Source organism: Paenibacillus pectinilyticus (assembly GCF_001700435.1).
GTDB lineage: Bacteria > Bacillota > Bacilli > Paenibacillales > NBRC-103111 > Paenibacillus_E > Paenibacillus_E pectinilyticus.
Genome location: NZ_LYPC01000022.1, coordinates 1 through 230,686, shown reverse-complemented (window position 1 = coordinate 230,686; position 230,686 = coordinate 1). Strand labels below are relative to the sequence as shown.

Sequence of the window (230,686 nt, the reverse complement as noted above, 5' to 3'; positions counted from 1 at the left end):
CCTTTTCGATCCCGAGCAGAATGAATATGCTCCAGATGATATCTAGGAATTGCACGGCCAAAAATAATTGCCACATCTTGATCGAGTGCTTAGTACTTTTCATAAAATAACTGATTGAATAATGTCCTGCCAGCATCCATTTCAACCCCTTAGTCCCTTTATTTCGAAATATGGATTGTTGTTCCAACTCGATACGTTTATCTTAGAAGATAGAATAGTCATATAGCTACTGACTTCAGTCATCTTTTCGTCATGTAGGAGGGATCAGATTGAGAATGAATTTCGTTCTGTTGAGATTGGCTGGCTACTGCTTGGTAACGTTTAGTGCTTACCAACAAACCAACAAATGGTTCTGGTGGGACTGGGTCATTAGTGTTTGTATTCTTGTCTGGTGCATAGGGGATCAGTGGAAAAAGCCTGATGATGATGCATTCGTTATGAAACTGGGCATTGCCGGGGAAACCATACTTGTCCTCGTCTGGGCGATAGTACTGAGAGATGGAATCGTTTTATTTGCGCTTTTGTCTCCGCTTGTTCGCTCCTGTATTCATTTGCGATGGGTATTTTGCCTTGCGGTCATGTTAATAGAGATGGTGATCGTTGCGGGGGCGCATCTCCTTTGGCATACACAATGGTATTGGCAGTTAGCGTCGATTCTTCTAGTCGGCTCTTATACGCTCGTATTGGGCGCGTTACTGCGCCATCGCGAGCAAGTGAAGCGTCTGGCTGCTTTGTCCATGTTTGAGCTGGAAACCCGCGCTAAAGACGATGAGAGGTTGCGAATCGCACGCCAATTACATGACCGAACTGGTCAGTATTGGTCGGCAATTGTACGTGCGTTGGATGTTGCATTGCGTGTAGATGGAGACCAACGGGTCCAGTTTATTACTAAAGCTAGACTTGCTTCGCTGGAAGGTCTTGAAGAAATGCGTACCGCGGTAGCAGGATGGTCCGAAGGAAGGCATTCCCCAACGGATTGGTTGCGCTTTATGGAAGAAGCGATTGGCCGCTACCGCGGTATTCTCCGGAACGGAATCTCACTTCATGTCGATACGATCGAATGGACCCGCTTCGAAGATCCCACGTTGGCGGCAGAGACCGTCGCCCGAATGGTCGTTGAGGCCATGACGAATGCTGTTCGCAACGGGCAAGCAGAAGCGATCGTGGTCGTGCTAGAAGCGGAAGCTGAGTGGATTGAAGTTACTGTGCAGGATGATGGCAAGGGGTTCGAATCCGAGGTGAAGCATAGAGAATATGCCGAAATGCAAGGTATGGGGCTAGCATCGATGAGGGAGCTGGCCGAGGCAAGCGGAGGATGCTTCAACATCGTAAGCTCTCGCAGACGTGGAACTAAGGTTTCAATAACCCTTCCTTATTATCCAAATAGAACGGAGGAGCTGGCGAAATGATACATATTGGCATTGCCGAAGATCAAGCACTAATCCGTGAGAGCTTAGCGATCGTTCTTAATCTTGAATACGATCTTCAGGTTGTTTGGACAGCAACGACAGGCATTGAAGCTATCAGGCGGATGGAACAGACGCCGGCGGATCTTATCCTGATGGACCTTAGGATGCCTGATATGGATGGCGTTGCGGCGATTCGCCGAATCCGAGACTCACATCCAAATGCACTTTCGATCGTGCTTACAACCTTCCATCAGGAAGAATGGCTCATGGAAGCGATCCATGCGGGCGCGAAAGCTTGCCTAATGAAAGAGGTGCCACCCGATCTGCTGATTTCGGCTATCCGAAGTATCGTTAGTCGGCGGTGGCAGCCTGCGGAGTGGTCTTCCGAGTGGAGGAAATACGCTCCGGACATTCAGTTTCGCGTGCGAACTGTCGCCGCCACCGTCCCGCCAGGCGGCGAGATGGAGACGTTAACGGGGCGTGATGTAGATATCCTCCGAAAGTTGTGCCTAGGCGCCACGAATAAGGAGATTGCATCGGAACTAAACCTCGGTGAGGGAACAGTTAAGAACTATGTATCCAACCTATATGCCAAGCTTGGAGTACGACACCGTGCTGAAGCGGTTAAACAGGCTAGGGAGCGCGGCCTTTGGTAAGCTTGGGAAACATTGTGAAACCTGTTGTATGACGATTTGTTGATGGATTTAGGCAGAGTAAAAATCAAACTACTACAGAAAACAAGAAATAATAAGAGCTGAATATTCCTACCTACTTAATGGAGGCTCCCGCGAACAATCCCGGCGGCTCCATAGAGGGAGTTTAGCAAGGTCGCAGCTTGGTGGAGTCAAGTGATATAGAAATCGATTTGTTATTGAATGGGATTAGTATTGCGAAACAATGTGGTATAGATATCCTCTCATGGTATGCTCGTGGTGTGGTGATGAAGGCAAGATTGGACAATAAAAATTATGTTGTTTATGCACTATATACGGATAAAAGCGGGTATGTTCAATGGTCAGAAGAAGATGATAAAAAAATCTCAAGTTCTGATAGAGGAACAACAGAACAAATCCTTAAAACTTTTAGTAATATTGAAAAAGGAAAATTCCTGCAATCAAGTGATTTTGAAGGGTATATTGAGTATCAGTCAAGCGAAGAAGCAAAAAGCAAAACAGGATTTCAAATGATTAANGATAAAAAAATCTCAAGTTCTGATAGAGGAACAACAGAACAAATCCTTAAAACTTTTAGTAATATTGAAAAAGGAAAATTCCTGCAATCAAGTGATTTTGAAGGGTATATTGAGTATCAGTCAAGCGAAGAAGCAAAAAGCAAAACAGGATTTCAAATGATTAAAGATGATGATGGTATTTGGAATGTTTCATTTACACCTATTCAATAACTAAAATACCTTCGCTCAACTATCGGAAAACTATAGCGGAGGAGACTGCATCACGGCAGCTCTTCTTTTTTGTTTATTCAAGTAACGGGCAGCATTCCTATTATGAGTAAATACGAGGTTTGAGAAATAAAATGAGATAAAACAGTACATTCAAAGAAAATTCAAATATAATTTAGAACAAACTCTAGACGAAATCAGACCAACATATGGCTTTGATCCAAGCTGCCAAGGAACAGTATCTCAAGCAATCATCTCTTTCATATAGTCAACTGATTTTGAAGATTCAATTAGGAAAGCTATTTCGATTGGCGGGGATAGTGATATCATAGCATGCATATCTGGTGGGATCGCCCATGCGTATTACAAAGAATTGCCGCGAGATATCGTAGCAGAAGTAATGTTGAAGTTGGACATTATGATCAGAGAAATATTAGGGATATTTAATGAAAAGTATAAAATACTTATGTAGAGTTTTGAAAAGCATCGACATTATATTATTACGGTACTTTCTTAATTTATCAGAACTAAAAATGGTGAACTTTTGTTCAAATAACAACAAGAGAAGGCGTAGTTTTATAAGAGAATATATAAAAACAATTAACTAGTTTATCAATATCTAGGAGTGATCTCTCTTGATTATTATGATTAACGGGTCGTTTGGCTCAGGTAAAACCACGACTGCTCAAATGCTTCAACCCTTAATTCCAAATAGTATGATTTATGATCCTGAGGAAGTTGGATATATGTTAAGAAAAATCATTACAGAAGACGTGTACTTTGAAGAGGAACTAACTGATGATTTTCAGGATATAGAATTGTGGAGAATTCTTGCTGTAAAGACAGCTCAAGAATTATTCAATAGGTACAAGAAACATCTTATTGTTCCTATGACAATATATAAAGCTGTAAATTTCGAATACATTTACAACGGTTTTAGAAGTATTGATCGAGAAGTTTTTCATTTTTGCCTCTTAGCATCCGAAGACACAATCAAAAAGCGTATTGAAAAACGCGGGAACACTTATGATGCTTGGTACCAGCAGCATATAAAAGCAGGTGTAGCTACATTTAAAGAGAATAGATTTCAAGAACATATAGAAACAGACCATAGAGAAACTGAAGAAATCGTTGAAATAATTTTAAGAAAAACTTCAGGATCATTTGACAAGCCTGTACACCATACCTAAGCTTCCGATGGACTGAGACATCGCTAAGCAAACGAATAACGTTTGTTCAAGTGACTTTAAGATTTGGGGGTGGGTTAATGATAATCAGAAAGAAAGGATCGAGAATAATCATCGTCGGTCAAGATTCATATAGATGGATAATAACTCCTTCAGAAAAAGGAATTCTTACTTTGACCGTGCATCACGATGGAATCAAGGGTCAATTGCTGAGGATCAATATTGAATCAGACATCAATGAATCCCGAGCGATGAATCCGAGAATAACTACTCGTAGATTGCTTCCTGGCTTCTAATTGGCCATATGCATTTGGACAATCATACAATCCCTTCCAGAGCGTCTTCCATATACTGTCGTATATTCGAACTGGAGGTGTAGTTATGCTTCAACTAAATGGAATTGTCGGTGGGACGGCGCCTATTAAGTTAAGTCCCGGAAAAAGTGTTGATGTTCAAACCATTGTGATTGACGTGCCTAACGGGAAAAAGCTTGTGTTGAAAAGTTTGAATTTCCTGCTGTCCAACGATGCATTCACCTTCAAAGTGGAGGCATTGCCTTCGACAGGAACGTTCATTGTCCGAGGCGGTTCCGGCGATTTGCAACCGAACAAAGTACTTTTCAACAACCGAACCGGAGACACAGTACGGATCTTTCTAAACATTTCCGTTATCAACAGAGCGCGAAACACCCGCATGCTAGACCGCAACTCCAGTTGGCTGCTGAAGCTTGCGCGCGTTTGAAGTTATTCGATTTCAAGCGTGAATGGTCCATTTTCATGCAGTGCCTAAATTTAATCTCGATTGGAAGGCTACTGAGATAAGGTCCTAAGTGAAAATGAGTCAAGCAATTGTCATTTTTGCCTACTTCATTACATTTTCATTCAGTATCCTGCATAAAAAGTTGATTCTTATGAATTATGAAACAAATTGTCTAACGATTTTTGAAACAATTTGATAGAAAGAAGTTTATTGCCTCTGAGACTTTATGTTTTAGAGGTTTTAGTTATTTTTTAGTGGAGTGCCCAAGTCTTAATCAATAATGATTTGAACGATTTTTAAGATAAATATAAGGCGTTTGCCGTTACTAGGACAGGTGTCCCTACATAGACATATGCTGATGAGAAAGGCATTTGCCATGAACAGGGATGGTGTAAAGTAGATGGCACAAACTCAGAAAAAGACAGGTACACGATTAACCGGAAGGATCGTATTTCCGGGCAATCCGTCATACAATGCGGCCAGAATGGAGTTCAATAGACGCTTTTCCAAATTTCCACAGGTCATTGTTTTTTGCAGGCGAACTCAGGATGTGATCAATGCAGTCAAATGGGCACGTGAGCGGGGCGTAAGGCTGCGAGTACGCAGCGGGCGGCACAGCTATGAGCCTTTTCGGCTGTAAATGGCGGTATTATTATCGATGTGAGCGAGATGAATAAGGTTAAGGTTGATCGAAAAAATATGGTGGCCATTATACAGACGGGAAATCCACTTGCCCGTGTGTACAAAAAGCTGTGGAATAAGCGTGTGACACTTCCGGCTGGGACTGCGCCCGATGTAGGCGTAGCTGGGCTTACCCTGGGAGGCGGCATTGGACTTCTGTCCCGGAAATATGGACTTACGTGTGATAACTTGAAACAAGTGAAGGTGATCGTAGCTTCGGGGCGTTTCGGGGCAAGGACGATTGTGGCGAACTGGAGGAAACATTCCGATCTGTGGTGGGCATCACGAGGCGGCGGGGGAGGAAATTTTGGCGTAGCTATAGCCTATACTTTTCGGGTTAGACCCATTTCAATGGTTTCTATATACAGCATCAACTGGAAATGGGGGGATTTGGAGAAGGTGTTACCGGCTTGGCAGCGCTGGGCCCCGTCTGTCACGTGCCGCTTAACCTCAACAATTGAAGTGGCTGCCAAGCAGGTAGGAACTATTGTATCTACCGGGCAATTACTTGGCGGTGCAGAAGAGTTGCGTCGATTGATTAGACCTCTCTTGCGAACAGGCACGCCGGTGAAGGTGATGGTGAAGACAGTGCCTTTTATTGAAGCAACCAAATTTTTCGCTGAGTCGGACCTAAATTTGGAACCGAAGTTTAAAATAACAGGTGCTTATGGTTTCCAACCCTTGCCTCGTGAAGGAGTACGAATTATACGTGACTTTTTATCCGAAGCACCCAACAGGCATTCTAGCGTTTGGAGTCAAAGCTTAGGTGGTGCAGGAAGCGCGGTAAGTCGAGTATCGCCTACTGCAACGGCCTATCCTCATCGGAAGGCTGAGACAATCTACGAATTGTCAGCCCGCTGGAGGAACAACAGGGAGCAGTAGCGGAATATTCAGTGGGTGAGAAGATTCCGGAGAGCGTTACGTACCTTTGTTAATGGGGATTATGTGAATTTTCCCGATTTGCAGATTAAGAACTGGCCCAGGGGTGTGAACTTTAGCAGATTGAAGCAGGTGAAACGAAAGTATGATCCTCATAATGTGTTTCGTTTTGCTCAGAGTATTCCAGTGGGTAAAAAGGTAAGAGAATAATAATACTCACACAAAGTGAAGAGGACAAAAACATATTACATTATCATCCGCGAATGACGCGTTTTTTTTATTTTTGGATACAACTTCTTGTCTTTTCCAAAAGACAAGAAGTTGTATTGTTTTCCGCGGCCGGCAACTGTCCCTTGTTTCATTTATGGTACGTGAGATTAACTCTCGGGCTTTTTTTCAAGTCCAGAGGGATTTACTTGTCCTCTTCTTCATTTGACTCTGATTTGGCAGCATCTTTAGTATACTCATCCTGATCGCTACCCCAAACATAATCGTAGTTAGTTATATCAGGTTTATAATCAGAGTCGTTTTTCTTAATATCCATTTGGAATATCAATCCTTTACTAATTAATTAGGTAATTCTAGTTGATTTGTAATTATAGGTGAAAAGTCCGTCATTGAAGCTTAGCTAGTTACGGTTCATCAATATATTCTTCTTCGCTCGGAATACTGTTCAAAAGGTTATTATCTTGTTTCTCATTTTGCTCGGTATCGCAGTTAACAATACACTTTATTATTTCTTCGGAGTTGTCTTGAATATTAGTGTACTCAACCATCCGTGTACCTCCTTTCATCGAAATTAGATTTTCCAATATCAAGAAAATTATTCGATCAGTGGTTTGGATGTTTCCATTAAAGTGAACGGGCAGCATTCCTATTATGAGTAAATACGAGGTCTGAGAAATAAAAAGACTCCCTAGTATGATGTTTATGGGTCCCTGATGCTGGCCAGCGTCGGATCCAAAACAAAACCAAAGGAGACTACAACATGCATTCTACTCAAAATGAACGAATCAAATCACTTTTTCTACTTTAATTATCGGAGTCGACATAGCAAAATTTAGACATGTGGCGAGAGCCCAAGACTTCCGAGGGGTCGAATTCGGGAAGCCACTTACGTTTGAAAACAATCGAGAAGGCTTTGTATTATTTGAGAGCTGGTTCAGGAAAATTGCCACGGAGCAAGGGTTCAAGGACGTCATAGTTGGTATGGAACCAACGGGTAACTATTGGCTAAACCTAGCCCATTTTCTTAAAGAAGAGCAAGTAAAATACGGCGTAGTGAATCCACTACACGTGAAGAAAAGTAAAGAATTAGATGACAATTCCCCAACAAAGAATGACATTAAGGACGCAAAAGTTATTGCACAGTTGGTCAAAGACGGGAGATACGCTGTACCGAGCCTTCCTCAAGGTGTTTATGCCGAACTGAGGGAAGCCATGAAAATTCGCGAGCACCTAACAACTGACCTTTGTGTTGTGCAAGCACGTGAACATAACTGGTTAGATCGGTATTTCCCAGAGTTTCTGACGGTATTTAAGGACTGGGAGTGCAAGTCCTCCATCCAAATGCTAAGTCTTAATCTACTGCCGCATGAGCTTGTTTCTGTGCCAGACGAGACGTTGCTGCAACATTTAAGAGAAGCAGCAAAGCGCGGGCTTGGTCTAGGTCGAATACAGAGTCTGAAGGTAGCAGCCGGCTGTTCTGTTGGCATCAGGCAAGGTTCTGAGTTGGCTAAAATGGAGTTAAAGTTGTTGCTGACACAGTAAGAATGGCTTAAGAGCAAGCTTGTGGAATTGGAAGCAAAGTTAGATGGACTGCTAGCGCAGATCCCTCATGTAAAGCAAGTATTGGCCATGAAAGGAATTGGCCGGGATACGAGAAGAGTTAGGTGACATTGACCAGTACCGACATCCAAAACAGATCACTAAGCTTGCTGGATTGAATTTGAAAACAAATTCATCCGGCACACATATAGGGCAAACCAGGATCACAAAGAGAGGTAGGAAACGCCTGCGTGCTCTGCTTTTTAGAGTGATGATGCCGTTAGTCGCTAAAAATTCAGCCTTTCGAACCCTACACGAGTATTACACCAAACGGTCTGTGAATCCATTAAAAAAGATGCAGTCTCTCATCGCGTTATGTAATAAGCTCATACGTATCCTTTTCGGTATCTTGCAGAAGGGCCATGAGTTTAGTAAAGAAAAAATGATCCAGGATATCCCTCGATTTGCGGAGATAACACAAGCAGCTTAATGAACGCTTTTTAATGTTGATGACCAAAGCAGAGTAAGATAACAAGAAGCACGGATGAGTCGGAAAGGCACTAAACTTACGGACAAAGATCCTGTCGGGCAGCATATCTGACCTCCACCTCATGGATAGGTTGAATGAAGGAATGTGGGAGCGTAGACTCTGCGAGATGTGGGAGGGTTGACCGCTATGAGCACATGTGGAGATCCAAAGGTGCAACCATACTTTTCCACGGTAACCACAAATTACAGCGGGTGGCTTAAGTGAAGAGCTTTTTACATTTTTCTCCATAGAGGGAGTATTGTTGAATAATCGGTCGAAAAATTTTAATGTAATAAAACTATAACGTTTGCTATAATTCCATAAAATGGTCATTGGATTGGAGTTGTTTGCTTTTATGAATATTATGTTTGTATGTACTGATAATTTTACTCGAAGTGTAATAGCTGAATTTTGTATGAAGGATTTTGTACACTGAAATAATAAGCCATCAATTAAGGTTGCTTCCGCAGGGATAAGAGCGAATAGTGATATTAGCAAGTATTCCAATATTCACTTTAATATTATGAATGAAATGAATATAGACACCGCTGACTTCAAAAGAACGCTTTTTGATGAAGACCACTTTAATGAGTACGATATCATTATTGCAATGAGTGAACTTCATAGAGATTACATTAAAGAGTACTACAATCGTGAAATCCCATTATTTAATGAAGTATACCGCGGACAAAAAACAGCAGTGAATATAGGTGCTCCCGACAGTGAAGATTTTGAAGAACAAATGAAAAAGTTGATTCAATACTTTTATGAAGCAACGCCCCGAATCTTACATAATCTAGAACAGAAGACAACCCTTTAAGAACGGGCAGGACACTTCCAATACATGCATGGTATCATTGTTATGAGAAATAAAGCATTAGACTGAAAGCAAAGTTTTAGAATGAGAAAATAAAATTGAAGACTAGGAATAGTTGCCTTTATAGCACAAGGAGGATTTTCATGGATAACAATCTGAGTCAATTGTTCGAAATTTCAATTACGCGTGTATTCAATGCCCCTCGCGAACTGGTATTTAAAGCATGGACAGAGCTCGGTCATTTCGCGAAATGGTGGGGACCAAAGGGGGGCATTCTCGAAATTGTTAAAATGGACGCTCATTCAGGTGGCGAGTTTTTAGGTATTCAGACGGCTCCTGACGGAAATCAGGTTATGTGGACAAAATTTGCATACCAAGAGGTTGTCGAACCTGAGAAAGTGGCTTATATCCGATCTTTTTCCGATGAGCAAGGCAATACGGTCCGAGCGCCTTTTAGCGTGAGCTGGCCACTTGAAATTATGAATATCATATCACTAGAAGATGACGAAGGTAAAACTATATTAAACCTGAAAGGTTGCCCTGTGAACGCTTCAGCAGAGGAACAGGAAGCCTACAAAGGTATGGTTCCAAAGCTTCAACAAGATATTGAGGGTACTTTTGATAAACTTGCCGACTATCTTGCCTTCCTGCATTAAAATGCGATAAGAAAGTTAATCTGCAAAAAAACTTAATCACTTTGAATATTACACGTTTTGCGCTAACGGTGAACGAGAGTTCAAGCATTATATTGAAATCAATTCACGAATGTTTCGGAGGGTTCTGAATGGTCATAGAATGGATTAATGAGAATTACAAGGAAGCTAGTAAAATATTTGACTCTACTCGGGAAGCTTATGAATGGGCAGATTTTCACTACTTCCTGACTTTGCAGGAGGTCATAAAGTTAACGTTGGCTATTCAACTCCTAATGATAAGGTTTACACATATTTATTCGAGCAACTCCCCAAATGGGCACGCTATAACAATATAAGTATTAATGTTAATACTTCTCAGGATTTAGTGGATGGGAATTTGATTCATAAAAACTGGATAACACAGTGTAACGAGTAATCAGAATTACTTTGAAGTTTTACATCATTCAACTAACGGGTAACTATAGTTGAATAGCAAAAAGGCTGCCGCGGCAGCCTTTTTTACATTATGGTAGCCTACATTAATGGGGATTCACTAACTTCACACATAATCTCTTAAACGTTGTAAATCTGCATTTTGCTGGCGGTACCCCTATTAACGCTAATCATTTTTTGTTAAATTGTTAATTGCGTTAGTTGTTGCATCAACAGCATTCATTGCAGCATCTTCAGTTGCTTCTAACCCTTTATGAACAGAATGAAATACAGCCCCTGCGGTATCCTTGATGTCCTCTGAGACATTTTGGGAATTTCGTTTGTTGTTTTGATTAGACATTTTTTCTCACCTCCTAAACGTATTTAATTTGTGTAAAAAAAAAATATGTTATTCAGATAAATACGGCGAAATTAATGGTTGTATCATTACTTCGTTAAGCAATTTACCGATATTGATTTTATTTGCGCAGCGCAGCCGGTAATCCATCGTTTGCGTTTGTCTGTTGAAGTAAAGGGCAGCATTCCTATTTATGAAGAAACGCTAGAAATAAAACTGCTAATGTATTAATCTCTGCTTCCTTTTTATAAAATTAATAATATGGATGGGAAGGATGAAAAGATGAAATACTTACGTAAGCATAGAGAAAGTAGCTGGATTCAACAGGGGGAAACTGTCATTGCCTTGAATACGGGCATTGGAATTAAATATCTTAAAACTGTTCAGGTGGAGGTTCCTGTATTGGAGCCTGGAGAACGAATGACAAGAGTCACCTTTCCTTTTAAATAGGCTGACTTCAGCGTTCACATTGATGATAAGCCCATGCTTTTTGCGCATGGGCCTATTTGATTTTTCAGAACTAACGTCAGCTATAATGCCCGATTTTGATGCAATAATGGCCGTTTTTACAATTTCGAGTAACCAATCGTGTAAACATCGGTAACATTGGCAACAATTTCTTAAACTATGGATAATTAATAGCGAACATTTGACTACTACAATGAATGAGGTAAGGCAAGCAAGAAGGCTGATAAGAGAGGAGATTCCCAGTGATAACCAAAGAAGCTGTTGCTTATGACATGAAGCCGATTGAACAATTGCAGGAGCGCAAGATCGTCAAGACACGCTCCCGAAGAAAAGCACGAGAAGCGTTGACGGGACTTGGCTATGCCCTTCCAGCGCTGGTGCTTCTGCTGCTTTTCCGTTACTGGCCGCTTGCATTTGGCATGTGGATGAGCTTATGGAAGTGGGGCTATGTGCCAGAGCGCTTCGTAGGGTTGGACAATTACATTCGTATTTTTACAGAGGATCTTGTTGTGAAAGATCCTACAGTCGGCTGGCAGCTCGGATCTGTTGGACATGGATTCGTCGTGACCATATTTTATGCAATTGGGACCATTCCATTGACACTGTTAATTTCATTCTTTGTCGCTTATGTATTATTTCATATAACCAGAGGAAAGACCTTGCTGCGCGTACTATTCTTTCTACCTTACATTACTTCTCAAGTTGCAGCAGCCATTGTTTTCAAATGGATTTTTCATCCGAGCGTGGGTCTTGCGAATTGGGCCGTACGCTACTTGGGCGGGACACCGCAGCAATGGCTGACAGACCCGGACCCGATCTTGATTAAGCTGATACGGCAGCTCGGCGGGCACTGGCCTTCTATGATTCCAACGGCCTTCGCAGGTCCGGCCTGGGCACTAGGCGTGATCATCCTGTTCTCAATATGGGGTAGCCTTGGCTTTCAAATTGTTGTGTTTTTATCGGGATTGACGCAAGTCCCTCATGATCTGACGGAGGCTGCCCGAATTGATAGCGCGCGAACTTGGCATATTATCCGGCATATAACACTGCCACTCCTGTCGCCAACCTGGTTCTTGCTAATTATTGTATCGATCATTGGCGCATTTGAGTCGTTTAACGCTTTCTATGTTTTTTCTGGAGGGGAAGGCGGCCCTCTAGGTTCCACAATGTCGTTGCCCTTGTATATTTTCAGAAGTTTCTATGTGTATGGTCAAGTTGGCTATGCATCTGCAGTGTCGATGGTGCTGTTTGTGTTTCTGCTTGGTTTAACTTGGCTGCAGCTGCGTTACGGCGAGAAAAAGGTTCACTATATGCACTAAAGCAGGTAGGAGGATTTAAGAATGAATGATTCGGTTGGAACAAGTCGTTCGTCCAAAATGATGTGGATGATCGTGTGGATTGGCGTAGTCGCGTTAGCCTTCTGCGTGGTTTTCCCCTTCGTGTGGATGATACTAACCTCGTTAAAAAGCGCTGAGGAAATCAATCGCATGCCGCCAACCTGGTTGCCCGAAGTATGGCATTTCAAGAACTACGTAGAAGCGTGGCTAAAGCCGGAATCGACGTTTGAGCGCTATTTTGTCAATACGGTGATCATTGCTGGTGTAGGCACTGCGCTCCAACTGCTCGTCTGTGTGCCGATTGCTTTTGCTATTACTCATTTCTCCTTTCGCGGCCGCAATCTTATCTTCATGATCGTCGTGATCACCATGCTCATCCCCTATGATGTTACCTTAGTGCCTAACTTTGTGACCATGCGGCATATTCCATTGGCAGGTGGCAACAACTGGGCGGGTGACGGAGGGCAAGGGTTCTATGACAGCTACATGGGTATGATGCTGCCGTTTTTAGCGGAAGCCTTCACGATATTTTTACTAAGACAAGCTTTCCTCTCTGTGCAAAAGGAGTATTGGGAGGCTGCTCAAGTGGATGGTATGTCCAACAGGCGATATCTGTGGACGGTGTTGCTACCGTTGGTGCTTCCTTCGTTAATTACGACGGCATTGCTTGCATTTATTGGAAAATGGAATGGAGTGCTGTGGCCCTTGCTGATTACTTCGAGCGAATCGCTCAGACCCTTACAGGTAGGTTTGTTGTATTTCGTCAGTGAGGAAGGGCCGAATTTCCACCATTTGATGGCTGCCGCCACATTTACAATCGCTCCGATTGTCCTACTTTATCTATTTGCGCAGCGATGGTTTCATCAAGGCATTACTTCGGCTGGACTTAAAGGATAAGATGCAAGCAGATTTTTAAGTTAAGAGAAGAAAGAACAATTACCTAACACCATGGAGGAATCATAGATGGAATGGCTGCAAAAAATTGAAATCGTATTGTTTGATTTAGACGGTACGCTTTATCAAGATGGTACATTTTACAAGCGCTATTTGGAATTGTTATTTGGAAATGGCGAGACTGTAGCAAACTTGGATGAGATTCTTGTGGAGATGGCGTCTTTACTGGAAGGCACGCACATCAGCAGCGTAGGGGATTGGTATTATCCAAGCACTGATACGTGGACACGTGAAACGCTGGGGAACAACCCGCCCTTGATTCATCGGAATTGGAAGGGGGTGGAAGTTGAGGTTGAGCCTGATCAAGCTCAGCAAATATCTCCCATCTATGCTGGGGATGCGTGGAGTTTAGTCAGTATCTTTGCTTTCAAGCATGGTGTAGGGGAAGCGCAGCGTCAGCAAGCCTTTCAGCAAGTGCGTAAGGAAATGCTTCAGGGCACATCGAGCTTTGAGCGTCATGCAGGACTCTATGAGGCTATCGGCCATTTGACCGATGTGCGATCCAAGCTGCTGCTTACAAATTCGCCAGCGAACACGGGACGTGAATTTATTGCCGCACTCGGCTGCAGCGAATTGTTTACCGAAATCGTTTATGGCGCGGAGAAACCAAGTGGGTTGGAACGTTTTATGACTGATTTGATGCTGCGCGAGGGACTGCAACCTGATCAAATTCTTTCAATCGGGGATCATGCGTGGAATGATCTGTATCCTGTACGCAAATTAGGCGGACGCACAGCTTGGATATCGGCCTATCTATCCTCAGACCCTTCGCAATGGGATGTGCAGCTGTCGACGCTTGATGAATTAGCGGCGTTATTAATGGATATTCAGCATGCTAAACATACACAAATTAGAGCTTAGAGGAGGACACGCAAATGAGTCATCAAGTTGTAGAGCACTTGACGTTTTACGGTGGATTGACCACGATTGGCGGTGTACATATCCTGTATACGTGCGGAGATACAGGTATCGTATTTGATCTAGGCATGGCTCGGGGATTCTTTAATGGCGATGTTCGCGTTCAAACAGATTCGGGTATTCGAAGCTTTATGCTTACTCGAATGGCTCCTCCCATTCTGGGTTTATACGATCCTTCTTTAGTTGGCGATCTGGGTGAAACTGAACTCAAGCAAGTGTGGGGCAAAGATCACTTACCGCAGGTGAGCAACCTGCATGGTTTTGTGAGCCACATCCATCAAGACCACATGGCCCTGCTGCCTTCCCTGCGTGCGGGACTTCCCCTCTGGATGCATCGGGATGCTTATGCGGTTTATGAGGGTGTCGTTGCTGCCGGAGAGTATGAAGATACGCAAGCGGATATCCGTCTGGTTGACGACGGGCAAATCGTCGATTTTGGTACATTCCGTATCGAATTCATCGAGGTGGATCATGATAGTCCCGGAGTTACGGGCTTCATTATTCATGGACCGAAGCACCGTATTGCTTTCACGGCTGACTGGCGTCGTCATGGGAGGAATTCACATCGCCTGGATCGCTTCATTGAGCGATGTCAAACCGTTGGTGTTGATCTGCTCATCACCGAGGGGACTCGGATGCGTCCGGATACACTGTTCCGCAAGCCTAAGGATCGTCTTGAGATCGAAGTGGCAGTTGAGTGCCGCCGTGCAATGGAAGATACGGAAGGCTTAGTGTATGTAAATGTTCTTGCTCGCAACGTGGAGCGCGTCGCTGATCTCATCGTTCGTACCCAGGAAGCGGGACGTCAGCTTGTGATGGATGAAAGCACAGCTGTACTCTGGAAGGAGGCCGCTGCCAAACTGGTTGTCTTGAAAGGTCATCTGGCATTGGAAATGGATCAGAAGGTTATTCGACTGTTGAGCACACCGAATTGGTCAAAGGGGCCTCACCCGGTCAAGGATGTCGAACTTCCTTATGCGTCAATTACGCAGAATGAAATTAGAGCGGATAAATCAAAGTATGCCGTTTATCTAACGTATCCACATATCCCTCTGATCGCAGAGTTAGAAATTGGCGAATCACAGACAGCGACATCGATTTATGTGCATGCGGATGGTAATCCGTTGACGCCTAATGATGAGACGCTGCTGAAGTGGCTTACCGAATTTGGCGTCCAGTATCGATACTGTGCAACAGGTGGTCATGCCTCACCACAGGAAATTATGGAATTAACGACACGAATTGCTCCTCGCTTAGTCGTTCCGCTGCATAGCTTACACCCGACCCTGTTCAACAGCGGAGGCGTGCGCAAGTATTGTCCGACTCCAGGAGAGAGCTTTGAGCTGTCAGAACTCGTTGGTAAGCAGCTAACTGTTTAGATAGACTTTTTCACACCACACATAATATTTGAAGGAGTGATCTTTATGTATTTATCTAAAAAGTTTCCTGTTTGGAAAGTGTCATTGGCCTCTCTCTTGCTTCTAACAACAATTGGCTGTGGAACACAGCAAGCAGCGCCTGCCGGCAATCAGCCGGATAAGAAGGCCGAATCTCAGGTAGCGCAAGGCATTGAACTCGGCAAAAACGGACCGATAACAATTGATTTCTGGCATATTCAGGCAACCATTTACGGAGATGCGATCAAAGAAATGGTGGCAGCCTTTAATAAGGAATATGAAGGCAAAATTATTGTCAAAGAGGTCTTCCAAGGCACCTATGACGATTTGAATAAAAAAGTGCGTGCTTCTCTGCAAGGCGGTGGTTTACCAACAGTAGCAATGTCCTATGAGAGCGACACATTGGAATATATGAAAGCTGATAAAATCGTTCCACTTGACGCATATATCAATGATCCGGTTTATGGATTGAATAAAGCAGCACTTGACGATATTATGCCAGGCGTATTAGCTCGTCAGCGCATCCCAGAATATAACGGCAAGACGATGAGCTGGCCACACGGCAATTCCTCAATGGGTGTTTACTACAACAGCGATTTGCTGAAGAAAGCAGGCTATGATAAGCCGGCGGCCACCTGGCAGGAATTTGAAAAGATGGCTTTGGACATCACAGATAAATCCGGTGTTCCTGCTTTGGTGATGAGCAATGCCAATAATGGCGGAACGTTCCGTACATGGTTACGCACTTACGGCATTGATCCCATTGCTTTGGATCAGAGCGGTGTTAACTACGACAATCCGCAGGCGCTGGAATTGGCTAGTATGATCAAGAACTTGGTAGATAAGAAAGCAATCCTGTTCGCTCAAGATACAGAGCAAGAATTCACAAACGGCCGAGCAGCTATGGAAATTGGCACAACAGCGCGCACTAGTTCTAAGCTTGATTTAGTGAAGGATAAATTCAAATGGGGTGTAACGCTAATTCCGCAAGGCAAGAGCGGCAGCAAAGTAACGGAGCTTTATGGCGGCAATCAGATTCTGTTCAAAACGACGCCAGAGAAACAACTTGCGGGTTGGTTATTTTTGAAATATTTTGCTGAATCCAAAGCACAAGCGATCTATGCATCAAAGACGGGTTATTTCCCAGCAACCTTATCTGCTCAAAATACGGATTTACTGAAGAAGAACTATACCGATAACCCACAGAAAAAACAGGCTTTCGATGAAGTGTTTCCTTATGCACGAATCGATGTATCTAGCGCTGCTCGCAGCAAAATGGATACAACAGTAGGCGAGGCATTGCAGGCAATGACTGCTGGCAAGTTAGCTCCGGCAGATGCGTTGAAGAAAGCGCAATCCGATGCCACCAAAACGCTTAAAGAGTTCAAGTAATCAGAAACACATAGGCAACAGGCTCCCTGTTAAGCGCAATAATGGCTTATGCGGGGAGCCTTGTTGTACTAGCAGCTTGGGAGGAACTACGTTGAACTCTATTCGTCGAAGAAATGAAATTATCATGGAAGTGCGGCGTGTAGGAAGCGTTGCTGTCGATGAATTAATGCTGACTTATGGTGTCTCGGTGGAAACGATCCGCCGGGATCTACGCATTTTGGACGAAAAAGGCATTCTTCGCAGAACGTATGGCGGTGCGGTTAAAAGAGAGCAAACCACTTGGGATATGCCCTATTATGATCGCATGCAGTTGAATTTGGAGCGTAAAGAAGCTATAGCCCGCGAAGCTGTGCTTTTATTGGAGGAGGGAGATAGTGTCTTTCTTGATGGCAATACCTCCGGCCTTGTACTATCGCGCTTTATTCCGGACGATAAAAACTTGACGATCGTGACGAATTCGGCGATGGTAGCTCTGAATTTAATTCAGAAGAAGGGCAAGCTAAACGTCTACATGGTTGGCGGCGAAGTGGGGGAAGATGGAATGTCATTTGGCTATAAGCTGCACTGCGAGCTTCGTCAATACCGCTTTGATAAGGCTCTGTTTTCTTGCATGGGATTCGGTTCAGAGGGAATCTATTATTCCAAATGGGAGCCACTGCAAATAGCGCAGATGCTGGTTGAACAGAGCAATCACCTGATTCTCATGGCAGATTCTTCCAAGGCCAATCGCGGTGGCTTTCTGTTTGGCATGGAGCTGAGTCGCATTCATACGTTAGTGACTGACGAAGGAACACCACACGAAATGCGCGAGAGCCTCCGGGAAACGGTGCGCAACCTGATAGTCACCACTAGTGACTAGAATAGGCTAAAACATAGAGTGGACGAATAAGAACAATTTTTTCCCAGCATCAAACATCAGTTTTCACATGATTGCTTTTTGTAATCGAAACTGGGAGTTCTGATTGAAAAATCTAACTGTTCATCTGTAATTCTAATATCGTCGCTCAACTAACTGGGAACTTTAGCTCAATAGTAAAGTGTAGTCTAATACTTAATTTTATCCGTCACTTACGTAAACAAGTAGATATACGTAAAATCAAACACGCGTTAGATAATTTCCTGTAACTACTTACGAATGGATGTAATCTGATATGGCACGTCCCAAAACAGTAACGAGTGACAATAATTTATGCTTAGCAGAAGATTGCAATAATCCTATCAAAGCAAAGGGATTATGCGCAAAACATCATCAAAGAAAGTTTAGAACAGGCTCCACAAAGTTAAGATCACAAATGAAGCAGAAGGAGTTTCTTCAACGTATATGTAGAGTGGCTGGATGCAATGTTCTGAGTGTTAGGTTAGGTTTGTGCCAAGAGCATTTAATTGAGTTTCAATTATAAGTTTTGATGTTGCTACATCATTAAAACTTCATTACTCGAACCGGTAACGCTAGTTCGATTACAACATGAAATGGCAGCCATCCGACGCGGATTGGTTGCCTTTTCTCAAGTAAACATTCCTGTTAAGGCTAAGAAATGGCCTTTGTCAAAAAAGGAGCGCCTCGGTATGATGGGTTTGTCCCGGGCTTAAAACCCAACACCATCAAGGAGGCGCTCTTATTATGAATTTTAAACAATCAGAAGTGCAAAATCAACGAATTGAACGAATTACCACATCTCATCTTGTTATAGGTATCGATATGGCTAAGGAAACTCATGTGGCGCAAGCTACAAATTTCCGTGGAATCGTGCTCTCGAATCGACACATCTCATTTAGTAATACCATAGAAGGCTTTGACAAGCTGCAACGCTGGATAGACGGAATTCAACAAAAGCACCGTTTGAACCGTGTAATCATTGGCATGGAACCCACCGGACATTATTGGTGGAACTTAGCGAATTGGCTTACAAACAAAGGCTCGAATGTCGTCCTAGTGAATCCAGCCGCCACCAAAAGAAACAAGGAGAATCGCGATAATAGTCCGTCCAAGAGTGATCCGAAGGATGCGCTTGTCATCGCGGATATTGTAAGTCGTGGTTATTATTATGAACATACAAGGCAAGCCCAAGAATTCCAAAGATTACGTACCCTAATGAGCGATCGGGAGTTCTGGGTCGCCTATAGTGTCCGGTTGCAGAATCGGATTATCCGTTGGTTAGATATTCGATTTCCAGAGTATACATCGGTGTTTAAGGATTGGTCTTGCAAACGTTCTATGGCCACATTGAAAGAATTACCATTACCGCAAGATCTTGCGTCACGATCCATTCCCGATATGATTACGACTTGGAGAAAGCATATGCACAGAGCAGGCGGTTCTACAGGCACGCAGAAAGCTGCTGAGCTTATTTCTCAAGCCAAGCGGAGCGTGGGGGATGTTACGGCTTTAGCTGAGGCAAAGCGAGATTTAGAACGATTAATTGCAGAGTATGAACGCGTCGCAGAAATGCTAGGGGAGATGCAGAAGCAAATCCTAGCTATACTTAATGAAATTCCGATGGCAAGTCAGCTTCGCTCCATTAAGGGGCTTGGCCCCATATTTGTTGCAGCGATTTTAGCTGGTGCGGGTGATCTAGGACAGTATGCTCATGGTCGTCAGTTGCTGCGAAAAGCCGGTCTTAATTTAGCTGAAAGTACCTCGGGAAAACGGAAGGGACAGATCGTCATATCAAAGCGAGGAGATTCTACCTTACGTAAGTATTTGTTTCTCGCTACGCTACAGCTCATTGGTGTAAATCCTGTATTTCGAGAGTTACATGAGTATAACGTTAAGGTTAAGCATATGAAGAAGCTCAGATCCGTATTTAAACTGCTTGGAAAAGTAGCTCGAATCTTAATCAGCATTGTCCAAAAAGGTGAAATATTTACGCCCGAAAAGGCAAGTCACATAATTGCGCAAGCTGCATAAATCTGCAAATAATACGTAGATTGACTCATTCGCAGGATCTTACAAAGAACGCACGGAGAACCGAGTTCCTGCCCGAGTAGGGCTTTGACCCGTCCGCTAAACGCAATCGGTCTCCACATCTTGGAAAAGTATAACGATGGAATGTTAGGGCCTAGACCCGTAGAGCCATGGGATGGTAAACTTCCAGGTATTTGTGGAATATGCGTGCAGTAGAGTGAACTTTAGGGGAATGGATTTTACCGCTCCTCTGTTCCCGCACGCGTATAATTAAAGAATCTAATCCATAGGACTTCGTTTTCTAAGCGGTCGTTATTTTCAAGGTAATGAAATCCTGCGAATGAGTGAGGATACGTTAGATAAACCGTTAAAATCGAGGGACGGGCAGATATCTATAATTGGAAGGATTCATTTGTCTTTGCCGCCCCGTTATACATCCAATATAATTAAGGTCATCAAGGTTACACATAGGAGAAACTCACCAATGAAAAAGCTATCCATTATTTTCGTAACTGCCTTGGCCCTATCCCTCATTGGGTGTAGCGCAACAACGCAGAAGGCCGCAGTTACAAAGAACTCGACGACGACTCAGCCGATTAGTTCAAGTAGTTCTACCCAGTCCGCTTCGTCGGCAAGCAGCCCCACTAGTTCGGAGTCCGAGATTCTGGCCAAGCTCATGACCTATACCAATGCACATTCGCCAGGCCCCACGAAGGACTATTACTGGGAGAACGGGGCTGCCCGCTTGTCGGGATTCGATGGCATGAAGGCAGGCGACTATCACTTCACATCTGACAGTCAGGAGCGCTCGGCCACTGCTCGGGCGGTTCTGACCTATGCGGAGTTCAAGGCTTCGAAAGGCGAACGACAAGGTACGCCACTCGATCCACCTGCTTGGCCTGCGCACAATCCCAAAGTGGCAATTGGTTATTCTTTGACCGGCAAGACCTATCATGGTTATCTCTATAATCGCAGTCATTCGATTGCGGATAGTCTGCTTGGCAAGGGCTCTTACACTTCGCCCTATAATTTTACGACAGGCACGCGCAGTCAAAATGTCGGCGCGGATCAGAATGGCGGTATGCGAGTGGCAGAAGAGAAGGTAGAAAGTTTCTGGAGTAGCCATGTCAATACCAGCGTGACGATTGAATATGAGACGACCCCGCTGTATTCCGGTAATGAGACTATACCACGCGGCTCCATCGTCGATGTGAACTCGTCTGATGGCTCGCTCAATTTCGAGATTATCGTCATCAACGACGCGGAAAGGTATACAATCAACTACAACAGCGGCGCAGATACCAGCATTTCGCAATAAGCGCCTGCCGCGCTAGCGACCCAGCGGCGCATAAATAGCTGTTGAAGTAACGGGCGCGATAGTAAAATAAAGGAAGTTATTGAGGCTGCCGTGAATATTTACGGTAGCCTCGTTAAGCTAAAGGGCAGTAGAGCTTGGGTTTATCTGAAACTTTTCCCCAATATTTGGAGTCTTATTAATGTAAATTAATATATAATTAGGGGGACATTTAAATATGTACAATACTATTATTTTTGATGTGGATGGAACATTAATTGATACAGAAAAAGCCGTATTAGGTTCACTTCAGAAAATGCTAGTAGTGGAATATGGCAGACACATTGAACTAGTAGACTTGTCATTTGTTCTTGGAATTCCTGGGGCAAAATCATTACCTCAACTAGGAATAGATGATATAGACAAAGCTAATGAACGTTGGAATTTTTTTATGAAGGATTTTTTTAATTCAATTGAGGTATTCGATGGTATTTTTGACGTTGTCAGTGACTTACAGAATCGGAATATCAGCCAAGGAATTGTAACTTCAAAAACAAATATAGAATTAAGGGATGATTTTGAACCATTCGGACTAATGAATTACTTAACCCATATTGTATGTGCAGATGATACTAAAAAGCATAAACCTAATCCTGAACCTTTATTGAAGTTCTTAGAAATATCTGATGCTAAACCAGAGCTATCAATCTACATTGGCGATACAATATACGATTATGAATGTGCAAGAGATGCAGGTATAGATTTTGGATTAGCTCTTTGGGGCTGTAAAAATCACGAAAAAATAAACTCTAAATATAAATTCAAACGACCATTAGATATTATTAATTTACTAGAAGCGACACGTGACATCCATTAAGTTTCAATCCGCTATCTGGGAACTATAGTTTAATACCGGAATACTGCCGTTTGGCATGTAATGTCATCAACGAGTCATGGAGGAGATGGAGTGTATCGAACTATTGTTTTTTTTCTAATCGGTATTGTGTTGTTCATTGTAGCAGGTTGCTTATCCAGAACAAGCGTTTCATTAAAAGCTTGTAAACAACCACCTGACGTAGTGGAATGGGTTGGCAAAACTTATCAATTGAAGGCAGAGAATACTTCAATAGAACCTGGAATGAAATATGGCTGGTTAACATGCGCCGACGGTGAATTTGAACTCTCTTATGATGATAGCAAACCGGGTACAATTACTGTATACAGTGCAGAACCACATCCAAATAGTGAAATAATTATGATTGGTGATTGGGGTAGAGTATTGTATGCGCCGGTGGAATTGAATCGTTAATTGAATAAAAACTTCAAAAGAGAGCTGCTGAGCATAATCGTTCAGCAGCGTTGTCCGCTAACGGATAACGATAGCATTCCAGTAGAGCGTTAATTTTGAGCTTTGCAAAAAAAACGAGCTCCTCGCTCCTCGGTACTATGGGAGTACGTACGGGGTCGTAGCCCTTAAAATCCCATCCCATCAGTGTTCAGAAGCTAGTGGCGCTGTCTTTCGGAGGTTAATGATGAAAACCTATCTAATATTAATATTCATACTAATTACATGTTTATTGGTAGGCTGCAATAATGAGGCACCCTTCAGTCAGCATCAAGTCAAAACAGTATATCTAAATACTAGTTCATACGAAAGCAATCAAGAATACCAACAGATGTTAGAATTAATTAATCGAAGTGCAAAAGCAATTAATGAGAGAGACAGTAAAGCATTACTTGAATTATTCTCAGATAAAATCGAGAATTCTAAAAATCTAGCATTATCTAACTATGACTATCAAGCGAAGATCCAAGAAACGAAGTTGTTGAAATTGGATCAACCAATTTTTCAAACCAATGAGACCGATCCCAATAAAACGAATGTTTCAATAACTGTCGAGTATCTCGAAAAGGATAGTAAAGATACAAAAAAAGAATCTAGAACGTACTACTGTCAAAAGGTTGATAATAAATGGGTTATTGCTTTTATTGATTAATTCAACCTTGAATAAAGTGGGTTAGTGCAGAGTGAAAAGGTGGGTATGTGTGTCCATTCTACACCACAAAGCGAAGGTGTTGAATCGCTTACGTATGCGCTTTTTGACATCTCCATCTTATTGAGCTATGTATCATCTAAAAAATGAAGATGAAGATAACCTATTCAACATCGGAAGAATAAAACGCTCGCTAAACTAAAGATAAACTATAGCGTAATTAAACTTTAAGTCAGAGGCTGCCGAGTAACCGGCAGCCTCTTCTCAACAACTAAAGGGCAGTTTAGTTATAATTGTTCTCTATATGCAATGACTTGTAACATTTTGTTATTATTAGTGGAGTAGCACCTATAACTAATATGCAAAAATCTGTAATAGATAACGTACAGAAAAGAGAGGAATATAACCAAGTGACTCAGGAAGAAGTGTTAAAAGGCGGTAATGTAAATCATATAGTCCGTAAGGCGAACACTGTACGCCGCCCTATAGGTTATTGGAGTGTGAGTGTTCATGAACTACTCAAACATTTGGAACAACAAGGCTTTGAGGGAGCACCAAGATTTCTCGGAATCGATGACTCTGGTCGTGAGATATTGACATTTATTTCTGGAGAAGTTCCAGGTAACAATTATCCAAAACTTGAACCTTACATGTGGTCGGACGAAACGCTTGTGGGTTTGGCACGGCTTTTGCGTCGTTTCCATGATGCGACTAAAGCGTTCACTCCCAATACGGAGGACAGATGGCAACTTAGCTATGCCGACGTTGCCGAACACGAAGTGATCTGTCATAATGACGCAGCGTTGTATAATGTTGTCTTTCAAAAAGGGGCTCCTGTGGCGCTGATTGATTTCGACATGGCAGGCCCAGGTCCGCGTATGTGGGACATTGCTTACTTCCTTTACACATCCGTTCCGCTTGCGAGTTTCGCACCTGAAGATCCTACTGGAACAACGGTAGCATACCAATACGAAATACACGCGGTAGAGCGCCGTCGGAGAATTCATTTGTTTTTTGAAGCTTATGGAATTCCCATCCCTAATAATCTGCGGGAGTGGATTATTCAACGTTTGATGGTACTGTGTGATACGTTGAGAAATGGTGCAGCCGACGGGAATCCTGCCTTTCAAAAAATGGTTGATGAGGGTCACTTGGCGCATTATGAGAGTGAGATTCGTTTTGTAATAGATCATTTCGAAGATTGGATATAGAAATCGAATATTCCGCTAACGAATAACGATAGTGAAATTAAGCAGATTGCCGCGACGGCAGTCTGCTTTGTTCGTTGAAGAACGGGCAGTTTAGCGTAACAAAACATATATCAAGCCGTATATTTAGTTAGTGGAAATTTACTAGGAGGAACTAATGAAATATTTCACTAAAGAGTGGTATGAAGAAGCGCAGATAAGAAGTTTTTTGATTTTTCATGAAACGAAGAAAGATTGGGAAGATGACATTGCTTGGTATGAATCTGAGGGTTTGAACTTCAAAGAAATTTGTAAGCAAAACTTAGAGAATAAAAGAGCTGATTTACTCAAATATCTCCCAGCATTCTTTCATCCCTATATTCAAGACGGAACGTTAAACTCACAATTTCCTTCTGAAGAACTTAGAAAAATGGCTGAACAATGGCGATTAGAGTATGATGAGCGAACGAAATCAAAAGGAGTTACCTATCGGAACTACTATGACTTTATTAAAAGGTCACTCCCCGAGAATGTTATTCAATTGTTTGAAAAGTCATTACACGATGCACGAGTAACTTCGATTGAGATGCCTTTGAAGGACACGTTTATCATGACATTGGATTGTAGAGGCGGTTATCATTATTTAACGGATGTAAAGTTAACCTTTACGGGAGTGGGGAATTTACAGCCTAAAAACTTAAGCGTAGGTAGTAGTTGGCTTTATGATGAAGTTTACCTCACAGAAACAGGTTTTGAACTTAGTGTGTTATTAGAAGGTCCATTAATGGAGTTCACGATCTCAGCCGAAAACGTTAAAATCGAGGTTATTTCATAATTCATGATTGAGCTAACGGGTAACGCTAGTTCATTTAGTAATATTGAAAAAGGAAAATTCGTGCATTCTAGCGATTTTGAAGGGTATATTGAGTATCAGTCAAGCGAAGAAGCAAAAAGCAAAACAGGATTTCAAATGATTAAAGATGATGATGGTATTTGGAATGTTTCATTTACACCTATTCAATAACTAAAATACCTTCGCTCAACTATCGGATAACGATAATAAAATATTTACAAGAGGAGCAGGCGCTGTGGTGATCTGCTCTTATTCATTGAAGTAAAGGGCAGTAGAGCGTATGTTCTTTGGCACTTCGGGCAGAAGAGTGTAGAAAAAGAGGTGGTAAAAAGCCAACGAGTTATTCGTAACTTTACAGGTTTGTATGGTAGAATAAGGGAAATTAGAGGGTGGGGTATAGGAGGAATTAGAATGAAATTAAAAACAAAACTAATTGCCATTACAGCCACATGTTTAGTGTCGGCAAGCATATTTTCCATATCCGCAACAGCTTCAAAAAATGTAAAAGATGTTCTCTCTCTGAAAACTCTAGCTAAGGCAGCTATGGATAAGGAAACGGCTGAACACAATAAATTGGATGCGATGCCCGACCAAACAAGAGAGGAAAAAGATGCGAAAAACCTGCAAGGTATTAAAGTTAAGAGTCTCGGGATTGAAACAAGAAGGCTCCAACTTGAAGCTGATCCTGACGATACTGAAAATTTCGCCAGGCAGTTAGATTCAGCCATAGAAAACTGGTCAATGGGTATCAATGAATTTAAGGATGCCGCGAAAAGATATAACGACGATACGTATCTCAAAAAGGCAGAAGAATCAGAAAAAATGATCGAACGGTTTAAAAAAGGAAGAGAAGAATACCAAAAAAATGAAAAGACCGTACATCAACTCCGTATAGAACTCAATATTCCTGTAAATTAATTTCTGAAATTGTTGAGTGCTCAACTAACGGTGAACTATAGTTCAAAATCAAAAGGGCTGCCGCGTGCAGCCCTTTACTCAGCTAACGGGTTAGTTCAATTAAAATTAATAATTCTCTTGTTCAAATATTACAGATTATGCCATAATCAAGCACCCTATAAATTCTCCCGAACACAACCTTATATGAGTTGGATTACAGGTGCTTTCTTTACCACAAAAATTATGAAGCAATAATTATTCTTGGCGGGTCATTTTTACTCATAGAACAAAACGTGAAGAAAGAAATTTTTGAAAGGTTACTGATATAACAGAAAGGTGGGAGATTTTTGATAGAAACAAACCGTCTTATAATTAGAGAAATGGCGCAGTCCGATTATAATGCATTGTGCAGAATATTGTGTGTTGAGGAAGTAATGCGTGTTGTTTATGAAAGTGCATTCAGCTTAGAAGAAGCACAAAATTGGCTTAACAGACATCTTAAAAGATATGAAGAGTATGGCTTTGGACTTTGGGCTGATGTATTAAAAGAAACAAACGAAATGATTGGTCAATGTGGCTTGACAATGCAAGGCTGGAGAGAAAAAGAAATTTTGGAGTTAGGATATTTGTTTCAAAAAGCGTATTGGCACAAAGGTTACGCAACAGAAGCGGCAATTGCTTGCAAGGAATACGCTTTCTTAGTTCTTAATGCAAGTAGCATTTATTCTATTAAGATATGGAATTTTTTCTGTATTCTGTAGAGCGAACAAAATAAGCATAATTTACAATTTACTACAAATGGCAAAACATCCTTTTCAACTAACGTGAACGAGAGCTAAGTAAATGTTCAGACTGCGCAAGAACTCCCATATACACTTTTGTATAAAATACGGATTTTGTGTAGAAGTACAAAAGAAAATGAAGTCTTTAAAGGTGGAAAACTTTGCATTTTTTCTCATAACGGTCGTGCAGCCATTTTTCCATATCCTCATACTGATAATTGGCGTTCCACTGCCATATCTTCAGTACTTCGACCATCGCTGCAGTATCTTGTTCGAGCTTTTCTCGGTGTTAGAACGCAATTTATCAAATAATTCGTATATGTTTTATTCTCAATGGTGCTGCGCTCCAGATGAGAATAACGTCCCATTTCCATGAGTAGTTTAGCTGATCCCTCGCTGCGATCCTCCATCAAGTTCGGGATGTTTAACGAGTACATCGCCCCACATGAGTATCTTCTTTCCATGGCCACGCACCATGTCGAACATCTTTTCGGCGTATTCTATATAAATTCCGCCAACGCCAATCTCATCGGCATGCGATTTGCTCTGTCCGGTTCCCAACCCAAAGGGTTTTATAACAGAAGCCTTCCATATAGAGCTGCAAATGATTATATTTCAGTTCGGATAACCGATCTATTAAACTCTAACGGGGAAATCGGGCTCGTCTTCAATCAGGCAATGTGCCCATTCCTCTTCTCCCTTCTGACCATCGATCAATTGACCTGTGGTAAGCAAAGCATAAGTGCAGTGCCCTTGCGCCGTGCTGCAAGCAAGGCGCAGACCATCCGCCTCCCAGGCCAGCTCATATCCTTGCGGATGTAACCCGGCGCGGTATTCCACAACTACAGCTGTGGTTGCCTCTCCTTGCGCAGATAAGCTTTTCGTTGCTCCTGCGGCTTCGAGTGCCGCAGCGAGAAAGTCAGAGACACCCACTTGCTCGGTCAATTGTTCAGCAACAAGATCGATCGCCTTTACGTCTAATCGTTTCGCTGCGAAAGAGCTATTTCCAAAAGCCGTATATCGACGTGGCTGAGGGTGGAAATAAATAGGAGTAGTCATTGTTACCCCACCTCTCCATTTAATTTGCGAAGCATTTCGGTAAGCCTAAGCTCTGTGAATTTCCCTCCGCTGAACGACAATAATCCACGTAGCGGCATATGTTCCATAAACGTTTTCAACATCGCTGAATGCTCAGACCCTAATGCAGCAGCGAAAGGTAAGTTGGAGATCAACTGTGCGACGATCGCCTCACCCACGGGTGTCGCACCAATCTCTGACAACGTCCAATTACGGTGAAACACCTGCTTGCGTTCTGTAGTCGGATTCTATGGTCACCGTCTCAGACAGGATGATATCTTGTGAGGATTGGGCAATAAGCAATTCGAAGTCGCCAGTCTCCACGGTCCAATCACAAGCACCAACATCATAATAGGCAAAGCTGCGTTTATTAAGATGAAACGTCAGTGTTTTGAATTGCCCTGGCGCGAGCTCGACTTTCTCAAATCCTTTAAGCTCTTTGTCTGGCCGAATAACCGAGCTTTCTATATCCCGCACATAGAGTTGAACGACCTCTTGTCCTATGCAAGATCCGGTATTGGTCACGCATACAGATACGTTTAATAATTCGGTGTCCTTCAGCGCTTTCTTATTCACCTCGCATAATCTCATATCTGTCATTCAAATCAGGATCGTTGCTTAGTATGAAAAATTCATGTTATTGTTTTCTTCCGATAAATACGTTCTTCATCTAGAATAAACATCCATCCAACCTACTAAAAAAGCGTTCACCCCGCAGAGTGAACGCCTAATTACTTCAAACTTTTTCATCAACACATACACTGAACTTAGTCTAATGCCCCGTAAATGGCAGCACGCAGTCGAGGATGAATGAAGGGCTCAAGGCTCGGCAGCAGCTGCTGCATGTACACGACGGATAATTCTTCCTTAGGATCGATTAACAAGTAAGAACCGGCTAGACCGGCCCAGCCGAACTCACCGATCGATCCGTTGATGCCGCCTGCCGCAGGATCGATCATAACACGGACTCCCAAACCATAGCCATAACCACTCATTTGCGGCCAGTTAAAATCGTTAATCTGTTGTGGATTTAAATAATTGGTAGCCATCAAATGAACTGTTTTCTGGCTAAGAATCCGCACCCCGTCCAGCTCCCCGCCCTTCGCGAGTACCTGCGCAAATCGGCTGTAATCGCCGATCGTCGAAAGTAGGCCTGCTCCTCCGCTCTCATGAAGGCTTTCAGGTTGATAGCGGGCGTCCATCCTGGTATTAGGAGTAAGCGTACCATCTTCTGCACGATCGTACATGGTGCATAAACGTTCCCGCTTATCCTCCGCGATCCGAAATGAGGTGTCGATCATTCCTAACGGAGCGAAAATTTCCTTCTGTAGAAACTCTCCGAGTGTTTGTCCGGACAGCACTTCGATCAATGCTGCCAAGACATCATGGCTTGTACCATACTTCCAGTGCGTGCCGGGATCGAAAGCCAGTGGAACTTCTGCCAACGCTTTGGACAAAGTCTGCATGTCTACGGTCGCTGCAGCGCTCTCCATGATTACACGGGTTTGCCGTTCGGTTTCCGTGCCGTCACCACCATATGTAAGCCCAGAAGTCATCGTGAAAAGATCCTTGATCCGGATCGGACCCACTGCAGGGGATAAAGACTGTGTACCATATTCGTTATATCGGTACACCTGCGTATTTTTGAACTCCGTCAGGTATTCCTCCAACGGATCGTTAAGCAGAAAAAGTCCTTTCTCAAAAAGCATGAGTGCCGCTGCGCAGGTAATTACCTTAGTCATCGAATATATCCGATAGATTGTATTCGGAGTGATCTCCTTCTTCTTCTCCAAATCCGCATAACCCAGGGTTTCTTGATAAACAACTTCTCCACGCCGCACAACGGTACAGGCACAGCCGGCAGGCCCTTTTTCCATGACACTCTTAAGTAGCGGTGTCAATCGTTCATTCAGTCGCTTACTTGGGTTCATTTTACGATCCCCTCCCAAAAATGATTTCTAGAATAATTATAACACTCTGCTCCCTGTTTATTGTTCTACCTAAATTAATAATTACTGAATATGTTATTTCCGATTTATATCATTTTGACTTAAAAATGTCATTAAATCATTTCTCAGTTTCACAATCTCATTGTTAGCACTATTCGCATAATCCGGCAACAGCATATCGCTTACCATTTTAGTTCGCAGCCATATCATAAAGAAAAGATCCAAAAATAAGTTTGGAAATCTAACCACCATTTTAAGCATGGGTGGATCAATTGCAACGCCTGCTATTTGTATTGCCCTTAGATACGCTTTTAAAGTGACTGTTATTTTGCGAGCCGTCTTTCTGGATCTGACTGTTCTTTTGTCCATTATCTTATTCTCAAAATACAATCCGCTCAACATGGCAATATCTGATACAGAATGTGTGATTAGATACGCTTGCATATCCTTTTTAATAACGTAGGGAAGCTTTGCTGTTTTAAATAATTTTGCTAGCTTTTCTATGCGTTCTGTCATTACACCATTCATTTCTCCAAATACAGTTGCTACAATAATCTTTGGTAGATATCGAGCATGCAATACGCCATCTTTGATCTGTCCGCCGAATCCTGGAAAAGCAGGTAAAAGTCGATCCCCTACAATATCCAGCCACGAAGAAAATCCAATTGAATTACTAGTCATCGTAACTATATTTTTGCTTTGATTATCTTTTAGCGCTAATAACGCTGATTCTGACCGATCATATCGAACGGTAACGAAAATAAAATCGTATACATCATCATTTTCGAGCTTATCAATGACTTTCACTTGTATGGATTTAACTGTACCTTTTTCTTTATATTGCAGGCCATTTTCTCTTAATGATTTTAATCGATTAGAACTTGCAAACAGGCTAACATCAAACCCTGCTTCAATAAGCTTAATTGCGTATATGCTCCCGATGACACCTGCACCAAAAATTAAAATTCTATCTTGTTTTGCAGACATTATAACCACCCCTACTTATTAACATTCCCTTTTGATTATCCAACAACGTGTTGTATGATGTGATTATAAATCTTCATTATTTCTTGATCAACCATCAGTTTTGTATTAAGTGTCGGATGATATTCTTATTCGCTAATAGGAGGGAAACATGAAAAAGCAACCCCAACTAACTGAGAAAACAAGACAAAAGTTAGTAGACGTTTTTTGTGAGTTATATAGCCAAAAGCCGATTGAGAAAATTTCGGTTCAGGAAATTGCCAATAAATCAGGATATAACCGCAGCACCTTTTATCAATACTTTACTGACATTTACGAATTGTTAGACTCTGTTGAAAATGACTTATTTAATGAGATGAAAAAAGAATTGGCGAATAAAGAGCTATCGATGCATTCGGTTCAAGATGCGCTTTATTGTCTCGACAATAGAGAACATCTCCTGGTTCTTAATGCCCTTTTGGGTGATTATGGAAGCGCCCGTTTTTTAAAACGCTTAAAAAAAGAAATCACTTTGGATCAATTAGATTTTAACGTTCCGCAAAACCATTCCTTAACGCCATACTTAATTGAGTTTTACCTGACAACTTCCCTTACTTTGTTTCGTCTTTGGATCCAACGTCAAAAGGATTTATCGTCAGAAGAGTTTTTCAAGTTAGTGGAGAACCTCTATTCAAGTGGGATTTCGCCCTATATTAAAGAATGAGCATCAACGTAAAAACTTTCCCAGAATTATCTTGGCACATATACTCTTCTCCGTCCATTTAAAAAATCCCCCTTGCTATGGAGTTAACACCATACTTTATATTTAAACTATTAATTATTGAATTCAGCAAAGATTAGGATAATTACTTTAGGAAGTGATCACAAATTACACAATGATATTTTAATTTATACAAAAGGTGCTTTGATTCCTAAACCCACATTGGAGGATTTGTGAATGGAATTTATAAAATCGACATTTTTAGTATTTGGTGCAACTGGTCGAACTGGCCAGCATTTTGTTTCCATCGCGCTTAAAGAAGGTCATAAAGTGAGAGCTTTGGTTAGGAATCCAGAAAAAATGAAGATTGAAAGTACAAATTTAGAGCTAATCAAAGGTTCTATCTCAGATTATAAGCATATAGACGAACTGCTGCATGGAGTCGATTTTGTAATTTGTATGCTGGGCAACGCTCAAGAACAAAATAAAGGGCTAGTCAATACTCCATTTACTAAGAGGCTTATCCCAGCTATGCGGCGACAAGGCGTAAAGCGTTTCCTTTATCAAGCTGGAGGATTCACGCGTCGATATAAAGAAAGACTTCCGCTTATGACTTGGATTATGAAAAATATATTTGCTAGATATGCCGGCCTTCTTGGTCAGCATAAGGATAATGAGGCAGTAATTGAATTTTTAGTTGAAGAAGCGCAAGATATTGATTGGATTGTACATCGTGCGAGTATCATCTCGGATGGTCCTTCGAAAGGAATATTGAAAAGAGATCGAACAAAGGTTAGTCTTGTAACGTTTGAGGATTGTGCTAGATACATCTATGAGATCCTTAAGGATAATTCTGCAATTCATACTTGCGATTTAAGCTATTATTGCTAACTCCTTCAATTTCACCTATAAAAACAAAAAAACCGCAAGTTATGCGGTTTGAATCGAACTATGTACTTGTGCTCCAAAACCTCAGTTGTAAAGAAGGGCGGCCCAGGCTGGGCAAGCCAACCTGATTTACCAATCGATTAAATTGCTTCCTGTCTTTTCATAATATACGTTGATAGTAACATAAAAACGATCACATAGGCAGCTAGTATAAGTGCACCATTCCAATCTATTGCCGTTCCACCAACCAAATTCCAAGCCCCTTGCCCCAATCGATAAGTAGGTGTGAATTTAGCAATGGTTTGCATTGTGCTAGACATAGAAGCTGACGGAAACCAAAGACCACCCAAAATTGAAAGCCCCATGTATAACATTAGCGCAAGAACCTGGACTGCATCAGCATTTTTGATTGAACCAAGCAACGTGCCTAACGCCATGAACGAGAAGCCGCCAATCCAGATCCAAAGTCCACTTTCTATCCAAACCGTAGAAGAGAGATGAATTCCTTTACCAAGGCCGCCAATAATAAACATCAATAAAACAATAGCTAAGTTAATCAAGCCTTGCGCCACCACTTTAGAAAGGATGTACGATCCAGAAGGTAACGGTGTGATTTTCAGCATGCGAATCCAGCCTTGTGAACGCTCTTTAGAAATTCGTTGAGCAAATGAAGTTAAACCCGCACCTACCACACCGTAAACCGTCATCGACATGAGATAATAAGTAGCCCAATCGGTACCATTTACTTTTGTACCACTATCCATTGTACTTGTAAAAAGAAAGAAGAATGCAACGGGCATAACCACCGAGAAGAAAACAAACCGTTTATTCCGTATTGTCCTCACAATTTCAGCTTTACACTGGGCTATTGTCCCTTTAAGTTTTGTATTCATCCTAAACCGCTCCTTCTAATTCATTTGTATTTTGAACGAGTGCTTGGAAGGCATCCTCCAGACCGCCGCTTTGAATTTCAATGTCACGCATGTCGATATTCCTTTCTATCAGTGCAACAATTAATCGATCCGTATCACTGCTTGCCAGTTTAACTCTGCGCCCGCTCCACTCCACGTTCGCAACTCCAGGAACATCTTGCAACGTTTCTGTTGTAACGGATGGCCCAGCTGTAAATGAGATGACGCGCCCTGTTGTTCCAGCTTTAATCTCACTCGGCGTACCATCTGCCACTAGCTTACCGTTATTGATCACGACAATGCGATCGGCTAAATTATCCGCTTCTTCTAAGTAATGAGTCGTTAATACAACCGTCCGACCTCTTCCGGCCATTGCACGAATCGTATCCCAAAAAAGCTGACGCGAAGTGATATCCATCCCAACCGTAGGCTCATCGAGAAAAATAATTTCCGGATCCCCTGCAGCTGCTAATGCAAAACCTAACCTCCGCTGCTGTCCACCTGATAACGATACCGCCATTTTATTCTTCTCCGATTCTAATCCAGAGATATGGAGTAACTGTTCCAGCGAAAGTGGATTTGAATAATAATTGCGAAATAAATTGATCGTCTCTGCAACCTTCAGATTATCGATTACACTTACATCCTGCAGCATCGCGCCAATTCGATTGCGTACCTTGATATCACGCGGATCTTCTCCGAGCAACTTGACCTTCCCGCTTGTCGGTTGCTGTAAACCAAGAATCATTGATATGGTTGTTGTTTTTCCAGCTCCATTGGGACCAAGCAGCGCCAATACCGTTCCGCTTTCCACATTCAATGACAAATCATCGACTGCCTTTTTGCCCTTATAATCCTTTGTTACATGCTCCAATTGAATGGCTAGATTATTCATAAAGCTCACTCCTCCTCATTTAACTTACCATCATTCAAACTTATCCAAAAAGGAATTCCTGATTTTCCGAGGTTTACATAGCTCTTTGATTGTATCAAAATCCACCAATTCACCTTCCCCTTAATGTATAAATATCAATAAAATATATTACTTCTGATTATAATTCCCTTTTTCTAACATGCCAATATGAAGCTTTAATAGGTATGTATGTCCAAGCAAAACTACCTATAATCTAGTCGTATGCCTTGTCGCCGCCATTAATCTGCCGGTTCCCATGCTCGCGGCCAGCGGAGAGGGGGAAATTGGATACGCCTCAATCTAGAAGTTTGGCAAAACGTTCCGTAATTTGGATGCCTCTCTGCCAATCCGTTCCTCCGTCTTCAATCGTCCAGCACGCCTCCAACACACCTCGCGCCACACCCCACATCGCGATTCGGCGATGATCAAGACCTAGCCGATCTGTCATATTCGCTACCCGATCTCGAAGCACCTGTTGGCAGTAACCACCACGATCCTCGTAGTTCAGCAGATACTGGATCGTATCAAAATGAATGTCGCCGATAATACCTTTGGGGTCAATGACAGCCCATTTCTCTTCACCTTGCTGAAGGATGTTATCATGATGCAGATCGCCATGTAGTAAGAGATTCTCATTTGTGGTCGCGATGAGATATTCCAGACATTCTTCGGCCTTCTCCACCCAACTCAGTGGCAGTGGCCTATCATCTTTCTTATCTTTGAATCGCTCTCGGTATCGCTCAATTGCCATGAAATGCTGCTTCATTGACGGGTACAAGCTGCCCATTGGCGGCGAAAGGTGAAGACGGTGAAATACTTCACAAAAGATGTCTGTCGCATGTGCATCATTCTCAATTGTCGACAACGGTATGCCGGGTTCTGCTCCCTCCAGCAATGCTACTCCCCATTCCTCATCTGCTTCAAGCACATCTACAGCCCCTCGGCCCTTATAAGCGCGAAGAACACTAACTTCTCTAGACAACTCCTTCTTCATAAAGGATGATTTAAGGACGACTTGTTTCCCGTTTCTTTGCGTTCCGCGGAGCACAAAGTTGTATGTTAAATTTGAAAATGTAGCTAGAGGGATAAAGTCGAAGCGCTTTGCACAGTCGGCGATTAGTTCAGGCAGCGCCTCCGACCAGGCAACACCTTGTTCACCGTGGAGTTCGTGCATTCTTTTAATAAATGTATCGGGTATTACAACCATTCTGGAATGTCTCCTTTCAGCCTAGCGTTCACAGTCACCTGGGGCTCTTTTCAAATTGCTCACAAATGCCCACTCCGTTGCATATGGTGGAAGCAATGTACGATCTAAGGCGTATATCCCAACTTTAATTATAAAGGAGATCATCACATGTGGAATAGTTTCCCATCATTCCCCGATAACAGAGTAGGAATTTCAAATATTATACAATGCATGAATAAATGGGTGACCATCCAATTAGACGATGGAACTAATTTGCAAGTCAACGTGACCTCTGCCGACTTCAACTATGCAACAGGATTTTTAACCCGCCAATCTTATAACTCATTAGTTTGTAATGGGACTGCCATTCAAAATTCACAACAGGCAGAGGTTTGCAAGGGACAATGGGTTCAGCTGGTTCTTCCCAATCATATTTCGCTCTCATTTTATTTAACACATTATGATGATCAAATGGTCGGTGGCAGTCTCCACTCACCCGAGCTTCTCGGATTATCCAACCGTGTCACTTCCGTACAATGTTGATTTGTATAAACGTTCCTAGTTAGCTTAACGTTTTTCCATTTAACCTTTTTCAAGAATATTTCTCCACCATACGAATTAAAAAAATACGAAATTCTTCAACAAATGTTTCGGGCTCTAAGACTTTTATATTTGTACCCAGGCTTGCTAAGAATTGAAAACCAATACGGTTTTGAGGAACATGGATGGTGGCTAAGAAATAGTCAGAACTATAGTTTTCAATGCTCTTTCTACCGTACCTTTCAATGAATTGATCTTTAATGCTAGGCGAAATAAACGCTTTAATTGCGACTAATTGCTGCGGTTGATAACTTGCTTCATGTTCTTGTTCCAATGAATAATCTCTTGGGTTAAATGTGTTTTCATCCATTTGATAATGATCGATCCTGGATAATTTAAATGTTCTATATTCCTGGCGATGTAAACAGAATCCCTTCAAATACCAGCTCGTTTCACTAAAATGAAGCAAGTATGGCTCGACAATTCTTTTTGTAGTGGTGCCATTTTTATCTATATAATCAAATGAAACTAACCTTCTCTTTAATATTGATTCTTGGCATATTTTCAAGGTTTGAAGAATTTCTGACCGACCCTCCCACTCATAAAATGACAGATGGATTGAACTTTTCGGAGACAATGGATTAACCATGGCTTCAATCTTTTTTATCGTCACTTCAACTTCTTTGCTAATTAGAATTGACTCCAATCCGCCGAGCGCAGTCAATATATTCTCCAAGTCGGTATTGCTTAAAAGGCGTTTATCAACCTTGTATTCATCCATCATGCAATATCCGCCATTGATTCCACTGATAGAATAGATCGGGATGTTTGATAAACTCAGTGTTTCCATATCACGAAGAATTGTCCTTTTGGAAACGTTAAATAATTGTGCGAATTCTTTTGCTGTAACGACATCTTTTTTCAGTAGTATCATGATAATAGAAATTAATCTCTCTACCTTGTCCATATATCCCCCTCTTTTTCGCTGGTTCATGTAGGAACAGTGACATACTGCTGTCACCTTTTGTGGATTATACTACATTTATCACAAGAAGGAGGTATAACTTAATGTCAGCTATTACATATTTAAATTTTGATGGAGTCGCAGAACAAGCAATTGAATTTTATTCGGAGGCTTTACATGCGAACGAGGTAAAGAAGGTAAAATTCAGCGATTTTCCCCAAGATCCAAACTATCCATTGCCTGAAAATGAATTAAATATGATCATGGAATCTTCAATCGAATTTGCAGGTGGGAAAATCATGATGTCGGATATCCCACCTTCGATGAAGAGTGTAACTGGCGAGTTGGTTAAAGGCAACAACATACTGATTAGTCTCGTTATTGATGATAAACAGACACTGGAAGATTACTTTTCTAACTTATCTGTAGGTGGTTATGTTATCATGCCGTTATCAGCAATGCCTTGGTCTTCCTGCTTCGGTATGTTAGCTGATAAATTTGGTGTTGTTTGGAAATTTAATAGTGACGCAGATAAATTCCTTGATAAAGTTATTTCCAACAAACAGTAACTCGGTAATAAATGGCCTGTTCAATTAAAGGCCATTTTTTATTTTCCATTTATGTAAAAAGATATACTAGGGGAATACGAATCCAATTTGGAAAGGAGAAATTGTACTTATCTATGGAAATCGAAAATTTATTATCCGTACAATCCAGGGAAGATTTAAGGCATTGGCTTCAGAACAACAGTAAGACTGAAAAGAGTTGCTGGGTTATCGTTAGTATAACTCCCCTCCCCGATGTGTTGTTGTATTTGGATGCGGTCGAAGAAGCTTTGTGCGTTGGATGGATCGATGGAGTCAAGAAGAAAATTTCTGAAACGGAACTGGCTCAGAGACTATCTCCTAGAAGTAAAAAAAGTTCATGGACCGAATTAAATAAAGAACGAGTCCGTCGTCTTGAAAAGTTGGGGTTAATGAGAGACGAAGGAAGATGGGTTCTTCCTGATATGGATCCCCATTCTTTTAGAATAGATGAAGAAATCGAACAAATGTTAAAAGAGGAAAAGCAGGTATATGAGAATTTCGTAGAATTTCCGGATCTTTATAAAAGAGTTCGGATCGACGCGATACAAAGTAATCGGAATCAGCCTGAATTATATAATAGCAGACTAGAAAAATTCCTAATAAATACGAGGGAAAACAACATGTACGGTCAGTGGAACGATAATGGACGTCTACTCGATTATTAAATAAAAAAGCCTGATTGCTCAGGCATTTACATTTAAATTTGTTTCAGTTTTTCAAATCTTTCAATGATTTCTGATATCGCGTTAATGCTGATTGGCTTGCTGATGTAAGCATCCATACCCACAGACAGATATTTCTCACTGTCGCCCTTAATTGCGTGTGCTGTCACGGCCACAATGCACGGGCGTTTCTTACCTGTATACATGTCATTGATTAACTTTGTAGCTGTTATCCCATCCATCCAAGGCATTTGAATATCCATAAAGATAATATCATAAGGATAACGCTTGACAGCTTCTACGGCTTCTTTACCATTTGCTACTAGGGTCGCTTTGTGCCCGAGTTTCTCTATCATTTTCTTTAACACAATTTGATTCACGTCATTGTCTTCTGCAATTAGAATTTTCAACGTTTGTTCTGTTGAATTATCGACAATGTTATCTTCTTGAGGCCACATTTCATATTGCAATGGGTCTACAAGATTCGTTTGGACCCGAAAGTTAGCTGTGAACGAGAAAGTTGATCCTATTTGATCATCTGAAGCCTCATGCCAGATTTGACCATCCATGAGCGCAACAAGTTTTTTACAGATAGCTAGTCCTAAACCCGTCCCCTCTGTTCTCCGAGTCATAAAATGATCTACTTGATAAAATGGTTCAAATAAATGACCTGCCTGTTCCTTCGGAACACCGATACCTGTATCCCGGATTGCAAATTGAAGGCGTACCTTATTCAGTTCGTGAGACACCGTATCAATGCTGATTGCAATCGCGCCGTTAGGAGTGAATTTGATGGCATTACTGAGCAAATTCATCAGAACTTGTCTTAACTTCGTACTATCTCCATAAACCAAATTAGGAACCCTAGGACAGACGGATGTCGTGATCTCTAGATTTTTCTCAAGCGCTTTAGACATAACCATATAAAGCGTTTCTGATAAAATATCTCTCACATTCATCGGTTCTTCCATTAATTCCGTCTTGCCGGATTCAATTTTGGAGAAGTCTAGAATATCATTGATAATCGCGAGCAGCGTATCGCCACTCTTTTTTATGATTTTTACATAGTCGATCTGCTCTTCATCCAACTTCGTGTCTAAGAGTACATCTGTCATACCGATAACACCGTTCATAGGCGTACGGATTTCATGACTCATCATGGCTAAAAACTCGCTTTTAGCTTTATTCGTCTTTTCGGCAGCTTCTTTTTCAATAATTAATTTTTTTTGTTCCGTCATATCTTTCGCTATGATGTAAAAGCCCATCGTCTTCGTCTGTATGATGATTGGAGCTAGCGTGACCAACACTTCAACGGAATACCCATCCTTGTGTTGAATATAAGTGATGTTTTTCTCAACTTTTTCGATTTCCACATGATCGTTTAAAGCCAAAAGCAAATGAGTTGCACTTTTTTCGCCAATTAATTTGGACATTCCATTGCCAATTAACTCTTCAATGAGATATCCGGTCATCTGATGCACCATATTATTGCCGTTAATGATAATTCCGTCCAAACCAAAAGAAATAATAGCATCATGGTTGTATTTCTTTAACGACGTATAGCGTTCGATACTTTCCTGCAGCTTTAGTTCTGCTAGTTTATTCTTGGTTACATCGATAAATTGGGTAATAAAATATAAAGGCTTTCCGTCATTGTCATCACGAACTAAAGAAACATGTACATAGGTCCAAACGATATGGCCATTTTTATTAAAATACCGGTTTTCCACCTCATAGGATGGGATGACGCCATCCATTAATTTTGTTAGTAAATCCGTGGTGTTGTTCCTATCGTCAGGATGTCGAATTTCTTCTAGAATAACATCCTTAAATTCTTCTTCCGAATACCCGAAAATACTGCAAACCGTAGGGTTAACACTCATCCATTTCCGATCCAGAGAGATTAAAGCGATCCCAATCGGAGCATTTATATATAAATGTTTAAGTAACGTTTGGGAGTCAATTAACTGTAGATCCTGCATCAACGCATTCCTCCTTTTGAATTAACGCGATAGCAGCCTCCTCATTTCCCTGGGCAGCTACTCATATTTTACCATAAATTGAGTACCTGTCCGTTTTATTTAATGACATACGCATTTTACCATAAAACTTAAAAAAAACCGGTATACGTCATCCGCATACCGGTTTCTCCACTATCTCTTCAACTCATTGACAAGGTTTGGTGGAATTTCACCCTGCAAGCCCTTTACCAAGTTCTTCGCAGCAAGCATAGCCATATCGAAACGCGTCTGATGAGTAGCCGAACCGATATGCGGCAGGGTTACGACGTTAGGCATTTGCAATAATTGGTTATCCGGATCTACTGGTTCTTGCTGGAAAACATCAAGACCTGCTCCGCGGATGCTTTCTGTTTCCAAAACTTCAATTAGTGCTTGCTCATCGACAGTTTGCCCACGGGAGGCATTAATAAAGATCGCGGTCTTCTTCATCAGGGCCAATTCTTCAGACCCGATGATTTGAGTGGTTTCAGGTGTTAATGGCGTCATGACCACTACAAAATCTGACTCTTGCAGCAGCTCCTGCAATGAGTTGTAGACAACGCCTAGCTTGTGCTCGGCTTCCATTTTTCTACTACGATTGTAATAAACGACATCCATATGGAATCCGAACTTCGCCCGTCTGGCAATCGCTTCCCCGATACGCCCCATTCCAATGATCCCAAGTTTAGCATGATGAACGTCTATACCGAAAATACGCTCTTCGCTTCCTTTTTTCCATTTGCCAGCCTTAACGTAAGCATCGAGCTCCGGAATTCTTCTCGCTGTGGCCAAGATAAGTCCGAAGACCGTATCTGCTACCGTTTCATCCAGTACTCCCGGAGTATGAGTCCCCATTACGTCCCTGGCCTTCATAGCCTCTGTATCGAAATTATTGTAACCAACCGAGACATTGCTAACAATTTTGAGCTTCGGTGCATGCTCCAACAGTTCATGATCAATGCTTCCGCCAGAAATTAAAAGTCCATCCGCATCGGATAGCTCCTCTAAAAGCTGTTGGCGAGGAATCTCCTCTTCCCTGTCCCACATCCGATAATCGCAGTGCTGAGCAATGTACGCTTCCACTTCACATGGAACTTGCTTTGCAAGAAATACTTTCGGCCGCATCTCCAAAACTCCCTTCCAGTCTATGCAAGGATCATACCAAAAAATCGATATTCATAGAAGTCTTTTTGCTTTTGTTAGACGTCGCTTATTTTTTACCCATTTGTTCCGCCAAACCGATTAGAATTCCTTCAATGCCACGAATGTAGCAGAGCCGATACGAGTTCTCGTACTGAACCATTTCGCCAACAATCTGAGCACCATACTTAGTAAGTCTGGCTACCATTTCATCAATGTCTTCAACAGCGAACATGACGCGCAGATAACCGAGGGCATTTACTGGAGCTGTTCGGTGATCTGATATCGTAGCTGGGGTGAGAAAGCGCGAAAGTTCAATTCGGCTGTGGCCATCTGGGGTAACCATCATGGCAATCTCTACGCACTGCGAACCCAGCCCGGTTACGCGACCAGCCCATTCACCTTCGACAGTAGCTCGCCCTTCGAGCTTCAAGCCAATCTCTTCGAAGAATGGGATTGCTTCATCAAGGGATTCTACAACGATGCCAACATTGTCCATTCTTAGTAATTTGTTTTTTGCCATAGTTTTATCTCCTTATGTGTACAAATGAATGACATGCTCATGAAAAGAATTTCGGATTATACGGTATGTTTGCCCAAGCGCAAAATTACTATTTGCATACTGTAATTCTACTCGTCATGTGGTGGAAATCGTTTCTTGAAACGGGAGTGAAAGTTATGAAATGGCGTGATTCCTTGGGGGGTTATAAGGCTTACATTAGTCTGGGTTCCACCTGTCAAACAGCATTTCAGCTTAAAAGATTGGGCTTACGAAAATATGCGGGTCCCTTAGATTGGTTTGTTTCCGATTCGATCGACGGAGTGGTGCGTTTGATAGATCATCGTTTCAACGGTTTTATGGAACTTAACCAACTTGAACTCATAGGCACAACCAATGAATGCTTTGTTATTAGAGATAACGCACATGACGTTATATCTTTCCATGACTTCCCTCTTTATCTCAGCGCAGTTCGATGGCAGGAAGCGTATCCCGCGTTTAAACAAAAGCTCAATCGACGCGTAGATCGGTTTTTGAGAATGATTCAAGATCAACCGATTCTTTTTATTAGAACCAATGCGAAAAGAAAGGAAGCAAAGGAACTACACGCAGCATTAAAAAGGTTGAGTCCCAGGAAATTCCATCTTCTGATCGTGAATAACCATCAGGAGGATCGCAAAGACGTGATTTACGAGGATTGGGGACTGAATGGAATTAGCATGGTACTTCTACCAAAGGGAGAAGACTGGAAAGGATCAAACCAAGCTTGGGATCATTGTATGAAAGGCTTCAAATTGAAAGCTTCATCCCTTCGTTGAGTTGCACCATAAAGTGGAAGTGAGGTTGCTCCTAAAACATCACTTCCTTTGATATTCCAAAATACCTTAACCTAAACGCCACTCGCTTACATCACATTGACCATATTCATTATCACCTACAGCAACCACTGTGCCATCTTTTTTAAGGCCTATCGTATGAGCACAGCCTGCTGCTACCGCCACAATATCGTGCCAATCACTTACCTGGCATTGGCCATGCTTATGCCACCCCACAGCAACGACCGTTCCGTCCAATTTCAGACCGATTGTATGATGACTACCTGCTGCTATTGCCACAATATCGCGCCAGCCGCTTACATCACATTGGCCATGCCTATTCAGCCCCGCAGCTGCCACCGTGCCATCTGATTTGAGCCCTACAGTATGCAGGTAACCCGCCGATACAGCCACAATATCGGACCAGCCGTTTACATTGCATTGACCATATCGATTATTACCTACAATCAATACCTTTCCATCCGATTTAAGCCCGACGGTATGCCAGTCCCCCGCCGATACGGCAACCATATCACGCCAGCCAGTTACATCGCATTGGCCTTCATTATTTCGACCCACAGCGATTACTGTGCCATCCAGTTTAAGCCCAACGGAACGACGCCACCCAGCTGCTACCGCCACAATATCGCGCCAATCGTTTACATCACATTGATTATGCCTGTTCCAACCTACGGCGGCCACCGTTCCGTTAGATGTAAGACCGATAGTATGCGCATTACCTGTGTTTGTCGCCATATGAACATTACCAGCCGCAATCGCAACCATGTCACGCCAGCCGCTTACATCACATTGGCCACATTTATTATCACCCACAGCAATCACTGTCCCGTCCGATTTAAGACCAACGGTATGACGGCGACCGGCCGCAATGGTAATTTTGGGAACCCGTAACATCTTAAATGTCTCTTCAATTGGAGATGTGTAATCCATGTTCTACCTCCTTTCAAACTAGACGTATTTTATTGCAAAACAAGTTATGCTAGGAATCCTTTCCCTCTTTATATCAATATTCCAAACTGAAATCAACACTGAGAAATTTCCTATAAATAGAAACTTTTCTTAATTTTAGACGTAAAAGTTAGTGGTAACATTTTCCAAAATACAGATTTAAGGAGTGAATGGGTTGAAAAATAGGAAACAAACACTGAACCTGCTAGGCAAATCCATGCTTATAACAATGACAGGAGTAAGTATTATTGCTTCAAGTGCATTAGCCGCTGATACGAGCAATACGACTACAATCAAAGCGGTTTCCGATACCACAGTTTTAAATCCTGCTGATGCAAAAATTTCGAAAGATCAGGCTGTTGAACGGATAAGAAAACTGTTTCCTGCTTTAAAAGAGGCTTCTGTTGAATCTGTTGATTTCGGAGATCCCAACACGTTCCCTGCACGTAATGAGAAAGTCTGGACCATTCAGTGGCAATTCAAAACAGAAAATGGAAGTTCTGGTTTCAGCAGCAGAGTGGATGCGATGAATGGCGACCTCTTACAAATGTATATGCCTTCACTTAACGATCCGCGCAACACCATCCATTTCCCTCCTAAAATAACGAAAGAAGAAGCGCAGCAGCTCGCGAAAGACTTTATCCTTCAGGCTGCCCCATCAATTGTACCTGATAGTTTGAAGCTAAACGATGATAGTTTCCAAATTCAAGGTCAAATTTCGTTGTTTGGGCCTGTTCAGTATTTTTTCAATTATAATATTATGATGAATGGTGTGAAATTGAATGATGGCGGGGTACAAGTAACGCTAGACGGAGAAGGAAATGTCTTGCAGTTTAATAAAGTGCTTCAATTAAGCAGTTATCCGTCTACGGTACCCAAAATTACGTTGGAGCAAGCAAAGACGTTTGCAAAGGAACATCAATCAGCAGAACTTCAATACATCCCCATTCGTAAGGGCGGAAACAAAATAAAATCCTGGTGGTTAGGATATGTACCTAGTCTTCAACCCATAGATGGACAAACGGGTCAATTTGAAACTCTCGGCTCACCAATCAATGAGCAAGGTACACGTTATGTGCCTGTGCCTAAAACAGTTAATGGATTTAGCCCTATCACGACAAATGGGGAATTAACCGCTGAACAAGCGGCACGAATCGCGGAACAAGCCTTCCCTTTACTAAAAGAAAAAAAGCTTCTACAAAATTCCCAGAGTGAAGATTGGAACGGCGATCATCAAAAAGTCTGGACACTATATTGGGGAGATGGAGAACTTCGAATGGGGCCTGGATCATACAGAGCTACTGTAGACGCCAAAACCGGTATTATTCTCAATTACACGTCAGACGTCTATAGTCCTTACCCATCTACTGCTAAACCATCATCGAATGAACCCGCTATCTCGAAGAATGCAGCACAGCAGCGAGCTGCAGAAGTGTTAAATCTGATTTATCCAAATGCTAGTGAAGATTTAAAACAGATCGATTATCACAATAGCCTTGATGTAACAACGGGATCATCTGCCCAATCACAGTATTATTCATTTATTTTTCAAAGATTTTATCAAGGGTTAGCCGTAAGCGGCGATACGGTTAACTTAACCTTAGATTTACAAGGAAATGTGAGTAACTATTACTCCAATAAGACAGTTTTAGATGATAAAGTTATGACTGCTTTGAAAGCAAACTTAACAAAGGAGCAGGCACTTGCTCAAATTTGGGATTCTACGAAACTTGAGTTACAAATAAATACTTTTGGTGGATTCACGAACAGTAATACATATGAACAACCGATTGCTAAATTGGACTACAATCAAGTATTGAAAGGCACAACCTTGAACTACACAGCACTGGACGCGACTGACGGCACATGGAGATCTATATGGTTAAATCAGAATTCATCCTCACAGGCTTCCATGAAGCCAACCGATATTTCTGGCCACTGGGCACAACAAGACTTGGAAACAATGATTCAATATCATGTCCTTACTCCGGATGATGCGGGTAAGCTGAACCCAGACCAAACGATTAAGTATGGAGATTGGCTGACAATGATGGCTACAGCCCTGACGCCCCAATATAAAAATTTCTATAATGGAAACAGAATGGATAAGCCATTATTTGCCGATATTACTGAAAGTAGTCCATATTTTGATGCCATCCGTACATTCATACAACAAAAATGGCTCGATGCGGATGCAAATGGTCTTTTAAACGCAGATCAAGAATTAACACGGGAGGCTTTGGCAACCTCACTGATCCATATTCTTAAATACAATAAACTAACGAGCCTCTTGGCTCCTACCTTACCTGGATTGCCTTTCACTGACAGCAATTTGATTACGAACAAATCTGACGTCGCTATGGTTGTTGATCTTGGGATTATGGAAGGAACGAATGGCGCATTCGAGCCGTTAGCTAAAGTCAGCAAAGCGCAAGCAGCGATTGTCCTTATGCGTCTAGCTCACTTACAAGGGAAGCTTGATCAAACCATAGGGCAACCATAGAGTAACCAAAAACTGCTCTCCCATCAATCAATGATGAGCGAGCAGTTTCTTTAATCAAACTTGATTTTTAGGAATACCATTTAAACTTGGCACATAATCAGCAGCCTTCTCACTGGTTAAGGTCTCTGCTTCTTCAAGAAAATTAGCATGATTCTGTTGATTGTTTTTGCTATCCGCTCGGTTATCTTCGCGGTCATTTTTGGGATCGGCATCATTTTTGGGCATACATGTCACCTCCATTTTCTCGTACTTAGTATGAGAAGTTGACTTGTATTTTATCCCAATAAAATAGCTGCTTACATCTCTGCTTCCATTTCTATCAGAGCATTCGGCAAGTGATCTTCAAACTGCGTCCAATCCCCTTCCATTTCTGCATCGGTTAATAAACACGTATCTAATGTACCCTCAATCTCAGCTCGATTCATTTCGATCCCAATGAACACCACTTTATTAATCCGATCTCCGTAGGTGTCATCCCAGCTCATCAGCTGATCGGCATCTTCTGCAAGAATAGCCGCTCTTTCGTCATCCGGTAGCGCAGCTACCCAATAGCCTGCTGGACCGAAGCTAACGGAAGGACCTGCCTGACTTAAATTTTGAGCTAAATGATTGCGAGTCGCCAACCACATAATGCCTTTCGCCCGTACAATCTCAGCAGGCCAATCTTCCATCCAGTTCATTAATCGTGAGGGCTCGAAGGGCCTTACTCGTTCATAGACAAAAGAGGAAATGCCGTACTCTTCTGTTTCGGGGATATGGGCTTCCTTTTCCATTTCTCGCATCCAGCCTGCGGATGTACTAGCCTCATCAAAATTAAATAGATGTGTATTCAGTATTTCTGCTGGAGCAACTTTTCCCTGCACGGAACGGATAAATTTGGCTCTTGGCTGTAAGGTTCGGAGTACACGCTCGAGTTCCTGAAGATCATCTTCTTCCAACATATCGCATTTGTTCAAAATAAGGACATCACAGAATTCAATCTGATCAATAAGCAGATCAACCACTTCCCGCGTATCATCCTCTCCTACGGCTTGACTGCGTTCAAGTAAGGTTTCTCCTGATGAATAATCAGACCAGAATCGAAAGGCATCCACGATTGTCACCAAGGTGTCCAGACGGCAGAATTGCGTCAAATCTATGCCTTTTTCCTCATCTAAATAGCTAAATGTTTGCGCGACAGGCAGCGGTTCGCCTACACCAGTTGATTCAATAAGAATGTAATCAAATTTCTCCTCTTTGGCTAATCGTTCGACCTCAACCAGTAAATCCTCTCGAAGAGTACAGCAGATGCAGCCATTGGACATCTCCACCAGACTTTCACTCGTTCGGGATAATCCATTGCCTTCTCGGATGAGGCCAGCATCGATGTTAACCTCGCTTAAATCATTGACAATGACCGCTACTCTCAAGCCATCTCGATTATGAAGAATATGATTCAATAAGGTTGTTTTGCCGGCTCCTAAGTAGCCGCTTAATACAGTGACAGGTATTCTAAAATGTGACATCGTGGTTCTCCTTTTTATATGTAAATTTTACGAATATATCAGTCGTTTAGAGCTTTCTTGAGTGCATCAAGATTATTGCTCATAACACCAATGTAATCCAAGTTATTCTTCTTATCTTCATCCGTTAGGCCCTCGATGGGATTAAGAACATCCGTTTTAGCGTTGATTTCATTAGCAATCGTTTTGGCTACTTTGGGATCTACTAAGGTCTCAAAAAAGATCGTTTTCACCTGATTCGTCTTTGCAAATTGGATAATGTCCGCCATCTTATCCGGTGCTGGTTCTTCTTCCGGAGAGAGTCCTGCGATCGGGACTTGTGTAAGTCCATACTCTTTGGCCAAATAACCAAAGGCTGCATGCTGCGTGACGAATGCTTTCCGTTTGACATTTTTAAGAGCTGTTCGGTAAGAGTCATCCAACGCTTTGAGTTTCCCGATAAAAACATCTGCATTTTTACGATAATCCTCTTGATGTACAGGATCTGTTTGCGTTAACCCATTCACAATGGATTCAACTTCCTTTTGAGCAAGAACAGGATCGAGCCAAACATGAGGATCCATGATTTTAGAGCCATCTGCCTCTTTATGATCCTTTGATTCATCAACTTTATGATCGTCCTCCTCTTCTGGCAGTCCCTCCATTAAATGAATGTCTTTACTTGCTTCTACTACGATGCGTTTGGTATTCGCAGCACTTTTCAGTGCTGTTTCAGCCCAACCTTCAACGATTCCGTTATAAACAAACACATTGGCTTCTTTAATTTTTTTCATATCTTTTGCACTTGGTTCCCAATCATGGGGCTCAGCACCAGGCGGGATTAGCGCTATGACATTGGCATGATCACCTGCTACCTGTTTTGTAAATTCGTACATTGGATAAAAGGTTGTGACCACATTTAGCTTTCCATCACTGGAAGCTGTTTGAGAAGCACATCCTGCTAATAGAACTGAAGATAATGCGGTGAGTGCAAGTGACTGAATAACCCCTGTTTTTTTCATCGTATTGATGCCTCCAATTAATTAATCATGTTAAGTAACTTAAATTGATTCATTCCCTATATGCTTGATGCTTCCGAATGTACTTTCTTCAACGTGATGCTCCTTTTTATTGCTTATTTGTTTGAGCTTTACAACCAAGTGTTTGACACTTAAACCTGCCATGAGTACGAAAAGCAACAGTATCGCAATTGTTCCTCCTGGCGGCGTACTGAATTTATAGGATGCTGTCAGTCCAGAGAACACGCCTAGCAAACCAATTCCCATAGCTATAAAGAGTGACGAGGTGAAGCTAGGTGCTATGCGTATTGCGAGTGCTGCAGGAAGCACAATCAGGGCTGAAACTAGCAGTACACCAACAATTGGCATAGCGGCAGCAACAATCATGCCGGTTAAGACACTAAAACCAAGAGAAATCCATTTCACTGGGAGTCCAGTTGTCTTGGCTGTATCTTCATCGAATGTTATTTGATAAAGAGGTCGTCGTAACAGAATGAAAAATGCGCCTCCAAGCAGAGTAACGACCAACATAAGCAGCAGTTCCGTTTCATTCACGGCAACAACAGAACCGAATAGATACGCTGAAAACCCTTTATTCATACTTGGATTAAGACTCATGATGATGACTGCCGAGGATAAGCCTCCAACCATGATGATCGCAACAGAAATTTCACTGTATGATTTATAAGATCTTCTGGCATATTCAACAGCAACAGCGCCCAAGGTTGCCACAACAAAGCCGGCTATCGTTGGATTGAGATGTAGATAAGCGCCGCCTGCAACACCGGCCAAGGAAACATGCGACAGCATATCTGCCATGAGTGCCTGTCTGCGAAGCATTAGATAGACACCCAGAATAGAGGCCATAATTGCAATTAACCCACCGGCACAAAATGCCCGCTGCATGAAGTCGTAGTGCAGCATTTCCATCCGCCATCCTCCTTCCTCTCCAATTCAATAATCCGATCGAGGTACGGAGCTACTTCACTTAAACCGTGCGTAACCATAACAACCGTCCGCCCGTGGACTTTCACCTGATGGTACATGAGTTGATAGAAACCGAAGCGGCTATCTTGATCCATCCCTGTCGTCGGTTCATCGAGAACAAGCATATCGGGATCTTGCGCAAGCGCTCTCGCCATACATATGCGCTGCTTTTGTCCACCTGAGAGTTCTCCGATTTTACGTTTGCGTAAATCCCACATGCCGACCTGTCTCAGCGCATTTTCCGTCAGAATATCATCCTCCTTATGAAACCTTCGCAACCAAGAACCATTTGCATAACGCCCAGAACGAACAAACTCTAAGATGGTACTCGGGAAACCGCTATTGAATGCGGAAATTTGTTGTGATACATAACCTACCTGCAACTTCTTACCCTCTGCATTCAAAGGAGACAGGTGAACCTTTCCCTTCCAAGGTTGAAGTAAACCCAACATAAGTTTGAGCAATGTAGATTTCGCTGCACCATTTGGGCCGGTTACGGCAACGAATTCCCCTAACTTAATCTCAACATTCGCATCCTGAATACACGGCAAATCGGTATACCCAAATTCGACGCCAGTTAATGAAGTCACTATCATACTTGCCAACCTCCAATCATATATGTAATTATTACGATTATTACCGATAGGAAGGTACCCGAATGATGGTCAGGAAAAAGTGCTAATAATTTTTAGTATCGACGTTTATTCGTAATAATTACTATTTACATTGAAGAATATAGCTTAATTAAAAACCTCTGTCAATAACTGATTTGAAACTCTACCTCCCCTTTCACTGATTGTTATGAAAAAGTATTTAAAGGTTTTTGGAAATATGATTACCCTATCTTGCAGCTATTGGATATCTATACTATAATCTAAATCGTAATATTTACTTTTAAAATCAAAGAAAAGGAGTTCTTCATTTGAGGAAAGTTCCCGTGATGGTCATGAACCATAGTAGTAATTATTATCATTAAGGAGTGTCCAATGCCGAATCAAGTTAATAAAACAGCGACACACATTTTGGCCGCGATTTGCTTCATTCTCATCGTTCTTGTGTTCAAGAGGAATGATGTTGCCTCAAGTCTGTTCACAAGCGATCACCTGCAATCCTTTAAAACGATCTTCATTAGCATCCTCCTTGAAGCAATGCCGTTTATCCTACTTGGTGTATTATTGTCTTCCTTACTTCAAACCTTCGTGTCGGAGAGCGCCATTCAGCGATTTATTCCCAAAAATCCCTTTCTCGGTATCTTGTTCGCATGTCTATTAGGCATTCTGTTTCCAATGTGCGAGTGCGGTATGATTCCTGTCGTTCGAAGACTCATTCTGAAAGGAATGCCTGTCTACATTGCTGTCGTATTTATTATGACAGGTCCGATTATTAATCCGATTGTATTCGCGGCTACATTCATGGCCTTCCGAAACCACCCGTCAATCGCCTATTCCCGTATGGGACTAGCTTTTCTCGTGGCTGTTGTGATTGGGTTAATTCTCTATCGTTATATCAAAAGTAATCCGTTACGACTCAGTTCTTCAAGTAAAACAAGCCAATCCGAGTTGGAAAGCCATCATCATCACCATACGGATGGTTTTTCAAGAAAAATAACCACATTTTTCGCCCACGCTTCCAATGAATTTTTTGATATGGGTAAATATCTGGTCTTTGGTTCTCTGCTCACAGCCATCATTCAAGTTTATATGCATCGTGAAAGCTTGCTTGCGATTGGTCAAGGTCCAATTTCCTCCCACATCTTCATGATGGGTTTTGCGTACATCCTTTCCTTGTGTTCGACCTCAGATGCATTCGTCGCATCATCTTTTCAAACGTCATTTACCCCGGGCTCACTACTAACTTTTCTCGTTTTCGGACCTATGCTTGATTTCAAAAGTACGCTCATGCTGCTTTCTGTATTTAAATCCAGATTTGTTTTCTCACTAATCCTCTTAATCTCAACTGTCGTGCTCGTCTGTTCATTGTTTTGGGAGCATTTTTTATCTTAAATATTGTATTTAGGAGGTATACATTTGAATCAAATGCGAGTAACCAGCTTTCATTATTTCCTTCGCACCGCTATCTTACTTGGTTTTTCCAGCTATATTGTGTACCTGGTAAGATCTGACGCGCTTCAATTTTACATCGCACCCCGCATGATGTTTTATGATAAAATTGCTTCGGTCATTTTATATGTTATCGCTGTCTTTCAAGGCTATGTGGCACTCCGTGCCTATTGGGGAAGACCTGTAGCTTGCGAATGTGAGCAGCCCGTTACACGATCAAGCATGCGTAATACGGTTGCTTATGGCCTTCTAATCTTGCCGCTGATGATCGGTTTTTTACTGCCGGATACGGCATTAAACAGTACCATGGTCGCTGCCAAAGGCATTAATCTTTCGGCTGGCACCTCCGGTTTTGCCAAACCCAAAGTAACTTCAGCTGCTGAACTCATCAGCACACCGAGTCCAACTGCGATCTCCAGCGATAACCCTTACAATTTACCGAGCCAGCCAAAACCTGCAACTAGTGATAAAACGACGCCATTCGCTCAACCAACCGCTGCGCCTGAGGCTTTACCCGTCTCTCAGCAAGATGCTGAGATTGCGAAGTTATTCCAACCTTCTGACGCGTGGAATGAAGATTTTGCAAAGATAGGTGTCATTCTCTATAAAAAAGATCGTATTGTAGTAGATCCAGAAATCTACATGGAAATCCTGTCGACCATCGATCTTTTCAAAGATAACTTTATAGGGAAACAAATTGAACTGACCGGTTTTGTTTATCGCGAGGAGCAAATGGAAACGAACCAATTTGTCGTTGGTCGATTTGCGGTAAGCTGCTGCTCCGCAGATGCTTCCCCTTATGGGGTGCTAATTGACTTCCCAACAGCTCAAAACTATCCAAAAGATATGTGGGTTAAAGTGACCGGAACCATACAAAATGGACACTATAATGGGAATGATATTTTCAAAATCGCTGCCACCCACATCGAGAAAATCGCAGCACCTAGCTCACCTTATGTGTATCCGAATTTCGAACCTCTCCAAGTGCTGAAATAGTTTATTAAAAAAAGTGATCAGAACTCCTTTCTGTTACAATAGGATTTCTGATCACTTTTTAGCGCAGTTACTTACATCATTTCAACGGGGGTAAATTATCATGCTTCATTTTGATTTTTTCTGCGCCCGCCTATCCAGAAGAGCGATCCAATTGCAGCAATAACAACGAGAAACGGTGCGACGAAGATAAGAAAATTTTCTACCATAGAAGCCTCCTCTTTCCTAATTGGAATGTGACTATACGATTATTTGTTACGTTTGCCCTGTACATAGTCAATATTGAACAAGAATAGGCGCATAAGTAGATACAGGGATGGAATAAGAAGCAAGAGTCCCAAGACGAAGACAGAGATCAATGCAATAGCCATTGGTTCACTTGTAAAATTATCATAGATCGTTAGGTAAGGGTAAAGAATGTATGGTAAATGTCCAGCCCCATAGCCGAAGAAAGCGAATCCAAACTGAAGTAATACACAGATAAATGCCATTCCAAGACGTTTGCGTCTCCAGACTAGATAAATAGCAATAAGGAAACAGACAAAGGATAAAACGAACATGAAGGCATAGTCCACCATCCGTTGAAAATGCTCCATATTATGTCCGCGGATAGCGAAGAATACAAGAAGACTGCTCAAAATGGTCGGACCACTCCAAGCGATCGCGTATTTACGTACGACTTCGAATGCGTTACGATCGTTCGCCCGATTGGCATAGTAACACAAGAACATTGCAGAGATATAAAGCACGCTCACAAGAGCAAGCAGAACGACCGACCAAGAATACGTGCTTGAGAACAGTTTGCTATACAAGAAGGTCACCTGACCTTTATCGTTAACATCGATGTAGCCACCTTCGGAAATAGTCAAGACGGTTGAAAGAGAAGCCGGGATAAGAAGTCCACTAGCTCCATATAAGAACAAGTAAAAACGACTATCTTTCTTCCCCCCATAGTTGCTAAAAGCATAATATGATCCCCTGATGGCGAGTAAGATAATGGCTACACTACCTGGAAGCAACAATGCAGTGCCGTAATAATAAGCTGTGTCTGGGAAAAACCCAACAAAGCCGACAAAGAAAAAGACAAGAAACACATTGGTAACTTCCCATACGGGGGAAAGATACCGTTCGATCACTTTGTTAATCAGGTGCCGTTTCCCCGTTATCGTGCTGAAATAGCTAAAAAATCCGGCTCCGAAGTCAATTGAAGCTACAATTAAGTAACCGAAGAGGAATAGCCATAAAACAGAAATTCCTATCACTTCATAACTCATTGCACATCGCCTCCTTCAATCCCTCTTGCCACCATTTCATCCTCTGCTCGATTATTTCGAAACATGCGCAGCATTACCCGAATAGCCGTCAATCCGAGTACAATATAAAGAAGTGCGAAGATAATGAGCATCGTATCTACATGATCTGAGACTGTAGCTCCTTCTGATGTTTTCATGATCCCATGAAGAATCCAAGGTTGGCGTCCCACCTCGGCGAAGATCCAGCCATGTTCAATCGTCAACATGGCAAGCGGTGCAGCGAGAATAATACCGCGCAGTAACCATTTATTCGAATAAATGAGTGAACGTTGGCGCCAAAATAAGAATAAGAAAGCCAGTGCAATGATAACCATCACAGCAACGAAGCTTATTTTCAGATCAAACAAATAATGAATCCAAAGTGGTGGCGTTTCATCAGACGGAATATCATTAAGACCTTTTACCTCAGCATTTGGTAGTCCATGAGCGAGAATACTGAGGGCGAACGGGATTTTGACACCGTATTTGATCTCATTATCGTCCGTTAAGATACCTCCAAAGACGAGTGGAGCTTGTTTCGACGTTTCGAAATGCCATTCCATCGCAGCCAGCTTCTCAGGTTGATAATTCGCTAGATACTTACCTGACAAATCTCCAATAATAGCGCTTGATAAAAGGAATACACAAGCTGAAATCATGGTGAGTTTGAGTGCTTTTTTGTAATACACATGATTTCGGCCCTTGAGTAGGGACCAAGCTGAAATCGCCGCTAAAATGAAAGCACAAGTTAGGTAAGCTGTAACGAGTACGTGTGAGACTTTCGTTGGCATAGCAGGACTCAGCATTGCACCGAAAGGAGAGATTTCTGTTATTTTGCCATCCTTTACGGTTACTCCTGCTGGTGCATTCATAAATGCATTGACCACAGTAATAAAGAACGCCGAAGCTGAAGATCCAATTACTACGGGAATGAGCATCCAGAAATGTGTCATTTTATTCTTGAAACGGTCCCAAGTATAAAGATAAATACCGAGGAATATGGCTTCAAAGAAGAAAGCAAATGTTTCCAAGAAGAGCGGGATTGCGATGGATTGTCCAGCTACTTTCATGAAGCTTGGCCACAATAAACTAAGTTGAAGCCCGATAGCCGTTCCTGTTACAACGCCGACGGCAACGGTAATGACAAAGCCGCGAGCCCAACGCCTTGCCATAAGTAGATAATGCTCATCGTTGCGTCTTATTCCAATCCATTCAGCGAGGGCAATCATAAGTGGAACGCCTACGCCGATAGTGGCAAAGATAATGTGAAATGCAAGGGTTAACCCGGTAAGCATTCGACTATACATTACTGGATCGTAGCTGCTTAAGAACATAATGTTCTCCCTTCATTAATCATTTATTTATTTAAAGAGATACTTGGATAACGAGAGCAACATGATAGCTGCTACTATGATACATAGAATAATAAGTCGCTTTTCTTGCTTAGCAATCCTTTGATTATCGTGATCAGGACTCATTGCACTCAACTCCTTCTTGCTCAAAATTCAAGATATATACGTATTATAAACGAGACTTGATGTACAATGTGATTTTTTTCACAAAGTGTGTGACGAGATTTTGGCTATCATGTAACGAACCTATGAACTTCTATGGTTCATCTAAAACAATAGGCTGATTTTCTGGCTGAACATTAGGTGTAAAATCCTCCAATCCTTTCATAATGGGTTATAGTTTGTTCTTCCAACTCCACTATAAACAATTTAATCCAATTCCAAATGACTCGAAAGAGCCATAGTTGTGCCGTATTTGTAATCATTGTGTGAAGATTCGGTTACATGGATGCATATAAAACTTGTAAAAAAAGCCCTCTATCCCGATGACAGGACAGAAGGCATTTTTTATTTATTCCAGTATTTAGCACCGAACGTATCACGTCCCGAGGTCTTGCGCTCTTCTTTATATAGCTCTGGGTTTTTGCTGTGGTAATTCTGGTGGTACTCTTCCGCTGGGAAAAATACGACTGCAGGCTTAATCTCCGTTACAATTGGCTTATCAAAACGTCCGCTTTGCCCAAGCTCCTCTTTCGACTTGAGGGCAAGCTTTTGCTGATCTTCATTATGATAAAAAATAGCCGTACGATATTGGCTGCCGCGGTCAATGTACTGTCCTTCATCATCCGTAGGATCGATCTGCGGCCAATAGAGCTCAAGCAGCTTTTCATATGGAAAGATGGTGGGATCGAACGTAATCTGGACAACTTCCATGTGACCGGTCTCCCCAGTCTTTACTTGTTCATAGGTTGGATTCTCAACCGTCCCACCCATGTAACCGGAAATAATGCCATGAATGCCGGGTTGATCTTCGAACGGACTTACCATGCACCAGAAACAGCCTCCGGCGAATGTTGCTTTTTGTATCACGTGCTCTCCTCGATTCTGTTGTTAGCTAATTTCAAGTATGTGCTTGCGAACCAAGTTTTATAATAAATCTTAATCTTCATTGTTTCAATCTATTTCCTATGCCGTGTAGTTTCGTCCAAGCCCAATCTCATTAAGCAATTGTCGATACGCAATGGATGTCCGATCAGCTGGAATATGAGCTTCGGCATGAAGATCAAGCGGCAAATCTTCCGGAGTCTGCGCTTCGACCATCTCACGATCCTCTTGGAACACTTGCAAATTAAATCGAATTGTATCTTCTGTAGGAACATTTTTATCGAAATTCCGAGATATCGGACAAAACAAACGTGTATAGCGCGCGGATACCGGCGATGCGCAATTCAAGATCATTAACTTTCCATCGTTTGGAAAGTATACGGTTAGTGAAGCCGCAAACGGTGGAAATACGCGAAATTCGCGAAGCCACTCAAATCCCTCAGGCGCAGGATTATCCTGCCCTTTTCCATAATTGCTTACTGTACTCCAATACTCAGCCAATAATTCATTCCCAACCCGCTTGACTTGATATTGCGGTACTTCGGTATTATTACGGTCTCCGAACGTTTCTGTATGCACATAAGCAAAGTGAGATACATCTAAGAAACCTTCCAACTGACGACCTGCCGAACCGGCAATATCGAAGCTCGGTGGCAATACATTGACATAGTCTGGATCATCCCAGCCTGGAAACTCTGGAATCTGCTCCTCGTTGGATGCCAGTGATGTCCAAATCAAGCCATATTTTTCAATTGCCGGATACACAATTAATTTTAATTTAGGAGAAATTTTGGCATCGGGATGCGCCGGAACAGACGTACACTTGCCTTCGCAGTTATAACGAAACCCGTGATATGGACAAACGATTTCACCGTTCTCAACCCACCCCTTACTCAGAGGCGCACCGCGATGAAAACAGAGATCACGAGCAATGACCAGCTTATCGTTACTACGGTAACAAACGAGTTTCATGTCCAGTAACTTTACACCAATCGGCTTTTCCGTGACTTCGCTCGCAAGTGCGATTGGATACCAATATTGGGCCAACACATGCCAATCCTGTGCGGTGAATGTACAATCTCGGGGAAGCTGAGTGTCTACGCTCATTGTCTTATTTTCAGATATCATACAGCTCACCTCTTTGTTCCTTCGTAAAAGTATGAATCCTTGTCGTGTCAATTTATATGACTTTCTAGTAACATCTTACTATCGCATGATTTCAACGAGCAATAACCAAGGCAATATTTTGTTTGATTTACCAAAACGGAAGTTTTTTGTTAGATTTCTTCACATACACTTAGTGTAAAGTCGAAAGAAAAAAAGCCAACCAAGTTTCTGGTTGACTTTGCTTATAGCAACTCCTCATTTTAGAGGCAATTATTATGAGTAATTAATGGATGGGTTCAAATGTTTTGACTACCTCGTACATCCCCGGTTCGAATGTAGCTATGGTCATTGCTTCTTGGAGATAGGGAATCGGTTTGGGGTCATTCCGCATCGCTTGATAATCTTCCTCACTGCGCCATTGCGCATACATGGTAACCTTCGTCCCATCTTTACTCCTATGGAGACTACTAGAGATGAATCCTGGTGCATATCGAACGGAAACGTCCGTCACAGTGGTAAGTAACTCGACTAGACGTTCCTGATTATGAGGATCAACTGTGAAAACATTGATGAATGTAAGAACATCATTATCCTTTGAGATATGTGTCATAACGTAAACTCCTTATTCACCTTATTTTAAAGTCGTACCCTTCGCTTCTTAAGCTCCGTTTATCTTTCGTTTCCTGCCTTACTATTATACAAGCCCCGAATCGCTTAGTTTTCTTCAAACTCGCGGTACATGTCGGTGACGGCAGGGTTCAACTCTCTTGTCTCGAAATCAGTCGAGAGGCTTAGTTTCTCCCAACGCTTAGTTTCGGCTAATTTCCCTGTGTCCACCGCGTTTGCGATCGCAACTGCGTCACTACCGAGCAGCAGGCGCAGCGGTGGGTTCTCCTCATTAACAATCGTTAATATCGCTTGTGCGGCTTTATCAGGATCACCGTTTTCTTTACCAGTCGTGTCGCGTAGATGTTTCAATAGGCCACCAACCGTATCTTTGTACGCGTCATTTGGCTCAACGTGCTGCATGGAGGAACCGGCCCAATCGGTCCGGAAGCCACCTGGTTCAATTAATGTTACTTTCAGCCCCAATGGTCCAACTTCTTTGGACAATACTTCGGAGAAACCTTCCACTGCCCATTTTGCCAATTGGTACGGCCCCAGACCTGGTGCGCCTGTTCGGCCGAAGTTTCTTCAATGGAGGAAACATTGCCATATCCTGCGTTATTAACAAGGACATCCAAACGTCCGAACGTTTATCTGCTTTCTTTCCGTTAGCCAGCCATATTATTGATGGAATCGACGGTATCAAATACTGAAATATGATCTACTTTTCCAGTTGATTTGGGGATAATAAATTTAAGTTGAAACACGTTGGATGCTTGATAAATATAAATAGTATCATCACCATTCAGTTTCGTGTCGGTTGGTTTGCCTAAGGCTTGTTCAATCTGACTCAACGTCAACGAACGCAGCTTCGGATCATTGGACCGGATATCGATAATTTGGCTGCCCTTATTAAAACCGATAACGGCATTTTTCTTCGCGTAAGTCGCGTAAAGTCCAGCTCCGGCTGAATCCGTTTTATCCGCTTTTCCCCATAATTTCTCAACTTCATCCGTCAACCCAGTCTTTGCTGCAAATGGAATACCGGCAACCTTTCCTGATTTGGCAAGCTCGAACATATCTTTAAGGGACACGGAGCTAGTGCTAGGACTGGCAGATGACGCCGGCTTTGTTGAAGCAGTAGGACTCACCGAAGGACTAGCTACTGGTGTCGCCGTTGGCATAACAGATGGGCTAGGTGACGCACTAGTTGTAGGTGTGGCCGTACTCGGCGCTGGTTTTTCAGTTGATGAACAAGCAGTAAACATGAGCATACTCGACAATAACAGCGTATATACGCCTGTTTTTCTATAATAATTTTTCATGGCAGATTCTCTCCTTGATCTCTATCTGTTTTAGTTACACTCTTCAAACGATTCGATACGAAGAAAAGTTGCTTCATACATACCTTCTTTTTGTGCCTAAGTGCTATTTGATTCCTCCAGATCCCAAAAGGTTGATGTTGACCTCGATATGAAAACGGAGCAACGGATAAAGAGCTAACCATTGTTCCCATTCCTTCTCACTGTTATGACGAGTTGCTCGATATCTTAAGCCCAAACCGAGTGGATCCACACCTATGGATTGCAATTTCATAAGCACTTTCTCATATCTTGAGGCTGCTTCTTTCTCAGCTTCCTGCTCATAGAGACTCCATTTCGAATAATTAAACGACTGACTGGACTCCGCGGCTTGCCCTCTCATTTTCATATGCATAGAAAGTACAGGTGAAGTAGTTTTTGAATCATCAATGGTGTAGGTATAGCCAAATTTGGAAACACTTAAAGCGAATTGAACGGTATCTGTTCGTGTTTCTATTTCAAATTTACTAATTTTTTTGGACAATTCATTGAAAACTCGCGTTTCCTCTGGATTTAAGATGTCTTTTACTTTTTCTTTATCAAAAACGGCTACTTGATCAATTAGATACATGTCATTAAGTGGTCGAATCACAGGTAAATAAGGATCTAACCCCTTCTCACTTAATCTTCTGTGAAAATCAAACAAATATTCGGTCACAATAAAGGATGATTCCGTCCCCTCTTGATCAAAGCTCAAAAATAAACTATCTCCAGGTAACCGCTCGGACTTAGGTTTAATTTTAATGATTTGCTCCGCAGATGGATCTCCGAGCGCCATGAAAGTCATCCCTTGGATCTCTCTTTTCCGCAAAAACCAGTCAATCGTTTCATTATTCAGACGTTCTTCAGCCAGCTTCTTTCCGAATATAATAATTTTCGATTGTGAAAAATCGAGTTCTTTATCCACTTTGGACTTAAGATGACGTACAGCTTCCGTGATCGTTGGGGCATCATCACTTACAATTTGAAACGTGTTCGTCTGACCAGGTTTGATTTGCGATGATGGAATAGCGAGTTTTAATGATACGCGCAGCGGATTATCTTGATCATTCGTCTTATCGATTCCTACAGCCTTAACTATGAAGCGTTTGTCCATATCCTTAAAGCCGCAGCCGGACAACAAGGAAACGAATAGCATCGACAACGACAGCATCGATAACATCGTTTTCATAAACGTAATCTCCGTCTACTCACGACAAACACTGTCAGAACAAGTAAGATGTCTATCGGCAATCGTGTCACTAAGCAAAAGGAGGACACACGGAATAAATCATCCTCTCCTAACATGCTCCCCAGCGTAATAATTGTAATACCTACCAAACCACAACTAATGGCATTGGGAAGAATCGAATTGACAGACGATGTGTTTGGTTTCTTCCTCGAAAAACAACTGCTGATCGTTTGAGAAGCAACATGCCATGTCACCATTGTGTATAGAAAGGTAATACTTAGAAAAAGAAGCAGGAACATATAAACGACATGATCAATAAAGGCGTATTTCATCTGAATAGCTTCTGCTGTAGATACCCAAGTGAAAATATAGTCATTCACACCGTCTGTTCCTAACGTGCCTATAGGGATCATAAATGTCATTAACAGCATACCGAAACCGAATATGGGCATCAACCAACGGTATTTAATTGAATTTACATTCGTGAATGCACGATTGAATATAGACAAATGCAAATAGCCTACAAAGGCATAGGTGGAGACAGATAAACTTTTCCAACTTGGCAGCATCCATGTGTAATCGAGGATGACACGTATGGCGTCGACGTTCATATGTTTATTGGTTAATGCTTTTAAGATTAAAAAGAATAACAAAGGCAAACTAAGCAGCAGCACAATCTCTGCTGTATATAGAACGGTCTTGGATGATTGCATAGCACCAAAACAGACAACGATTACAAAAAGTAAGAGCAAAATATACGAAGGCGTCTCCGGATTCAAATATCTGGATATGATAAATGCGAAATTGATTAATACTAGCCCGCCGGCGATGAAAGCTAATACACTATAGAGCAGCAATAAAGGAACATAGATATATTTGGACAGCGATAGCTTAAATATCTCTGGCAGACCTTTCCCTGGATATTTCATGAGCGCCGCGGTAAACAAGTACAACAGAATGCTTCCGATCAATGTTCCAAGAATGAGCGACATGATCGCTCCCTTGTATCGCTCAGTAATGAGAATTCGAGGAACGTATAGAATGGAATTAATCACCATGGACAGCAACAAATCGTAAAAAAAATACCGTGACAATGCTTTCACCTGGTTTTTTTGTCCTCTCCAATAAATAGCTTCAAATAGGGCTTGCCAAAACTTCTTAAACTCGTTGTGTAGATGAGGAAACAAAATAAGCCTGCTAGTACGCCGACCAATCCAAAAAATATCGCTAACAAGACAAGTGGGAATTTGACTACCCGCATGGAAAAACTCAGCGTATTCATGGGAATCACGAAATTCGAAATGGCAACGGCTGAAGCGATAATAATCATAATCGAGCTGACTAGTCCTGCCTGTTGGGCTGCTTGCCCTAAGATGAGACCACCTACAGTTGTCGCTGTAGAACCTATAAACTTAGGTAGACGTATACTTGCTTCTGTTAGAGCTTCAATTAAGAAAAGCATGAGAAACACTTCATAGAAAGACGGATAAGGTACCGCCGAACGGCTTCCTGCAATTTCAATAGCGATTTGAGAGCGAAAAAATTCAGGATTATAAGAAACGGTTGCTACATAAAGAGCCGGCAGCGATGTCGTAATAAACATACCTATAAATCTCAATGACTGCAGCGGTCTCACGATCCAGGGTAATTCATAGACATCATCCATAGACGACATGAAGTCATAGAATACCGCAGGCAAATTGACAGAGAATGGAGTTCCATTCAGAAGCAAAGAAATCTTTCCTTGGCTAATATTTAATACGGTCCGATCGGGTCGTTCTGTGACCATTAAAGTGGGTAGAAACTGATGCCGTTTCGTGAGCAGCATCTGCAGTTGATTCGCCGCTTGGATGACTTCAACATCAATTGCCATCAGTTTATTCTCCAGCTGCAAAAGAACGTCCTCATCCACTCTCGTTTTATCATAAATGATCGCTAATTCGGTTTGACTTTTGGTCCCAACTCTCATGAATTCCACATGTAAATCTTGAGAGGGGTAGCGGGTACGCAGCATTTGTATATTTGTCGCAAGATCCTCGGAGAAAGCAAATTGAGGCCCCTGAAGAATATTCTCAATGGAGGTTTCCTGAGGCTTAGACGTCGGATCCCGTTTGGTTTCAATTGCATAGGTCAGCTGTGGGAAGTACAACAACGAATAACCGCCAATGAGCTTTTCCTTCATTTGATCTTCGGTCTGAATGATTTCGAAACCAGTCAGCATTTTTAACGCTTGCTCGAATCCTGACAAGTTGTTTATATCTAAAAATGCCTTGATGATGGAGGAATGAATATATTTTTTATCACACATGGTTGAGAGATAGACGAGTTGAATGGTGACATCATTAACATGGAGCTTTCTGATTTCGAGATCATCCGCTCGAACCATACGATGAATAAATGTATCTAGATCGAACGCGTGCATGAGGAACATCATCCCCTTTTTCCACTAAGTACATTTAATTTGCTATTTTACTGGAAAAATTATTCATTAACCTGCCTTAATGCGGGTTACACCTATGCATGTTTCTGTCATGCTCTCTCGTAATGCTACATAACCATCTATAGGAGTGAGATGTATGTAGGAGGTTGAACAATGGAAGATCAAAGAGGATTCCCCCAAAAACCGATCTCTCGGAACGATCAGCATTCAGTTGGGCAAGATCGTAGCTTGCAATGGGCGGGAGATAGGCCAGCAGCACTTCATTCGCAGACCATCGGCGATCGAGGCCCTGTATTAGAACAAGATAATATCGTTCATGAAACTTTAGAGGGCTTCATACATAGTAAAATCATGGAAAGACCCGTACATGTGAAGGGTTATGGGGCTTTCGGTTATTTTCAGACTGTGAATTCCATGGCATCACACACAAAGCTTTGCTTTCTGCAAAATCCCGGCCAGCAGGTCCCTGTTACTGTAAGGTTCTCCCTTGCCGTAAGTAACAAGGGTACCCCTGACACCTCACGGAATGTACGTGGATTTGCCACGAAGTTTTACACCGAACAAGGTGTTTTCGACTTGATATGCAACCATATCCCTGTATTTTCGGTTCGCGATGCCATTCGTTTCCCAGAGTCAATCATGGCTTTCTTACCCTCGCCGAACAATAATTTGATAGATCCCGAGCGATTCTGGAGCTTCATCGCCAGAGCGCCAGAATCTACTCATTTCCTAGTTCAATTGTACTCAGACGCTGGCACCATTAAGAGTCTTCGCCATATTCCCGGCCATAGCGTGAACACTTATGTCTGGCGTAACGCGCAAGGAGTTCGAACCTATGTCAAATATCTTTGGCATCCACTTGCAGGCTTCCAATATATCGATCGCCACGAATCAGCTAAGTTGTCGGGAGAAAATCCAGATTACGCTGGAAAGGATCTCTATGACGCTTTAGCCTCTGGGAAAACAGTTGAGTACGGCCTATATGTGCAACTGATGAATCCTGAAGACGAGGCCACGCTTCCCTACGATCCGCTGGATGATACGAAGGTTTGGGATGCCAAGCAATACCCCTTGCACCCAGTAGGTCGGCTTGTTTTAAACCGCAACCCAGATAATTACATGGAGCAAGTCGAGAAAATCGCTTTTTCACCATCTAATCTTCTTGAAGGGGCCGAATTTTCAGATGATAAGATGCTGCAGGGACGTGCGAATATATATACGGATTCACAGCGACGACGATTGGGACCTGATTTCCGGAAAATCCCAATTAACCATCAGCAAAATTGGACTCCTGGATCACTGCAGACCAGCGGGGAAGGCAGACTCGTAGAAGGTCATCTCGTTCGGTCCGACTTGCCCAAACCAGATAATTTTTCACAAGCGGGACAGTACTATAGCTCCCTCCTCCCCGTGCACCAAGAGCATCTGGTAGAGAACTTAGCACTTGATCTTTCCGGTATCTCCCGTGAAACACAAAGCATCGTTTTGAGCTATCTCTATCAAGCTTCTGCGGAGTTAGGTGAGCGTGTTTCTCGTCAGATTCAATTGCTCTCCGAAGGTTGACATTCCACACTACCAACTTATACCATACCAAATAAGCCCTTTCCCTTCCCATTAGGAAGTCGAAAGGGCTTATACTTCTATTTCCGAATTCACAAAAAAAGACACCCCATCAATGAGGTGCCAACTGAACTGCATACTCTGGAATCGCAATTACTTCCGGAGTAGCCGCGTATTTGGTAATAAGTTCTTGCGTAGAAATTGCTGCAATCCTAGGTGATAATAGGTCGCTCTTGACTTTGAGCCGCTCTCGACCACTGGGATGAAGCACGTATAGTAACAATTTTAAATAGAAATGTGTGAGTTTACTGAATAAACCCTTCGGAAGCTCAGTCACCGTAAAACCTAATTGTTTAGATCCGCGATGAATCATCGTGATACCATAAATCGCTTTAACCTTTTCTGGAATGATATGAACATGCTGCGACAAGGTCGGGAGGAAGCTCTGTACCGCACGTTTCATTTTCACAGCAAGTTGAAACATGGAATCGGATTCGGAAATCATTTGATGCAGCTTCTCATTATTAAAATGCAGTTCAACAACCAGATCTCCGGAAGTTAGCAATTCGCCGTTTCCCAGAAGAATGGTCTTCCCATGATATTTGCGTACTCTGCTATTGAAGATTTGATTGTCCAAGTCAATGGGCTTTATCTTGAATAACCAATTGAAAATCCGCTCCCATTTTAGCCAGATGAAAATAAGAGATCGCTTTACTAGCCGGTTAGGCGCACCGTTCTTGATTTGCAGCAGCTGCAAATAGGTGTCGATACGAAGAAAGGTAAAGCCGCGCTGCCTGCATATTTCTAGGAAACCAGTGAGGGCCTCCAACATATACTGCGGTGCATCTCGATCCGCTCCGAAAGTCTGTCCACTATCATGGAGTACGATAATATTATTCGTGTGCAGCTTGGCAAGCAGCTTCGATTTAATTCGTTCTGGACCTCCCTTGCTTCTCCAATCACTCACCATAAGAGACCAGAGAACCAACCGAAATCGCTTCACTAAAAAGAAATCAAACACATTGATTACTCCCCATGGCGGGCGGTAATAGATTGGTTTTTCACCAATAATTTTCTCAATGGCTTCTACGGAATCGTTCAAATGCTTTCGTACTTTTCTTGGCGTCATAAAGGCATTCGTCCAATGAACATAGTTGTGAATGCCGACCAGATGTCCTTCTTCGTGCATACGTTGAATGATTTCAGGATATTTCTTGGCTTTGGCTCCAAGCACGAAGAAAGTCGCTTTGATTTGATAGATGGCCAGAAGATCAAGTAATTGAGGTGTGAATTCGGGATCAGGACCATCGTCAAAGGTTAAGGCTATGCCGTCCTTAGTCACTTTCTTGGTATACACCCATAAACCAAGTAAACGAACAATAAAAGTAGGCAAAATTGTATAGAGTAGCAATACGAGAAAGATACTCCAGAACAATGTACGCACGCTAATCACATTCTTTCTAGAGAGGATTGTTACAGCAAGTTGTATTCTATAATGAGCGCCCTCTCTTAAGACCAACTGTCGTACCAAAAGACATTATTGCTGTAAGTTCGAGTTTACGATGAGGGCTTACTATAGTAACTATCATTTTATTGTTTTTTTGCTCATTCGAATAGTATTTTTTTTCAAATACCACTCCTATCTACCTATCTATAATTCTATATCTACTTCCCCTACTCCTTCAATTTTAAGAAATACCAACGATGACATGCCAAGATTGAAAATAGGCGAACTAAGTTCTTTATACCAAACGAATTCCATATGCTAGTAATTGAGCACGATTCCACCATTCTTCATCATGAGGCGGGTGAACCTAATGTCTGAGCAGACAGAGTATGGAACTAAGTATTTTGCAAAAATGCTGAATATGATCGATGTCGGTGTTCATCTGATTGATAAGCAGGGAATCACTATCTTTTATAATGATAAAATGGCTGAAACGGATGGCTTTACACGAGCAGAAGTGTTAGGAAAGAATTTCTTCGATCTATTTCCTTCCCTCACGAATGAAACAAGTACGTTTATGAAAGTCCTGCAAACGGGGACGGATATTAGAGAAAAAATACAAACCTATGTAAGTGTTACAGGGAAAAGGATTACTACAATTAACAGCACATACCCGCTCATCGAAAATGGCGAAATCATCGGTGCCTTAGAGGTGGCCAAGGATATCACCAGCATCGTTCATCTGCATGATCAAATTCTAGATCTCCGGCATCAAATCTACGAATCTCCTTCTAAAATGAAGAAAACAGCCAGCTCCGCTCGCTACCATTTCAGTGATTTAATCGGCCAAAGTGAAGCCTTCCTGCAAACGATCGCTTTCGCCAAAAAGGCATCACGTACAAGCTCGCCGGTTCTACTATCCGGACCTACCGGTACGGGGAAAGAATTATTTGCCCAGAGCATTCATAATGCGGGTGCTCGTCGGCACCGGCTTTTTATAGCCCAGAATTGCGCCGCGGTCCCCAATGAGTTAATGGAAGGTATCATGTTCGGAACGGCACGAGGTGCATTTACAGGTGCAATTGATCGTGCTGGCTTATTCGAGCAAGCGAATGGCGGCACTCTATTTCTCGATGAGTTAAACAGCTTGGATTTAATGCTGCAAGCCAAATTGCTGCGTGTATTGCAAGACGGCATCATTCGCCGTGTTGGGGGTTTAGGGGAGCAGCAAGTCGATGTTCGCATCATCACCGCGATGAACTTAGATCCGAAGGAAGCATTAGCCAAAGGCTTATTGCGCAGCGATCTTTTTTATCGGTTAAATGTCGTGAATCTCTCCCTTCCTCCACTCGCAGAACGAAAAGACGATATTCCTCTCCTCGCTTCTCATTTTATTGAACAATTCAATCATCTCTTCGGCATGAAAATAGTGGGCATGTCGCCAGCAGCTTTGAATCGTCTCCTGACTTACCATTGGCCTGGCAATATTCGTGAATTAAGCCATGCTATCGAATCTACGTACAATATGATGGAATTAGAATGTGAAATCATTGAAGAGCATCATTTACCTTCCTATTTCTTGGGAAGTCCCAATAAACCGACACCGCCATCTCTGCGCTCCACGCTGTTGAACGATGATACGGAGCTGATCTCATCGGAAAGATTGACTGAGAAAGTAAAGCAATTGGAAAAGGAAACGATCCTGATGGCGTTGGAAAAACATCACTTCAATATCACGCTCACTGCGCAAGCTCTAGGGATCAAACGTCAGGCATTGCAGTATAAGTTAAATCGTTATGGTATCGTGAGGAAGCCTTAATAGCTAAGCTGTATACATTTCGACCCATACTTCACCAATAAAAATGACAAAACGACAACGGCTTTCGAGCAACATCACTCTATAAATCTAGTACGATATGAAAAAGGATTCATAGCGTGATTCGTTTTGCGAAATCCATCGTTTAAGGAGGAAGTCATGTGGCAAACCAAGTAATCAGCGAGGAAGAATTGATGCTTCTGCTCTCCCCCATTTCCCAAACAAATGCCCATGAATCACAAGAGAAACCAAAACTTACGATGAAATTACTGTATGAACTTATAAAAAAACTAAAAGAAGAGAATCTCATGTTGACGGATCGCGTTGCTGAATATGAACGAAAAATAGAAGTAATCTTTGAAAGTAAGAACGAAATCGCAACTACATTAGATATGTCATTCCATGAAAAACAGGGATTAGTAGCAGAGATTACAGCCGCGCCTGCTTCTGTTGCTCCGATCCATTGCCTCGTTCCACGCGCGATTCGTCATCCTGAACATAAAAAGAGACCCTTATGGTTTCTATTTGTGAAGTCAGCTTTCCAATTTCTTTTTCGAGGGTGGAAAGGTTATCACTTCTAACGTTATTTGCGAATGGAGACTCCATTGGAGTCTTTTTTTTTTCTACGACTGACCAATCAGCTAACAAGGATTTCCAGCCACCTCTGTTGAAGTATTTAGACATACTTTAACGGAGGTTTTCTCATGCCATTACCGAAGAATCGAATTATTCCAGAAAGAAAAATATACTTCCAACCCGAATTCTCTTACTGCGTTCACTGCGGAGCAAAACTGAAGCGAAGTCATACAGCTTGGAAGAAAAATATCTCTACGCTAAACGGTGTCATTCAAGCTTGGAGCATGGCCTATGTTTGTTCGAATCCAAACTGCGCATACCCAAAAACATACTACAAATCCGCGGAAGCAGCGTTGCTTGCTATGAAGCATACTTCGTATGGTTTTGACGTGCTTGCCTTAGTTGGTCAGCTTCGCTTCAAGCAACACATGACCATTGCTGAAATTACCGAAGAACTCACGGAGCGCGGTGTGTCCACATCGGAGCGGAACTCGCAAAGATTGTATGAACGCTATCTAACACTGTTACGCTCGAGTGTAACTGAATTTGCGAAGGTTGAACTTCAGCGTGTTGTCGTTCAACATGGGGGAATTATGATCTCCATGGATGGTGTGCAACCTGAGAAAGGAAATGAGACCCTTTATGTCATTCGAGAAGTGTTCAGTGGGACAATTCTCGTCGCAAAAAGCGTGAAAAGTAGTTCGGCCGAAGAACTGAAGAGCCTTATTCAACCGGTTATTGATCTAGGTTTTCCCATCATCGGTATCGTTTCAGACGGACAGCAGTCTATTCGTCTAGCTATGGAATCACTGCTACCAGAAGTTCCGTATCAGTATTGTCAGTATCACTATTTAAAAGATGTTTCTAAGCCTATCGTGGATCTAGATCGAAAATTAAAAACGGGCATAAAGAAAGTCTCCGCGGTATTCGTGCTATTGAAAGAAAGCTAGACCAAGATGTCTCCGAAGAAGCTGAAGTTGCAAAGGACTATTTGGCTGCGGTACGCTCGGTTCTTTTGGAAGATGGTAATCCGCCGCTAGATCTGCCAGGTCTTCGGATCTATGAGACATCAGAAGCCATTCAGGCATCGCTTGAAAGCTGCCTGAGTAAAAAAAGAGCCCTCTCTACTTCAAAACATAATCGGAATATTCAGTAAACTCAATGAATTCAGCTCACTATACGAAGATGTAAAACGTTGGTCACTCCCACTCCAGTACGTAGCAGAAATATTGAATCCGACTGACGATCAAAGTAGTGATTCGGTACGATTTCACATGCAGTGTTTGCTAGAGTGGGTAGATCTGGCCTATACCAAAGAAACTGATCAGATCATGGTTTCTAATCTGAAGAGCTATACGAAGGGATTCTGGAAAGGACTTTTTACCTGTTACGACCATTCGCATGTACCCCGGACGAATAATGACCACGAGAGATTCTTTCGAAAAACGAAAACACGCCATCGGCGAATGACAGGACTCCGGAGTTGGAACGAGTACATCGTTCGCTCAGGAGAATTTGTTGTATTTGTTGATGACGCACTCCGACAGAAGAACTTAGTAGGCAGACTCCAAAGCATTACCTATGAAACTTTTCATACCGAAAGACAACGATGGTCCTTACGGTTACAGGAAACAACCAAGCGTCGCCGATTCAGAAGAAATCCAGCAAAATATCTTAAAGAGACAGAAAACAAGTATTGTGCGTTAATTGGTCAGTCGTAGTTTTTTTTTGCGTTGACATTTGTTTTGGTGAATGTTGGTATCCTTTTTGCATCTTATTACTGATGAGAAGGTATTCTTATTGGAGGTGTGCAGGGATGGAGCGACGTGACTGGAAGCAAGTTGAGTTATGGCAACACGTAACGGATGAACAATGGAATGACTGGCTCTGGCAGCTTACACATACAATTCGTACTCTAGATGATCTGAAAAAAGTAGTGAATTTAACCCCTGAGGAAGAAGAAGGCGTTCGAATATCTACGCAAACAATCCCTTTAAATATTACGCCTTACTACGCCTCATTGATGAATCCTGATGACCCGCGATGCCCGATACGGATGCAATCTGTACCGATTTCTGCTGAGTTATTGAAAACGAAATATGATCTAGAGGATCCTCTTTTCGAAGATGAAGATTCACCTACCCCTGGGTTAACTCACCGTTATCCGGATCGCGTGCTATTTTTGGTGACGAATCAATGCTCGATGTATTGCCGATATTGTACACGTCGCCGCTTTTCCGGCCAAGTGGGAATGGGCGTGCCCAAAAAGCAGCTGGATGACGCAATTGCCTATATTCGGAACACACCAGAGGTGCGGGACGTTCTGCTTTCAGGCGGGGATGGGTTACTAATTAACGACAATATTTTGGAGTATATTCTGAAAAGTTTGCGGGCGATTCCCCATGTCGAGATCATTCGGATTGGCACGAGAGCTCCTGTTGTGTTCCCACAGCGCATTACTGAACATTTGTGTACAATTATCAAAAAATATCACCCCGTTTGGTTAAATACGCACTTCAATCATCCACTGGAAATAACGGAAGAAGCGAAGAAAGCCTGTGAAATGCTAGCGAATGTAGGCGTGCCTCTAGGTAATCAATCCGTTATTCTTGCTGGCATCAATGACAGCACGTATATTATGAAGAAGCTCATGCATGATCTGGTGAAAATACGGGTACGCCCCTATTACATTTATCAATGTGATTTATCGGAGGGTATCGGTCATTTCCGGGCACCGGTGTCCAAAGGTCTGGAAATCATTGAATCCCTTCGCGGGCACACTTCGGGGTATGCGGTACCTACCTTCGTCGTTGACGCGCCTGGTGGAGGCGGTAAAATTGCGCTTCAACCGAACTATTTGATCTCCCAGAGTCAAGATAAAGTCATTCTACGGAATTATGAAGGTGTGATCGTGGGTTATCCTGAGCCGAAAAATTATACCCCAGGACGTGCGGATGAGTATTTCAACGAAATCTACGGACTCGAGAAACAGCCGGAAAGCAACGGCATTATTGCGCTGATGAAAGATGAAAAATTCAGCTTAGTGCCAGAAAATTTGCGGCGGATCGGCAGAAGGAAAACGTACCAGGAAACACCGGAACACATGTCGTTGAAGGATAAACGGCCCATGCGGGATGAGATGAAGGACAAATTAATGAAGGCGCAGCATAAGGAGAAGAAAGTGAGTTCATCGGAACTGACTGTCGAGTAGATGGAAGTTATAAAAATCAGACCACGTTTAGTATAAACGAAAAGGCACCCCTAGATTGGTTCTAGCTGGTGCCCTTTTTATTGTTGTCGACAGCTTTATTGCGAAACGATATCAAGGTAAAAATACGACCACTTCCGTATCATTACAATTATATTCTACGATCCGATATCCAATTGGACAGACGATCTTTAGTGCACTCAGGCAATCTGAACTTATGACATGTATCCAATTTTCCACGTTTGGTGATATGTAGGGTTTGATTTGTTTTTGCAAATGGTACGTTTTCATGACTGAACGACTCAATTCCTCCATAATTAAATCCTCCAGTTCTAACTTAGAAGCTGCCTTTTTCTATGCCAGAATTTAATCCAAAGGTTATCATCATCATCGCGATAGAAACGTATTCCAATCCATTTAAGTGGTGTCCATAATTCTCTAAAATAATAGTTCGGCATAGTCATTTTCTCCTAATAAGGATAGTTTGTAATACCTATCATACACAGAGTTCGATGCGATTTGTGTAGAACGATGTCGAAAACCATATAAAGAAAACTTTATTATTGAGTTAAAAGTGAGAGACAGTTCCAAAAATCAGTTAGCTCCTTTGTTTCTGGCGATTATAAATCAAAAAACAAAGCTATCTCTTTTAGTCTTGTTTGACCTATAGAGACAGCCTCGTTTAATAAGCACAAGTTCTTGCCGAATAGGGAAACCTAATGTGCTTATTGCTTCAGATCTTGCGATTAATCAGGTCATAAGGCCACGACGAGTGCGTATTGTCGCATGAGGTACCAATTTGAGCGCATTCTTGAAGGATAAGCAATCATAGCGTGTCTATTACTTCAAAAATCGTGATAATTAGTTCGATAAGCCCACGGCGAGTGCGTATTCGTCCCCTACTTTTTAAAACAAATCAATTTCATTTCCGTCAATTCACGAATAGCGTACTTCACGCCCTCTCGCCCGTTTCCGCTTTCCTTCACGCCGCCATACGGCATATGGTCGACACGAAATGTGGGGATATCGTTAATCATGACGCCACCCACTTCTAGGGCTTCAGCAGCAGCTAGCGCTGTGCGGATATTTTCCGTATATATGCCGGCTTGAAGGCCATATTTGGAGTCATTCACCATTTGAATGGCTTCCTCCATCGACGAAACCTTGTTAATCATCACAATAGGAGCAAACACTTCTTGACAGGATACACTGGCTGAGGCAGCCACGTGAAGCAGAACGGTTGGATGTACGATATTTCCTTCTCTACGATTGCCTGTGGCTATGATGGCACCCAGCTTCTCTGCTTCCTCGATCCATTGCAAAGCACGCTCTGCATCGCGAGCCCCGATTAAAGCCGATACATCCGTCTGTGATTCCATAGGATGACCTACCCGTAGCTTCTCGGTCTGCTCTACGAATTTACGGACAAATTCATCATACAACTGCTCATGCACATAAATACGCTGCAGGGAAATGCAAACCTGACCGGCATAGGAGAAGGCGCCTGTGACCGCCCTAGCGATCATCGCATCAACATCCACCCCCTGATCTACAATGAGTGCGGAGTTTGAGCCTAGTTCTAAGATTACTTTTTTCAAACCTGCCTTATTGCGTATTGCGATACCAACCTCCGGACTTCCCGTGAAAGTCACGCCTTTCACTCTTCGATCCTGCACCAAGATGTCTCCAATAACACTTCCACTTCCTGTAACTACGTTAAGTGCTCCTGCCGGAAGACCTGCCTGCTCCAAAAGCTCCGCTAAAAACAAGGAGGATAAAGGCGTTTGGCCAGCTGGTTTCAACACGATGGTGTTGCCTGCGGCGAGAGCTGGACCTACCTTGTGCGCAACCAGATTCATCGGAAAGTTGAATGGCGTGATGGCCGCTACGACACCCAAGGGTTGATGAATCGTGTACGCGATGCGGCCCTCACCGCCTTGCGCTGCATCCATAGGGATCGTTTCACCCTGGATCCGCTTCGCTTCCTCCGCGGCAAACTTGTAGGTTGCGATCGTTCGCTCTACCTCGATTCTAGCCGTTGAAATTGGCTTAGCGGCCTCAAGCGCGATCAATTGCGCGCATTCTTCTTTTTTCTCACGAATCAATGAAGCTAACTTCTCTAGAATCGTCGCCCGCTCATGTGCAGCCATCTCAGCCATTCGTGGTCTAGCTTTGTCAGCTGCTGTGATGGCAAGCTCCACTTCGGCCGCATTAGCATAAGCGACTTCAGCGATCTGTTCACCGCTGTACGGTGAGAACAACGGACGATATTGTCCCGCTTCTACCCAAACCCCATCGATGAATAGCTGCTTTTTCATGTTGACCCCCCTTTCGGATATGTTTAGGATGGCTTATTCGCGTCGCAGCATCTCTTGAATGCTTGCTCCAGAACATCTAAGCCCTCCGTAAGCTGCTCATCCGTAATGACCAGCGGACTCAAAATACGTATCACATTGCTATATATCCCAGCACTCATAACGATAACGCCTTGCTGATGTGCCTCCTGCAAGATGCGAGTCGTCAAATCTTTGTCAGGTTTCTTCGTCAATGGGTCTTTTACAATCTCAATTGCGCTCATTGCGCCTAATGTCCGCACGTCGCCGATGCAGTCCATCTCCTGTTGCAAGTTGCGGAATCGCTCACGGATCGCTGCTCCAATCTGTACCGCTCTCTCAGCCAAACGCTCTTGCTCTAGCATCTCAATGACTTGCAGGGCAGCGACACAGCCTAACGGGCTGCCGCCGTAGGTTCCGCCGATCTCGCCGACACCGGGTGCATCCATGATCTCCGCCCGTCCTGTCACAGCGCTAATTGGTAACCCCGCGGCAATCGATTTGGACATCGTCATCAAGTCCGGGACAACGCCGAAGTGTTCCATCGCAAAAATTTTCCCTGTTCGGCCGAATCCAGTCTGCACCTCATCAGCAATGAATAAGATGCCGTATTTCTCACAGATGGCTTTGACGCCTTGCACATACTTGACAGAAGGGATTACAAATCCCCCTTCCCCTTGAACGGGTTCCATGATGATTGCCGCAACGTCCTCACCTGGAACTTCCGTTACGAAAAAATCCTCAAACTTCTGCAATAACTGCTCATCAACCTCATCCTGCGACATGCCAGCAGGCACACGATAATAGTAAGGGTAGGGCATTCGGTACGTATCCGGTGCAAAAGGGCCGAAGCCATGCTTATACGGCTTTACCTTGCTCGTCAAAGACATCGCCATGTAGGTTCTGCCGTGAAAACCACGCTCGAACGAAATCACAGCACGTCGTCCTGTACATTTACGTGCAATTTTCACCGCATTCTCCACAGCTTCAGCACCGCTATTCAAGAAGAACGTTTTCTTCGCATGGTCCCCTGGCGTAATCGCATTAAGCTTCTCCGCTAGGGCTACATAGGGCTCATACATCATGACATGGAAGCAGGGATGCAGGTAGTGCTCTAACTGGTCTTTCAACGCTTCCACCACTTTAGGCGGGCAATGGCCAACATTTAAGGAGCCGATCGCTCCGGCCAAATCAATAAACGTATTCCCGTCAACATCGGTAAGCAGTGCGCCTTCTCCTTTTGCTGCAAAGGTAGAAACCGTGTTGAAGGGGCCTCTAGGTATACTGGCCATGCGCCTCGCTAGCAATTCCTGAGCTCGAGGACCAGGTATCGCCGTCTTCATCTCTATAAACGTCGTCCGCTTCGGTTTCTGATCCATCTCTATGCCTCCGTTTCATCCAATTCACACCAATGAATCACGGTTAAAGTGATGATTTCCGCCACCTCGAACACACGTTCTATTTCAATATGTTCATTCGGGTAATGGGCCACGCCAGTGATGCCTGGGCCGAAAATGATACAAGGCGTTTCGCCGACCACTGTGAGTAAACCGCCGTCGGTCCCCCAAGGGGATGCTTCAATGACGGGTTCTACCTGCTTAACCTCCCGATACTGCTGTATAAGCACCTGCATCAACGCATGCTCCGGATCGACACATCCAGGCACCCATTGGGCGCCAAACCATGTCACACCCGGGGGATGTGCTTCAAACCATGGATCTTTATCACGGAGCCCTGCCATCCAACGGCTCATTTCCGCCTTGGCCTCTTCAAGCTTCTCCTCCGGGGCAACACCCATTCGTCCCTCCAAGTTCACGGTATCGGCAACAGAAGAAGGCCAATTCCCGCCTTGAATAACACCGATATTAATGGGGATTGGAATCGGGTTATTCGCGTACAACGGATCAGTTACCCGCGCATTCCTTAGCTCCTCAAGCTCCCGAATATGTTGAATGACAGTCATGCTTTTCTCAATCGCACTAACGCCTTCATACCTCGTACCGCCATGCGCGGAGCGGCCTTTGACCTCGATTCGAAACCACATAGAGCCTTGTTGTTTCGGAAAAATACGCATATTCGTGGGCTCTGGAATGAGTGCAGCATCAGCTCTATAGCCTTTGACAATAGCAGCCAAAGTTCCCGCTCCACCGCTTTCTTCTTCAATGACACTCTCGAAGATGACATCGCCCTTTAACTTCAAGCCCAAGCGCTGAATAGCTTCCAAAGCAAGTAAAAGTGAGACGTTGCCGCCTTTCATATCCGTCGCTCCGCGTCCGTACAGCTTTCCATCTACCACATGGCCGCTATAGGGATCATCCCCCCACATCTCTCGATTTCCTTCAGGCACGACGTCGATATGACCGTTAAGTATAATAGAACGCCCGCCGCCAGACCCTTTCAAGAAACCAACGACATTCGGGCTTCCTGTGAACCGATTACGGGGGGAACAGAAATAAGGATGGGTCACCAACATCTCGCCATCCGGCTCCCACATATCAACATCGAGCGCTAACGACCGCAATTTATCCGCAACAAGGAGCTGCACCTCTGTCTCATTTCCTTGTATACTCGGTATCCGGACTAATTCCTGTAGAAATGCTATGCCTTCATCCCGATGAAGACTTATCCAATCATGAATTTGCTTTATCAAGTCAGCGTTCCTAGGCGTCAAAGGAAATCCCTCCTTCAGGTTAAGAAGACGACGTAGAAGACTCATTTATGGAATGAAAACGAGTTGATCAGGAATAATTAACGTGGCTTCCGTATGACGAACAACATCCTCTATGGTATATGGCAGCATAATTTCTTTTAAAAGCAGCCCTTGCTCCGTAACCTCCATGACGGCCATTTCCGTAATAATTAACTTCACACAGGCGAGAGCCGTTAGCGGCAGATCACACGACTTTTTGACCTTGGATTCCCCTTGCCGGTTCACATGGTTCATTAGAACGATGACTTTTTTGGCTTTTTGCGCAAGCTCCATCGCCCCTCCGATCCCTGCCACCCGCTTCCCAGGTACGATCCAATTCGCCAAGTCCCCACGCTCGCTGACCTCCAACGCACCGAGTATCGTGATATCGATACAGCCTCTGCGAATCATAGCAAAAGCTATTGCGCTATCACAGTAAGATGCACCCGCTCCAATTCTGATAGGATAGCCGCCAGCATTGCAGAGAAAAGCATCTTCATCCCCTGCATGCGGGGCACCACCGGCACCCAAAATACCATTTTCCGCATGAAAAACGACTTGAACGCCTTCAGGCACAAAATCAGCCACTTTAGTCGGGATACCTATGCCTAGATTAACAGCCATGCCGTTCTTTAGTTCTTGAGCAGCCCTTCGCGCTATTCGGTCGCGGGTTTCTTTTCCCATACCCATTTCCAATTCACCCCTCTGCTCAAAATAACCATATCCACGAAAATACCCGGTGTGACAACACTTTCGGGGTCTAACGAACCGAGTGGGACGATCTCGTCTACTTCGGCTATCGTGAGTTTACCAGCCATGGCGACCAAGGGATTGAGATTTCTGCCGCTTTTATCATAAACAAGGTTCCCGTAGGGATCCGCTTTGCTCGCATGAATAATGGCCACGTCTGCCGTTAAAGCCGGCTCCACGAGATAGGTTTGCCCAGCGAGGGTAACCATTTCTTTTCCCTGAGCCATGATCGTTCCGACGCCTACGTCCACGAGGATTCCGCCAAGGCCAACGCCGCCTGCCCGGATTTTCTCACACAGCGTTCCTTGCGGATAAAAGACGACCTCCATCGTTCCCTCTTCCATCATTTGACCAGCGTTAGGATTAGAGCCGATATGGGAGGCGATGACCTTCTTCGCGCGTCCTGCTGTAACTAAGCGCCCAATGCCGATATCCGGAAATCCCGTATCATTGCCAATAAGCGTTAGGCCGGTTACCCCTTTTTGCAAAATCCCCTCGATTAATGTTGGCGGTGTGCCAATGCCCCCAAAACCGCCGTACATCAACGTGCAGCCATCTGTAATAGGCAGAAGAGCTTCCTCTAACGTTCTTATTTTACCGCCAACGACATCCTGAGAACGTTCACTTGGCACCATCAGATCTCCTCCATTTCAGATGGGATAACCTCTGCCATGACTTCTCGAATGGATTCGGCCAAAATCCTGACCAGTTGGTCGATTTCTTCCTCGGTAATGACCAAAGGTGGCGCGACAATAATCGCATCCCCTTCTCCATCGACCGCGCCTCCTGCCGGATACACGAGAAGTCCCTTGTGAAAGGCTTTCTCGATCATGCGCGAGGTGACACCGATATTTGCTGCAAACATACGCTTCTCGGTCCGATCCGCTACAAATTCTAATGCGATAAGCAGTCCTTGCCCCCGTACATCGCCGATTATCGCGATTCCATCAGCCATTTGTCTCAATCGGTTAAGCAAGATGGTCCCTTTAATCTCTGCGGCCTCGACTAATTGATGCTTCTCTATATAGGCGAGAACGGCTAGTGAAATGGCCGCCGATTGCGGATTCGCGCTGTACGTGTGGCCAGACATAATACTTTTGGATCCCTGTAAAATGGGCTCCATAACGTGATCTTTGGCCATCGTAGCTGCCATTGGCGTGTAGCCCGCGCTCATCCCTTTGCCCAGTGCGATTAGATCCGGTTCAACACCGTAGTGCTCCATACCGAACATAGCTCCTGTACGCGCAATCCCTGTCATAACTTCATCGGCGATAAATAAAATGTCATGCTGCTCGCAGATCTCCTTGATCTTCTTGTAATAACCTGCCGGTGGCACAATCGCCCCGCCTGCAGCACCAATAATGGGTTCCGCAATAAAAGCAGCGATATGCTCTGCACCGATTCGCTTGATAGCCGTATTCAAATCATCCGCGCATGCCATCTGACAGCTTGGAGACGTTTTACCCAAAGGACAACGGTAACAATAAGGTGGAGCGACAACAGGCAGATCCGCTAAGAGGGGAATAAACCGTCTTCTTCGCAGAACATGACCTGACATCGAGAGGGCACCCATCGTGATCCCGTGATAGCTCATTCGCCGGGAGATCACCTTGTTTTTACCCGGGCGTCCCCTCTCTTGCCAGTACTGAATTGCCATCTTCATCGCCGTTTCGGTGGCCTCAGAACCGCTGTTCACGAAAAATGTCCAGTAATCGTTACCAGGTGCCAAATCACTCAGTTTCTTCGCCAGTTGTTCTGCGGGTTCGCTCGTAAACTGTGAGCGATAGACAAAAGATACTTTGCTCGCCTGCTCCATCATGGCATCAACGATCTCTTGCACGCCGTGCCCAATTCCGGCAGTAACTGCTCCTGAACAACCGTCTATATAGGCTTTGCCTTGATCATCGTATAAATAAACACCTTTCCCGTATTGAATAGTGGGATAAGGGTGATCCAAAATCGGCTTGATTACATGCTCCCGCTTCATAAAGCACCCCCAGGGACTAGGACTCGGTTTATTTCAGATAGAAATATTTCATTCGCGGAGTCTTCAACAAATCCTCATAGCGAAAAATAGTTCCTAATGCGGATACATCATGCCAGTAAAGAGTTTCCTCAATCAGTTGTGAAGTACTTTCCAAGACATACGTACGACAATTGGCACATTCGAGCGCAGGAACTTCCAAAATCTGAACCGCCAGCCGCCCATCAGGCATGATCCAATAACAATCTTTCACACTTTCATGAATATCTTCTGATTCACACCACATGCAACTCATATGCGTCCGTCCTCCTTCATATGGTATAGAAGATTCTTACGCCTATATGTGTATGGTGCAAAATCGATGCCAACTTTTCGCAGAAGGCACCCATTTCGGCACTAGGTAAGTTGTCATGGGAAAAGCCGCCAAACTTTTTGCACTTGTTATTTTTTTGCAGCAAAATGCAGGGTGAAGGGGGAATCAAGATGCCTAATGAACTGCCGTCATATACGAATCAGATTGAGAGCGGAACGGATTATACGATTATGTTTTGCCTGGATAGCTTGAATAAAAGGCTGCGATTGGATGACTATCGAGGAAATATAGATGCTATCTACGAACGAGTCGTAGAAATTGCCAAAGCGCATACGTTGACCAAATTATTTATCAAATCACGTGAGCATGACTGGCAAGCTTTCTTATCGAAGGGCTGTATGTTGGAAGGTATTTATAAAGGCTACTATAACGGCTCTGATGCTTACTGTATGGCTTGGTATGAAGACCTAGAGCGTCGCACCAGTGATTATTGGCTGGAAGAGGATCAGATCATCAAACAAGTGTTCGCAATCCCTCTTAAACCAGATCGACCAGCCGTTCCAACTCATTGTACGTTACGCCTTGCTCGCAGCGAAGACGCTGAATCTCTTGCCAATTTATATAAAGAGATCTTCCAAACCTACCCAACGCCGATGCATGATCCTGCCTATGTCGCTAAAACCATGCGCGAGGGTACGATCTATTATCTCGTTGAAACGGCAACACAACTGATTAGTGCAGCCTCTGCTGAAATCAATACGGTTTATGCCAATGCAGAAATGACGGATTGCGCGACACTCCCTGCCTATCGAAACTTAGGGCTCATGAGACTGCTTATGCATGCGTTGGAAGAAGATTTAATCTCTCGCCATATCACTTGCGCTTACTCCTTATCTAGAGCTCTTTCATTCGGAATGAATGCTGTCTTCTTCCAGTTGGGTTACCGATATTACGGCAGATTGACCAAAAATTGCGATATTTATGATAAGTTTGAGGACATGAATTTATGGGTCAAATCACTAAAATGAGATAGACCCGCCATGTATGACAACTATATGCGTTTCCTGCGCACAGAAGAAGAAATGCCGAGCTCTTCTCTATATTTGGTGACGGTCCTACGTGAAATATGAATGCCTTCTTGTCTTAGGAGATCAGCCAGCTTTTGATCGGAGTAAGGCTTTTCGATGTTTTCCTCGCTGATGCATGCCTTGATTCTCACTTTGACATGTTCGGAGGACGCGGTTTCTCCGATCTCCATTTGCAATCCTGCTGGGAAAAAGTACGTAAGCTCAAAGATCCCCCAGGGTGTTTGAGCGTATTTACCAGCTGTAGCGCGACTGACCGTCGATTCATGCACGGCCAACTTATCCGCGATATGCTTTAACGTCATTGGTTTGAGATGGCCGGCGCCATGCCAAAAAAAATCACTTTGTTCCTCCACTATGGCTTGTGCAACGCGGTGTATAGCTTTTCTTCTTTGGTCCAAACATTTCAGGAAGAACCTCGCTGCATGTAGTTTGCCAGTGAGGAACTTACTGGCCTCGGCATTCTCATTGGTATTTTGAGCCATACGTTCATAATGACCATTAATCGCAAGGCGGGACGATGCTGCTTGATGGAGCAGTACGACGAGTTGATCTCCTGCCTTTTCGACGATGACTTCAGGAATCAAATAATGAACGGGTTCGATGTGAAAAGCTGCGCCAGGTCTAGGATTTAATCCTTTGATCAAATCAATGGCAGTTCGAAGTTCTTGTGTCGATACTTGCAGCTCTGTCGATAATTTATGAATGCGATATTGGGCCACATCTTGCAGATGATTTTGAATTAATATCGTCATGATCGGAAAACTTTCTGACAACGACTGGACTTGAAGCAGCAGACATTCTTTGATATTTCTTGCTCCTATGCCAAGCGGTTCAAAACTCTGCAAAATCCTCAATGCGCGCTCCGCTTGGGTCAACGTGACGTTACAGGCTTTCGAAATTTCAGGCAAGTCGACGGTTAGATAGCCATTATGATCTAAATTTCCAATCATGTAGTGCAGAATCTGACGCATTTCTGGTGAAATTTGCTGTACAAAGTGCAGCTGCTCCTTGATATGTGTTTCTAAGGAAACGTCGTTCGATGCCGCGACATGTAGGAAGTAGTCATAGTTGGGGTCACGCTTATGCTGGTAGGGACGAGCGACAGAATAGGCTGCCCCATCATCTCTCGTAAATTCCAAAACCGGATTATCGACGATCTCCTGTTGGACAACCTCCAGCAATTCCGGGGTCGACAGTTGCAGGATCGTTATCGCTTTACGCAGCTGCGGGGTCATTCGCATTTTGGCTGCCTGTATGTGGAACATGCCGTACCCTGGGCGCACGCACACCACCCCCTATCGTTACTCCATCTATATGTGGCTAAATCCAGCCCCATGTTTATGCAGGGAAATAAAGGGATTTAGAGCAGAAAAAAAACGCCCTCAAAGAGGACGTTTTTTCTACTTTGTATTTCCCTAGATATGTTCCACATGTTTCCAAACTATGTTCCACATATTACTCGAAATTCTCAACTTCCTGAACCTTACGGCGCTTACCCGTAATGAGATAAATGACTGGCAGTACGATCAAAGTAAGCAATGTCGATGTTGCAAGTCCGCCGATAACCGTAATCGCCAAACCACTAGAGATGAGGCTTGAGGATGCGGATTTCGATAATGCGAGCGGGACAAGCGCAAGAATGGTCGCGCAAGCGGTCATCAGAATCGGTCTCATCCGGATTTTGGCTGCTTCTACGATGGCTTCGGTTAGATCCATACCGGTCTTACGATTTTTCTCAACACGATCGAGTAGCACGACAGCGTTCGTAACAACGATTCCGACAAGCATGAGCAATCCGATCATGACACTCATCGATAAGGATTGACCTGTAATCAGAAGGCCTCCCAAAGCCCCTACAGGCACGAACAGCAAGGACGAGAGAATGATCAGCGGCGTAAGTAATCCACCGAAAGTCATACTCATGACAAGGAAAACAAGGCCTATGGCAGAACCGATTGCGATCCCGATGCTGGCGAAGCCTTCGTTAATCATTTCGAGTCCGCCGCCGAATTTAAGCTCGACCGTACTCGGAAGTGCTAAGCTTTCGATATCTTTTTTTACATTTTTAGTTACCTCAGCGGTGTTAGAACCTTTGATCTGTGCACTCACCTTCGCAAAAGGTTTACCATCCTCGTGATTGACACTGGTCGGTGCAGAAGATTCGGACACATCTGCGATGTCTTTCAATTTCTTAACTCCAGCCGCGGTTGGTATAGCAATATCTTCTAATTGTTGTTTGGAACCAATTTGTTGTTTATAGGCCATCGTAATGGCTATGGCTTTTCCGTCCAATGTATAGGTTCCTACACTCAACGGGCGCAATTGTTCATTTACGACCTGCATGATTTGGAAAGAAGAGATATTCGCATCTCTGCCTGCTCCATTAAGTGTCAGCACCCACTTTGCTGTTACATCACTGAGATTATTCGTGATTTCCTTCAGCTCTGTGTTTTGCTTTAATAATTGCTCGACCTGCTTCGATGCTGAAGCCAAGTCATTCGGGTTATTCGAATAGAGACTGACGTCAATCGCATTCCCAGTCGGTGGGCCAGATTCTTGAGCGCCAGCTTTCGCTTCAACTTTGGTATCTGGAACCGAAGCCACAACGATTGGCTGCAACTCTGTATTCATTTTTGCCAACATAGGATCGATGTCAGTTCCCTCTGCGAATGTAGCGTTAAACGTCGCTTTATTACTTGGACCCGTTAGCGCAAATGGATTGTCACCTTTGCCTCCAATGTCTACTTTGTAATCCACGATGCCAGGCAACGCTTTAACATAAGCTTCAACAGCCTCGCTGACTTTTGCCGTTTGATCAAGCCCACTCTTTGTTGGCAGCACTAAGTTAATTTGGGCTGTCGGCGCAGGTGTCGATGGCAAGAACGTAACACCAAGCACAGGAATTGTAGCCAGAGAACCTACAAGGAGTACAATCGCTGTACCGATGGACAATGCTTTACGCTTCAATGCGCCGCGTAGAAGCTTCTCGAAGCCGCGCTGCAGGAATCCTTCCTTCTCATGACCCACGGCTTTCTTGAAGAACTTCGCACCCAGAATCGGAATGAGCATGACGGATACGAGTAATGAAGTGACAATCGAAATAACGACCGCGTAGGAGAATGGGCGAAAGAACTCTCCGATGATTCCCGACACGAAAGCAAGCGGCAAGAACACAACAACCGTCGCAAGCGTGGATGAGGCTACGGCGCCAATCACTTCTTTCGTAGCTTTATAGGCAAGTTCCTTGCCTTTCATCTCGGTGCCCTTTTCCTGACGCCATCTATAAATGTTCTCAATAACGACAATGCTATCGTCGACAATTCTTCCGATGGAAACGGCTATGCCTCCAAGCGTCATAATGTTGAGTGTGTAACCCATTTGATGCAACACAGCAATCGTTACGAAGATCGAAATCGGTAACGAAATAATAGAGATGATCGTAGCTCGAACGTTACGAAGGAAAAGGAAAATGATCAGGATACAAAATAATGTACCGTACAATCCTTCTCTCACCAAGGAGGAGACAGAATGTTCAATTTCCGCACCGGAGTCAGAAATGACATGCGTGTCCAACCCTCCCGCGCCTTCATAGGTCGCAAGGGCGTCCTTCACCAAGTTGGCGACATCCGCCGTGTTGGCGTCTTGGTTTTTCAAAACAGAGATCGTAAAACTCGGATTCCCATTAAAACGTGTAATGGAATTTTGTGACGATACCGTTGTAATCTCAGCGATATCCGTGAGTTTCAAGCCTGGAGCTAGCTTCAAATCTTTAACCTTTTGCAGGGAATCCAGATTGCCCACTAAACGAATCGGAATTGTGGTTTGATCCTGCGTTACAGTTCCGAGCGGAAGCGCGTAATTGAGAGATTGTATAGCATTTTGAATACTTGTTAACGAAATACCCGCTTGGGCTGTCTTCTCCTTGTCGACTTGTATCCGGATTTCGGATGAATCCGTACCGCCTAGTGTAATGGAGTTGACACCTGCAAGCTTGCGAAGCTTAGGAACGACTTCGTTCTCGAGCTTATCTTGCAGTGCCTGTGCATTCTCTTTGTTAGAAAAGACGGCAGCTTCATAGATAGGTGCTGAATTGATGGACAACCGTTGCAAGGAAACCGTTGCGCGATCAGGCAATTTCAGCTTCCCAATAGCAGCTTCAACATCGGCATTCGCTTTGTCCATATTGGTCCCGAATGGATATTGGAGAAATATACTCGCCATATTTTCAGATGATGTACTTGTTAACGAATCGTAACCCTTCATCCCGAGTAAAAGACTCTCGACAGGTGTGGTAACCTCATTCTCAACCTCTTCAGTTGATGCACCTGGATAACTCGCTTGCACAAATACGGCAGGGAATTCAAGGTCAGGAAATGTCTGCTGCTTGATCTGCGTCGCCGAGTATAGCCCATACCCTAACACAAGCATACACAGAATAACGACGGCTACCCCGTTCTTAAGACTCAATTTTGTAATCCAACTCATATCTCTCTATCTCTCTCCTCTCTCTTTCTCTGGCTAGTATAACGCACCAAGATGGATTCAATATGAACAGTAGTTTACAAATGATCAAATGGGATTGCGTTCCACTACGTGTCGAAGTGGCAATTGTACAGTAAAGGAGGAACCTCCCCAGACAGAAGTTGATACGAGAATTTCGCCATGATGGCTATCCACAATTGGTTTGACGATAGAAAGTCCGAGCCCGTTCCCCTGAATCGAACTATTGCGGGATTTGTCGACCTTGTAGAAAGGCATAAAGATGCTCGAACGCAAATCCTCAGGAATGCCTGGACCATTATCGGAGAAGGTGACAAACACAAGCTTCCCTTGAATCACAGCGCTAACTTGAATCTTTCCAGCTGCAGGAGTGAATTTAATGCTGTTGCTCAATAAATTGACCCATACTTGATTCAACTGATCTTCCTCTGCTTCAATCTGAATCTGTTCAAATTCAATGTCGAGCGCGATTTGTTTCCCTGCCCATTGAGGCTCTAAGGTGATCATCACATTCCTTAACTGCTCATCCAACCGATACATACTAGGCTTCAAAGGAGAATCCTTATGCTGCAGGTGAGATAATTGCAGGAGATTTTGGCTTAATCGGGATAACCGCTTACTCTCCTCCTCGATAATGGTCAAATAATGCAGCCGGCTTTCTTCGCTCATCGCTTTATGTTTCAGCGCTTTGGTAAATCCTGTTATGGAGGTTAGCGGTGTCTGGAACTCATGCGAGACGTTGGTAACGAATTCCTGGCGCATTCGATCCAGATTGGCTAGTTCGATAGCCATTTCGTTAAAACTGGCCGTCAATTGGCCGATTTCATCTCGGCGATTCGACGGTAACTGAATATCGAATATCCCCTTAGCCATCCGTTTGGTCGCCTGCGTTAAACGCTTAATCGGTTTTACGATAAAACGGGCTGCGATGAGAATCAATAAGCTGCCGAGTATGAGTACGGAAAGAAGCAGCGTTTGAACAACATACGAGAAAACATGTTCAAGTTTCCCTGAATCCAACGTTAGAAATAAGGCATAAGACTCTCCATTCGACTGAAAAGGAAGCCCCGTAAACACCTGATGCTCCTTACCGACGTCTACTTCACGAAAGACATTGCCCGCAACGACACTTTGAATGCTATTAGGTTTTACTTGAATGAACAAATTATTCTGGTTTAGGATCGCATCGCCATTATGATCATAAATCTGGATGCTCGTATTCGATATACCGGATACGTTCTGCATAAAAGGTTGTAGTTGTGCAGACGGGGTTGTCTGGTACGTTTGAATGATCTTTTTGCCGTTAGCGATGAGGTTATCCGTTACCAGATCATTGAGTTGCCTTTGATAGATCAAAGAAATGATGTAGAACGACAAGATCAAGCTGATAATGACAGCGCCAACGAAAGTGAGTATGATCCTTACGTATAATGATTTAATCACGGGTAACCTCCAGCCTGTATCCGAGGCCGCGGAGTGTCACAATCCGGAATTCCGATTCGAAACTCGTGAATCGTTCCCGGAGCCTTTTTACATGAACATCCACGGTTCGCTCGTCCCCATCATAATCGAACCCCCAAATATCTTCGATCAGATTCACTCGTGTAAATAATTGTCCAGGATAGCTGCCAAGCTTGTATAAAAGCTCGAATTCTTTCATTGGCAATGTCAGGGGTGGATTGTCTCGATAATTAATTTGGTAACTCTTGCGATCTAAAATAACTTCACCAAGCTTGATAGTTTGGGAAGTGGATACACCGTAACGTTTCAGCAGGGCTTTTACGCGCAACACAAGCTCAACAGGATCGAAAGGCTTGACCAAATAGTCATCTGTCCCAAGCTGAAACCCTTTAATCCGGTCAGGAGCTTCCCCTTTCGCAGTGATCATCAGAATCGGCGTATTGCCATGCTGGCGCAACTTTACACAGAGCTCCCAACCATCCATGTGAGGCATCATGATATCCAAAATATAGAGATCTACCGGGTTAAACTCGGCATATTCCCACGCTTCAGCGCCATTGGGCATTTCTATAATCTCAAAGCCTTCGTCCTCTAAATACAAACGAATCAGCTCACGAATATGTATATCGTCGTCAACAATCATTACTTTTGGCATCGTAATTCCCCCTTGTTCCTGTACTAATATACCGTTCGTAAGTGAACTCAATATGAACACTAATTAACATAAATTCGACACGAGCCCCCTTAAAACGCGGAAAGGACCAGAATACTATATAGACGTGAATGCCACCTCCAAGGCCATCTTACTTACAATCAAAGGAGGAAAATGAGTAATGTTCAAACAATTCGATAAGTTATTTGGGATAGATTTAGGTACATCCAACACAGTCATTTTCGAAAAAGGAAAAGGGATTGTGCTCAACGAACCATCGGTCGTCGCATTTAATCAACATACAGGTGAGTTACTTGCCGCAGGGGCTGAAGCGCAAGCCATGATTGGTCGAGCTCCTGCCCATGTGGATATCACGTATCCGTTAATCAATGGTGTCATCGCAAATTTTGATAAGACAAGCATCATGTTAAATCATTTTATCAAAAAAATACAAGGTAGACCCTCTTTTCTGCGGAGCTCTCAGATTTACATAACGGTGCCATGCGGGATTACGAATGTCCAGAAGCGGGCCATCGAAGAAACGATCGTCCACAAAGGAGCCAAAAAAGCGATAGCCGTTGAGGAACCTATTGCTGCAGCTCTCGGTGCGGGACTTATGCTCGATGAACCTGTCGGTCACTTAATTCTCGATATCGGTGGCGGAACATGTCAGGTAGCCGTATTGTCGCTCGGTGGCATCGTTGCCAGTCATACGATTAATCGAGCCGGGTTATCCATTGATCGTGATATTATCGAATATGTGAAACGACAATATAACATGGAAATCGGAGCACCAACTGCTGAGCACATAAAAAAACAAATCGGGACATGCAGTACGTCAACGGAAGAACGATCGCTCGATATCCGTGGACGTGATTTGGTTGATGGATTGCCCCGTTCGATCCGTTTGGTATCAAGTGAAATTTACACGGTAGTTAATGAATTCTTAGTTACCTTGATCGAAGCGATACGAGCGACCTTAGAATTATGTCCTCCAGAGCTTGCAGGCGATGTAATGGAACAAGGGATTCTGCTGTGTGGAGGCGGCGCGCTTTTAGATGGCATCGATGAACGGATTCGTGTCGAAACTGGCGTTGCCGTACATATCGCGGATAAGCCGCTTGAATGTACCGCACTGGGGACAGGGATGATGCTCGGTGTGTATAAAGCGAAGAGCAGGCCTACACGTCTAGAGGATAGCACCATTGAGGAAAAAGCTGTTTAATTCAACACAAAAAGCTTAGTCTGTGTGGCCTTTTGGCCTGTAGACTAAGCTTTTTATTTACTTAATTAGCTGCCTTACCACATTACTTATTCTCAGTTTGTAAATAAACGCCCTGTTGGAATGACTTGTTTCGCTTGTGAAGCACTTGACCAGGAAAGCTGAGCATGCGCGTTTCCACCGTTCTCAATGAATTCCATCTTGAGGTCATATTTCACACCCGCAGTGAGCGTGATTGTCGCACTGAGTTCCCCATTCATGGCAACCCAATTGTTAATCAATTGTTGGCCGTTTACCCATAGACGAACGCCATCATCCGTATTGGTGTAGAAGGTGTACGTCTCCGAGTACTGCGGCTGTACTTTACCTGTCCATCGTGCGGAGAACCATTCGCCTGGTACATCTTCTGTCGGTCTGCCGCCGCCCCAATCAAAGTCAATCGTGGCATCGATACGGCTCAGCGCGAGTGTTCCGAAATCACCCGCATAATATTGGCCATTCACGCCATTAGTAGACGTTGAAGCGGCATTCGTCGTCACATTCAATCCGGAGCTCGCTGCCGACACATTACCTGCGGCATCTTTCGCCTTAACGGTGAACGTATAAGCCGTACTTGCTGTCAAACCGCTTACCGTGAAGGTGGTTGCTCCTGTTGTAGAACCAGCTAACGTGCTGCCGTTGTAGATATCATAACCCGTCACGCCTACATTATCGGTCGAAGCAGTCCAAGAAAGATTGACGCTAGTATCCGTTTTGGATGGTGACGCAAGTCCTGTTGGAGCTGTCGGTGCTGTTGTATCTGAGGCCGCGGCATTCGTCGTTACGTTAAGTCCGCTGCTTGCGGCAGAAACATTGCCTGCTGCGTCCTTTGCTTTAACGGTGAACGTATAGGCCGTATTCGCTGTGAGACCGCTTACTGTAAAGGTCGTTGCCCCTGTTGTTGAACCTGCTATTGTGCTTCCATTATAAATATCATAACCCGTCACGCCTACGTTGTCGGTGGATGCTGTCCAAGACAAGCTGACACTTGAGGTCGTTTTCGAAGGTGACGATAAGCCCGTTGGTGCCGTTGGCGCTTGCGTATCTCCCCCACTTCCGCCAGCTAAGTTAACATCGCAAGTCTTGTATTGACCTACAGCTGGATCCGTGCCGAATCCGTTATTAGAGCACATCACGGTATTGGTAAATGTCCCATACACATAACTGCCTGTAACCCCATAACGAACCTGTTTTGTACCCGTGAAATTACATGGGTTATTCTCACCCGCACAGTTCACCCAGTTAGCAGCTGGATCGGTTGTGATCGTTACGGCATTACTAGCCGCCGATAGATTGTTGGACGCATCTTTGGCTTTGACCGTGAACGTAAATGTAGTGTTCGTAGATAAACCAGTAGCTGTATAGGATGTCGCGCTCGCTCCTGTTGTCGAACCTAACAACGTAGAACCGTTGTAAATGTTGTAGCCGGTTACACCGACATTATCCGTTGAGGCAGACCAGGACAAGCTGACACTTGTGTCACTCTTCGCAGGTGAGGTCAGGTTGGTCGGTGTCGTAGGTGCTTGCGTATCGCCAGCATCCGTCGTCACGCTCAATGTGTTGCTAGCTGCAGAGACGTTGCCCGCGGCATCTTTGGCTTTGACCGTAAAGCTATAGGCTGTGCTAGGTGTCAAACCCGTAACAGCAAAAGTCGTTGCACCTGACGTTGATCCGATTAATGTGCCATTCATATACACATCGTAGCCGATGACTGCTACATTATCCGAGGATGCAGACCAGGACAGATCAACGGTCACGTTGGACTTCGTTGGTGCCGTTAAGCTCGAAGGAGCCGTCGGTGCCGTCGTATCCGGCGGACCTGAGAACACCGTGATCGTCTGCTCTTTCACACTCGCTCTTCCCCCATTATCCCATACACCGAGAATAACATGGTAGGTTCCTGCTTTCAGATACGTATAAGTCGGGCTGGCCGTTGTAACTGGTATTCCCTCACCGAGATCCCATAGCGTCTCAACAATGGTGCCATTGTCTGTCGACGTATTTGTGAATGTCACAGGTGCGCCTAACTGAACTGTAAGAGGTGCTGTGAAATTAGCCACCGGTTTGGCATCACTGAACCCGCGGCTTGTTAGCTGCGTATTCGTACCATTGCCACTTACTGTATTGTTGCTCCACTCTAAGTCTGCCGCGGAGGACGGATATTGATCAATCGAAGGCCCGCTGTTGCCAGTGATTGTATTATTAATGAAACTGAGGCGGTCCGTTCCAGTCGCCGTCGTAATTTCTATGGCTTTGCGCCCGTTATTAAGAATTTGATTGCTGTCAAAAACGATGTTTTTCGTATCGCCGTGAATTCGAACGGCATTGCCGTCATAGCCGGGATATGCCGCCGCAGGATTACCTGTTGGCCCGTTTTGCCATATATTTTTATAAAAATATTGATATTGCTCTGTGGATCCAGTACCCGCTCCTTGCAGCTGCATGCCCCACATGACGATGTTTTGGACCGTGTTGTAGTTCCACAACTGATAGCCAGTGCCCGGCGATTGCTGCATACCGACCTGTTGGCCCCCATCGACCAGATTGCCAGACGTAATGCCGTGGTCAACCATGACTTCAAGCCCCATATTACCGACTGAACCATCGGTTGCTTTGACGATATTGTTGCGCACCGCGATATATTTAGAGCGAACTGTACTGATCCAATGATCGACATTGTTGTTCTCTACGAGCGAATAATCAACATTCGTGTGCAATTCGATACCGAGACCTTCCATCTTTTTGCCTGTACCCGTAATTGTATTGCCGCGTACGGTCGCATAAGGACTGTCGTCATTCACGAAAATTCCGCCGCGGCCTGTATTGGATATCGTATTGTTCTCGATTAAAGCGTGGCTTGATCCCCAACCGGCACGGACACCCGCACCCCAATCTGAATTCACGCCGCTATTATTCACGATATTATCGGAAATCTCAAGATTGGTCGACCCTATTGCATAGAGAGCGAAAGGTCCGAATCCAGCAGAAGCGGCCAAGTCTTTCACTCTAAGGTGCCGCATTTTGTTGCCATCGCCTGATTCCGACGTTACTGCAGACAGCAATACCGTACTATTGTTGCCGTCCAGTGTCATATCGGAGACTTCAGCATTTGTAACGTTATGCAAATAGAAGAAATTCGTAGATGCCGAACCGGACGTCATTTTCACAGTCGTTAAGTCGCGTCCTGCACCTGCGATCTTGACGCCGGATTTGCCGTTTACGTTCGCAGACAAATAATAAGTACCCGCTGGCAATAGGACGGTATCGCCGCTCGCTGCGGAATTCACGGCATTCTGTATGGCCGTTAAGTCGTCAGACGTATCGCTTCCATTTGCTCCAAACGTGGTTACATTAATTGTTGCTGCGAAAGCCGTAGTGGCCGGTAGTACCGGAAGTAGAACGGTTAATGCACCTAAGAGGCTGAGAACCCTTTTCTTCCATTTACCAGTTATTCCGATATGAGTGGTCATCTTCAAGAATCCCTCGTTTCCATCGTTTATTTTCGCTGCTTCTTGCGCCTAGAACCTGCCACACCACGAAGCAAATCTTACGAACTTGTTGACATTCCCTCCTCTCGCCTTCATTCTGCCATGTCACGGACGGCCTCGTATACTGTAACAAATTCGAAAAAGCATACTCCGAGGCTGTAGTAAATGGGAATTCATGTACATGGCAGCAAAGATCGATACAATTCCTATCCAGTTTATAGGCCGCTTCTCAAATGCCAACGCAATAAACGTTTACACGCTTTGAAAACCTTTAATCCTGATATAAATACTTGTATTAATTCATTATTATATTTCAATGTATGGACATACTACAGCAGGAGGTGTAAAGCCAAGTTGCTAACTGTGCATGCGTACCGAGGTTTTAATCGACTACGACAAGGTGAATCATTTTGAGTGAACATAAAGGGAGCTTGATCTCCATTGCTTCCATTCCTTTGATCATGACTTTAGGAAATTCCATGCTGATTCCTGTACTCCCAGCGATCCGTCATCAATTACAGATCACTTCGTTTCAGGTCAGTTTATTAATTACCGTATACTCGGCGGTCGCCATCTTACTCATCCCCATCGCGGGATATCTATCGGATCGTTTTGGCAGGAAGAAAATTATTATTCCGAGTTTACTGATCACAGGAATCGGGGGATTAATTTCAGGATTAGGGGCTTGGTGGTTGGCACATCCCTATTCAGTTATCTTGATAGGGCGGGCTTTACAGGGCGTTGGCGCAGCGGGTGCATTTCCCATCGTTCTGCCGCTTGTCGGTGATATTTTCAAAAAAGAAAGTGATGTCAGTAAAAGCCTAGGCGTCGTCGAAACCGCGAACACGTTAGGCAAAGTACTTAGCCCTATCCTGGGATCTTTACTTGCCTATGTGATTTGGTTTCTCCCATTTCTCACGATCCCGCTGCTCTGTGTGATTTCTACGTTGTTAGTTGCCTTCCTCGTGAAGACACCAGCTAAGCAGGATAAGCAAGCGAAGAAGGTCACGTTTGGCAACTTTATTCAGCAGCTCAAACTCATTTTCAAACAAAATGGCCGTTGGTTACTTGGCATCTTTGCAATAGGTTGTATTTGTATGTTCGTGATATTCGGCACCCTCTTCTATCTATCCGATACACTTGAGGAGAAATATCACATTGATGGTATTTGGAAAGGATTCGTCATTGCGATTCCATCAGCGGCTCTGTGTTTAGCCTCTTTTCTCATCGGAAGAAAAATTGGTCAAAATAAAAGCTTAATGAAATGGATTACGTTTAGCGGCATCGTTTTGGTAACGGGCTCCATAGTATGGACGGGACTACTGAAGGATCCATCCATTTATTGGCTGATTACACTCATTAGTCTTGCTGGGATCGGTATTGGGGTGACCCTCCCTTGTCTAGATGCCTTAATAACGGAAGGTATAGCTAAAGAGGAGCGCGGAACGATCACCTCCATTTATAGCTCTATGAGGTTTATCGGCGTAGCCGTAGGACCTCCATTGGCTTCCGTTTTAGTTAAATCATCTGCGCATCTGATGTTTTATTGTATTTCGGGCACCTGCGTGCTTGCCGCACTTCTTGCTTTATTTGCCATCAAACCTACTCGGGATGAAGGTCATGCTTCATGAAAAAAAGGGATAGGATAATCAGATGATCTGATTACCTATCCCTTTTGGATTACGTTTGATATGTTTAATCTTGGTATCACTCAACCGAATAGCGAATAAAAGCAATTAAGGCTAACAAACCTGCAACAATAGAAACGACATATAAGGCTGTCAACCGGACCCATTTTGTCCCCGTTTTCTGGAAATAGGTTGTATCACCTTCCCTATTTTTGCGTGAAAATCCAATTTGGAGCGTAGCTAATAGCCCAACTATTAAAATGAGTGAGAAAATCATGAAATAAACAGAAGTATTCATGGAAAATCGCCCGCCTTTCTTTTTCTCTATCAGGACTTCTTTACTTCTTTATTATATCGAATAATGAACAAAAAATCATCCTTGTGCCTGATCTCCAACATAATGGGCAAATATTTGATCTACCGGTTTAAAATACAAATAACCATCCTCTTCCCACGGCTGAAAATGGAGATCCATCCGTGAATCGTTCCAATTCTCTGGTGTTCCCTTCGTATTCAGGCGGCCTGGCACAACCGGCTCTTCCAACACTTTCGGAAATTCCTGATACCCGAAGAGGAGATTTTCGTGCAGGCCGATGATTTCGTATTTCTCTCCGCCGAACGCCCGCTCCTCTTGAAGCTGATAATGATAATAGATATAGCTGCTGATCATCTCTGGTTTCAAATGTGCAATCCTGCCAACTCTGCGGTCCACAGGCTGCTTACGAAGCCAATGCTCGTAGCTCGCAGGCTCATTGAAATGAAACACATCAACCATAAGAATCCAAGTTCGCGGTTTGGACTGACCGGGCCATTCTTTTAGATAAGGGATTGCGGCTCCTGCCACCTCCTCGGGGTCCAGCTGCCGATCCACGCATTCATAATAGAGAAATACTTGGTTTCTCCACTGATACGCGGTAGCTGTCATCAACTCACCTTGTGATACCTTTTGTTTCGCTTGCTCACTTCGTTCTAAGGCTCTCAAACCAGCTAATTCTTGGCCTTCCTGCCATTCTGCGCGATACATCATTCGTATAATCATGGTTGATTGTCCTCATCTTTCTTCGGCATTGATCGTGCAACTCTGAATCCCAGATCGTCGATGGCTAAAGTCGGATGACTGCGTCGTCGGCATGTTGAACCGCATCCTCTCGCCTCTTCAGCCCAGCTGCCTCCTCTGAAAACACGGTAAGATCCATAAACTTGTTCATCGTAAATATCCCAGCACCATTCCCATACATTACCTAGCATGTCATAGAGACCCCACGCATTCGGTTCCTTGCGTCCAACTTCATGAGACATACCGCCAGAATTGGCATTAAACCAAGCAATCTTATCTAGATCTCCATAGATATAGCCTGTACTTCCTGCTTTACATGCATACTGCCACTCAGCTTCCGTAGGAAGTCGATAACCGTCTGCGCTCCAATCCCATTGGACTTCGTCGTCTTCACCTCTGAACGAATAACATGGTTGTAAACCCGCTTTCTCAGAGAGCAAATTGCAAAAAGAAATGGCATCCTGCCATGACATATTCACCAACGGCTTTTGATCACTCTGATCGCCTTTATCTCCTGTCGTTGCAACATACCTTCCTACCGTTATCGGAAAAGGAGCGAGAAGAAACGGTTGGATGGCAACCGCCCACCTCTTTTTAGTCCGATCATCTCTTAATTCGATTTCTCCAGCCGGAATTGCAACCATTGGATAATTAACATCGTTTATTATTTCCTTAGACAACTTTCATCCCCCTTACCTTTATGCCCTTCCAAAGAAATGCTTATTTTCTAACCCTATCACACTTGACATCAGATGGTAATCACTTCTAACAGAATTTGAAATCCATTAGTGGATGTGCTAGAATCAGCTACGCAAAATGACAGGATGAAACTCGTGTCCCGTATAGTTATTTCCAAGGGGGGTGAAACTCAGAGATGGTTCGACAACCAGTTCCGTTCAATGTTCTAGGCAAAATGTTAACAGCACTTATCTCAGCCCTGCTCGGTGGCTATGTATTCAAGCTATTACACATTCCAATCCCATGGTTGCTGGGTCCGATGATTGCGGTACTCATTGGTTCGAATGTAACCAAAGAGCGATACGTCTGGCCTACTTCTATTCGAAATATCGGTCTCATTATCGTGGGCTATACGATTGGGCTTTCTATGACAGGAAAGGCTCTGCATGAGATGGGGGTTCAGTTGCCATATATGCTGCTCATGACCTTACTTCTAATGTTGCTTTGTGCCTTACTAGCTTACATCGTCTCCAAGGTATCCGGGATCAATTACAAAACAGCACTTTTAGGCAGTATTCCCGGGGGACTCACCCAGATGGTAATTCTCGCGGAGGAGACAGAAGGGATCAATCTGACGATTGTTACCGTTACGCAAGTGATCCGGCTCATGATGATCGTCATCAGTGTCCCTCTCTTAGTCTTCAGTCCTTTATTAGGCAATCATAAAGCGGTTGATTCCACGATTCAGCCGATCGTCACCGCCTCTGCCAGCTGGGGGCAGTTGATGCCGAATATTTTCGTATTCGCAGCTGTGTGTATCGTCTGTGCGCTAGTAGGAAATAAAATAAAATTCCCCACCGCCTATCTGTTGGGCCCTGCATTCGGAACAGCGATCGTTCAAGTACTAGGACTACACGGACCCGCCCTGCCATCTAGTCTCATTAATGTGGCACAGATCATGATCGGCATTAATGTGGGGCTCATGCTGAAGCCTAGCCAACTCACGAACAAACTACAAACTATTTCACTTGCAATTGGAAGCTCTCTCTTACTTCTTATCGGCGCTTATGGACTTAGCATGATCTTCATTAAGCTTCAATCTGTTTCAAAGTCTACAGCCTTACTTAGTCTCGCTCCAGGCGGCATGGATCAGATGGGCATTATCGCCCACGAAATTAACGCCAATTTATCCATTGTAGCTGGCTACCAGCTATTTCGTACATTTTTCATTTTCTTTGCGGTTCCACCGATGTTACGTTTGCTATTTAAATATACGGGAGCAAGAAAAACAGTTCCAAAGCGTCAGTCCTGACACAGATATTTACAGCCGTATGCTGCAAAAAAAGCCGCAAAATTTGCGGCTTTTACTTATTCCCTCGATAAGCTTTCTCATGATAATCCATAATATAAGTGAATAACTTTCTACCGTCATTCTCTTGCGTATCGTCAAAGCTCAGAAACATGGCTTGGTACGTTTCGGGAACCCATATGTAGGTGTGCACATAAGCCGTCAAATGAAATCCTGCTTTTTCCCAGAAATGAATGCGATCTGCATTTTCCTTCGTCTGTTCAGCTTCTACTTCGATCACGATGCCACGGCAGCCCGCCGTATGCTCTGCCCAATCGCTTATATCTCGCAAGCAAGCTTGCCCAAGCCCTCTCCCGCGCTGAGCCTTACGTACAGCAATATAGTCAATGAGCAGAACCTTGGCGTTTGGGTAATCGCCGTAAGTGCCATGGCTGTCACTTCAGCCCCTTCATGCCACGTATGCAGCATACAAATGCCTCGTTCGAACATTCGGCGAATCAGAGCCCGATTCTTCCTGCCATGTTCGGGAAAAGCTTCCTGATACACGGGTTCCGCTTGAAGCCACACCGCTTCATCCCATTGGTCGGTAATCCGGTAGTCCAAAACGAGCACCTCCATCTTACTGGTATTGAGACTGATTACTTGTCATGTTTGAGTGGGATTACAATGGAGAAGGTAACTCCTTCTTCATGACTCGAAAAATCAATCGTACCCTTATATCGTTCAATTAATTGTTTGATGATATGAAGACCTAGGCCTTTATTTTTTTTGGCATTTTTCGTAGAGAAACCCGATTCAAATATGCGAGAATAAATATTCGGACTAACCGGATAACAAGAATTTTGTACCTTAATGACAAACTGATTGGCTTGCACGGTTCCTTCGACCAACACTTTTCGTTCCGTAGCTGGCAATTCGATCGTAGCATCAAACGCATTATCAATCAAATTACTTAGAATGCGCACCAAGTCCGTCGTTTTAATCGCGGTGAGGCGCAAATTCTCCATATTGGAAAACTCAACTTGCATATCGATGTTATGAACTTCAGACTGAGCTAGTTTGGCCTGTATAATTCCGCTTAATGCAGGATCGTTGATTTCGACCGCTTTAATTTTGTATTCCATCGTTTTGGCTTCCTGAATTAAAGGGGTTATATAATCCTGCAAGCTCTCGTATTTCTTCAACTTGATCATCCAAGATATGGTCGTTATATGATTAATAATATCGTGTTTTTGTTCCTTAATGGATTGAACAATGGAATTAATGTTATCGAGATACACATCCTGAACCGTTTTAACGGCGCCTTCGTTCTTCTTACGAGTCACTGTAAATAAGATCATGATGACGACACACACCAGTAATGTCACAATACACATAAAGAAAAATACACCCTTAAACTGTTCAGTCAACGTATGTTGAACTTGACTATAGTCGGTGGCAACCATCACAATTTTAGGCAAATTCTCCCGCTTATACTTTAAATTCGTGGTATCGATAGGCGTAACACTTTTTAAAATCGATTTCCCATTGAATGTCGTATAGTAGAAAACGGTTGTGTTTGTATTAATCGCTTCTTTTATTTTATCCCCTTCGGTTTCATCACGAAATTGATAGGAACCGTTTACAACTAACCGCTCGGAATACCAACTACCTCGATCATTGGGTGTAGGTCCCGTTTCGAACAATTTCTCCGGGTTTAAGACGCCAATCTCAAGTAAATTTTCTTTATTACTCTGGAGCAGTTCATGGATACTCACATCCACGCCTACTTTTGACCGATACAGTTCAAGACTATTCTTCACATTCACATAGGGGTTAATAAGGTAATTCGTCGTTCCATCATAATATTCGCCCCACTTCCGTATGTTGGTGACATCGGTTGAGGCGGTGTCGATAGGGCCGCTCCAATAGTGATCCAGCGTAAGTCCGGTCCCAACGTCAACCACCTTGCGGTCCGTTAACTGAATTTGTGCATCGTACACAATTCCCCACGTCTTCGAACTTGCATTAATTTCCTTGGGATCGGATGATCTGACCCCAACAAGGTCATCATCGCGCCTCTCAAATAAAGTAATGCCGTCTAGATTAAGCTGCTTTGCTAATTCGACTAGCTGCTCATTGGTGACTTGATGAAAGTCAGGGTTTAAAGACTTCTGAATCGTAACCGCGGCAGTTCGTAGATCTCGCGCAAGCATTTCATCAAAGGAGGCTTCACCTTCACTTTGTTTAACAATATCCGTTGAGATGGTAGAGGTAAAAATGTTGATTTTCTCTTTCTGATGATTCACGAGTAGTGTTTTGGAATGTTGGAAATACGTTATATTCATACTAATAATTGCGATTAAAAAGATTAAAATGGTTTTAAGTGGGAATCTATCCAATGATGCAAACATGCTTACTTGCTCCCTCAACAGTCATTTAGTTACCTTATTATAAATCAGATTTGTCGAATTTTGCATGCTATTTTTTCTTTGGAAATAGCTCCCACAAATTGCCCCATCTTTTCAAAGGAAATGACCCAAACGTATGCACGCGGGTCACCTTCTGATTTTCCTATTTACCTGTCTAACTGTGTAGGTTTAAACGCTCATAAGATAATTTAATAAGGCCTTCATAATGCCGATAGATTCTTGCTGTTGCTGCAGTAAAGCTGATCTATCGTGTTTATCATGAGCAAGATCACCTTCAATTAATACGAGCAGCCATAGCGTGTATAAAGCACTAAATGTATGATAATCACGGATAAAGCTTAGCTTTGTAGGAAATTCCAGTTTTTGACGAGCGGTCAAATACCTTGTAAGTACATCGATACGGGAAGTCTGATCGAGAACAGGTCTCCGATATTGCGGACTTGTAATATCCATCAGGGAGTATAGATCCCAGAACACACTATTCTTATGTATATATTCCCAATCAAAAATGATAAGCTCATGATCTATTTCCGCTATATTTAAAGGATATAAATCGCCATGCGAAATAACCGTTTCGCTTTCAAAAGGAAGCAGGGTCAGCATATCACCATAAATGTAGGCAAGTTCGTCTGAAGTGAATCCATGCTTCTCTAAGATAGGTTTCATAACTGCTGATTTCTCTTCAAAAAAAAGCTGCAACTCATTCACCAGAGGTGAATGCCCCATGAATGCATCCGGAACAAGCTCCTTCGGCAACCTGTGCCAATAGGGGATCAATTCAGCTGTTTTCAGCAGTACGTCAACACCGAACGGATGTTCCACTTCACCGAGATCTTCTAAAACCATCCAGTAATGTTCAGGGTCATTGGATTTCGAGTAGTAGCTGATCTGAGGAACGCGCACTTCGGGAATGCGGGAGCTGATATGTTCTTGAACCCACACTTCTTTCCCAATACTAGAATAATTCGTTAACGGTTTATAAATATAACTGGTTATAGGAGCCTTCAACTCCAAACGAACCCGTTCGATACGATTCCCATTACGGCCGACATAAATTATTTCTTTACTATGAGGAATTCCGTTCGTTACCTCGCCCGAATCGGAGAAGATTATGTCCTTCTGATTGTCCATGATGCACACCACCTTTAGTGACTAGATGTAAATTATACCATAATCATTATAGAGATACGCGCAGATATGATCTCCTACCATAAATATGATATATTGGGCATAGTGATTCAGAAATTGTTCCCAATGGAGGCCTTCCCTCATGCTGCATGTACTCGTAGATGAAAAAGATGAGACCGCGTGGTATCCAAACTATTTAAGTGGTTTAAAAAAAGGGCTAGAATCGGCAGGAATACCCTATCTCTTCTCACCTGATCTGCCCACTGATTTACAACAGCCTGTATTAATTACACGATATACCCTTTTTGATCAAATCAAGGAGGCAGATCCCGCTCCTGAAAACCTCTATATTCAAGAGCACGATGTGTGGAATCCCTTCACCAACGTATTAGATCTAGAATCGTTATGGATCTTCAAGCATCCTTCTTTAAAAGCTATTTTCTACACCAATCCCAGTATGGTTCCATGGGGCCAAAGATGCTTACCCGCAGGTTCAGATGTCGACGTAGTCGCTGCTGGCTTTCCCTATGATCATGACTATGTGAATGCTACACTTGGAAGTATCGATGTTTCAACGCAAAGAGAGAAATTAATTGTATTCCCAGGTCGAATGAATGAATTTTATCAACCTTATCTCTCCGTCCGATTGGCATTTGAATTTATGGATTTGGGCTATCGCGTTGTGATAGCTTCACCCGTGAGTCCTTTATCGCATTATCCAGTCGCCATGTGGCGCGAATTAGGGATTGAAGTCGGGAGACTTCCGCATGCTGAGTATTATCAATTACTCTCTAAAGCTACGGCAGCGGTTTCCGTCACCATTGGCGGCAGCCTTACTTTAGCTTTATACGAAGCGCAATTGCTTGGAGCTACCCCAATCGCGCCCAAGGGTCGTCATCATTTGCCGCCATTTACCGAGATGTACAGCCCTAGATATGACCTGCTCAACCCTAGAGAAGCCATTGATATGGTGGAAAATAATGTGAGCGTTCAAATCGATGAACGTTGGTTCTCAATTGATACTTATGTTCACACCTTGTGGGATGTGATTCAGAAGCGGTCACTATAATTGAATAGTAAAGCTTCTAACAAATAAACCTTCCGCACCAATGAAGAATTGGCAGGGAAGGTTTTTTGCGACTTTATAAATGAAGGTATAGCGCTAGAAAACGCTTAGATTGACTCGGTTCTAACCCAAACGGTCATTTCACCTCGTCCACGGTTTGCCCATGAAAAGTATGGAATGAATGTCACATTTACGGCCTCTGTGGTCGTCAACTCATTCGCTTTATAAAGCTGAGCTCCCCAACTTTCCGTTTGTACGCGATGTGCAGAAGCGGTAATTGTCAGCACACCTCCCAGTAAATTCTCATCAAAAGAATCGCATTGACTTGTGAGTTGTTTAAGGACAATGTGATGCAAATTCGCTCCGTTATCTGCTTCTTCTAAGCAATAAACGATCGGTCCTCGCTGCAAGGCGACTTTCCCTATCGTTTCGCGAACTAACGGGTGGCCTTTCATCCAGCTTACGGTCATTGGAAAATGAAGTTCTATCGTATCCCCAGGTTGCCAAGTCCTTGGGATGTACACATAGCCGTCAATGACATCATCTTCCCAAGCTATGCGCGTGCCATTCACATGAATCTCTGCACCTCCGCTCCACCCGGGGATGCGCAGTGCTAATGTAAATTCCGTCTCTTTATCAAGCGAAACTTCAAAACTAACCTTCCCATCCCAAGGGAAATTCGAGCACTGTTTGAGAATGATCTCACTGCCATCTATATCAAATTTCATCAAGCTGCCTATGTACAAGTGCGTATAGATGGTTCTGTCTTTGAGCGAATAGATATAACGCCCCAATGAAGCAAGAAATCTAGCAATATTAGGCGGACAGCAAGCACAACCAAACCAGCCTTGCCGCTCTGGCTTCACATGACTAAAGCCTTTATTTTTATCCGATGCTTCGGGCCAAACTTCAAGCGGATTTACATAAAAGAAATGCCTGCCATCCTTCGAAATACTACTGATTACTGTGTTATAGAGAGCTTGTTCCATTACATCTGCATACTCGCTTTTTGCTTCGATCTGCAGCATGCGTTGTGCGAAGAATATTAATCCAATGGAAGCGCAAGTTTCCGCATATGCCGTATCACTTGGTAAGTCATAATCAAGTGAGAATGATTCTCCATGTGCCATGGACCCAATGGCTCCAGTTATGTACATACGCTTGGACACGATATTATTCCATAAGACTCTACAAGCATTGAGTAACGCTTTATCGCCAGTTTCGGCGGCCACATCAGCCATGCCAGAACACATATAGACAATTCGCACAGCATGACCCTCGGCCGATTCCTGGCTGCGAACTGGTAAATGCGATTGACTATAAGAGCGATCAAACACCATATCGAGCATGGGAAAATGTTTGGTCTGACCGCGGCGTATGTATTCTAATTCATAGAAATTAGGCTCTTTACCACGTTCATCGAGAAAAAATTGACTCAAGATCAAGTACTTTCCATCACCGGTCACATGATATAATTTCACCAGTGCGAGTTCAATCTCTTGATGACCATCATAACCCTGTATTTTCCCTGCTTCAGGACCAAAAACAGTATCAATACAGTCGGCCAAACGACAAGCTACATCCAAAATTTTTCTTTTACCCGTTGCATGATAATAAGCAACTGCGGCTTCAATCATATGCCCCGCACAATATAGCTCATGACATTCTGCTAGGTTAGACCACTTGCCCGCTGGTTCTTTGAGTGTAAAATAAGTGTTTAAATAACCGTCAATTTGCTGCGCGTTAGCAATAATGTCAATGATCTCATCCGCCACGCGTTCCAATTCAGGATCCTGTCCCGTTTCTAAGAGATAGCTTACCGCTTCAAGCCATTTCGCGACGTCGCTATCCTGAAATACCATGCCATAAAACTCACCTTGCTCAAGCCCTGCTGCAATCTTAAAATTACGAATGGCATGACTGGGCGCAGCACCATCAATGCGATCATTTAATGCTTCCCATTGATAAGGAACAACAACGTTTCGAACTAACTGAATATATCCAGACCAAAAATCGTCATCTATATCAATTTGTTTCAGTGGCAGCGGTCTAGAGATTTCCATATTCCCCATGTTTGGTAGCCCCTTTATCGATTGAATCATACTTATTTGGTAGCGCTTTAATGTCAATATTACGTGGAGATTGCTCCTAAGAATACAGCGTTTTACAACCAAAAATTTAAAAATTACAACCTACCATAGGTGGCTAAAATGGAAACTGTCTTTCATCTTCCTGGAAAGTCTCCTACTCTATCAGGCAAAAAACACCACGATCCTGGAGGAACGTGGTGCTAATCAGGGGGGATAACCTATTTACGAGAATCATGCTGCAATGACTTACACTATCTATTCCATACGGTTCACTGCATAGAAACTCGTGTATACGTCATTTCATTGTCGACGATCCACACACAAAAAAAAGAATCCCCTCGGATTCTCTAATTACTACTATTTGTCCCACTATCACTGCTGCCCCCACCGCCACTATCAAACCCACCACTACTACCGCTATCGAAACTTCCGCCACTGCTCGTATCCGATGTTCCACTGCTGCCAGTGTCAGAACTCCATGAATTACCAGCCTCATAACTTGTTGCCGTGGGAGCTGTTACTTGATTATTCGAAATTAAATCATTCACGACTGAATTGTTCATTTGTTGATTGTGCAGTTCCATATGCGTTTGTACGTGCCGATGTGCATCATTATTCATATTGGGATGGGATGTTGAATCCATATTGTGATTATTTCCGCTGGATCCCGTTGCTTTGCTAATTAGACTGACAATGATGCCTACTAGGATAATCAAAAAGAAAAGTCCGAAAAAGGTCATGTAGTACCATCCTCATCTCCGCGAATTATTTTACATTTATTGTATTCGCTGTCAATGAGTTAAGTCCTTGTTACCTGTAAAATTTCAACTATAAGCTAGTTGGTAACCCTTCGTTATACATGGTTATACAATCCGTAGCGTGCTGCAAGACACTCATTGTATCCGGATTTGGACGGGAGTAGATGAGAGGATAATCAATTTCGTCGTAAGCGGCTCTTACCGAGAAGGCCAACTTCTCTTCTTCCAGCGCAAACTCCGCTTGAATACCTGGCTTATTGCCACGTGCGTCAAGGCGAATCCATTTGCCTACCGATTGAAGATAGACGGCATTCAAAGCATGCAGACAGTACCCCGATTCAGGCATATCGCCCAAGGTCAGTCGCTGATAGCAGAAGCCTGTAGGCAGACCTTTACTTCTCAAAATAGCACACAGCAAATTAGATTTCGCATAACAGATGCCTTCTTTAAAATGGAGTACTTCCGATGCACGGCATGTGACTCGTGAGCTTTGAATATCCCACGAATGTGAGATCTCATCTCGAACAAATTCAAAGGATTTACGTACAAAGTCAATTTCGTCTAAAGCTTTGGCGAACAGTTCTTCCGCTTTGCCTCGAATTGCATCGGAGCGATAATCCACTTCTTTGGATTCACATAAATAATCTTCTACTTGGTTAGATTCACAGGTTAAAATCATTCTATCCCCCCACAACAACATCTAAAGTTGGTGTAAAATCAGATAGAATGATTATGCGATATTTTGTATAAATATTCAATATATTTGTGCAGATATCCTCACACTATTTTACACATTAATGCGTGAAAAAGACGATCTGAATAAAAAACAACACCGCAAACAAATAGAAAATCGGATGAACATCCCTCCGCTTCCCGCGAACGAACTTGAGAATCGGATAGACGATGAATCCAATCCCAATACCAGTCGCAATGCTATACGTTAGCGGCATGAGAACAACAATTAAGAAAGCTGGGAAGGCTTCCTCCAGGTCTTGCCACTCGATTTTGCGCAGCACATTCATCATGAGAAAACCGACAATAATTAGCGTAGGCGCGGTTATTGCTGGAATACTTGCCAGCACCGCGATAATGGGTGAAAACAACAAGGTTAACGCAAGCAATATGCATACCACGACAGCCGTTAAGCCCGTTCTCCCCCCAACCGCAACGCCAGAGCTGGATTCAATATAAGCCGACGTCGGACTCGTGCCAAGAAGAGCGCCAGTCGTCGTGCCGACGGCATCAGCCAGCAGTGCGCCTCGTGAGCGTGGGAATTTGTTATCTTGGAGAAGACCCGCCTGTTCGGCTACACCTAACATCGTACCCGTTGTGTCGAACAACGTGATTAACAAAAACGTAAATATGACGGCATATAAGCCTCCCGAGAAAACTCCCTTAATATCTAGCTGAAAAGCTGTCGCTACTAGTCCAGAAGGTACAGCAACAAAGCTGTTCGGTAGCGTCAGCAATCCGACCAACCATGCAAGAATTGCAGTGATCAGCATGCCGAAGAACAAGTAGCCGCGCACTTGATATGCAAGTAATACTAAGGAAATAATCAAGCCAAGTAATGTCAATGCGGTCATAGGCTCTCTTAAGTTGCCTAATGTGAGTAAAGTTGCGGGCGAGGCGACAATGATTTTTGCATTTTGCAAACCAATGAATGTGATAAATAGCCCGATACCAGCGGTGATCGCATGTTTCAAGCTTGTAGGGATTGCATCGAGCAAAACATATCGAATGCTTGTTAGTGACAGTACGACGAACAGTAGGCCTGCTACGAATACAGCGCCAAGAGCAACCTGCCATGCTACGCCGTTACCTCCTACCACAGTAAATGCAAAATAAGCATTTAACCCCATACCTGGCGCGATCACAATCGGGTAGTTCGCAAAAATCCCCATGATGAGTGTAGCAATAATGCTGGCTAGTACGGTCGCCATGAAAACGCCGTGGAAATCCATGCCGGTTGTACTTAATACACCTGGATTCACAATTACAATGTAGACCATCGTCAAGAACGTTGTCACCCCGGCCATTACTTCGGTTGAAAAGGTCGTGCCTCGCTCTTTCATTTTAAATAGTCGATCCATTGGATGTATCCTCCTGGGCTTGTAATAGATTGTCTTGGTTGTCACTCGGATTGCCTTTTTTGCGTTTATTAACAAGCATAAGTAACAGTAGCAACAACAAAGGTAAGAGAAAACCAAAGCTGATGTCAAACCATATATAACTAGAAATAATGTCATTATATACCGTAATGTTTGGTGTAACGGCGATTGTCCCAATTAGTGTAAGCATCGCAATTGGAATCGTCAGCATGCGACTTTCCTTCAATTGAAGCAGTTGCGCTATGCCCGATGTAAAAGAGTAAAATAAGATGGTTGTTTTATAAAAAACGCTTATAAACCAGAGGAATGCAATGATAGCCTCAACACGTTCAATAAATTTTCCTATGGTTATTTTCTGCCCTAATACGAATGTAGGATAATATTTCGTTTGCATGAGATTAGGCCCTAGTACGAGTACGCAAAGCAATACGATGATAAACAACAGCGATCCACCGACAACAAAACCCGTTATAATCGGTTTCGTTAGTGATGTAGTACCTTCAACATGAGAGACGAGCATCAGCATGATATACATTTCGGTAAAGCCGATGGCAAATGCCGATAAAGTTCCTTTCAAAATGGGGGAGATTCCCATAGCCGCAATCGGGCGCAAATTCGCCATATCTACTTGGGGCAATAAAAATACGGTTAAAAAAATAAATAACATCATAAAAACCGGGAATAACAGCTCGCTCATGCGTGAGAAAGCTTCAATGCCATAATGATACGCAAAGATCATCACAATGCTAAAAACAACGATGATCGCATTGACAGGCGTTTCCGGCATAAGTTGCGCTGTCATAAACTGGCTCATTTCACTCAATAGACCTATGATGCACATATAGAATTCAAATAAAAACAGGAGTGCAAACATGCTTCCTATCCAAATACCTAGCTTTTCACGAATAACAATAAATAAACTCCTTCTCTGTAGTCGTTTAGCTAAGACTGCATATGTCCATGCTGCTGCAATACCAAGTAATATAGCTAACAGCATGGACAGCCATGAGTCCTGTTTGGCGTTTTTGGCAATGCTTGTCGGTAAAATGAGTATAGAATCGCCGATGACCCCAAGAATGATTAAGATCGTAAACTGACGCACGGATATTTTAGCATTGTCGTAAGTAGACATGAGCTTCCTTACCTCCAGTTTCGTTCTTAGGCTTCAATCCATCCATATATTAACTTGATGAGCGCAAATGGGTTAGGAAGTATCACTTTAAGAGTTAACATACAGTAGAGTGTCGTCGCTATCAGGAGGAATAGAATGAATACGACGAGTTCTCTTGTATGCTTTCGGCGGATCAATCCCGGCGCTTCAAACCAAAAGGTACCTGCAGCAATGGCCAGCACGGCAAGAAAAGAAGGCAATTCCAATCACTTCCTTAATCCCTTTTTACTTTACGGTTGAATTCCCTGTTGTTCCTGTTTGTCTAATGAACAGATGGATATCGTAAATAACCTTCGTTTGAAGGAACATATCATCGTTCCAGTTCTCCTTGACACTGTTCCAATAAGCAGGATGATCCTTCCCTAGCTGACTTCCAAAACCAACGATATCTGACTTGAATTTCTTGGCACGTGCAATCGTGGCTTCTGTATGAGATTGCATGATTTCTCTCGCGCCTTCCTCCAAGCGTGTGATTGTCTTGGGATCTGTTAAATCAACGTCTTTACAGGGATTATCCACAATATTCGACTCTGTCCTAATGGAAACTGTGACTTCAGGTATCCCATTGATTACTTTCGTTTTCAATTTCGTGTCAGATGAGGTGACTTCAATGCCAATATATTCCTGCTTCGCGCAGGCAAGTTCAATGGATGTACTATCTAAATGATCCGTAATATCTGTATACCCTTTACTTTCGTCCTCATTCAACCATCCAATCAGCTTGTCCTCCTTAAAAGCAGCAATGCCGTTATAGCGGTAGCGGCTTGGAGGCTGAAAATACTCTACATTTTCTTTCCTTCTGCCGACTTCGATGTCTCCAATCATTTGAATCCCGGTGAGGGCTAGCTCAAACCCATCCCCAGATAATTTATTCAGAACTTCATCCATCGTAATGGCTACGGTAGGAGCCCATGACTTTTGTGACGTTTGCAGCGACTGCTGCATACTGTAGCTAGGTAACTTTTCCATCGGCGTATACAGTTTCAGGATATTCTCCGCTTTCGTTCCCCTAGCGACAACGATATTGAAATCCATTCGCATTTCATTGTCACGAAATGAACTATCCACAAAATCTTTGATCCCCCTTCTAGCCAATGATTCGCCTATGACAAAAAGCTGCAGATGTCCCATATATACCTTGCGTGGCGCCTCCGCGGTCAAATACCTTGCCGCCTCAAACATGGTTTTGCCTCTTCCTTGATAAAGAGTACTTGGTGGACGTTCTCCTCCACGCTTCTGGGCAGAGATCTCACCAGGATTGACGACTTGGAAGGAAACCAAATACTCGCCATCCTCCCAATCAACGCTGACCCCGAGAACGATAAGAAGCTCATTTAGTTCCCGCCGGCTCCAACAGCCAGTTAACATAAGTAAGACAAGCACAATGATCGTGATTTTATATCTCAAGCTGACAGTGCCTCCCTACTTACGCTTTCGTATCCGCTCACTTCCTCCTCCTACGGATGTTCCTGGATGTTTGAACGATAGCCATCTCGGCATACGTACAACAGTATCCTGTACATCTGTAGCGTGATACGGGGAGAATGGCGACATAAAGGGCTCTCCAAAAGAGCGCAAAGCGCATAAATGCAATAAAAGGACGAACAACCCCATAACGATACCAAATAAACCAAAACTAGCGGCTACACCCATAAACGCAAACCTTAGAATACGGATCGGTATGGACATGCTGTAGGCCGGTAAAGTAAAAGTAGATATCGCCGTAACAGAAACGACGATAACCATGGCAGCAGATACGATGCCTGCTTCAACAGCAGCTTGTCCGATAACGAGCGTACCAACGACGGAAACCGCTTGTCCAATTGCCCGGGGCATACGAAGACCTGCCTCTCGAAGAATCTCGAAGGTAAGCTCCATCACAAGGGCTTCAACAAATGCAGGCAATGGTACACCCTCTCGCTGGGCAGCCAATCCGATCAGCAGCGAAGCGGGTAGCATATCGCGGTGGAACGTTGTAATTGCAATATAAATCGAGGGCAGTAATAATGAGATAAACACGCTGCCATAGCGAAGTATCCGCAATAAACTTGCATACAATGAACGCTGATAATAGTCCTCTGGAGACTGAAAAAAAGTAACCAACTGTGTGGGAACTAGTAAGGTATTGGGCGTTCCATCGACCAAGATGGCCACTTTCCCCTCTAATAACTGTGCTGCAACATTATCAGGTAGCTCCGAATTGTAAATAGTTGGAAAAAGCGAAAAGTGATTTTCCTCAATCAATTCCTCGATATATCCACTGTCCAAAATACTGTCGATATCAATCGCCTTTAGTTTCGCGCGAACGAGTGTAAGAACAGACGGCTTCGCAACGCCATTGATATGCATGATGGTCACGTCCGTTTTGGTAAGGCGTCCAATCGATATCGTTTCCAACCAAAGGTTGGGATCTTTTATTTTACGCCTAATCAACGATGTATTGGTTCGAAGCGTCTCCGTGAAGCTTTCTCTTGGTCCACGTACAGATGTCTGATTCGTCGATTCGGTAACATCGCGTCCCTTCCAATCACGAATATCAGCGCGGTAGGCGTGATGGATGCCTTTAAACAAAATGATCGCTTCGCCTGATAGCAAATTTTTGTACAGTTCATTCAATTCTGCAACAATCCGGATGGAGCCCATCCCATTAAGAAGCTCTCTTGCGAGTGTTTCCGTACTCATCATGTCTTTCTGCTTATCGGTGGGTACTTGACGTATCAGGTGATTTAACACATCAAAAATATAACAGTTAATCGCAGTTGTATCTGAAAGGCCATCGATATACACAACAGCTGCGGAGATTTCCAACGAACCATCATCATGTATTTCTCGTATAACCAAGTCGTCGCTTTCGCCAAAATCCTTCATCATACGTTCAAGGTTGTATTCAATAGTAGGATCAATTGGAATCGTTTCGTCAGCAGGCAATATGTGGGTCCCTCCTTGTTGTCATCCCCTTTCCATTATGACCATTTGCAAATGGAGATAAACGGGAAATGCCGATTACAATGCCAACTTGTTGGGAATATCTAACGTGTACTCATCAGAAGAACCCTACCTATGAAGGAGATTGAATCATGTCAGATGACGATAAACAGAAAATCGTTGCAAGTGTACCCCAAACTGGATTTATCGGTCACCCCAAAGGCCTATTTACGCTATTTTTCACTGAGTTTTGGGAACGGTTTTCCTACTATGGCATGCGTGCTATCCTGGTTTACTATATGTACTATGAAACATCTCAAGGCGGCTTAGGTATTGATCAAAAAACTGCGCTAGCCATCATGTCGCTCTATGGATCGCTCGTCTATATGTCGGGCATTATCGGTGGTTGGTTATCTGACCGCGTTTTCGGGAATTCGAAGGCCGTATTTTATGGCGGCATTTTGATCATGTTAGGGCATCTCGTTCTTGCCATTCCAGGCAACGCAGCGCTTTTTTTCACGTCGATGTTCCTCATTATTATAGGAACCGGACTGTTGAAACCGAATGTCTCCAGCATGGTTGGTGAAATTTATCGCGTAGATGATCATCGACGGGACTCTGCTTTTAGTATTTTTTATACGGGAATTAATCTAGGCGGGTTTCTAGCACCATTAACAGTAGGCACTATTGGTATGAACAATAATTTCCATCTTGGATTTGCTTTAGCCGCAATAGGTATGTTTATTGGGCTGCTTGTTTATATATTTTCTAGAAAAAAGAACCTTGGACTTGCCGGAACGTTTGTTGTAAATCCACTTCCAGCTTCTGAAAAGAAGAAATTAGTCACACGGTTCAGTGTTGCCCTTCTTATTCTACTGATCATCTTGGCTGTCACAATTCCGACAGGGATACTTACATTTACTGTGTTTTCAGGGATTATCGGCATTCTAGGTATCCTCATTCCGACACTGTACTTCATTGTCATGTATCGAAGTCCGAAGACATCGGCTGTGGAACGATCTAGAATTCTAGCCTATATCCCGCTCTTCATTGCCTCGGTCATGTTCTGGGCCATCGAAGAGCAAGGCTCGACCATACTCGCGAGCTTTGCTGATCGGAGAACACAGCTGGATTACGCAGGCATTCACATATCCCCTGCATGGTTCCAGTCCTTAAATCCTTTGTTCATTATCGTATTCGCGCCAATTTTCGGCTGGCTTTGGCTCAAACTGGGTGATCGTCAGCCTTCGATTCCAACTAAGTTTTCGCTAGGGCTGCTCTTTGCTGGACTTTCCTTTCTCCTGATTCTTCTGCCCGCACTTATTGGCGGTAGTGGCTCACTTGTCAATCCACTCTGGCTTGTGCTGAGTTATTTCATAGTAGTGATTGGCGAGCTATGCTTATCACCTGTTGGGCTCTCGGCTACAACGAAACTAGCCCCTGCAGCGTTCTTAGCACAGACAATGAGCTTATGGTTTCTGTCTAACGCGGGGGCTCAAGCGATTAATGCGCAAATCGTGAAATTGTACAGCGAAGAGTCCGAAATGATGTACTTCGGCGTCATCGGGGTGATAGCTTTAGTGTTGAGTGGCATTCTTTTTCTGCTGACGCCAAAAATATTGGGCTATATGAAGGGTGTGCGCTGAGTCTAAATAAAGAAAAACATGTGAGGCTGTTTTCCAAGGTTTAGGACCTAGGGGACAGCCTTTTTTTTGGGGGGAAGAAGTTTTGTATCCTAGGTCTTCGGGGGAACACGGCAAGGATAGGTGTAAGTCGATGAAATCGACTTGCAAAGGAGAAGCGGGTTCGAGAGCGTGATGTAAGTCGATGAAATCGACTTGCACGGGAGAAGCGGGTTCGAGAGCGGGGTGTAAGTCGATGAAATCGACTTGCACGGGAGAATCGAGACCGGAGGCGCGGCGTAAGTCGATGAAATCGACTTGCACAGGGGAATCGGACTCGAGGGCGGGGTGTAAGTCAATGAAATCGACTTGCACGGGAGAATCGAGACCGGAGGCGGCGCGTAAGTCGATGAAATCGACTTGCACGGAAGAATCGAGACCGGAGGCGCGGCGTAAGTCGATGAAATCGATTTGCACGGAAGAATCGAGACCGGAGGCGCAGCGTATGTCGATGAAATCGACTTGCACGGAAGAAATCGGGCTCGATTACTAAACTTAAGTAATTTAACTCTTCTATTCCTATAGATGCAAGCCATTCATCTATGATTAAATCGGAAAAACCGCTTATCTCTTAAGTAATCAGGCCATTCCGCTGTGAGTTAATCGGTAAATCCGTTTATCTCTTAAGTACTCATGCCTTTTTGCTGCGAGTTAATCGAAAAAACCGATTATCTTCTCAGTAATCAGGCCATTAGGCTGCTAGTTAATCGGAAAAACCGATTATCTCCTTAGTAATCAGCCCTTTCACCTGCTAGTTAATCGGAAAATCCGTTTATCTCTTAAGTAATCAAGCCTTTCAGCTGTGAGTTAATCGGAAAATCCGTTTATCTCTTAAGTAATCTAGCCATTCTGCTATGAGTTAATCGGAAAATCCGTTTATCTCTTAAGTAATCTAGCCTTTCAGCTGTGAGTTAATCGGAAAATCCGTTTAGCTCTTAAGTAATCTAGCCATTCTGCTGCGAGTTAATCGGAAATTCCGTTTAGCTCCTAAGTAATCGACTTAGCCGGAAAATCCGCTTAATTTCTGCGGAATCATTCCTTTCAGTTGGGCTTCATGTTTTGTCCTTCATGTTTCATGTTTCATGTTTCATGTTTCATGTTTTCAGTTTCATGTTTCGTACTTTATGATTAATACTTTTCTCTTCATCTTTTGTACGCAAAGCATAGGCTCATGATTCGCATTTCTTACCTTGCTTTGAATATACTGGAGTAATACTCGTACACAAGCTGATCGCAATTGAACGATCCGAAGGAGAGGTCAACACTGATGCGCAAAACTTTAAAATCTGATGGGGATCTATTCACCGCCGCGTTATCTCAAACCACGGTTTCCGTGTGGCAACCTGATGAGAATGGGATGTACACGGAAGTCGATCGCGGCATCATCGAAGAGTACACACAAAGCTCTGTTCGACTAAGTACAATAACGGATGAAATTGCTTTTTATTTTCGCGACGATGGGACGTTGTTTCGTGCTGAGGTGTAGGTAGTTGAGGATGAGTCAGAATGGATTAGTTGAACCAATCATCTTAGGAATAATCCCTATTCTATCTTAATAAGTCTTGATAATTAGGCGGAAATTTCTTTTTCTCAGGACCTTTTACATGTTCGAATTTAATAAGTTTCACCTTAGGACCTGGGCTAATCTCAAACGTAAACAGATCCTCACCAACTGGAATATGTGGCCCTAATGTAGGCGTAGCATGCAGCGTAATCCGAAATTCATACCCTCGAAATCCATTGACTCTTTCCACCTTTGTAACATCCACATAATAGGGGTATAATCCCGGCGATTCCTTCAACGTGGAGACATATACCTCAGCCAATTTCTGCTCCATCAACGGTAGTAGGAATAAGACAAGCATATCTTGATTTTGTAATTCTCGTGAGTCTGCAACCTGCGTTTGAGGTGAATAACTCTCAGCATTAACTCTTGGTGTATGCCATACAAAGAGTAAGGTGACACTTACTACTGCAGCAATAATTTTTAGACTTCTCAATGTAAAATCGCCCCTTTTAGACAACGCGTTATCGTTACGTTTTCCAAATGGGGCATTATTCATGAATTGATCGCAAGTAACACTTCATGTCGAGAGATAACAAGATCAATCAAACATCTATAAATTTCTGTTGTATATTCAGGATTAATCCCATTCTTCTCTGAAAGCTGGACAATCTTCTGAAACTGTTGCTTCTCTCGATTCGGGTCCTGTGCAACCAGTTGATTCGACGCTTTATACAAGCCAACTTCTTCAGTTAGTCTAAACCTCTCCGCTAATAAAGCGATGATTTGCTGATCCACTTCATCTATTCCAATTCTAAGTTCATCTAGTTTGGTTATCATATGTGCCTCCAAGAATATTTGAAATGAGTTATAATTCCACTAATTGTCCAAACTCAGCTAACATCACTTTCCCAGAAAACATCGTCTCAGCTTCTTGCTTTAACAATTGAATGTCTCCGAAATGTGGTAAATGGGAAAGCATTAATGACTTCACCTCAGCCTTAGCAGCAAGCCTGCCAGCTTCAATGGATGTCATATGTCCATACTGACTCGCATTGAATTCCGCATAAAAGGAAGCTTCGGTAATCAGTAAATCGGCACCTTGAATATGTGGGATTAATGACTCATCATAACGCGTATCTGCCGTGTAGACAAGCACTTTATTGTCGGCTTCAACCCTCACGCCTAAGCAATAGGCATCATGATTTGTTTGGAAAAAAGTAAGTTGAATGCCACCCTCGAGCGTGACGGTATCACTTTTGTTTATCCCCTTTGCAACCGTTCCCTGTATGGACGGAATTGTCCACTTCTTATTTTTTGTCTCAGACAGTAATAGTCTCAATGGCTTCTCTCTTCGTTTCAAATCCATATCAATCAAGCAAGCATATTGAAGGCAGCCCAAATCCGCCATATGATCGAAATGTTGGTGTGACAGAAAAACCGTCGTTAATTCACTTATCTCAAGATATTGTTGAACAGCAGCCAAAACACCGCTGCCACAATCGAGTAGTATGCGATGTTCACCAATTTCTAAAAGATAACCGGCCGTTGCCTCTCCTGCTTTCGGATATGCGCCCCATCTGCCCAGAACTGTTATTTTCATTTGATTACCTCCCCCATTTAGTCCAACAATCCGCCTCTTAAAATCAAATCAGACCACCGCATCAGCTGCACATTTGCAACCTCTGCGGCAGTCCATTCTCTAAATTTGGGCTATTAGCTATAACGAATCCGTTGTCCTGATCTCGATGATTCATAAACATCCATGACTAGGTTAAATGCTTTGAAACCCTCGGGACCATCCAACTCATATTTGCGGCCGTTCTGAATGTGGGTATAGAAATCAGCAATTTGCTTGCTGTGACTGATTCCCCAATACGACTTCACGCCTAAGTTATTAGCTTCTGGCGAGGTTAACAAGGTCTGCACACCATCGATCACTTGATACAAGGTATCACCAGCAAGCACAAGCTTTCCTTTTTCGAAAACGAGTTCGATCTCCGGTGGAGAATTCACCCCATAAGCATTCGTCGCATAAAAGACGGCTGTTGCTCCATTGTGATAAGTGAGATGAGCATGTACCGTATCCTCCACCTCAATGATTCCCTCGAGCGAATCGTTCGACATCGTCCCTTTAATCGAGGTGACTTCGCCACCTAGCCATTGAAGCAAATCCAAGGTATGGATGGACTGATTAATGAGAACACCGCCGCCTTCCGTGGCCCATTTCCCCTTCCACTCCGTTTGGTAATAGGAAGCGTCTCGGCACCACGTCACGATACCTTTCAAGCATAGCAAGTTTCCGAGCTCACCCGATTGAACGGCTTTTTTCATGATTTGAGAGGCTGGGTTATATCGATTTTGGAAAATGACACCAAGCTGCACCTGCGTATGTTCCTCTGCTGCTTTTAACATCGTCAGTGCCGCGTCCTTCGTCTCAGCCATAGGCTTCTCTGTCAGCACGTGCTTGCCAGCCTTCAGGGCATCAACCGCCATTGGGGCATGTTGGTAATGCGCGGTGCATATATGTACAACATCTATATCAGGATTGTTCAGCATTTCCCGATAATCCGTATAGTAGCGACATTGATACGTCTCCGCAGTCTTTGCTGCCAACTCGGCGTTCGTGTCAACAACTGCGATTAAGGTAACTGATGGAATTTCTGAAATGGCTTTCAAATGTACGCTGGAAATCGCTCCGCAACCAATGAGTGCAATACCAAGTTGTTTCATGGGAATCCCCTTTTCTTCTCACATGTGATTGAAGTGTATGAACATCTTTCGTTACTATACTAGGTTCGCTTATCTAGCCCCAAATCCTTTACCTGTTTGCATGCGGAAATTGACTACTTTTTGCTTTTTCATGACTATTTCATTTTTCGGCAGATCAACTCATCTTATCCGTTCGCATCTGTTTTCTTCGGCTTCAAAGCAACTTCCCATAACATTTTTTTGTTCGTATAGCGGTCCATTTCATATTCTTCTGCAAAGATGTATTGCCAATCCTTCTCTTCAAAAAATCGTTCAATTTCGCCGCGATCAAAAAATCTCCGATAGATGCCTTGATTTTCTAATAAATAGGCCTCATGACTAGGCGTACTCTCACCTTTATTGGCGATTTCGTTGATGGAATTCAACCTGCACAGCAGCACGCCGTCTTTGTTCAAAACGCGGTGAATATCTCGGATAACGTCATTCGTTGTACGCTCGTCAAAATAATGGAGACTCAGATCAGCAATCAGCACATCGACAGTATGATCGCCAAATGGAAGACCTTGCGTCATATCCAAGCAATGCACTTCGATTTCTGGCATAAACGTGTTCAATTTCTTAATCGCCTTTTCAGAAATGTCGCACGCAATCGGAGAAAATCCTCTCTCCACCAAATATTTCGTATTATTCCCGACGCCACAACCCAAATCTACAATAAGGCTCGTAACACCTTTTATAAAATAAGCATCCACATATTTATCGAGCCAGTTATCGTATCTAAGCGTAAGGTCCGTCCGTTGATAAGATTCATTCCAGTATTGTTCCAGAGATTTCATGCTGCACGTATGCTCCTTTATGGAAGTGTTAACTTCCCTTCATTTAGTTGTTGGATTATCCCCATATAAAGTTTCAGTCACCTTCGACAAAAGCTGCGCATTTGACAGCTACATTGTGACAACCTTTTTTACAAGATGCTTTTATAATAAAGATAGATTACTAGGTTCATCTCTTTATACATGTATGTACACATTCGGGAGGATGATTGACATGGACGAGCAGTTTATCAAAAGATTACACACACTTAATCGTCGCGATTCTCTGAGGTCTTTGCTGCTTATCGAAGGTGTACGACTTACGCTAAGACGTAAGAAACAAGTTAGTTTATTCAAAAAGATCTTTCATCGCAAGAAACAAACCATCACAGCCAAAGGATGGAAATAATATAGCTGGATGAGCAGAACGGTATATTCTCGCATAAAAGCTGCTTTTATAGTAAAATATGAACTCAGCTAGTCATTATGAATACGGGGTGCCGCATGTCCATCAGTTTCACCAAATCAATCGTCAATCAGCTTCAGAAAGAAATCGCTGACATCGAACTCAAATTGAACACCGATAAGAAGAAAAAAGAAAAAGCACAAGCTAAAATAATCCAAGTCCAGCGGGATATGAAATTAAGTCAATCGCACAGCGATTTAAGTAGTAAGCTTTCGCGAATTAATAAGCTAAACGAGGAAATCAAAACCGTCGATCGCCTCCAAAGAGATCTCTCAAAGCAATTATTAGCGAAGAAAGCCTCGCTGAAACAGAATTTAGCGAAAGAATCAAAACAAAGTGAAGATCAATAACTAATCTTCTAGTTAAGGTTTTCAGTGAGATCAAGCACTCGTCCCCTTCCGGACAAGTGCTTTTTATATTCCCTCATAGCGGACTATTCACTTCGAGCAGGCTCTAGGTGATGCGCGAATTCATGCTGATCTCCTTTTTCATACAGCGCGATTTTGAGATCGATAATGTTCAAGTTTTTCCTCATTTCATCCATCTGCTTTGCCACTTCTCTCCGATGTTCAACCAGCATCTTCTTGCGGTCGTCCACCTTCGTTTCGCCAACCATACATAAATCAACGTACTGTTTGATATGCTTAATAGGCATGCCTGTATTTTTTAAACAGCAAATGATTTTGATAAGTCCCAGACTTTGCTCTGTAAATTCGCGATTCCCCGACTTATTTCGTGAAATAAAGGGAAGCAGCCCTTCTTTATCATAATAGCGGAGTGTATGAACGGATAAATCACAGATTACGGCGACTTCGTTAATGGTGTACATCAATGTCCCTCTTTTCAAAGAATAAAAAGTTTACTTGACTTCGATCTAACTCTAATTGATATCATCATGATATACCTCCTAGTAGGCATGTTCAAGTATGTGTGATACGACTCTAAATTTGAAAGGTGTGTTGGTTGGATGAAAAGAACATTGGGTCAAAACGGTTTGGAGGTTTCACCTATTGGTCTCGGGTGTATGGGGATGTCTGATTTTTATAGTGGACGAGATGAGCAAGAATCGATTCGCACGATCCACCGCGCGTTAGAGCTTGGGGTCACCTTTTTAGATACAGCAGATATGTACGGTGTTGGGAAAAATGAGGAACTCGTTGGTAAAGCGATCGCTGGGAAACGAGATCAAGTAGTAGTTGCTACCAAATTCGGCAACGTTCGTGGGCCTAACGGTGAATTCTTAGGGATTAACGGACGACCTGATTATGTAAAAGCAGCCTGCGAAGCAAGTTTGACGCGACTTGGTGTCGATCATATCGACTTGTACTACCAGCATCGTGTAGATGTGAACACGCCGATTGAAGAAACGGTTGGTGCCATGGCAGATCTTGTTCGCGAGGGAAAAGTTCGCTATTTAGGCTTATCCGAAGCCGGTGCATCAACGATTCGTCGTGCTTCTGCCATTCATCCAATTGCAGCACTTCAAACGGAATATTCACTCTGGAGTCGTGATGTTGAGGACGAGATTCTTCCTGTTTGTCGTGAGCTTGGCATCGGTTTCGTTCCTTATAGTCCCTTAGGAAGAGGATTCTTAACTGGCCAAATTCAGAAATTCGAAGATCTAGCCGCGGACGATTTCCGTCGTTTTCTTCCCCGCTTTCAAGGTGACAATTTCACCAAAAATCTTGAATTGGTTCAACATATCCAAGTCATGGCTCAGCAAAAAGGTTGTGAACCTGCTCAGTTAGCACTCGCTTGGCTGCTTGCTCAAGGGGATGATATTGTTCCGATTCCAGGCACGAAGAAGATTTCGTATTTGGAGCAAAACGTGGGTGCCCTGGACGTTCACCTAACTCCAGATGAATTGAAGCAAATCAATGAGATTGCACCAAAAGGTGCAGCTGTCGGTGATCGCTATTCCGAGCAAAGCATGAAGAGTTTAAGTCTGTAAGTGTGTATGTTGTTAGTTAACATGTATGGATCTGGGCGGCTTATATGGCCGCCTTTTTCCATGCATACGCCCTTGGAATTTAATTAATGACATTAATCTTTTATATCATTAAATTTCATCAGGCGCTTGTAAACCAATCAACTTTAAGCCATTACGCAACGTGGTTTGCACACAGCTTACTAGTGCTAAACGAGCTTCTCTAATTTGTTTCTCCTCGAGAAGGATGTAGCAAGCATGATAAAAGCGATTAAACGCTTGTGCCAGATCAATCAGATAACGGGCTATCACAGATGGCTCCAGCTTCAGCATGGCTTGTTCTACACGTTCTATAAATAGATAGAGTTGTTTAAGAACCTCTATGGCTTCGGTACTTGCCAAATGGGTCCACTCGAGATCATGTTCGTTGGCCAAGTTCAATGGTCCATAAGTAGCGAGTGCTTTACTCCATACACTGCATGTTCTTGCATAGGTGTACTGCACGTAAGGACCCGTTTCACCTTCGAAATTAAGCGCACTGTCCCAAGAAAAATCAATATCTTTGATGCGATTACTGCTCAAATCATTAAAAATGACAGCTCCAACGCCAACTTGCTCAGCTGCTTGCTTTTTATCAACCAAATCTGGATTTCTCGCTTCGATAATTTCTAATGTCTTCTGGATTGCTTGCTGCAATAAGTCCTCCAGCTTAATCACATTCCCCTTACGCGTGGATAAGCTTGCGCCCTCAATACTCACACGGCCGAACGCAACATGCTCAAGCTTGTCTGCCCATTCATATCCCATTAGCTCCACCACTTTGAACCATTGTTGAAAATGCAAGTTTTGCGCGTAGTCCGTCACATAAATGGCCTTAGCAAAGTCATAGGTTTCGGCTCTATACATCGCTGCTGTAAGATCGCGAGTATGGTACAGGGAGCTTCCATCCTTCTTGAGCATCAGGGCTGGTGCCATGCCATAATCATCCAATCGCACTAACCAAGCACCCTCATCTTCTTCTAAAAGTTGCTTTGATTTAAGCTCCTCTATGATCGGTTCCATTTTATCATTGTAAAAGCTTTCACCCGTAAAGGCGTCAAATTGAACGCCTAATAACTTGTAAATCTTTTGAAATTCGGCGATGCTAATTTCGACGAACCATCTCCACAAGGTAAGCGCGGATTCGTCGCCTTGCTCCATTTTCGTAAACCACGCACGCGCTTGATCCTCCAATGTGGGGTCTTGCTCAGCTTCCTCATGAAATTTCACATAAAGATGTAGAAGTTCGTCAATCGCTCCTTTCGTGACAGCCTCCTCGTTTCCCCACAGTTGGTAGGCTACAATCAACCTCCCGAACTGCGTCCCCCAATCCCCTAAGTGATTGATCCCCACACATTTGTATCCCAGAAAAGCATGGATCTGATAGAGTGCATTCCCAATTACCGTAGATCTCAGATGAGCGACATGGAACGGTTTGGCGATGTTCGGCGATGAGAAGTCGATGACTACGGTGCTTCCTTGCCCTATTTCCTGTGAACCATAACGATCACCGGTCGTTAGAATTTCGCTAACCAGCGTTTTAGCAAAACGCTCCTTCTTTAGAAAAATATTCAGATAACCTGCGACCGACTCCGAATAGTCGATTTCTTCATCTTGGAGAGCAAACTTTAGCTCATCGGCGATCAGTTGAGGTGATTTTCTAAGTGGTTTGCTTAGACGAAAACAGGGTAAACTCAGATCCCCCTTCTCTGGATCAGAAGGATATTCCATTAGCGCAGCTATCTCCTGAGCTTCAAAACCCGTGAGCAACGTAGCAATCTTCGATGCAATATGTTGCTTATAATTCATCAATGCGGCCAACTCCTTTTTTCTGAAAATACAAAAAGCCCCCGTCTCTACTAAGAGACGAGAGCTATAAATTCCCGCGGTACCACTCTAAGTGTTAAACATCTTGTTTAACCCCTCTGCTTCGTAACGGTCGACTGACCGGATTTACCTACTTATTTTCGGCAAACCATTTCCTGGGTCCGTTTCATTCGTAACATCCGTACCGGCTTCCACTGACCCGGCTCGCTGCGACTGTCTGTTCGAATTACTATCCCATTCATCAATATTTCGATATGATTTTTGACTACTTTACTAAGGAATTATCGAATTGTCAAGTCTTATTGCAGTTGAAACTCCCAAGGTCCGCGGATGACGATGTGGGCTTCTTTGATGCAATTCGGTGTTATATTCCACTCTCCTTCTAATCCAACACATGTATAGACAGCAACTTACCATCTTTCTTAGATTCTGAATAAGTAATTGGAATCATGCCGTCCGGGAACGGTACCTCGAACCGGTATACACCGATATTTTCATCGCTTTTATCCACGATTTCTTGGCTTACATAGCTGCCTTGTACGCCAGCTTTGCTCAGCAACTCCAGGGTCAACGGCAAAGTCGCACCATGATAGCGGTGATGCAAGTTGTCCGTCCATGTCAGATCATCCCAGTCGGGAGCAGTTACGTTGACACCAGCCTGTCGCATCGTCTCTAGCAGTTTGACAACCATGCGTCCATCGCCTTCTTGCATAGCACAAGCAAGCGCTAAGTAAGCACGGTTTATCGTCGTTATGTCATTCGTTTTGTTTTTGGCAACGAGTATGTCGAAAACATTGCCTGCATTCTGATCTGTGGTGAACCAGTACGCATGAAAATCCATAGGATTCACTGGGCTTGTTCCGGGGATCAAATACTTTCCATCATCCGAAACTCGAAATACTCGTGAGACATCAAATCGCGATGGATATTGCAAGGCAAATATGTGACTACCATCTCCGCTAACCATGATTTGAATAGACAATGGCTCACGGGGGCGCTTTCCTCCTGGCAGAATTGATGCAGATCCATTCATACTGGAATAGTAGGTACTGCCATTATTAGCAGACTGACGGACAAGTCGATACATGACCTGGCTCTTATGTAAGCCTGACTGCACGTCAATACGGGTTGAATTCCCTTGCATGATGCGAATCTCCTCATCCATCTGCCATGTAATGTCAGCTATACCGCGCAGTTCATCTGGCTTCTCTTCTCCAGTCATGACTGGAAGTTTTATGGAAATGCTGTAATCTTTCGACTGCCACTCGTAAGCCGTATAGGCCTGCTTTGATGCATAGAAGACATCGGAGAAATTCGTATTGTACGAAATCCCGTCGATACGACTTTTATCACCTATGTCAAGTAGGCTTAAAAACCGGCCAGAAGCTACAAACATACCCGCGCCAATGAGTACTGGCACCAGCAGCATAATAAACACGTTAACCATCCCACGTGTGCGAGCTTCCCCGAATGGTTGATCCGATACCTGTTTACCGTCAAGTGTTGTTAACTTCCCTGCTAGCTTTCGCAGGAGCTCACCAATCAGATAAGTTCCAATACAGGAATATGCTAGCAACGGTACGGCATATCCCCAAGGAGGTGACAGTGACCGAAATAGGCTAATTACGAGCGTGCATAGCATTGCAAACAGCGCAAGCGGCAGCAATGTGCCGAAACAACGGCGAAACATGCGTGGCGCCTTCGATAAGGCATCACTAAAGGTCATATCTTGGAGGACCATCAAGTATGGCGTAAGCGAGTAAAAAAGTATGGCAATCATAAGTAAAAGGCCGACTGGGATAAAGACTTTTGCGAATAAAACAATGAAAATGCCTGTTACGCTTTGAAAAATAGACCATGCAAGCATCCCACCGAAATATTTACGCCCATTTGTGAGTAAAGAAACTGTCGTATGGCTCAGAATCCATCCTTTCAGACCGCCTAGATACATACCTCTCACAAAACTCTGCAACCCCAAGACTGCCAGTGATACAAGAACTGCTTCGATTCCCCAAGCCTGATCCCATGTCTGAAGATAGGTGTATGGGATTTTCAAGTCCGTAAGCGATGGCATATATAAGGGAATAGTCGCCAGAAATCCGCCAGTCTGCACAGCAGTACCCGATGAAGTTAACGATGACGGAGAATAAGGAAAGATGGAAAATCCAAAGTAAATCCCCATTCCGACTATAACAGTCATTAACACTTCAAACACTATTACCAAAACAATCAAACGTGTATAGGCCATTCTTACCTCCTTCAATATCCAGATCACATATCTATTTGCACCTTTTAGTTTAGAGTAACACCCTGTTTTCCACTATATTTTTCAAACTAATATGCGATTTAGAGGGTCCGAACTTTAATAGGGAATCTTGAAATTCAGCTAGTTCTTCAATGGATCTGGTTTGTACCTTAATCAAATAATTATATTCACCACTGATGCGAAATAAATCAGTTACTTCCCTCGCTTTTTCACAAAAATTGGTGATTTCGCGGCAATGTTCTGTTTTTATCTTTATAGAACCAGATTATCTTTCACTCGGAGAGCCTCCACTTCGAATACGGAACGCGATCATTCATAGTCCCAACGGGGAAATTATTGAATTTATTGAAGATGTTGATTTTGATGTCTCTTCGATAATGTAAGTCCTAAATCCGCAGGCATTCACAGATAAGCACTCGCCGAGTGCTTATTTCGTTTTTCCAGGACCGAACAAAAAAATAACTACCGAATCTTCGGTAGTCAGCCCAAATCACATTCCTTTACCCCAACTACCCTTCATCAACATCCGCCCACAGCTCACCTGCAACCTCAATTAGCTTGGGAATCACGGCGTCGTTGGAGCCGGAAACATAAATATCTCCTTGATAATGCCGAAAAGGGATTTCGGAACCTAGATAATGCCACATGAAAAAATCGCCCTCAATCGACATTGTCGTAGCCCCTTTTACCGTATAAACAGTTGAGTAAGTAAAGTCGGCTTTGGAGGCGAAGTATTGTTTGCACTCCTCTAGCGATATCGTTTGCGACGGATTATCATTCCCTTGAAATGATCTAGTGATGCGATAGCGTTTACTCATTGTGATTCCTCCATTTATCTTTGCGTTACTCCTAATTTCAATGAAATATGACATGACCAACTTATCATACCATTTTTTCATCACGTGTGCCCTAATCTGACTAAAACAATATCCTTAAATATGCAACTTTTTCCTTTTTCTGGCGTTTAATTAGATGTTCGTACTATCATCAACACAAAGGAGAAGCATCCCCGATGAGACGAAAATCTACTGTAATGCTAGCAATACTTGTAAGTGCCGCTATGGCTGTTATACCACTACCTCTCTCCAACGTGCATGCACAAGAAACACCTATCGGTACGATGGTTGGCAACGTACTATTTACCGATATCCAAGCATTCGTAAACGGGACTGCAATTCGCTCGATGAATATCGATGGGAATACCGCTATTTACGTGGAGGACTTGCGAGGCCACGGTTTTGACGTAGCATGGGAACCGAATAAGCGTCAGGTTTCTATTTTCCCAGACAATGCTAACATGACCGCTTCCAATGACAGACCTGATTTCGGCTACATCCGAGAAGCAGTTGGAAACAAAATTACAGATGTGCTTTCCACTGACATTCACACATTTGCGTTAGGGAAAGAGATTACATCGTACAATGTCGGTGGCAAAACAGCTATATTCTTGAAGGATCTATCCCCTCTTCTAGGCAGCTTGGAGTGGGACGAGAAATTGCATCTTGCTTCGTTCAAGTTAGATACAACGATTGCTACCGACCCTCAAGCGAAGCAAAGTCATGTATACCCTCTGCAAGTAGAGCAGACAGCAAGCAACAAATTTTCAGTCCAATTTACGGATGACGCGATGTTCGTCGGAGATGAGCAGATCGGCTTTGCACAAGACGGGCGGGCTATGCTTTCTATAGCAAAAATGGCACGCTTACTTCATTATCAGACGGAAACGAGAGACAAAAGTCTATACGTGTCTACTAATACCTATGCGTTTCAACTCTCAGCGAGTTTGGATACAGCTAAATTGTACTGGTTTGGCGGCAAAATAAGCGAGGATAAACTGGCTTTTAACACGATAGAGCGTGATGGTGAATTGTATGTATCTGAACTTGATTTGAAGCAATTATTCGGTTATTCAGGAAACTGGGATTCGGACAGTAGACGGTTAGATATCGATTACGCGAACTATGACGTTAAGGATTTCGGTGTATCAGAACGTACAAATAACTATTGGTACACGTTAAATGGGCTGCTTTTAGCACCAGGAACCATGGAAATGCCCAATTTATCTATGGTAGCTGTAAGAGATGGTATGACATACGGAGGGAATTCATCTACATCCGTTATGGATCAGCGAGCTGCGAACGGATCACCCCAGTACCAATTTGGGTCTGCCGTTCAACTTGACTTAGGGGATAATACCATCCGCATTGCGTACCAAATAGGCAAACGATTAGTATACAGTAAAACGATCGTCAATTCAGTCACACCGACAAGTCTGAAGCCTGTCATTAATTACAACGACCTTCCCGTCGGATTAGGAGAATTCAGCTCCATCACCTTGGATGCTCCTTCTACCAGCCTAATGAGAACGGATAACGGCAAGGTAGATGTTAAAGGCGCTGTAACTAAAACGGTAGGCAATGGATTACAGGCTGTCATTGAAAAAGAGGACAATGGAAGCTGGAGTAACTCCGAAACGGTAACGGTTCCTTTTGATAAGGGACAGTTTGCAGCCTCGCTCTCACTTACGCATGGAACTGGACGGTATCGTGTTACGCTGCGCTCTGAGTTGCATATTCCAGCTCCACACCAGTTCAATCCATTTATCGATGTTGCACGATTCTACATCGATTATCGGGATCCCCTTTCCCGTATTCTCGGTATGCAAGCCTCGGAAGGATTTAGCTCACGAGATGGCAAACTGATGCAGACTAGTGATACTGGTCATTCTTGGGATGTGGTTCTGCCTGATGGGATTGGCGATAATGAACATCTGTTAGCAGCCGATTTTAGCGCCCCATTATGGGGCTTTGCGTTTTATCGCTCAAATGAACAACAGCCTAAGCTGGTTAGCACGCATCCACGCTATGATGGAGGCTGGGAGACGGCAACGTTGCCGACGATTGAACCTTGGGAAACTTCAGCAGACGTCAACCCAATCATAGCCAATCTCTATCAAGACCCTGCTTATGTCATGCTGACTTCTTCATCACCCACAGGCCCCATGTTAACATCATTGTACCGCACGGATGACCGAGGCCAAAGCTGGGTTTGTATTGGAGATCTGAACTTGAACTTCAGTGATCAACCGACTGGCATTAGCTTCCGCAAAGAAAAAGAAGGATGGATTACCACGACGAACCATAATGAAAGTGATATCCCGCTATATCGCTCTCAGGATGGCGGTGTCACTTGGTCGGTGCAGCACGTTGCTTTCCCAGCCGATATCCAAAAGGGATATGTCCAATCATACCCGCCTTCTTTCGATCAAGAGAGTGATAATCATGCCATTTTCATCTCTGAATTTGTACAGGATGGCAAGAAAACCTACGTTCCGTATGAAACGAGAGATGATGGTGAAACGTGGAATCCGCTTCCTTTTCGGCTAAACAATGTTCAGGACGTCCCCGTTTTCCATTTTGACAGCTTGCTGATGGGGAGAGCAATTTCCCAGGACGGTTACACCATCTACACGATGGATACCTATGCCCATCAAGATTGGCAGGTTGTACATTCGCAAATTTCTTTGCAAAATGCGACACAATTCTTCCTACGTTCGGATGGCTACGGTTGGGTGCTGCTGAATGGCAGTGTCCTGGTCACGAATGATGGCGGCAGAACATGGGATGAACCGACCACCAATTAAATGAATTTATGTGTTAGATGTAAGAAAGCAGCAGACCTTCAGAGGTCGGCTGCTTTTATTGTTATCTATGCGTAATTAAGGATGACACTCCTCAAAAAACAAACGAAGGCCGCAATTTCTTCTCGATCATCGCCTTTATATCATGAACAAGTTGAATCGAAGCATCGATCTCGACTTTACGCGTCGATACACTTTCTACGCTGCAGCCGATCGGAATCCCTTTTTCCAAGCCGAATTCGAAAATCTCTTCAAAAATTTGCTGAGTTACCGCAACGGATTTATCCAAGACGTCACTCGAATATTTCAAATCATTTTCCAACCATTTCGGGATGCTGATGCCGAGCCATTTCATGAATTCTAGCGTTTTCGTTGAACCACAAGGGGCAATGTTCATCAAAATGGGTACCATTTCCAAATGATTCTCTTTGCAGTGATAATAATAATCCGATAGAAAATTTTTGGAAGCCTCTACATTATACGTAGCCTGTGAAATAAAAAAGCGACTCCCGCACTTGATTTTGCTAACCATACGAAGATGCTCATCATCCTTTTTCATGTGTCTTTCCGGGATAACGACAGAACCTAAGGTTAAGTTCTCATTCAACTTACGGCTTAGATCATAAGCCTCGGTCAGATCCATCTGAACGGCTTGTTTACTAGAAGAAGCCCCAACAAACACAGAGAAGCGTTCCTGTTCTTGGTCAGCTTTAATCCACTCCGCCATTTGATCTTCTGTATATTTACCTACACAACGATAGATAATTTTCGGGATATTTAATGTGGTTAGATATTCGTTGCTGTATGTCGTCGGATCTACTGTTTTCATATAAGGGAAAGGCCGATCTTGCTCCATTCGATCACTTTCCTCTTGCACATCATACAGAATTAAGCCATCTATTTGAAGCGCTTGAAGTCGCTCGCATTGTTTATGAGCAATCTCCTTTATCTTATCTTGCGTATGTGTTTCTTTGGGCGGTGTCATCCCGTAGGTGATGATCCCTGGTTCTTTACGAAGTATTTTATCTTTGAGCATCAAATGCACATCCTATTCTTCCAACTCTCCTGACAAGGAGAATTCATAGTTAATTACTCGGCATTAACTATTTCGACCCATCCTTGTAGATTCCTTTTTATAAGCGTCGCATTTATATAAACTTCCTCCGCATATAAGCCAAGCTTGCCGCATACTCCGTTTCTTGATCATGAACGGTACACTCTGCCGAAATCGTGCCCTGATAGTTTGCAGCTTTCAGCGCAGCGGTAAATGCATCATAAGGATAGTGACCTGTCCCTGGCGACAGCCGTCCTGTATCGGCGATATGGATATGCTGAAGCCAGGTTGAATTTTCAACAAGTGTCTCAAGAGAATCCTGTTCTTCATCCATATGATAAAAGTCGGCCAAGACGCGAATCGACGGATGATTCACCAGTTTAGCATACCGGACGGCATCTGAAACCGTATTCACAATGTTGGATTCTTTACTATTTAAAGGCTCAATGGCAAGCGTGAGGCCCGTTCCTTGGAATTCTTCCCCGATCAAGGAAAGTAGCTGGAGTAACTGCTCCTCCGCACGTTGAAGTCCCCAGCCTTCCGGTATATGGCGTGATCTCCCACTTCCGAGAACGGCCGTTATCGCGCCTATTCTATGCATGGTGTTCGCTGCTTTATGTACATAACGTCGAATGCGTTCTTCATCTGCCTCAGGACCAATGACCTTTAAGTTGCCGGGAAAAAAGATGCTAAATACCTTGACTGGGAGTGGGCTATTCATATATAGAGGTAATTTTGAGGTGAATTCCACTTCATTTTCCAAACTCATAGAGGCTAAGGCACACTCGATAAAGTCAAAACCCAATTTCTCTAGTTTTTCCGCATCTTGAATTCCACTGCACCATCCAAATGTATACATCGTTATTCCTCCCTATCGATTCAAACAAATGATAACGCATACACTCACTATATCAAGGAAAAACAACTCCTGCATTGTGATTTCCTCCAATTTTCAAAATAAAAAAACTGCCCCCGCGGCAGCTACTCTTTTGAATTATTTGGAGAGATTGGCTTCATTTACACGCCGTAAATCCACGAAACTTAATCTCATTTTCATATTCGGCTGATATGCTTAAAGTACCTTTATGCGATTCCATAAAGATGATAATAAACCGCGCATTGTGTTGCGGTATTAAATAGGTTAAAGCGTTTTGAAGTAAAAATTCAGAGAAAGTAGGCACATATAACCATGAAGTTAGCCGGGGTTGATTACAAACAAGAACATACAGGAAGCTGGCTGAAACGTTCCATTTTAGTTTTAATGTTACTCGTCTTTCTGATGGCAAGTTTCCTTTTCTTAACGCCTCCTGGAGAGAGAATTCGTCTATTCCTTGCCGATACGGTGATTGCCACACAACATCGCGATTGGGCTTGGATTTTCGTTGGCGTGAAGAAACGTGACGAAATGATCGAAAGTGTTACGCAAATGAATGAAAATAACTCCATCGAGAAACAAGATATGAATGCCATCACGATCCAAAAACAAAATGGCAAGGTCCTTGATGTTGAGGATATTTCCGGTCACGGCTGGGTTGGCAAGAAAATGTATGTCTACGACCCAAGAGCAATACGTGTAGTAGCCCCTAGTACAGTGGGCCAAGGTGAAACGATCAGTTCGATGGTGAAACGTACCGGTGCACTCGCTGGTGTTAATGGTGGGGGCTTTGATGACCCGCAAGGACTAGGCAACGGCTTTGCCCCTATTGGTGTTATTATGTCAGGCGGCAAGATTTTGTATACGGGTGTAGATGGAACCGTGCCTCAACAAGTTGTCGCTTTTGATAGCTTAGGTAAATTGATCATTGGTAAATACTCCATTAATGAGCTGTTGGATTTGCATGTGACAGATGCTGTCTCCTTCTATCCGCGTATCATTGCAAATGGTAAAGCACTGCCTATCGTCGGGGATGGACTTAATCCGCGGACAGCTATCGGCCAACGTGCAGATGGTGTTATCGTCATCGTTGTTATCGACGGGCGCCAGACCAAAAGTATCGGAGCTTCTTTAAAAGATGTTCAGGATCTATTGCTGAAAGAAGGGTGTGTGAATGCTGGTTTCTTAGACGGTGGGGCTTCCTCTGAGATGGTTGTCGGCGATGATCTCATCACCAGTCCTTCGAGCCGTTATGGCGAAAGAAGACTGCCTTCAGGCCTACTTGTGTTCGAACATCCGGATCATGTTGTCGTACCAAACATTTGGGAAGGTGTAACGAATATTGATCCAGGCGGTGCCTACGATAATCCAGGGTACCTGGCCGAGCACAACCAGAAGAATCAGGAATCTAAATAAACCCTATTGAAAGTGAAAATGAAAGGAATCTTTACTTAATACCTGAAATTGAAAGCCTTGCTTTTGCAAACCTTCAATTATGGCGGGTAAAGCCGCCACTGTTGTCGTTTTAACTTTGACATCATGCATCAGAATGATCGCTTCTTTCTTATTTTTAGATGAACTTAGAACGGCATCAATAATTTCATTCGTTGGTTGCACGACCCTGGCTGCGTCTGTAGAGCTCACATTCCAATCCATGTAATCGTAGCCTTCCTTGCTCATTTCGTGAATAATGCGCGGCATAATGCCTTTGCCTCCGAAACGATGACTAACGAGATTATTCGAACCTCCCGGATAACGGATCAAGGTAGAACGAACACCAATCGTTTGCTCCAACAGTCTTTCAAGACGCTCTGTATCTTGGGAGAATGCCTGAACAGACGTGTATAGTGAATTGTAGTTATGTGTGTAGGTATGATTGCCAATGACATGGCCATCTGCATGGATAAGTCGATATAATCGTTTTCCCTCAGGAGTCGAATTTCCATTCACAAAGAAAGTAGCATGAATGCCATATTTTCGTAAAATATGCAAGATCCGTTCTGTATTCTCAGATGGACCGTCATCGAAGGTCAAATAAGCATTTCGGGTGCTATGATTCGACGATTCAGCAACAAGTACAGGATGCGAAGCAGAAGTGGCCTGATACGTAGGAAGCTGACAACTCGTGAGTGCGCTTATGATAAGGGAAGCTGCGATCGTCATCTTCATTGGAAACAAGAGCTTATACATGGACACATCCCCTTCAAAGGAATTGATCCTAGTATGATTGATCTGAATGTTGTCTAGTCTGCCAAAAAAATGCAGCTAATCTCATTTCTGAGATCGCTGCATTTTTAAATTCATTTTATCAATACTATTTAGAAGAAAATGGTTTATTAGCAGAATTGAAATGTGCCATATCTACGCCGTTCCACATATTCGATACCGTTACCTTCTCAGGATGATCAAAAACTAAGAAAGCGGTTGGCAGATATCTCATCCCATAACTACTAGAAGGTCGATTCACGACCTCATTATTATGAACAAGAACACTGGAAGAACCACCATCTAGGTTAGCAGCAGTAACTGCCCCTTTTTCCAAAAGTAGCTTCTGAGCGTCGAAAAGCGTTGCTCCAATGGAGTAACCAGGCTGCCTGCCATCAATAACTAAGAAAATAATGGTCCCATCCTTCGTTTGTGCCATACAAGTTCGAGGAGCGATTCCCCATCCATCTGCCTCGTTTTTTACAAGTCCTTTACCGTTAACGATGAATTTGGGTTGAAACGTAACTGCATCCCGCACGCCCATTTTCACCAACTCGGAAGGTTTATAGCGACCTGCAACCATAATTCCTTTCTTGTCTAGTCCTACAACATTAACTGGATCTTCCATACCTCCATCGCTGTAAAGTAATTTCCCTCCTGACATCACTACACCGATAGGTCTGAAACCATTCCCATCATAGTTCGGATCGTCAAACGCCCCTCCATTTACACCCGCGATGGCGCCTGTCCGTTTGACCATGCTAAGAATCTGTTCGCCCTGCCCTTGCAAGCTCGTTGTTACAACGCGGATCATTTGAGGATTATGAACAAACATCATATAACCTTTGAAATTTTTCCCATTAACAGGTTCGACTGTAACCGCATTATCCTTCTTCGTACCCATGGCTATTTCGTGGTTGTCTTTGACCAAGCCCATATCATTAAATTGCTTCGTGTAACTATCCGTTCGTCGGTCTAATTCGCTTTGCCCTATTAAATATTTCGCATAATCACGATGTTGTGTCGTAATTAACGTATCAGCGAGCATGTAACGCCAGTTCGTTCCGGAAGAAGTAAAATAAAACCAGATGCCAAAAGTCGACATAACCAGCATGAACACAATAACGAAAAATCGAAATTTCACCTTGCGACGTCGTTTTGGCACTGATCTTGCTGGTTGAGCTACTGCATAACCTTGATAATCATTCAAATACATTCACCTCATTCCAAACAGACCAAACCATTATATTACATTTATCTTAAAATGAGATGAAAAAAATAAACGGCAGCGCCGTCATTTATCGTCGATGGATCGTAACATAGCAATGCCGCCACTACAGATAGCTAGTGAAGCGATTTCTCCTAATAAAATGGATATAGATGAACGCATATTCCCCATGATCAATACGGAATACAGACTAAGACCTAAGAATATCGCACCAGAATGAAGCATCCAAAATTGTTTTGACACGAGCTCACCACCTCACATGTGTTAAGTATACAGGAAGAACATGAAGATCTGATGAGAAATAGCGGTCATTTTCAAAATAAATAACTTCTCCGTCGTCAGTGGTACCTCTTCATTTGTTCTTCTTACTTGCCATCCAGAAAGCCAGAATGATAAGTGGGATGAAAATAAACCAAGGTATATGGATCGTGCTTCGTGTAAGGAAAGCAAGAATAGCAACAACGACGATGCCAACAATAATGTATAAACATCCTCTGCCAAAAGTCTCCGTATGAATCACTCCATTCAAATGTTATGTAGTATAAGATATAACGGAATGAATTGGAAAATGTTTCAATTTTTGATCCATGCAGGATTTCTGGGGATTGGACAAAGAAAAAGCACCCTGACTTTAGGAGTCACAGTGCTTTTCCTTTTCATTCCATTTTTCTAAACATCCAATACATACCGAGCCGCGGAACTTAGTCGATCAAAGGTCTTCTTGCGCAGATATTCGGCCTGGTCAAGCTGCTGTTTATGCTCCCTCGCGGTGAAGTAGGCATGCAGGGCTCGGCGAGTTTGTGTCGTGCGATTGAGAGTTCCGCCATGCCAAACGTGCGAATTAAATATGCCAACGGACCCCGCTGGTGCTAGTAACAACACCTCCTGTGGGTGTGGTTCACGCGGGTCTATGCCATGTTGCTGCGGGTTGCCAGATAACTTGTGCGAGCCTGGTACGACGCGTGTCGCCCCATTCTCCCTAGTAAAATCGTCGATGAGCCAGATCGAGTTGCACACGTGAAACGGCTCCGATGCCTCGCGTGATCCCCAATCCGCGTGTAGTGCTTGCAGACCAGCGCCTGGAATCGCATCACGAGCGTTCAAGGAGGAGAGTTTGAATTCGCGCATTAATACATGATAGACCGCAGCAAGCAGTTTCGGATGCGTATAAATGCCATCGAAGCACTCACCTTTATTAACGAGATCAGATAAACGACGCGTACCTTCCTCCTGATGTACCTCCTTGCCCGCGTTCATGCCTTCCTTCGTCATTAGCTCTTCGTATTTTGCACGGATTACTTCAAGCTGGGTCTCATCCAGCAAATCGGGAAAAACAACAAAGCCTTCCTCGTCGAGACTCTTCTTCTGTTCTTCCGTTAGTGTGTGTTCAGTTACACCTAATACTGCCATCGCCTCTTCAATCCTGTTAAATCGTGTAATTTCATGCACAAGTATGTCCTCCTAATGAAATTCTAATTTATACTTTTATGGTAAACTATAGCTATCTAACAATCGATTCTGAAAGCTGCTTTAAACCTATTCATTCTTGCAAAGGGGACCATGATGAGCCAACTATTCTCGAGACGGCCGATATTTGAAGGAGCAATTTCTTTTCATAGAAAAGCCGGTGAACCCTGCCATTTTCCACTTCACCGGCACGAAACCATAATGGAGCTGCTATTTATCGCGGAGGGCGAAGCCGATTATTGGATTGACGGTAAGCATTACCTTGCACAAGCTGGAGATATTGTCCTTTTTCACCCTAATGTTTGGCATGAAGAACGTTCGCGATTAGAGCGGAATTTTTCCTTTTATTATGCTGGATTTCATTCCCTGCAAATTGATGACTTGCCTCCCAATTGCTTGTACGCGTCTGGAGAGGAGCCTGTGTTCTCCGTGCGTGCCAATTATGTAAGAATTAAACGATTGTTTCAAGAGCTATGCGACGAGGCAGGAACTGGATGGTCTACATCATTAACGACCTCTGGGCTTCTGCTTGAGATGTTGATTGTAGAAATACACCGAGGTAAATGCTATTCTCCACCAGTAAAAACATCGCGCTTAACCACGCACACCGCCGTGACCAAAGCAAAGCATTTTATTGAGGAGTGTTACTATCATAAGCAGCTCACGATCCAACAAATTGCCGACCATGTCTATCTCAGCCCTTCTCACCTCAGCCATACGTTTCGCGAAGTATTTGGCCAAAGCCCCATACAATTCGTAATTCAACAGCGGCTGCATGCAGCTTGTCACTATCTGACCACAACTGATTTATCGATTGAGCAAATCGCAGAACTCGTTGGATATGAGAGTGTGACCGCTTTTCAGAATGTTTTTAAAAAATTGAACGGCGTATCTCCGGGAAAGTACCGAAGATTCTGATCGAACATGGAAAAAGCTACTCTCTGAATGGGGAGAGTAGCTACTTATTGCGATTGGTGTTCGAATAATCCTATTAGAAATATCTCATGGAATCATTTTAGGAGGAAACCGGTGTTGAGTCGCTTGTTCAAAACTGTATGCTATTTGTATCAAAGTAGGCTCACTAAAGGCTTTACCTGAGAACACGACACCAAAAGGACCCTTCGTCGAATCACCTTCCGAGTCTATCTTTCCATTCACCGCGTAGCCTGCTGGAACAGAAATCAATGGATAACCTAAGCGCGCAGCAATGTACAAGCCATCAACATCACCAGGAAGTAGTAAAGCATCCAACTTATCCTTGTCTAACGCGTAATCAATTCCCTGTTTTAACGGGAGTTCACTATAGGCTTGTTTCTTCTCCAGATAGGTTCTTTCAGTCAGAATCGTTTCTTCAGATCTTATGAGTGTATCTTGCCCATATCTTAGAGCTGTCTCGGCTTGGTTAATGTTAAATTCAATTAATTGTTCCAATGAGTGAATAGGTACTGAATCTGCTAATTGTGATAAATAACTATTTAGACCCTTCTTGAATTCATAGGTTATAACATCGTTATTCCAGTTTTGCTGTTCGACATGAAGAATAACAGCGTCAATAATGGTAGCACCCTCATTTCTCAAAGTGTCTATAGCAGCTTCCATGATTGCACGTCTCTCATCATCTAAATGACGATAATAGTGTCGTGGGATCCCAATTCTGGCATGTTTTAAAAAACTTGTATCTAAAAAAGGTGTGTAATCCTGATATAATCTTCCATCACTCACTAAAGTGGCAGGATCCATTTCATCCACACCTGTTAGTTCACCTAACAGAATAACTGCACCCCTTACGGTTCTGGCGATAGGCCCAGGGGTATCTTGGCTACTTGATATAGGTATGATTCCAGTCCGGCTAACTAATCCAACAGTAGGTTTAATTCCGACAACGAAATGTTGGCTTGCGGGACCAACGATCGATCCAGCGGTCTCTGTTCCAATCGATGCTGCTCCCAGGTTTGCAGCGACAGCAGCTGCAGAACCTGAACTAGAACCGCTCACGAATAATTCTCCTGGACCATATGGGTTAAGAACCTGCCCACCACGTGAGCTATATCCCGCTGGCATCGAACTTGACATAAAATTAGACCATTCAGACATGTTCGTTTTACCTAGAAAAACGGCACCTGCTGCACGCAGCTTGGAAACTATGAATGAATCTTCTGCCGCAAACGATGCAGCTAAAGCAATGGAACCAGCACTGGTGTGCATATTATCCTTCGTATCGATATTATCTTTTAACAAGATGGGAATCCCGTGGAGTTTTCCACGACTCCCTTTTACCTTACGTTCACTATCTAGTTCTCTTGCAATTTGTAAAGCATCTGGATTTATTTCTAAAATTGAATTGATTCTACCATCATAGGTATGAATTCGTTCAAGATAGGCTTTTATAATCTCTTCAGATGTTAATGAACCTGTTTCCATCGCTGTTTGCAAACTTGTAAGATCAGCTTCTATAATCCATTCATTTAGCTTCATATTCACATGGACTAACTCCCCTAATTCATTTGATCGCGCTTAAAACTTAACATAATTAGCCATTTAAAAGAATGGAAAGTTTGAATATATTTAATTTCACACTATGGTTCCAGCTATATTGTCGCCTTAACACAAAAAGATCGTTCTCTTCAGCCGGGACGGCTGTAGAACGATCCTCTTTTACTCTAATAAAGGGTGATTATTAATTCTTAGCAACCAGCGTCAAATCAATATTCGTAAAATATAGCTTCTGTAGTCCCTCATACCCGGAATCCGTGCCGATTATGACGTACAATTCGCCAGCAGCATTGCTTTTTACAGTATACGTACGTTCGAAGCTTTTCAACTGGAATCCACTTTTCTCAGCGTCTTGTTTAGCGATGTTTCCAAGGAGAGTTAAGTCTTTGCCATCGGTCGCTTGGTTCCCTTTGTCTAGATTCAAGCGATAGTAAGGCGTACTCGGATCCGTACTGTCTGTTTTAACAGTAGGCTCTCTGTCGACTACGCCAGCTTTCACGTAGACCGATGAAGCGGGACCGCCACCGATGCCCATGGAGCTCTCCGCTTCGTTGCTGGCCAAGTCAAGTCGTAATTTCACTTCATATTCCGTATTTGGTTTCAAACCTGCGGTACTGTCCAGTTTTTTGGACATATACATGAACAGATCGTCGCTGCGGTTCATTCCGCTTAGCATCATGCCATTTATGACCTTACCGTCGTTCAAATTAACCTTGTCCACTTTCGTGTTTATCTGGTAATCCTGATCTTGGTAGGAAACGGGCAGATCTGCTACGCCAGTTGTCCAACCTCCGTTATCCATGCTGAAATCGTAGGAAAGATGCGTTTGTGATTGATCTGGAATCGCGATTGAAGCTGTATTCGTCTTGGAATCCCACAAGGTTTCTGCTCCCATTCTGGCAACCAGTACCCGAAGCGGTGCGAAAGACATATCGTTCTTCAAAACGACGGGTGTTGTCAGCAAGAACGGCTCATAATCACCAATCGTTCCGTGTGTATGATTCGGTATGAGTCTAATGACACTATTCCCTTTGACTAATTTGATTTCTTGCGTTTTCCCATCCCATGTGACATCCCAACCGAGACCTTGAGCGATTTCACGAACCGGAACCATCATATTGCCATCTTGCAAATACGTAGTTGCTTCACCGTTGTTTGCGGAAAGTGGGAATGATTTTACAACAGTTTGACCAGATATATTGTCCATGGCTTGCGCCGGAGTACCAAGTAAGACAGGAGCTAGCAGCACGGCTGCCAAAGCGCTGGAAGTGATTGCTTTTTTCAACATTGATATTCAACCTACCTCTCTAAGATGTATTCGATCTCTCAGACGAGGATTGGTAGTGAAAGGTTGCAGTCAAAGTAGGGCGTTGTTAAATCCATCGCTCCCGTAAGCCTTATGTTTCCTTACTAACACCATAACGAACAAGCACTTCCTTGACGCCTTCACTACCCGATACTTGATTGGGTAAAGGAGCACCAGCTTGTATAAGGTGATCTGCTACCGCCGGATAGTCCCCTTCCGCATCACGAAAATGAACGGATCCCCAGGTACAGCAGCCCAGCGCATTCCCGCCGTACCCATGTGTTAGTTGAACGGATGCCCCGTGAGTAAGCAGTAAGCGTACCAATTCGATGTTTCCCCGCATAGCTGCGTTATGAAGCGCCGTAAACTCCTTGCTCGTTCGGCGAGAATCCACAGGGAACCCTGCTTCAAGCATCACACGAACAGTTTGAATTTCGTTGTTCCATGCTGCATCCGCAATGGCACTTAGCTCCTCGGACGTGAGTGACTGTACGAGGTTCGGATTCTGCTCTAGCAGAGTATGCACGGCACGTGAATCAGCCTGCATACAAGCCATCAACAGACGCTGATCTAGCGAACAATGCTTCGCTATCAGCTCCACGATCTCAGGATGCTTGCGGCGCGCCGCAAGTGAGTAAGGTCGCGTATTCGCACCTAATTTATACACATAAATGTGTCCCCCGTCTGAATCGCCAGAAGTGAAATTTCCACATCCCACTTGAGCTTGAAGGCATTCTGGATCAGTCTGAATAAACGTACGGACCCGTTCAGTATCCCCGAGATAAATGGCCATAAAAATATCCGTTGCCGCTCCGCGCTCTATGAGAAACCTGCATTTATCCGCGTTATCGATCGCCCATTGGGCCGGCGTGCTGCCATGATCTACATCGCGCTTGTCGATATCAGCCCCTTGAGTAAGCAGATAATCCATGATTCGATGATCGGTGGCAAAATGAAGCGGGACCTGTCCATCAGGCCCACGTTCATTAACGGCGTTGGGATCCCTTTCGACCATCTGTTTCACAGCATCCAGCATGCCCAGTGCAGCAGCCGCATGAATATCAACGGGAGCTCCTCGCTCTATCAAATATCGGGAAAGCTCATGATGATCATGATGCAGTACTCCGAATCCACCGGCCCACCAGCTGCTTTTTGCATGCAAATCAGCGCCGTACTCAAGCAATACGTCAACGACTTCACGGTTCCCTTTTGCCGCTGCCGCGACGATTGCAGGTGTATCGAAAGAAAACCATGGCTCGTTAATTTGCGTAACAAGAATAGAATGCTCATTTAGGCATCGACGCGTCGCCTCTGGATCAAGGCTCATGATTGCTTGTTTAAACTGTTCAACAACCTGCTGCTCGTTCATGTTTTTACCCCCGAATGAATCGTTTATATTCAAAAATCTCATTTACAGCTTGATGAAACCCGCCTGATTCTCGTAAGGATTCCTTTATTTTGGCGACAGCTTTCTTGAAAGAGAGATCGCTTAACACATGCTCTGCGGTTTCATCCAGCTGATTTGCAGTCAGGCTCTGCATTTGTAAGACGATGCCTACTCCGAGATTAGCGACTTGCCCAGCAATGATCGGCTGATCCGCACTTTGTGGTACTACAATTAGCGGTACCCCGTAATAGAGCCCCTCGTGAACACTGTTCATGCCACCATGTGTAATAAACAGTTTCGAGTTCTGCAGGACCTCCGTTTGTGGAACATAATTTTTCACGATAAAATTAGCAGGTATTTCCCCTAGGTCCGTTATTTGGACTCTATTCCCTATCGACATGACAATTGTGTGATCCGAGTTCCCCAATGCCTCAAAACATAGCTTATAGAAATCAATAGCTGTATTAAAAACAGTTCCCAATGAAATGTAGATGTTCTGTTCCTTTTTGACTACAGGTAAGTCAGAGCTTTCATGCGCAATTCGTGAAGTGATAGATGGACCTACAAATTTATACGTTGAGTCGAATGCTTCTCCATCAGGTTGAAACGCCCTCGTTGTATAGACGATTGTCAGTGGTGCAGGATTACAAAACACCTCAAAAGGAGATTGGATCACCACATCATATTTTTCTTTCAGTTTAACCGTCAGGCTCTTATATGTATCGTTAATAGGCTCAGCTATTTCTGTAGGTGTTTGTATGTAAAATTGCTCCAACAACGAGTCGAAAGATGCTTGTGTCTGCGCAAAAGAAGTGCAGGAATTGATGGCAGGAAGCTTAAGAATTTGAGCTAGTAATCGTCCGCATCCAAACATGGAATCATGAATGATGTAATCAAACTGCTCATCCTCGATCTGTTCAAGAACACTTGGAATGACGATATCCGCCGTTAATAAAAGCCCGTTGACTCTTTCAAGCACATAATTTCTTCCGCCTGAAATAAAGGCTTTAATAAATTTTTGATCGTCAAATGTACGTACAGTAGCACCAGCCTCTTCCATGCGTTCCCGAAAAGCTTCTATACAAAAGTAGACGACCTCTTCACCACGTGAAACTAGTTCTTGCACAACGCCAATCGTCGGATTGATATGTCCCTCTGATCCTCCATTAATAAACAAAACACGTGCCAATTCAACCACTCCTTAGGTCGTCAGTTCTCAAAAAATAGGATCTATTTTATCATAGTACACTTCTGAAAAATCTCAAAACTTTGATCATCATATGACCAGGCAATGCACCTTGTAAACGCAATGAAGCCGCCAGTCTATTTGGCAGCTTCATCATTAACTCTGGTATTAGGTTTGTACATCCATCTTAACTTATAAAAATTACCAAGGTAGTTCATCATCAACATGATAAAACTTGCCCGTTGGCCCATCTGCTGGAAGAGTTGCAAGTTTCACACTGGTCCGACTGCTTTCCTTCACATCCATGTTAGCGTATTTGCCACCAATCTCTGTCTTTACCCAACCTGGATGTGCGGAGTTTACTTTGATTGGTGTATCCAGGAGCTCATGTGCGAGATGAATAGTAAAGGCATTTACTGCTACTTTTGACGAGTTATAAGCAAGCAATTTAACGCTATATACCGGTGAATCTGGATTGGCTTGAAGATTAAGTGAACCAAGTACACTGGATAGATTAACGATTCGGCCAGCTGGCGCTTTTCGAATTAAAGGCAGCAATTGTTGTGTCAACTCAACTAGACTGAAGAAATTAGCATCAAATGTTTCGCGCAACACCTCAGGTGAAACCGTACTTGTTTCATTCATAGGTGAGAGATGTTCAATTTCTTTCTGTACACCTGCGTTATTGATCAGAATATCTAGTTTACCATAGTGTTTATCAAAGAACTCATAAGAAGCTTGACGATCTCCAGCTAGTGTAACGTCGAATTGAAGACTCGTTGCTTGTATCCCTTCTGAACGAAGGATTGCCGCTGCCGCTTCTCCCTTCGCTGAATCACGTGCTCCAATCACGACACTAGCGCCCATATGTCCAAGTTCACGAGCTGTTTCTAACCCAATACCGCGATTCCCGCCAGTGATAAATGCGACTTTCTCAATCAGTGTTTTAATAATTGTTGTAGTCATTGTATATATCTCCTTTTATCGTAAATCATTTATTGAGAACGATCGTTCTAGAATGTTCAAAAAATTTTAATTAAGAATATCCATCGTTGTGTCGATTATGCTGACCAGTTTGTCACGGTTCTCTGTTGTTTTGACAACTACACGTAAGCCCACCCAGGCATTATGAAAATATAAAGAGAGACTTTCCGCATTATGGTGAGCAGCAATTTCTCCATCTTGTTGGCCCGTCACGATCAGATCATAGAACAATTTCTCAGTATGGATGAAACCATCCTGTATTTTAGCCGCGACAACGGAATCCAACAAAGCTAACTCAACAGCCGTATTCACCATCAAACAGCCTTTGGGTTGATTCTCATCCGAATGGATAGTCATCTCGAATAATTGCCTAATTGCTTGTTTGGCAGATTGTAATTGATAAATACGATGATTTATTTCTGAATTAATCATCGTTGAGTATCGATTCAGCGCATCAATAAATAAGTCATGTTTGTCCCCAAAAGTATCATATAAGCTTCTTCTGTGAATACCCATATGCGTGATAAGTTCCTGAATGGAGGTTTTCTCATATCCTTGTCTCCAAAATAGATCCATCGCTTTGTCTAAAACCTCATTGACCTCAAACTCTTTACTCCTTGCCAAAGTAGTAAGCCTCCTTTCCTATAACTTGTGTAATGGGCACAACTCACTCTAACATATTGGGAACGATCGGTAAAGAATAGATTTTACCAATCCGTATACAAAATTCAGGCTCCCGTGGTCAATTCCTCCGGCAGCCTGGTTTAGAAATTAAGATCGTGATTGTTTCCCGTCATGATAGTCTGCCCACAATGGGCCGATGTATTTTTCTAATGTTTTAACAATAGCATCTCGTTGACCCTCTTCCACATTTCCAATGTCGTTTGCCATATCATTTCTGACTCGGATCAGCACATATAAAGGTGGAAATTCAGACTCGCGGAAAGCTTTAATCATGGCTTCTTCTTGGGGGGTAATATCCATTATTCAATCTCATCCTTTCCCTAAACTTTAGATATTATCAGTATAAATCCTGACGTTAGTGTTAGGGTCAAGGGAAAAATCACCTGGGGTTATCTATAGCGAAAATATCTCCTTCATATTAATGATCATGCTGACTCTAATCAATCGCAAATAATTTCAATCCATCGTCTACTTTTTTAAAATAATAAGTGGATGTTTCTTGCTTTGTTTCATTTTTATTTTTTAAATAGATCGTTCTAGTTAGCGTAACGCCGTATTCATTGGGTCCACTGCCATTCGAATCCGGATTAAATCGAATATTGTTCGTGTTGAGAATGTATTCATTTTCAACCTCCGTTACATAATTATACAAACTCTCCAGATGTGCCTCATCATTAAAACTTATATCAAATGTAGATAGAAATTTCGTTTTGTTGCGATTATTAATCGCCATTGTATTCTCGTTAATGACTTTAACGGCATAATGCTGAGTAGGATCCGTATATTGATTCTCTTCGATATACATAATGCCAGGGAGTGGAACTTCCGTTGAAATGGGCATTATAGATGACAATAAGAGAGGCGTAACCTCCGTACTCTTTGGAGAATCGACGGGCTTACCCTCTCTTATCTGATTGCATCCTGTGAGAATCAGTATCCACGCAATAAAAACCACACCTACTTTTCTCATCTTTATCACTCCATCGTCATTTCAGTATTCAATTATACACTTACTCATTTACAAATGTTGGATGTTATCATTATTTTATCAAGCATACTTCCAATAGGAAACAACTCTTTGAACCTTTCTTTCTACATAATTGTTGTCTATAGCACACACTTGTTCTATTGGACGGACATATACTAGAAGTATAAAGCTTGAAAGGAGGTATTCATTTTGAAACGATCAGAATCCTATTTGGTTTGTAAAAAGTACCTCAATCGAGAAGTAGTCATTCATACGATACATGGCACTTACAAAGGGACCATAATGAAAGTAGATGGTAACAAGGTCTATTTAAAACAGAAACGGGATGGCAATAAAGCGCAAACCTCCTTCCTTCCTTTCCTCCTTCCTTTGATTCTATTCGATCTATTAGCTATTTTTCTCGTGGATACAAGAGCTTTCTTCCCTTTCAGACCCTTCTAATGATAGGGAGGAAACCAAGTCCTGATGCTAGTAAAAATGACCGCCACAGTCAAAGGGTGTGGTGGTCATTTTTTGAATTGATGTAATCATTAATGCAACCTCGTTTCGTATTTTCACAAAAATTATTCTGCAGAAACAATATGATTTTGAAACATTTAATGTCCACCAAAGAATTCATATTCATATTTGGAAAAATCCATTTTATGTGCTATTAATTTCTGAAAGAAATTCTTATGTGCTTCAGTTATTTCAAATGAACCATACATAGGATGCTCCAACGATAAATGAAAAACATTTCGATATTCACTGATTGGTACATTTAATAATAACTCACTCCCTACGACTACTTTTGTTTCATCATCAATTTTATTCCATTGCACTAATCTTGTTACATCCTTTTCCTCAAAGTGATATGGTGAATCCATTTGCTCAACAAAAAGTCCGTTTTTGATTGCGAATTCAATACCAGCTTCAGATTTTTGACTACTTCCAATATACATATAGAAATCCCAACCAAAATGCACAAAAAAATTATCTGATGAAAAGAACTGACAATCGGCTAAATTCCTTAATATCATTTTGCAAATAATACGAATTTCATTGATGTTCACGATCTTATCTTCTTTAATATTGATCTCATCAAATTCGTGATCGTATAATAAAGAAGTTTTTTCTTCATGTGAAACCGATCTCTTTTTAGCCTGAATCACACGAAGAAAATATTGTCTTTTTTCATTTAAGAATGCTATTAACGTCTCAACATAAGCATGTTCAATGATAAGATATTGTTCTAACGTAAATAATTCACCATCTATTACATTCCCGATTTCAGAAGGACAAGTCCATTCGTTTAATAAATAATGCCCTGCGTCATTCCTAAAAATAGGGTTGTATTTTGTGATTCTCCACTGATATTTCATCTTAAACCTCACAGTCCAAGAACACTTGTCTGATCATTTCATTCGCTTCCCCGCAAACCCCATCCTACACATGGACCAATTAAAACTAGTCTGTTGGATCCGATCACATAAGTCCCATAAATTATCGACCATGCGTACTTCGACTTTTCTTTTCAAAAGCTCGCCCAATAGATCTGTTATTCTAATTTGTTGAATCGGAACCTGTGGTTTTTCACTTACATAGTACCCAGCACTAGGATCTAATGAATAGAAATCGGACGTATCAAATTCATAGAGATATAATGTCGTAGTTTTCATGATTTCAAACCATATATGTTCAATTGCCACCACATGATGCGTTGTGGAAGAAGATAGAAATAATTTTCTATCCTCTTCTGTCGTTGTTTCGTTACAATGATATGTGACCCTTGGACAATTCCGTGGTGTCATGAAATTAGGAAGGCATTGTTCGTTGATCGCCCACACAAGTCCTTTTTCTTGATCCAGATCCTGTCTTGTGGGAATTCTAGGGTTGAAAATCGAAATATCACTTTCTTCACTCACATGAAAAAGTCTCAAAACGGTCACCTCTCCGCCATCTTCTCAGCCGCCTCCACGGTATGCTTAAGCAATGTCGCAATCGTTACGGGTCCGACTCCCGCTGGCACAGGCGTAATTGCTGAAGCTTTCTCGCGACAAGCCACGTAATCCACATCCCCAATGTTGCCTTCATTGTAACCCGCATCCAGCACGATCGCGCCTGGTTTGATCCAATCGCCCTGAATGAATCGCGGTTTACCTACCGCGGCTACAACTATGTCACCTAAACGGACGATGTTGGCTAAATCCGTTGTTTTGGAATGACAGATCGTAACGGTTGCGTTGCGATTCAAAAGCATCATCGAGACAGGTTTACCGAGAATCGGACTTCTGCCGATTACAACAGCATGTTTTCCTTCAATCGGAAGTTTATACGCGTCCATGATAGCCAGAATTGCTGCAGGTGTACAGGATGGAAAATCCGCAAATCCGAAAGCATTTTGAGCAAAACCTAATGTTGTAACGCCATCTACGTCTTTATCCATCGAAATGGTTTCAAATGCAGCTCTTTCATCAATGTGCTGAGGAACAGGATGTTGCAACAAAATGCCATGCACACTCGGATCCACATTGAGTCGCTGAATGGCTGCAATCAATTCACTCGTAGAAGTATTCTCTGGGAAAACGACGCGCTTAGATTGAATGCCCAAACGTTTGCAAGCATTCCCTTTCATCTTGACATATGTCGCGGATGCCGGGTCGTCACCAACTAGAATTGTCGCTAAGCAAGGTATGATCCCTTTATCTGACAGCCGCTGAATGCGTTCTATCAACTCTTCTTTCATGCTGCTTGCCACACGATTACCATCCAAGATTAATGTTTCTGCTACCATACCATCATCCCTTTCTCATGGTTACGATTAAACACAAAGAGGTAAGGGGAATTCCCCTTACCTCTGCCCAGGCGTACGGCTGTTATCTATGTGCTCCCTCATGGTTCCCCATGCTCCGCCAGTTACACATAGTTTACGAATAGCATCATCATAGCAATGAATGCCATAATTTTCAAGATCTCGTATTACAATTGAATCCTACAAACTCGCTGGTGACATAAAAAACGAATACCATAAATTCGTCATGAAGCCATCCAAGAGTACAAAATATAGCATTTCTAAACCGACATTCCGATCATTTAATCCTTTTCGCCAGAAACGGGTAAACATATAAGTAATGGCTGCCATACCAGCCAAAATGATCAAATGAACCCAGACTGCTTGTAAGTTATCTGGCATTACTTGCAGCGCCAATGGCTTTCGATAATCATTTATTAACAATGCTTTTACGGCTAAATACATGCTTAACGAGATGCCAAAATGCAACTTCGGATGCCCGTCATAATGATACTGCCAGAAAATACTTACAGCCACGAGGTAAAGCCCAGGCAATAAGATCCATTTGAAACTCAGCAAAGCCGTGAGCAATCCGATTCCCCATAAAAGAGGCAGGGTTTCCGCAGCTTTTTGTAAATCAGCAGCCTGCAGATGATTCATTTCCTCAACATAGGGCTTTTGATCTGTGGCATAGTACACACGGGAGGATTCATTATTGACGGAATCCAGCCACATGGTGAAAGAGTTTCCGCCGCTCGAGATGTAAGTTGGGTATTCAGCAAAGCCACCGAACTGGCTAATTCGGTTGGAAGCAATCATTTTACCTCCCTCAAAATCCAGCTTGAACACTTCTTGGCTCGTTTGGCGCCGATTCTTCTCGTAAACCGAGCTAACAACGAGGGAAGCTTCGTTTGAAGTCGAATGGATGAAGGCAGGATGCAAAATCGTATCCGACTCGATCCCTTTGGAGACAGGAATATTGACGATTACATCTTGAACATTCTCTGGCTGATTTTCAGGAAATGAGAGCATATGTAAGATCGTTTTTCCCGATTTGCGTGAGCTTGTGGTGTACGCTGTAAGTAAAGTTGACCCGTCTCTTCCGAGTGCCATTTCATCCACGCTGCTACTTACTAGGTCTATTTCTTTCAGTTTCTTCTGTACAAGCGGCTGCCAGCTTGGGGAGGCTAATTGCGCATAATGAAATGCGACATTGCCCTCTTTTTTCACTTCGTAAACGAGAGAAAGGCTGCCAGATGTGTCCATCACACCATGCATTTGTACAATATCAGCGATTTCAAGTCGGGTCCAACTGATCTTATCCTTCGTTTGAAAAGCTCCAACATACAGAGCACTCGCATTATTGGCGAGCAGTACGACTTCACCATGTAAACCTATCACGGTTCGAACGTTCGTTATCTTCTGCTCAATCAAGCCAATCTTAGAAGACCACGTGCCATTCTGCCATACACTTGTAAATAATTGATTACCTTCGCCAATCCAAATCACCTTGTCCTGCCCAATAAGTTGATAGGCATGGAACTCCCCATTATCCGGTAAGGGCCGCGTCTCTGTGTGGCTCTGCCCCACTTCATCCAAATTGACATAGGCAAGTGACTGACCTGATTTGTAGGCAAAAGCATGGTCACCAACCACTTGCACAGCTTCCCCAACAGATGTCTGTTGAGGTAATTCCGTTGCTCGGCCGAATGGCTCAGGAAACGGTTGTACGGTTTCGTTGGCTAACAGATACGATTGAATCAAACCGATAACGAGTAGTGCGATTAGAAAAGGAACATAAGTAAACAGTTTCCACCGTATTCTTCGATTCACTTTCAACGACCTCCAAAACTTACTCTATTTACCAATAAGGGCTAACTAGCATTGTAGAGTCATCTCCATAAATTTGTCAACCGCTGGTCAAATAATTGGAGGCGTGAACACTCATCCCTTCCCCATGCTTCTATCCAAATTACCGTCGAGTGTCCTTGGTGCTATTCTACTTTTGCATATCCCAGAACCTTCCCCTTGATACGATCAGTAGGCAGGGTACCGAAGACTAGACTGTCTATACTTCTTGCCCATGTATCGCCCATCACGAAGAGATGATCAACTGGTATTTTCACACTAGCCAAATCTTTATTAAAGTATGATTTCATGGTTGACTTACAAGCATCATCGCACATCTCTGAACCTGGACTATTGAGAGATTTGAAATATGCTTTTTCACCCAGTCCCCAACTAAGTGCCTTCCCATAGAAAGTATCTAACCGTTTATGATTCACATAAATTTGGCCTTTCTTAATCTCCAATTCTTCACCAGGAAGCGCAATGATTCTGGAAATCGAATAGACAGGCGGATTTAAATTTGGATATTTCCCTTTATCGATTTCAGGTGTTTGATAATAAATAATATCACCACGGTGCATCTCATTTTGCTTAAAAAAATTCGGGTCAACGGCAATCTTGCCTCTATCCTTGGAGATGTACTCCAAGTTACTACGCGCCATTCCATCGTTATCATTCTCAACGGCTATGAAATCTGGTTTCATTTCAACTTTCATTGGCGTCTCTTGCGTAACGAAGTCGGTCAGGCGCGATTCTTCACAACCAAGTATGAATAACAATGATCCAACAACTAGAAGTGACTTTTTCATTGGAATCCCCCTTTATCACATAAGACTCCATTGATAACAAAGTCTCCCATATTTTAACAATCACTCATTAGACGGGAGTCCTTCAGAAAAGTTTCAAATCCATCATCACTATTTACATACATTCGCAGGGTTCTCCAAAATCGCAGGTCCCAATTTCCCCGTTTTTCCATTGGATAAACGAATTTGTAATATGCTTGGAGTCAAGTCTGCGGTGATGTCATCAATTTTTCCTGCCCATGTAGGATCATTTCCCTCTGGAGTAGGAACCAATTTGAACCTCCAACTGATCTCATTTGGAATAAAAGCAAACCCCTCATACCCATCATAATCCCCCAACGTTGTCGGTGCAGGCAGATGAATCGCATGCATACTGATGCTGGTGCGTGGAAAGCTTGGTGTTAGCTTCACTTTGTAGATGAGCGCTGCGCCTTTTACATTCATGTCGTCTTTACTAACGGGTTCAAGAACGGCACTACAAGGCATGACGACTTCGGCTTTCAGGCTGACAGGGTGAATCACGCCAATGCTCAAAAAGGATATAATCACAATGATTTTCTTCATACAATACCTCCAGAAATGTTTGTGGTTATTTTTCCCAGATGACTTTCAAATATGTTGATTCCTCCTTAAGTCCCAACCGTTCATCTTAATCATCATATAAGTCAGGACTTTTGTAGGGATACTTTTATACCATATCATTCTCTCAAACTGAAACCAAATCTACATTACCACGTATATCCAATTGAGATAGACTAAAATACTCAACTAGAAAGAGGTGTCGTATGGTATTTACAATAGGTAGAAAACTACTATCAGGTTTCTTAGCAATCACGCTTCTTCTTGGACTTGTAAGTTCGATATCGCTATATTATTTACAAAAGATTGACAAATCGTATTCCGATTTAATTGATAGGCGAGTTCTCATATTATCGAATTCCAAAGATATGAGAGCTATTACATTGCAGCAGATGAGCAGTTTACGTGACTACCTACTCTCCCAGAACAAGGAAGGTTTGGATCGATTTGCTCAAGCAAACGCCAATCTGAGTACACTTCTGCAAACCACTTTAGACTTGGTAAGACGTGATGTTGATAAGAAAGACTTACAGACCCTTAGCGAATTAAACCAACAATTTAAGGCAGGATCTGATCAAGTCATTGCACTGATGGCAACGAACAAGGATGCAGCTTTGAAGCTAGCAACATCTAACGTTATTCCTATGGGACGCGAGATGGAGAATCTGGCTAATGCCATTGCAGAAGGTCAACAAAAGTTGGTGAATGAAGGTGGAGCAAGCAATACAATCATGGTTGATTCGATCAGAAGGATCGTTTTGATCATAAGTATTGTGGCATTTGTTGGTGCAATTGTCTTGGCTGTTATTATTTCCAAACTGATCTCCAAGCCCATTGTTCGTGTTGCAAATTCGGCTAAACGAATAGCATCAGGTGATCTAACCCTAGATAAACTTAACGTTAAGAATCGGGATGAGGTCGGTGAACTGGCCGTATCTTTTAACCAAATGGTTATTAATCTGCGTACGTTAATTCATCAAGTAACGACGAGCACGGAACATGTCGCTGTATCTTCCGAAGAGATGACGGCTAGTGCCCAACAGACCAACGTGGCTGCAGAGCAAATTGCATCCTCTATTCAGCAAGTAGTGACGGGGACCGACAAGCAAGTCCAGCGTGTCGCAGAAACGGTACAAGCAGTCCATGACATGTCATCGAATGCCGAACAAATTGCCTCACATGCGCAAAGTGTCTCAGCTTCTGCGTCAGATGCTGCCGACAAATCCCATGAAGGCAATCAAGCCATTCAACAAGTCGTTGCTCAAATGACCTTTATTCAGAAAACCATTGAAGATTTATCAGGAATTATCACAGGACTTAGACAGCGGTCACAAGATATTGGGGAAATTGTAGGCATGATTACCAGCATAGCGTCACAGACGAATCTATTGGCATTGAATGCCTCGATCGAAGCAGCCCGAGCCGGGGAACAAGGGAAAGGATTTGCCGTAGTGGCAAGTGAAATTCGCAAACTAGCGGAACAATCTTCTCTCTCGTCCAATCAGATCGCTAACTTAATAGCTACGATTCAGAACGAGACCGAGCACGCTGCACAATCGATGGCGGATGGCATCAAAGAAGTAAACGAAGGGATGCTTGTTGTCCATGTTGCTGGAACGTCGTTCGAGCATATTGAACAATCCGTACAGAAAGTCGTCACACAGATTCAAGAGGTTGCTGCTGCCGCAGAGCAAATGTCTGCGAATACGGAGCAAATTGGATACGCGATGGATTATATCTCGCAAATCGTAGAGGAATCTGCTTCTGGTATCCAACACGTTTCCGCATCAACAGAAGAGCAATTGGCCTCTATGGAAGAGGTTCTCTCCTCGTCAACCTCCTTGTCCAAGATGGCTGAAAATTTGCAAGATCAATTGCTCCGATTTAAGGTGTAATAGCAGTAATATCATCCCACTGCATCAAAAAGCCCCATTCGCTAATCAGCGGATGGGGCTTAATTTATGGCTTAATGTCCTGCTCTTCTACTCACACTATGGATGTAACAGCCCCACATGAACTTTAACTACCGCTTTCTTAATTCTCGATGAAGGCCGCCCCATGCTAGGTCGATGAATATCGTTAGGGAAAAAGACGGCAAACATTCCAGGTTTAAGCTGTAGCAATATCTCATCTGGTGAAGGATTGTATAGGGCATAATCTTGCTCACTATCGTAGGCTTTAGCTGCTTGGAAATCTTCTCGGTCAGACGACCACCCAATTGTCTCTTCTCCGTCGATTAAGTAATGGATATCGATATAGGATTCATGCTTCTCGGCCTGCTGCTCATCCATCGATTTGGCATCGAATTCCATAAAGTTTACGTACATCTGATCACCATTGATCTCAACGCGACCTTCAGGATTTCCATTAAGAAGTAGTTGAAGTTCCTCTAGTGCTGTCGCAATGACAGTATGCTCAAAATTTAGTTGCTTGTCCCACAATGACATTGTACCTAAAATCATGGCCCATTCCCCCAATTGTGTATATGTAATGCCTTAAAGCAATTTCACAACCACGGATTCCGCCGTAGTTTCCTTATTCCTAATCGATTCCTCATAGGACCTTTTGAAATACTCAACATACAAGACATCTAATAAATAGAGCTGCGATATTTTTGCCGATAAAGATCCCCCCTGAAGAGGACCTTCATTTGCGCCACATAACAGCGTAATATCTGAGAATGATGTTAAGGGTGACTTCACAAAACGGGTAATCGAAATGACGGTCGCCCCGCATTCTTTCGCCTTTTTAGCGACCTCAATCGTATCTTTGGTTGAGCCGGAATACGAGATGATCACAGCTACATCCCGTTTTGTCATCAATGCTGCCGACATCATTTGAAGATGTGAATCGATAGTGCATTCCGTTTTGTTCGTAATCCGCATGAACTTAATTTTCGCTTCCATGGCGGTCATTAAGGAAGAGCCTACACCGAAAAATATGACTCTCTCTGCTTGAAGTAAACAATTAATGGCTTCATCGATCTTGGTGCTGTCAATTAAGTTAAACGTTTCGTTTAACGCACTAATGTTGGTAGACAGCACCTTGGAAGCTACTTGTCCAATAGAATCGTTCATCATCACTTTCTCGGTCAGCTGCGGTATTTCATTTTCTACGGTGATGCTATGGGCTAAAGCGATCTTGAAATCCTGGTAGCCTTTATAGCTCAAGGACTTGCAAAACCTGAATATGCTCGATTCGCCGACACCGCACACATCTGCGAGATCCGTAATCGACATATAGACAACACTGTCTATGTTCTCCAGGACATAGTCCGCCACTTTTTTTTCCGTGTTGGTCAGATTGTTATATTTAGAATGAATAGTTGTAAAAATATTAATTGCGCGCACACAATCACCCTCTTAGCCTCAAGATTCAGACATGATGCGCAATCCTACTGCGAGTGCGCCTCTTTCAGCGTAAGAATAATGAGGCCGCACCCAATAAACCAGCCTTATTTCCCAAAGATGCCTTCAGAATTTTCACATCTGCAAAACTTTCCATAATCAAAGCTTGCGTTTGAACCTCAACGGCACGAACGAGGTCCTCTTGCTCCATCACTCCGCCCCCTACAATAATAGCTGAGGGATTGAAAATATGAATGAGTGAAGCTAAGCCAATAGCTACCTCTGCCGCCCAAGCTTGCAAGATTTGTTCCAATGGTTCGTTTCCTAATCTTATTTTACCAAAAAAAACCTTGCCGTCCACACATTCCGGATCCACTTGTTGTGCCATTCGTACTAATGCCGTTGCTGACGCATAGCTTTCGTAGTAAGGCATGCTTTTATCGTCATTCATGCCGGATAATGGATGTGTAATTAAATGGCCGAATTCCGCGGCTACACCCTTCGCTCCACGGTAGATTTGACGATCAATAACGATCGATCCACCGATCCCCGTTCCAAACGTAAGACATAAGAAATCATGAAATGATTGCGCTGCGCCGAAATAAGCTTCACCTAGTGCTGCCGCGTTGACATCATTTTCGACCATTACAGGCTTATGGAAACGATCTTCAATAATCTCTCTAATTTTCATTCCTGTATAATCGGGAATATTGCTATTCGCATACACGATATAGCCTTCATCGGAATTGACTTGTCCAGCTGTGCTAATCGCAATCGCATCGTAACCCGTATACGCAGCCAGTTGGAGAAGTAATTTGTCTATGACGTGCGGACCCCCCATGAGACTTTCTGTGGGATATTCCTTAAATTGTTCGATATGTCCATGTTCATCACACATACCCATCTTGGTGTTGGTACCGCCGATATCCGCTGCTAAAATTTTCATAGCTTACATGATCGCCTTAACGAATTTTTTGGTTATTTCCATCGGTCTCGTAATGATTGACCCCACAACAGCTGAATAAATGCCTAGATCGAATAATCGTTTTAACTCGTCTGGGGTAGAGATTCCACCCTCTGCAATGATGGGAACGGATAATGACGACACGAGCTTCTCGACCAATTCAAAATTAGGTAATGGCTTATCTTTTGTTGCTGCAGTATAGCCGCATAACGTTGTACCCACGCTGTCAAAACCAAGTTCAACAGCTTTAACCGCTTCCTCATACGTCGAGCAATCCGCCATAAAGAGCTGATCCTTGTACTTGTTTCTAATTAGTGGAAAAAGTTCAGATATCGTAGAGCCATCTGGTCTCACCCGGTCTGTTGCGTCCATCGCAATCATATCAACGCCTTCTTGATAGAGTGCATCAACTTCCTTCATCGTAGGTGTGATAAAGACATCTGATCCGCTGTATACTTGTTTAATGATTCCGATAATCGGCAAATCTACGTGTTTCTTAATTTCTTGAATATCGGCTACGCTGTTTGCTCGGATGCCAGCAGCCCCACCTAAATATGCTGCGTAGGACATTCTCCCCATAATGAAAGGACTATGCAACGGTTCATCAGGCAAAGCCTGGCATGAAACAACCAATTTTCTTTTTATCATATCCAGAATTGTTTTATTTGTATCCATCCGGTTTCCACTCCACCACTTAAATTTTTATTCTTTGACTGCACCGGCTGTCATTCCTTGCGTAAAATAACGTTGGAATAAGATGAAAATTAACAGCATTGGAATGGCAGCGACCGTAGCCCCCGCCATTTTATAAGCGAAATTCGGGTTCAGATCCTGCATTAAAGTTGCCGTACCTACCATTAGCGTTTTCATGTTCTTCTCTTGTCCGACGACAGACTGCCATAAGTAATCGTTCCAGACTTGAACGAAGTTCAGGATAAATAAAGCGCCAATCCCTGGTTTAACGATCGGAAGCATAATTTGCATGAAGGTCTTCCATTCCCCGGCGCCGTCAATTCTTGCTGCTTCTCTTAACGCATTCGGAGTCGCATCGAAGAAGCCTTTCAACAAAAACACACCAAATGCCGTGGCAACGTTCGGCCAAATCATACCGCTGTAACTGTTCACCATCCCAAATTGCTGCGTGATCCGGAATAAAGGTACGATCATAATTTCTTTCGGAATCATTAAGCTCGAAACAAAGATAATGAAAATGATATTACTGCCTTTGAACGTAATTTTTGAGAAAGCATAAGCGGCCATCGCGCCTACTACGATCACCAAAACCGTCGTAGCACCTGAAACGAATACACTGTTGAACACCCATCTTAAAGCCGGTTGACTTTGGAAGACGTCCACATAGTTGGAGAAGGTCACCGTGGTTGGCCACCAGTCAGGCGGCATTTTCACAACATCCGAGCTGTTCTTAAGCGAACTAGTAAATAACCAATATAGTGGAAACAAGTTGAAAATCGCGAAGATGAAGATAATCACATTCGAAATGACATCAAATCGCTCCATTTTCTTCTTGTTTTTGGATTTCGACATGTGGAATACCCCCTTACTTCTCCTTGATTAAGCTTCTTAATTGAGGCACGGACAACAATAATGTTATGACGAACATAATCACACCTACAGCAGAAGCCATACCCAGTTGATTATATTTAAATGCGTTATTGTAGAGATAATACATCAACGTCACGGATGAGTTATTCGGTCCTCCGCCTGTTAAGAGCTGAATAACGACGAATATTTTCAAAACCGCAATGATGTTAATAATGACAATATATACCGTGGTTGATTGAACAGAAGGAATTAGTATTTTAAAAATAACCTGCCATCTGCTAGCCCCGTCCACTTCCGCTGCTTCAAACAAATCTTTCGGTACGCCTAGCATCGCGGCAATATAGAGAATAATCGCTTGCCCAACGTTTGTAGCGAATGTTACGAATATAATAACCGGCATAACCGTTGTTGTTTTCCCCAGTAAATTAACAGTGCCTAGACCCATTTCATTCGAGAAATACGAAATTAGCCCGTTAGCAGGATTCAGTAAGAAACTCCACACCATACTCATAACAACCATTGAGACCATTACCGGTACATAGTAGCTACCTCGAATGAATGAAACATACTTGGCATTCTTGTCAAATACAGCGGAAGCTACGAACAGCGCAAATCCGACCGTAAGAATAACGATAAATACGACGAACACAACTGTGTTAATGAGCGCTTTGAAAAATACAGGATCGTTAAACAGCGCCACATAATTATCGAGTCCAACGAACTTTTCCGATTGATAATTGATCCGATACAAGCTAAGTCTTATACCTTCAATAATCGGATATACCAAGAAAACTAAGAAAATCAGCATCTGCGGCGAAATAAACAGGTAACCGGTGATACTATCTTTGAGGGATTGACTGCGTATTCTCATATCGGTTTTCCTTTCTAATTAGCAGCCCTAGGATCACGTTGATCCTAAGGCTATTAATCTTGAATTGTTTATTCTTTTACTTGGATTGATAAATAACGGAGCTCTCTTTATTCGTTTGAATGACTTTGTTACCTTTGGTCTGATAATCTTTCACAACTTGTTCTGGTGATTTGGAACCTGTGTATAGGGCTTGAAGTTCTGGATAAAGCACTTCTCTTAATTGGCTATACCCTGGAACGTTACCGCTGAAATTGAACAAGTACTTGGAGTTTGCATCGTAAGCAGCGAAGAGTGGGTTCACATCTTTGAGTTCTTTGGAAACAGAACTTCTTACTGGAATACCATTCTTGGACGACTTCACTAATTCAGGATCTGTAGAGAAGAATTTCACAAAATCTTTGGCTACTTCGACTTTCGCTTTATCTTTATTTTGGAACACGCTTGCTCCAACTACATACGTGAAGGACAATGGATCTCCGCTTTCGGACGGAATATTAGCCAGACGCACATCAAATTTCGTGCTTTTACCACTAGCCATGTCCGCCTTGGTGTTGTTGAACAACGTCGGATTCGTGAAGCTAATCGCTAACTGCTGATTACGGAACATCCCGTTCGCATCGTTGGAAGAAACCGATTCAGGACCAGGGTTCGTATAACCCGCATCCTTGATTTTCTTCAACCAAGCCGCGGCTTTAACGCCGTTTGCATCATCTAGCACGATATTTCCTTTATCATCAAAGAATTTGTTACCGAACATTCTCATATACGCAAGGTTCCATGTGTCCCCTTGATTATTGACAGCATAAAGTGACATTGGATAGGCATTGGAATATTTATCTTTAGGCAAATTGTCTTTCAAGCCTTTTAAAATTTGATCATATTCGGCTAATGTCCACGTCTTAATCTCATTCGGTCCACCAACAAACTTCTCAAGACCGGCGGCTTTGAACATATCTGCGTTATAAACCAGTGTTCCTGGATTATGCTGGAACGGGTAAAAGTAAACATCTTTACCGAAGGTTACCGCATCCCAATAGTTCTTGGCGATATCGGCTTTAGAGGCATCATCCACAATATCCGTTAAAGGTACCAAGGCACCGCGATGAACATAATCGCCCATTGCAAAAACGCTTTCAAAAAATACATCTGGTGCCGTTCCACTGCTTAAGTTGACGTTGAGAAGCTGATCGCGTTGGTCGCCTGCAATCACTTCTACTTTGATTTTGGCATCATACTTTTTGTATTGCGCAGAGAATTTTTCAGCCGCGGCTTTCAAGAAGCTGTCGTAGTCAGCGCCTGGCTCAGTTGCATCTAGAACACCTTTCCACTGCGGTGTCAGCCACACTTTGAGCTCCACCTTTTTCCCAGTAGATTCTTGTCCTGTATTGCTGGTACTAGTTGCTTCTTTATTTCCATTAGAGCAACCAGCAACAATCGAAGCGAACATGGTTAGAGCCAAAACAGCGATAGGAAAGCGTTTGTTTTTCATCATATATCTACCCCTTATTTAATATCGTGGTGACTTGATGCTGCATAAAATTCGCCATCTTGCGATGTCCATCTGCATCCAAATGCATATAGTCAATCTCATTCATGGCAACCCCATCTTTAGAATCTGCAAAATGAATGCCTGTTCCTGTCAGTAGACCTTCCAAGTGTTCAGCCAGCTCCACTGATTTGTCGCTGCACTGAATACCCATTGAGCTGCCGATAGGCGTATCGAAATACTTCTCTCCAATTGGAGGAGGAGCCACAACTAGAACTTCAGGCGGTTGACCGCCAACTCCTGATTCCATCCCTTTGGCTTTCTTCGCAAGTCTGACAATGCCCTGTGCAATATTATAGGAAGTAAGTCCGAAGCGAGCTTTCGTGTCATTCGTTCCAAGCATGATTACAACCAAATCCAATGGTGAATGTGACATCAGACAAGGGTAAAGATAGGATAATCCCGACAATCCTTCGAACAAAGGATCTTCATGAACACTCGTTCTTCCACTCAGACCTTCACTAATCACTGTGTACGAATTCCCTAGCTGTGAGGCGAGACGGCTTGTCCATCTCGTCTCCTCATCAAATCTTGCATCCGTTTCCGCGTTGTAGCCCCACGTATTGGAGTCTCCAAAGCATACAATGGTTTTTTTCATCATTTGCAGAACTGTTGCGTCGCTTCGTCGATCATGGAAATAATGCTATCGATTCTTCCCATATCTTCGTTACTGATACCTTCGAGCGGCCCACGCACGCTGCCGATGTTAACGCCTCTACGATTCAAAACCTCTTTAATTACCGCATACATGGATCCATTCTGTGAGCATAAGGCGACGATAATGTCATTAATATGGCTCTGAATACGTTTCGCCTCTTCAAACTTGCCTTGAAGGAAAAACTCATTCGCTTGTAAAAATAACTCAGGCATTGCTGCGTAAGTGCCACCGATACCGCCATCAGCGCCCATCATTCTTCCAGCAACATACTGCTCGTCCGGGCCATTAAATACAACAACGTTATCGCCGCCTACTCTTTTGAACCGTTCGATATCCATCGTTGGCATCGATGAGTTTTTCACGCCAATCACTTTCGGGTTAGCCAAAAGCTTCTCGAATAAGGATGTCGTTAGTGTGTATCCTGTCGTTTGAGGAATGTTATATATAATGAAATCTAGTGGTGTTGCATCGATAATTTCATTCCAATACTTACACACCGAACTATCAGGTAACTTGAAATAAATAGGTGGAATCGCAGACAGGGCATCATAGCCCAACGTTGCTGCATGTTTCGCCAATTCAATGCTGTCTCGTGTAGAAGGTGCCCCTACATGGGCAATCAATGTCATTTTGCCTTTCAAACGGTTGGCTACATAAGTAAGCACTGCTTTACGCTCGTCTAGGTTTTGGTAAATACACTCACCGGAACTTCCCCCGACGTAGACCCCATTCACTTTCTTCTCATACAAATAATCGCATAATGCGTTGGTGCGGGCTTCTGAGATATCTCCTTGATCGTCATAGCATGCATAAAAAGCGGGTATGATTCCACGGAACTTTTCTAATCTCAATGAATTCCCCTCCTAATGTTTATTATGTTTGGCAAGATCAACAGTATCATATAAATCAAAAACTGTAAATTGTTTTCACCATTTTCTAATAAAAGAAAAATATTTTCACCAAAGACTTCCTTCTCTGGTTATTTGCTAGGTTATTTTTTTTTGGTAAAGTGCATTTTTTTCCACTTCTTGTAGTATTGTTCTTTGGAACTTTAACCATGCAAATATCACAGTTGAATCACAGCTATTACTTGCCATTTTCGGAAAAAATATTTTAAACTGCTGGCATTTGGGCAAATTAATTGGGTAGAAGGTCTTTGTGCTTTTATAGGTTTTACTCGTTTGTAAAACGTAAAAAAAGCAAGTCCATATGTGGACTCGCTTTCATCATTTCATCTAAAAATTCAAATGAGTTGAAATTGTATCTTTAAACTTTCCCGGACAACGGCAGCTGCAATTGAGCAGGTACATCCTCTGGAAAATGAGTTACGATCAGCCTCATCATATATCCCTCTAATGTAAAATCAAGACTCCCCTCTTCCCTATAATCGTAAGGGATGCCCCTTTCAACTAACAGGTTTCTTACACGTTGAATAAACGCAAGACGACTCACCCCAAAACTAGTATGCATTGCTGGCTGCAACGCCTTCATCGCAATGGGTATCCATTTCCGCTTTGTCGATGGAATAACGGCATGTGCGGTCCCGCCAATCGCAAACGCGAAGTTATCCTTCACTTTATCTAGTTTAAAATCAAAAAGTTCAACTAGCTTTTGCCGAAAATCCACAACATCGTCGACTGGAAAGCCTACTTCTCGCAGGTACAATAATTTCAGCTTTCCACTAGGGATCAAAATCCCTTCTTTTATATAAGGATGAGCGATGATTTCAAGTAAATTTCCGTCCCCATCACGGAAGTATACATTCATACCAGTTCCGAAATCGTCACGAGTACGGCCATCAGGCCATTTTAATAGTGTCACTCCTGATACTTGCAGCGAGCTGACGATATGTTCAAATTCAGAATAAGGAACTTCAAAAGCGAAGTGAGCAGGCCGCAATGCCTCTTCCATCTCTACAAAAGTTATCGTACAAAACGCAATGGGTTGAAACGCAATTTCATTCTCTGATTCCCTAATGACCGGAAAACCTAACTGCTCATGATAAAATTGTTTAACACCTGGAATGGAGACTGTCTGCAAAGTTACATTGGCGAAATGGGTAATCATAAACTTGTCACTCCCTTCGTAATTTACAGAATCTAGTAAATTCATATACTTAGTATACACCGATGTTTATAAAGTTCCAATGTAGAATGTTTATCGATACCGCTATACACCAATTTCTCCATTTATACCATATTGAAATATTAAATTACCTTCATATTCATTTGACATTCTCCGAATAATCCGATGGTACGCTTAAGCTAACTTGGAACTTCAGGAGGGATTCTTATGCGACTTGCGTTGTTTACCGATACCTTTGTTCCTCAAATGAACGGCGTAGCACTTACACTTGGGCGTTTGACGGAGTATTTGAATCGTCGCGGCGTCGAGCATCTCGTTTTTTCACCGAAGAGCACAGCTGATATCGTTTACCCGGATCCCGTTCGTCCTATTACCAGCATCCCTTTTTTTCTATATCCGGAGTGTCGATTAGCTTTGCCAAGGCTTACAACGATTCGAAAAGAGTTAGATCGTTTCCGTCCCGATTTACTTCATCTTGCTACTCCCTTTAACCTCGGCTTATGTGGCCATCACTACGCACGCAAACACAACATTTCACATGTTGCCTCCTACCATACCCACTTTGACCGCTATCTGTCCTATTACCGGATGAAAGCTGCTGTTCCCCTGTATTGGTCCTATATGAAATGGTTTCATCAGTCCTGTGATGCGACATTTGCACCTTCCCAAGATACCATTCAAACCTTAGAGGATCAGGGCTTTCAGCACATGAAGCTATGGTCGCGTGGCGTCGATTGCAACCTGTATACGCCTGATAAAAAGAGTGCCGACGTTCGCGAACGATATGGGATTACAGCTCCCTACCTATTCCTCTATGTGGGTCGAATCGCACCTGAGAAAGACATCGATACACTCACGGCCATCATGAGAACCTTACCGGATTCTATGAAAGAACGCGTCCACTGGCTCATTGTTGGTGACGGCCCACAACTTCCAGAGCTTCGTGAGCAAGTTCCGACTAATGTGACTTTCGCAGGGTACAAAAGCGGTGAAGAACTGGCTCAGATCTACGCTTCGGCAGACCTATTCGTATTTCCTTCGAGTACGGAAACCTTCGGCAATGTCGTTCAAGAAGCTATGGCCTCAGGCCTCCCAGTCATTGCAGCGAATAGTGGCGGAGTGCTTGAAATGGTGCGTAACGGTGAGACTGGCGTCCTCTGCACGCCCAAAAAACCTGAATCCTTCGTACACGAAATCGTCAACTTGGTCGATGACTTAGATCGTATGGCAAGCTTCCGATTAGATGCCAGATCGTTTGCACTTGGGCGTTCCTGGGACGCCATCTTTGATCAGTTGTTACACGATTACGAGCACATTATCGATAACCGTCGCATTGGCAAAAAACTAGGATTCTACTCGGCCTAAAGGAGGCTCTTCCATGCAAATAACCATCATTGGCACGGGATATGTCGGTATTGTAGCAGCGGTTTGTTTGGCAAAGTTAGGGCATAACGTGACAGCGATGGATCGTGAATCTGTGATTCAAAGCTTACAATCGAATAAAGCGCATGTGTGGGAACCTGGCCTGCAGGAATTACTCACGGAGTGTAACGAGGAAGGCAATTTGCATTTTGACGCGGACATGGCCAGCGCAACAGCCAATGCGGATGCACTACTAATTGCCGTGGGAACGCCTACACGGGCAGATGGGCATACGGATCTCAGTCAAATCGAAAATGTGCTGGAGCAATTAAAACAATCGGGCAATTGTCCTCCGCTAGTCATCGTGAAAAGCACGGTTCCCGTAGGAACCTGCGACGAACTGGAAGCCAATTTACATGGAGCTGGGTTGCGGGCAGACGTTGTTTTTAACCCTGAATTTCTGAGACAGGGCAGCGCTATTAACGATTTTATGTACCCTGATCGGATCGTATTTGGTTGCCAATCCAGACATTCCGAAATTATGCTTCGGCAAATCTACCAAGGTATTGATGCACCTATACAGGTATGTGATCGACGTAGTGCGGAGCTCATTAAATATGCGTCTAATACATTTCTAGCGATGAAAATCTCATTTGCCAATATGATGGCCGATTTATGTGAAGGATACGGCGCGGACATCCGTCAAGTCATGAAAGGCGTAGGTACGGATCGTCGCATCGGACCTCATTTTTTGCAGGCAGGCGTTGGATATGGCGGGTCTTGTTTTTCCAAAGATCTACAATCCCTGCTGACTTCCGGCAAAGTCATCGGTCGCTCGCTTCCCTTGCTCGAAGCTACAGCACAAATTAATGATCAGCGTATCCCCCAACTGGTTGTGAAGCTAATCTCGCTATGGGAAAATCCTAACGGTAAACGACTTGGCGTACTCGGAATTTCCTTCAAACCGAACACGAATGATGTGCGCGATGCTCCTTTTCTCACGTTGCTGAAACTCTGCCAACATCATCGTATTGATGTGCATGCGTATGATCCTGTTGTTCAACAGGTTGCATTCGAAGGCGTAACCGTGGCAGATTCCCCTTATGAAATGGCTGCGCATTCGGACGCAATCATCCTCATGACGGAATGGCCGCAGTTTGTAGAACTGGACTGGGTACGCATGGTTCAACTTATGCGCCAATCGATCCTGCTCGATGGTCGAAATGTACTATCAGATGAAGTCGTTGCACAGTTAATGGAGCTCGATGGAGTAACTTACGTACCTGTGGGACGCCCCGTGGAACAAAGTGTGGAACAACGGGTGTATTAGTTCTGGTAAAGGATGAAAGAAGCGCCGCCAAGGAGATGACTCCTGGATGGCGCTTTTTATTTTTCGAGGATGACAAGAACAAAGACAGTCTCGCACTCCTCTTCCACGATGACTCGTGACTTTATAATTGGATTGCTCTCTCTGCAACTAATGAAATCTTAGAACGTATATAGAAAAAAGGAAGATGCTGGGTTCTAATGAAAGGAGTCTTTCGCGAATGAAACAAGTTTCATCAGCCGTACCTAGAGCCGCAGTGCGAGGTGCAGCCATCGGTGTTAGTTTCATGGCTTTATTCGGCACACTCTGGGCCGGTATTGGTATTGCCGGTTTACAAGATTGGGGATCTTTTTGGCTTTGGATTGGTGCTGCGCTGATTGGAATCACCCTACTTGCAGGTGGCATCTCCTTAATGTTGAGGTCAAAACAGCTCACAGTGCAAGTTACTGACGCTGATGCTAAGCATTGGAAACGAGCCAGCATTTGGTTTGGCATCATCTTCACGATCGAAGGTGCGGCCATCGGAGCAGCAAGCGCAATCTGCAGTGCAACTGATCATATTGATTATCTTTTTCCCATCATGGCCATCATAGTTGGTGCTCACTTCATTCCTTTAGCGCCGCTGTTCCGGATTAAAACTCATTACTTAACAGGTACGCTCCTTTGTTTACTTGCCATATATACACTGCTTTTTGTGCCTGTGAGGAGCACTCTGGGGGAGCAGCCTATCATTGCTTGGTGGTGTGTAGTTGGCTTCGGCTCAACACTCATTCTGTGGGGCACCGGTCTCGCGATTTGGCTACTAGGTGAAAAATGGATGAAGAAAAACTGAACCTTTCATTCTAAAATGTTGATGAACGCAAAAAGGGCTCATTCGCTGAGCCCTTTTCCTCTTGTAATGCCCCTTTATCAAGTCCCACAAAAGGTCTGATAACACGCATCCGCCACATCCGGCAGCGTCGCAAATTCAGCATGTTCAGTCGATGGCGTGAACGGATTCGAAAGAACATCCAACAGCCGCGCCATCACACTGTAATCGCCATGTTCCACCGCGGCAGCGAGTGCTTCTTCTACCCGATGATTACGCGGAATGTAGGCGGGATTACTGCTCTGCATCAACGCTAGCAAAGTCTCTTTGCTCTCCTGCTGCCTTTCAAGTCTCGCCTGCCACTGTGCTACCCACTCGGCAAATCTCGTTGTGCCATGCAGTACGGTATCCTCTGGCTTGCCATAAGATAACGTACGGAAGGTGTTGGTGAAATCCGCCTTATGCTGCTGCATCAAGGTAAGCAATTCTTCAATTAGGGATTCATCCTGATCCTCTTCGTTCATAATCCCCAGTTTTGCCCTCATTCCTGTCAGCCAACTCTGCTGATATAAAGAAAAATACCGTGCAAGCCCTTCCTCTGCCAACTTGATCGCTTGCTCCTGATCTTCGTGCAACAACGGCAACAAAGTCTCTGCCAATCTGGCAAGATTCCACGCACCAATATGCGGTTGTTTGCCATACGCATAACGGCCTTGCGAGTCAATCGAGCTGAAAACCGTGGCTGGGTCATACGCATCCATGAAAGCACAAGGACCATAATCGATACTTTCTCCACTGATTGACATGTTATCGGTATTCATCACCCCGTGAATGAAACCAACAAGCTGCCATTGAGCAATCAGACGAGCTTGACGCTTAATAATTGCATAGTACAAGGAAAGATATCGATTCTCCTCGTCGCCGACTTCGGGATAATGCCTTTCGATCGTATAATCCGCTAACGCCCGAACTTCTTCCACTGTACCGCCTGCCGCGGCAAATTGAAAAGTTCCTACTCGCAGATGGCTTGCAGCTATCCGTGTAAGAATCGCGCCAGGCTGCTCTGTTTCCCGATAAATGACATCCCCCGTTGAAACCACGGCAAGACTGCGAGTCGTAGGAATCCCCAGTGCAAACATCGCTTCACTGATGATATATTCTCGTAGCATTGGCCCTAGTGCAGCTCGACCATCCCCCCTGCGGGAATAAGGTGTGCGCCCTGAACCCTTCAGCTGTATATCGTAACGTTCCCCAAGTGGTGTAATCTGCTCCCCAAGCAGGATAGCCCTCCCATCACCAAGTTTGTTAAAATGTCCAAATTGATGCCCCGCGTAAGCTTGGGCGAGTGGTAAAGCGCCTTCCGGAATGTGGTTGCCCGCCAGACTGGCGACGCCTTCCTCACTCTTCAAAGCTTCGACATGCAAGCCCAGCATCTCAGCCACAGCAGCATTCATGACGATTAGTTCTGGCGCACTGGAAGGAGCAGGGTTCTGCTCCGTAAAGAATAGTTCAGGCAAACGGGCGTAGCTATTATCAAAATTCCAGCCAATAGGCGTGGTTTCATTTGGGTCAGACATCGAATCACCTCATTATTATGTTTGCTCGTCTATTTTATTTTTCCACTTATAGGCATGGATATCCTCAACTCAATTGTTGGAGCTCCTGCTTCAAATACTGATACAATTTGGCACTACTGAAACCTAGTGCTGCTGTCTTACTAACCAATCCCGTTAACATATCAATGGAAGTACCCCTGACAGGTATCGCCTTCGTCCCAAGTGGCATTGGGTCTAGGACAATTTCGGGCACGAGTGCGAATCCGAATCCTTTCGCGACATACGTTTTTAAAGCCGTCATACTGCCGATTTCCATGGTTTCTATCCCGATATGTCCGGATTCTTGCAGAATCATCTCCAGCTTTTTGCGATAGGGACACGTGGCAGCCGTTATGAGAAGTCGATGTCCTTCGAAATCGCTTGGCGCTAAATCTTCGAGCTCACTTAGCGGATGGTCCATAGGTACTAAAGCTACGAACTTTTCCGAAAAAAGAGGTTCAAAATGCAGTCCTGTACCGATCTCTGGTGCCGAGCAACAGGCGAAATCAATCTGCCCTTGCTGGATGGATTCGACTAGCGCAGATGTACTGGAAATCTCTAACGAAACCCGGATTCGCGGGTATTGCGTCATGAACATTTTGAGAACAAGCGGTAATCGTTCACTTGCCGTTGGCTCCGTTACCCCGAGTCGGACGGTCCCCGTCTCACCCATTTGCATATCAGCTAAATTCGACTGCAACTTCTCCATCCGTTGGATAATAGCTAGGCTTTCCTCATAAAATAGCCTGCCTGCTTCGGTTAATCGAATCTTTTTGCCGCGTTCTAGGAGTTGAATACCTAAATCGGCCTCAAGCTTCTGCATTTGCATCGTAACCGTTGATTGCGCATAATTCAATTCCTCTGCTGCTTGATGAAAACTGCCATGCTTCACGATCATGTGAAGGGATTTTAAGGTCTTGAGATCCATATTGAGCCTCACCTTGGTAAATTCAAAAATTTTGAATATCCTTTTCAATTAATTCAATTATACAGAATTCGAGATCACATTTACAATAAGACTATGTTCATAAAGGAGGAGATTGGAATGCTTTTACAAAATAAAGTCGCGCTCGTAACCGGAGGAGGAACTGGCATCGGCCGGTCCGTATCCTTGACCTTAGCGAAGCGAGGGGCTGTTGTTGCGGTTAACTATTCACGTTCTAAAGAAGATGCTGAGGAAACTGTACAACAGATTCGAGATGACGGCGGTCGTGCGATGGCCATCCAGGCCAATGTGTCTAATAATAGTGAGGTCATCGATATGGTAGCTGCGATTGCTGAGCAATTCGGCGCAATTGATGTCTTAGTCAATAATGCCAGCATCACGCATCATATTCCGCTTCCTGATCTGGATGGAGCAACGGATGACATTTGGGATGAATTATTCGAGGTCAATGTAAAGGGCATGTTTTATTGTGCGAGAGCCGTTGCACCTTTCATGCAAAAGAACGGCCAAGGCGCAATCGTCAATGTAGGCAGCATTGCAGGTATAACGGGCCAAGGATCTTCTCTCCCCTACGCCGTATCTAAGGCAGCCGTTCATGGGCTAACGAAATCACTAGCGCGTGCACTAGCTCCGCAAGTAAGAGTCAACTGTGTCGCGCCTGGCGCTGTGGCCACCCGATGGTGGGCCGGCAGAGAAGCGCAAATGCAGAAATTAGCGCCAAACCTGCTATTGAAGCAGATTTCAACACCTGAAGACATTGCCCAATTCATATGTGCGGCTTTGGAGCAAGAAGCCATGACAGGGCAGATCATCACGTTAGATAGTGGTCAGACGTTGTGAAGTATGGCAAATGAAAAACAACGCTTTCCGTCTTATGGACGAAAGCGTTGCTTATTACATAAGCATACCTAAAGGCTATCTTCATTATCTGAATTTCTTTCTCTACGTATCAGAAGTAATAAGAAACCAAGACCCGCAACTGCGAATGCTGCGAAAATACAACCAAAAATTAGCATGAAAAAATCCATATCCATGTCGTCTAATCATCTAATCCTTTTCCATTAAGAATGTGTTCCATGTATTTTTCAACCCTTGACACTCGTGTTTTGGATTGTTTAGGAGCTGCAAAGTGTAGCAGATACGCTCTTTGTCTTCCAGGCGTCAATGCTTCAAAAGCTGTTTTCAAGCCAGGGATTTCATCTAATTTCGTTTGAAATTCCTCAGGAATTGTGTATTCCGTGTTCTTTTTGAAACTCACTTCCAAACCAGCCTTTTCAACCTCAATGGCTTCATGAATATAGGCTTTCAAGATGCTTTCCATCGCAACGATTTCTTGAACATGGGTGAAACGAATTTGGCGCGCGGCTTGTACATTCTCCGTTTGTTGAATTAAGATACCATGCGCATCTTTTAACAAAGCACCTTTATGAAACAGAATCGCACAGTAATCTTTAAAACCATGGATTAAAAGGATGTTTTTCCCTTGAAATGTGTAACAAGGATGCATCCACTTAAAATCTTCGGTTAGCTCACAGTCAAGAACGATTTCTCTTAATTTCACATATTCGTCTTTCCACGTTTTTGCTTTATTTAGAAATCCATCAACTTTCGCATTCAATTTACTCACGGTCATCAACGAACACCTTTCTCCATCGCTTATTTCATAATTAAATTCATTACTTCAATTGTACTGTTTTTTTATGGATTGTACAGTTTGTGTACACAAACAAAAACCACCGCGTGATTCCGCGGCAGCTCCATTGTATCCTCTATACTAACTATTCCTGTATAACTTCCTGAGAAGAAGGATCATTTCCTTGATCTTCGCCTTGCGCAACTGCTTGGATACGTGACATAAAATGCGTCCAACCTTTTATATGCGAATCAACTTCGGACACAGGTAAACCAGAATGTGTGAGGACCAAAAGCGTCCCATTATCCTGTGGTGTCAGCAGAAACTCAAGCGTGCTTGAACCAGGTGGTACCATTTTGGATTTTTCCCAACCCCATGTCATCACGATTTTCTCATTAGGGATCAATTCTGTATATTCCCCCATCGCAATATTATTACCGTCAAGGTCGATGCGAAATTTCCCGCCTAGTTGTGTATCCAGCAACACATGATGCCCCATCCAACGGACTAATTTCTCAGGATCAGTGAAAAATGGGTACAAAGTTGCTGGTCTGCAGGCAATAAATATCTCTTTCTTAATCGTGTCGGTGCTTTGAATTGGCATCATTCTGTTTCCTTTCCTCCTCTTCAGCTGCTTCCTTCAGACGTAGCAAGCTGTCATCCCAGAAGCTCTCCATATACTGCATTAACTCAGCAAAACCTTCTCTCCTTATCCCATAGAATCGTTTCGTACCTGCTCGTCTTACAACAACGAGACCTGCTTCTTCTAATACTTTCAAATGCTGTGAAATGGCTGGTGCTGATACGTCAAAATGTGATGCAATTGCGCTTGAGGTCAGCTCCCCATCACGGACGAGGTGTAAAATATCTCTGCGTCTTGGTTCCGTTATCGCTTGAATGGCTTTATCGATCATGTTATTAATTTAGCATACACTTAATTAAGTGTCAACTTAATATAAGAAAATATAAAAAGCTTCCCAAGAGAATTCTCCTGAGAAGCTACATGCCAATTTCAAATACAGCAATTTCTGGCGGGCATGCCCATCGAAATGGCAGCCGAACCGTGCCTAATCCTCGGTTAATATAGAAGTGTCTGCGCTTATCCATCTGAAGCATTCCGACATGGTAGTTTCTATAGGCGCCAATCGTACGCCCCAATATCCGTATTTGGCCGCCATGTGTATGCCCCGTAAGCAACAAATCAAATGGAATTTGATTTTTCAAAGAGGATTTAATAATACTCGGGGAGTGAGCCAGCATGATAACAAAATCATAGCTTTGCAATTCCTCTGTACGTAAAGTTAAGCGCTCATTGCCATACAAGGAGTTATCAAAACCATATATCAAGATCTTCTTCTCGTCCTTAGTCGAAGGAAACCCGCTATTCGCTAAAACGGTGATGTTGCAATTTTGAATGGATGAAATAAGTTCGCCGTACTCTTGCTCGGTATATCGCCTTCTTCTGGCCACGCCTTCCAACACAACACGTTCATGATTCCCAGGTACAAAGAAGAGATTGGGACAGTCAATTCGGCTAAACGCCTTCAAAATCTTCCTCAATTGACCCCTTCTTGTGATCACATCACCTGTAATCAAAACATAATCTGGCTTCAATCGATTCACCATTCGACTTATGGAACCATTGATAAAATGAGTTCGACCATGCAGATCAGTAAGTTGAACGACTTTTATCTGCTGGTTATCTGAATTACCGAGCTGGAAGTGAGAAAATTGGACCCATAGCGTGCTATACACGAGGTAAATGACTACGAAAGTGATTAGGAATATCGTCACGATAATAAGGATCGTCATGATACACGCTTAATTTCAAGAGATTTCCCAAGGATAACGGTCCCCAAATATAGACGAAAATGTATCTTTTTATTACTAAGCTTCAAATTGGGCACCTCATTCATTTTTATCATCATCAATTAGCAGAGCCTGCAAAAGTGCAGTTACCAATATCAATAACTCTTGCTGCAAGTGTATTGATGCAAATATACATCTTTTTCACATGTTTTTCCAATTTAGAGTAGGAAATACACGGGAAGCCTGCACTTGCCCATTTCACATCCCCATAAACGTCAAAAAACCACGCACTGCGCGGTTTCTCAATCTCAATCCATGTCATCTAATTCCGCTTGTAACAATTCTTGCAACCTCGCTACGTTACTGATCCAGAATTTCCTATAAAACGCCAACCAGTCTTGAATTTCCTGGAGCGGCGCAGCTTGTAGACGAAACCGTGTTTCGCGTCCTACTTTACGGTCGGTCACGAGGCCAGCTTCCTTCAGGATTGTCAAATGCTTGGACACCGCGGTGCGCCCCATCTCGAAATGCAAGGTGATCTCATAGAGAGGCAATTCATCCGCTTCTGCTAAAAGATGTAAAAGCTTCCGCCGTGTTGGATCAGCAATCGCGTCATAGACATCTCGTATTGGACTCTTCTCGTTCAAAGTCACCTCTCCCGACTGTTCATTTCATATGGGACACCTATTGGTGTCTTATCATTATGCCGTGCTGTGAATGTCATGTCAAGTTTAGCCAGATGCTTCTAGCTCCTCGCCTGCACTTTCCCCATGCACATCTTGCTTCAAAAGCCTGCAGATTCGCAGGTATTACGCTATTTCCTTATAAAAGCTCCAAAATGCCTGCACATTTGCAGATATTCTTCACACACGCACCTAGAATTCGTTGCAAATCCAACAAAGTAGCCATTTCGACTCTTTCCACGCAAAAAGCTCCCCAATATCTGCAACCGTGCAGATATTGGGGAGCTTTTTCAGTTTGGCTTCCTACCTATTCCATCGCCGTATTCCGAAGCACCATATGGATATGATCCTCCCACACTCCGTGGATTTTCAAGTACTTCAGCGCTAGGCCTTCGTCGTAGAAGCCGAGCTTCTTCACAACCTTCATCGAAGCGGCGTTGCGTGGCATAATATTGGCTTCAATCCGATGTAGCTTCAGCTCATCGAAGGCATAAACTATCACGGCTTGGATTCCCTCGGTCATCAATCCCCGATTGAGAAATTCGCCATCAAGTCGATAACCCAGATGACAGGATTGAAACGCGCCGCGTACAATATTACTTAGTGCGATAGAGCCGATTATTTGATCGTCATATAGCATCCACGCTTTAAACAACAACCCATCCTCGGACAGTTTCGACTCTTTCACTAATAATTCCGCCTGGAACTCCGCAGTGAAATAACTTTCATCCCGTTCCGGTTCCCATTGCCCCAGAAAGTCATGATTGCGACTAAAATAATCCACTACCAAATCGCAAGAGGATGAATCTAGCTGAACTAATGACATACGATTTGTCTTACAAATGACTTTCATATTCTTCTCCTTACGTGAGTTCTATTCCGTTATGAACTTCTACTCCTGAAGCTTCATGGCATTCAGTTCCAAGTGTACTTTTTTCACAGTATCTGCGAACTCTTGCCAAACGTTATCCTCGCGATCAAAAAGCCCATAATTACCGATGAGCCCATTGCGGGCCGTGTAATCGTATAGCGCGAACCAATGCGTGCCAACCAGATACGGCAGTTCAGCCGCACGTGTCACGAACGCCCGATAGCATTCCCCTCGCCGCGCTTGATTACGCACTAACACCTTCTGTGCTCCATTCGTCACGAGGTCAAACCCGGCTTCTTTCCCCGCACAAAAGCTGAATTCGGTGATCATCACCGGCTTTCCAGCGATTTCTGACATGCGTCCCAGCCAACGCTCCGGCAAATCAAAGCTATAGAAATTGAAGGAAAGAACGTCGACATAATCCTTCATCGCCTCAAAAATAACCTCCGGTGTGCTTGTACCGACCATTCGGCAGCCCAGAATGAGATGATCAGCATCATACATTCGTAGAATCCCCGTCGTTGTCTGAAAATACGTATCTGCGATTTCACGCAAAAAGAGACATTTATCCTCATTGAACTTATCTTTCTGGGTTCGCAATTCCTTCAGCCACAAGAGATCATCGAATGCTGTATATTCGGCATCCCACGCTTCATTCAATCGTTCAATGGTACCATAACGCGTTTCCAAATGGCGAACCCATGCCTTCTTCCCTGAGGCATCAGCAGATAGGCGAATAAAATCATCGACTAGCCCTGTCCCGTTCATGCCGTCGCCGGGATCATTATCGCCCCATTGCCCGCCGCTTCCCCACCAATGTAGCTCATTGTCCGTAAAAAAGCCAATAACCGTCGGATCATGAATGAGATCCCCGCCTCGGTTATGCAGAATCTCGACAGCAGCCTTATGCGCGGAAGCTGCAAAAGACGCATCAAACACATCTGGGAAGCCATATCCGCCTCCCCAGCCATTATTCACCATTTTCGCGTAGCGCGACATGCGGATTTCAACGGTCTTAGGTACGGTGCAGTCCCAATAATAGGGGAAATGCCAAGCAGCAAGTGTGTTAAAACCATGCTCCTGTAGAAAGGCCAACTTCTCATCTGCCCATCGAATAAACCAACCAGGACCACCATACTTGTCAGATAACAAGGGTTCCATCGGCTCCCCGATGTCGTAATTGACACAATTTACCCCCAAGGAATAGAAGGGATTCCCTTCCCCATCTTGTAACATCCAACGATCACCTAACCGAGTTGTCCGATAGAATTGGGTCATTCAAATCTTCCTCTCTTAGACCGGCGGCTCTAGCGCTGGCTTGATTTCCATTCGTTTTTTATATTCGAGGGGACTGCAGCCGTAATGCTCTTTAAACAATTTCGAGAAATACACGATATTCTCATAACCAATATCCGCCGATATTTCATAAATCTTCTTCGAAGTCGTCATGAGCAGTTCCTTCGCTTTGCGCAATCGCATCGCAATGAGATAATCCCATACCGTTATACCTGTCTCATGCTTAAACAATCCCGCCATGTAAGTTCGACTTATATTCGCATAGTCCGCGATATCTTGTAAGCTCACTTTTTCTGCATAATGCTCTTCCAGATAATGTTTAATGTCATTAATTACCTTGCGTGTGGGATTCTCTTTCGCTGATTTCACCATCTGGTATAGCCGAAGTGAGCCCTCTTCCAGCTTCTTCACGGCGCACAAGCGGTAGTAGCTTCGCACCTTATCCATGGTGAGCATCTTCTCGCCTAATTCGGCGTCATCTGTGATATCCAATTGAATTTGAAATTTCTCTGTTCGAAATTCCTCACACACCATATCCACCCAAGCTGTCGCTAGCTGGTCCAGTAAATAATACGCATCCCCTACCCAAGATTGCAGCATTTCTAGCGTATCAATGACGAGCGTAGGCATCGAATCATATTTGATCATGTGGATTTCCCCGACCCATTGTTCCATCAATCGTCGGTGACTGGGCAGCTTTTTGAGCAGGATTTGAAAGGCAAGATGATAACGAGCTGTGTTGGTTTTGTGCGCGGCTTTCATGAGGGCATCTTGTAACAAAGAGGTTTCAACCGGCTTTAGCAAGTAATCCAGAGCACCAATTTGAATGCTCTCTTTCGCATAATAGAAGTCATCGTAACTCGAAATCACAATACTGGCCATCCACGGAAATCGCTCATTGATTTGCTTCATTAACTCAAGCCCGTTCATCAGAGGCATGCGAACATCCGTGATACAAATGTCGGCATAATGTGTCTCCAACCATTCTAGCGCTAGTTGTCCATTCGATGCCGTATCCGAAACGATCATGGTGTCAATCTCATTCACTTTCTTTTCGAGACTAGAACGGATCCACATCTCATCATCGACAATGAGCACACGATACAAGTTAATCACCTCGTTTACGATTATAGGCAAGAGGGAAAGTAAGCGTTACCAATGCACCGCCACCTGGTTCATTCGCGATACCGATACCTGATAAACCATCCGGATAATACATATTCAGCCGATAATGAACATTTAATAGTCCAACCTGTACCAGCTCATTATACTTACTCCATGTGTCCGATCCCTTCATTTTCCGCTGTAATTCTGCCAGCTTAGCATCCGTGAAACCTATACCGTTATCTGAAACGGTAATAAAGATTCGACTTGACGATAGTTTCCCTACGCGAATATCCAGATGAATCGGTTTTCCAGTACGTTCAATCCCATGTTTAATACTATTTTCCACCATGGGCTGTAGGATGGCTTTGAGGCAATCCGCATCTGCGCAGGCGGGGTCAATCTCAATCTGATATGTCACTTCGTTCGTAAATCGAATCGCAATAATCTGCAAATAATCGGTCAAATGCCTAATTTCATCCTCAACGGATACAATTTCACTCGTATAGCTGGAGGTGTAACGCAGCATCCGGGACAAGGCGACAGCCATATTCTCGATCTCACGTTGGCCTGCCAAGTCCGCAAGCGAATGAATCGTCGCGAGTGTATTGTATAAGAAGTGCGAATTAATTTGGGATTGTAAGGCTGATAAGATGGCCCTCTGCTGGCTCAACTTAGAATCGGTCAACTGCTGAATCGAGCCCTCGAGCTGGTTTAACATGCGATTATAGGCAAGCCCTACATCCGCTACTTCATCCATCCCAGAGACTTCAACTTGCAAGTCGAATCTGCCCAATTGTGTTTTCTTGATGATATTTCGCATGGTAGTCAAGCGTTTCGTAATCGAGGTTGTGACGCCTATGACAAGTACCACTGAAACGAACAATCCTAGTAAAGCGATTAAAATAGTAACTAAGCGAACCTTATCAATGCTTCCTGCGACATCATGGTAGGGCACAATGGCGAGCGTCTTCCAATGTGTCAATGGAATCGTTTCGAAGATAATCATTTCATCCGTCTTTTTATGAAAAATAAAACCCGAATCCGCAGATTTGATACTCTCTACAATATCTTCATCCAACTTCGAACCGATCATAGCCCCCTCGGGATGAACCAGAATATTTCCATCATCATCACTAATAACACCAATTTGCCTCGCTCCTATATGGATTTCGGATAGGATTTTCTGGGCAGTATTGAGCGAAATATCCATTTTCAAATAACCATCGTCACCGAAACGTTTGGCCATTGTCATGACATGCAGTGGTTGGATGGTACCGTCGGGATTCAAATAATGCTTACTCGTGTCGACATGAATGTAAAATTTGCCTGTATCTACGATACTCGGCAGCCACGGTTCTGCTTTCAAATCATAATCCTTATCCAGATCATACACAGGCGCATAGTTGTATTGCACACCTTTGTTGGAGAATAGTGTGATCGACATAATCTCCGGATGCTGCTCGAGGAAGGCATCCATGTTATTACTGCGCATGCTATAGTAGGCCATAACCAGCTCTAATTTATCATCGCTGTCGTAATGCAGCCAATTGCGAAATTCCTTGCTTGAGCCTATGATGAGAAGCTCCTGTTCATACTCGTTATAGTAACGGTTCAAATTGAGGTTCGCTTGCCGCAGCACTTGCCTGCTAAACCTCTCCACATCGGCCCGAATCGTCTTCGATGTTTCGTAATAGCTAAAATAACCGATCGAAGCAACAATTACGACGATGATCGCCGTAATAATGGAAATCAACTTCCACTTCAACGAACGTCGAACATAGTGAAACATGAACCCACCCTCCGGTCGAACGAGTATGATGGACGATATCTCCATCATACTCCATCTCCGAATCAGCAACCAGTGAAACGTTTACATACAATTAACAATTTCTTCCTATTTCTTACGATTCTGATTGTACCAATCTGTACGGTCTTTCATGAGGTCATCCCCACCCTGCTTCTTCCAAGAAGCAACGAAGGTATCCCAGGAATCGATTGGGGAATTACCTAAGATAATTTTGGCGGCAGCCTCTTGGAACATCGTGCCCATATTGCGATCATTGGCAATTGGCGGCATACCGACAGCTTCATTAGGGAAGCCTTCCTTGGCTACGATATCGTTGGCAACTTTGATTTTTGCGAATGCTTCTGGCGTTGTACCGGCCTTGAGGACCGTTTCGTTATAACCCGTCATTTGAAAGATATCACTCAAGAACTGAATATCCTTCTGACGATTCGGATCAAACACGATATTGCCACTGCCGTCTTTCTTATACGTATCGCCTTCGATACCCAAGCCGGTAAAGATCTGACCTTCATCACTCATGAGCCAATCGAGGTATTTGATAATGGCTACCGGATCTTTTGCGCTTTTGAACAAAATAAACGTCTTATTCACCGGATTCCACTTGGTACCTACAGGCCCTGAATACCCTGCTCCGACAGGTGTCGGAATGGCGATAACGTTCACCTGTTCCGCTTTGTCTCCAGCCGCAACGTCTTGCTGCCATTGCTGTGCCAAGGACGGTGCATGATTCCACATGCCGACCAGCCCTGACTTGATCTTCTGCTCTTCAACTGCCTTGGAATTCGTCAGGAATTCCGAGTCCAGCAACTTTTCTTTGTACAGGGTATTCATAAAGCCCAGCGCCGTTTTCATGTTTGGTTGAATATTAGCAAATTGGACTTGGTTATTGACGTACATTTCGTGCCACTGGGTGTTTACCCCCCACATGCCGAACAGATTCTCACCCCAGGAAATCATTTCCCGCATGGTGAACGGAATCTCATCCTTTTTTCCATTCCCATTGGGATCATTATCTCGGAACGCTCGTAACACGGTCAATAATTCATCCGACGTCTTAGGTACTTGAAGACCGAGCTTATCAAGCCAATCCTTCCGAATATACAGGACGCTGCCTGAGAGTGGATTCGGTTGTGGCACTGCGAGTATTTTACCGTTCACCGTAACAGCGTCCCATGAAGCTTGCGGAATGTATTTCTTCAGGTTCGGACCATATTTATCAATGAGGTCGTTTAATTCAAGTATTTTGCCACTCGCGATAAGATCGGCTTCAGGGCCTGACCAGGATTGGTAGACGTCAGGGAAATCGCCGGATGCGAATTTTAACTTGAGCTGATCTGGATACTGCGCATGCGGTAAGAAGGAGATGTTCAGATCGGTATTCGTCTTCTGTTCCATATACGTAACGAAGGTGCTTTTCATATCAGGAGCCGGTTTGCCGTAATCAGAACTGAACATTTTGATTGAGACTGGTTTCGCTGGTGTTGGGGCAACGGAGGCCGTTGCTGTCGCCACTGCTGTTGACGGTGCTGGTGTCGCCGATTCTTTGTCTGTTTGATTGCCCGACGTGCAACCCGCCACTAGCATGACGGACGCTAATGCTAACCCCGACCAAGCTCTCTTGTTCTTTCTCATGGTTGGTAACCTCCCTATAGTACAAGCTATGATAAATGCCATTGGCATCATACCCAATTTCGGTTTACTTTTCTGTTGAAGATGATTCTACTCTTTAATAGAACCGATCATCGCACCTCGGATAAAATGTTTCTGAAGGAACGGATATACGATAAGAATTGGAACGGTCGCGACTATAATCGTCGCCATTTGTAAGCCTTGCGGCGATACATCCATCGTCGTTTCGATCACCTTGGACATCGCTTCGTTCATGTTGAATTGGGCAATCACGTAATACAGATACAACTGAAGAGGATGTAAAGCCGCATTGTTGATGTAGAGAAGCGCCGTATAGTAATTGTTCCAATTGCCTACGGCATAGAACAACAGCAGGGTCACCATTATCGGCATGGAAAGTGGAATTACAATCCGGAATAAGATTGTAAACTCCCCTACGCCGTCGACTCGCGCTGCCTCAAATAATGGCTCCGGCAAGGAGCGAAAAAAGGTGATTCCGATAAGCAAATTGAATGCGCTCAAAGCCAGAGGAATGATCATCGCCCATACGGAGTTGATGAGTCCGAATTGTTTGACCACCAAATAGGTAGGAATCATCGGAGGCTGGAAAATCATTGTAAATAAAACACCGATCAATACGACTTTTCGTCCTCGTAAATAGGACTTCGACAACGGGTATGCCGTTAACACTGTCATCGCCAGATTGATGAATGTTCCGACAGTCACGATAAATAGTGAAATACCGAAGGCATGCCAGAACTTTGCATTGCCAAGCACAGTCCGGTAATTATCAAAGTTCATGTCGACAGGCCACAGTCGAACTTCCGCATGAATCATGGCATCTGTCGAGCTTAATGAGCTGGCTAATACATTCAGGAGCGGAATAATCATCAGTAGACAGGCCAGTGAAAGAACCGCCACATTACAACGATCGAACCAAATTTCACCTTGCGTGCGCCGGATCCGCATGGATCCACCTCCTTTTTACAACAACATCTCTTAGTACAAGCTTTCTCCCGTTGTTACACGACTCACGCGATTCGCAACAAGCAGGAAAAGGAATCCGATCACTGATTTGAACAATCCAATTGCGGTTGTAAAGCTATATTGACTATGAATAACCCCTTCACGGAAAGCGTACGTATCGATAACGTCGCCTGTCTCAAATGAAATTGGATTGAGAAATATATAGATCTCCTCGAAGCCTACATCCAGAATATGGCCGACTCTTAGTAAGAGTAATAACATAACCGTGGGCAGCAAACCCGGCATGGTGATATACCGCAGCTGATGCCATCGATTCGCACCATCAATGCGTGCTGATTCATATAAGGATGGACTAATGCCAGCCAAAGCAGCTAGGAACAAGATGGCATTCCACCCCATCTCCTTCCAAACACCCGCCGAAATGATGATCGTGCGAAAGTATTCTGGTTTTTGGAGGAAGGCTATGGGCTCATAATCGAACATTCGGACAATTTGATTGATTAATCCGATTTGGGGTGACAGCAGCATGTAGCCGAGACCCCCAATGATTACCCAGGATAAGAAATGCGGCATGTAAACGATCGTTTGTACCACTCTTTTAACGACCATTTGGCGTAATTCGTTCAGTAAAAGTGCAAGGATGATAGGAGCAGGAAATGAAAAAACGAGTTGATATACCGAAATTATGATGGTGTTGCGGAGCAACCGAGTGAATTGTGGGTACGTAAAGAACTGGTCAAACCATTTGAAGCCCACCCACTTGCTATGAAAGATACCGCTAAAAATGTTGTAATCTTGAAACGCAATCACACTGCCGAATAAGGGAACATATTTGAAAATGATGAAATAGACAACGCCAGGAAGAAGCATAAGGTATAGTGCTTTATGTCTGAGGACAAATTGTAAGAAGGAAATGGGCTTACGAATCGTATGCGCTTTCATATCTGCCCCACTCGGGGCTTCGTTAGCTAATCTTGAGGGATCATGAACTATCATCGCGTCTCTCCTCTCGTTCTCTATTACCAATATAAAGGGGCTGCGAAGCCAAAACAATGTGACGATATAAGGATTTATAGTGCAATGTTATGATTTTGAAAATCGTGTTACAACGTCTTCATAACATAATACTGTAAAAACGAATATGCTCTCCTTGTTTTGCTGGAAGGACCCTTATATATTGAGAATGCGGGCACAACTGTATAGACGCACTTTCAATCGAGTAAAGTTTCGCAATGAACGCGCCTGAAGGAGGTGAATCATTCGTCTTTATTAGAATCCAATTTGGGGAAGGAAGCGGCGTTCTATGAGAAAATCTATTTTATTTTCCACCATGACATGTCTGTTTATGATGATCGTGATTGGCAGCTTCTTTGTATCTAATCACGATGCTTCTGCATTGGGTACCAAGCTCACTCTTACACCTGCAATGGTTACGAATGAAACCGGCTATGGCGATGCCACGATGCTTGTTGATGAACAAACGACAGCAGGAGACCCTATGAACGGTACCGGCGGATCGCCCACAACCTATTGGGACCCCGGCTTCCAAACCGGTCATACACCTGCTTATGCGTATATTGACCTCGGGCAATCCTACAACCTCACCGCTATTTACTTACGTGATTATACGAACAGTGGCGATTTCATCGTCTACGCAGGCAGTCCGGGAAGCTGGACACAGCTCTTTACAGATCCATTGAGCACGTATCCAACTTGGAATGCGCATACTGTCAGTGTTCAAACGCGTTATGTACGGTTTCAGAAAACATCTGCTACGGCTAATGTATCCGAAGTCGTTATTTACGGAACGCAAGCCAGTGATACGACGGCCCCTGCAGCTATTTCTAATTTGGCGGTTGGTTCTCCGACAAGCTCGTCCCTCGCTTTATCTTGGACAGCACCAGGAGATGATGGAAATACGGGAACTGCCACATCTTACGATATTCGCTACAGCACTTCCTTCATTACTAGCGCAAATTGGAGCAGTGCTACACCTGTCAGCGGCGAGCCCTCTCCTGCTGCAGCCGGAACCGCCCAGTCCATGACGGTCAGCGGCTTGTCCGCTAGTACAACGTATTACTTTGCGATGAAAACCAATGATGAAGTGCCGAATGTCTCTGGTCTTTCAAATGTGAGCAGTGGCACGACATCTGGTACTGCGACAAGCCAGAAACTAACATTAACCACGTCGATGGTCACAAATGAAAGCGGTTACGGTGATGCGACGATGCTCGTCGATGAGCAAGTCATTGCTGGAGACCCGTTAAATGGCACCGGTGGATCGCCGACGACCTATTGGGATCCTGGCTTCCAAACGGGTCATACGCCTGCATTTGCCTATATTGACTTGGGGCAATCGTATAATCTCACTTCCATTTATCTCCGTGATTATACGAATAGCGGTGATTTTATCGTATATACGGGCAGTCCTGGCAGTTGGACTCAGCTGTTTACAGATCCTCTGACGAGCTATCCGACTTGGAATCCACATACTGTGAGCACACAAACACGCTATGTGCGATTCCAGAAAACATCGCCAACAGCGAATACATCAGAAATCGTGCTCTATGGTACACAAGCATCCTCAGGCAGCGATACGACAGCACCAAGTGCTATTAGCAATTTGGCAGCCGCGTCACCGACGAGTTCATCCCTCTCCTTATCCTGGACAGCACCGGGTGATGATGGAACGACAGGAACTGCTGCATCCTACGATATCCGCTATAGTACATCCACAATAACAAGTGCGAATTGGGCTAGTGCAACGCAAATAAGCGGTGAACCTGCACCATCTGCTGCTGGCACCTCCCAATCGATGACAGTGGGCGGATTGTCCGCTTCCACGACGTACTATTTCGCTATCAAAACGAGTGATGAAGCGAGTAACATATCCAGTTTATCTAATGTAGCAAATGCAACAACAAGCAGCAGCGGTTCGTCTACACTCCCGGTAATCACCAATTTGCACGATAGCCGCACAGTGGCCAACCGTTTCTACGTGACACTAAGCTGGACAGCGCCTGCCTATGATGGCACGATCAGCACAAGTGCGACTGCGACGCCGTTCGATCTGCGCTACAGCACATCGCCGATTACTGAAGCGAATTGGAACAATGCGACACAAGCGCCATTCGAGCCTTTACTCGTCCAAACCTCGGACTTTGGCACAACGAAAAGCATGGCCGTAAGTGGGTTGTCCGCGGGAACAAGTTACTATTTTGCAATGAAAACGATAGATAATGCGGGTCATTCTTCAGCGATTTCAAATGTGGTAAATGCCAGCACAACCTCTACATTCTCATGTACGTATTCGATTCCGCAAGGCGTAGCCACCATGTATTACGGTACGTCTGGCACGAATGACAATTCGAATATTTATTTGAATGCGCAGCCAGGAGATGTTGTTTGTTTGACCGCAGGAAATTATGGGTTGATCAAATTAAGCAATTTCACCGGAACGAATGATAACCCGATCATCTTTATTAATTCAGGTGGTCTTGCTAATTTCCAAAGCACAGGCTCCTACGGATTCAAGATTCTTGGCTCCTCTTTCTTCCGATTAACAGGCAGCGGCAGCGCAAGTTATGCCAAAGGAATTAAGATCGGCGCCTTAACTACGGGGGCTCCTGCTCTGACCATTGCTGGTTACAGCACGAATTATGAGGTCGATCATTTGGAAATCGACAATGCCAATTCAAGTGGTTCCCAAGGCATCGCGCTCAAAACCGATCCAGATTCCTGCGGTTTTGTGGACCGAAACTATTTTACCCAGATGAACACGAGTGTCCATGACAATTATATCCATAACACGGGAGTGGAAGGGATCTATATCGGTGGTTCTCACTATTCAACTTCCTTTCCAATCGGGATGGCATGTGACGGAAACTCCTCCGACGGTCTGGAAACACTTTACGAGCATTCTTTACATGGCGTACGTGTGTACAATAACGTAACAGATTCCACTGGTTGGGACGGGATTCAAGTGGGTTCCGCTACTTACGATGTGGAAATTCATCACAATACGGTTACCAATTACGCTACATTAAACGCCACAGATCAACGTTCTGGTATTCAAATTAATCCAGGAACAACCGGCAAATTGTACAATAACTGGATTGATGAAGGAACAGCAGGACACGGGCAAGGAATTAATAACCAGTCACGCGGGAATCAAGTTATTTTCAACAATGTCATCCTTCATACAGATTACCAAGGCATTTATAGCAAAGATATGTACGATGCGACGAATCCAGCCTATGACCATTCCCCTATTTACATTGTGAACAATACGTTCATCAACCCAGGTTCTTATGCGCTTCAATTTGATAATGTGCAGAATTATGGCAGTCTATTTGGCAACAATATTGTGATCAAAAGCAGCAGCAACCCTAACCCCTATGTGAACCCTGGCTCCACGATTACAGAAGTGACGAACTTAGAAAGTACGAACATAGCAGACGCTCATTTTGTTAATGCAGGAGCAAATAATTACCATCTATCTGTCGATTTATCAGGTACCGATATGAGCATTTACGGGGTGACAACGGATTATGACGGCGTTGCTCGTCCCAATGGGAGTACGTACGATATTGGAGCGTATGAACATTAAGTAAGACAACAAAGAAACCGTTCCTTACTAAAATGGATGTACGACCTACCATTTTATAAGAAGACGGTTTCTTTGTTCATAAACTCAAGCTTTGATATGCGCGTAGGGTGCCTTGTCCAATACCAGATTCAACTGGACGCCTGTCTCCAAATAAGCCTTACATCCACAAAGCACAATCGTGAAGCCTTCTGTTGAATCCAGTGCTTGCTTAACCATTTCATCAGCTGTGCCTGAGAACCCCGTGTTCGTGATGGTCACGAATGTTTCGTTCTCATCATAGGAATCGAACGTCCATTCGACCAATGTACCATAATGGATTAGGATTCGTTTATTGACTTCGATTTCTTTGACATCAACTTCCGCGGAAGCACCATACATCTGCCACTCCCATTTCACGCGCTTGCCAGCTTCTAAACGTCCACTTCCTTGCGTAAACCAGAACTTCGTCGTAATCTCAGGATTGATAAATGCTTCAAATACTTCCTGAACAGGTTTTCTAATCATCATTTCTACCTTCACGATAGGTTCTTGCGTCAGATTACCCATAATCATCTCTACATTCGATAGCCCTATTTGACTATTATCATAGCACAGAAAATATCGCCAAACCAATAAAAGCAGTTCACCAAGGCTCTCCCTCAGGTAACTGCTTTACATACATAGATCACTTATCCCCTAGGCAAAATGATGTCCACATGAAGAGCAAAACTTCGTATCCGCGACAACGACTTTGCCACAAACACATTCTTTCTCATTACGGACTTCGGTAATTTTCAGTTCAATTTCACTTATTTCTTCCTTAATTTGCGTAATTCCTTGGCAATAATCCGTTACATTTGCTTCTACACGTGAGAAATCACTAGCTAGAGAAGACGTATACACCGATTCACCGATTAACTTATAAATTTTATCAATCTCTCTTTCTTTGGATGAAATCTGAGTTTTCAATCTGGTGATTTCTACCGTTTGCTGTGCCTTTTTGGCCGCATCCGATGCGCCTTGTTTTACTTTATCAAAAAATGACATAAGCCTTGTTCACTCCCCCGAACCTTTATTTTATTCGCTTCCTATCGAATCATATGCGATGTTGTCGGAAAGTAATACCGTTCCAGAACAAGCTAGACAGACTTCTTTTGCAAAAAAATGAGGCGAATGAAATGAACAATTTACAGGCTAAACTGTCTAATTGGTAAAAGCTGTTTCATCCCAGAAGGAGTTGATCGTATGCTCTTAAAACGCGCTGCTTGTCTGCTTCTAGGAATCATGCTCCTACTATCCGGTTGTCAACATTCGAATAGGACTCAAGAGACTGAACAACCTGCCCAAACCACACTAAGTCCTGCTCCCTCAATCATACCACCAACTCCCGCAATTCGTCTGCTAAAAAATGTGCGCAGCGTTCAGATGATGGATGCGATGCATGGATGGGTATTTACCGAAACCTCCATCCTTCGGACAGATGATGGTGCACTCACGTGGAAGAATGTAACACCGCAAAATGACGGGATGACTGCGGATATGCGACTGGAAGGTAATGTTCCACAAGCGTCGTTTATACAACCAAATGTCGCTATCCTCGCTGTTCCTCAACTAAACAACGGAACCATCCTGCTTTTCAGGACCCAAGATGAGGGGCAATCTTGGACGAAAACGGAGGTGAAAAGCACTAGATTCCCTGACGGTACACCAACTGTCACTGATTTTTCTTTTACGGATATCAACACAGGTTGGATGCTTATCTCCTATGGTTCTGCTATGGGATCCGAATCTGTCGAGATTTTCCATACGAACGATGGCAGTGCAAACTGGCAATCCGTCGGCGTTACTGTTGACCCTTCGCACCCCGATCAACCAGAAGCTCTCCCTTTCACTGGCATTAAGAATGGGCTGTCCTTTCATAGTTTGCAAGATGGCTGGATCTCCGGTTTCTGGCATGGAGATGGCATCTGGTTATATGCAACCCACGATGGGGGTTCGAAATGGACAGATCAGCCCATCCAAGCACCTGAAGGCATATCTGTGGACGGTGGAGCTGTGACAACTTACCCCCCACAATTTTTCGCCAATCAAAAAGGGATCCTGCCCATTCAATTCAGTTTAACTACGCTGATCTTCTATGTTTCACAGGATGGCGGCGCATCTTGGCAAGCGACGACACCACTTCGTTCAACCACTGATGAACCCTTCGTCTGGTCATTTGCAGATTCCGTTCACGGCTTCGCGACGGATGGGAACGAACTCTTCTATACGTCCGATGGCGCAAAAACATGGGATACAGTCCCTCATTCCATTTCATACAAAGGGACCCTTGGGCTCAATTTTATCACTAGTCAAAACGGGTACGCTTATGGATCTGATTGGATGAAGAAAACGATGGATGGGGGCTTTTCATGGCAGGAAGTGGAGTGAGTCAGAGGAAGCAAAGATACCGTCCAGGTTAATTAACCCCGAACGGTATCTCTTTATTCCCCGTTTTCCCTTCTCGATATTCGGAAGGCGTGCGATTCGTACTGGTTTTGAAAACACGGTTGAAATGACGAATATTCGTAAAACCGGTTGAATCCGATATCACCTGGATCTTTTCATCGGAATAGAGCAGCAGCGACTTGGCCTTCTCAATCCGTTTCTCCGTCAAGAAATCGATGAACGACTGACCTTGCTTGCTTTTGAATAAAGAACTGAGATAGGACGGGCTGAGATAAACGATTTCCGCCATCATGTTAAGTGTGATGGCTTCAGCGTAATGCTCCTCTACGTATCGAACCACAATTTCTATTGGGCTCGCGACAAACTTCTTCTGACGATTGGAAATGGCTATTGTGAGGTCACCAAGCAGCTTCTGACAGCGTTCCGTCAGTTCTTTACTCGACGAATAGGAGTAGATATCCATAAGCACCTGCTTGACATCCGTGTTCTGCAGCCATTGTTTGACGACAGCCAGATTCACGGCCAACTCGTAGAAATGCAGCAGCATTTTACAAATTTGCTGGTGAATCATTTCCGGATCCTTCCACTGTTGGCATAGCTTCATCACGTACTGACTCGCTTGCTGCTGCACATTTACGAAGTCCCCTTCTTGCACGAATTGATTCAACGCATGCCAATCGGCAGCTTGCCCATCGTGCTTTTCCATTTGCATGCCAACCACAATCTCATTCGATAGCAATCGATCGCCGCCTATAACTAATCGGTAAAGCAGTGCTAGTCCAGCCTCTTTATATGATTTGGAAATCGATTCCAGGTCTTTCACGGGACTGCCCAACCCGAACGTGAGTGTAAAGTTCGACTGCACGCGGATATCTTTCCGAATCCGATTCGTTAACAATTCAATTTCCGTGTAGATCGTCTCGAAACCTTTATGATTAATAAGCGCAATCACTTCCGTCTCATGGTGAATGAATACATACCCGTTGAAACTCTCGTTGAGACTCTCTTGAATAAATTGCTGCATATAGACGGAAAACAACGAAGGATTTAGTTGATAATATCGTTCATCCGATACCGAATCCCGATCAAGTTTGGCAATCAAACAAGAAATAAACGGATGCGGAAAATGAATGCCCACATTCTCTAGCAGTTCTGCTTCCTCATGGTGCACATGCCCCGTTAAAAGACCAGTCAGCACATGCTGCCGCATCTGATTCTGAACCTGCTGATCCATTCTGCTAGATTTGCTTGGTTTGTTCTCTACCTTCCATTCTTCTTCCAATTTCCCGAGTAAGGTATACAATTCTTCCCGCTCAAAGGGTTTCATCAAGTAATCCTTGGCCCCTAAACGTAACGATTCTCGTGCATATTGAAAATCGTTATACCCGCTCATTACGACGCATGACATATGCGGATACCGCTCTTTCACGATATATTGCAATTGAATGCCATCCATTCTAGGCATTTTGATATCCGTGATAATCAGATCCGGCTGCAGTTCTTCTATTTTCTCCAGGGCGTCTGCACCATCTTTCGCCTCATCGATGACGAACCAATCACCTTCCATCTCCGTAATCATCATCCGTATCCCTTTGCGAAATATGGACTCATCATCCACAATGAGTATACTAGGCATCTTGTTTCCTCCCTTCCTGTAGATCTTCGATGAGCGGCAGTGTTAAAGAGATTGTTGTACCTTGCTTGAGATTACTCTCAATCTTAACCCCATACTGATTCCCATAGCGCAGCGCAATTCTGCGATGGACATTCATTAAACCTGTTCCGCCGTCTCCATCTTCAACAGTCGTTATTTCAAATTTACGATCGATCACACGCTGCAATTGTACGGCACTCATCCCTGCGCCATCATCTTGGATCTGGATCAGCATATGATGATCTACTTTTTTCCCGATCAGGTTAATCGTTCCGTAGCCATTGCCTTTATCAATCCCATGCACGATACTGTTCTCAACAATCGGTTGTAAAATGAACCGAATCACCGAATAGTTCAGCAGCTCAGGTTCGACATCGACATGAAATTTAATTTTATCCTCAAAACGAATCTGTTGAATCGCCATATAGCCTGTCACATGCTCGAGTTCCCGGTGCAGAGGCACTTGGCTCTGATGACTATTAATACTATAGCGCAGCAGTTTACTTAGATGATTTGTCATTTTCACGACTTCTTTATTGCCTTGAATTTCAGCATACATCGAGATAGAACCCAACGTGTTGTACAAAAAGTGAGGATTGATTTGGCTCTGTAGTGCCGAAATTTGTGCATTTTTCTCTCTAATTTCAGACTCATAGAGACGATACCCGAGATCACTGAGTTTGGAAACCATGATATTGAAGGATTGACTCAATTGACCAATCTCATCGCGACTTCGAATTGGAATCGAGACGTCTAGGTCGCCAACAACCACCTTTTTCATCAGCGTACGTAATTCGCCGATTGGGTTCGTAATTCGAAGCGCCAACACGGTGAAAATAATGATCGCTAACACTAAACAGACAGCACCAATACCAATGATATAATTCCGAACATACACCGTATCTTGCAGTAAAATGGCCAGTGGAACCATCTCAATCATCGTCCATCCTGTCAAAGGGGACGTGTAGTAGGAAAGTAGCTCCGCATCTTTCGTTTGTTTATAGACGACTGTGCCAGAGCCCTTGAACTGATTGATTTGCTCAATTTCTGGTCCGCTCGACATGCTCTTATAAATCATCGCACCCTCGTTATCGACGATTAAGAGATTCTTTTTATCATTCGAGATCGCTTCGATTTTATTACGAATCACATTTTTATCGACATCGATCACCAAGTATCCCAGATCTACCCCGGTATCTACACTGCGAATTCTTCTGGCAAAAGAGTACACTTGATTCGTCGTATCATAGGCATTCTTACTGAACGTCCCGAGATAAACGACCTTCCCAGTCTTCGAAGCCTTGTCATACCAGACCTCATTCTTCACATCGCTCACCGAATAACTTGCCTGTTCCTCAGCCCTAGCCATAAACTTATTCGCGCCTCGAATGCGATATAAGGTCAGCCCGGAAATATCAACTCGGCCATTCGCAAACACGCGTTTCGTGAAATCTTCAATCGTTACACGATCATTGAAAGTAAGATCCGTCCCTGGTGTCTGCGTTTCTACCTCTAGATATTTCATAATCTGTGGTGCCTGGTATGGCATTAACGTCAACAAATTAAGCTCATTCATATAAGTATCGATATTCGCTGTTAGTTCTTTCACGACATCCATCTGATATTTCCCGGTATTCTTCTGAATGGAGGCCGAATAACTCGTGAAGGTCAAATAACTCGCTATTCCTAGCGGTACCGCAATAAAAATAGCACTCATGATAATAAGTTTCATCGCTATCGGCAAATCCTTGATCCCTTGCAGCTTATTTCGCAGGCGTATGCTGCTGGATTTGAAGATTCGAATTAATGATTGTTTGTGCATTATGCAACACCTCTTGTGGCGTGATTTGTCCCGCCATCATCTTCTCAAACTCACGCACAAGCTCATCGTTAATCGTGCCCTGCCGTGGTTGATTGGGGAAATATTTCACGTCATCTGCTGCACTCGCATAATCGGGACGGTATTTCAACCCTTGAAACTCTGGTGACTCAACGGCTTTCTTCACGGCAGGGATATGTCCAGCCTTGGCCCAGCTTGCACCATGTGCGGCAACCCAATTAGCGAATTTCAGCGCAGCAAGCTGCTTTTGTTTATCCGGCTTCTCATGATAGGGAAGCGAGAAGGTATGAGAATCACCCCATGCGGCAGGATGATCGTAGATTTGCGGAATTTTGGTAACCCCAAAATGTAAATCGGTTGCCTTTTCAAACGTCCCTGTGGCCCAAACACCCGTAATTAACGTCGCTGCGTTTCCCTTTGCGAAAGCCTGAACTTGATCATTAATGTTCGGCAGAATTAGTTTCTTCGTATATAAGGAATTCACGAATTCCAAAGATTTCAAGGCAGAAGGGTTGTCAAGCGCGGCAGTTTGCCCATCATCTGTGTAGAAGCGGCCGCCATCTTGGTTCATTTGATTATAGAAGGAGTACCAAAGCCAATAGGAATCAATCCGTACATTCGGTTCTGCCAATGGAGAAATATTCGACGGCACACGCGCACGAATTTGTTCTAAAAATTGCAAGTAACCGGTCTCGCCAGATGCCATAATTGGCTTTTCTTTCTCATCTAGGAGACCTGCACGTTTCAGCAAATCTTTATTGTAGTACATAACCTCCAGATGGGTATCCAGTGGTATACCGAGATGCTGATTATCTGCCACAGTGCTCTTAAGAATTGTCGGGTTAAAATCATCCCAATTCACGCCAGCTTCCGGCGCAAGCGTATTCAAATCCGTCAAAAATCCAGCAGGCGCGTATTGTGAGTATTTAGCCGAATGAACGATTGCGATATCAGGTGCTTCTTCGGTAACGATAGCCGTAGAAAGCTTTGTATAATAATCACCAGAGTTATTGTTGATTTGCTCGACTTTCACATGATCAGGATTCTCCGTATTGTATTGCTGAATTAATTCAGCCATGAATTGGCCATCACCGCCGCTAAAGGGCGTCCAAAAGGTAATCCGCAATTTACTAGCCTCAGGTTCAGTGGCACTCTGATCGGACTGCGAACTACAGCCTGCCAAACTCATACTCAGCAGAAGTAGAACATACATGACTTTCATATTAGATGACCTATTCCCTCTGTTCACATGTATCCCTCCTGCCTTCCACATTCCCTTCATTATACAAACTCGCATCGGGCAAGCCAATGACCTATTTCCTCCATTCATGGACATATTTTTGGATTTATAAACCAAAGAAGCTGTAACACCCAGGCAAGGGAGCTACAGCTAAAAATATGTCTATTGGCTTACTCGCCACTCGGCACAGGGATCGGAATGCCTTCCGCAATCGGGATACCAAAATCTGGTGTACCATCCGCATGCCATTGGAACTTCTGCATCCGAACATTGCGGTTCCAGCCTGCACCTTGTGTTTTCGCAGCATGATAAATGATCCAGTCCTCTTTGCCATCCACCGACTTCGCGAACGAGTTATGACCTGGACCGAATACGTCCGCAGTCTTGGAAAACACGGCCTTCTCCCCCTTCTTCCAAGAAGCCGGGTCTAATACATCTTTACTCATCTGTGTACTGAGCATTCCTAGACAATAATCGTCCGTCCAGCTCCCGCTTGCCGAGTAAATCACAAAAATACGATCATCGTGCAGCAAAACCTGTGGCCCTTCGTTAATTGTCGGTGTCCCGTTCAATTCCCAATCATACGTTGGGCGCGAGATTTCGACGGGTTTCCCATTAATCGTATAGGGATTGCTCATCGGCGCGATGTACAAATGCTGACTGACATTGACCGAGCCCTCCCAGCCTGACCAAATGAAATAAAGCGATCCGTCCTTCTTCTGCAGCGTCGTGCCGTCAATCGCCCAGCGCCCCGCTGTATCCATCATTCCCTTATCGATGTAAGTTCCCAGCGGATCATCTGTCTCGGATTCGAGTACGAACATGCGATGATTCTCATTCTGGCCGTCATCGGCGGCATAGTAGATGTACCATTTTCCAGCTATAAAATGTAATTCAGGCGCCCAGATATTCGACGTATTCGGTCCAGACGTTGGCGGGAACCACACATCCTTGTACTCGGCATCCGATAGCCCAGTTAACGTCTTGGATTTCCATATTCGAATGGAATTGCCCGTTGTATGCGTATAGTAGTAAGTCCCATCCTTCGATGTAACCCACGGATCTGCTCCATTATCCATAATTGGATTCGTAAATGTCTTCTCTATCTTCACTGATGGAACTGCTGATTCCGATTCCTTCATGATTGGTTCCGTAGCTCCTTTCGTACATCCTGTGAGCAGCAATAAACTAATTATGATTACATGTAATTTCCGCACTCGATTCACACACCTCTACCTAGCGCCTGTCATGATGAATGATGACCCCATTTACTGTTTAACCCCTGTTGCTGTGATGGATTGAATGAATTGGCGTTGACCAATCAGGAATATAATTAACGTCGGCACGGTCGATAATGTCGCAAGCGCCATTAATTTACCATACGATTGTGTGAAGCTTCCCGTTGCCATAACCGCCACACCTGCCGTCAACGTCCGCATCTCCAGATCCGTTACCGTAAAGAACGGCCACACATAGTCATTAAATACACTCATAAATGTAAAGATCGAAAGCGTGGTGACAATTGAAACCGACGATGGCATCAAAACGGATGCAAATACCTGCCATTTATTCGCACCATCGATCCTCGCTGCTTCAATAATTTCATTCGGAAATCCTTGGAAAAACTGAATCAACATAAAGACACCAAGCGCACCGCCCGAATAGGGCAGAATCAACACATAGTACGTATTAATGAGGTTCAAATTACTGAAGTTCAAATATTGCGGCAGGAAGGAAATAATACCTGGCACCATCATGGAGCCAATAAATAAGGCAAACAACGTCTTTTTGAAAGGAATATCTAACTTCGCTAACGCGTAAGCCGCCATCGCATCCAGGAGGACCACTAGGAGTGTTGCCGCAAATCCGACGAAAAAGGAGTTAAACATCCAACGGAAAATAGGAACCTCAACATCCCCTCCAACAAAAATCGTATGGAAGTTATCCCACGTAAATTGTTGCGGAAATAAATGAAATACCGGCGCCATCACTTCTACATCGGTCTTGAACGAATTGGAAACCATCCATAATATCGGTAGTATGAAAATAATACCCAGGATCGAAGCGAGCAGCACATAAAAGATTTTGAGTGATTTCAACGTCGTCTACTCCTTCCTATTGGTGACTTTGAATTGAATCACGGATACGATCATGATCGTTAAGCCCATAAGAATCGCCATGGCGGAGGCCGAACCTATTTCTCGAGCTGTATACGCCGTTTGCAAAATGCCAATCAGGAGAACCTTGGTCTCATCCCCTGCGTTACTCATCAGATTGGGTTGGGCGAAGACGTTGTAGGAAGCGATAGTTGACGTAATCAACACGAAGATCAGCACGGGTCTGATGTAAGGCAGCGTAATCCCTCTCAGTCTTTCCCAGCCATTCGCGCCATCGATTTTGGCTGCTTCATACAAATCCTCCGGCACGCCATTCAGCGCATTGACGAAGATAATCATGTTAAAGCCAATTGTCCACCATAATGTTGCAATGACGAGTGCAAACCAGACGAATGGCTTATCAAGCAGCCAGGGAATCGGATCAAACTCATGAATACCCACTTTAGCTAAAAGTAAATTAAGAAATCCACCGGTAACATCGAACATCCGCTTCCAAATAACAGCCATAACCGTCGCTGAAACCGCATATGGGATGAAATAGATGGATCGGAAGAAGGAACGCAGTTTTGTTGGTAGTGCATTCAGTAGTAAAGCAAAGCCCAAACCAACAATGACGAGAAAAGGAACGGAAAAGACAACGAATTTCAAGGTTGCTTTCATGCCAATGAAGAAGAGGTCATTTTCCTGTGTACCCTTAGTAAAAATCTTCACGTAATTATCGAAGCCCACATAGGGATGCACCGGATCGAGCAAATTGTATTGTTTTAAGCTAATAATGAATCCATAGATGATCGGAATCAGCGTGAAGGCTAGAAAGGCGATAAGATAAGGTAATATGAATAAGCTTGACGTCAGCTTTGATTTCCAATGTGATGTTGTAGGCACAAGATTCCCTCCTATTCTTTAAAATGGAAGGCGGGTACAAGATACCCGCCTCCCCTTCTTTGCTATCGCTATTTCTTCATCGCTGCTGTTGATTTCGCTGCTGCGTCATCGAGTGCCGCTTTTGGATCTTTTTTACCTTGTAGCGCATTGGCAAGCTCACTCCAGATACTGTCGGAAATCGGACCCCAGTTCAACACTTTTGGTGCAAATTTCACATAATCGAACTCTTTTGCTACTTCCGTTTGTTGCTGTGTCATTGCTTGGAATGCTGAACTGTCACGAACCACTTTGGAAGCAACCGCTTGACCTGATTCTGCCCAATCAATGGAGTTCGTGTTCACGAACTTCAAGAAGTCACCCACACCTGCAAGGATAGCAGCATCTGTCGTCGATTTCGGAATGACGAAGTTATGGGAACCAGCGAATACGGCTTGTTTCACTGTACCAAGTTGTGGCACCGGTGCTACACCATAGTTAATTTTCGCTTTATCGAAAGCATCCTTGGACCAAGGACCGTTGAAGTGCATCGCGCTTTTCCCTTGTTGGAACAAGTTGAAATCGCCATCAGCCGCTACAGTTGGAGGTGAAACTTTCATTTCCGTCAAGCTTCTCATGAAGGTTACAGCTTCTACACCTGCTGGTGAGTTATAAGCGATGTTCCCTTTATCATCTAAGAAATCGCCACCGTTTTGGAACAAAATCGTCGGGAACAAGAAGTTCTGGATCCAGAAGGTTGGCATCGCCGCTCCCCAAATACCTTTGGATGCGTCCGTTAATTTCTTCGCGTCTTCTACGAACTCTTGACGATTCGTTGGAGGCGCTGCAATGCCTGCTGCTTTGAACAAATCTTTGTTGTAATACATAACTAGCGGATGGATATCAAGCGGTATGCTGTACCAGTTGTTATCTTTCGTTGAATATTCCACCGTAGATGGCGGGAAATTACTCTTCTCTACCCCAACTGCTTTCGCAATGGCATCCACCGGCTGAAGTAGATCCTTGGCAATGTACGTAGGTGTTTGATCTAAATGCATAATCGCAACATCAGGAACGCCCTTCTTCGTAGCAATCGCCGTATCCAACAGTTTGTAATAGTCAGCATTCGGTTGAATGGTCATTTTCACCGTATATTTATCTTGCGATTTATTATAGTTGTCCACGATTTTCTTCATAAAAGGACCATCATTTCCGGAGAATGGATTCCAGAAATTGATCGTAACTTTCTCGCCGCTTTTTGCCGGCTCAGGTGCTTTCGTTGCCGCTGCCGCTTGTGAAGCAGCAGGTGATGCTGCAGCTGGAGACGTCTCTGCCGTTTTCGTTGAAGAACAACCAGCCAAAACCAATGCCATCGATAAACCTGCTGCACCCATCATGTGTAAGCTTTTCATTTTCGTCATCTTCGTTAACTCCCTTCAATTTTAAACACACAAAGATTTGCTTGCGTATCCTGCTGAATTTGTGTCAAAATTGTAGTGAGCTGTGAATTTCGTCGAAATTCATTCTCACTACCGAGAGCGATGCTAAGGAGTTCCCACGCCAATGGACCTTAGCTCGCTCTTTCCTTTTGCTTTGGTATCTGTTTCATTTGCTCAATCCCCGTACTACTTTTCTCATTGATCCACTTCTTGCCAATCCGAATGCTGTATCACCCTTTCATTCATTTTCTTAACCACACCCTTACTATACGGATTAATAGAAAACGTTACCATGACGATATTTATGGAGCATTGGACATATTTTGATGAAAGTATCATGAATAAGCTGTGTGGCTGCTATTCTTCTACGCTAAGCATAGAACTCTTATAAATGGGATATTCTAACAAGAACTATGACCGTATAAGGGAGAAATCAGGGCAATGGGGGCACGAATAGAAGAAATTAAGAATAAGTTCGTAAATAATGATGATTTTTTTCTACAACAGGATTATCTAGCTGGTAATCCTATTAGCTTAATGGGGCTGATCACTCTTATTGATTTAGCCGAATCACGACAAACACTTCATATCTACTTAGAGGGATCAAAATCTTCATATACGTCGATAGAAGAATTACTGAGCTTGTACGGGGAAGTGAAGGAATCTGATCCGAATGAAATTGTGTCCTCAATTGTGGAGGGCAAATTAATTATTTACTCTGAAACCATTAATAAATATGTCATTACACAACCGGTACCCAAATTATTAAATCGTTTTTTTGAACCTCCAACGAATGAAAATGTACTTCAAGGACCTCTAAGCTCCTTTATTGAAGACATTGATCAAAATATTGGTATTGTTAGAAAACAAATAAGCTCGGATCGTCTACGTGTAAAATCATTTGCCGTTGGTACTAGTGAGCAAAAAAAGATTTCGTTGCTCTACTCAGAAGGTCATGCTGACATGAAATTAGTCAATAATATCATTCGTCAACTCGAATTGAACCAGAGTAGGGAAGTTCACAACTTACAAAACCTTTCGAAAACAATGGGGCTTTCCTCCTGGGGGCCTATTTCTAAATTTCACACAACGGAGCTTCCTCAAGAGGTTGCCCAATCTTTACGTGTGGGCAAAGTCGTTCTATTTGTAGACCGATTACCCTTAGCACTTGTACTACCCAGCTTGTTATGGGATATGTTCGCACTGGAAAATGATCATAATTATCCACTTCCCATCATGTTTGCTTTGCGATTTTTGCGAATCATTGGTGTCTTGATGACATTACTTGTTCCCGCTTTATATGTGGCTCTTGTAGCCGTTAATCCTGAAGTGCTGCGGATTGAAATCGCTTTAGCTGTTGCCCAAAGCCGTGATGGCGTACCTTATACTGCGCTAGTAGAAATCCTATTGATCCTAATTATTTTAGAATTAATTCTGGAAGCTAGCGTTCGATTGCCCAAAAGTATCGGACCCACTATTACAATGGTCGGTGGAATTATTCTCGGACAAGCCATTGTTGCAGCCAAATTAGTGAGTAACCTCTTAATTATTATTCTGGCAGCTACGACCATTGCTAATTCAGCTGTTGTTGGGTTTCAGAATTCGCTCTCCATCCGGCTATTTAAATATATATTAGTTCTTCTAGCTGCAATTTACGGTGTATTAGGCATATTAGCAGGTTTAGTTTTGGTATGTGCTTATCTTGCTAGTCTTGAAACGTTTGGAGTTCCTTATATTCAAATCAATGTGGCAAAGGATCGAAGTAATCATGGATAAAAGTTCATCAGTCGTGTTAATGTACATTCTCATTCATTTAGGAATTATCTTTTTCACATACCCCGAAGATATCATTGCCACTACAGGTTCAAACCATTGGATTGTTATTCTTACAGGGATTATTCTGCAACTTGTTGTTATTTTTTTCTATATGAAAGGCCTGAGTTTTTTTCCTGGAAAAGATATTATCCAAATTTATTTGAGCACAGGGAAAGTTGCATCTCTCCTTTTTTTCCTGCCGATTTTCCTGTATTTACTGATGACAAGTATAATCACACTGCGATCGTTCACTGAACTTATTGCCATCGTTTTTTTATCCAATACACCGATTTGGGCTATCTTGTTTATTTTACTCTTTGTGTCAACATATCTGGGATCAAAAGGAGTTGGAACGATATTTCGTACGGGAAATCTGCTAGGCATTCTTTTTCTACCATTAATTCTTATCATCTGTTTCATTGCTTTCCAACATATTGATTGGTACTATGCTGTGCCCCTTTTCGAACGAGACTTCTCTTTCCTAACGAAACCAACCTATTATCGAAGCTTATTTGCCTTCTCAGGTGGTTTTTTATTTCTCGGTTTCGTTCAACCGTTTGTCACTTACCAACGAAAAAAAATTCTCCTTGCGTCACTAGCCCTGATTCCTTTCTATATCTTATCTGTTTATCTTCCAATTCTTACCTTCGGAGAGGCAACAGCTGTAACCCTGCATTATCCTTTCGTTGTCGTCATCGACACGATTAATATTTCATGGTTTGTTTTCGACAGAGTTACTATGTTTTTCTTATTCACACTGAGTACATTCATTATGCTTTTTATCTCACTGACCTTGTGGAATACCAACAGGATGATCAGTACATGCCTTCCTTTCTTTAAACCGAATTATCTTATGCTTGTACTCTCGGTTATTATCTTTATCTCTTGTATGATGATTCCTGACTTGAAGAAAGTGGAACAACTGTTGTTGTGGAACACGCCTTTAAGAATTTATATTCTCGTAACTGTTCCTCTGTCTATTTATTTTCTAGGGCTTCGAGCGAAGAGGAAGGTGAGCCATGCACACAATTAAATGGATGTTCCGAATTTTCCTTGGCTTATGCTTAATTATTGCTCTAAGCGGTTGTTGGGATAATAAGGACATTAATCATCGCACTTTACCTTTGATTATGGGCGTGAGCCTTCAGAAGGATGAATATAAAGTCATTCTCCAAATCCCAGAACTCCAACAAAGTTCGATAAAATTAAATACGGTCACCGAATCAGGTAAAACGATATCTCAAGCGGTTGATAAAATCAGTATGAATAAAGAAAAGCAAATTGACTTACTCCATATTAAGGTCATTGTGATTGAAGAAAAACTTGCACAACAAGGAATGAAAGACATCATCGCTGGTTTTATGAGAAGTGGGGAAATATCACCTAAAGCTTACATCGCGATATGTGATGAGGACTTAACGCAGTTTTTTGCAAACGGAGTAAAAACGGCAGTGCCGAGAGGATCTTTCATTTACGATTTTTTCGAAAAAAATGCCGGATGGAACCCTCAAATTGCCAGAGCACAAATTTGGCAAATTTATCGTAGCATTTATTCCTACACCAACGATATTGCTATTCCTGTACTACAATCTGGAAAGAATTCGCCGTGCACATATGAAGGCTCTGCGATTGTTAAAAATGGGAAAATGGTCGGGCAAATCACGTCAGACGAAACTCTCCTATATAATGCCTTCAATAAGGATAGCACACTAGGGAAAATTGAAGTGATGGATCATGCGAGTGTCCTCATTGTTAGCAATACGATGAATCATACAACCATGCTTATTGACAATGTGCCTAAAATGAATAGTCAAATTAAATTGAAAGTTGTCATCCTTGAGACAAAAGGAAATCCCTCTGATTCGTTAATTAAACAAGAATTAGAAAAGCTTCTGACGGAACGGTTTCAACACCTTTTTACAAAAATTCAAAAAAATGAAGCTGACATTCTAGGAATCGGACAGCGGTTCAGAACCAAAATCCCACGAAAAGAGTTAGAACATTGGCGAACTGACTATTACCCGCAATTAACCATGAACATTCAATTCCAATCCGATATTCAAAATGAAGGGTTTATCAAGATACCATCGAGTTAGGAATAGTCGGCGATCAACCTGACAAGCCCTTTAAGTAAGGGGCATGGCAGGTTTTTTTACTTCGCTTTCCGTTTGCCCCATGGCTTAAAGACCGAAAGCAAAAACATAGCAATTAATGAAAGTAATTGGAGTCCTATCCCTAACAATAAGTAGGCCATGTTTGACACATAGGCGCCATGATCTGCAGCTCCTACTCCCGTGTCCGTAAGTAAAGAAATTCCTTGCAGAGTCCATATGTACATGCCGAAGGGCCCTAAGATCACAGCAATCACACTAAGGATTTCTTTGGCTATGATCCAATAATATTTGACCAAACCCCAGTGAGTCCAAACGGAAAGCATAAGTCCCGTTACTAGCGTACCAATGATCGAAGCGCGTACGGAGGTTTTGGATAACACATGCATCGCCTTATAACATGCCAAAACTAAACTAGAATCCGCCGCGCTCGCAACCGTAATGCTCAAAATTAAAAAGGTTACACTCGTACCCAGCATAATGGCCGAAAATAGGATATGTAGGCTCAAAAGCCACTTTTTCTGAGTCATCGTTATCGTTCTCATGATTCCAATCTCCCTCGTTCTCTTCCTACTATAAAGATAAACAATCGAAATTAACTGCAGCTAAACCAAATATTAAATATTCCTAAAGTGACTAAGTCTAGACAACTTGGCGAGAAGCTGTGGAGCTTGATTATTGCGAGATAGACGGATTTTCCGAGTATCTTACTGCTACGGCCCTCGGTTTTATTCGAGATGGTCGGATTCTCCGTCTCTCTTCTTGCTGGGGGCCTCGGTTCTACTCGAGATAGACGGATTTTCCGAGTATCTTCCTGCTCTGGGACTCGTTTCTACTCGAGATAGACGGATTTTCCGAGTATCTTCCTCCTACGGGCCTCGGTTTTATTCGAGATGGTCGGATTTTCCGTCTATCTTCTTGCTGGGGGCCTCGGTTCTACTCGAGATAGACGGATTTTCCGTCTACCTTCCTGCTACGGGCCTCGGTTTTATTCGTAATGGTCGGATTTTCAGACTATCTTCTTGTTGCGGGCCTCGTTTTTCAAAAGAAAAAAGGCATCCGCTAGGTACAATCACCTTTGAGAATGCCTCCTTAATCGTCAACTATTTACCGGTTGAAAATGATTTATTCATCCAGTCTCATACTGAGCTGATCTTTTGCAAACGTGTAGAAGGCTAATGCCTCTTCTCGACTGGCAAAACCCGCTTGCGCCATCTTATCGCTGCCTCCGCCTTTCCCATTAAAGCTGGCAAGATGGGTTTTGAAAAACATGCCGCATGATTGCTTGTAACTGCCATTGTGTGCTAAAACGGCTTTATTCTCTGAGGCTGATAAGAGTAGAATCGGCAGATCTGTTTTAGACGCAAGTTTTGTCGCTAAACTTTGTAAATCCTTAAGCGTCGTATCCTCCAATGTGTGAGCGATAACTTGCCCGTTACATTCGGTTAAAAGTTCTTTCGCCACATAATCGTCCAGCTTTTCTTTGATCAATGTAAGCTCAGACTGCGTTTGCTTCTGATCAAGCTCCCACTTTTCAATCCGGTCCATAATTTCATCTTTATTCGTATTAAATTTCGCCGACAAGGCACCTAAAATTCGAATATGCTCGTTAAATTCAGCTAGTGCTCGGAAACCGCAGTTAAAATAGATACGGGTATTCCCCTTCTGCTTCTCCGTTTTCATCAGCTTTATCATCCCAATTTCGCCCGTAGACGAAACATGCGTACCTCCGCATGCGTTATACTCCACGCCTTTCATTTCAACAATTCGGATGTTTTTCGTCACCTTCGGTTGTTTAACGAGAGGAAGCAGCGCCAACTCTTCCGGTGTAACAAAATAGCTGGATATCACGTGGTTTTGATAAATCCGTCGGTTCACTTCGGTCTCAATAGCAGCCAATTTACTTGACTCTAGCTCAAGGCTATCTACATCAATCGTGCAGTAATCCTTCCCTAAATGAAAACTCACCGTATTGGCTTCATAGAGATCTCGGCACACTGCCGAAAGCAAATGCTGCCCGCTGTGCTGCTGCATATGGTCGAACCTGAGCTGCCAGTCAATCTGGCACGCTACTTCTGAACCTTCCGGCATACGCTCTAATTTATGGAGAACTTCGTCCTCCTCCAAGAGAACGTCCAGAACTGGTATCCCATTGATATGACCGAGGTCACAAGGTTGTCCTCCCCCATGCGGGTAAAAAGCAGTCTCCTCCAGGAGGACATAAGTACCATCTTCACGCTCGATCGTTTGACGGATAGACGTTTGCCATTCCTGCAGGTAGGCGGAATCGTAGTAGAGTTTATGAGTCATGATGTGGGGTTTCCTTTCCATTCCTTAAGTTTACTGGATGTGACCAGCGTTCCATTATCAGGTAGTCCTTGCCGCCTTTGGTAAACCTAGTTGTCGTCTCCTGAAAGCCAAATTTAGCATAGAACAGTGCTTTGCTACTCCTCGCATTACAATAAATCCGCTCCACTCCCGCTTGCGACGCTGCATCCAACATAAATGTAAGGAGTTGTGTGCCTAGTCCCTTGTTCTGATGCGTTTCCAACGTAGCAAATTTACGAAACTGAGCTTCTTTACCCTCTATGAAAAGGGACACCACCGATACAAGCTGATCCCTTTCGAATAATCCGTAGTGAATGCCGGCATCATCGTCGACAAGTTTCACGTATGCCAAGTCCTTCTCAGGCCACATGACCTGGTGTCGCAGCTGCCATGTAGCTTCTTTGGGTATGATTTTAATTTCCAATGCTGTCAACTCCAAGATTGTGTGATTAAATGTCAATATGCTCAGAAACTCTTGATTCCAAAATTTCTATTAATGCTTCATCCATGTATCGATAATCATCCGGGATATCTAAACATATAATCCGCTTGCTTCCGATTTCGATTGGAAACTTAGCTTGTAATCTTCTGACATGCTTTTTTTCCATGACAAAAATGAGATCAGCCCAGCCAATATGCCCCTCAGTAACTCTTATTCGAGCTCCGTCCTCTGTACCTGCCGATCTTACATCGTATTCATTTCGATTATCGAATATCTTCTCCGCCGTTAAACTTCTCCACTTATTTCTGCTGCAAATAAATAATAATTTCATCTCCATCATTCCCCAATTCTGATCGAGCTAACGCATCTACGGATAGATCTTCTCCCCATTCTCGAGCATCATGATGAATTCTTGTATGCGTTTCACACGAGTCTCTTGCTTCTTTGCCGTATGAATACGAAAACAAATCGCATATTTATTTTGCCGATCAAGCGTTTCAAAGAAAGCCTTCGCCTCTGTGTTTCGCTCTAATTCCAATGCAAAATCATCCGGTATAGAAGCGTTACTTTGTGATTCATACGCCTTTTCCCATTCACCACTCCGTTTGGCTGCTTCAATCGCTTTCAAACCTGATGGCTTCATTCTCCCCTGCTCAATCAGCCCTTCAGCTTTTTCCTTATTTATTTTGGACCAAATACTCTTAGCCCCACGCGGAGTAAACCGCTGCAACCAACTGTGCTCGTCCGCCTTTTCCTTTTGGCTATCAATCCAGCCATAAAGTAGAGCACTTTCAAGCGCCTCGTCGTATGTAACAGTTGCAAGTCGAGAACCTTTCTTAGCAATTTGCAGCCGGATCCCCGTTGACGTACTATGATTAAGTTCAAGCCACTTCTCAAATGAAAACTGATCTTCAAAAAGAAGCTGTGGCAATTCCACTTTTTTATTCAAAAGATTCTCCTCCTAGGTATCGTATCAGCACTCCCATTTCAAATAACGGCATACATCGCATACAACTTATTATAGATCTACCTCTTTTTTCGTACAAATGACCCGAATGCATAAACACCTATAAAATAAATAGGAAAAATGATAAGCCCTAAAGCTGCTATTCCTAAAATGTAAAACATCTTACTTTCCTCTAAACCATCATTATACGTGTTAAATCCATAGAACATCCATATGAGCCATACGATGACCAACAAGTAACCAAACCTGTAGGCTTTCATTGAACATTCATCTCGCTCTCTTACCATCTCGCTTCATTTTACAAAAATAACCAACAAAAAAGCAACCAAAGCTTTTCGCTCTAGTTGCTTTTCTCCAACTTATTTGCCTTCCAGCAGCCAAAGAATACTGGTCACACCGCGCGGGTAATATTTGCTGCCCGTGATCTCACCAGAGATGATCTGATCACTCCAGCTCCAAATGGATAATGTTGGGTGAGTCAACCATGCCACATGCGCTGCATCAGCTGCAGCACCGGTCTCATCCCACACTAGACCAAGAATTTCACGTGCTACGAATTGGCACAAATAGATTTTGCTCAACCACGAATTATTACTCGTCGACGACAGCTTCCAGCCACCATCTTCAAAGAGGCAAGTGCCCGCAACAAGTACAACATCCAAGTGACGCTTCAATGCTTCGATATAAAAGCCATAGCGACCATTCAGATCAAGCGCTGATTTATTGCCTGTGAAATAAGGGAATACCAAGCCTTCGATGGCTGGAATGATTTTGGAATCATTGCCTTCACCAACAACGGCTGGAATGTATCCCGCTTCTGTCACGTACGATGTCACGGTTTGGGCGCATTTCATTGCCTGCTCACTAGCAATAAGTGCCAGATCTTCTCTGCCATTTTGAGCGAAAATGGATTCCATAGCTACGTACGCTGCCCAACATTTGCCCGCCATATAAATATTGTTACGGGATTGCCCAAGTGAGACGTCTAAGCTGTCGTAGGTTGTGATTTCTGCTCCACCCATGGTGCGCGTGCTATCTAATGACATCACACCATTGCGCAGTTCCGGATTCGGATGATCGCGATTGAGCATGCTTGTTAAACATTGGTCAAAAATCGTTAGATTCGCTTGCAGCCACGCTTGATCGTCCGTATGTGCCACATACGTTGCTCCACATAATGTCCAGTTCACTAATTGTTCATGCGTCATATGGGAGAAGCAGTCGTCTAAGCCGTAAAGTTCATACGCAGAGTATCCTGGTCGTGAAAGCGTATTGGCTACCCCCATATCATGTGTAAAAGAAAGCCCACCGGGATATTCAGTCGGGTCCCCAGGGAAGCAAACTTTATCTGCATAGCTATAACGTTTCACGAACATGTCCAGCTCATTACGAACTGTCCAAGGATTCACCGCCAGCTCATAGAATAATTGATCTACAGTCAAATCGAACGTATTCATCATACGGTATTCGCCTTCATTGACGATCCAGAATGGCTCATGATCCATATCGAGAAGCTGCGTGTTGCCGTAGTAACTGCGAATGGCATGTGCAAGCATAAATTTCTGATCGGCGGACAATGGAGAGTCATCGATATTTGCGTCTGAACTTTGGGCAAGCGCAGCAAGCTGCTCGAAATTCCCCAATGCGTAATCAGCAACCGCTTCAATATTTGAGAATAAACGGGCGTAAGTATAGGAAGCATCACGCCCCGCAGTAACGATACCCGAACGATGGAAACAAATGGCGAATTGATACGTACGTTTTTCTCCAGCAGGAGTATCTGCGAATAAAGCTCCCACCGTGCCAAGCCCGAAGGTCAAGTTCTCAACAATTTTCATGTTTAAAATATCTTCGATACTAAAATATAACCCTGAACGCACGTCCGGATCTCGTGAAACAATGGCCGTAATCCGACCTTGTCCAACTCCCGCGGCATCCCCCATCGTATCATCCAACCGGCGCATAGCACTGTACGGATCATTGCCTTGATAACCGAAGAATACTCTTCGAGACGAAGTGCCTTGCGTATTATCGACTGTAATCGTTGCCAAAATAGCTGGGACTAGGGCTAAGCGAAGCTCATCATCACCCGCCGTTGCAGGATCTGGAACCGACTGGGTCGGTGAAATCAAACTGAATTCCAAATCGCCAGCCTTCCAGGTATCTGTGCTGACTTTGAAATCTCTGCGAATGTCCTCTTGGGCAAAAGGAAACAGCAACTTCTTTTTATTCGGATTCGGATCCGGATTCTCAATATCATAGCGTTGGCTTTCATCTTCTACTGCTTGCTCGAAGAAAGGCAGCGAATCATAGGTACCACCTTCTTTAGATTCAAGACCGATATAAATATTTTGCTTAGGAGGCCGCGCTTGCTCTAAGTCGAAACCGCCGCTTTTACCAGGAAATCCAAGTGTAAAACTTGCAAACGCACCTACCGGTGAATGATGTGCATTGAAAAATTGATTTTTCATATGAGGATACCCCTTTTCGTTCAATTGCCCTTAGTATACAATGGGATAAACCCAGAACCCATGGGCAATATAAACTTTCATTTGGACAAAAAGAACATTCTCAAAGGAGTATCTCACATGGACATTTTTTCGCAAGAACCACTGCCTTTAGGCCTTGAAAACGCCGTAAATGGCGGGATGCTCCCGGATGTACAGACGTCTTTTCGCATTTTTGCTGCACATATTCGGAAAGTGAATGCGCAATGGTCTTTTCCAGAACATCATCATCCCATGTTTGAATTAAATCTTGTCTTGGAAGGCTCGCAGCAGATGCGCGTCGGGGAACAGTATTTTGTACAGGGGCAAGGTGATCTAATCTGGATTCTTCCGAACGAATTGCATACCAGCCTTGGCGTTGTCGATGTGGGATCGATGGAGTATGTATGTGTCCACTTAGAGGTTACAGATCCATGGTTCCGTCAACAACTAAGTCAGATCAAGCAAACCCTTCACCCGATTGGCAGCAAAATGGAGAGCGTCCTCCGGCCCATCCTAACGGATCTTGCCCAAATGGCGAGAACAAATACATCAAGCAGCTTAAGCCTGAAGCTGCAAACGATGCATGCTTCCTTTCGTATTTTCACCGCGCTTAGCGAAATACTCTTAGATGAGGTTGATGACGTTGTTCAACATCCTAAAGATTCAAGCTTAGCTTCACAACTAGCCGAACGCATCGAACATCAAGCATTAACAACGACGGAAGAGCAACCCACATTCGGCATCACCCAAATCGCCAAACAACTCGGCTATACACCTGCGCACTGTAATCGTGTTTTTCATAAGGCCTATGGCGTATCGCCACGGCAATATCTCAGCACAATTAAACTCCGCCAAGCGAAGTTAATGCTCATGGACCCAACACTTTCAATTGAGTATATCGCCGAGAAGTTAGGCTACAAAGATTTGTCGCAATTTAGCAAACAATTCAAACGATGGACGAATTTATCGCCTACGGCATATCGGCATTTATCTTGGTAGTTTCATCGATTTCCGTCAGCCTTAAAAACTATGAAACGCTACTAACACTTATCGCATCAAAAATCTTCTGATCCTGAATAACCACATCTTTCACTGGATCCTGGGACCATGAGTGCAACATGTCTTCATACTTATTCTCACGAATTATTTCTTTTGTATCTTCCTTTTCATCACTAAATGTGGTCCTCTTTTCAAGTCGAATTATGACGTAACCATACTGATCATTAACAATGCCCATATCACCGATTTTCGCCTTAAGGACCCAATCTTCCATTTGTGTTCGATTCTCATCTACAATAGAAAAGGTGTATAGACCTTTGCTTTGTGAAACTGCGGGCTCATCAGAATTTTGTACCGCGAGTTTTTCCAAATCGTCTCCATTCTTTGCCTTGCTAAAAATTTCAAGCGCTTTTTGGCTGGCCTGGGTTAGCTTATCACCAGATAAGGGTTCATTGGTTTGGGGATCAACCGTAGCGATAAGAATTTCTCGTGCTGTAAACCTATCGATACTATCTTTATGTTCAGCGTAATAATTTTGTATTTCTTCATCTGATATTTGCATGCTGCTCATTACCAGATTAATATATTTCTTGGCCAATAGGACCTCTTTGTATACGTTTTCATACTGTTCGCTTGTAACACCATAGTGCTTTTGAAATGCTTGTTTGATCTCGTCCTTATTTTTGGAAGCACTCAAGCTCGCTTCTGTATCGTCCATCTCACTTTTCGCATTTTGCAGGTCATTTGCATCCAAAATAAGATCGTGCTCTTTTGCTTTTTGCAATTGAATCTTAAGCTCTTTTAGCTTATTTAAAGTGTTTCGCTTAACAACCTCTTCTGTCGCGATGCCATCCATTTTACTTTTCCAGAAATTAGATTGGGCTTTCTCGTCGAGTATGTTTTTTTCAGAAAGCAACTTGTCTTTTTGAGTTTTAAAAAATACCATAAACTCTGCTTTCGTTATCCCTTCACCATCCACAGTAGCCAAATAGGAATCGGATGAAGCTTTTGCTATTTTAAAATAGAATGCAGGTACCGCCAGAACTATAAGTACGCTCGCAACAACGATTGCAAAGACTAGTCTTCTCTTCAAGGCCTTTCACCTCATTTTCGATTACTACGAATTTGGATCAGGAATTTAAAAATAAGCCTGCAGTTAACAATAAGCTGGATAGCACCATTATGGTTAACATCATATAAATAACAGCTTTAAACCATCGTTTTTTTTGCAGCACGTCATTACACTCCTTTGTCAATACAACTTTTCAATGAAAATAAATTTGGAGAAAGACGCTGCGCGATGGCCGTCTTCCTCCAAACCTTCACCCTGATTATTGCGAAATAATGTTATGTGCTACCGTTGCAAGATCGATGACGTCAATCACACCATCATGATTGATATCTACACTTGCCAACCAGTTTGGATCGCTTACAGTTTCACCATAGTGACTAGCCACAATAGCGAGGTCTCCGATACTGAATCTATTGTCGCCATTTACATCTCCTGGTTGCGCCACATGGATCGAAGCCAAGAAGGACTGCAGTGAAGTATTCAAATTCGTGGCCGCTTGACTTACTTGATCTGGTGTAGCTGCCGCGTTATCGACTACTGCTTGCGCCGTCGCGATCGCTGCTTGTAAAGCTGCTTTGGATCCGGCTGGATATTGTCCCGGATTGCTTCCTTCCACAGCTGCGTCGTACTTCGCTTGTGCGGTTGCGATCAGCGTAGTCAATGTCGTTTTATCCACGACCATAATGTGTACGCTGCTGCTAGCACCTTGCACCTGTGTCTCAATACCATGACTGTCAGAGACGACCACATCTGACAAGGCGACGGTACTGATTGTAGGCTGATTTGCAGCATTTGCTTGGAAGCTCAGTTTCAATATCGCGCCACTATTGGCGCTTTTAATCACATGGGCCGCCCCTTCACTTGCCGAAACGATACGTATATGCCCCGGCGTTCCAGACTGGCTCACGAAAATGCCATCAATTAATGCAGTCACCGCGCTTAATTGAAGCTGCGCCGGGTCATAATTGATTGTTAAATCTTCGGCATAAATGCCGCCAGCTACGATCGGATCTACGTTATTTAATCCATAGGTCAGATCGAACGATTGACCTGGATACATGTCTTGATTCACATCCGAAGGTCCCATTAATTTGGATGTGATGACGTTCATTGGGTTAACAGTTACGATAGCCACAGCTGGAATCGATGAGCCAGCAACCGTGCCATTTACTTGAAATGTACCTGCACTAGCATACTTCGCTGGATCAATCTCATCCCACGTCACATTGAGAGATGCTGTTGAGGTATCGTTATAGGTTGCTGTAACAACAGTCGGTAATATTGGGGCCACGCCAAATTCTGTCGTTACATTGACCGGTGTAATGCTCGTAACTGTCTTCGCGACAACAGTTAGTGTCAATTTAGGTACGATGGAGGTACCAGCAACTGCACCATTGATGGTCACTGTACCTGCAGCAGCATACTGCGACGGACTAATCGTCCAAACGACACTTGCTTGACCCGTAAACCCATTATCGTAAACCACATTCACTTTGTCGGGTAAAATAGGCGCCACACCAGCAATTGTTGTTGCGGATGAATTAGGAATTGATGCAATTGGTCGTGAATTAACAGTCACATTAACCTTTGGCACTACCGAGGAACCTGCAACCGTACCTAAGATTGTGAATGTTCCTGGTTGGCTCAACAGACTAGGATCATAGACATTCCAAGTAACAGGAACATTGATATTATCTACGGATCCATCGTTATAGGTCGCTTCAATCACTTTAGGCAAAATAGGTGCCTGACCAATAAGCGTTGTCACATTGGAATCGGCAATACTCGTAATGGAAACCTCATTGGTCACCCTTACATATACCGTTGCCGAAGCTTCAATATTCGTTCCGTCAACTACACCTTTGACTGTAAAACTGCCTGGTGACGCTACTTGATCAGGAGTTACCGGATCCCAAATAACATTTGCCGTCGCCGTTGAACCGTCAGCGAAGTTTTTAGTTACAGTTGGCGGCAGCACTGGAAGTACATCATGGAGTGTGCTTACTTTGACTGGGTTCACGCTAATGGTTGGTGTAGCGTAAACTTTCCATTGTAAAATACCCGTCCATTGCGCCCCTCTTGTAATGGTCATCCGTAATTTGGTTGTTGTTATCGGCGAGAACGTCGTTGAATTGTACTTATTCAGCGCAACTCCGTTACCAACCGCATTCGGAACATCCACATAAGCGATGCCATTCCAATATTGCAGCTTGCTAGCAGTAGGTGCTAACACACCCCCGTTATCTGTCCACCAGTAAACATCCGATTTACTAATATTTACCGGCGATCCCCACGTATACTCCACCCATTCGGTTGCGGAGCTGTGATTCCAGTTCCCATACGCACCTGCACCTTTATCCGTTGAACTTGTCGGATCTTTGCGACCATCATTGATGGCATTCAGATTCTCCCAACTGGACACATAGGAAGTGCTTGGCGTTGCTTGTAAGGCCAAATTCACATCGGTCGGAAGCGGTGTTATGGTCACGGGAACATCGACAACCGTTGACAATTCCCCATCACTGACAGTGAGCGTCAACACATAACTGCCAGCTCTGTTAAAGGAAGCGATCGTATTACCGCTCGCATCTTGCGAGAAAGTTGCTTGACCTCCTGCTACGCCACTTTTTATAACCCACGTGCTGCTGATTGTGCTTGCAGGCAGTCCATCGTCCTTAATGTTTGTTACCAATTTCGCTTTCAAAGGAATACTTGCTGTCGTATCTTGTTGGGCAATAACGACCGGCGGCGTATTGACGGCATCCGGTGCTTGCACACCCGTACTAAATGCTTGTAATTCTTTAATACCAACACTTGTACCTGGCTGCGGTGTCATCAATACTCTGATTTTCTGAGCAGAAATCGCTGGGAATTGAATATGGTTGTAGTTAGCAACCAATGGCGATTTGTACTGTTTAGGAACAGCAAGCCATGACGATGTTGCATTATCAAAGTACTGGATCACGTACATGGAAGGTTCTCTGTAGAATACGTCAGGTTTATCATTGTAGAAATACAATTTGATATCATCTAACGTTTTCGGCGAGCCAAAATCAGCTTGAAGCCATTCCTGCGCATTGGTCGAACCTTTCGTTCCCCAAATCGGAGGATTTGCCGTAAAGGCGCCTGAAGTGAAGAAGTTACCGCTAATCGTAAATCCGTTATTCGTATTTGATGCTTTTGTTAATGAATTCGTATAAGAAGCCGTCATTTGGGTATTAGGATCCATAGCAATGTTGACTGCGGAACCCGTTTCAGGTGTTACATCCACACCGGCCTTTTGGAATAAGTCTGCAGCTTTGTTATACGTATTCAGATCAACATCTGCTGCCGCTTTCATTTGGGCATTGCTGTTATGTTCGGCAACTGCTGCACCGCTGGCATCTAATATCGTAACGTCTCCTGTAGCCGGGTCCCATTGCAAATGAGCCAGTTTGTCTGTTCTAAACACTAACGAACCGTTCACGTACATGGAGTAGCCTTCTTGAACTCCCGGATAATATGTCGTGCCATCACCTGGTTTATCCCATGTAATCGTGACATCATTACCGTGATAACGCAGGTTATTTACTGTGAAATGGTTCCAGCCAATATCAATTGGCCACAATTCGACATTGGCATCTGCACGTGGTACAAGTCCGCCAATATCCTCGATAATGGAATAGTTATAGTTGCCCAAAATATTATGATGAATACCAGATCTTCCGTCGATTTGCTTCGTTGTCGCATTCCAGTTATACCAATATTCGTTATTGTCCAAATAGTTGATATTCCCTTGATAGGCATCTGCCCACCCTAGCCAATACATCAATTTCTTATACATATCCGCCGTAATATAGGGCTGGTTCGGATATTTTCTCAACACTTCTGTGAAGAGTCGGATATCTCCTGATGCGTTAATGTTGGAGAAATTGTTCGTTCCGCCTACTCCTTGCGCTACAGAGGTTGCTTTATCCTTCTGATCTGCCGTATAGAAAGGGAATACCGGTAATTCAGCCTTATCTCCCCAGTATCTAAGCGATTCCAAATATTTCGGATCATTCGTAGGAACAAGACCGTCCATTTGGAAAGCGTAATAATTGTTCGCTTCTTTCCAAGGAATGAATGTATTTGTTTGTAAATCCTTCTGTAAAAACATATTAGACGAGTTATCCCACATGGTAGCTAGAAAACTAGTTTTGAGCGTATCAGCTAAAGTAAACATCTCATTTGCTTTCGCTGTGTTCCCCGCTAATTGATAAGCTTTTGCCGAAGCCATCGCATTGCCATATACGAATGAGTCTTCCGTTCGATTCTGGTCGATATTCCCTCGTTTCTCAAAATAATGGAATGCGTTCCCGTCTCCATCATTACCGGTCAATGAACCCCAGTCGTAGTTAATGACGCCGTCCTTGTTTGTATCGAACCGATCCAGCTGGCCTTTCGCGTCTTTTTCCGCATAATGGGCAAGATTATTGAGGATTTTGGGTTGGCCGCCATGGACTTCGTACGTTTGGAAGGCAGAATCCCCAATATATTGGGAGTAACTGTTATTCCAGTTGGACGGTTTCCCTGGATTATCTGTAAACAGACTGTCCCTTGCTGTCTCACCAGCGGAAACCCAGTCGCCATATGAATAGTACGGGGATCTGAAATATTTAAGATCCTGCATATGCATCGGTTGACTTAATACGATGGCATTGTTGTAACCCAAAGCACCTTCGACAGAGATTGGAAATTGATAATCATTCCCAGGAATATTCGCATCGAGGAAATTAAAACGATTTAGCCACCATCTGTAATATATAATCTTCTTAATATTATCGTCGGGAACATCAATGTACGGCACATAATCCGCCCACCATTTGTTATATTCACGCAGTTGCGTTACATACGCGGTATTGGGATCGTAAGCTCTAAACCGATTGTAATCTGTCGTCGACTCTGGTATTTCAGAGGTAATGAAGCCCATTTGGAATTTCAATGAAATTTTTTCATTGGGAGCTAATGTAATGCTTCTTGTTAAAATACCGTTGCTCGCCGTCATCCCAGTTCCACTGAGTCTTGGATAAACTTTCGTTAAATTGTTTCGCACGTTGAATGTACCTGTCAACTCAGTACCATCCGCAGATGCTGTCGTTGCAAAAGGAGAATCTGCCGTCAAAGTAAATGTTTTGGATGATGTCGTTGTATTCGTAATCATAATGTTATCTACGGCGACGTTGTTATCGGTAATAAATTTGGTTTCTTCCAGCGTGTACCCCGTCGCATTGTAGAAGGCTGACCAGTAACTTGGCGTTTGTAATCTTTTCGATGAATCCTGCGTAAAGGTAACGCCTGGGATTTGAATGGAGTATCCTTTTTGATTCAATAAATCAAAATACGCGATATTATTGCCAAATCCAATGACCGAAGCGCTATTTGTATACGCATACAAAGCTTTACCGCGTGTCATCAAATAGGTGCCTGTCGGGTCATTTCCTTTCCGGGCGAGCAATCTGTCCATCCAGAAGGAAGTCCCTCCAGCTGCCAGATCAGCTTGGTACATATCCATCATCATACTTTGGCTTGCGTTATACGGAGCTGGTTCAGTAGGAACAATTTGCGTTCCGGTGGGGTTCGTAAACACAGGCATCCCTGGATCATTGTTGTTCACAAAACCTGGATCTACGGCGAAAACAGAAGTACTAAGACCTGACATTAACGAGAGGAAGAAAGCTGTGGTTAACACTTTCCTGCCAATTGATTTTTTGAACATTCGCATTTACTACCTCCTATTGAACGTAACTTGGCAAATTCCATCCTGTTTCAATCTAACTTGCTAAAATATGGGGGGAGAAAGGCGCTTTACGAGCCGCCTTCCTCAGTACCATTTACTTTCTTACTGCACAACCAAGTTATGGGCTACAGCTGCAAGATCGATAATATCAATCACACCATCATGATTCATATCGGCACTTGCCAACCAGTTCGGATCGCTCGACGTTTCACCATAGTGGCTAGCGACAATGGCGAGATCACCGATACTGAACTTACTGTCCCCGTTCAAATCTCCTGGAAGCGCTACATTTATCGAAGCAAGGAATGATTGAGTCGATGCATTCAGATCAATAGCAGCTTGAGTGACTTGTTCTGGTGTGGCAGTCGTATTATCAACCACCATTTGTGCCTTCGCGATTGCCGCTTGTAAAGCTGCTTTGGATCCAACTGGATATTGTCCCGGATTGCTTCCTTCCACAGCCGCGTTGTACTTCGCTTGTGCGGATGCGATCAGTGTAGTCAATGCCGATTTATCCACCACTGTAATTTGTACGCTGCTAGTTGCTCCCTGCACCTGCGTCTCTACGCCATGACTATCGGAGACAATCACGTTGGATAAGGAGACAATACTGCTCGCGGACTGCGCTGAAGGATTCGCCTGGAAGCTAAGCTTCAAGATAGCTCCACTGTTGCTGTTGGTCAGCGCATGAGTGCCACCTTCACTCGCCGAGAGGATTCGAATATGCCCCGGCGTTCCAGACTGTGCCACGAATATGCCATCCATCAATGAGGTCACTGCGCTAAGTTGCAATTGCGCCGGGTCATAATTGACTGTCAAATCTTCGGCATAAATGCCGTCGCTGACGATCGAACTTATGCTGCTCAATCCATATGTCAGATCAAAAGATTGACCCGGATACACAGCTCCCGTGACTGATAACGTTGCTGTTGGTACAGCGACGACAGTTTTAGCTGGTACAATGACTGGAAGACTATTAGTAACTGCCTTGGTGTTATCCGATGTTCGAGTTACTTCCAAGATCAGATTGACTGTTGTCTCATCGCTTGGCGGGTTGATCGTTCCATCCAATTGGATGACGGCTAAATGATCAGAGATCTTAACCGTGAGTGAATAACCGTCCGGTACGCTCGGCAGTGTGACACTTGTCGCATCTTTCGCTGGTGCAGCTATACTTGTTATACCCGCAGCAATGTCAGCTGCAGTCGGCAATGGAACGGCAATGTCTTCAATTGTTATTAGCAACGTTCCGGTAATACCAGAACCATCCGTTGCTGCTGCTGTAACTGTGACTGTTCCAACGCCAGTTGCAGTCAACAAGCCATTCGCGTCGATTGTCGCCGAACCTGTTCCATTCGTTACAAGCCAAGTTACTGTTGGATTACTTGCACCAACTGGCAGTACGCCTGCACTCATTTGAAGTGTGGTTCCGTTTACGACAGTGGTCGCATTACTCGCTCCGGTTACGATAATACTTGTTACCGGCACCTTCGTAACCGTCACAGTCGCTACCGCTAATTTAGAAGTTCCTGTAACTGTACCATTTACGGTGATTGTACCTGCTTGTGCCAACTGTGCTGCTGGAATCACATTCCATACAACAGGCAATTGGGCATTCGTTCCATCTTGATACACAGCAGAAACTACGGATGGAAGAACTGGTTGCACACCAATTGTTGTTGTAGCAGTTACCGGAGTTAGACTTGCTACAACCGGACTATTGTTATAAATGGCCGCAACACTCGCATCATCTAGCGCTGAATTGTAAATTCTGAAATCATCAAAAGCCATATTATTCAAGTATCCGCCGCCATAACCAGGAGAATTAAAACCAAGCCACTTCGCATTCCCATCAACCGTAAGTGCTGCCGAAGGAAGATTCGTAGTCGATTTAAGTACCCCATTTACATAAATTTTGCCGTTCTTAGAAGCATCATCCCAGGATACAACTACATTGGTCCACGTATTCAGCGCAAAACTTGCTGGAGTCACGCTGCTATTCGAGAACGTCGTTGTACCATTCAGGGTAACAATAAGATTACCGTTAAATGTAATGTAGAATCCGTTTGAAGCGTAGTTGCCACTCGGTTTAGACCAGTAAACGACAGCTTCGGTACTTACTGTACCTGTTCGCTTAATCCAGAAAGAAGTTGTCATACTTTTTGTCTGTAGATTAGGATTGCTTGGAACCGTTACATACGTATTGCTTTCCGTGATAGCTCTGTCCGCAGGGTTAGTGGCGTTAAATACTCCCGTTGTCCAAGTAGCCGGATTATTTAAAGTTCCGGTACTGCCATTGTAAGAAGAGTCATTAATGGTAGTGCCGCCTGCCTCATTGAATTTATACCATAAGGCAAGACCTGGAATTGGAACGCCTACATTCGCTACAGCTTGCACCGTTGAACCAGCAACCGTACCTGTTACGGTGTAGGTCGAATTCGAATACTTCGTAGGATCCAAATTCCAAGTAACACTAGTCGCTTTGACTGTTCCATTACTATACGTCCCATTTACGGTTGCAGGTAAACTTGGTGCATTGCCTAATGTAGTAGATACATAGATAGGTGCGATGCTTACAAGTGTCGATGGAACAACAGTTACAACAGCAGATACATAAATCGGTTGTGCCTCACTAAGTCCGCCTAACACGGTACCTTGTACGGTGAATTGTGTTGCCGTTGCGTAACTTTGGGCAGGAAGTACTGGCCACTGTACGGCTACCGTACTGGATGTTCCATCGGAATAGGTAAGCGTTGTTGTTTGCGGGAACACAGGTGCAACCGATTCTTGTGTTGAGATCGCGATAGGTGCTACTGGGTTTACAACAGCATCCGTTGATGTAACAGTGACATGAGCAGTTACGGTTACCGTCGTGGAACCAGCGACATGACCGATAACAGTAAATGTACTACCGGCAGTCAATGTAACAGGATCAATAGCGTTCCATGTTACAGATACCGAACCGATTGAACTGTCGGTAAGAACTGCATCTAAAACAGCTGGTAATGTAGGCTGTACATGCTCTCTCGTACTCACATACACGTCATTGACCGAAACAGGCACTGCACCTGAAACTGTGAATTTAATATTTGCCAATAAAGATGTCCCTGTAACAGTTCCAGTAATCGTAACTGGATTCGAATTTTGAATGGCATAACTCGCCGCATTAACAGCGCCCCATGTTACATTAACCATGGCCGATGTTCCGTCACTATAATTAGCCAATACTTGCGAAGGGAACTGTGAAACAGGTGATACATTAACAGGCGTCACAACATTTGCCGGGTTAACAAAGCTTACGATAGAGCTTGTAACATTGACTGTAATTTGTGTGACATAAGAAGTTCCGGTCACTGTTCCGTTTACCACAAAGCTGCCTTTCACTGCATATTTCGTAGGAACAATGGGATCCCACGTTACAGGTACTGATAAATTTCCACCACCAACTAAAGTAGCTGTCACGGCAGTAGGTAATACAGTTGCTGTTCCTACTGGTGTTGATACCGCATTTGGCGTAACGATTGTATTAATGGCTGCAACGTTAATTGTTAGGGTTGGACTAAGTGCACTTCCAGCAACACTACCTTGTACTGTGAAAGAACCAGTAGCAGCGTAAGAAGCAGGATCAATTGGATTCCATGTCACCGCAACAGCTTGTGTAGCTCCGTTATCGTACTTCGCCGATACTGTCGTAGGCAGCACAGGTGCTAAATTAACTGCTGTTGTCACGCTGGTGGGATTCGTGATACTTGTAATCACGGTAGCCGGTGGAAGACCTGCTAATACGTCGATCTCATTATCACTCAACGCTCTGCTGTAGATCATGAAGTTATCTATTTGACCATTTAACAGTGGATCGCCATACTGCGATTTCCCAATCCAGTTGTTAGCGGTTCCGCCCATGCTTGAAGGCGCATTCGTCATACTGGTATTCGTATTAGCGAGCGAACCATCCACATAAAGCTTTCCTGTATTTCCTTGATGTGTGATGGCAATATGATGCCAAACACCTGTGGTGAGGACAGGACCTTTCAGTTGTTGTTCCCCGCCAGCACCATTACCGGCTAGTGTTATTGCAAAAATCGAATTCGTTCCATTGGTTGGTGCAAAGAACATGTATTTCGTTGTACCGGTCCCGAAATCGAATAGTCTGGCGAAATTACTGTTGGTTTTCACGTTTACCCATGTAGAAATCGTAAAATCATTGAGATTTCTCACAATATTAGCAGGTAGCGTTGCAAATCCTGTTGAACCGTCGAGCTTCACAGAATTCCCATTACTGCCAGGTACATAGGAAGAACCCGTGAACGCGTTACCGGTCGGAGCTGCAAAAGTGGCTCCAGCGCCATTCAATGCCGCCGTATTGCCGCTTCCGGATGAGTCGGATGCTGAGGTTCCGCTTGTTTCATTGAACTTATAGTTCGCTACGACTTCCGGAACCGCAGGAGCAGCATTCACAGTTATGGTTACCGTACTCGTAGATTGTAACGTGCCGTCATCTGCAAGGAGCTGGAATACATAAGTCCCTGCAGTAGAAACCGCAGCAGTTGTACCTAACGCACTAGGATTTGCTATCGTTACATTAGCGCCGGCAGGTTGACTTTGTACACTCCAAGTTGTATTTAGTACACCGTTAGGATAGCCGTCATCACTTGCTGTGCCGTTTAACGTTACAGGGTCAGGCAATGTGATGCTGCTGTCCGTCCCTGCACTTACAATCGGTGCAGTGTTCGGTGGCGTTACGCCAGCTTGGATTACGATATCACTGGTTGCACCCGCATCTAAGATAAGCGTCGCTGTTGTTAGCTGTCCTGCATTTTGTTTAAACGAGCTTACTTTCGTGTTATTAACTAGCACATCATAGGATCCAGCAGTTAGACCTGAGATCGTCATTTTGGTGTTATGTGCCGTCAAATCCACGTTATTCAAGGTCATATGCACATTATTTTTATTTACATAATCAACGGTTGCCGATGAATATTGATCTTGCCCAAGTGTCATGTAGATTTTCTTGGTGATCAGATTTAATCGTTGGTTAATACCGTCTTTGGGAGTAACTGTATAGGATGTGCCATTATCGGATAATTCACAACCATAACAAATCGTTCCGAAGATTGGATCCGTCGTGATGTCAGAGCTGAGTACTCGTATTTCCCCGAAAAGTCCCAAATCCGCTTCACCTGACATCCCACGCCAGTTGTTATGAAGTTTAGGATTGGAAGGCTCAAAACCTCCGGTTTGATAATAGTTTCCTTTTTCAGACTGATACGTCCAAGCGACTGTACCAATATTCGCAGGGTCTGCATCAATTTGTCCTGAGTTTATAACGCTTAAGTTAGCTAGCTTCGCCGCATAGTTCAAGCGCTCGTCAATTTCAGGATTCGTCGAATGATTCGATTTGATCCAATCATCCATCGCAATATCGATCAAAGAAACCGAATATTGGAAGTTCCACCATGCTTCACCGGTAATCGTCGTCGGATCCGCATAATAATACCAAAGCGGTTGGGAACCACGATCTGCTCTTGTTTTGGAGTTAATCAGCTGCATAAAGGCTGTATTATTATTCGCTTTCGCCAATGTATAAACAGACTCTTCACCTGTATTATCGAAGTTGTACTCGGAACCGAAAGGATACTTACTTTTTGTAAAATTGTTATACTTGGTTTTCAGGATGGATTGGGCATTGGCTGCTTGTGCTGTAAATCCTTCGTCAGTCAGTGCCTGAACAATTTCCATATCCGTTTGTTCACCCATAAGCCCCGTGCTCATGGATAATCCTTGCCCAGCAACGAAAATACCGTAAGCCCGCAATAAGTAAGTATTTCTATCGTGCAAATAAGTAATTGCATTCGGGTGCAGCTTTTCAGTTTTATACATACTGAAGAATGTATTCCATGCGTGTGCATAAGCGAATGAACGATTATAATTTGATCCTGTATCTGTTTGAGTAAACCAATCATTAATTTTGAAATCAGTTTGATGGTTCCTCATGAGGTAACCCCAAATAGCCGTTTCCAGATATTGATCAACTGCTGTAATCTCGGTGGGTACAGGCAGGTACACTTGCTTTTCGGCTAGGAACTCTCCGTGGGTCCAACCCCAGTCATCCCCCCACCCGGCTGCATTCGTTCCAGGGTTTTGATAATCAGTTCTCTTTTTCTTACCATCCATGATCCAATCGTCAAAGATTTTATTATAGTATTTCGTCGAATCATTAACTTGCGTATTGTTCACAATGAAGGAAGCATGCCTTTGCAATGCGCTACCAACAGGTTCAATCGCGTAGAACTGCAAAGTCGTTTTTTTAGATCCGGCATAATGCACAGTAACATTGTTCGGACCCAATTGAGATAAGGACAATGAGTAGATATTGTGCGTGGAGCCATCGTTAGGGTCAGTAACTTTATTCAAGAAAGTCATCGTAGCACCCGTTGGCAGATCAAGCGAATCGATCGTTTGCGACGTATGCAGGTCAACTTTGGCCGTCATATCGGTTGGAAAGATCATACCAGGAATGGATACGACATCAATAAGACCTGTATCATATAATTTCTTTTGCATGGAAAGCTGATCAGCCACACTATAGAATTTAAACGCATAGGTCTTACTTTCTCCCGGTGCAAGCACTAAACTTGTGTTCGGAAGGTAACCTCTATTCGTGCTCTTGATAACATTTGAATGGATATAATACACGTTCAACCCATTCGCCCATCCACCTTGGTCCTGCGCCCATGTGCTGCCAGGGTGCTCCATAACTCGCCAGTGGTCCATATACTCAAAACCAGCACCAGTTGACGTATCAGGCGTCATAAGCAACATACTGCCGATTCCACTTGGTCTTGTCGCATAAATATAAGAGCCGTCATTCCCAACATAGGAATGGTGCATGACTTGTGTCTCATAGATTTCTGTCCCGCTCGGTACTGTCCAGTACTCGTTGAATGGTAAAGGAAGACCGAAATCACCTAATTCAAGACTTTGTGTAGAGCTAGGATTCTTTACCGTGATTTGCCATTGAAAAGCGTCGTTCGCCAACGAATACTTTTCACTCACTTTGAAGTTCTTTATCCCCTGCGCATTGGCAGAATTCGCATAATTCACAGTCACACCAGTGCTATCCTGATTAATCACACGAACATCACTAGATTGATTCGTCAACGCCGGAGTATAGCCCCCTGAGAATGCGCCACTTGTATCAGAGAGCCTGTAATTGAACATAAGCTCTCCCATCCATTCATGGTCAGGCGTATTCTGGTTAGGTGCACTCGTGGCATTCATCACATAGTTCGTCGGGAAAGCATCGTTCACTAATTTAAGCGTGTTAATCTCACCATTTGGACCAATCTGTATATTAAAAAAGTTGTTCGACATCGTATACGTTGGCGTAGCTGCGGATACGAAATGTATCATAACAAGCAAAAATAAACCTGTAAGCAGAAAAAGCATCGTTGTGGTTTTGGCGATGAGTTTTGTTGTTCGCATTCGGCCATTGACCACTGCCATGTTTTGTCCGTCACAAAACATTTTTCTGTCCATGCCTTGTTCCTCCTCATTTTACCGCGTCGTTGCCTGCCCTTTGCCTGTCCACAATTCCTAGTTATTCATATGCAATCTTGTGAACGTTTTCATTTAAGTGGTACCGGTATTCATCGATTCCCTTTTTTTGGACCGAATCATGTAGTTTCTGTCATTTATCCGGCATCAAGCCTTCTCAATGTTTCACCTCCTGTTAATCTCATGTGACATATTCATTATATAATCTACTTCAAATAGGTAACACCGTCATATACAACCTGTTTTTTAAAATTTACAACCACTTAGGGTCACTTGATCATCTCTTCGATCCCTTCAAATCTCTTAATTGTAAGCGATTTCCAAAATGGGTGAGGAGAAGAAAGTAAATGGGGACATTCCTGTCTTCTGTATTTTTAACTCTTTCCATGCAGGATTCGAGTCAATGATAGCGCTTTATTTTTGATATTACATGTAGTACGATAAGATCAACAAAGCGACTCACAACCAATTTTTTTTAAAATTGCAACCTTGAAAGGGGCAACAGAATTGGAAACGATCCCCTCCGAAATTTCAATTCTCCACTTTATTTCACCACCTGTACCCTATTTTATCGATTGTGGTCGAGCTTATTATCGTGAAGGAGAACGGCATATTAGCCGGAACAGTATTGGTGTCTTTGATTTCATTGTTGTTAAAAAAGGAAGTCTACATTTGGGGGAAGACGGCCATGAATGGGTCATTCAACCAGGTGAAGCATTCATACTAAGGCCTGACTCCAACCATTATGGCACTGCACCTTGCGTAAGCGATACCGAGATCATTTGGATTCACTTCCACACGTTCGGTTCATGGGAAGAAAACAGCAGCATGATGCAATGTTTGGATAATCAAGCCGCCCTCATCAATAATCACAAACAAACCGCTTATTTAAATCACTGTGAGGTTTGTTCTATATTTCTCCCCAAGTACATCAAGCTTTCGCAAAAATCCCTTGACATTTTAGAACAATTCTTCAAATTGGATCACGAGCCTCGCTCTTTGCGCAATTGGAAGAAACAAGCCACTTTCCAGCTTTTCATACAACATCTAGATCAAGAAATCGCCAACAAAACGGACTCGACTGCTACCCAATTAGCGGAGAAAATAGAGCTTTATATTCGGCAAAACTATACGAACAAAATATCCAACACCCTCATGCAAAAAGAATTGAACTATCATCCCAATTATATGGCCAAATGTATGCTCAAGGTCTATGGCATGACGCCGATGGATTATTTGATGCAGTATCGAATCGAACAAGCCAAAAAACTATTGATTCAAACCGAGTGGTCGATGTCCCGCATTGCAGAAGAGGTTGGTTTCATGCATGCGACTTATTTCTCATCTTGCTTCTCTACACATGAAGACATTTCGCCTCTGAATTTTCGCAAAAAATTTATTGGACATCCTTAGAATAGGATTCGGGATATCGCTAGTGTGAAACAGAACCACTCCCTCAGCTGAGGAAGTGGTTCTGTTCAAGCTTATATTGTCCCTAGTCCAGCCAAAAGTCTCTTCAATACGACTACTGCTTCTGCCCTATTCGCATGCTCTTGAGGCGCGAAGATTTGATCAGTTCTGCCGTTCATGAGTCCAGATCCTACTGCAAGATTTACCACTTTTTGGGCCCAAACGCTGACAGCATCCTCATCATTGAAGTGAATCGATGTGTTCACAGTCATGTCTTCTACTTTCGTTCCTGTTGCCTGAGATTTCGCTCTTATCAGCATCGCTGTCATTTCCTCACGTGTAATATTCTTCTCAGGCGCGAACTCATTGTTAGAAATGCCGTCAATAATGCCTGCAGCATAAGCATTCTTAACTGCGTTCTCATACCAGGAACCAGTAGCAACGTCCGTGAACGGATTTTTGACAGTCGTTTCTTTCAAGTTTAGTGCTTTGGAAAGTAAGGTTGCAAATTGCGCCCTAGTCACATTGGTGTCCGGCTCAAAATGATCATCATCCATACCTTCTACAATATTTTTATCGACCATCATCATGATATCCGATTTGGCCCAGTGTCCGGCAAGATCACTGAAAATTTTAGTGAACACCGTAGAATCATCCAACGTGTAGGCTTGATTTTTCAATACATGGTCAACTATTTTCATAGAGGTCCATTTGATATTGGAGGATCCCACTTTTTTCGCTTTAAAGGTAATTGTACCAATATCCAAATCGCCCTTTTCACCATCGACATTTCCGACTTTGGTATGAGCGAACGTAACTACATTGTCCTTCACGATAGGTGAAACAGAGAATCCTGCGATCTTCGTATCCGCTTTCACAACTTCTAGCTTGCTTGTATCAAAACTTAATTTCGCTTCATACGCATATAAATCCTGAATATTTTGCCCTTTTAGCGTGATTGTAAATTCACCCGATACGGATTCCGTATCGGAAGTAGTCATAGCAAATTTGGAAGCATCCTCCGCGTAAGTAGGTGCTATTAATACGAATGAACCATACAAATTGCAGATCAATGTGACAAGAATTGTTTTACGCTTCACAATCATCCATCCTCTCCAAAGTGGAAGAAAGTGTTCCTACTTCCTTCCTGTACGACTGATTTATTCGAAGCAAATGTTTTGCTGGTAGTGCTGGTAGTGCTGGTAGTGCTTGTACTTCTAGAGACAATGCGTAAACTAGATACAATATGAATCATATGATACATATTGTATCTGATTATGTCAATCATTTGTATCCGCTACCACATTTCAGTGCTTTAACGTTGGAAAAAGGACCGCCTCTCGGCAGCCCTCAACATTATCTTTATGGTTAGCAACTAGGCGGAAGAATGGTGAGGTAGCCTATGTTTTGAAGCCTTTATTTTTGCCATTTCTCAAAAAAGCAACGTCCACGCCAAACTTGGCGATTAACGGAAATTTCGTTTTGACGAATCCGACGAATCCGGAGTTTAAACATTGTCCTAATGATATCTTTTCCCGTACCTGATAGATCGATACATGCGCATACCCTCGAGCTTTTTCACACAAAAAGACCAGCAACATTGGTTGCTGGCCTTTACTTTTGGACATATTAAAGATCAATTCGTCTTTAGTTACTTATAAAATCCTGTACCCATTCACCATTATAGTAGGCAACACCAATTTGCGTGAAATTGGGACTAAGAATATTTGCACGATGTCCTGAGCTGTTCATCCAAGCTGTCATAACTGCTTCCGGCGTTTGTTGACCCTTGGCGATATTCTCGCCAGCATAGCTATATTGAATGCCATACTTCGTCATCATATCAAAAGGTGACCCATACGTAGGTGATGTATGATCAAAATACCCGTTATTATACATATCTTTGGCCTTATCCAATGCCATGGCCGTGAGAGCCGCATTGCTCGTTAAAGGACGAAGTCCTGCTTTAGTTCTTTCTTGATTCACAAGCGTAACGACTTGGCTGGCAAAAGAGGACTGCGTTGGCGCAGGAGTAACCGTTGTTTGCTTTCCTGCATTACTTGCATTTGAGCTCGAACTGCTCGGAATATTGATTTTCATACCTGCCCAAATAATGTTCGGATTGGCAACCTGAGGGTTGGCCTGAATAAGTGTCGTCAAACTAACACCATATTGCTTAGAAATTAACCACATCGTGTCATTTCCTGATACCGTATGCGTTGCTGTCGCGGCGAACGCCGCGCTGGATCCCATCAGGACACTCAAACCTAGTGCTCCAGTGACTACTAATTTTTTGTAACGATTCAAAACAAACATCTCCTTTTTGCGGCCTGCGAGGTTAGCTGTCGGATTCGGATCAAAGAGTAATCACCCGGCCGCTAATTGCGGCTTCACCCCAAAGATTGGGTCCCCCGTGCTTCATAAGAAACTTCGGCCTTCTATGTTGTTAATCCGTACGGATCTATCAAATTGTAACATGTGATCTGACTTAGAACATGGCTCAAAATTTTCCATCTCGTTTCTGAAAGCGTGAACAACCCTTTAAGATCACCACTTTCACGAATTAAACACAACTTGATTTGGCTTCACTTGATCCGTACTTTTCAAAACCATAACCCGTTTCATTGAATCATATTGAAAATGATACACCTCAATAAACTCATCTCCCGCTCCATACCCGCCAGTTACAATAAGTTCGTTGTTTAACACTTGAAAGCTCCGATGCGGCAGTTGGCTGATATACGCTCGATTCTGCTCTTGTTTCATATCAAAAACGACGGGAAATGCCTTCCCATCACTCACTCCGAAAAAGTAAGTCTCTAAAGCATGACAGTCAGTATACCGTGGTGTATAGGCAAAAATCGTAGTTTCCCCTATTGTGAACTCCCTCATAGGAATTGGTTCCTCAGCCTGCTGGATAATTTCGAAATCAAGTGGCAGCGCCATCACTTTTTCGGGAATCTGATCTGATTTAGACTCCCACACTACCTCATAGTCACCAGTCCATCCGAAGTCGGTCTCCAGCCCATAACAGCTAGGTGCTCCTAGTGGAGCAACAGTGGCTTTAGTTGCCGGTTTGACAAGGAGTTGTCCTACTATGTGAGTTCCAATTGCTCGAATGGAATTGTCTTCTTTCTCTACATTCTCAGCTGCTGCACTAGGACTACCCTCAGAAGATGGTGATGTTATTGCAGCAACGCTAGGTGTCATTGATGGTAAGTCGCTTGGAGCTACTTTGGCAGTTGTGTTATCACATGCTGAACTCAAGGCCAAAATTAGCACAATTCCTATAGGTGCAAAAATCTTTCTTTTGAACATGACATAGATCCCCCATTTATTAAACTACTAGCTAGAATTAACGTCGTTCCGTCAATATACTTCACTTCATACTCTCCCCACGTGGATCCACGTCAAGTATAGTCACAAGAGACAACCATCATCCATATCCTATATAAGGGGGTTATTGCTTAGAGGAGGATGGTCAAAATGGTATGGAAACCGAGAAAAGTCGCAATTGTGGGAATGGGTGTCGTCGGTTCAAGCTGTGCGTATGCCCTGATCAATCAATCGGTTTGCGAAGAATTAATGCTTATTAATCGCACCTCCGAGCTCGCCATGGCCCAAGCTTTAGACCTGTCTCATTGCATGGATTTCACTCAATCGTGGACAAAGGTTTTTGCAGGTAGTTACGACCAATGCGGGGATGTTGATGTCATCATCTTAACACCGGGCGCACCCATGAACAAAGGTCAGAATCGCCTTGAGCTCATGGAATCCTCCATTGACATTATGAATGAGATCGTTCCTTTGATCATGCAGAGCGGTTTTAACGGGATTTTCCTCGTTGCCACCAATCCAGTAGATATTATTACATATACCGTATGGAGGCTATCTGGTCTTCCACGGAATCGCGTTGTGGGTACTGGCACATCCATCGATTCTTCAAGGTTAAAAAAGATTTTATCCGAAATCTTCCCCGTCGAGCCTAAAAGCGTTCATGGGTATGTATTAGGAGAACACGGGGAGTCCCAATTCGTCGCATGGTCACACGTAACGATTGGCGGTAAACCACTGACTCAGATCATCAGTCAATATCCACAACGCTTCGGACTTGTCGAGCTTGACCAGTTGGCAGAACGCACGAAGTTAGCGGGATATGAGATTTTCAATATCAAAGGAGCAACTTGTTATGGGATTGGCAGTGCATTAGCTTTCATCACTCGTTCTATTTTAAATGACGATCACAAAATAATAGCCGTATCCGCGATTTTAGATGGAGAGTATGGTGAACGTGAGGTCTGTGTAGGCGTTCCTGCCATCATTTCAAAGGATGGGGTTAAGGAAGTAGTCGAACTTCACCTCCATGCATCCGAACAGGAGAATTTCCATTATTCCTGCGATTTAATTCGTGAACACCTTTATCAGGCGTCATTACTCGGAGCTAATTAAAGATCAAACGCTAGGACATACTAGGTCGTGGGTGATATCTATGATAAAGCACATGAAACAGTTCCTCGTTAGTGTTACTTTCGTTCTCACGATCCTCTTTCCCTCATCTACGCTGGCCGCCCCAAGTGAGTATCTACTCGAAGAGGCCTTGTTGCAGCAACTTCACGAGACGATTCAATCCTCGCTTCAAACTATTTATAACGAACAGCTTGCACAATACAAAAGCGCACGAATCGTGTCCATCAATGTCCGTGAAACCTCATCAAAAAAAGATCCAAACGCACATCCTGTAGATGCGATTCATGGACAGACTTATTTTGAAATTATCGTCCACGTCGTTAGAACGAATGATGCGTATGTAGAATTATATCTGAAGAATGATACCGTTTCGGCAAAGTATTATCTGGATAAATTCACCAGAGGTGCTGATTGGGGTAAATAAGGATTGAAAGTGAAACAGCGATTCTCCTGCATCTAGTTTGCTGGGGAATTGCTGTTTGGCATGCAATGCTAGCCGCGCAGGTTATTCCTAATCTGATCTATCCTTGAACCTTATTCTTATTGTAAATAAGAGCAATCAGTAAAACTTTCCCAAAAACAATGCGTCTATTATAACAAAGATATCAAAGAAAAAGGTGAAGTTATTGCGTATATTAACTCGAAAATGGTCCATAGTCATTATGTTTCTTCTAGCAATATGGGTACAAATAGTACCCACTCCAGTTTCAGCAAGTACCACAGTAAAAGCATTGGCTCCTACTTTTCCGATCCAAATTAATGGGACAGACCTAGACGTTGCTCACAGTAAGTATCCTTTTTTAATCTACAAAGATATTACCTACTTACCGATGACATGGAACAATTTCCAGTCGCTGGGTATCAAGTATAGCTGGAGTGAAACGGAAGGGCTTCTCATTTGGACCAACAAAGACATTCCACCGCCTATCCAATCGTCACCTATTGTGCAAGATCTAACGAATAAACGTAATCTAGGTAGTTATACCGCCAGCCTAACAACGGATACGATTTCAATAAACAATACGACAATCAACAATTCAACCGAACCATATCCTTTTCTGACTTACCACGACGTGACATATATGCCGTTAACTTGGCGTTTTGTGCATGATCTGCTTCACTTAGACATCAAGTATAGCGATGCTAATGGATTATCCTTAATCGGTGGTCAAAATATTATGTATACGATCATCGGTGATGATGACTCGGCTTTATATTTGAATACAGCACAATATTCGGATCCTGCTAAGGCTATTCTAAGAATGGATAAGAGCAATTATCAACTCTCATGGGAAAGCCAATCAGACACGGACAACCTGATCCAAGCTAATGCTAATCATCCATTTGGCGGTAAGCCTATTCAATTGCAGCGTGTCGGCAGAGATTTATTATTTAACAACATTAAGCTTTATTCATTAACAGATGAAGACGTGATGGAAATGGGTAGTTGGGGCGCGCCTGTACAGACATTTACCAAATTCGACGCGGGAGACCAAGGTGTTATCATATCGATAAATCTGACTCTTCAAGTAGCCGCGATAGGACCCAATTATGGGCGAACCTTTAACTTCCTAATCAGAAATGGCCTAGCGACAGAGCTTGAATTTTTCCATCAAAAAATAGATCGTGTTATTCCGAATCCCGATGGTTCTGTGTGGATTGCCTCCGACATTTTGCCTAGTCGATATGGCTTTATGGCTGGAAGTGCTCGACTAGGTCTCCTTGATCAAGAGGGTCACGTTCGTATGATCAATGATCAACTTCATGAGTCCGATGTCATTACTTTGGGCATAAGTAACCCTGCATTGCCAAATCCAGCGGATAAGGATGGTAGTCTTTATATTATCCTTAATGGTATTTCTCAACAGGATTTTAAGGAGCAGGGCACGGCTGGTCTATACATGTTGAACACTAACTTGCAAACGGAACGGCTCTCTGACCATCTTTTTGGACAGTATTATTTGGATAACCAGCGACATATTTTCATTAAACATCCGAACAATACCATTGAAAATTATGTAACTGGCGAGGTACGAACTTGGTTTGATTATGAATTAGCGCAAATGAAATAAGTAGTCGAGACTATTCTATATTAAAAACACTTTGAGAATCACCAGACTTTCCGATTTCAACCGTATGCTTTTCGACACCTCCATTTAACTGATAACTCAGGGATAGAGGAATTTTATAAGTTAACATGTATGTCCCTGGAGGAACCTGATTACCATTTGCGTCGCGTTGATCCCAAGCCGGTAAAGCAAACGTATAAGTGACCATATCCCCTGCTATTTCTGTTGGTAGAAGTGGAGTTAAGCTTGACCAGACTAAGGTTTGCGAATCATCCGTTTCCAATTTAAATATCTGGATTTCAAACTGAGTAGGTTCCGTTAATCGTAATGGGTTTTCATCCACATTTGTCATACTAAGCGCAGCGGAAATCGGGGATCCCAATTTATACCCGTTGCCATAACCAAGTTCATTTCCTGTACTCGTCGTGAACATTTTCGGTACCAACGGATAGCCATGCCAACCAGCTGTCCGTTCGAAACGAGAATATGTCCAATCTCCTTTTAGTTGGAGCGAATTCATTTCTTTAGGGGCATGATATAAGTCCAGTTCAACATTGGGGTAAATCCACCCATCACCTATCCAAGTTGTGTGTACATGGTACCATCCATGCGATTCTTCGAACGGGATAATCGTCTGAGGTGCAATTACGCCGAGGGCTTTGGCTTGATGATTGGGATACTGATACACTGTTGTTGTGTTTGACAACGATATTTCTTGATTTATGGCTTGTGTTTGCAGAGGGCGACTAAGTGGTGGATGAATCCATTTGGGGCCAGACAAGGTTTGAATGTGAAACCACCCGTTAGCGTACTCCATATAATTAACCCTTTGCGGTGCTAATTCTCCTTCGGGTTGTGAGTTTTCAAATGGTAGGGCATATATGGGCGTAATGGCAGCTAAATCTAATACTCCACTATTCTCAACGACATTATCAATGATCTGATGTTGAGCTAACATATATTTCTCACCTAGCCATGTCTGTATTTTCATCCAAGGACCGATTATTGAAATGACCTTAACCGTCTGCGAGTTGATCGTGGCACCCGTTGGGTAATGGCTCAATGGATAGTTATATATGACCTCCTCCCCTGTAAGTCCTACATTCTTGTTCATTGGTATTTCCTCACCGGCATAAGCAAGATTAGGGTGGATCCACTTATCTCCCATCCAAGTATGAATGCGTATCCATGGGTCGTCTTTATAAAACCACCCTGGCTCGAGCCCAGTTACTTTAACGGTTTGTGGTGAAATTGACCCTTCAGCAACTTCATTTCCATCCGTGGAATTATAGAAATTTGTATTCTCAAACAAGGTAATCACTTTCGGAGCTGAATCATGTGAATTAGCAGACACATGACTAGTGCAACTTAAGACAAACATACTTGTCAAAAAGATAAGGACAGTGGGTTTCTTCATACTTTTCCTCCTACTTAGCAAAATCACTTATGACTAATTTCACTCAGGTCACGTCTTGTCAGGCACAACAAAAGAAAAAGTTTGACCTACCTGACTGCTTTTACACCCTTCCAGGGTATAAGAAATTCCTCTCTCCACTTTTACGGATGCAAGTCCGTTACACTCCGTAGACATCACATTTTTCTTGCCAAATTTGTCCTCCGAATTATCAAAAGAGTACGTAATTTTATCCTTCTTGTAGGCCAAATCATAGTAAATTGGATCTCCCTCATCCGTCATTTGCGTGATCCGAAGCTTACTATCGATGTGTGTTTCTACATCTATTAGAAATTGATTGAATCGATCCAGATTCGTGATATTGCCATGAATATTATTGACCTCTCCTCGTTCTGCAGCTTTATCTACGTTGAACTCCTTATCCGCGCACCCGCTAAACAATAACAAGCTGCTCAGAATACAGTAACCCCGCGCACTCATATTCAACCCCATGATCTCGCCTCAATTCAAAGATACTTTCACTGCTCTATTTCCCTTTACATCATTGACGTCACAACTATTGGAAAAGTTTTGGAAATTCAAAAAAAAGAATTGAGATAGTCGGATTTTCCGAGTAACTATACTCCCTTTCTGCAATTCGCGACCGAGATAGTCGGATTTTCCGAGTAACTACACACCATTTCTGCAATTCGTGCCCGAGATAGCCGGATTTTCCGAGTAACTGCACTCCCTTTCTGCAATTCGTGCCCGAGATAGTCGGATTTTCCGAGTAACTGCACTCCCTTTCCGCACTTCGCGACTGAGATAGCTGGATTTTCCGGGTAACTGTACACCCTTTCTACACTTCGCGACTGAGATAGCTGGATTTTCCGAGTAACTGCACTCCCTCTTCTCAATGATCTTACTGTATACAAAGAGCGGTCTTGTGTCCTGCAGTCGAAATAGTCGACTTACATGGTCCACAATCACTTTCTCACGACCTGCATGTCGAAATAATCGACTTACTGCTCTTAGAATTAATAGTGGACGTCTCTTAGTGTAGCAGTAATAATAATCTTAACTATGACTAAGAGGTGTCAGTCCAT

207 protein-coding genes, 5 pseudogenes, 2 riboswitches and 1 other annotated feature (1 of these 215 cut by a window edge) are annotated in these 230,686 nt (G+C 43.5%); of the genes and pseudogenes, 73 read left to right on the top strand and 139 right to left on the bottom strand.

Annotated elements, in window-relative coordinates:
• Nucleotides 1–103: the 5' end (the start) of a metal-dependent hydrolase gene (locus tag A8709_RS17360; protein ID WP_141692573.1), read on the bottom strand. The gene continues 494 nt to the left of window position 1, outside the view; 103 of the gene's 597 nt are visible here — the first part of the coding sequence; its start codon is at nt 101–103; its stop codon lies beyond the left edge, outside the window.
• Between the two features lie 172 nt (nt 104–275).
• On the opposite strand from A8709_RS17360, the gene A8709_RS17355 reads away from it, so the two are divergent.
• From A8709_RS17355 to A8709_RS17325, 7 genes and pseudogenes are all read left to right on the top strand, one after another.
• Nucleotides 276–1,409, top strand: coding sequence for a sensor histidine kinase (locus tag A8709_RS17355; protein WP_065853619.1), 1,134 nt, complete (start codon nt 276–278; stop codon nt 1,407–1,409).
• Entirely contained in the window at nt 1,406–2,065 is a 660-nt protein-coding gene (locus tag A8709_RS17350) for a response regulator transcription factor (RefSeq protein ID WP_065853618.1), read from the top strand. The genes A8709_RS17355 and A8709_RS17350 overlap by 4 nt, the downstream gene beginning before the upstream one ends.
• Nucleotides 2,066–2,601: 536 nt before the next feature.
• Nucleotides 2,602–2,811 (top strand): annotated as a pseudogene (locus A8709_RS34945) (RNA polymerase subunit sigma); the annotation flags it as partial.
• A 280-nt stretch (nt 2,812–3,091) separates the two neighbouring features.
• A pseudogene (locus tag A8709_RS35710) lies at nt 3,092–3,280 on the top strand (hypothetical protein); the annotation flags it as partial.
• 172 nt (nt 3,281–3,452) lie between these two features.
• The gene (locus A8709_RS17340) at nt 3,453–3,998 is read left to right on the top strand and encodes an AAA family ATPase (protein ID WP_244163253.1); all 546 of its coding nucleotides are present in this window, start codon (nt 3,453–3,455) and stop codon (nt 3,996–3,998) included.
• A 378-nt stretch (nt 3,999–4,376) separates the two neighbouring features.
• The gene (locus tag A8709_RS17330; RefSeq protein ID WP_065853614.1) at nt 4,377–4,736 is read left to right on the top strand and encodes a hypothetical protein; all 360 of its coding nucleotides are present in this window, start codon (nt 4,377–4,379) and stop codon (nt 4,734–4,736) included.
• Between the two features lie 418 nt (nt 4,737–5,154).
• Nucleotides 5,155–6,524: pseudogene (locus A8709_RS17325) on the top strand (FAD-binding oxidoreductase).
• A gap of 202 nt (nt 6,525–6,726) precedes the next feature.
• Here the strand turns inward: A8709_RS17325 and A8709_RS35460 are convergent.
• Both A8709_RS35460 and A8709_RS34650 read right to left on the bottom strand, forming a co-directional pair.
• The gene (locus A8709_RS35460) at nt 6,727–6,858 is read right to left on the bottom strand and encodes a hypothetical protein (protein ID WP_279615879.1); all 132 of its coding nucleotides are present in this window, start codon (nt 6,856–6,858) and stop codon (nt 6,727–6,729) included.
• An 88-nt stretch (nt 6,859–6,946) separates the two neighbouring features.
• Nucleotides 6,947–7,090, bottom strand: coding sequence for a hypothetical protein (locus tag A8709_RS34650; protein ID WP_167357113.1), 144 nt, complete (start codon nt 7,088–7,090; stop codon nt 6,947–6,949).
• A gap of 241 nt (nt 7,091–7,331) precedes the next feature.
• Here A8709_RS34650 and A8709_RS17320 point away from each other — a divergent pair.
• The 3 genes and pseudogenes from A8709_RS17320 (at nt 7,332) to A8709_RS17310 (ending at nt 10,083) form a co-directional block, all read left to right on the top strand.
• Nucleotides 7,332–8,571: pseudogene (locus A8709_RS17320) on the top strand (IS110 family RNA-guided transposase).
• 490 nt (nt 8,572–9,061) lie between these two features.
• Complete coding sequence (locus tag A8709_RS17315; RefSeq protein ID WP_084225063.1) at nt 9,062–9,430, top strand: arsenate reductase/protein-tyrosine-phosphatase family protein; 369 nt, start codon at nt 9,062–9,064, stop codon at nt 9,428–9,430.
• Nucleotides 9,431–9,570: 140 nt separating this feature from the next.
• The gene (locus A8709_RS17310; RefSeq protein WP_065853612.1) at nt 9,571–10,083 is read left to right on the top strand and encodes an SRPBCC family protein; all 513 of its coding nucleotides are present in this window, start codon (nt 9,571–9,573) and stop codon (nt 10,081–10,083) included.
• A gap of 598 nt (nt 10,084–10,681) precedes the next feature.
• On the opposite strand, the gene A8709_RS34645 is transcribed toward A8709_RS17310, so the two are convergent.
• Entirely contained in the window at nt 10,682–10,855 is a 174-nt protein-coding gene (locus A8709_RS34645) for a hypothetical protein (RefSeq protein WP_167357112.1), read from the bottom strand.
• A gap of 279 nt (nt 10,856–11,134) precedes the next feature.
• On the opposite strand from A8709_RS34645, the gene A8709_RS34640 reads away from it, so the two are divergent.
• The 17 genes from A8709_RS34640 to A8709_RS17225 all read left to right on the top strand — a co-directional run bounded on the left by A8709_RS34640 (nt 11,135) and on the right by A8709_RS17225 (nt 27,209).
• Nucleotides 11,135–11,302, top strand: a complete 168-nt coding sequence (locus tag A8709_RS34640; RefSeq protein ID WP_167357111.1) for a hypothetical protein — start codon at nt 11,135–11,137, stop codon at nt 11,300–11,302.
• 260 nt (nt 11,303–11,562) lie between these two features.
• Nucleotides 11,563–12,639: a carbohydrate ABC transporter permease gene (locus A8709_RS17300; protein ID WP_065853610.1), complete on the top strand. Its 1,077-nt coding sequence runs from the start codon at nt 11,563–11,565 to the stop codon at nt 12,637–12,639.
• 21 nt (nt 12,640–12,660) lie between these two features.
• On the top strand, nt 12,661–13,554 hold the full coding sequence (locus tag A8709_RS17295; protein ID WP_084225061.1) for a carbohydrate ABC transporter permease: 894 nt from the start codon (nt 12,661–12,663) through the stop codon (nt 13,552–13,554).
• Nucleotides 13,555–13,620: 66 nt separating this feature from the next.
• Nucleotides 13,621–14,472 carry an HAD family hydrolase gene (locus tag A8709_RS17290; RefSeq protein WP_065853609.1) on the top strand — a complete coding sequence of 284 codons (852 nt, stop codon included), beginning with the start codon at nt 13,621–13,623 and terminating at the stop codon, nt 14,470–14,472.
• Nucleotides 14,473–14,486: 14 nt separating this feature from the next.
• Entirely contained in the window at nt 14,487–15,908 is a 1,422-nt protein-coding gene (locus tag A8709_RS17285) for an MBL fold metallo-hydrolase (protein WP_065853608.1), read from the top strand.
• A 45-nt stretch (nt 15,909–15,953) separates the two neighbouring features.
• Nucleotides 15,954–17,318 carry an ABC transporter substrate-binding protein gene (locus tag A8709_RS17280; RefSeq protein ID WP_065853607.1) on the top strand — a complete coding sequence of 455 codons (1,365 nt, stop codon included), beginning with the start codon at nt 15,954–15,956 and terminating at the stop codon, nt 17,316–17,318.
• A 91-nt stretch (nt 17,319–17,409) separates the two neighbouring features.
• Entirely contained in the window at nt 17,410–18,177 is a 768-nt protein-coding gene (locus A8709_RS17275; RefSeq protein ID WP_065853606.1) for a DeoR/GlpR family DNA-binding transcription regulator, read from the top strand.
• A 762-nt stretch (nt 18,178–18,939) separates the two neighbouring features.
• Nucleotides 18,940–20,226, top strand: a complete 1,287-nt coding sequence (locus A8709_RS17270) for an IS110 family RNA-guided transposase (RefSeq protein ID WP_065853605.1) — start codon at nt 18,940–18,942, stop codon at nt 20,224–20,226.
• Nucleotides 20,227–20,707: 481 nt separating this feature from the next.
• A complete protein-coding gene (locus A8709_RS17265; RefSeq protein ID WP_065853604.1) occupies nt 20,708–21,541 on the top strand; it encodes a DNA/RNA non-specific endonuclease in 834 nt (277 codons plus the stop codon).
• Nucleotides 21,542–21,755: 214 nt separating this feature from the next.
• A complete protein-coding gene (locus A8709_RS17260) occupies nt 21,756–22,394 on the top strand; it encodes an HAD family hydrolase (protein ID WP_065853603.1) in 639 nt (212 codons plus the stop codon).
• Nucleotides 22,395–22,484: 90 nt separating this feature from the next.
• Nucleotides 22,485–22,826: a hypothetical protein gene (locus tag A8709_RS17255; RefSeq protein ID WP_065853602.1), complete on the top strand. Its 342-nt coding sequence runs from the start codon at nt 22,485–22,487 to the stop codon at nt 22,824–22,826.
• 223 nt (nt 22,827–23,049) lie between these two features.
• Nucleotides 23,050–23,514: a hypothetical protein gene (locus A8709_RS17250; RefSeq protein ID WP_065853601.1), complete on the top strand. Its 465-nt coding sequence runs from the start codon at nt 23,050–23,052 to the stop codon at nt 23,512–23,514.
• 356 nt (nt 23,515–23,870) lie between these two features.
• Nucleotides 23,871–24,722, top strand: a complete 852-nt coding sequence (locus A8709_RS17245; RefSeq protein ID WP_065853600.1) for a phosphotransferase — start codon at nt 23,871–23,873, stop codon at nt 24,720–24,722.
• Between the two features lie 154 nt (nt 24,723–24,876).
• Nucleotides 24,877–25,533, top strand: coding sequence for a DUF4085 domain-containing protein (locus A8709_RS17240; RefSeq protein WP_065853599.1), 657 nt, complete (start codon nt 24,877–24,879; stop codon nt 25,531–25,533).
• A 3-nt stretch (nt 25,534–25,536) separates the two neighbouring features.
• Nucleotides 25,537–25,722, top strand: a complete 186-nt coding sequence (locus tag A8709_RS17235; RefSeq protein WP_065853598.1) for a hypothetical protein — start codon at nt 25,537–25,539, stop codon at nt 25,720–25,722.
• Between the two features lie 240 nt (nt 25,723–25,962).
• Nucleotides 25,963–26,469 carry a hypothetical protein gene (locus A8709_RS17230; RefSeq protein WP_065853597.1) on the top strand — a complete coding sequence of 169 codons (507 nt, stop codon included), beginning with the start codon at nt 25,963–25,965 and terminating at the stop codon, nt 26,467–26,469.
• A gap of 326 nt (nt 26,470–26,795) precedes the next feature.
• Nucleotides 26,796–27,209, top strand: coding sequence for a GNAT family N-acetyltransferase (locus tag A8709_RS17225; protein ID WP_084225057.1), 414 nt, complete (start codon nt 26,796–26,798; stop codon nt 27,207–27,209).
• Between the two features lie 402 nt (nt 27,210–27,611).
• Here the strand turns inward: A8709_RS17225 and A8709_RS34635 are convergent, their stop codons facing one another.
• From A8709_RS34635 to A8709_RS17195, 6 genes are all read right to left on the bottom strand, one after another.
• Nucleotides 27,612–27,791, bottom strand: a complete 180-nt coding sequence (locus tag A8709_RS34635) for a hypothetical protein (protein ID WP_065853596.1) — start codon at nt 27,789–27,791, stop codon at nt 27,612–27,614.
• 75 nt (nt 27,792–27,866) lie between these two features.
• The gene (locus A8709_RS17215; protein ID WP_065853595.1) at nt 27,867–28,289 is read right to left on the bottom strand and encodes a glycoside hydrolase family 20 zincin-like fold domain-containing protein; all 423 of its coding nucleotides are present in this window, start codon (nt 28,287–28,289) and stop codon (nt 27,867–27,869) included.
• A gap of 2 nt (nt 28,290–28,291) precedes the next feature.
• Entirely contained in the window at nt 28,292–28,510 is a 219-nt protein-coding gene (locus tag A8709_RS17210) for a hypothetical protein (protein ID WP_065853594.1), read from the bottom strand.
• A gap of 7 nt (nt 28,511–28,517) precedes the next feature.
• Complete coding sequence (locus A8709_RS17205) at nt 28,518–28,898, bottom strand: fibronectin type III-like domain-contianing protein (RefSeq protein ID WP_208607697.1); 381 nt, start codon at nt 28,896–28,898, stop codon at nt 28,518–28,520.
• A 176-nt stretch (nt 28,899–29,074) separates the two neighbouring features.
• Nucleotides 29,075–30,238: a serine hydrolase domain-containing protein gene (locus tag A8709_RS17200; protein ID WP_065853592.1), complete on the bottom strand. Its 1,164-nt coding sequence runs from the start codon at nt 30,236–30,238 to the stop codon at nt 29,075–29,077.
• A gap of 93 nt (nt 30,239–30,331) precedes the next feature.
• On the bottom strand, nt 30,332–31,243 hold the full coding sequence (locus A8709_RS17195) for a ketopantoate reductase family protein (RefSeq protein WP_065853591.1): 912 nt from the start codon (nt 31,241–31,243) through the stop codon (nt 30,332–30,334).
• Nucleotides 31,244–31,391: 148 nt separating this feature from the next.
• Here A8709_RS17195 and A8709_RS17190 point away from each other — a divergent pair, with 148 nt between their 5' ends.
• Both A8709_RS17190 and A8709_RS17185 read left to right on the top strand, forming a co-directional pair.
• Entirely contained in the window at nt 31,392–31,943 is a 552-nt protein-coding gene (locus tag A8709_RS17190; RefSeq protein WP_065853590.1) for a TetR/AcrR family transcriptional regulator, read from the top strand.
• A gap of 234 nt (nt 31,944–32,177) precedes the next feature.
• A complete protein-coding gene (locus A8709_RS17185; protein ID WP_065853589.1) occupies nt 32,178–32,831 on the top strand; it encodes an NAD(P)-dependent oxidoreductase in 654 nt (217 codons plus the stop codon).
• 137 nt (nt 32,832–32,968) lie between these two features.
• Here the strand turns inward: A8709_RS17185 and A8709_RS17180 are convergent, their stop codons facing one another.
• The 3 genes from A8709_RS17180 to A8709_RS17170 form a co-directional block, all read right to left on the bottom strand.
• Nucleotides 32,969–33,721: an ABC transporter permease gene (locus A8709_RS17180; protein ID WP_065853588.1), complete on the bottom strand. Its 753-nt coding sequence runs from the start codon at nt 33,719–33,721 to the stop codon at nt 32,969–32,971.
• A 1-nt stretch (nt 33,722) separates the two neighbouring features.
• Nucleotides 33,723–34,634: an ABC transporter ATP-binding protein gene (locus tag A8709_RS17175; protein ID WP_065853587.1), complete on the bottom strand. Its 912-nt coding sequence runs from the start codon at nt 34,632–34,634 to the stop codon at nt 33,723–33,725.
• Nucleotides 34,635–34,947: 313 nt separating this feature from the next.
• The gene (locus A8709_RS17170) at nt 34,948–35,859 is read right to left on the bottom strand and encodes an aminoglycoside phosphotransferase family protein (protein WP_065853586.1); all 912 of its coding nucleotides are present in this window, start codon (nt 35,857–35,859) and stop codon (nt 34,948–34,950) included.
• Nucleotides 35,860–36,069: 210 nt separating this feature from the next.
• Here A8709_RS17170 and A8709_RS17165 point away from each other — a divergent pair, with 210 nt between their 5' ends.
• On the top strand, nt 36,070–36,381 hold the full coding sequence (locus tag A8709_RS17165) for a hypothetical protein (RefSeq protein ID WP_208607696.1): 312 nt from the start codon (nt 36,070–36,072) through the stop codon (nt 36,379–36,381).
• Nucleotides 36,382–36,430: 49 nt separating this feature from the next.
• Here A8709_RS17165 and A8709_RS17160 read toward each other — a convergent pair whose 3' ends face one another.
• The gene (locus A8709_RS17160; protein ID WP_065853584.1) at nt 36,431–37,345 is read right to left on the bottom strand and encodes a helix-turn-helix transcriptional regulator; all 915 of its coding nucleotides are present in this window, start codon (nt 37,343–37,345) and stop codon (nt 36,431–36,433) included.
• 101 nt (nt 37,346–37,446) lie between these two features.
• On the opposite strand from A8709_RS17160, the gene A8709_RS17155 reads away from it, so the two are divergent.
• Both A8709_RS17155 and A8709_RS17150 read left to right on the top strand, forming a co-directional pair.
• On the top strand, nt 37,447–37,911 hold the full coding sequence (locus tag A8709_RS17155; RefSeq protein WP_065853583.1) for a VOC family protein: 465 nt from the start codon (nt 37,447–37,449) through the stop codon (nt 37,909–37,911).
• A gap of 113 nt (nt 37,912–38,024) precedes the next feature.
• On the top strand, nt 38,025–38,594 hold the full coding sequence (locus A8709_RS17150) for a YdeI/OmpD-associated family protein (protein ID WP_065853582.1): 570 nt from the start codon (nt 38,025–38,027) through the stop codon (nt 38,592–38,594).
• Nucleotides 38,595–38,626: 32 nt separating this feature from the next.
• Here the strand turns inward: A8709_RS17150 and A8709_RS17145 are convergent, their stop codons facing one another.
• From A8709_RS17145 to A8709_RS17135, 3 genes are all read right to left on the bottom strand, one after another.
• Nucleotides 38,627–40,573 carry a PAS domain S-box protein gene (locus A8709_RS17145; protein WP_065853581.1) on the bottom strand — a complete coding sequence of 649 codons (1,947 nt, stop codon included), beginning with the start codon at nt 40,571–40,573 and terminating at the stop codon, nt 38,627–38,629.
• A 171-nt stretch (nt 40,574–40,744) separates the two neighbouring features.
• Nucleotides 40,745–41,716, bottom strand: coding sequence for a 2-hydroxyacid dehydrogenase (locus A8709_RS17140; protein WP_065853580.1), 972 nt, complete (start codon nt 41,714–41,716; stop codon nt 40,745–40,747).
• Nucleotides 41,717–41,801: 85 nt separating this feature from the next.
• Nucleotides 41,802–42,254: a VOC family protein gene (locus tag A8709_RS17135; RefSeq protein ID WP_065853579.1), complete on the bottom strand. Its 453-nt coding sequence runs from the start codon at nt 42,252–42,254 to the stop codon at nt 41,802–41,804.
• A 65-nt stretch (nt 42,255–42,319) separates the two neighbouring features.
• Between A8709_RS17135 and A8709_RS17130 the strand changes: the two genes are divergently transcribed.
• Entirely contained in the window at nt 42,320–43,048 is a 729-nt protein-coding gene (locus A8709_RS17130) for a DUF1796 family putative cysteine peptidase (RefSeq protein WP_065853578.1), read from the top strand.
• 66 nt (nt 43,049–43,114) lie between these two features.
• On the opposite strand, the gene A8709_RS17125 is transcribed toward A8709_RS17130, so the two are convergent.
• A complete protein-coding gene (locus tag A8709_RS17125) occupies nt 43,115–43,996 on the bottom strand; it encodes an RCC1 domain-containing protein (protein ID WP_065853577.1) in 882 nt (293 codons plus the stop codon).
• A gap of 193 nt (nt 43,997–44,189) precedes the next feature.
• On the opposite strand from A8709_RS17125, the gene A8709_RS17120 reads away from it, so the two are divergent.
• Nucleotides 44,190–46,517 carry a YcdB/YcdC domain-containing protein gene (locus tag A8709_RS17120; RefSeq protein WP_065853576.1) on the top strand — a complete coding sequence of 776 codons (2,328 nt, stop codon included), beginning with the start codon at nt 44,190–44,192 and terminating at the stop codon, nt 46,515–46,517.
• A gap of 54 nt (nt 46,518–46,571) precedes the next feature.
• Here A8709_RS17120 and A8709_RS34630 read toward each other — a convergent pair whose 3' ends face one another.
• The 5 genes from A8709_RS34630 to A8709_RS17100 all read right to left on the bottom strand — a co-directional run bounded on the left by A8709_RS34630 (nt 46,572) and on the right by A8709_RS17100 (nt 50,600).
• A complete protein-coding gene (locus tag A8709_RS34630) occupies nt 46,572–46,742 on the bottom strand; it encodes a hypothetical protein (RefSeq protein ID WP_167357110.1) in 171 nt (56 codons plus the stop codon).
• A 71-nt stretch (nt 46,743–46,813) separates the two neighbouring features.
• A complete protein-coding gene (locus A8709_RS17115; RefSeq protein ID WP_065853575.1) occupies nt 46,814–48,022 on the bottom strand; it encodes a GTP-binding protein in 1,209 nt (402 codons plus the stop codon).
• A 38-nt stretch (nt 48,023–48,060) separates the two neighbouring features.
• Entirely contained in the window at nt 48,061–49,020 is a 960-nt protein-coding gene (locus tag A8709_RS17110) for a metal ABC transporter substrate-binding protein (RefSeq protein ID WP_065853574.1), read from the bottom strand.
• A 39-nt stretch (nt 49,021–49,059) separates the two neighbouring features.
• Entirely contained in the window at nt 49,060–49,947 is an 888-nt protein-coding gene (locus tag A8709_RS17105; protein ID WP_065853573.1) for a metal ABC transporter permease, read from the bottom strand.
• Nucleotides 49,893–50,600 carry a metal ABC transporter ATP-binding protein gene (locus A8709_RS17100; RefSeq protein WP_065853572.1) on the bottom strand — a complete coding sequence of 236 codons (708 nt, stop codon included), beginning with the start codon at nt 50,598–50,600 and terminating at the stop codon, nt 49,893–49,895. Before A8709_RS17100 ends, A8709_RS17105 begins: the two co-directional genes overlap by 55 nt.
• A gap of 390 nt (nt 50,601–50,990) precedes the next feature.
• Here A8709_RS17100 and A8709_RS17095 point away from each other — a divergent pair, with 390 nt between their 5' ends.
• Both A8709_RS17095 and A8709_RS17090 read left to right on the top strand, forming a co-directional pair.
• Nucleotides 50,991–52,007, top strand: coding sequence for a permease (locus tag A8709_RS17095; protein ID WP_065853571.1), 1,017 nt, complete (start codon nt 50,991–50,993; stop codon nt 52,005–52,007).
• Between the two features lie 33 nt (nt 52,008–52,040).
• A complete protein-coding gene (locus A8709_RS17090) occupies nt 52,041–53,060 on the top strand; it encodes a TIGR03943 family putative permease subunit (RefSeq protein ID WP_065854043.1) in 1,020 nt (339 codons plus the stop codon).
• A 98-nt stretch (nt 53,061–53,158) separates the two neighbouring features.
• Here the strand turns inward: A8709_RS17090 and cydS are convergent, their stop codons facing one another.
• From cydS to A8709_RS17040, 11 genes are all read right to left on the bottom strand, one after another.
• Nucleotides 53,159–53,266, bottom strand: a complete 108-nt coding sequence (cydS, locus tag A8709_RS35705; RefSeq protein WP_425262330.1) for a cytochrome bd oxidase small subunit CydS family protein — start codon at nt 53,264–53,266, stop codon at nt 53,159–53,161.
• Between the two features lie 39 nt (nt 53,267–53,305).
• Nucleotides 53,306–54,331 (bottom strand): cytochrome d ubiquinol oxidase subunit II, encoded by a 1,026-nt coding sequence (locus tag A8709_RS17085; RefSeq protein WP_065853570.1) that lies wholly within the window; start codon nt 54,329–54,331, stop codon nt 53,306–53,308.
• Nucleotides 54,328–55,683, bottom strand: a complete 1,356-nt coding sequence (locus A8709_RS17080; RefSeq protein WP_065853569.1) for a cytochrome ubiquinol oxidase subunit I — start codon at nt 55,681–55,683, stop codon at nt 54,328–54,330. The genes A8709_RS17085 and A8709_RS17080 overlap by 4 nt, the downstream gene beginning before the upstream one ends.
• A gap of 525 nt (nt 55,684–56,208) precedes the next feature.
• On the bottom strand, nt 56,209–56,727 hold the full coding sequence (gene msrA, locus A8709_RS17075; protein ID WP_084225139.1) for a peptide-methionine (S)-S-oxide reductase MsrA: 519 nt from the start codon (nt 56,725–56,727) through the stop codon (nt 56,209–56,211).
• 99 nt (nt 56,728–56,826) lie between these two features.
• Nucleotides 56,827–57,852, bottom strand: coding sequence for an aromatic ring-hydroxylating oxygenase subunit alpha (locus A8709_RS17070; protein ID WP_244163230.1), 1,026 nt, complete (start codon nt 57,850–57,852; stop codon nt 56,827–56,829).
• A 283-nt stretch (nt 57,853–58,135) separates the two neighbouring features.
• Nucleotides 58,136–58,462 carry an antibiotic biosynthesis monooxygenase family protein gene (locus A8709_RS17065; protein WP_065853566.1) on the bottom strand — a complete coding sequence of 109 codons (327 nt, stop codon included), beginning with the start codon at nt 58,460–58,462 and terminating at the stop codon, nt 58,136–58,138.
• A gap of 104 nt (nt 58,463–58,566) precedes the next feature.
• Nucleotides 58,567–59,001, bottom strand: coding sequence for a Rossmann-fold NAD(P)-binding domain-containing protein (locus A8709_RS17060; protein ID WP_065853565.1), 435 nt, complete (start codon nt 58,999–59,001; stop codon nt 58,567–58,569).
• Nucleotides 59,002–59,126: 125 nt separating this feature from the next.
• Complete coding sequence (locus A8709_RS17055; RefSeq protein WP_065853564.1) at nt 59,127–59,783, bottom strand: YjgB family protein; 657 nt, start codon at nt 59,781–59,783, stop codon at nt 59,127–59,129.
• Nucleotides 59,784–59,886: 103 nt separating this feature from the next.
• The gene (locus tag A8709_RS17050; RefSeq protein WP_084225049.1) at nt 59,887–60,990 is read right to left on the bottom strand and encodes a Ger(x)C family spore germination protein; all 1,104 of its coding nucleotides are present in this window, start codon (nt 60,988–60,990) and stop codon (nt 59,887–59,889) included.
• Nucleotides 60,987–62,048: a GerAB/ArcD/ProY family transporter gene (locus A8709_RS17045; protein WP_244163251.1), complete on the bottom strand. Its 1,062-nt coding sequence runs from the start codon at nt 62,046–62,048 to the stop codon at nt 60,987–60,989. The genes A8709_RS17050 and A8709_RS17045 overlap by 4 nt, the downstream gene beginning before the upstream one ends.
• A 41-nt stretch (nt 62,049–62,089) precedes the next feature.
• Nucleotides 62,090–63,412, bottom strand: a complete 1,323-nt coding sequence (locus tag A8709_RS17040) for a spore germination protein (protein ID WP_167357108.1) — start codon at nt 63,410–63,412, stop codon at nt 62,090–62,092.
• A 171-nt stretch (nt 63,413–63,583) separates the two neighbouring features.
• On the opposite strand from A8709_RS17040, the gene A8709_RS17035 reads away from it, so the two are divergent.
• Nucleotides 63,584–64,993: a catalase gene (locus A8709_RS17035; RefSeq protein ID WP_084225047.1), complete on the top strand. Its 1,410-nt coding sequence runs from the start codon at nt 63,584–63,586 to the stop codon at nt 64,991–64,993.
• Between the two features lie 109 nt (nt 64,994–65,102).
• On the opposite strand, the gene A8709_RS17030 is transcribed toward A8709_RS17035, so the two are convergent.
• Nucleotides 65,103–66,434: a polysaccharide deacetylase family protein gene (locus A8709_RS17030; protein ID WP_167357107.1), complete on the bottom strand. Its 1,332-nt coding sequence runs from the start codon at nt 66,432–66,434 to the stop codon at nt 65,103–65,105.
• 373 nt (nt 66,435–66,807) lie between these two features.
• On the opposite strand from A8709_RS17030, the gene A8709_RS17025 reads away from it, so the two are divergent.
• From A8709_RS17025 to kamA, 4 genes are all read left to right on the top strand, one after another.
• On the top strand, nt 66,808–68,256 hold the full coding sequence (locus A8709_RS17025) for a sigma-54 interaction domain-containing protein (protein ID WP_065853561.1): 1,449 nt from the start codon (nt 66,808–66,810) through the stop codon (nt 68,254–68,256).
• A 158-nt stretch (nt 68,257–68,414) separates the two neighbouring features.
• Entirely contained in the window at nt 68,415–68,834 is a 420-nt protein-coding gene (locus tag A8709_RS17020; protein ID WP_065853560.1) for a hypothetical protein, read from the top strand.
• A 123-nt stretch (nt 68,835–68,957) separates the two neighbouring features.
• A complete protein-coding gene (locus A8709_RS17015) occupies nt 68,958–69,779 on the top strand; it encodes a transposase (protein ID WP_244163229.1) in 822 nt (273 codons plus the stop codon).
• 866 nt (nt 69,780–70,645) lie between these two features.
• On the top strand, nt 70,646–72,040 hold the full coding sequence (gene kamA, locus A8709_RS17010) for a lysine 2,3-aminomutase (protein WP_141692569.1): 1,395 nt from the start codon (nt 70,646–70,648) through the stop codon (nt 72,038–72,040).
• 896 nt (nt 72,041–72,936) lie between these two features.
• Here kamA and A8709_RS17000 read toward each other — a convergent pair.
• From A8709_RS17000 to A8709_RS16970, 7 genes are read right to left on the bottom strand one after another with little or no spacing between them, the layout of a single operon-like run.
• Complete coding sequence (locus A8709_RS17000; RefSeq protein WP_065853557.1) at nt 72,937–74,355, bottom strand: aldehyde dehydrogenase family protein; 1,419 nt, start codon at nt 74,353–74,355, stop codon at nt 72,937–72,939.
• A gap of 23 nt (nt 74,356–74,378) precedes the next feature.
• A complete protein-coding gene (gene gabT, locus A8709_RS16995; RefSeq protein ID WP_065853556.1) occupies nt 74,379–75,749 on the bottom strand; it encodes a 4-aminobutyrate--2-oxoglutarate transaminase in 1,371 nt (456 codons plus the stop codon).
• Between the two features lie 2 nt (nt 75,750–75,751).
• Nucleotides 75,752–77,041 carry a peptidase gene (locus A8709_RS16990; protein ID WP_065853555.1) on the bottom strand — a complete coding sequence of 430 codons (1,290 nt, stop codon included), beginning with the start codon at nt 77,039–77,041 and terminating at the stop codon, nt 75,752–75,754.
• A gap of 45 nt (nt 77,042–77,086) precedes the next feature.
• A complete protein-coding gene (locus A8709_RS16985; protein ID WP_065853554.1) occupies nt 77,087–77,749 on the bottom strand; it encodes a 3-oxoacid CoA-transferase subunit B in 663 nt (220 codons plus the stop codon).
• Nucleotides 77,716–78,444 (bottom strand): CoA transferase subunit A, encoded by a 729-nt coding sequence (locus tag A8709_RS16980; RefSeq protein WP_065853553.1) that lies wholly within the window; start codon nt 78,442–78,444, stop codon nt 77,716–77,718. The genes A8709_RS16985 and A8709_RS16980 overlap by 34 nt, the downstream gene beginning before the upstream one ends.
• Nucleotides 78,444–79,796: an aspartate aminotransferase family protein gene (locus A8709_RS16975; RefSeq protein WP_065853552.1), complete on the bottom strand. Its 1,353-nt coding sequence runs from the start codon at nt 79,794–79,796 to the stop codon at nt 78,444–78,446. The genes A8709_RS16980 and A8709_RS16975 overlap by 1 nt, the downstream gene beginning before the upstream one ends.
• Before the next feature lie 28 nt (nt 79,797–79,824).
• On the bottom strand, nt 79,825–80,088 hold the full coding sequence (locus tag A8709_RS16970) for a YokU family protein (RefSeq protein WP_065853551.1): 264 nt from the start codon (nt 80,086–80,088) through the stop codon (nt 79,825–79,827).
• 188 nt (nt 80,089–80,276) lie between these two features.
• Between A8709_RS16970 and ablB the strand changes: the two genes are divergently transcribed.
• Entirely contained in the window at nt 80,277–81,134 is an 858-nt protein-coding gene (ablB, locus tag A8709_RS16965; protein WP_084225041.1) for a putative beta-lysine N-acetyltransferase, read from the top strand.
• A gap of 23 nt (nt 81,135–81,157) precedes the next feature.
• Here the strand turns inward: ablB and rpoN are convergent, their stop codons facing one another.
• The 4 genes from rpoN to A8709_RS16945 all read right to left on the bottom strand — a co-directional run bounded on the left by rpoN (nt 81,158) and on the right by A8709_RS16945 (nt 87,810).
• Nucleotides 81,158–82,477, bottom strand: coding sequence for an RNA polymerase factor sigma-54 (gene rpoN, locus A8709_RS16960; RefSeq protein WP_084225038.1), 1,320 nt, complete (start codon nt 82,475–82,477; stop codon nt 81,158–81,160).
• Nucleotides 82,478–82,649: 172 nt separating this feature from the next.
• The gene (locus A8709_RS16955) at nt 82,650–85,679 is read right to left on the bottom strand and encodes an efflux RND transporter permease subunit (protein ID WP_065853550.1); all 3,030 of its coding nucleotides are present in this window, start codon (nt 85,677–85,679) and stop codon (nt 82,650–82,652) included.
• 84 nt (nt 85,680–85,763) lie between these two features.
• Nucleotides 85,764–87,137, bottom strand: a complete 1,374-nt coding sequence (locus A8709_RS16950; RefSeq protein WP_244163228.1) for a sensor histidine kinase — start codon at nt 87,135–87,137, stop codon at nt 85,764–85,766.
• Complete coding sequence (locus A8709_RS16945; RefSeq protein ID WP_065853549.1) at nt 87,130–87,810, bottom strand: response regulator transcription factor; 681 nt, start codon at nt 87,808–87,810, stop codon at nt 87,130–87,132. Before A8709_RS16945 ends, A8709_RS16950 begins: the two co-directional genes overlap by 8 nt.
• A 178-nt stretch (nt 87,811–87,988) precedes the next feature.
• Here A8709_RS16945 and mreB point away from each other — a divergent pair, with 178 nt between their 5' ends.
• Nucleotides 87,989–89,032, top strand: a complete 1,044-nt coding sequence (gene mreB / locus A8709_RS16940; RefSeq protein WP_065853548.1) for a rod shape-determining protein — start codon at nt 87,989–87,991, stop codon at nt 89,030–89,032.
• Between the two features lie 92 nt (nt 89,033–89,124).
• Here the strand turns inward: mreB and A8709_RS34935 are convergent, their stop codons facing one another.
• Nucleotides 89,125–92,538 carry a fibronectin type III domain-containing protein gene (locus A8709_RS34935; RefSeq protein ID WP_065853547.1) on the bottom strand — a complete coding sequence of 1,138 codons (3,414 nt, stop codon included), beginning with the start codon at nt 92,536–92,538 and terminating at the stop codon, nt 89,125–89,127.
• A gap of 428 nt (nt 92,539–92,966) precedes the next feature.
• Between A8709_RS34935 and bcbE the strand changes: the two genes are divergently transcribed.
• A complete protein-coding gene (gene bcbE, locus A8709_RS16930) occupies nt 92,967–94,187 on the top strand; it encodes a bacillibactin exporter BcbE (protein ID WP_279615878.1) in 1,221 nt (406 codons plus the stop codon).
• A 76-nt stretch (nt 94,188–94,263) separates the two neighbouring features.
• Here the strand turns inward: bcbE and A8709_RS16925 are convergent, their stop codons facing one another.
• The 3 genes from A8709_RS16925 to A8709_RS16915 form a co-directional block, all read right to left on the bottom strand.
• Nucleotides 94,264–94,482, bottom strand: coding sequence for a hypothetical protein (locus A8709_RS16925; protein WP_065853545.1), 219 nt, complete (start codon nt 94,480–94,482; stop codon nt 94,264–94,266).
• Nucleotides 94,483–94,557: 75 nt separating this feature from the next.
• Nucleotides 94,558–95,223, bottom strand: coding sequence for a hypothetical protein (locus tag A8709_RS16920; RefSeq protein ID WP_065853544.1), 666 nt, complete (start codon nt 95,221–95,223; stop codon nt 94,558–94,560).
• Nucleotides 95,220–95,921, bottom strand: coding sequence for a formylglycine-generating enzyme family protein (locus A8709_RS16915; RefSeq protein WP_065853543.1), 702 nt, complete (start codon nt 95,919–95,921; stop codon nt 95,220–95,222). The genes A8709_RS16920 and A8709_RS16915 overlap by 4 nt, the downstream gene beginning before the upstream one ends.
• 194 nt (nt 95,922–96,115) lie before the next feature.
• On the opposite strand from A8709_RS16915, the gene A8709_RS16910 reads away from it, so the two are divergent.
• Complete coding sequence (locus tag A8709_RS16910; RefSeq protein ID WP_065853542.1) at nt 96,116–97,231, top strand: AbrB family transcriptional regulator; 1,116 nt, start codon at nt 96,116–96,118, stop codon at nt 97,229–97,231.
• 52 nt (nt 97,232–97,283) lie between these two features.
• Here A8709_RS16910 and A8709_RS33750 read toward each other — a convergent pair whose 3' ends face one another.
• The 4 genes from A8709_RS33750 to A8709_RS16895 all read right to left on the bottom strand — a co-directional run bounded on the left by A8709_RS33750 (nt 97,284) and on the right by A8709_RS16895 (nt 100,770).
• On the bottom strand, nt 97,284–97,607 hold the full coding sequence (locus A8709_RS33750; RefSeq protein ID WP_244163249.1) for a GNAT family N-acetyltransferase: 324 nt from the start codon (nt 97,605–97,607) through the stop codon (nt 97,284–97,286).
• Nucleotides 97,547–97,831, bottom strand: a complete 285-nt coding sequence (locus A8709_RS33745; RefSeq protein WP_084225034.1) for a hypothetical protein — start codon at nt 97,829–97,831, stop codon at nt 97,547–97,549. Before A8709_RS33745 ends, A8709_RS33750 begins: the two co-directional genes overlap by 61 nt.
• A gap of 35 nt (nt 97,832–97,866) precedes the next feature.
• Nucleotides 97,867–99,621 carry a sensor histidine kinase gene (locus A8709_RS16900; protein ID WP_065853541.1) on the bottom strand — a complete coding sequence of 585 codons (1,755 nt, stop codon included), beginning with the start codon at nt 99,619–99,621 and terminating at the stop codon, nt 97,867–97,869.
• 186 nt (nt 99,622–99,807) lie between these two features.
• The gene (locus tag A8709_RS16895; RefSeq protein WP_065853540.1) at nt 99,808–100,770 is read right to left on the bottom strand and encodes a protein kinase family protein; all 963 of its coding nucleotides are present in this window, start codon (nt 100,768–100,770) and stop codon (nt 99,808–99,810) included.
• 139 nt (nt 100,771–100,909) lie between these two features.
• Between A8709_RS16895 and A8709_RS16890 the strand changes: the two genes are divergently transcribed.
• The gene (locus A8709_RS16890; protein WP_065853539.1) at nt 100,910–101,836 is read left to right on the top strand and encodes a hypothetical protein; all 927 of its coding nucleotides are present in this window, start codon (nt 100,910–100,912) and stop codon (nt 101,834–101,836) included.
• A gap of 104 nt (nt 101,837–101,940) precedes the next feature.
• Here the strand turns inward: A8709_RS16890 and A8709_RS16885 are convergent, their stop codons facing one another.
• The 5 genes from A8709_RS16885 to A8709_RS16865 form a co-directional block, all read right to left on the bottom strand.
• Nucleotides 101,941–103,905: a glycoside hydrolase family 127 protein gene (locus A8709_RS16885; protein ID WP_244163227.1), complete on the bottom strand. Its 1,965-nt coding sequence runs from the start codon at nt 103,903–103,905 to the stop codon at nt 101,941–101,943.
• A gap of 365 nt (nt 103,906–104,270) precedes the next feature.
• Nucleotides 104,271–104,663, bottom strand: a complete 393-nt coding sequence (locus tag A8709_RS16880) for a hypothetical protein (protein ID WP_065853538.1) — start codon at nt 104,661–104,663, stop codon at nt 104,271–104,273.
• 88 nt (nt 104,664–104,751) lie between these two features.
• Nucleotides 104,752–105,360 (bottom strand): transglutaminase-like domain-containing protein, encoded by a 609-nt coding sequence (locus tag A8709_RS16875; protein WP_065853537.1) that lies wholly within the window; start codon nt 105,358–105,360, stop codon nt 104,752–104,754.
• Between the two features lie 115 nt (nt 105,361–105,475).
• Nucleotides 105,476–106,774, bottom strand: a complete 1,299-nt coding sequence (locus A8709_RS16870) for an NCS2 family permease (protein WP_065853536.1) — start codon at nt 106,772–106,774, stop codon at nt 105,476–105,478.
• On the bottom strand, nt 106,758–107,924 hold the full coding sequence (locus A8709_RS16865; RefSeq protein WP_065853535.1) for a GerAB/ArcD/ProY family transporter: 1,167 nt from the start codon (nt 107,922–107,924) through the stop codon (nt 106,758–106,760). Before A8709_RS16865 ends, A8709_RS16870 begins: the two co-directional genes overlap by 17 nt.
• 135 nt (nt 107,925–108,059) lie before the next feature.
• On the opposite strand from A8709_RS16865, the gene A8709_RS34930 reads away from it, so the two are divergent.
• Nucleotides 108,060–108,203, top strand: a complete 144-nt coding sequence (locus tag A8709_RS34930) for a hypothetical protein (protein ID WP_208607695.1) — start codon at nt 108,060–108,062, stop codon at nt 108,201–108,203.
• On the opposite strand, the gene A8709_RS16855 is transcribed toward A8709_RS34930, so the two are convergent.
• Together A8709_RS16855 and A8709_RS16850 are read right to left on the bottom strand one after the other, a co-directional pair.
• Complete coding sequence (locus tag A8709_RS16855) at nt 108,189–109,370, bottom strand: Ger(x)C family spore germination protein (protein ID WP_065853533.1); 1,182 nt, start codon at nt 109,368–109,370, stop codon at nt 108,189–108,191. The two genes, A8709_RS34930 and A8709_RS16855, sit on opposite strands and share 15 nt — an antisense overlap.
• A gap of 15 nt (nt 109,371–109,385) precedes the next feature.
• On the bottom strand, nt 109,386–110,891 hold the full coding sequence (locus A8709_RS16850) for a spore germination protein (protein ID WP_244163226.1): 1,506 nt from the start codon (nt 110,889–110,891) through the stop codon (nt 109,386–109,388).
• 149 nt (nt 110,892–111,040) lie between these two features.
• Between A8709_RS16850 and A8709_RS16845 the strand changes: the two genes are divergently transcribed.
• From A8709_RS16845 to A8709_RS16840, 3 genes are all read left to right on the top strand, one after another.
• Nucleotides 111,041–112,534 (top strand): peptide MFS transporter, encoded by a 1,494-nt coding sequence (locus tag A8709_RS16845; RefSeq protein WP_065853531.1) that lies wholly within the window; start codon nt 111,041–111,043, stop codon nt 112,532–112,534.
• A gap of 181 nt (nt 112,535–112,715) precedes the next feature.
• On the top strand, nt 112,716–113,063 hold the full coding sequence (locus A8709_RS34140) for a hypothetical protein (RefSeq protein WP_141692567.1): 348 nt from the start codon (nt 112,716–112,718) through the stop codon (nt 113,061–113,063).
• Between the two features lie 774 nt (nt 113,064–113,837).
• Nucleotides 113,838–114,056, top strand: a complete 219-nt coding sequence (locus tag A8709_RS16840; RefSeq protein WP_065853530.1) for a hypothetical protein — start codon at nt 113,838–113,840, stop codon at nt 114,054–114,056.
• A 61-nt stretch (nt 114,057–114,117) separates the two neighbouring features.
• Here A8709_RS16840 and A8709_RS16835 read toward each other — a convergent pair whose 3' ends face one another.
• The 5 genes from A8709_RS16835 to A8709_RS16815 form a co-directional block, all read right to left on the bottom strand.
• Nucleotides 114,118–114,570 (bottom strand): DUF3888 domain-containing protein, encoded by a 453-nt coding sequence (locus A8709_RS16835; protein ID WP_244163225.1) that lies wholly within the window; start codon nt 114,568–114,570, stop codon nt 114,118–114,120.
• Nucleotides 114,571–114,629: 59 nt separating this feature from the next.
• Nucleotides 114,630–114,914 carry a chorismate mutase gene (locus tag A8709_RS16830; RefSeq protein ID WP_065853529.1) on the bottom strand — a complete coding sequence of 95 codons (285 nt, stop codon included), beginning with the start codon at nt 114,912–114,914 and terminating at the stop codon, nt 114,630–114,632.
• 28 nt (nt 114,915–114,942) lie between these two features.
• Nucleotides 114,943–115,677 carry an MBL fold metallo-hydrolase gene (locus A8709_RS16825; protein WP_065853528.1) on the bottom strand — a complete coding sequence of 245 codons (735 nt, stop codon included), beginning with the start codon at nt 115,675–115,677 and terminating at the stop codon, nt 114,943–114,945.
• Nucleotides 115,678–115,790: 113 nt separating this feature from the next.
• Entirely contained in the window at nt 115,791–116,807 is a 1,017-nt protein-coding gene (locus A8709_RS16820; protein WP_065853527.1) for a Gfo/Idh/MocA family protein, read from the bottom strand.
• A gap of 164 nt (nt 116,808–116,971) precedes the next feature.
• On the bottom strand, nt 116,972–117,622 hold the full coding sequence (locus A8709_RS16815; RefSeq protein WP_065853526.1) for a class I SAM-dependent methyltransferase: 651 nt from the start codon (nt 117,620–117,622) through the stop codon (nt 116,972–116,974).
• A 211-nt stretch (nt 117,623–117,833) separates the two neighbouring features.
• Between A8709_RS16815 and A8709_RS34605 the strand changes: the two genes are divergently transcribed.
• Together A8709_RS34605 and A8709_RS16810 are read left to right on the top strand one after the other, a co-directional pair.
• Nucleotides 117,834–118,007: a hypothetical protein gene (locus A8709_RS34605; protein WP_167357105.1), complete on the top strand. Its 174-nt coding sequence runs from the start codon at nt 117,834–117,836 to the stop codon at nt 118,005–118,007.
• Nucleotides 118,008–118,102: 95 nt separating this feature from the next.
• Entirely contained in the window at nt 118,103–118,414 is a 312-nt protein-coding gene (locus A8709_RS16810; RefSeq protein ID WP_065853525.1) for a hypothetical protein, read from the top strand.
• Between the two features lie 83 nt (nt 118,415–118,497).
• Here the strand turns inward: A8709_RS16810 and A8709_RS16805 are convergent, their stop codons facing one another.
• Entirely contained in the window at nt 118,498–118,893 is a 396-nt protein-coding gene (locus A8709_RS16805) for a MerR family transcriptional regulator (protein WP_065853524.1), read from the bottom strand.
• Between the two features lie 138 nt (nt 118,894–119,031).
• On the opposite strand from A8709_RS16805, the gene A8709_RS16800 reads away from it, so the two are divergent.
• Entirely contained in the window at nt 119,032–120,015 is a 984-nt protein-coding gene (locus A8709_RS16800) for an aldo/keto reductase (RefSeq protein ID WP_065853523.1), read from the top strand.
• Between the two features lie 108 nt (nt 120,016–120,123).
• On the opposite strand, the gene argS is transcribed toward A8709_RS16800, so the two are convergent.
• From argS to A8709_RS33740, 3 genes are all read right to left on the bottom strand, one after another.
• Nucleotides 120,124–121,839 (bottom strand): arginine--tRNA ligase, encoded by a 1,716-nt coding sequence (gene argS, locus A8709_RS16795; RefSeq protein WP_065853522.1) that lies wholly within the window; start codon nt 121,837–121,839, stop codon nt 120,124–120,126.
• A gap of 50 nt (nt 121,840–121,889) precedes the next feature.
• Nucleotides 121,890–122,108 (bottom strand) — a binding site (T-box leader).
• 131 nt (nt 122,109–122,239) lie between these two features.
• Nucleotides 122,240–124,105, bottom strand: a complete 1,866-nt coding sequence (locus tag A8709_RS16790) for a hypothetical protein (RefSeq protein WP_065853521.1) — start codon at nt 124,103–124,105, stop codon at nt 122,240–122,242.
• Between the two features lie 49 nt (nt 124,106–124,154).
• A complete protein-coding gene (locus A8709_RS33740) occupies nt 124,155–124,349 on the bottom strand; it encodes an Lrp/AsnC ligand binding domain-containing protein (RefSeq protein ID WP_244163248.1) in 195 nt (64 codons plus the stop codon).
• 25 nt (nt 124,350–124,374) lie between these two features.
• Here A8709_RS33740 and A8709_RS35700 point away from each other — a divergent pair.
• A pseudogene (locus A8709_RS35700) lies at nt 124,375–124,506 on the top strand (VOC family protein); the annotation flags it as partial.
• A 126-nt stretch (nt 124,507–124,632) separates the two neighbouring features.
• Here the strand turns inward: A8709_RS35700 and A8709_RS16785 are convergent.
• A complete protein-coding gene (locus A8709_RS16785; protein WP_065853520.1) occupies nt 124,633–124,941 on the bottom strand; it encodes a hypothetical protein in 309 nt (102 codons plus the stop codon).
• A 194-nt stretch (nt 124,942–125,135) separates the two neighbouring features.
• Between A8709_RS16785 and A8709_RS16780 the strand changes: the two genes are divergently transcribed.
• Nucleotides 125,136–127,766, top strand: coding sequence for a WD40/YVTN/BNR-like repeat-containing protein (locus tag A8709_RS16780; protein ID WP_065853519.1), 2,631 nt, complete (start codon nt 125,136–125,138; stop codon nt 127,764–127,766).
• Between the two features lie 91 nt (nt 127,767–127,857).
• On the opposite strand, the gene A8709_RS16775 is transcribed toward A8709_RS16780, so the two are convergent.
• Together A8709_RS16775 and A8709_RS16770 are read right to left on the bottom strand one after the other, a co-directional pair.
• Complete coding sequence (locus tag A8709_RS16775) at nt 127,858–128,799, bottom strand: methylenetetrahydrofolate reductase (RefSeq protein ID WP_065853518.1); 942 nt, start codon at nt 128,797–128,799, stop codon at nt 127,858–127,860.
• Nucleotides 128,800–128,911: 112 nt separating this feature from the next.
• Entirely contained in the window at nt 128,912–129,676 is a 765-nt protein-coding gene (locus tag A8709_RS16770) for a sugar phosphate isomerase/epimerase family protein (protein ID WP_065853517.1), read from the bottom strand.
• A gap of 330 nt (nt 129,677–130,006) precedes the next feature.
• On the opposite strand from A8709_RS16770, the gene A8709_RS16765 reads away from it, so the two are divergent.
• Nucleotides 130,007–131,107 carry a phosphodiester glycosidase family protein gene (locus tag A8709_RS16765; protein ID WP_065853516.1) on the top strand — a complete coding sequence of 367 codons (1,101 nt, stop codon included), beginning with the start codon at nt 130,007–130,009 and terminating at the stop codon, nt 131,105–131,107.
• A 3-nt stretch (nt 131,108–131,110) separates the two neighbouring features.
• Here A8709_RS16765 and A8709_RS16760 read toward each other — a convergent pair whose 3' ends face one another.
• The 3 genes from A8709_RS16760 to A8709_RS16750 all read right to left on the bottom strand — a co-directional run bounded on the left by A8709_RS16760 (nt 131,111) and on the right by A8709_RS16750 (nt 134,573).
• Entirely contained in the window at nt 131,111–131,860 is a 750-nt protein-coding gene (locus A8709_RS16760; protein ID WP_167357103.1) for a polysaccharide deacetylase family protein, read from the bottom strand.
• Between the two features lie 145 nt (nt 131,861–132,005).
• Nucleotides 132,006–133,112, bottom strand: coding sequence for a phosphodiester glycosidase family protein (locus A8709_RS16755; protein ID WP_065853514.1), 1,107 nt, complete (start codon nt 133,110–133,112; stop codon nt 132,006–132,008).
• A 681-nt stretch (nt 133,113–133,793) separates the two neighbouring features.
• Nucleotides 133,794–134,573, bottom strand: a complete 780-nt coding sequence (locus tag A8709_RS16750) for a phytanoyl-CoA dioxygenase family protein (RefSeq protein ID WP_208607694.1) — start codon at nt 134,571–134,573, stop codon at nt 133,794–133,796.
• Between the two features lie 114 nt (nt 134,574–134,687).
• Between A8709_RS16750 and A8709_RS16745 the strand changes: the two genes are divergently transcribed.
• Nucleotides 134,688–135,509 carry a helix-turn-helix domain-containing protein gene (locus A8709_RS16745; protein WP_065853513.1) on the top strand — a complete coding sequence of 274 codons (822 nt, stop codon included), beginning with the start codon at nt 134,688–134,690 and terminating at the stop codon, nt 135,507–135,509.
• 84 nt (nt 135,510–135,593) lie between these two features.
• Here A8709_RS16745 and A8709_RS16740 read toward each other — a convergent pair whose 3' ends face one another.
• From A8709_RS16740 to A8709_RS16705, 8 genes are all read right to left on the bottom strand, one after another.
• A complete protein-coding gene (locus A8709_RS16740) occupies nt 135,594–137,066 on the bottom strand; it encodes an amidase family protein (protein WP_141692587.1) in 1,473 nt (490 codons plus the stop codon).
• Between the two features lie 202 nt (nt 137,067–137,268).
• On the bottom strand, nt 137,269–138,372 hold the full coding sequence (locus A8709_RS16735) for a copper amine oxidase N-terminal domain-containing protein (RefSeq protein WP_065853511.1): 1,104 nt from the start codon (nt 138,370–138,372) through the stop codon (nt 137,269–137,271).
• Nucleotides 138,373–138,481: 109 nt separating this feature from the next.
• Nucleotides 138,482–139,759, bottom strand: coding sequence for an ankyrin repeat domain-containing protein (locus tag A8709_RS16730; protein ID WP_065853510.1), 1,278 nt, complete (start codon nt 139,757–139,759; stop codon nt 138,482–138,484).
• A gap of 4 nt (nt 139,760–139,763) precedes the next feature.
• Nucleotides 139,764–140,966 carry a macrolide family glycosyltransferase gene (locus A8709_RS16725; RefSeq protein WP_065853509.1) on the bottom strand — a complete coding sequence of 401 codons (1,203 nt, stop codon included), beginning with the start codon at nt 140,964–140,966 and terminating at the stop codon, nt 139,764–139,766.
• A gap of 198 nt (nt 140,967–141,164) precedes the next feature.
• Nucleotides 141,165–141,929 carry an SDR family oxidoreductase gene (locus A8709_RS16720; RefSeq protein ID WP_065853508.1) on the bottom strand — a complete coding sequence of 255 codons (765 nt, stop codon included), beginning with the start codon at nt 141,927–141,929 and terminating at the stop codon, nt 141,165–141,167.
• Nucleotides 141,930–141,995: 66 nt separating this feature from the next.
• Entirely contained in the window at nt 141,996–142,571 is a 576-nt protein-coding gene (locus tag A8709_RS16715; RefSeq protein ID WP_065853507.1) for a TetR/AcrR family transcriptional regulator, read from the bottom strand.
• A gap of 147 nt (nt 142,572–142,718) precedes the next feature.
• The gene (locus A8709_RS16710) at nt 142,719–142,931 is read right to left on the bottom strand and encodes a hypothetical protein (protein WP_065853506.1); all 213 of its coding nucleotides are present in this window, start codon (nt 142,929–142,931) and stop codon (nt 142,719–142,721) included.
• Nucleotides 142,932–143,067: 136 nt separating this feature from the next.
• Nucleotides 143,068–143,472 (bottom strand): hypothetical protein, encoded by a 405-nt coding sequence (locus A8709_RS16705; RefSeq protein WP_065853505.1) that lies wholly within the window; start codon nt 143,470–143,472, stop codon nt 143,068–143,070.
• A gap of 336 nt (nt 143,473–143,808) precedes the next feature.
• On the opposite strand from A8709_RS16705, the gene A8709_RS16700 reads away from it, so the two are divergent.
• Nucleotides 143,809–144,060: a hypothetical protein gene (locus A8709_RS16700; protein ID WP_065853504.1), complete on the top strand. Its 252-nt coding sequence runs from the start codon at nt 143,809–143,811 to the stop codon at nt 144,058–144,060.
• 155 nt (nt 144,061–144,215) lie between these two features.
• On the opposite strand, the gene A8709_RS16695 is transcribed toward A8709_RS16700, so the two are convergent.
• From A8709_RS16695 to A8709_RS16670, 6 genes are all read right to left on the bottom strand, one after another.
• Complete coding sequence (locus tag A8709_RS16695; RefSeq protein WP_065853503.1) at nt 144,216–144,980, bottom strand: DUF7683 domain-containing protein; 765 nt, start codon at nt 144,978–144,980, stop codon at nt 144,216–144,218.
• A gap of 33 nt (nt 144,981–145,013) precedes the next feature.
• Nucleotides 145,014–145,523: a DUF6886 family protein gene (locus A8709_RS16690; RefSeq protein WP_244163223.1), complete on the bottom strand. Its 510-nt coding sequence runs from the start codon at nt 145,521–145,523 to the stop codon at nt 145,014–145,016.
• A 20-nt stretch (nt 145,524–145,543) separates the two neighbouring features.
• Nucleotides 145,544–146,392, bottom strand: coding sequence for a bifunctional 5,10-methylenetetrahydrofolate dehydrogenase/5,10-methenyltetrahydrofolate cyclohydrolase (locus tag A8709_RS16685; RefSeq protein ID WP_065853502.1), 849 nt, complete (start codon nt 146,390–146,392; stop codon nt 145,544–145,546).
• A 58-nt stretch (nt 146,393–146,450) separates the two neighbouring features.
• Nucleotides 146,451–146,528, bottom strand: a riboswitch (ZMP/ZTP riboswitch).
• Between the two features lie 62 nt (nt 146,529–146,590).
• Nucleotides 146,591–148,222, bottom strand: coding sequence for a hypothetical protein (locus tag A8709_RS16680; RefSeq protein ID WP_065853501.1), 1,632 nt, complete (start codon nt 148,220–148,222; stop codon nt 146,591–146,593).
• Nucleotides 148,223–148,383: 161 nt separating this feature from the next.
• Nucleotides 148,384–149,046, bottom strand: a complete 663-nt coding sequence (gene lepB, locus A8709_RS16675; RefSeq protein WP_065853500.1) for a signal peptidase I — start codon at nt 149,044–149,046, stop codon at nt 148,384–148,386.
• A 108-nt stretch (nt 149,047–149,154) separates the two neighbouring features.
• On the bottom strand, nt 149,155–149,607 hold the full coding sequence (locus A8709_RS16670) for a YoqH family protein (protein ID WP_065853499.1): 453 nt from the start codon (nt 149,605–149,607) through the stop codon (nt 149,155–149,157).
• 221 nt (nt 149,608–149,828) lie between these two features.
• On the opposite strand from A8709_RS16670, the gene A8709_RS16665 reads away from it, so the two are divergent.
• Complete coding sequence (locus tag A8709_RS16665; protein ID WP_065853498.1) at nt 149,829–151,517, top strand: methyl-accepting chemotaxis protein; 1,689 nt, start codon at nt 149,829–149,831, stop codon at nt 151,515–151,517.
• A 96-nt stretch (nt 151,518–151,613) separates the two neighbouring features.
• Here A8709_RS16665 and A8709_RS16660 read toward each other — a convergent pair whose 3' ends face one another.
• The 10 genes from A8709_RS16660 to A8709_RS16615 form a co-directional block, all read right to left on the bottom strand.
• On the bottom strand, nt 151,614–152,084 hold the full coding sequence (locus A8709_RS16660; RefSeq protein ID WP_084225025.1) for a NanQ anomerase/TabA/YiaL family protein: 471 nt from the start codon (nt 152,082–152,084) through the stop codon (nt 151,614–151,616).
• 33 nt (nt 152,085–152,117) lie between these two features.
• Nucleotides 152,118–152,972, bottom strand: coding sequence for a MurR/RpiR family transcriptional regulator (locus A8709_RS16655; RefSeq protein ID WP_065853497.1), 855 nt, complete (start codon nt 152,970–152,972; stop codon nt 152,118–152,120).
• A gap of 64 nt (nt 152,973–153,036) precedes the next feature.
• A complete protein-coding gene (locus A8709_RS16650; RefSeq protein ID WP_065853496.1) occupies nt 153,037–153,915 on the bottom strand; it encodes an ROK family protein in 879 nt (292 codons plus the stop codon).
• A gap of 3 nt (nt 153,916–153,918) precedes the next feature.
• Nucleotides 153,919–154,608 (bottom strand): N-acetylmannosamine-6-phosphate 2-epimerase, encoded by a 690-nt coding sequence (locus A8709_RS16645; protein WP_065853495.1) that lies wholly within the window; start codon nt 154,606–154,608, stop codon nt 153,919–153,921.
• Between the two features lie 27 nt (nt 154,609–154,635).
• The gene (locus tag A8709_RS16640; protein WP_065853494.1) at nt 154,636–155,478 is read right to left on the bottom strand and encodes a carbohydrate ABC transporter permease; all 843 of its coding nucleotides are present in this window, start codon (nt 155,476–155,478) and stop codon (nt 154,636–154,638) included.
• 13 nt (nt 155,479–155,491) lie between these two features.
• Nucleotides 155,492–156,367, bottom strand: a complete 876-nt coding sequence (locus tag A8709_RS16635) for a carbohydrate ABC transporter permease (RefSeq protein WP_065853493.1) — start codon at nt 156,365–156,367, stop codon at nt 155,492–155,494.
• A gap of 76 nt (nt 156,368–156,443) precedes the next feature.
• The gene (locus tag A8709_RS16630; protein WP_065854019.1) at nt 156,444–157,856 is read right to left on the bottom strand and encodes an ABC transporter substrate-binding protein; all 1,413 of its coding nucleotides are present in this window, start codon (nt 157,854–157,856) and stop codon (nt 156,444–156,446) included.
• A 7-nt stretch (nt 157,857–157,863) separates the two neighbouring features.
• Nucleotides 157,864–158,511 (bottom strand): SGNH/GDSL hydrolase family protein, encoded by a 648-nt coding sequence (locus tag A8709_RS16625; RefSeq protein ID WP_084225129.1) that lies wholly within the window; start codon nt 158,509–158,511, stop codon nt 157,864–157,866.
• Nucleotides 158,511–159,422, bottom strand: coding sequence for a dihydrodipicolinate synthase family protein (locus tag A8709_RS16620; RefSeq protein WP_065853491.1), 912 nt, complete (start codon nt 159,420–159,422; stop codon nt 158,511–158,513). The genes A8709_RS16625 and A8709_RS16620 overlap by 1 nt, the downstream gene beginning before the upstream one ends.
• Before the next feature lie 415 nt (nt 159,423–159,837).
• Entirely contained in the window at nt 159,838–160,638 is an 801-nt protein-coding gene (locus A8709_RS16615) for a VOC family protein (RefSeq protein ID WP_065853490.1), read from the bottom strand.
• 225 nt (nt 160,639–160,863) lie between these two features.
• Between A8709_RS16615 and A8709_RS16610 the strand changes: the two genes are divergently transcribed.
• From A8709_RS16610 to A8709_RS16600, 3 genes are all read left to right on the top strand, one after another.
• Entirely contained in the window at nt 160,864–162,021 is a 1,158-nt protein-coding gene (locus tag A8709_RS16610; RefSeq protein WP_065853489.1) for a glycosyltransferase family 4 protein, read from the top strand.
• Between the two features lie 13 nt (nt 162,022–162,034).
• Entirely contained in the window at nt 162,035–163,348 is a 1,314-nt protein-coding gene (locus A8709_RS16605; RefSeq protein WP_065853488.1) for a UDP-glucose dehydrogenase family protein, read from the top strand.
• A 217-nt stretch (nt 163,349–163,565) separates the two neighbouring features.
• The gene (locus A8709_RS16600) at nt 163,566–164,177 is read left to right on the top strand and encodes a hypothetical protein (RefSeq protein ID WP_065853487.1); all 612 of its coding nucleotides are present in this window, start codon (nt 163,566–163,568) and stop codon (nt 164,175–164,177) included.
• 77 nt (nt 164,178–164,254) lie between these two features.
• Here A8709_RS16600 and A8709_RS16595 read toward each other — a convergent pair whose 3' ends face one another.
• Both A8709_RS16595 and A8709_RS16590 read right to left on the bottom strand, forming a co-directional pair.
• Complete coding sequence (locus tag A8709_RS16595; protein ID WP_065853486.1) at nt 164,255–165,730, bottom strand: protein adenylyltransferase SelO; 1,476 nt, start codon at nt 165,728–165,730, stop codon at nt 164,255–164,257.
• Nucleotides 165,731–165,794: 64 nt separating this feature from the next.
• Entirely contained in the window at nt 165,795–166,676 is an 882-nt protein-coding gene (locus A8709_RS16590; RefSeq protein ID WP_065853485.1) for a LysR family transcriptional regulator, read from the bottom strand.
• Between the two features lie 117 nt (nt 166,677–166,793).
• Between A8709_RS16590 and A8709_RS16585 the strand changes: the two genes are divergently transcribed.
• Nucleotides 166,794–167,534: an SDR family NAD(P)-dependent oxidoreductase gene (locus tag A8709_RS16585; protein ID WP_065853484.1), complete on the top strand. Its 741-nt coding sequence runs from the start codon at nt 166,794–166,796 to the stop codon at nt 167,532–167,534.
• Nucleotides 167,535–167,733: 199 nt separating this feature from the next.
• On the opposite strand, the gene A8709_RS16580 is transcribed toward A8709_RS16585, so the two are convergent.
• From A8709_RS16580 to A8709_RS16520, 13 genes are all read right to left on the bottom strand, one after another.
• Nucleotides 167,734–168,327, bottom strand: a complete 594-nt coding sequence (locus A8709_RS16580; RefSeq protein ID WP_065853483.1) for a YdeI/OmpD-associated family protein — start codon at nt 168,325–168,327, stop codon at nt 167,734–167,736.
• A gap of 145 nt (nt 168,328–168,472) precedes the next feature.
• On the bottom strand, nt 168,473–168,934 hold the full coding sequence (locus A8709_RS16575) for an SRPBCC family protein (protein ID WP_084225023.1): 462 nt from the start codon (nt 168,932–168,934) through the stop codon (nt 168,473–168,475).
• Nucleotides 168,903–169,241: an ArsR/SmtB family transcription factor gene (locus tag A8709_RS16570; RefSeq protein WP_065853482.1), complete on the bottom strand. Its 339-nt coding sequence runs from the start codon at nt 169,239–169,241 to the stop codon at nt 168,903–168,905. The genes A8709_RS16575 and A8709_RS16570 overlap by 32 nt, the downstream gene beginning before the upstream one ends.
• 85 nt (nt 169,242–169,326) lie before the next feature.
• Nucleotides 169,327–170,139: a metallophosphoesterase gene (locus A8709_RS16565; protein WP_084225021.1), complete on the bottom strand. Its 813-nt coding sequence runs from the start codon at nt 170,137–170,139 to the stop codon at nt 169,327–169,329.
• Between the two features lie 115 nt (nt 170,140–170,254).
• Entirely contained in the window at nt 170,255–170,458 is a 204-nt protein-coding gene (locus A8709_RS16560; RefSeq protein WP_065853481.1) for a hypothetical protein, read from the bottom strand.
• Nucleotides 170,445–170,783 carry an ArsR/SmtB family transcription factor gene (locus tag A8709_RS16555; RefSeq protein WP_065853480.1) on the bottom strand — a complete coding sequence of 113 codons (339 nt, stop codon included), beginning with the start codon at nt 170,781–170,783 and terminating at the stop codon, nt 170,445–170,447. The genes A8709_RS16560 and A8709_RS16555 overlap by 14 nt, the downstream gene beginning before the upstream one ends.
• 343 nt (nt 170,784–171,126) lie before the next feature.
• Nucleotides 171,127–171,645, bottom strand: coding sequence for a GNAT family N-acetyltransferase (locus A8709_RS16550; RefSeq protein WP_244163222.1), 519 nt, complete (start codon nt 171,643–171,645; stop codon nt 171,127–171,129).
• Nucleotides 171,646–171,711: 66 nt separating this feature from the next.
• Nucleotides 171,712–172,968, bottom strand: a complete 1,257-nt coding sequence (locus A8709_RS16545) for a glycoside hydrolase 5 family protein (RefSeq protein ID WP_065853478.1) — start codon at nt 172,966–172,968, stop codon at nt 171,712–171,714.
• 15 nt (nt 172,969–172,983) lie between these two features.
• The gene (locus A8709_RS16540; protein WP_141692566.1) at nt 172,984–174,123 is read right to left on the bottom strand and encodes a response regulator transcription factor; all 1,140 of its coding nucleotides are present in this window, start codon (nt 174,121–174,123) and stop codon (nt 172,984–172,986) included.
• Nucleotides 174,095–175,882, bottom strand: a complete 1,788-nt coding sequence (locus tag A8709_RS16535) for a cache domain-containing sensor histidine kinase (RefSeq protein WP_065853476.1) — start codon at nt 175,880–175,882, stop codon at nt 174,095–174,097. The genes A8709_RS16540 and A8709_RS16535 overlap by 29 nt, the downstream gene beginning before the upstream one ends.
• 105 nt (nt 175,883–175,987) lie before the next feature.
• Nucleotides 175,988–177,532: an extracellular solute-binding protein gene (locus A8709_RS16530; protein ID WP_065853475.1), complete on the bottom strand. Its 1,545-nt coding sequence runs from the start codon at nt 177,530–177,532 to the stop codon at nt 175,988–175,990.
• Between the two features lie 87 nt (nt 177,533–177,619).
• On the bottom strand, nt 177,620–178,498 hold the full coding sequence (locus A8709_RS16525) for a carbohydrate ABC transporter permease (RefSeq protein ID WP_065853474.1): 879 nt from the start codon (nt 178,496–178,498) through the stop codon (nt 177,620–177,622).
• Nucleotides 178,499–178,528: 30 nt separating this feature from the next.
• Nucleotides 178,529–179,512, bottom strand: coding sequence for an ABC transporter permease (locus A8709_RS16520; RefSeq protein ID WP_244163221.1), 984 nt, complete (start codon nt 179,510–179,512; stop codon nt 178,529–178,531).
• 307 nt (nt 179,513–179,819) lie between these two features.
• Here A8709_RS16520 and A8709_RS16515 point away from each other — a divergent pair, with 307 nt between their 5' ends.
• A complete protein-coding gene (locus A8709_RS16515) occupies nt 179,820–183,125 on the top strand; it encodes a fibronectin type III domain-containing protein (protein WP_065853473.1) in 3,306 nt (1,101 codons plus the stop codon).
• Nucleotides 183,126–183,209: 84 nt separating this feature from the next.
• On the opposite strand, the gene A8709_RS16510 is transcribed toward A8709_RS16515, so the two are convergent.
• Nucleotides 183,210–183,671 carry an SRPBCC family protein gene (locus A8709_RS16510; RefSeq protein ID WP_065853472.1) on the bottom strand — a complete coding sequence of 154 codons (462 nt, stop codon included), beginning with the start codon at nt 183,669–183,671 and terminating at the stop codon, nt 183,210–183,212.
• A gap of 129 nt (nt 183,672–183,800) precedes the next feature.
• Nucleotides 183,801–184,151 (bottom strand): GTP cyclohydrolase I, encoded by a 351-nt coding sequence (locus A8709_RS16505; RefSeq protein WP_065853471.1) that lies wholly within the window; start codon nt 184,149–184,151, stop codon nt 183,801–183,803.
• 198 nt (nt 184,152–184,349) lie between these two features.
• On the opposite strand from A8709_RS16505, the gene A8709_RS16500 reads away from it, so the two are divergent.
• Entirely contained in the window at nt 184,350–185,534 is a 1,185-nt protein-coding gene (locus tag A8709_RS16500; RefSeq protein ID WP_065853470.1) for a WD40/YVTN/BNR-like repeat-containing protein, read from the top strand.
• Nucleotides 185,535–185,562: 28 nt separating this feature from the next.
• On the opposite strand, the gene A8709_RS16495 is transcribed toward A8709_RS16500, so the two are convergent.
• The 7 genes from A8709_RS16495 to A8709_RS16465 form a co-directional block, all read right to left on the bottom strand.
• A complete protein-coding gene (locus A8709_RS16495; protein ID WP_065853469.1) occupies nt 185,563–187,188 on the bottom strand; it encodes a response regulator in 1,626 nt (541 codons plus the stop codon).
• Nucleotides 187,181–189,028: a cache domain-containing sensor histidine kinase gene (locus A8709_RS16490; protein ID WP_084225015.1), complete on the bottom strand. Its 1,848-nt coding sequence runs from the start codon at nt 189,026–189,028 to the stop codon at nt 187,181–187,183. The genes A8709_RS16495 and A8709_RS16490 overlap by 8 nt, the downstream gene beginning before the upstream one ends.
• The gene (locus A8709_RS16485) at nt 188,970–190,295 is read right to left on the bottom strand and encodes an ABC transporter substrate-binding protein (protein WP_167357100.1); all 1,326 of its coding nucleotides are present in this window, start codon (nt 190,293–190,295) and stop codon (nt 188,970–188,972) included. Before A8709_RS16485 ends, A8709_RS16490 begins: the two co-directional genes overlap by 59 nt.
• A 161-nt stretch (nt 190,296–190,456) precedes the next feature.
• Nucleotides 190,457–191,503: a glycoside hydrolase family 43 protein gene (locus A8709_RS16480; RefSeq protein ID WP_065853468.1), complete on the bottom strand. Its 1,047-nt coding sequence runs from the start codon at nt 191,501–191,503 to the stop codon at nt 190,457–190,459.
• Nucleotides 191,504–191,554: 51 nt separating this feature from the next.
• Nucleotides 191,555–192,385 (bottom strand): carbohydrate ABC transporter permease, encoded by an 831-nt coding sequence (locus A8709_RS16475; RefSeq protein WP_065853467.1) that lies wholly within the window; start codon nt 192,383–192,385, stop codon nt 191,555–191,557.
• A 6-nt stretch (nt 192,386–192,391) separates the two neighbouring features.
• The gene (locus A8709_RS16470) at nt 192,392–193,288 is read right to left on the bottom strand and encodes a carbohydrate ABC transporter permease (protein WP_065853466.1); all 897 of its coding nucleotides are present in this window, start codon (nt 193,286–193,288) and stop codon (nt 192,392–192,394) included.
• A gap of 68 nt (nt 193,289–193,356) precedes the next feature.
• Nucleotides 193,357–194,685: an ABC transporter substrate-binding protein gene (locus tag A8709_RS16465; RefSeq protein WP_065853465.1), complete on the bottom strand. Its 1,329-nt coding sequence runs from the start codon at nt 194,683–194,685 to the stop codon at nt 193,357–193,359.
• Nucleotides 194,686–195,144: 459 nt separating this feature from the next.
• On the opposite strand from A8709_RS16465, the gene A8709_RS16460 reads away from it, so the two are divergent.
• Genes A8709_RS16460 through A8709_RS16450 form a run of 3 tightly spaced genes read left to right on the top strand, consistent with a single transcriptional unit; the run spans nt 195,145 to nt 198,614 of the window.
• Nucleotides 195,145–196,479 carry a spore germination protein gene (locus tag A8709_RS16460; protein ID WP_065853464.1) on the top strand — a complete coding sequence of 445 codons (1,335 nt, stop codon included), beginning with the start codon at nt 195,145–195,147 and terminating at the stop codon, nt 196,477–196,479.
• A complete protein-coding gene (locus A8709_RS16455) occupies nt 196,472–197,551 on the top strand; it encodes a GerAB/ArcD/ProY family transporter (RefSeq protein WP_065853463.1) in 1,080 nt (359 codons plus the stop codon). Before A8709_RS16460 ends, A8709_RS16455 begins: the two co-directional genes overlap by 8 nt.
• Entirely contained in the window at nt 197,538–198,614 is a 1,077-nt protein-coding gene (locus tag A8709_RS16450; protein ID WP_065853462.1) for a Ger(x)C family spore germination protein, read from the top strand. The genes A8709_RS16455 and A8709_RS16450 overlap by 14 nt, the downstream gene beginning before the upstream one ends.
• Nucleotides 198,615–198,670: 56 nt before the next feature.
• Here A8709_RS16450 and A8709_RS16445 read toward each other — a convergent pair whose 3' ends face one another.
• The 6 genes from A8709_RS16445 to A8709_RS16415 all read right to left on the bottom strand — a co-directional run bounded on the left by A8709_RS16445 (nt 198,671) and on the right by A8709_RS16415 (nt 204,837).
• Complete coding sequence (locus A8709_RS16445) at nt 198,671–199,174, bottom strand: hypothetical protein (RefSeq protein WP_065853461.1); 504 nt, start codon at nt 199,172–199,174, stop codon at nt 198,671–198,673.
• Between the two features lie 580 nt (nt 199,175–199,754).
• Complete coding sequence (locus tag A8709_RS16440) at nt 199,755–200,939, bottom strand: alanyl-tRNA editing protein (RefSeq protein ID WP_065853460.1); 1,185 nt, start codon at nt 200,937–200,939, stop codon at nt 199,755–199,757.
• Complete coding sequence (locus A8709_RS16435; protein ID WP_208607693.1) at nt 200,929–201,381, bottom strand: GNAT family N-acetyltransferase; 453 nt, start codon at nt 201,379–201,381, stop codon at nt 200,929–200,931. The genes A8709_RS16440 and A8709_RS16435 overlap by 11 nt, the downstream gene beginning before the upstream one ends.
• Nucleotides 201,382–201,406: 25 nt before the next feature.
• Entirely contained in the window at nt 201,407–201,730 is a 324-nt protein-coding gene (locus A8709_RS16430; protein ID WP_208607692.1) for a low molecular weight protein tyrosine phosphatase family protein, read from the bottom strand.
• A gap of 36 nt (nt 201,731–201,766) precedes the next feature.
• On the bottom strand, nt 201,767–202,348 hold the full coding sequence (locus A8709_RS16425; RefSeq protein WP_065853458.1) for a YdeI/OmpD-associated family protein: 582 nt from the start codon (nt 202,346–202,348) through the stop codon (nt 201,767–201,769).
• Nucleotides 202,349–202,725: 377 nt separating this feature from the next.
• Nucleotides 202,726–204,837: a glycoside hydrolase family 52 protein gene (locus A8709_RS16415; protein WP_065853456.1), complete on the bottom strand. Its 2,112-nt coding sequence runs from the start codon at nt 204,835–204,837 to the stop codon at nt 202,726–202,728.
• 117 nt (nt 204,838–204,954) lie between these two features.
• Between A8709_RS16415 and A8709_RS16410 the strand changes: the two genes are divergently transcribed.
• Nucleotides 204,955–205,854: a helix-turn-helix domain-containing protein gene (locus A8709_RS16410; protein ID WP_065853455.1), complete on the top strand. Its 900-nt coding sequence runs from the start codon at nt 204,955–204,957 to the stop codon at nt 205,852–205,854.
• A 28-nt stretch (nt 205,855–205,882) separates the two neighbouring features.
• Here A8709_RS16410 and A8709_RS16405 read toward each other — a convergent pair whose 3' ends face one another.
• The 4 genes from A8709_RS16405 to A8709_RS16395 form a co-directional block, all read right to left on the bottom strand.
• Nucleotides 205,883–206,947: a peptidylprolyl isomerase gene (locus A8709_RS16405; protein ID WP_065853454.1), complete on the bottom strand. Its 1,065-nt coding sequence runs from the start codon at nt 206,945–206,947 to the stop codon at nt 205,883–205,885.
• A gap of 37 nt (nt 206,948–206,984) precedes the next feature.
• Nucleotides 206,985–207,089 (bottom strand): stressosome-associated protein Prli42, encoded by a 105-nt coding sequence (gene prli42, locus A8709_RS35455; protein ID WP_279615877.1) that lies wholly within the window; start codon nt 207,087–207,089, stop codon nt 206,985–206,987.
• Between the two features lie 96 nt (nt 207,090–207,185).
• Complete coding sequence (locus A8709_RS16400; protein ID WP_065853453.1) at nt 207,186–212,669, bottom strand: Ig-like domain-containing protein; 5,484 nt, start codon at nt 212,667–212,669, stop codon at nt 207,186–207,188.
• 117 nt (nt 212,670–212,786) lie between these two features.
• Nucleotides 212,787–220,223: a DUF5695 domain-containing protein gene (locus A8709_RS16395; protein ID WP_065853452.1), complete on the bottom strand. Its 7,437-nt coding sequence runs from the start codon at nt 220,221–220,223 to the stop codon at nt 212,787–212,789.
• A gap of 525 nt (nt 220,224–220,748) precedes the next feature.
• Between A8709_RS16395 and A8709_RS16390 the strand changes: the two genes are divergently transcribed.
• Nucleotides 220,749–221,654 (top strand): AraC family transcriptional regulator, encoded by a 906-nt coding sequence (locus tag A8709_RS16390; RefSeq protein ID WP_244163220.1) that lies wholly within the window; start codon nt 220,749–220,751, stop codon nt 221,652–221,654.
• Nucleotides 221,655–221,725: 71 nt separating this feature from the next.
• Here A8709_RS16390 and A8709_RS16385 read toward each other — a convergent pair whose 3' ends face one another.
• The 3 genes from A8709_RS16385 to A8709_RS16370 all read right to left on the bottom strand — a co-directional run bounded on the left by A8709_RS16385 (nt 221,726) and on the right by A8709_RS16370 (nt 224,969).
• Nucleotides 221,726–222,751 carry an S-layer homology domain-containing protein gene (locus tag A8709_RS16385; RefSeq protein WP_167357099.1) on the bottom strand — a complete coding sequence of 342 codons (1,026 nt, stop codon included), beginning with the start codon at nt 222,749–222,751 and terminating at the stop codon, nt 221,726–221,728.
• A gap of 547 nt (nt 222,752–223,298) precedes the next feature.
• Nucleotides 223,299–223,958: a CAP domain-containing protein gene (locus tag A8709_RS16375; protein ID WP_425262329.1), complete on the bottom strand. Its 660-nt coding sequence runs from the start codon at nt 223,956–223,958 to the stop codon at nt 223,299–223,301.
• A gap of 5 nt (nt 223,959–223,963) precedes the next feature.
• Nucleotides 223,964–224,097: riboswitch (cyclic di-AMP (ydaO/yuaA leader) on the bottom strand.
• 110 nt (nt 224,098–224,207) lie between these two features.
• Nucleotides 224,208–224,969, bottom strand: a complete 762-nt coding sequence (locus A8709_RS16370) for a hypothetical protein (RefSeq protein WP_065853448.1) — start codon at nt 224,967–224,969, stop codon at nt 224,208–224,210.
• A gap of 168 nt (nt 224,970–225,137) precedes the next feature.
• On the opposite strand from A8709_RS16370, the gene A8709_RS16365 reads away from it, so the two are divergent.
• From A8709_RS16365 to A8709_RS16355, 3 genes are all read left to right on the top strand, one after another.
• On the top strand, nt 225,138–226,100 hold the full coding sequence (locus A8709_RS16365; protein WP_065853447.1) for an L-lactate dehydrogenase: 963 nt from the start codon (nt 225,138–225,140) through the stop codon (nt 226,098–226,100).
• Between the two features lie 40 nt (nt 226,101–226,140).
• Nucleotides 226,141–226,542 carry a hypothetical protein gene (locus A8709_RS16360; RefSeq protein ID WP_065853446.1) on the top strand — a complete coding sequence of 134 codons (402 nt, stop codon included), beginning with the start codon at nt 226,141–226,143 and terminating at the stop codon, nt 226,540–226,542.
• Nucleotides 226,543–226,780: 238 nt separating this feature from the next.
• On the top strand, nt 226,781–228,190 hold the full coding sequence (locus A8709_RS16355; protein ID WP_141692563.1) for a hypothetical protein: 1,410 nt from the start codon (nt 226,781–226,783) through the stop codon (nt 228,188–228,190).
• A gap of 10 nt (nt 228,191–228,200) precedes the next feature.
• Here the strand turns inward: A8709_RS16355 and A8709_RS16350 are convergent, their stop codons facing one another.
• Both A8709_RS16350 and A8709_RS16345 read right to left on the bottom strand, forming a co-directional pair.
• Nucleotides 228,201–229,604: a hypothetical protein gene (locus A8709_RS16350; protein WP_065853444.1), complete on the bottom strand. Its 1,404-nt coding sequence runs from the start codon at nt 229,602–229,604 to the stop codon at nt 228,201–228,203.
• A 48-nt stretch (nt 229,605–229,652) separates the two neighbouring features.
• Entirely contained in the window at nt 229,653–230,093 is a 441-nt protein-coding gene (locus A8709_RS16345) for a DUF4362 domain-containing protein (RefSeq protein ID WP_065853443.1), read from the bottom strand.
• Nucleotides 230,094–230,686 lie beyond the last annotated feature (593 nt).

Bases quoted from the DNA above. Each gene is read 5' to 3' on its own strand.
- A8709_RS17355 (WP_065853619.1), top strand. From the start codon at position 276: ATGAATTTCGTTCTGTTGAGATTGGCTGGCTACTGCTTGGTAACGTTT.
- A8709_RS17350 (WP_065853618.1), top strand. From the start codon at position 1,406: ATGATACATATTGGCATTGCCGAAGATCAAGCACTAATCCGTGAGAGC.
- A8709_RS17340 (WP_244163253.1), top strand. From the start codon at position 3,453: ATGATTAACGGGTCGTTTGGCTCAGGTAAAACCACGACTGCTCAAATG.
- A8709_RS17330 (WP_065853614.1), top strand. From the start codon at position 4,377: ATGCTTCAACTAAATGGAATTGTCGGTGGGACGGCGCCTATTAAGTTA.
- A8709_RS35460 (WP_279615879.1), bottom strand. From the start codon at position 6,858: ATGGATATTAAGAAAAACGACTCTGATTATAAACCTGATATAACTAAC.
- A8709_RS34650 (WP_167357113.1), bottom strand. From the start codon at position 7,090: ATGGTTGAGTACACTAATATTCAAGACAACTCCGAAGAAATAATAAAG.
- A8709_RS17310 (WP_065853612.1), top strand. From the start codon at position 9,571: ATGGATAACAATCTGAGTCAATTGTTCGAAATTTCAATTACGCGTGTA.
- A8709_RS34645 (WP_167357112.1), bottom strand. From the start codon at position 10,855: ATGTCTAATCAAAACAACAAACGAAATTCCCAAAATGTCTCAGAGGAC.
- A8709_RS34640 (WP_167357111.1), top strand. From the start codon at position 11,135: ATGAAATACTTACGTAAGCATAGAGAAAGTAGCTGGATTCAACAGGGG.
- A8709_RS17295 (WP_084225061.1), top strand. From the start codon at position 12,661: ATGAATGATTCGGTTGGAACAAGTCGTTCGTCCAAAATGATGTGGATG.
- A8709_RS17290 (WP_065853609.1), top strand. From the start codon at position 13,621: ATGGAATGGCTGCAAAAAATTGAAATCGTATTGTTTGATTTAGACGGT.
- A8709_RS17285 (WP_065853608.1), top strand. From the start codon at position 14,487: ATGAGTCATCAAGTTGTAGAGCACTTGACGTTTTACGGTGGATTGACC.
- A8709_RS17280 (WP_065853607.1), top strand. From the start codon at position 15,954: ATGTATTTATCTAAAAAGTTTCCTGTTTGGAAAGTGTCATTGGCCTCT.
- A8709_RS17270 (WP_065853605.1), top strand. From the start codon at position 18,940: ATGAATTTTAAACAATCAGAAGTGCAAAATCAACGAATTGAACGAATT.
- A8709_RS17265 (WP_065853604.1), top strand. From the start codon at position 20,708: ATGAAAAAGCTATCCATTATTTTCGTAACTGCCTTGGCCCTATCCCTC.
- A8709_RS17260 (WP_065853603.1), top strand. From the start codon at position 21,756: ATGTACAATACTATTATTTTTGATGTGGATGGAACATTAATTGATACA.
- A8709_RS17250 (WP_065853601.1), top strand. From the start codon at position 23,050: ATGAAAACCTATCTAATATTAATATTCATACTAATTACATGTTTATTG.
- A8709_RS17245 (WP_065853600.1), top strand. From the start codon at position 23,871: ATGCAAAAATCTGTAATAGATAACGTACAGAAAAGAGAGGAATATAAC.
- A8709_RS17240 (WP_065853599.1), top strand. From the start codon at position 24,877: ATGAAATATTTCACTAAAGAGTGGTATGAAGAAGCGCAGATAAGAAGT.
- A8709_RS17235 (WP_065853598.1), top strand. From the start codon at position 25,537: ATGATTGAGCTAACGGGTAACGCTAGTTCATTTAGTAATATTGAAAAA.
- A8709_RS17230 (WP_065853597.1), top strand. From the start codon at position 25,963: ATGAAATTAAAAACAAAACTAATTGCCATTACAGCCACATGTTTAGTG.
- A8709_RS17215 (WP_065853595.1), bottom strand. From the start codon at position 28,289: ATGACTACTCCTATTTATTTCCACCCTCAGCCACGTCGATATACGGCT.
- A8709_RS17205 (WP_208607697.1), bottom strand. From the start codon at position 28,898: ATGAGATTATGCGAGGTGAATAAGAAAGCGCTGAAGGACACCGAATTA.
- A8709_RS17200 (WP_065853592.1), bottom strand. From the start codon at position 30,238: ATGAACCCAAGTAAGCGACTGAATGAACGATTGACACCGCTACTTAAG.
- A8709_RS17195 (WP_065853591.1), bottom strand. From the start codon at position 31,243: ATGTCTGCAAAACAAGATAGAATTTTAATTTTTGGTGCAGGTGTCATC.
- A8709_RS17190 (WP_065853590.1), top strand. From the start codon at position 31,392: ATGAAAAAGCAACCCCAACTAACTGAGAAAACAAGACAAAAGTTAGTA.
- A8709_RS17185 (WP_065853589.1), top strand. From the start codon at position 32,178: ATGGAATTTATAAAATCGACATTTTTAGTATTTGGTGCAACTGGTCGA.
- A8709_RS17180 (WP_065853588.1), bottom strand. From the start codon at position 33,721: ATGAATACAAAACTTAAAGGGACAATAGCCCAGTGTAAAGCTGAAATT.
- A8709_RS17175 (WP_065853587.1), bottom strand. From the start codon at position 34,634: ATGAATAATCTAGCCATTCAATTGGAGCATGTAACAAAGGATTATAAG.
- A8709_RS17170 (WP_065853586.1), bottom strand. From the start codon at position 35,859: ATGGTTGTAATACCCGATACATTTATTAAAAGAATGCACGAACTCCAC.
- A8709_RS17165 (WP_208607696.1), top strand. From the start codon at position 36,070: ATGAATAAATGGGTGACCATCCAATTAGACGATGGAACTAATTTGCAA.
- A8709_RS17160 (WP_065853584.1), bottom strand. From the start codon at position 37,345: ATGGACAAGGTAGAGAGATTAATTTCTATTATCATGATACTACTGAAA.
- A8709_RS17155 (WP_065853583.1), top strand. From the start codon at position 37,447: ATGTCAGCTATTACATATTTAAATTTTGATGGAGTCGCAGAACAAGCA.
- A8709_RS17150 (WP_065853582.1), top strand. From the start codon at position 38,025: ATGGAAATCGAAAATTTATTATCCGTACAATCCAGGGAAGATTTAAGG.
- A8709_RS17145 (WP_065853581.1), bottom strand. From the start codon at position 40,573: ATGCAGGATCTACAGTTAATTGACTCCCAAACGTTACTTAAACATTTA.
- A8709_RS17140 (WP_065853580.1), bottom strand. From the start codon at position 41,716: ATGCGGCCGAAAGTATTTCTTGCAAAGCAAGTTCCATGTGAAGTGGAA.
- A8709_RS17135 (WP_065853579.1), bottom strand. From the start codon at position 42,254: ATGGCAAAAAACAAATTACTAAGAATGGACAATGTTGGCATCGTTGTA.
- A8709_RS17130 (WP_065853578.1), top strand. From the start codon at position 42,320: ATGTTTGCCCAAGCGCAAAATTACTATTTGCATACTGTAATTCTACTC.
- A8709_RS17125 (WP_065853577.1), bottom strand. From the start codon at position 43,996: ATGGATTACACATCTCCAATTGAAGAGACATTTAAGATGTTACGGGTT.
- A8709_RS34630 (WP_167357110.1), bottom strand. From the start codon at position 46,742: ATGCCCAAAAATGATGCCGATCCCAAAAATGACCGCGAAGATAACCGA.
- A8709_RS17115 (WP_065853575.1), bottom strand. From the start codon at position 48,022: ATGTCACATTTTAGAATACCTGTCACTGTATTAAGCGGCTACTTAGGA.
- A8709_RS17110 (WP_065853574.1), bottom strand. From the start codon at position 49,020: ATGAAAAAAACAGGGGTTATTCAGTCACTTGCACTCACCGCATTATCT.
- A8709_RS17105 (WP_065853573.1), bottom strand. From the start codon at position 49,947: ATGGAAATGCTGCACTACGACTTCATGCAGCGGGCATTTTGTGCCGGT.
- A8709_RS17100 (WP_065853572.1), bottom strand. From the start codon at position 50,600: ATGATAGTGACTTCATTAACTGGCGTCGAATTTGGGTATACCGATTTG.
- A8709_RS17095 (WP_065853571.1), top strand. From the start codon at position 50,991: ATGCCGAATCAAGTTAATAAAACAGCGACACACATTTTGGCCGCGATT.
- A8709_RS17090 (WP_065854043.1), top strand. From the start codon at position 52,041: ATGCGAGTAACCAGCTTTCATTATTTCCTTCGCACCGCTATCTTACTT.
- cydS (WP_425262330.1), bottom strand. From the start codon at position 53,266: ATGGTAGAAAATTTTCTTATCTTCGTCGCACCGTTTCTCGTTGTTATT.
- A8709_RS17085 (WP_065853570.1), bottom strand. From the start codon at position 54,331: ATGAGTTATGAAGTGATAGGAATTTCTGTTTTATGGCTATTCCTCTTC.
- A8709_RS17080 (WP_065853569.1), bottom strand. From the start codon at position 55,683: ATGTTCTTAAGCAGCTACGATCCAGTAATGTATAGTCGAATGCTTACC.
- A8709_RS17070 (WP_244163230.1), bottom strand. From the start codon at position 57,852: ATGAGCGTAGACACTCAGCTTCCCCGAGATTGTACATTCACCGCACAG.
- A8709_RS17065 (WP_065853566.1), bottom strand. From the start codon at position 58,462: ATGACACATATCTCAAAGGATAATGATGTTCTTACATTCATCAATGTT.
- A8709_RS17055 (WP_065853564.1), bottom strand. From the start codon at position 59,783: ATGAAAAATTATTATAGAAAAACAGGCGTATATACGCTGTTATTGTCG.
- A8709_RS17050 (WP_084225049.1), bottom strand. From the start codon at position 60,990: ATGAAAACGATGTTATCGATGCTGTCGTTGTCGATGCTATTCGTTTCC.
- A8709_RS17045 (WP_244163251.1), bottom strand. From the start codon at position 62,048: ATGGTGATTAATTCCATTCTATACGTTCCTCGAATTCTCATTACTGAG.
- A8709_RS17040 (WP_167357108.1), bottom strand. From the start codon at position 63,412: ATGCACGCGTTCGATCTAGATACATTTATTCATCGTATGGTTCGAGCG.
- A8709_RS17035 (WP_084225047.1), top strand. From the start codon at position 63,584: ATGGAAGATCAAAGAGGATTCCCCCAAAAACCGATCTCTCGGAACGAT.
- A8709_RS17025 (WP_065853561.1), top strand. From the start codon at position 66,808: ATGTCTGAGCAGACAGAGTATGGAACTAAGTATTTTGCAAAAATGCTG.
- A8709_RS17015 (WP_244163229.1), top strand. From the start codon at position 68,958: ATGCCATTACCGAAGAATCGAATTATTCCAGAAAGAAAAATATACTTC.
- kamA (WP_141692569.1), top strand. From the start codon at position 70,646: ATGGAGCGACGTGACTGGAAGCAAGTTGAGTTATGGCAACACGTAACG.
- A8709_RS17000 (WP_065853557.1), bottom strand. From the start codon at position 74,355: ATGAAAAAGCAGCTATTCATCGATGGGGTTTGGGTAGAAGCGGGACAA.
- gabT (WP_065853556.1), bottom strand. From the start codon at position 75,749: ATGGATCAGAAACCGAAGCGGACGACGTTTATAGAGATGAAGACGGCG.
- A8709_RS16985 (WP_065853554.1), bottom strand. From the start codon at position 77,749: ATGGGTATGGGAAAAGAAACCCGCGACCGAATAGCGCGAAGGGCTGCT.
- A8709_RS16980 (WP_065853553.1), bottom strand. From the start codon at position 78,444: ATGGTGCCAAGTGAACGTTCTCAGGATGTCGTTGGCGGTAAAATAAGA.
- A8709_RS16975 (WP_065853552.1), bottom strand. From the start codon at position 79,796: ATGAAGCGGGAGCATGTAATCAAGCCGATTTTGGATCACCCTTATCCC.
- A8709_RS16970 (WP_065853551.1), bottom strand. From the start codon at position 80,088: ATGAGTTGCATGTGGTGTGAATCAGAAGATATTCATGAAAGTGTGAAA.
- ablB (WP_084225041.1), top strand. From the start codon at position 80,277: ATGCCTAATGAACTGCCGTCATATACGAATCAGATTGAGAGCGGAACG.
- A8709_RS16955 (WP_065853550.1), bottom strand. From the start codon at position 85,679: ATGAGTTGGATTACAAAATTGAGTCTTAAGAACGGGGTAGCCGTCGTT.
- A8709_RS16945 (WP_065853549.1), bottom strand. From the start codon at position 87,810: ATGCCAAAAGTAATGATTGTTGACGACGATATACATATTCGTGAGCTG.
- mreB (WP_065853548.1), top strand. From the start codon at position 87,989: ATGTTCAAACAATTCGATAAGTTATTTGGGATAGATTTAGGTACATCC.
- A8709_RS34935 (WP_065853547.1), bottom strand. From the start codon at position 92,538: ATGACCACTCATATCGGAATAACTGGTAAATGGAAGAAAAGGGTTCTC.
- A8709_RS16925 (WP_065853545.1), bottom strand. From the start codon at position 94,482: ATGAATACTTCTGTTTATTTCATGATTTTCTCACTCATTTTAATAGTT.
- A8709_RS16920 (WP_065853544.1), bottom strand. From the start codon at position 95,223: ATGATTATACGAATGATGTATCGCGCAGAATGGCAGGAAGGCCAAGAA.
- A8709_RS16910 (WP_065853542.1), top strand. From the start codon at position 96,116: ATGGTTCGACAACCAGTTCCGTTCAATGTTCTAGGCAAAATGTTAACA.
- A8709_RS16900 (WP_065853541.1), bottom strand. From the start codon at position 99,621: ATGTTTGCATCATTGGATAGATTCCCACTTAAAACCATTTTAATCTTT.
- A8709_RS16895 (WP_065853540.1), bottom strand. From the start codon at position 100,770: ATGGACAATCAGAAGGACATAATCTTCTCCGATTCGGGCGAGGTAACG.
- A8709_RS16890 (WP_065853539.1), top strand. From the start codon at position 100,910: ATGCTGCATGTACTCGTAGATGAAAAAGATGAGACCGCGTGGTATCCA.
- A8709_RS16885 (WP_244163227.1), bottom strand. From the start codon at position 103,905: ATGGGGAATATGGAAATCTCTAGACCGCTGCCACTGAAACAAATTGAT.
- A8709_RS16880 (WP_065853538.1), bottom strand. From the start codon at position 104,663: ATGACCTTTTTCGGACTTTTCTTTTTGATTATCCTAGTAGGCATCATT.
- A8709_RS16875 (WP_065853537.1), bottom strand. From the start codon at position 105,360: ATGATTTTAACCTGTGAATCTAACCAAGTAGAAGATTATTTATGTGAA.
- A8709_RS16870 (WP_065853536.1), bottom strand. From the start codon at position 106,774: ATGGATCGACTATTTAAAATGAAAGAGCGAGGCACGACCTTTTCAACC.
- A8709_RS16865 (WP_065853535.1), bottom strand. From the start codon at position 107,924: ATGTCTACTTACGACAATGCTAAAATATCCGTGCGTCAGTTTACGATC.
- A8709_RS34930 (WP_208607695.1), top strand. From the start codon at position 108,060: ATGAATACGACGAGTTCTCTTGTATGCTTTCGGCGGATCAATCCCGGC.
- A8709_RS16845 (WP_065853531.1), top strand. From the start codon at position 111,041: ATGTCAGATGACGATAAACAGAAAATCGTTGCAAGTGTACCCCAAACT.
- A8709_RS34140 (WP_141692567.1), top strand. From the start codon at position 112,716: ATGAAATCGACTTGCACGGGAGAAGCGGGTTCGAGAGCGGGGTGTAAG.
- A8709_RS16840 (WP_065853530.1), top strand. From the start codon at position 113,838: ATGCGCAAAACTTTAAAATCTGATGGGGATCTATTCACCGCCGCGTTA.
- A8709_RS16830 (WP_065853529.1), bottom strand. From the start codon at position 114,914: ATGATAACCAAACTAGATGAACTTAGAATTGGAATAGATGAAGTGGAT.
- A8709_RS16825 (WP_065853528.1), bottom strand. From the start codon at position 115,677: ATGAAAATAACAGTTCTGGGCAGATGGGGCGCATATCCGAAAGCAGGA.
- A8709_RS16820 (WP_065853527.1), bottom strand. From the start codon at position 116,807: ATGAAACAACTTGGTATTGCACTCATTGGTTGCGGAGCGATTTCCAGC.
- A8709_RS16815 (WP_065853526.1), bottom strand. From the start codon at position 117,622: ATGAAATCTCTGGAACAATACTGGAATGAATCTTATCAACGGACGGAC.
- A8709_RS34605 (WP_167357105.1), top strand. From the start codon at position 117,834: ATGGACGAGCAGTTTATCAAAAGATTACACACACTTAATCGTCGCGAT.
- A8709_RS16810 (WP_065853525.1), top strand. From the start codon at position 118,103: ATGTCCATCAGTTTCACCAAATCAATCGTCAATCAGCTTCAGAAAGAA.
- A8709_RS16805 (WP_065853524.1), bottom strand. From the start codon at position 118,893: ATGTACACCATTAACGAAGTCGCCGTAATCTGTGATTTATCCGTTCAT.
- A8709_RS16800 (WP_065853523.1), top strand. From the start codon at position 119,032: ATGAAAAGAACATTGGGTCAAAACGGTTTGGAGGTTTCACCTATTGGT.
- argS (WP_065853522.1), bottom strand. From the start codon at position 121,839: ATGAATTATAAGCAACATATTGCATCGAAGATTGCTACGTTGCTCACG.
- A8709_RS16790 (WP_065853521.1), bottom strand. From the start codon at position 124,105: ATGGCCTATACACGTTTGATTGTTTTGGTAATAGTGTTTGAAGTGTTA.
- A8709_RS16785 (WP_065853520.1), bottom strand. From the start codon at position 124,941: ATGAGTAAACGCTATCGCATCACTAGATCATTTCAAGGGAATGATAAT.
- A8709_RS16780 (WP_065853519.1), top strand. From the start codon at position 125,136: ATGAGACGAAAATCTACTGTAATGCTAGCAATACTTGTAAGTGCCGCT.
- A8709_RS16775 (WP_065853518.1), bottom strand. From the start codon at position 128,799: ATGCTCAAAGATAAAATACTTCGTAAAGAACCAGGGATCATCACCTAC.
- A8709_RS16770 (WP_065853517.1), bottom strand. From the start codon at position 129,676: ATGTATACATTTGGATGGTGCAGTGGAATTCAAGATGCGGAAAAACTA.
- A8709_RS16765 (WP_065853516.1), top strand. From the start codon at position 130,007: ATGAAGTTAGCCGGGGTTGATTACAAACAAGAACATACAGGAAGCTGG.
- A8709_RS16760 (WP_167357103.1), bottom strand. From the start codon at position 131,860: ATGAAGATGACGATCGCAGCTTCCCTTATCATAAGCGCACTCACGAGT.
- A8709_RS16755 (WP_065853514.1), bottom strand. From the start codon at position 133,112: ATGTATTTGAATGATTATCAAGGTTATGCAGTAGCTCAACCAGCAAGA.
- A8709_RS16745 (WP_065853513.1), top strand. From the start codon at position 134,688: ATGAGCCAACTATTCTCGAGACGGCCGATATTTGAAGGAGCAATTTCT.
- A8709_RS16740 (WP_141692587.1), bottom strand. From the start codon at position 137,066: ATGAAGCTAAATGAATGGATTATAGAAGCTGATCTTACAAGTTTGCAA.
- A8709_RS16735 (WP_065853511.1), bottom strand. From the start codon at position 138,372: ATGTTGAAAAAAGCAATCACTTCCAGCGCTTTGGCAGCCGTGCTGCTA.
- A8709_RS16730 (WP_065853510.1), bottom strand. From the start codon at position 139,759: ATGAACGAGCAGCAGGTTGTTGAACAGTTTAAACAAGCAATCATGAGC.
- A8709_RS16720 (WP_065853508.1), bottom strand. From the start codon at position 141,929: ATGACTACAACAATTATTAAAACACTGATTGAGAAAGTCGCATTTATC.
- A8709_RS16710 (WP_065853506.1), bottom strand. From the start codon at position 142,931: ATGGATATTACCCCCCAAGAAGAAGCCATGATTAAAGCTTTCCGCGAG.
- A8709_RS16705 (WP_065853505.1), bottom strand. From the start codon at position 143,472: ATGCCCATTTCAACGGAAGTTCCACTCCCTGGCATTATGTATATCGAA.
- A8709_RS16695 (WP_065853503.1), bottom strand. From the start codon at position 144,980: ATGAAATATCAGTGGAGAATCACAAAATACAACCCTATTTTTAGGAAT.
- A8709_RS16685 (WP_065853502.1), bottom strand. From the start codon at position 146,392: ATGGTAGCAGAAACATTAATCTTGGATGGTAATCGTGTGGCAAGCAGC.
- lepB (WP_065853500.1), bottom strand. From the start codon at position 149,046: ATGAAAAAGTCACTTCTAGTTGTTGGATCATTGTTATTCATACTTGGT.
- A8709_RS16670 (WP_065853499.1), bottom strand. From the start codon at position 149,607: ATGAAGAAAATCATTGTGATTATATCCTTTTTGAGCATTGGCGTGATT.
- A8709_RS16665 (WP_065853498.1), top strand. From the start codon at position 149,829: ATGGTATTTACAATAGGTAGAAAACTACTATCAGGTTTCTTAGCAATC.
- A8709_RS16660 (WP_084225025.1), bottom strand. From the start codon at position 152,084: ATGATTTTAGGTACAATGTCATTGTGGGACAAGCAACTAAATTTTGAG.
- A8709_RS16650 (WP_065853496.1), bottom strand. From the start codon at position 153,915: ATGAAAATTTTAGCAGCGGATATCGGCGGTACCAACACCAAGATGGGT.
- A8709_RS16645 (WP_065853495.1), bottom strand. From the start codon at position 154,608: ATGGATACAAATAAAACAATTCTGGATATGATAAAAAGAAAATTGGTT.
- A8709_RS16640 (WP_065853494.1), bottom strand. From the start codon at position 155,478: ATGTCGAAATCCAAAAACAAGAAGAAAATGGAGCGATTTGATGTCATT.
- A8709_RS16635 (WP_065853493.1), bottom strand. From the start codon at position 156,367: ATGAGAATACGCAGTCAATCCCTCAAAGATAGTATCACCGGTTACCTG.
- A8709_RS16630 (WP_065854019.1), bottom strand. From the start codon at position 157,856: ATGAAAAACAAACGCTTTCCTATCGCTGTTTTGGCTCTAACCATGTTC.
- A8709_RS16625 (WP_084225129.1), bottom strand. From the start codon at position 158,511: ATGAAAAAAACCATTGTATGCTTTGGAGACTCCAATACGTGGGGCTAC.
- A8709_RS16615 (WP_065853490.1), bottom strand. From the start codon at position 160,638: ATGATTACCCATTTCGCCAATGTAACTTTGCAGACAGTCTCCATTCCA.
- A8709_RS16610 (WP_065853489.1), top strand. From the start codon at position 160,864: ATGCGACTTGCGTTGTTTACCGATACCTTTGTTCCTCAAATGAACGGC.
- A8709_RS16605 (WP_065853488.1), top strand. From the start codon at position 162,035: ATGCAAATAACCATCATTGGCACGGGATATGTCGGTATTGTAGCAGCG.
- A8709_RS16600 (WP_065853487.1), top strand. From the start codon at position 163,566: ATGAAACAAGTTTCATCAGCCGTACCTAGAGCCGCAGTGCGAGGTGCA.
- A8709_RS16595 (WP_065853486.1), bottom strand. From the start codon at position 165,730: ATGTCTGACCCAAATGAAACCACGCCTATTGGCTGGAATTTTGATAAT.
- A8709_RS16590 (WP_065853485.1), bottom strand. From the start codon at position 166,676: ATGGATCTCAAGACCTTAAAATCCCTTCACATGATCGTGAAGCATGGC.
- A8709_RS16585 (WP_065853484.1), top strand. From the start codon at position 166,794: ATGCTTTTACAAAATAAAGTCGCGCTCGTAACCGGAGGAGGAACTGGC.
- A8709_RS16580 (WP_065853483.1), bottom strand. From the start codon at position 168,327: ATGACCGTGAGTAAATTGAATGCGAAAGTTGATGGATTTCTAAATAAA.
- A8709_RS16575 (WP_084225023.1), bottom strand. From the start codon at position 168,934: ATGATGCCAATTCAAAGCACCGACACGATTAAGAAAGAGATATTTATT.
- A8709_RS16570 (WP_065853482.1), bottom strand. From the start codon at position 169,241: ATGATCGATAAAGCCATTCAAGCGATAACGGAACCAAGACGCAGAGAT.
- A8709_RS16565 (WP_084225021.1), bottom strand. From the start codon at position 170,139: ATGACGATCCTTATTATCGTGACGATATTCCTAATCACTTTCGTAGTC.
- A8709_RS16560 (WP_065853481.1), bottom strand. From the start codon at position 170,458: ATGACATGGATTGAGATTGAGAAACCGCGCAGTGCGTGGTTTTTTGAC.
- A8709_RS16550 (WP_244163222.1), bottom strand. From the start codon at position 171,645: ATGTCATTAGTTCAGCTAGATTCATCCTCTTGCGATTTGGTAGTGGAT.
- A8709_RS16545 (WP_065853478.1), bottom strand. From the start codon at position 172,968: ATGACCCAATTCTATCGGACAACTCGGTTAGGTGATCGTTGGATGTTA.
- A8709_RS16535 (WP_065853476.1), bottom strand. From the start codon at position 175,882: ATGTTTCACTATGTTCGACGTTCGTTGAAGTGGAAGTTGATTTCCATT.
- A8709_RS16530 (WP_065853475.1), bottom strand. From the start codon at position 177,532: ATGAGAAAGAACAAGAGAGCTTGGTCGGGGTTAGCATTAGCGTCCGTC.
- A8709_RS16525 (WP_065853474.1), bottom strand. From the start codon at position 178,498: ATGCGGATCCGGCGCACGCAAGGTGAAATTTGGTTCGATCGTTGTAAT.
- A8709_RS16520 (WP_244163221.1), bottom strand. From the start codon at position 179,512: ATGATAGTTCATGATCCCTCAAGATTAGCTAACGAAGCCCCGAGTGGG.
- A8709_RS16515 (WP_065853473.1), top strand. From the start codon at position 179,820: ATGAGAAAATCTATTTTATTTTCCACCATGACATGTCTGTTTATGATG.
- A8709_RS16510 (WP_065853472.1), bottom strand. From the start codon at position 183,671: ATGGGTAATCTGACGCAAGAACCTATCGTGAAGGTAGAAATGATGATT.
- A8709_RS16505 (WP_065853471.1), bottom strand. From the start codon at position 184,151: ATGTCATTTTTTGATAAAGTAAAACAAGGCGCATCGGATGCGGCCAAA.
- A8709_RS16500 (WP_065853470.1), top strand. From the start codon at position 184,350: ATGCTCTTAAAACGCGCTGCTTGTCTGCTTCTAGGAATCATGCTCCTA.
- A8709_RS16495 (WP_065853469.1), bottom strand. From the start codon at position 187,188: ATGCCTAGTATACTCATTGTGGATGATGAGTCCATATTTCGCAAAGGG.
- A8709_RS16490 (WP_084225015.1), bottom strand. From the start codon at position 189,028: ATGCACAAACAATCATTAATTCGAATCTTCAAATCCAGCAGCATACGC.
- A8709_RS16465 (WP_065853465.1), bottom strand. From the start codon at position 194,685: ATGACGAAAATGAAAAGCTTACACATGATGGGTGCAGCAGGTTTATCG.
- A8709_RS16460 (WP_065853464.1), top strand. From the start codon at position 195,145: ATGGGGGCACGAATAGAAGAAATTAAGAATAAGTTCGTAAATAATGAT.
- A8709_RS16455 (WP_065853463.1), top strand. From the start codon at position 196,472: ATGGATAAAAGTTCATCAGTCGTGTTAATGTACATTCTCATTCATTTA.
- A8709_RS16450 (WP_065853462.1), top strand. From the start codon at position 197,538: ATGCACACAATTAAATGGATGTTCCGAATTTTCCTTGGCTTATGCTTA.
- A8709_RS16445 (WP_065853461.1), bottom strand. From the start codon at position 199,174: ATGAGAACGATAACGATGACTCAGAAAAAGTGGCTTTTGAGCCTACAT.
- A8709_RS16440 (WP_065853460.1), bottom strand. From the start codon at position 200,939: ATGACTCATAAACTCTACTACGATTCCGCCTACCTGCAGGAATGGCAA.
- A8709_RS16430 (WP_208607692.1), bottom strand. From the start codon at position 201,730: ATGAAATTATTATTTATTTGCAGCAGAAATAAGTGGAGAAGTTTAACG.
- A8709_RS16415 (WP_065853456.1), bottom strand. From the start codon at position 204,837: ATGAAAAATCAATTTTTCAATGCACATCATTCACCGGTAGGTGCGTTT.
- A8709_RS16410 (WP_065853455.1), top strand. From the start codon at position 204,955: ATGGACATTTTTTCGCAAGAACCACTGCCTTTAGGCCTTGAAAACGCC.
- A8709_RS16400 (WP_065853453.1), bottom strand. From the start codon at position 212,669: ATGCGAATGTTCAAAAAATCAATTGGCAGGAAAGTGTTAACCACAGCT.
- A8709_RS16395 (WP_065853452.1), bottom strand. From the start codon at position 220,223: ATGGACAGAAAAATGTTTTGTGACGGACAAAACATGGCAGTGGTCAAT.
- A8709_RS16370 (WP_065853448.1), bottom strand. From the start codon at position 224,969: ATGTTCAAAAGAAAGATTTTTGCACCTATAGGAATTGTGCTAATTTTG.
- A8709_RS16365 (WP_065853447.1), top strand. From the start codon at position 225,138: ATGGTATGGAAACCGAGAAAAGTCGCAATTGTGGGAATGGGTGTCGTC.
- A8709_RS16360 (WP_065853446.1), top strand. From the start codon at position 226,141: ATGATAAAGCACATGAAACAGTTCCTCGTTAGTGTTACTTTCGTTCTC.
- A8709_RS16355 (WP_141692563.1), top strand. From the start codon at position 226,781: ATGTTTCTTCTAGCAATATGGGTACAAATAGTACCCACTCCAGTTTCA.
- A8709_RS16350 (WP_065853444.1), bottom strand. From the start codon at position 229,604: ATGAAGAAACCCACTGTCCTTATCTTTTTGACAAGTATGTTTGTCTTA.
- A8709_RS16345 (WP_065853443.1), bottom strand. From the start codon at position 230,093: ATGGGGTTGAATATGAGTGCGCGGGGTTACTGTATTCTGAGCAGCTTG.